Genomic DNA, 229,769 nt, shown 5'->3' with positions numbered 1-229,769 from the left:
TGGACGGCCCCGGTGCGGAGTTGCGGCCGCATCGGGTTCCGGTGGTCCCGGTGGGCCGGGCGCCGTGGCGGACCTCGACCCCCGCCACGCGCCCGCCCGCCGGGCCTCGGCCCCGGCCGTCGATCAGGAACACCGGTTCGTACCCAGGAGGCGATGGAACATGTGGGAGTTCGACGAGGCCGTCGAGGTGCGCTCGGATGTCGAAGGCGGCGTCGAGACCCCGACGCAGTTCCTCTGGCGCGGCCGGCTGTGGCGCGTCTGCTCCGTCCGCGCGCACTGGACCGAGACCGCCGCCTGGTGGGAGCGCGGCGTGATCGGCACCGGCGGCGCGTCCTACGACGACCGTCTGGCCCACTGGTCGCAGTCCTTCCCCAGCCGCGCGGCGGCGTCGGTGCATCCCCGTTCCCGCGCCGATCGCACCGCCGCGCACTCTCCCGGCGGGGGCGCCGCCACCTACGCCCCCGCCGGGATCCTCGACTCCGATCCCCTCGAGCCCGCCGCGGGAATGGCCGGCGGCCCCGCCGCGGTTGGAATTCTCGACGCCGAGTGGGGTCCGCGGCGCGCGGTGTACCGGGTGGAGGCCGGCTGCGGCCGGCACGGCCGCCGTGAGCTGTTCGATCTCGCCCACGACCCCGACTCAGGTCGCTGGCAACTGGAAAGGGTGACCGACCGATGACTGTTTCACCGGTGTCCCCGGTGGCCGCGGGTGCGGCCAGCCGGGAGCTGTCCCGGGCCCGGGCCGCGCTGGCCGAGGCGATCGACACGAGCGACCACCTGATCCGCTACTCGAGTGCCCATATCGCCGCGCTCCGGGTCGCGGCCGCGGTCCTCGCCGTCCGCGCCCGCCCGGTCCGGTCCGGCTCCCGCCGGCGCGTCCAGCGCAACGCCTGGGTCCTGCTGGCCGAGGTCGCCCCCGAGTTCGGCGAGTGGGCCACCTTCTTCGCCGCCGGCGCCGCCCAGCGCGCCGCCGCCGAAGCCGGCCTCGAACGCTCCGTCACCACCCGCGAGGCCGACGACCTGATCCGCGCCGTAGAAACCTTCTACACCCAGGTCGAATCCAGCCTCCGCCTCTCCACCACCCCCACCTTCACCGCCACCACCGACCCAGCCTCCGTCCTCTCCCAACCCTGGATGCAAGCCAGCTGACCCACCCGCCCGAAGCCCCCGGGCGGCCGGGTCGTCCCCTGTCGGGCCCCCTCCGCCGACCCCACCCGGTCACCGGCGCCGCCCCTCGTCCCACCGCCCAGCTGACCACTCCGGCTCACCGCCACCCCCGACCCACCCACCCGAAGGCGCCGGGCGGGTGGGTCGGCTCTTTCCATGGGCGGCTGCCGGCGTGCGTTGAAGGCCGCAGCGGGAGAAACCCTTCGGCGATGAGCGTTTGCGCGAGCCGGCGCGCTTTCCTTGGACAGCGCGAGGGTGGGCGCCAGTTGCGGCGGTGGGTGGCGGGCGGCGGTGGGTGGGCTCTCCGCGGGGGATGGTGCGAGGTGCGGGGTGTGGTCAGGTGTGTTTTGCGGGTTGGGGTGAGGCGGGAAGTAGGGTGTGGCGGGTTGGGGGTTTGGTGGCGTAGGAGGGTTGGCGATGGTGGATCGGCGGCGGCGGGCCGTGCGTACGGCGTTGGTCGGCGAGGCGTTGCGGGTGGCGCTGGCGGCGCGGGGGCGGGTCGATCCGGGGGCGGGGCTGGATATCGTCGATCTGGGTGGTGGGACTGGCGGGTTCGCGGTTCCGCTGGCGGTCGAGGGGCACCGGGTGACGGTGGTGGATCCGAGTCCGGATGCGCTGGCTTCGCTGGAGCGGCGTGCTCGGGACGAGGGGGTGAGTGAGCTCGTCCGGGGTGTGCAGGGTGATGCGGCCGAGTTGCCTGGGCTTGCGGGGGAGTCAAGTGCGGATGCCGTGTTGTGTCACGGTGTGCTCGAGGTCGTCGACGACCCGGTGCAGGCTTTGCAGGCAATGGCCTCGGTGCTGCGTGAGGGCGGGGTGTTGAGCCTGCTGGTTGCCCAGCGCAACGCGGTGGTGCTCGCGCGGGCGCTGGCCGGTCATCTGGCCGAAGCGCGGGTCGCCCTGCAGGATCCGGATGGTCGCTGGGGTGCGAACGACCCGATGCCGCGGCGGTTCGACGAGGCCGGTATCAGCGCGCAGCTGGCGGACACCGGTTTCATGGTGCACGCCGTGCATGGCGTCCGGACGTTCGCCGATCTGGTCCCGTCCGCGTTCGTGGACTCCGAGGCCGGCGCGGCCGAGTCGCTCGCCGAGCTCGAGCGGACGGCGAGTCAGCACCCGGCGTTCCGGGCGCTGGCCACGCAGTTGCACATCCTCGCCACTCGCTGAGCGGTCAGCTTCGGTCGTCGTCGCGGAGTGTGGTTGATCACGTGCGGCTGGTTCCGGGAGCGGTTCCGGGACGAACTGCGCGTGATCGGGGGCTCTCCGCGCGCTCGACACGCCGTGGAGTGGCGGCTTCGCATCGGGTGTGATGAGCGGAGTTGCGGGACCGTGACGCGCGGGACAGGCGGTCAGGGTTTCGTGTGACGCTGGCGCGGCCTAGACTGGAGGCGGCCTATCGAGATCGCGCTCATCATGGAGGGATCGACGGTGCCCCTCTCGGAAGAAGAGCAGCGCCAGTTCGAGCAGCTCGAACGCGCCCTTGCTGCGGAAGACCCGAAGTTCGTCTCCGCCATGCGAGGCACAAACGTGCGCTTGTACTACAAGCGCCGGGCAGTCCTTGCCGGCGTCGGATTCGTACTCGGCATCGTGGTGCTGATGACCGGTGCAATCCTCCCGAACACCATCATCGGAGTCATCGGCTTCGTGATGATGGTCGCCTGTCTGTACATCGCCGCGCTCAGTATGAAGCGGATCAGCAACGCGGGGGACTCCGACGACATCCCGCCGCCTCCGCCGTCATCGAAGCGGCACCGGACCAAACACGACTCGTCCGGCAGCTTCATGGAGCGGATGGAGGACCGCTGGCGCCGCCGGCGCGACGAGGACCTCTGACCGCGAGCCGAGCTCGCCGCAGCACATAGCCGAAGAACACGACGAAGGGTGGGTGCCTGGGCGCCCGCCCTTTCTGTCTGTGGCGCCCGGTTCAGCTGGAGGCGCCTCTGACCGCGAGCTGAGCTCGCCGGAGTAGATCGCTGTCGAACATGACAAAGGGTGGGCGCCTGGGCACCCACCCTTTCTGTCTGTGCCGCGTCGGTTAGCTGGAGGCGTGGCGGCCGCGGCGTAGGAGAGTGGAGCGGAGGCGGGCGAGAAGGAGGTCGAACTCGTCGAGGAGGTCGGAGGCCTCAGTCGTGCCGCGGCTCAGGTACCAGCGCCAGGACGGCGGCAGCAGGCGCGCCCGCCAGCGGCGCCGGTGCGATGCCTGGGCCCACAGCGCCTTCCGGACGGCGTCGGTCTCCGGGCGCAGATCCGTCGTGACGTCCGCGTTGCCGGCGTATCGGATCGCTTCGATCCCACGGGCCAGCCGCAGTGCGGCCGGATGGGTCTCCTCGGGCAGCTTGGTGATCAGCCACTCGCCGGTCTGCCGCGGGGTGGCGACGTCCGACCAATCCAGACCGAGGTCGCGGGAGGTGTCCCGGACCTCGGACCACAGGCCCTCGGCCGCCGTCCGGCCCGGAGCACGGTGGAAGCGCCGGCGGCGCGACAGCGCCCGGAGGATCCAGGGGATCAGCAGGACGAAGACCACCAGCGCGACGATCCCGATGATGCGCCCGCCGCCGTTGGTGAACCAGTTGCCGGTGTCGCCGATCGGGACGCCCTGGTCGCCGGGCAGGTTGCGGTCCGGGTCCGGGCGGTTGAGCTCCGGGTCCTCGGTCTGGCCGGGCGTGGTCGGCGTCGCGGACGGCGTCGTCGACGGGTTGGTCGGGTCGACGACCCCCGGGATCGTGTAGCTCGGCGCGCTGCTCGCGCGGCTGGCCGGCGTCGGCTCGAACGGAACCCAGCCCGCGCCCTCGAAGTACAGCTCCGGCCAGGCGTGCATGTCGTGCATCCGGACGGTGTAGCCGTCCTTACCGGCCTGGCCGGGCAGGAAGCCGATCGCCACCCGGGACGGGATCCCCGACAGCCGCGCCATCAGCGCCATCCCGGTCGCGAACTGCTCGCAGTACCCGGTCCGGTTCTTCAGCAGGAACTCCGACAGCGCCGGCATCCCGCTGCCGCGCTGCCGCTCCAGGCTGTAGGTGAACGTGCCGTTGCTCCGGAAGAACTTCTGGATCGCCGCGGCCGCCGCATACTTGTTGCCCTGGGCATCCTTCGTGACCTGGGCGGTCAGGTCGCGGATCTCCTTGGGGACGTTCGGCACCTTGCTCGTGTACTGGTCCGGGACGCCGGTGTCGATCGCGCCGCGCAGCTGCGCCTCGGTCGGGGCCATCCGGTACCAGGTGACGTCGTACTTCTTGCCGCCGACGACCTGCCCGTTGGAGGACACGACGTCGAGTGAGCCGATGTCGAACCGCCAGTCGCGTTTCAGCGAGATCGACTTGACCGGGTAGGGGACCGGCGCGAAATTCGAGCGCAGGCTGCGGCTGACGTCGATGGTCATCTTCGCCGTGCCGACCTCGCTCAGCGCGCCGTTGAAACCGGGCGGCTGGGTCAGGTCGCCGTCGATCCGGCGGCCCTCCGGCCGCGGCGCGATCCGCCAGGTGTTGCCGTCGAACGCGTCGAGCGTGGTCAGCCGCAGGTTGGTGCCGCCGTTCGGGCCGCCCTTGTAGGTCAGGGCGACGGTGTTGGCGCCTTGTTTGAGGTTCTTACCCATGTCGAGCATCGGGTCGGTCGAGGAGATCGACGCGCCGATGCCGGTCCCGCCACTGCCGCCGCCGGCCAAACCATTGCCGATCACGCTCTCCGGCAAAGTCGGCAGCAGAGCGGGCAGCAGCGCCGCCAGCGCGACCACGGTCAGGCCGATCCGCCGCCCGGCCTGGCCGAGCGCGGACGCCTCGACCGGCTCGGCGGCGTCCAGATGCGAGACGCCGGAGATCCGGCGGCCCCAGCGGCTCAGCCGGCTGCGGCCCTCGGCCGAGAGCAGGACGATGTAGCCCAGCGCCGGCGGGATGAACAGCAGCGCGGGCAGCCCGCCGTGCACGGTCGCGGCCGGCACCGTGTACATGATCAGCAGCAACAGCCCGGCCCACGCCGCCTGCCGGAGCTGGACGGCGATCACATGGATCAGCAGACCGGTCGCCGAGATCACCGTCGTTGCGAACAGGGTCAGATGCGCGTCGGGCGGCAGGGGAGCGCTGTACTGGTTGATCGAGGTCAGCGCGTTCGCCATCTGCGCGTTGAACTCGATCGCCGTCCCGCCCACCGGGAGGATGCCGAACTTCAGCGTCTCCTTCAGGAAGAACAGCGAGAGCAGCTCGACGAGCACGGCCAGCTGGACGATCGGTACGACGAACCGCGGGGCGCGCAGGTTCTGCAGGAGGACGCCGACTCCCGTCATCAGCGCACACAGGAACGCGCTGATGAACAGGAACGGCCCCGAGAACACCGGCGTCAGCACCAGCGACCCGAGCACGGTCGCACCCCAAGCCGCAATGGAAATCCGAGCGTGTCCGGTCATGCGATTCTCCCGCTTCGTAGCCCCAGGCCGGACCAGACTGTCGCCAGCTGGTCTCCACGACGGACGCGGGCGACGCGCCAGCCGTTGCGGCGGAGCTCGTGTTCGGTGGCGTCCGTCGCCGCGGTCAGGCGGGCCGCCTTGTCGGTCGCCTCGGCGCCGACGGCCCAGCTGGCCGCGTCCAGGACGATGGCGACGCCGGTGGCCTGGCTGGTCCGCCAGCGGTTGAGCGCGGTGATGTCGTCGGACCCGCAGGCGCCGACGATCGCGATCACCAGACTCGGCTCCTGCGCGAATCGGTCCACGCTCAGGAGCGGGCCGATCTCGGCGTACTTGTGCTCTTCGACGGTCGCGCACTCGGTGAGCAGCTGCTGCGTGGTCAGCGGCTGATGGACGGCGGCCGCCGAGCGATGGGTGATCGCGGACAGCGTCGTCGGCCCGCCGAGCATCGTGGTCACGTAGCCGCGCCGAATCCGGTCCGCGCCGATCGAGGCGGTCGCGCTGACCGCCCACTCCAGGCTGGACGACGGGCCGTGGCCGTGATGCGAGATCGTCCGCGCGTCCAGGAAGATCGAGCAGCGGCTCTGCCACGGCTGCTCCTCCCGGCGGACCATCAGCTCGCCGCGGCGGGCGGTCGATCGCCAGTGCACCCGGCGCAGGTCGTCGCCGTCGCGGTACTCGCGGACGGTCGCGTCCTCCTCGCCGGCCGCGGCGATCGCTCGCGGCCGGTTCTCACCGGAGCCGGCCCGGTCCGCGCCGAGGCGGATCTCCGGCAGTTTGTGGACGCGCGGGGTGACCAGCAGGTGCTGGCTGCGCGTGAACGTCCGGCTGGTCTCGACCAGCCCGAACGGGTCGGCGACCGTCAGCATCAACGGCCCGACCTGGAACAGCCCCCGGACGTCGGACTTCACCGGGTAGGAGACCGTACGCCGCCAGTTCGGGCTGACCCGGTCGACGACGAACCGGGGCCGGTGCCCGAGGACGTACGGGATCCGGTCTTCGAGGAGTAACAGCCCGGCCGGCATCCGGCCCTGGTTGCTGAGCGCGAGCTCGACCGTCGCCGAGGAGCCGACCGGCACCTGGTTCGGGGTGAGGCTGCGCCGGACCTGCAGCCGCAGCCTGGTCCGGCCGACGACCAGCGCGGCCACGACCGGGAGTGCGACGAGCAGGATGCCGACGCGCAAGAGATCCTTCTGGCCGAGCAGCAGCGCGCACAGCGACGCGGTGATCCCGGCCGCCACGAACGCTCGCCCTCTGGTGGTCAGCCCGCGGAGTGCCTGCCGCATGGGTCAGTCCCGACGTGTGCGCGGCAGCGGCACCGAGGAGACGAGCCCGGCGACGATGTCGGCCGCGCCGCGTCCGCCCAAATGCGCTTCGGCCGCCGGCAGGACGCGGTGCGCGAGCACCGGCACCGCGAGCTCCTGGATGTCGTCCGGCAGGACGAACTCGCGGGAGTCGAGGGCCGCGGCCGCGCGGGCCGCCCGGATCAGGTGCAGGGTCGCGCGCGGGGAGGCCCCGAGCCGCAGCTCCTGTGAGCGCCGGGTCGCGCCGACCAGGCCGACGGCGTACTCCTTCACGGACTCCGAGACATGCACGGACTGGACGGTCTTCACCAGCCGGAGGATCTGCTGGCCGTCGGTGACCGGCTGCAGATTCTGCAGCGGGTCGTCGGCGGCGTGCCCGTCGAGCATCCGCAGCTCGGCGGCCGGCTCGGGGTAGCCCATCGAGACCCGGGCCATGAACCGGTCCCGCTGCGCCTCCGGCAGCGGGTAGGTGCCCTCCATCTCGATCGGGTTCTGCGTCGCGATCACCATGAACGGCGCCTCGAGCAGGTAGGTCGTGGTGTCGACGGTGACCTGCCGCTCCTCCATCGACTCCAGCAGCGCGGCCTGGGTCTTCGGCGAGGCGCGGTTGATCTCGTCGCCGACGACGATGTTCGCGAACACCGCGCCGGGTTTGAACTCGAAGTCGCGGATCTCCTGGTTGAAGACCGAGACGCCGGTGATGTCGGACGGCAGCAGGTCCGGTGTGAACTGGATCCGGCGCACGCTGCAGTCGATCGAGCGCGCGAGCGCCTTGGCCAGCATCGTCTTGCCGACGCCGGGGACGTCCTCGATCAGGAGATGGCCTTCGGCCAGCAGGACGGTGACGGCGACCTCGACCACGTCGGTCTTGCCCTCGATCACCTGCTCGATCGCCCGGCGGACGCGGCCGGCGACTTCGGACAGCTCGTCGAAGTCTCCGCCTGCTGCCAGCGGGCTGGTCGCGGTGGTGCTCACCCTGGGTCCTCCCCAATTGATTGACGGCCGACACATTCTCACCCGGAGTGAGGGTCGGACCTAGAGCAGCGGATGTTTCGTTACCTGGCGTTTCGGTGCCCTTCCAGCGTACGGGCGACCGAAATCCGGATGCGCCGTACGACGACCGAAGTGCCCGTTCGGTTCGCACCTTTCTTCTACCCGTTCCCCCACTTCCCTCCACCACCTCCTCCATTTCGCTCCACCCGGCCCCCGGCGCGGTCGTTTCGCGCTCAGCGACACGCGGGACACGCGGACCCGATTTGCGCTCAAAGGGGAGCATGTGGGGCGGAAGTTGGTTGACGGTGGGGCAAAGTGGAGTAAGGTGGAGCGCAGTGGAACCGAAGTGGTGGAAACAGCTCGCCTGAGACGGAGAGACCGCAACGGGGAGGTGGAGCGTGTTCCTCGGAACTCACTTCCCCAAGCTCGACGACAAAGGACGGCTGTTCCTGCCGGCGAAGTTCCGGGACGAACTGGCCGAAGGCCTGGTGATCACGCGTGGACAGGAGCGGTCGCTGTCCGTGTGGCCCGAGCGCGAGTTCGTGCAACTGACCGAACAGCTGAAACAGGCGCCGATCACCAACAAAGGTGCGCGGGACTACCTGCGGATGTTGTTCGCCGGAGCCTCCAACGAGGTGCCGGACAAGCAGGGCCGGGTCACCATCCCGCCGATGCTGCGCGATTACGCGGGACTGGATCGCGACTGCGTCGTCATCGGGGCGATGAACCGGGTGGAGATCTGGAACACGGAGAACTGGAACAGGTACTCCCAGGAGCAGGAGCAGGCATTCGCCGACCTGTCCGAGGAGGTACTGCCCGGGATCTTCTGATCACAACAGTGAGTCAGCGGCACGCGAGTGCACCGGCCGTCCGGTGAGATCACGGGTCCGACTTCCGACTTCGGGTGTTGACGCCACTTCCCCGGCGCCAAGGCGACGAAGTACTTCCCCGGAAGGCGTACCCGCGATCTGACCGGACGGAGTCGTCTCCGGCCGCGGTCTCACCACAAGCTGGGCGAACACCAGGGACCTGCGGGGGCAGGGTCGCTCCCGCAGCGACGAGAAGGGTCGAGCAATGGATGCGTCGGAGCGGCATGTGCCGGTGATGCTGGAGCGCGTGGTCGCGCTGCTGGCTCCCGCGCTGACCCGCCCCGGCGCTGTTTTCGTGGATGCGACCCTCGGTCTCGGCGGTCACTCGGAGGCGTTCCTGCGCGAGTTCCCCGAGCTGCGGCTGATCGGCCTCGACCGCGACCCGGCCGCGTTGCGGCTCGCGGGTGCGCGGCTGGCGCCGTACACCGACCGGATCTCGCTGGCGCACTCGGTGTACGACGAGCTGCCCCGGGTGCTCGACGAGCTCGGCGTGCCTGCGATCGACGGGATCCTGTTCGACCTCGGGGTGTCCTCGATGCAGCTGGACGAGGCCGAGCGCGGTTTCGCCTACGCGCAGGACGCGCCGCTGGACATGCGGATGGACTCGACCGGCCCGACGACGGCGGCCGACATCGTCAACACGTACAGCGCGGCCGAGCTGGCGCGGGTGCTGTTCCAGTACGGCGAGGAGAAGTTCGCCCGCCGGATCGCGGACCGGATCGTGCGCGAGCGCGAGACCGAGCCGTTCACGAACAGCGCGCGGCTGTCCGAGCTGGTCCGCAACGCGATCCCGCAGGCGGCCCGGCGGACCGGGGGACACCCGGCCAAGCGGACCTTCCAGGCGCTCCGGATCGAGGTGAACGGTGAGCTCGAGGTGCTGCGCCGCGCGCTGCCGGCGGCGCTCGCCGCGCTGGCGCTGCACGGGCGGATCGTCGTGATGAGCTACCAGTCGCTCGAGGACCGGATCACGAAGCAGACGTTCGCCGCCCAGACGAAGTCCGATGTGCCGGACGACCTGCCGGTCGTCCCGGCGGGCCACGAGCCGTACCTGCGCGTGGTCACCCGGGGAGCCGAGCGGCCGACCGAGGAGGAGGTCGCGGAGAACCCGCGGGCGGCCTCTGCTCGCGTGCGGGCGGCCGAACGGATCCGGGAGAAGGGGTTGGTGGCCTGATGAGCACTGTGTTCAGCCCGCAGAAGGCGCGGGTCACACCGGCGGCGCCGGCTCCGAAGCGTGCGGAGCCGCGGCTGCGGGTCGTCTACGGCGCGCCCTTCCGGCCGCCGCGGATGCCGTTCGTCATCTTCGTCGTGTCGCTGCTCGCGGCCGGTCTGATCGGGTTGCTGCTGCTGAACACCGAGCTGCAGCGCGGCACGTTCGGCATCACCAAGCTGAACACCCAGGCGGCGTTGCTGCGCGACCAGCAGGAGGGCCTGGAGAAGCAGGTCCGCGCGCTGGAGTCGCCGCAGCACCTGGCTGACCGGGCGCTGCGGATGGGCATGGTCCCGAACCCGAACCCGGTCTTCCTGCGGCTCGGCGACGGCCAGGTCCTCGGCGTCCCCAAGGAGGCCAAGGCGGGGACCGGCAAGGCGATGTTCGGGCCCGGTACGCCGGACGGCGTCAAACCGCCCGTCAAGCCGCCGGTGAAGCCGCCCGTCAAACCGCCGGCCAGCACGAAGCCGCCGCAGGGCGGGACGCCGGCCACCAACAAACCGGCGACCAACAAACCGGCGACCAACAAGCCGGCCACGAACACCAAGCCACCCGCCAACTCGACCACCGGGGGATGATCGGATGACGGATCGACGGGGAGACGAGCCGCCGCGCAGGCGTGGCGGCGAACCCGGCCGCAACACGCCGCCGCGTTCCGGCTCACCTCGACCGTCGTCCGCTACCGACCGCACCCGAGCCACCCCGCAGCGTCCCGAATCCACCCGCGACCGCCTCCTCCGCCAGGCCCGCGAGGCGCAGGAGGAAGCCCGCCGCTCCGCAGCAGGCGAGCGGCGAGCACGCGGTGCGGACGGCGCCGCGCCGCGGAAGCGGCCCGCCGGGAACGGCGAGGCGGGTGGGCAGCGCCGCCGGCCGGCCGGCGCAGACGCCGGTGCGCCACGGAAGCGGGCGGCGCCGCGCGCCGCGGGTGCTGAGGGACGCCGTACGGGAGAAGGCGCACCTCGCAAGACCGCCGCGAAGAAGGCGGCTGCCAAGAAGACCGCCGCGAAGAAGACTGCTTCGGGGCGTCCGGTCGCCAAGAAGGCTGCTGTCAGGAAGGCGCCGCCGCGGAAGCGGCCGCCGCAGCGGCCGCGGGCGAAGAAGCCGCCGAAGACGCTGAAGCTGGGCCGGTCGACGGTTCGGCTGCGGGTGACGTTCGGCGTGATGGCGTTCGTGCTGTCGCTGTTCGCGGGCCGGCTGGTGCTGTTGCAGGGCGTCGACCCGGACAGCTACGCGCTCGCGGCCAGCAAGGAGAACAACAAGACCTACGTCCTGCACGCCTCCCGCGGCTCGATCACCGATCGCAACGGCGTCGAGTTCTCGGTCACCGAGGACACCGTGGCGATCACCGCCGACCCGAGCCAGACCAAGCCGAACGCGGCGCGGCTGGCCGCGATCCTGGCGCCGAAGCTGACCGGTACGACGTCGGCCAAGCTGATCGCCCAGATGACTGCCAAGGGCCGCTTCGAGCGCCTCGTCCGCTACGTCCCGCCGCAGACCTGGAACGAGATCCAGGCCGAGATCCGGGCCGCGAACAAGGAGATCGGCAAGCAGAACGCCGGCAAGCCCAAGGAGCAGAAGGCGCCGCTGCTGCTCGGCGTCTACACCGAGCCGGACCCGATCCGCAGCCACCCGAACGGCTCGATCGCCGCGACCGTGGTCGGGATCACCGGCGAGGACGGCCGGGGCCAGTCCGGTCTCGAGTACGGCCTGAACGACAAGCTCTCCGGTCAGGACGGCAAGGCGATCTACGAGGTGGACGCCAAGGGCAACAAGATCCCGAACGCGAACCACACCGTCGAGGAGCCGAAGCCGGGGCTCGGCGTCCAGCTGACCCTGGACGCCGACCTGCAGTGGTTCGCCGAGAAGCGGATCGAGGAGGCGGTCAAGAAGTACGGCGCCAGCGGCGGCACGGTGATCGTGTCCGAGGTCAAGTCCAACGAGATCCTCGCGATGGCGAACTACCCGACGTTCGATCCGAACAAGAAGAAGGACATCAAGTCGGGTGACCTGATGAACGCGGCCCTGGAGCGGACGTTCGAGCCGGGCAGCGTGCAGAAGGTCGTCACGATGGCCGCGCTCGCCGACGCCGGCCTGATCGACCTGAACACCAAACTGCGGGTGCCGGGCACGATCGACGTGCAGCGGCGCACGATCAAGGACCACTGGGCGCACGGCGAGATCAACCTGACCATCGCCGGCGTGATCGCGAAGTCCTCGAACGTCGGCACGATCATGGCTGCCCAGCAGATGCGGATCCCGCAGTTCGTGAAGTACCTGCACGACTTCGGGTTCGGCGAGCCGACCGGGCTGAACTTCCCCGGTGAGAGCAAGGGCCTGATGACCGGCGGCGACGAGTGGCCGGAGATCACCCGCTCGAACGTCGCGTTCGGCCAGGGCCTGTCGGTGAACGCCGTCCAGGAGTCGTCCGCGGTGAACGCGGTCGCCAACGGCGGTGTCTACGTACCGCCGAAGCTGGTCCGCAACTACGTCGAGGCCAACGGCACGGTGATCCCGCACGAGACCGCTCCGCCGCGCCGTGTGGTCAGCGAGAAGGCGGCGAAGGAGGTCGCCACCATGATGGAGGCGGTGACCGCCGAGAAGGGCACCGCGCCGCAGGCCGCGATCGACGGCTACCTGGTCGCGGGCAAGACCGGTACGGCCCAGCAGGTCGACCCGAAGACCAAGAAGTACGGCAAGTGGGCGACTTCTTTTGCCGGATTTGCTCCTGCCGACAACCCGCGCTTCGTTGTGTACGTCGTACTGCACGACCCGACAGGTGCTCGGGGTGGCGGCTTCCAAGGAGGACCGGTGTTCCGCGACGTGATGAGCTACGCGCTCCAGAAATATGCTGTCCCACCGACTGGGGCGAAGCAGAACAACGTCCCCATCACCTGGTGACGCAGGGTCAGGTAGGTGTCGCAGGGCCCGGAGCGGTAGCCTCTGGGCCCGTGTCCACCCCTACCGCCGCAGGCGGTGCCGTAGCAGCGATCAGACCCCGGCACGTGGTGCCGGTAGCCCTCTCCGACCTGGCCTTCCTGGTCGGTGCAGCAGCCCCTGAGCGACCCACCGAGGTCACCGGAGTCACGCTGGACTCCCGTTCTGTTCTTCCTGGTGACCTGTACGCCGCTCTGCCCGGCCAGATCACCCACGGCGCGGCGTTCGTCGCCAAAGCGCAGGAGGCCGGCGCAGCCGCCGTCCTGACCGACCCTGCCGGGGCGGAGCGCGCGCGGGCGACCGGTCTGCCGGTTCTGGTGGTCGAGAAGCCGCGTGACGTGCTGGGCGCGGTCGCGTCCCGCGTGTACGGCGATCCGACCACTGAGCTGCGGTTGCTCGGCCTGACCGGTACGAACGGCAAGACGACGACCAGCTTCCTGCTGGACGCCGTGCTGCGCCGGCTCGGCCCGGCCGCGCTGATCGGCACCATCCAGACCCGCGTCGGCGACGAGGTCGTGAAGAGCGTCCGGACCACTCCGGAGGCCACCGACCTGCAGGCGCTGTTCGCCGTGATGCGCGAGCACGACGTCCAGTGGTGCTCGATGGAGGTGTCCAGCCACGCGCTGGCGATGGGCCGGGTCGACGGCGCGCGGTTCGCGGTCGCCGGGTTCCTCAACCTCACCCAGGACCACCTGGACTTCCACAAGACCTTCGAGGAGTACTTCGCCGCCAAGGCGTCGCTCTTCACCCCCGAGCGCTGTGACCTGGCAGTCGTGACCATCGACGACGACTACGGCCGCCGACTGGCCGCCCAGGTCGTCGTACCGCTGGTGACCGTCTCCGTCAGCGGCCCGGCCGACTGGACCGTCGTCAACCGGCACGCATCCGAGCACGGCACCACGGTCCTCGACATCCAGGGCCCCGACGAGACGCTGACCGTGGAGATCGCCCTCCCCGGTGACTTCAACGTCTCCAACGCCCTACTGGCGACTGTGATGCTCCGCCAGGCCGGAGTGCCGGCAGAAGCGATCGCAGCGGGCCTGCGAGACGCCACTGTCCCCGGCCGGATGGAGGCGTTCACCAGGGATGACGGCCTGACGGCGATCGTCGACTACGCGCACACGCCGGATGCGGTCGAGCTGGCGCTCAAGGCAGCCCGGACGGCCACCAAGGGCCGCCTGTTCGCAGTAGTAGGGTGCGGCGGCGACCGCGACCCAGGTAAGCGCCCCGCGATGGGCGCAGCGGCGGCCCGGACGGCGGACGTCGTCATCGTCACCGACGACAACCCCCGCAGCGAGGAGCCGGCGACGATCCGGGCGGCTGCGATCGAGGGCGCCCGGCAAGCGGTACCAGGAGTCGATCTGCACGAGATCGGTGACCGGCGGCAGGCGATCGCCGCGGCGATCGGGCTCGCCGGCCCGGGTGACACCATCGTCGTGCTGGGCAAGGGACATGAGACGGGCCAGGACGTCGGCGGTGTGATCCACCCGTTCGACGACCGGGAGACGGTGCGGGAACTGTTGGAGGCGGAGCGGTGATTCCAGTCAGGTGCGGTGAGATCGCGGAGGCGGTCCACGGCGAGTTGGCCGGGGTGGACCCCGCGGCCGTCGTCGACGGCGCGGTGGTGATCGACTCCCGCGCGGCCGGCCCGGGCGGCCTGTTCGTCGCGCTCCCCGGTGAGCGCGTCGACGGTCACGACTACGTCGGCACGGCGACCGCGGCCGGTGTCACGGTCTCGCTGACGACCCGGCCGATCGACGGTTGCCCCTGCATCGTCGTCGCCGACGCGCAGCGCGCCCTGGGCGACCTGGCCCGGCTCGTCATCAGCAGGCTGCCCGGCCTCACCGTGATCGGGCTGACCGGCTCGTCCGGCAAGACCAGCACGAAAGATCTGATCGCGCAGCTGATCCGCCCGTACGGCGAGACCGTGGCGCCGGAGGGCTCGTTCAACAACGAGCTCGGCCACCCGCTGACCGCGCTGCAGGCGACCGAGTCGACCAAGTTCCTGGTCGCGGAGATGGGCGCCCGGCACGCCGGCGACATCGTCTATCTGTCCGGCATCACACCGCCGCAGGTCGGCCTGGTGCTGAACGTCGGGACGTCGCATATCGGCGAGTTCGGCTCCCAGGACAACATCGCGCAGGCGAAGGGCGAGCTGATCGAGGCCGTGCGTCCCGGCGGCACCGCCGTCCTGAACGCCGACGACCCCCGGGTCGCCGCGATGGCGAGCCGGACCGAGCAGCGCGTGCTGACCTTCGGCGAGGCCGAGGCCGCCGACGTCCGCGCCACCGACCTGACCCTGGACGGCGAGGGCCGCCCGAGCTTCACACTGCGGATCGGCGACTTCGCCGGCGCCGTCCAGCTGAACTACGTCGGCGAGCACTACGTCTCCAACGCCCTCGGCGCGGCCGCCATCGGCTACGCCCTCGGCCTCACCCCGGAGCAGCTCGCGACCGGCCTGACCGCGGCCACGCCGGTCTCGGCCGCCCGGATGGAGGTCGTCGAGCGCGCGGACGGCGTCACGATCATCAACGACGCCTTCAACGCCAACCCGGACTCCACCCGCGCCGCGCTGAAGGCGCTGGTCGCGATCGGCCGCTCCCGCGGCGCGCGGACCTGGGCCGTGCTCGGCGAGATGCTCGAGCTCGGCGAGACCTCGGCCGAGCAGCACGACGGCATCGGCCGCCTGGTCGTCCGGCTGGACGTGAACCGGCTGCTGGTGATCGGCCCGGGCGCCAAACCGATCCACCTCGGCGCGTCGCTGGAGGGCTCCTGGGGTGACGAGTCGGCGTACGTCGACACGATCCCCGAAGGGCTCGAGTTCCTCCGCGGTGAGCTGCGCAAGGGCGACGTCGTCCTGGTCAAGTCCAGCAAGGGCTCGAAACTGCGCAGCCTGGCCGAGGCGCTGATCGAGGAGGTCGCGCAGTGATCTCGATCCTGTTCGCCGGCGCCGTCTCGATGGTGCTGACGCTGATCGGCACCCGCTGGGCGATCGCCGTCCTGGCCCGTCGCGGCTACGGCCAGGAGATCCGCACCGACGGCCCGACCACGCACCACACCAAACGCGGGACGCCGACCATGGGCGGCACCGTGTTCATCGTCGCCACCATCATCGGCTACTTCGCGGCGAAGCTGTTCACGATGACCGAGCCGAGCGCCTCGGCGATCCTGGTGCTGTTCCTGTTCGCGGGGATGGGCGCGGTCGGCTTCCTGGACGACTTCATCAAGATCTTCCGGCAGCGCAGCCTCGGCCTGCGCAGCAAGGCGAAACTGGCCGGGCAGACGCTGGTCGCGGTGATCTTCGCGGTGCTCGCGCTGCAGTTCCCGGACCAGCGCGGCCAGCGGCCGGCATCGCCTTTCATCTCGTTCATCCGCGACATCAGCTGGCTGGAGCTGCTGCCGGTCCTGGTCGTGATCTGGATCCTGCTGCTGATCGCCGGTATGTCGAACGGCGTCAACCTCGCCGACGGCCTGGACGGTCTGGCCACCGGCGCCTCGATGATGGTGTTCGGCGCCTACACGCTGATCTGCATCTGGCAGTTCAACCAGAGCTGCGCCACCACGCCCGAGGCCCGCTGTTACGAAGTCCGCGATCCCCATGACCTGGCGGTGGTCGCCGCCGCGCTGACCGGCGCGCTGTTCGGCTTCCTGTGGTGGAACGCCTCGCCGGCCAAGATCTTCATGGGCGACACCGGTTCGCTGTCGCTGGGCGGCGCGCTGGCCGGCTTCGCCGTGATGACGCGGACCGAGCTGCTCGTGCTGCTGCTCGGCGGCCTGTTCGTCATCATCACCGCGTCGGTCATCCTGCAGGTCGGCTACTTCAAGGTGACGCGCGGTAAACGGCTGTTCCGGATGGCTCCGCTGCATCACCACTTCGAGATGCTCGGCTGGGAGCAGGTCAACGTGGTGATCCGGTTCTGGATCATCCAGGGCCTGTGCGTGGTCACCGGTCTCGGCATCTTCTACGCGGAATGGGTGGCCGGATGAGCCTGACCACACGGACCGGCGACGGCTGGGCGACCACCCGCTTCGTCGTCCTCGGCTTCGGTACGGCGGGCTATGCGTGCGCCGACTCGCTGCTGCAGGCCGGCGCCGAGCACGTCGTCGTCCTGGACGACCGCGACACCGAGGCGCTCCGCGACAAGGCGCAGATCCTCGAGGTGCTCGGCGCGACCATCACGCTCGGCCCGGGCAGCACGGCGGAGCTGCCGGCGGACGTCGACGTCGTCGTGACGTCACCCGGCGTCCCGCCGAGCGCGCCGCTGCTGGCCCAGGCGGCCGCCCGCGACATCCCGATCTGGAGCGAGATCGAGCTGGCCTGGCGGCTGCGCGATCCGGCCAATGCCGCGCCCTGGCTGTGTGTCACCGGCACCAACGGCAAGACGACGACCGTGCAGATGCTGACCGCGATCCTGACCGCGGCCGGGCACCGGGCCGTTGCCGCGGGCAACGTCGGCCTCCCGCTGCTGGAAGCCGTCATGGACCCCGAGCCGTACGACGTGATCGCGGTCGAGCTGTCCAGCTACCAGCTGCACTACACGCACTCGATGTCGGCGTACGCCGCCGCCGTCCTCAACCTCGCGCCGGATCACCTCGACTGGCACGGCTCGATGGACGCCTACGCGGCCGACAAGGGCAAGATCTTCACGAACTGCCAGGTCGCCTGCGTCTACAACGTCGCCGACCAGGTCACCGAACACCTGGTCGAAGAGGCCGACGTGATCGAGGGCTGCCGCGCGATCGGCTTCACGCTGGGGACGCCGGGCCTGTCGATGATCGGCCTGGTCGAGGACCTGATCGTCGACCGCGCGTTCGTCGAGCAGCGCCAGACCTCCGCGCTGGAGCTGGCCAAGCTGGACGACGTCCAGCCGCCGGCCCCGCACAACGTGGCGAACGCGCTGGCCGCGGCCGCGCTGGCCCGGGCGTTCGGCGTCCCGGCGACCGCCGTCCGCGACGGCCTGCAGGGCTTCCGCCCGGACAAGCACCGGATCGCGCACGTCGCCGAGGTTGCCGGGGTCAACTATGTCGACGACTCCAAGGCCACCAACCCGCATGCGGCGCAGGCCTCGCTGCTCGCCTACGAGCACGTCGTCTGGATCGCCGGCGGCCAGGCCAAGGGGGCGACGTTCGACGAGCTGGTGATCGCGGCCAAGGACCGGCTGCGGGCCGTCGTCCTGCTGGGGCAAGATAAGGCCGTCATCGCCGAAGCACTTGAACGACACGCACCGGATGTCCCGAGGATCGTCGTCGAGTCAACGGACACTGGAGCCATGGAGATCGTGGTGGGGGAGTCGGCGAAGGTCGCACAGGTGGGTGACACCGTGCTGCTGGCGCCGGGCTGCGCATCCTGGGACATGTTCGCCAACTACGGAGCCCGTGGGGACGCCTTCGCCGAAGCCGTTCGCGGCCTCCGGGACTGATCCGGGGCTGATCGCATGACGTCGATCGCTGACCCACCGGACGAGCGCGAGACGCGGGCTCCGGAGCGGCCGTGGCTTGCGGCGATCCGCGAGGTGCTGGACCGGCCTCTGACGTCGTACCACATCCTGCTCGGCGCGACCGGCCTGCTGCTGGTGCTCGGGCTGCTGATGGTGCTGTCGGCGTCCAGCGTGCTGTCGCTGCGCGCGAACGGGAACAGCTACACGATCTTCGTCCGCCAGCTGATCTGGGTCGCGGTCGGTCTCCCGATGGCGTACGTCGCCTCCCGGATGACGCCGCGGCACTTCCGGATGCTGGCCTACATCGCGTTGCTCGGCTCGGTCTTCCTGCTGGTGCTGACCTACGTGCCGGGGCTCGGCAAGGGCGTCAAGGGCAACAACAACTGGCTGAACCTGGGCGGCCCGCTGCAGATCCAGCCGAGTGAGTTCGCCAAGCTCGCGCTGGTGATGTGGTGCGCCGATCTGTACGCCCGCAAGCAGAAGCTGCTCACCCAGTGGAAGCACCTGCTGGTGCCGATGATCCCGGTCTGCGGCCTGGTGATCTCGCTGGTGGTCGGCCAGCACGACCTCGGGACGGCGCTCGTCCTGATGGCGATCATGGTCGGGCTGATGTGGGTGGTCGGCGCGCCGGCCCGGCTGTTCGGCGCGACGCTGGTCGCGGTCGGCCTGTTCGCGGCGTACTTCGTCAGCACCGCGCAGCACCGGATGGACCGGCTGCTCAACTTCACCAACCCGATGGCCGACCCGAGCGACGTCGGCTGGCAGGCATACCACTCGTTCTACGCGCTCTCCACCGGCGGCTGGTGGGGCGTCGGGATCGGCAACAGCCGGCAGAAGTGGGGCAACCTGCCCGAGGCGCACACCGACTTCATCTTCTCGGTGATCGGCGAGGAGCTCGGCCTGTTCGGGTCACTCACCGTGCTCGCGCTGTTTCTCACCCTCGCCTACGCCGGGGTCCGGATCGCGACCCGGAACACCGAGCCGTTCGTCCGCTATGCGGCCGCCGGGATCACGGTCTGGATCATGGCCCAGACGCTGGTCAACCTCGGCGCCGTGATCGGATTGCTACCCATCGTGGGTATCCCGCTCCCGCTCTTGTCGTACGGTGGTTCCGCACTACTGCCGACGCTGATCGCGGTCGGCATGCTGCTGTCCTTCGCGAAGGCCGAACCCGGCGCGCAGGCCGCCCTCAAGGAGACGAGACGGCCGCGGTTCGGATGGCTGCCCGCGCGGCGGACGCCGTAACAACTCCATCCCCTGAAGTCCCCCTGAAAATGCGTGCAGGAGCGTTGAAAGCTGTGCCCAGCATCGTCCTGGCCGGCGGCGGAACCGCCGGCCACACCTCACCCCTGATCGCGACCGCCGACGCGCTGCGCCGGATCGATCCGACCATCGAGATCCTCGCGCTCGGCACCGAGCGGGGGATCGAGACCCGGGTCGTGCCCGAGGCCGGCTACCGGCTCGAGCTGATCCCGCCGGTCCCGCTGCCGCGTAAACCGACCCCCGCGCTGCTCGCCGTCCCGGGGAAGATGCTGGCCTCGGTGGCGGCCGCCCGTAAGGCGCTCGACGAGGCCAAGGCCGACGTCCTGGTCGGGTTCGGCGGCTACGTGTCGACCCCGGCGTACGTCGCGGCCTGGCGGCGGAAGACGCCGATCGTGGTGCACGAGGGCAACGCCGTCCCGGGGATCGCGAACAAGTTCGCCGCGAAGTACTGCACCGAGCACGTGATCACCTCGTTCCCGGGCTCCGAGCTGCCGCACGCGCGGTACGTCGGCCTGCCGATCCGCCGGGCGATCTCGACGCTGGACCGGGCCGCCGTGCGCGCCGAGGCGCAGGCCTTCTTCGGCCTCGACCCACAGCTGCCGACGCTGCTCGTGACCGGCGGCTCGCAGGGCGCCCAGCAGCTGAACAACGCCTTCGCCGGCGCCGCGCCCGACCTGCAGGCGGCCGGCATCCAGGTCCTGCACGTGATCGGCCCGAAGAACACCCTCGAGGTCGCCCAGACCGGCCCCGCGCCGTACCGGGTGCTCTCGTACGTCGACCGGATGGATCTCGCGTATGCCGCGGCCGACCTGGTCGTCTGCCGCTCGGGCGCGAACACGGTCACCGAGGTGTCCGGGGTCGGCCTGCCCGCGATCTACGTTCCGTTGCCGCACGGTAACGGTGAGCAGCGGCAGAACGCCAAGCCCGTCGTGGATGCGGGCGGCGGCCTGCTCGTCGACAACGCCGACGTCACGCCGGAGTGGGTGCGGGCGACCGTGCCGCAACTTCTGCACGACTCCGCGCGTCTGACAGCCATGTCCACCGCGGCGACCGGCGTCATCCGCACCGACGCCGACGACCGATTGGCGCAGATCATCCTCGATGTGGTGAGGTCTGCCTCGTGATCGTCACCGCTCCTGACACCCTGCTCCCGGCCGAGAAGCTGGGCAAGGTGCACTTCGTCGGAATCGGCGGCGCCGGGATGTCCGGGATCGCCCGGATCATGGCCTCGCGCGGGATCGAGGTCTCCGGCTCCGACGCCAAGGACGGCAAGGTGCTGGCCGCGCTGCGCGCGCTCGGCGCGACCTGCGCGGTCGGGCACGCCGCGGAGAACGTGGCCGGCGTCGACACGGTCGTGGTCTCGACCGCCATCCGGGAGACCAACCCCGAGGTGGTCGCCGCCCGCGCCGCCGGGATCCCGATCCTGCCGCGGGCCGCCGCGCTCGCCTCCGTGATGGTCGGCCGGCGGACGATCGCCGTCGCCGGCACGCACGGCAAGACGACCACGACGTCGATGCTGACCGTCGCCCTGCAGCACTGCGCGGCCGACCCGTCGTACGCGATCGGCGGCAACCTGAACGAATCGGGCTCGAACGCCCACGACGGCACCGGCGAGCTGTTCGTCGCCGAGGCCGACGAGTCGGACAAGTCGTTCCTGACGTACGCGCCCGAGGTCTCGATCGTCACCTCGGTCGAGCCCGACCACCTGGACAACTACGGCGACGAGGCGACCTACCGGCAGGCGTTCAAGGATTTCTGCGCCCGGGTGCTGCCCGGCGGCTTCATGGTGATCTGCCACGACGACGAGGGCGCCCGGCAGCTCGCGGAGTACGCGCGGGAGCGGGGCGTCGACGTCCGGACGTACGGCGAGTCCGGGGACGCCGACCTGCAGGTCACCGAGCTGGTCGCGGAGGGTGCGACGCAGTCGTTCGTGCCGATCTACCGCGGGCGGAAGCTGCCCGTCGTCCACCTGCAGCAGGCCGGCAAGCACAACGCGCTGAACGCCTCGGCCGCGCTGGCGGTCGGGCTCGGGCTCGGGTTCTCCGCGGCCGACCTGGCCGAGGGGCTCGCGTCCTTCACCGGCACCGGCCGGCGGTTCGAGTTCAAGGGCCAGCAGGACGGCGTCCGCGTCTTCGACTCCTACGCGCACCACCCGACCGAGGTGACCGTCGACCTGAAGGCGGCCCGCCAGGTCGCGGGGGAGGGGCACGTCGTCGTCTGCTTCCAGCCGCACCTGTTCAGCCGGACGCGGATCTTCGCGGCCCAGTTCTCCGAGGCGCTGGCGCTGGCCGACGAGGTCGTCGTGATGGACGTCTTCGCCGCCCGGGAGGATCCGGAGCCCGGCGTCACCGGTGCGCTGCTGGCCAACCACGTGCCGCTGAAGCCGGAGCAGGTCCGCTTCGAGCCGTCGTGGTCCGCGGTCCCGCAGTTGCTCACCGAGCTGGCCCGCCCGGGCGACATCGTGGTCACCATGGGCGCGGGCGACGTCTCGCTGATCGGCCCGGAAGTCGTTGATCTGCTGGCCGAACGGGCGCTGCTCCGCGAGTCTGCGGCAGTCGCTCCCGACCCTGTGCTGAAGTAGTTCCGTGGGGTTCGTCGAGTGAGCCAGAGCGCTGATCTGGCTCGGGCACAACAGCGGTTCGCGCGCCGGCAACGGCTGGTGCGCAGGCACAGCTGGCTGCCGTGGGCGATCGGCGGCGGCGTGCTGCTGCTCGCCGGCGTGGTCGTCTGGCTGTTCTACTTCTCGTCCCTGTTCGCGGTGTCCGGCGTCCGGGTGAGCGGTGCGGACACGGTGCCGGTGGCAACGATCGAGCAGACCGCGGCGGCCCCGACGGGGACGCCGTTGGCCCAGGTCGATCTGAGCGCGATCGCCGGCCGGGTGCGGACCATCCCGGCCGTCGCGGACGCACAGGTGACCCGGGCCTGGCCGAACAAGGTCGTCGTCGTGGTCACCGAGCGGGTGCCGGTGGTGGTCGTCACCGACGGCGCCCGGTACGACCTGGTCGACGCGACCGGGACGTCGTACCGGACGCTCACGGCCCGGCCGACCGGCCTGCCGGAGGCGAAGGTGACCGGCACCCGCCGGGAGCAGACGGTCCGGTCGATCGTCACGGTCTCGGCGGCGTTACCGGACCCCTTGCGGGCCCAGGTGGGATCGATCTCGGCAACGTCGCCGGACTCGATCACGCTGAATCTCGGGTCCGGCGTGAAGGTGGTCTGGGGCAGTTCCGATGACAGCGCGCGCAAGGCCGAGGTACTCAGCGTGCTGATGCGGCGCAAGGCGCAGACGTACGACGTGTCGGCGCCCGATCTCCCTGTCACCAAAGGCGAAAAGCGGTAACAGGTCACATCGGCGCGGCGAGCGGCGAGGCGCGTGGACTTTGGCCGGAAGCGTCCCGTACCGTGCGGCGTAATCTAAAGTTGACATAAGTCTAAGCATTTACTTGAGGTTCAGTCTTTTCGCTGGACAACGGGATAGCAACGAGGCGAGAGGCGCGGACGTGGCGGCACCGCAGAACTACCTGGCACTCATCAAGGTCGTCGGTATCGGCGGAGGCGGCGTGAACGCCGTCAACCGGATGATCGAGCACGGCCTGAAGGGCGTTGAGTTCATCGCCATCAACACCGACGCGCAAGCGCTGTTGATGAGTGACGCGGACGTCAAGCTCGACATCGGCCGGGAGGAGACCCGGGGCCTCGGCGCCGGGGCGAACCCGGCGATCGGGCAGAAGGCCGCGGAGGACCACGCGGAGGAGATCGAGGAGGCGCTCAAGGGCGCCGACATGGTCTTCGTCACCGCGGGTGAGGGCGGCGGCACCGGCACCGGCGGCGCGCCCGTCGTGGCCCGGATCGCCCGCTCGCTCGGCGCGCTGACCATCGGCGTCGTGACCCGGCCGTTCTCCTTCGAGGGCAAGCGCCGCGCCACCCAGGCCGAGGACGGTATCTCGCACCTCCGCGAGGAGGTGGACACGCTGATCGTCATCCCGAACGACCGGCTGCTGACGATCTCCGACCGGGCCGTCTCGGTGCTGGACGCCTTCAAGCAGGCCGACACCGTGCTGCTCCAGGGCGTGTCGGGTATCACCGACCTGATCACCACCCCCGGCCTGATCAACGTCGACTTCGCCGACGTCAAGGCCGTCATGTCGAACGCCGGCTCCGCGCTGATGGGGATCGGCTCGTCGCGCGGTGAGGACCGCGCGGTCGCGGCCGCCGAGGCGGCCATCTCCTCACCGTTGCTGGAGGCAAGTATCGAGGGCGCGCACGGCGTGCTGCTCTCGATCGCGGGCGGCTCCGACCTCGGCCTGTTCGAGATCAACGAGGCGGCCCAGCTGGTCTCGGAGTCCGCGCACACCGATGCCAACATCATCTTCGGCGCGGTCATCGACGACGCGCTCGGCGACGAGGTCCGGGTGACCGTGATCGCGGCCGGGTTCGACGGCGGGATGCCGAAACGCCGCGAGCAGGCGATGAACCAGGCCCGCCCGCAGACCAGCCGTCCGGCGGCCACCCCGGCGCCCGCGCAGGCCGCGCCACCGGCGCCCGCGCCCGCGCCCGCGCAGCCGGCGTACTCGGAGCAGATGTCGGCCGGGAGCACGCCGCCGCCGGCGCAGCAGCCGCCGGTCGCGCAGCCTCCGGCCCAGCAGCCGCCCGCGCCGCAGCCGGCTCCGGCCGCGCAGCCGGCGCCGCAGCCCGCAGCCAACCCGGCGCTGCCGACCGACGACACCGTCCCGGTCCCCACGCAGAACGACGCCCGCCCCGGCCACGGGACGACGACGTCCGCGCGCCCGCAGGCCGGTGACCCGGTCCGCACGGTCCAGCCGAGCCAGCCCGCGCCGCACACCACGGCGACGCCGAGCCAGCCGACGACCGAGCGCTCCTGGCCGACCACCGGCCCGAGCAACTCGCCGTCGACACCCCCGCAGTCCACCCCACCGCGCCCGGCCCGCAAGCCGGACCCGGAAGACGACCTCGACATCCCGGACTTCCTGAAGTAACTGTCACTAGCGCGGGTAGCCTTTGGTCGTGTTCAGCTACGACGAGGTTCACGGTGCTGCCCGCTTCGCCGTCACCGACCGCTTCGGCGGGATCAGCCAACCGCCGTTCGGCGAGCTGAACCTCGGTGGGGCGGGTGAGCTGGGGGAGGACGCCGCGCGGATCGGCGAGAACTTTCGCCGGGTCGGCGCGGCCTTCGGGGTCGAACCGGAGCGGGTGATCCGGGTCAGCCAGGTGCACGGTCGCGACGTCCACGTCGTCCGGCCCGGTGATCCGGTACCGCTCGACCCGGTTCCGCGGGTCGACGCGCTCGTCACGACCCGGACCGACATCGTCCTGTGCGTCCGGGCGGCTGACTGCCTCCCGGTCCTGTTCGTCGACAGCGCGAACGGCATCATCGGCGCGGCGCACTCCGGCCGCCCCGGCATGTACGCCGGTATCGCACCGGCCACCGTCGAGGCGATGCGGTCGCTCGGCGCCGAGCAGATCACCGCTGTGCTCGGTCCGAACGCCTGCGGCCGGTGCTACGAGGTCCCGGCTGAGATGCGGGCCGAGGTGGCCGAGCGGGTGCCCGCGGCGTACTCCGAGACCAGCTGGGGGACTCCGGCGCTGGATGTCGCCGCCGGGGTGAAGGCGCAGCTGACCGAGCTCGGCGTCGAGGTGATCGAGGATGCCCGCGGCTGCACGATGGAAGACCCGGCCCTGTACTCGTACCGGCGTGAGGGCAAGCAGAGCGGCCGGCTGGCCGGTCTGATCAAGCTGGTCGCCGCGTGAACCGTTCGGACGAGCTGGCCGCGAATCTGGGCCAGGCGCGGGAGCGGATCCAGAAGGCCTGTGTGGCGGCCGGAAGAGGCCCGGACGAGGTCACCCTTGTCGCGATCACCAAAACCTTCCCAGTCAGCGACGTACGGGCTCTGGCGGGCCTCGGAGTCGTCGACGTCGGCGAGAACCGCGAGCAGGAGCTCAAGGTCAAGGCGCCGGAGTGCCCCGAGCTCACCTGGCACTTCGTCGGTCAGCTGCAGTCGAACAAGGCGCGGTCCGTCGTCCGGCACGCCTCGGTCGTGCACTCCGTCGACCGGCTGTCACTCGTCGGGGCGCTGTCCAAGGCCGCTGTGGCCGAGCAGAAGACCGTTCGGTGCCTGCTCCAGGTGAGTCTCGCGGCGTACGGCGCGGCCGACGCCGCGACCGGCGCTGATCGTGGTGGCGTCGGGTTGAGCGACGTCCTGGAGCTGGCCGGAGCTGTGGCGGCCGCGGACGGGCTGGAGCTAGGCGGCGTGATGGCCGTCGCGCCGCTCGGATCGGAGCCGGACGAGGCCTTCGCGGGCCTCCGCGAGGTAGCCGATCGGCTACGGTCCGAACATCCGGAGGCCGGCTGGATCTCGGCCGGCATGACCGGGGACCTGGAGGCCGCGATCCGGCACGGGGCGACACACGTTCGGCTCGGGCGCGCATTACTCGGTACGCGTACTCACCTGGGCTAGTGTCGACATCGAGCAGGTTTGCTTCCTGCTCACTAGTTGTCGTCGAACCGGGATCGAGGGGCTGGAGGGCCATGAGCGGCGCACTGCGCAAGATGGGTGTGTACCTCGGCTTGGTCGAGGACGGTGAGCGCTACAACGCGCGGTACGACGACGAGTACGACGACTACGACGAGTACGACGACGAAGCCGTCGACGGGGACTCCCACGAGGCCGAGCCGGCGCCCGCCGGCCGGGAGGGCCGCGACCAGCACCGCGACAGCCGCTCCGATCACCACCAGGGGCAGCACGGGCGCGAGGAGCAGGGCGGCACGGTCAGCAAGTTCCCAGAGCGTCGCGGTGTCGCACCGTCCCCGGAGGTTACCGAGTTGGCCCGCATCACCACCGTGCACCCGCGCAGCTACAACGAGGCGCGCGTGATCGGTGAGCACTTCCGTGACGGCACGCCCGTCATCATGAACCTGACCGAGATGGACCACGCGGACGCCAAGCGGCTGGTCGACTTCGCCGCCGGCCTGATCTTCTGCTGCCGGGGCTCGATCGAGCGGATCACCACCAAGGTGTTCCTGGTCTGCCCGCCCAACGTGACGGTCGCCGCGGAGGAGAAGGAGAAGATCGCCGCGGACGGGTTCTACAACCAGTCCTGACCGGTGACTTCGCCCGTCTTCTACACTCATTGACGACATGGTTGCTCTCACGCTCGTCCTCACAATCGTCAGCTGGGTACTGCTCGCGTTCCTGCTGGTTCTGCTGGCACGCTTCGTACTCGGACTGATCGTCATGTTCGCGCCGCAGTGGCACCCCAAGGGGCCGCTGCTGCTGCTCTTCGAGGCCGTCTACTCGGTCACGGACCCGTGCCTGCGCCCGCTGCGGCGCATCCTGCCCCCGATCGGGGCCGGCGGGATCCGGCTGGACCTGTCCATGCTGATGCTGTTCGTCATCGTCTCCGTGGCGATGTCGATCAACTCGACGATCCTGAATTCGCTGTGATCCGGCGGGTACGGGGGCTTGGATCGGGTAGGTAAGGTCTCGGACAAAATCGAAGTACAGGGATCGTTGTCGCCCGCCCGGATTCCGTCACAACACAACGAAGCGATAACGTGATCTACTGAGTCGCCGAGGTGAAGGCCACGGGGACTCCGCCAAGACACAGACAAACGAGGTGAAAGATGCCGCTGACGCCGGATGACGTCCGCTCGAAGCAGTTCACGCCCGTCCGACTACGGGAGGGCTACGACGTCACAGAGGTCGACTCCTTCCTCGACGAGGTGGAGGCCGAGCTCGAGCGCCTCCTCGCCGAGAACGAGGAGCTGCGGGCCAAGCTCGCCGCTGCTCAGCGCGCGGGCGCCGGTCAGGAGCGGCCGGTCGACCAGACCGCCGCGCTGCCGCCCGTCGTGCAGCAGCCGAAGCCCCCGGTGGTGGTCGAGAAGCCGATCATCGAGGAGAAGCCGCCTGTCGTCGCGCCGGTGGTAGCGGCTGCGGGGGCTGCTGCGGCCGCCGGGACCGTCGGTGACGCGTCCAGCTCCGCGGTGCGGCTGCTGGAGATGGCGACCAAGCACTCCGACGACCTGGTCCAGGAGGCGAAGGACACCGCCGACAAGATCATCGGCGAGGCCCGCGCCAAGGCCGAGCGGCTGGAGAACGAGGCTCGCGGCAAGGCCGACCGGATGACCGGCGAGGCCCGCGCCCGCGCCGAGAAGCTCGACGGCGAGATCGCCGAGCGGCGCGCCCAGATGCTGGGCACGCTGGAGAAGCAGAAGGGTCAGCTCGAGCGCACGATCGACGACCTGCACGCCTACGAGCGCGAGTACCGCAGCCGGTTGAAGACCTACTTCACCGAGCAGCTCAAGGCGCTGGGCAACGGCGACGACACGCTGAGCCCGCGGAACGGCTTCCGTCCGGAGGCCCGCGTCCAGGCGCACGGCGGTCACGGAGTCTGAGTCACTAACGTCTGAACCTGTGAAGGGGCGGTGCTTTCCGGCAGCACCGCCTCTTCGGCGTGTCCGGAAACTTCTGACACACAGTCGTTTGATCGTCACTGGGAGTGCTTCCCCCGCCGGACCAGCGGGGAACACCACCCGTCGTAACACCCTCGGCGCGAGCCCGGTACCCACCGGACCCGCGCCGTACGACGTTCTCAGGCCTTGCTGAGCCAGTAGGTGAGCTGGAGGTCGTCCTCGGCCCCGGTGACGAGCCCGGCCTCGGCCGGCGCGGACAGCGTGAGCTCCACCGCCAGCACCTCCTTGGCCAGGTCGTCGGAGTGCTTGCCGAGCGCATCGGCGAGCTCGGCGTCCGGCGTGGTCAGCCAGACCCGGATGCGGTCGGAGACCTCCAGGCCGGCGGACTTGCGGGCCTCCTGCAGGGTGCGGACGACCTCGCGGGCCAGACCGGCCTGCTTGAGCTCCGGGGTGATCTCGAGGTCGAGGGCCACCGTCTCGCCCTGCTCGTTGACGACCGACCAGCCCTCCCTCGGCCGCTCGGACAGCAGGACGTCGGCCTCGGTCACCTCGACGTCGGCGCCGTCCACGACCACGGTCGCCGTACCGGTCGCCTTCAGGGCAGCGGCCAGGCCGGCGGCGTCCGCGGTCGCGATGGCGGCCGCGACGACCGGGGTCTGCTTGGCGAACCGCTTGCCCAGCTCGCGGAAGTTGCCCTTCGCGGAGTACTCGATCAGATCCGCGCCGGCCGCCGACAGCGGCTCGACGGATCCGACGTTGAGCTCGTCGGCGATCTCCTGCAGCAGCTCCGGTGACAGGTCCGCGATCGCGGCCGAGCCGACCAGCGCGCGCGACAGCGGCTGCCGCGTCCGCACCTTGGCGTCCGCCCGGGCCGACCGGCCCAGCTCGACGACCCGCTTGGCCATCGACACGTGCTGCGCGAGGACGTCGTCGATCAGCGCCGCGTCGTACGTCGGGAAGGTCGCCAGATGCACCGACTCGGGCAGCTCGGGCGTGACCGGGCGGAACACGTCCTGCCAGACCCGCTCGGTGACGAACGGCGTCAGCGGCGCCAGGACGCGCGTCAGCACGTCCAGCGTCTCGTGCAGCGTGGAGAGCGCACCGGCGTCCCCGGCCCAGAACCGCCGCCGCGACCGGCGGACGTACCAGTTCGACAGGGTGTCGACGAAGGAGCTGACCAGCAGCCCCAGCTTCTGGGTGTCGTAGGCGGCGTACGCCTCGTCGGTGTCCCGGACCAGCCGGTGCGTCTCGCTGACGAGCCAGCGGTCCAGCACGGAGCGCTCCGCGACCGGTGGGACGTCGGCGGGCGACCACTCGGCCAGCCGCGCGTACAAGGCGTGGAAGGCGACCGTGTTCCAGTAGGTGAGCAGCACCTTCCGGACGATCTCGTTCAGCACGTTCGGACCGATGCCGCGGGCCTTCCACGGCGAGCCGGAGGCGGCCATGAACCAGCGCACGGCGTCCGCGCTGTGGTCGTCCATCAGCGGGATCGGCTCCAGGATGTTGCCCAGGTGCTTGGACATCTTCCGGCCGTCCTCGGCCATGATGTGCCCGAGGCAGACGACGTTGCGGTACGACGACTCGTCGAAGACCAGCGTGCCGACCGCCATCAGCGTGTAGAACCAGCCGCGGGTCTGGTCGATCGCTTCGGAGATGAAGTCGGCCGGGTAGGCCCGCTCGAACTTCTCCTTCGACCCCTCGGCCCACGGGTAGCCCCACTGCGCGAACGGCATCGAGCCCGAGTCGTACCAGGCGTCGATCACCTCGGCGACCCGGCGCGACTCCTCGCCACAGGTCGGGCAGGCGAACGTGACGTCGTCGACGTACGGCCGGTGCGGGTCGGTGGCGCTCAGGTCGCGCCCGGCCAGCTCGCCCAGCTCGGCCAGCGAGCCGACGCACACCTGGTGGTCGTCGGCGCACCGCCAGATCGGCAGCGGCGTACCCCAGTAGCGCGACCGGGAGACCGCCCAGTCGATGTTGTTGCGCAGCCAGTCGCCGTACCGGCCCCACTTGATCGAGTCGGGGAACCAGTTGGTCTTCTCGTTCTCGCGGAGCAGCGCCTCCTTGACCTGGGTGGTGCGGATGTACCAGGAGGGGAGCGCGTAGTACATGACGGGGGTGTGGCAGCGCCAGCAGTGCGGGTACGGGTGCTCGTACGGGACGTGCTTGAACAGGACGCCGCGGGCGTCCAGATCCTTCACGAGGTCCGCGTCGGCCTTCTTGAAGAACTGGCCGCCGACCAGCGGGATGCCGGCCGTGAACGTGCCGTCGGCCTCGACCGGCTTCACGACCGGCAGGCCGTACGCGCGGCAGACGATCAGGTCGTCGGCGCCGAACGCGGGGGACTGGTGCACCAGACCGGTGCCGTCCTCGGTGGTGACGTACTCGGCCAGGACGACGTAGTGCGCCGGCTCGGGGAACTCGACCAGCTCGAACGGGCGCTGGTAGGTCCAGCGCTCCATGTCGCGGCCGGTGTACCGCTCGGTGACCGTCCAGCCCTCGCCGAGGCGGTCGAGCAGCGGCTCGGCCACGACCAGCGACTCCGAGCCGTCGGTGGCGACGACGTACGGGACGTCGGGGTGCACGGCGACGGCGGTGTTGGAGACGAGCGTCCAGGGCGTCGTCGTCCAGACCAGCAGCGACGCCTTGCCGGCCAGCGGGCCGGAGGTGAGCGGGAAGCGGACGTAGACCGACGGGTCGACGACGGTCTCGTAGCCCTGGGCGAGCTCGTGGTCGGACAGGCCGGTGCCGCAGCGCGGGCAGTACGGCGTGATCCGGTAGTCCTCGACCAGGAGGCCCTTGTCGTGGATCTGCTTGAGCGACCACCAGACGGACTGGACGTATTCGGGGTCCATCGTCTTGTAGGGGTGCTCGAGGTCGACCCAGTAGCCCATCCGGGTGGTCAGCTCGTTGAACGCGTCGACGTTGCGCAGCACCGACTCGCGGCACTTGGCGTTGAACTCGGCGATGCCGTACGCCTCGATGTCGTTCTTGCCGTTGAAGCCGAGTTCCTTCTCGACCGCGACCTCGACCGGCAGGCCGTGGCAGTCCCAGCCGGCCTTGCGCTCGACCGAGAAGCCCTTCATGGTCCGGTACCGCGGGAACACGTCCTTGAAGACGCGGGCCTCGATGTGGTGCGTGCCGGGCATCCCGTTCGCGGTCGGGGGGCCTTCGAAGAATGTCCACGGCGTGCCGCCGGCGGACTGCTCGAGGCTCTTGGCGAACGTGTCGTGCTCGTCCCAGTGGGTGAGCACCTCCCGCTCCATCGCGGGGAAGTCGACCTGGGCCGGGACCTGCCGCCAGCCGGTCTCGGGGTGCTGTGCCGCCATCGTTTCGTTCCTTCGTCGCCAGATACGGGCCCGACGAGGGACGAAATGCCGCGGCCGGATCGGCCGGGCACCGCGCGGTACCACCCTCCTTGGCGACTCCGGGGAGTCACCCACTTCCTTCACGCGCCGCTGCCGGTTCTAATAGGTCGCCACGGACTGTTCTTCCGGCGGCTCCGGGGTGATGGCCCCATCACTGCCTTGCAGGTCGCGGTTGCCAGTGTACGGCGTCGTACCGGGTGATCACGAATCGTTAATGGGGTGCCGATCGGGGGTACAACGGTGAGAATGCTGCGTGATGTTCACGGAAATGTCACCGTCGGTAGCGGCTGAGACGTGGCTGTGACGCGCGGAACATCGAGTGAACTTGAAGAAGCGACTACCGTATGTCCACGGTCCGCGCGTCGGGCTGGTCAGCGTGGGTGAGCTGGCCTACTGTCTTGCGACCAGTCCGACTTCAGTCTCCGACGACGAAGGCAGGGGGTAGCTGAACATGGCTACGGCTCCCAGGAAGACCGCCCCCCAGCGCACGACCGCGGCCAAGAAGAGCGCCTCGGGAACGAACGCGGCCACTCCGGCGAAGAAGACGCCGGCCACCAGGAATTCCGCGGCGAAACAGACCACCGCCGCGGCGAAGAAGGCTCCGGCCAAGACAGCCCCTGCCAAGCAAGCGACGACGAAGAGGGTGGCCATGAAGACGAACGAGAACAGGACTCCGGCGACGGCGCCGGCCAAGTCCCCCGCGCACAAGGCGGAAACCCTCGCGGTGAAGACGGGCGAGACCCCGTGGACGGCGGCCGAGCTCGCCGAGCTCCGGACCGAGCTCGAGGCCGACGTGGTCCACCTGCGGCAGGAGATCAAGGACGCCGAACAGGAGATCGTCGGCCTGCTCCGCGACGGCGGCGACGGCGCCGGTAACGACCAGGCCGACGTCGGCTCCACCACCCTCGAGCGCGACCACGAGATGTCCCTGGCCAACAACGCCCGCGACATGCTCGACCAGATCGAGCGCGCCCTGTCCCGGATCGAGGACGGCACCTACGGCATCTGCGAGTCCTGCGGTAACGCCATCGGCAAGGGTCGGCTCCAAGCCTTCCCCCGTGCGACACTGTGCGTCTCATGCAAAGAACGCGAAGAACGCCGCTGACCGACGACACCCCCGCCCCCACCCCCGAACCGGCCGACCCCCCGTCGGCCGGTTCTCCGTCGTCCCCCAGCACCCCCACCAACCCCGCCCCCAGCACCGCCACACCCGCCCCGGCGACCTCGACCACCGGCAAGCCGGTCGACCCAACCACCGGCGACGCGGCCGGCTCGACGTCCGACGGCGCCTCCCCGGCCACCACCGGCTCCACCCCGGCTGACGGGCCTGCGGCCACTCGTGCTGTTGATGCGGACGAGGCCGGCGCGGCCGGCCCGTCGGGCGACGCCGGCTCGGCGGCCGACGGGGCCTCCCCGGCCGCCGGCGAGCCGGCCACCCCGACCACCGGTGAGTCGGTTGACCCGGCCACCGGCCACGCGGTCGACCCAACCACCGGGGGCGCGGCTTCGGACACCTCCAGCTCTTCGTCGGGCGAGGTCGCCGGAGGCGGCGAGCCCGGGGCGGGTGGCGGGGTGCGGTGGAAGTGGGTGGGGGTTTTCGGGGTGGTGGGGTTGGTGGTGTGGGGGATCGACCAGGTGACGAAGGCGCTGGCGCTGGCGCACCTGACGCCGGGGGAGTCGGTGAACGTGGTGGGCGAGCTGCTGAAGTTCACCCTGATCCGCAACTCGGGCGCCGCGTTCAGCCTGGGCGCCGGGTACACGCCGTACATCAGCGCGGTGCAGATCGCCGTGGCGATCGGGGTCGTGGTGCTGTCCCGCAAGCTCGGGTCGGCGGGCTGGGCGGTCGCGTTCGGCCTGTTGTTCGGCGGCGCGGTCGGCAACATCACCGACCGGATCTTCCGCGAGCCCTCGCCGTTCCACGGGCACGTGATCGACTTCCTGCAGACCCCGAACTGGGCGATCTTCAACGTCGCCGACATCGCGGTCTCCTCGGCCGCGATCCTGCTGGTGATCCAGACCCTGCGCGGTATCCGCCTCGACGGCACCCGGGAGATCCGCAAGTGAGCTCGCGCACCGTGATGGTCCCCGACGGGCTGGCCGGCGAGCGTCTCGACGCCGCCCTGTCCCGCCTGTTCGGCGTCTCCCGCACCAAGGCGGCCGAGCTGATCGAGTCCGGCCTGGTCCAGGTGGACGGCGCGACCGCGGCGAAGTCCGCCCGGGTGGCCGCCGGTGTCCTGCTGGACGTCGAGCTCCCGCCGCCGCCCGCCGAGGTCCAGATCGTCCCCGAGACGGTCGACAACCTGCGCATCGTGCACGACGACGACGAGATCGTCGTGGTCGACAAACCGGTCGGCGTCGCCGCCCACCCGTCCCCGGGCTGGACCGGCCCGACCGTGATCGGCCACCTGGCCGGCGCCGGGTTCAGCATCTCCACCAGCGGCGCCGCCGAGCGCAAGGGCATCGTGCACCGGCTCGACGTCGGCACGTCCGGCCTGATGGTCGTCGCGAAGACGGAGTACGCGTACACCGTCCTCAAGCGCGCCTTCAAGGAGCGCACGGTCAAGAAGATCTACCACGCGCTCGTCCAGGGCCACCCGGACCCGTTCACCGGCACCGTCGACGCCCCGATCGACCGGCACCCGCACCACGACTACAAGTTCGGCGTGATCGCGGGCGGCAAACCCAGCGTCACCCACTACGAGACCCTGGAGGCGTTCCGCTATGCGACCCTCCTGGAGATCACCCTCGAGACCGGCCGCACGCACCAGATCCGCGTCCACATGTCCGCGATCGGCCACCCCTGCTGCGGCGACCTGACCTACGGCGCCGACCCGACCCTCGCCGAGCGCCTCGGCCTGTCCCGCCAGTGGCTGCACGCCATGCGCCTCGGCTTCGACCACCCCGGCACCGGCCAGTACGTCGAGTTCACCTCCGAATACCCCCAGGACCTCGACCAGGCCCTCGACGTCCTCGCCGACGCCCAATGAGAGCCCAATGACAGCCCAGTGAAGCTCTACCTCTCCTCGTTCCGCCTCGGCGACTCCCCGGAGCGCCTGCTCGCCCTCCTCCCACGCCCGGCCCGGGTCGCCGTGGTCTGCAACGCGATGGACTTCGTCACCCCGGCGATCCGCCGCGCGAAGGTCGAGGCCGAGCTGACCGCCCTCGCCTCCCTCGGCCTCCCTGCCGAAGAGCTCGACCTCCGCGACGACGACGCCGCAGCCCGCCTCCCGGCGTACGACGCCCTCTGGGTCCGCGGCGGCAACGTCTTCCACCTCCGCGCCGCCCTCGCCCGCTCCGGCGCGGACGCCGTCCTCCCGGCCCTGATCCGCTCCGAGCAACTCGTCTACGCCGGCTACAGCGCCGGCGCCTGCGTCCTCGCCCCCAGCCTCCACGGCCTCGAACACGTCGACCCCGTCGACGACCCCGAAGCCGTCATCTGGGACGGCCTCGCCCTCCTCGACCACGCGATCGTCCCGCACCTCGATTCCCCCGGCCACCCCGAGACCGACCTCGTCGCCGCCGTCGCGGAAACCTACGCCCGCACCGGCGTCCCGTACCTCGCCCTCCGCGACGGCCAGGCCCTGTTCGTTCACGGCGATCATCGGGAGATCGTGCCCGGATAGCGGGCGGTCGCGAGGCCTCCCGGTGAGCCGATTCAGAACTGTCGGAGGGGTCTGCATAAGCTGTGGCAGTTCCGCTCACACACGCCTCCGGGAGGTCTGCGAAGACATGGCGTCCAGCGACAGTTTCGTGCATCTACACGTGCACACCGAGTACTCCATGCTGGACGGCGCCGCCCGGATCGACGAGTTGTTCAAGACCGCCCAGGAGATGGGCCAGCCGGCGATCGCGACCACCGACCACGGGTTCGTCTTCGGGGCCTACGAGTTCTGGAAGACCGCGAAGAAGTACGACGTCAAGCCGATCATCGGCGTCGAGGCGTACCTGACGCCGCACACGCATCGCACCGAGCGCAAGCGGGTCAAATGGGGTGACGCGAACTCGGGCCGCGACGACGTCTCCGGCTCCGGCGCGTACACCCACATGACGCTGCTCGCGAAGAACACGTCGGGGATGCACAACCTGTTCAAGATGAGCTCGCTGGCCTCCCTCGAGGGCTACTACTTCAAGCCCCGGATGGACCGCGAGCTGCTGAACACCTACGGCCAGGGCCTGATCGCGACCACCGGCTGCCCGTCCGGCGAGGTGCAGACGCGGCTCCGCCTCGGGCAGTACGACGAGGCGATCAAGGCGGCCGCGGAGTTCCGCGACATCTTCGGCAAGGAGAACTTCTACTGCGAGCTGATGGACCACGGCCTCGGCATCGAGCGGAACATCCAGGGCGACCTGCTCCGCCTGGCCAAGGAGCTGGGCCTGCCGCTGGTCGCGACCAACGACCTGCACTACACCAAACCCGAGGACGCGACGTCCCACGCCGCGCTGCTCTGCGTGCAGTCCGGCTCGACGCTGTCCGACCCGAACCGGTTCAAGTTCGACGCGAACGAGTTCTACGTGAAGACCGCGGCCGAGATGCGCGAGGTCTGGAAGGACTTCCCCGAGGCGTGTGACAACACGCTGCTGATCGCCGAGCAGTGCGAGGTCAGCTTCACCGAGGGCGAGGGCCGGTTCATGCCGCGGTTCCCCTGCCCCGAGGGGCACAACGAGGAGTCCTGGTTCGTCGCCGAGGTCGAGACCGGCCTGCACAAGCGCTACCCGGCCGGCGTCCCGGATCACGTCCGCAAACAGGCGGAGTACGAGATCGAGGTCATCACCTCCAAGGGGTACGCCGGGTACTTCCTCGTCGTCGCCGACTTCATCAACTGGGCCAAGGCGCACGGCATCCGGGTCGGCCCGGGCCGTGGCTCCGGCGCCGGCTCGATGTGCGCGTACGCGATGCGGATCACCGACCTGGACCCGCTCCAGCACGGTCTGATCTTCGAGCGCTTCCTGAACCCGGAGCGGATGTCGATGCCCGACTTCGACATCGACTTCGACGACCGCCGCCGCCCCGAGGTGATCCGGTACGTCACCGAGAAGTACGGCGACGACCGGGTCGCGATGATCGTCACCTACGGCACGATCAAGGCCAAGCAGGCCATCAAGGACGCCGGCCGGGTGCTCGACTACCCGTTCGCGATGGGCGACCGGATCACCAAGGCGATGCCGCCGTCGGTGATGGGTAAGGACATCCCGCTGTCCGGGATCTTCGACACCTCGCACAAGCGGTACTCCGAGGCCGGCGAGTTCCGCCAGCTCTACGAGGGCGACCAGGACGTCCGCAAGATCGTCGACACCGCCCGCGGCCTGGAGAACCTGAAACGCCAGTGGGGTGTGCACGCGGCCGGCGTGATCATGTCCAGCGAGCCGCTGATCGACCTGATCCCGATCATGCGCCGCGACCAGGACGGCCAGATCATCACCCAGTTCGACTACCCGAGCTGCGAGACGCTCGGCCTGGTCAAGATGGACTTCCTGGGCCTGCGCAACCTGACGATCATGGACGACGCCGTCAAGAACGTCGAGGCCAGCCGCGGGATCACCCTCGACCTCGACGCGCTCGCCCAGACCCTCGACGACGGCCCGACCTTCGAGCTGCTCGGCCGCGGTGACACCCTCGGCGTCTTCCAGTTCGACGGCGGCCCGATGCGGGCCCTGCTGCGGCTGATGAAACCCGACAACTTCGAGGACATCTCGGCCGTCGGCGCGCTCTACCGCCCCGGCCCGATGGGCGCGAACAGCCACACCAACTACGCCCTGCGGAAGAACAAACAGCAGGAGATCTCCTACCCGCACGACGAGCTCGCCGTCGCGCTGGAGCCGATCCTCGGCATCACCTACGGCCTGATCGTCTATCAGGAGCAGGTGATGGAGATCGCCCAGCGCCTGGCCGGCTACACCCTCGGCAAGGCGGACCTGCTCCGCCGGGCGATGGGTAAGAAGAAACGCGAGGTGCTGGACGCCGAGTACGTCGGCTTCGCGGAGGGGATGAAGTCGAACGGCTTCTCCGAGCAGTCGATCAAGGCGCTCTGGGACGTCCTGCTCCCGTTCTCCGACTACGCGTTCAACAAGGCGCACTCGGCGGCGTACGGGCTGGTCTCGTACTGGACGGCGTACCTCAAGGCGAACTTCCCGGCCGAGTACATGGCTGCCGTTCTGACGTCCGTGAAGGACGACAAGGACAAGATGGCCATCTACCTGAACGAGTGCCGCCGGATGGGCATCAAGGTGCTCCCGCCGGATGTCAACGAGTCCGACTCGAACTTCACCCCGGTCGGCACCGACATCCGCTTCGGCCTGTCCGCGATCCGCAACGTCGGCGTCAACGTGGTGGCCGAGATCGTCGCGGCCCGTGAGGAGAAGGGCCGGTTCACCGATTTCGTCGACTTCATCGACAAGGTCTCGCTGCCGGTCTGCAACAAGCGCGTCATCGAGTCGCTGGCCAAGGCCGGCTCGTTCGACTCGATGAGCCACGCCCGGCGCGCGGTGGTCGCCGTCCACGAGCAGGCCGTCGACGAGGCGATCGACCTCAAACGGAACGAGGCACACGGCCAGTTCGACCTGTTCTCGATGGGCGAGGAGGACGCCGCCGAGGGGGAGGGCAACAGCCGGTTGTCGGTCACCGTCCCCGAGATCGAGGAGTGGGACAAGGCGACCAAACTCGCCCACGAGCGGGACATGCTGGGCCTCTACGTGTCCGACCACCCGCTGTTCGGTGTCGAACACGTGCTGACCAACGGCTCGGATTGCACGATCGGGCAGCTTTTGGCCGACGAGGACCGCCCCGACGGGACGCGGGTGACGATCGGCGGCCTGGTCACCGCCGTCCAGCGCAAGGTGAACAAACGCGGTGACATCTACGCGATCGTCACCATCGAGGACCTCGAAGGTTCGATCGAGGTGATGATGTTCTCCTCGGCGTACCAGCTGCACGCGCACCTGCTCAGCAACGACGCGATCATCTTGATGAAGGGCCGGATCCGCCGCCGCGAGGACCGCGTCGAGCTCTCCGGCGACGAGGTCGTCGTCCCCGATCTCACCGAAGGCCCCAGCGGCCCGGTCGTGATCAGCATGCCGGTCACCCGCTGCACCCCGCCGGTCGTCGACCAGCTCCGCGACATCCTCCAGTCCCACCCCGGCATGACCGAGGTCCAGCTCCGCCTGCAGGCCCGCCAGAAAACCACCGTCATGCGCATCGGCGACCGCTTCCGCGTCACCCCCACCAGCGCCCTGATGGCCGACCTGAAAGCCCTCCTCGGCCCCTCCTGCCTGGCCGGTTGACAGGGATACGGCACACTGTCGTGGTGAGTCAGCAGCAGTCGCCGCAGTCCTGGGGCCAGCCGGGTCCGTATGTCGCTCCGCCGTCGATGAATCCGTTCGGCGCGCCGCCGGAGCCGGAGCCGCAGATGCCCTGGGCGAAGGCGATTCTGGTGACGGTGGTGGTGTTCCTGGTGGCCGGTGTGGTCGGGGGGTGGGCGTGGCAGCAGTTCTCGCCGCTCGCGCAGTACACCGTCGACGAGAACGGCGGCGCCCTGGGGGAGGAGCAAATGACCCGGGTGTTCGGCCCGGACGGCACGTTCACCGCGATCGGGTTCGTGGCGGCGTTCCTGCTCGGCGGCGCGCTGTTCTGGTGGTTGCGCAACTACGGGCCGTGGTCGGTCGCGATCGCCGTCCTCGGGGCCTGTCTGGGGTCGGGCGTCGCGTGGGGTGTCGGCATGCTGCTCGGCCACGACCCGCTGGATGCGCGCCTGAGCGCCGCCAAGCCCGGAGACCTGGTCGCGGCGCCGCTGGAGCTGCACACCTGGACGCCCGCGGTCGCCTGGCTGGTCGGCGCCGCGCTGGCCGCGGCAGTGATCTCCGCCACCACCTGGCGCTCGGAGCCGGTTGCAACCGATCCGAAACCTGTTGCGTCAGAGGGCAACCCCCCGGTGCACTAAGGTGTTCAGGCCGGTGGGTGAGGCCACCGGTCCGTTGAGGGGGAAGTAGAAAAGCATGTCTGATCAGTTCAATCCGCCCGGTCCGCAGTCGCAGGGCCCCGGCGGGCAGCAGTACCCGGGCAACCAGCCCCAGCCGCCGTACCAGGGCCAGCAGCCCGGTCAGCCGCAGTTCCAGGGGCAGCCGCCGTACCAGGGTGAGCAGTCCTTCGAGCAGTTGCAGTTCGGCGCGCAGGGCCAGCAGCCGCCGGCCAAGAAGCCGCGCGGCAAGCTGATCCCGATCATCGCCGCGCTGGCGATGGTGCTCGTCGTCGCCGGTGGCGGCATCTTTGCCTACGGCAAGCTGAACGGCGGCAAGCAGCCGGACGCCGTCCTCCCGGGGACCGCGATCGGCTTCCTGCGCGTCGATCTGAACCCGTCGGCCGGCCAGAAGCTGGCCGCGCTCCGGTTCCTGATGAAGTTCCCGTCGGCCAAGGACAAGCTGAAGCTGACCGGTGAGAAGGACGACCTGCACCAGAAGCTGTTCGAGGCGATCAAGAGCAGCTCCGGCGACGACCTCGCCGAGGTCGACTACGCCAAGGACGTGAAGCCGTGGCTCGGCGACCGGATCGGCGCCGCCGTGCTGCCGACGGCTGACGGCCAGAAGGAGCCGCCGGTCGTCATCGCCGTCCAGGTGAAGGACGAGAAGGCCGCGGCCAAGGGGATGGACAAACTCCTGGCCAAGGAGACCGAGAAGCCCGGGCGCGCGTTCCACGAGGACTACATGATCCTCGCCGACAAGCAGGCCGACGTGGACGCCGCGATCGCGACCGCGAAGACCAACCCGCTGACGAACAACGCCAAGTACACCGACGACCTGAAGAAGCTCGGCGAGCCGGGATTCGCCACGGTCTGGGCCGACGTCAAGGGCCTGTCGGCGCTGGCCGGCGAGTTCGGGCCCGCCAAGGTCGACCCGGTCGGCGAGGGCACCGTCGCGGCCGCGCTCCGCTTCGACGCGCAGTACGTCGAGGTCAAGGGCATCGTGAAGGCCGACCAGGAGGTCGTCGCGAAGTCGGCCGACGCCGGCGAGCTGTTCACCAAGCTGCCTGACACCACGACCGCCGCGATGACGGTCTCCGGTGTCGACACGTCGATCGACACGCTCTGGAAGCAGCTGGAGAAGAGCGGCGAGCTGGGCGAGATGGTCAAGGGCTTCGGTTCGGCCTCCGGCCTGACCCTGCCGGACGACCTGAAGAACCTGCTCGGCAAGAACCTGTCGCTCGTCGTCGACAAGGACGCCTCGGCCGGCCCGAAGTTCGCGGCCCGGCTGGAGACCGACCCGGCCAAGGCCGAGCCGGTGCTGAAGAAGCTCACCACGCTGATGCAGCAGCAGGCTCCGGTCCAGGTCCCGCTGGTGACCGCGAAGGACGGCGACACCCTCGTCGTCTCCACCGACCAGGCCTACGCCGGCCAGGTCCTCCAGGGCGGCAACCTCGGCGCCACCGAGAACTTCAAGGTCGCGCTCCCCGACGTCCAGGGCGCCACCATGCTCGGCTACGTCGACTTCACCGCCGCCGCCGACATCATGGAAGCCCTCGACGAGAAGCCCAACGCCGACGTCCAGGCCCTCCGCTCGGCCGGCATCGTCGCCCGCAACACCGGCAACTTCGAGGGTGACTTCACCCTCCGCGTAGTAGCCAAGTAACACCCCCCCGAAGCTCCGGACGACCCCACGGTCGTCCGGAGCTTTCGTTGTGGTGAGTGGGTTGGTCGATCCACCGCAGCCAGCGCCCACCTACCGCCGCTAGCGGTTCAGGAAGTTCCGGACGGCGGTGGCGCAGTCGTCAGGTGCTTCGCGGTGGATCCAGTGGCCGGAGCCCTCGATGACGACCTGCTCGGTGTCCGGGCGTCGGCGTACCATCTCGGCGGCCAGGTCAGCGCTGAGCAGGAAACTGTTAGTTGCTCGGAGCAACAGCATGGGGCAGCTGACGGCCTCCCAATCGGACCACCACGCCCCCCGGTTGCCCTCCTGGACCAGCATCATCGTGTCCAGGTCGAACAGCAGCTCGCCGTCGACGACGCTTTCGAGGAAGTACTCCGGGGCCGGGGTGGCCGCGAAGAACTCCGCCGCGTTCTCGAACCGCCGGGGCCACCCGCGGACGTCGAGAACCGGCTGCGCGACCGCGGTCTCATCCGTGACGGCGCCGACGTCCTCGACCACAACCGCCCGCACCAGCTCCGGCCGCCGCGCCGCCAACTGGTACGCCGTCACACCACCCAGCGAATGACCGTAGACCACCGCCGGTGCGAGCCCCAGCGCCTCGACGAACCGAGCGGCATCCGCCACGAACTCAGCACGACCGAACCCGCCACGCACCTCCGTGCGACCGTGCCCCCGCAGATCCGGCGCAATCACCCGATACTCCGGCAGCAGCCGCTCCGCCAGCCCGGCGAAGCTCCGGCCACGCCCGAACACCCCATGCAACGCCAGCACAGCCTCACCATCACCGCCGGCGTCCTCGTAGTGAAATCGTCCATCAGGCAGTTCGAGAGTCGGCATCAGATCCTTCCAGCGAAATTCTTCGGCCCCGGATGTCGAAACCACGCGAACAGCTTCTACCTCGGAGATGACAGCAACTTTTTCACCTCCAAGGAGAAACCATGAACCACTTCACGAGCATCCACACCGTCGGCATCCCCGTCGCCGACCAGGACCGAGCGCTCGCCTTCTACACCAACACCCTCGGCCTCACCCTCCTGTCCGACACCCCCCTCCCACAACTCGCCGGCCGCTGGATCGTCCTCACAACTGGGGCCGGGGCGAGTCTCGCCCTGACGCCGGCAGCCGACGGCGAGCCGGTCGGCCGCGACACCGGCGTCCGCCTGGGAACGACGGACGCCGCGGCGGCGCACGCCGCACTCGGCGACGCAGCCGGCGACCTGCTGGCCTGGCCAGGCGTGCCGCCCATGTTCAGCTTCACCGACCCCGACGGAAACACGTTGTACGTCGTCCAGGACTAGTCAGACGAGGACGTTGCCGCCGCCTACGGTGACGATTGAGCCGGTTGCGTAGGTTTGGTTCATCAGGAAGACGTAGGCCTCGGCGATGTCTTCGGGTTCGCCGATGCGGCCGACTGGGAGTGATTCGGCGGTGGCGGTGTAGTCGAAGTCGTCGGGCCAGAGTGGGGTGCGGACGACGCCGGGTTTGACGGCGTTGACCCGGAGCGGGGCGAGCTCGACGGCGAGGGCGCGGACGAGGGCGTCGGTGGCGCCGCAGATGCTGGCGGCGACCGACCAGCCGGCTCCGGGCCGGTCGGCCGCCGTGCCGCTGGTCAGGACGACGGAGCGGCGGATTTTCGGGGTGGCGGCGTGGACCGCGTTGAGGGCGCCGAAATACCGGAGTTCGAAGGCCTGGCGCGCGCGGGCGAGGTCCAGCGAGCGGATCTCGAGCAGGCTGAGCGCCTCGCCGGCGGTGTAGACGAGATGGTCGAACGGGTCCAGGCGGTCGAAGAACGCGCCGACGGCGGCCGGGTCGGTCAGGTCGCAGACGGTCCCGGACGCCGATGCGGGCAGGACGCCGAGCGCCCGGCGCACCGACTCGGGGTTGCTGGAGGCAACGATCACGGTGGCGCCGTGCGCGGTCGCGAGCCGGGCCGTGGCCAGCCCGATCCCCGACGTACCGCCGAGGAGGACGACGCGCTGGTCCTGCAGGGTCATGTCAGTTCGCCTTTCGTGGTGGGGTTTCCCTGCCACGATGCGCCCGCGGACGGCGTCCGGTCCAAGACCTGTCCGGGCGCCTGTCATACCCTGAAGGTATGGACGTCGACCTCCGGAAGCTCCGGTACTTCGTCGCCGTCGCCGAAGAGCTCCACTTCGGGCGCGCCGCCGACCGGCTGCACATCGCGCAGCCGGTGCTGTCCCGGCAGATCCGCGCCCTCGAACACGAGCTCGGCGCGCAGCTCTTCCATCGCACCAAACGCGCCACCGAGCTCACCCCCGCCGGCCGGCAACTCCTGGACGACGCCCGCCCCCTCCTCACCTCGGCCGCCGCTCTGCGCCGCCGCGTCGCTCAAGCGGCCCGCGGCCCCAGAACCTTCACGATCGCCTTCATGCCCGGCATCACCCTGACCGCCGCCGTCCGCGCCTTCGAAACCCTCCACCCCGGCATCGACGTCGAGGTCCTCCGCACCAGCACCGCCGACCAGGTCCAAGTCCTCCACGACGGCCGCGCCGACGTCAGCATCGTCCGTCTCCCGATCGACCAGCGCGCCCTGACCCTCCGCCCCCTCTACGAGGAGCCCCGCCTGGCCATCCTCCCCGCCCACCACCGCCTGGCCGGCAAACCCTCGATCGAGATCAGCGATCTCGCCGAGGAGCACCTACTCCAACACCCCGATCAGGTCCCCGAGTGGCGCGACCTGCCCCGCGAACCCCGCCACCGCCCCATCCCCGCCCTGAACAGCGTCGAGGAGAAACTTGAACACGTAGCCGCCGGCCGCGGCATCTCGATCCTCCCCAGCTCAGTAGCCGCCTTCTACCACCGCCCAGACATCACCGCCGTGCCCCTCACCGACCTACCCCCCAACAAAGTCGCCCTCGCCTGGCTCGCCACCCGCCGCTCCCCCCTCATCCAAACCTTCGTCACCCTCACCAAAAGCCTCACCCCGACCAGCCCACCCGGGACCTGATCAGCCGCCTCGGGTGGGGTCAGTCGGGGGTGGCTAGGGTTTCCAGGACGCCTTGGCCGTATTTGGCCAGTTTGTTTTCGCCGATGCCGTTGATGGCGCCCAGGGCGGTGAGGGTGGTGGGGAGGTCGATGGCTATTTGGCGGAGGGTGGCGTCGTGGAAGATGACGTAGGCGGGGACGCCCTGGTCTTTGGCGGTGGTGGCTCGCCAGGTGCGGAGGCGTTCGAAGACGGGGAGGGATTCGGTGGGGAGGTCGGCGGCGGGGGACTTCTTGCCGGATGAGGAGCGGGATTTGGATTTGGCGCGTTCGGGTTCGCGGCGCATCTGGACGGTGCGGCGGCGGCCGAGGACCTCGGCGCTGTCCTCGGTGAGGACGAGGGTGCCGTAGTCGCCTTCGACGGTCAGGAGGCGCAGCGCCAGTAGCTGGCGGATGACGCCGCGCCACTCGGTGTCCTTGAGTTCGGTGCCGATGCCGAAGACGGTGAGCTCCTGGTGGCGGAACTGCTTGACCTTGTCGGTGTCCTTGCCGAGGAGGATGTCGATCAGCTGGCCGGCGCCGAACTTCTGGTTGCGCTCGTGCTGGAGGCGGTAGACGGTGGAGAGGAGTTTCTGGGCGGCGATGGTGCCGTCCCAGGACTCGGGCGGGGTGAGGCAGGTGTCGCAGTTCTGGCAGGTGTCGCCGTGCTGGCCGAAGTAGGCGAGGAGCTGGGAGCGGCGGCACTCGACGGTTTCGCAGAGGGCGAGCATCGCGTCGAGGTGGGCGCTCAGGCGGCGGCGATGGGCGAGGTCGCCTTCGGAGGTGTCGATCATCTTGCGTTGCTGGACGACGTCCTGCAGGCCGTAGGCGAGCCAGGCGGTCGAGGGAAGGCCGTCACGGCCGGCGCGACCGGTCTCCTGGTAGTAGCCCTCGACGGATTTCGGCAGGTCGAGATGCGCGACGAAGCGGACGTCGGGTTTGTCGATCCCCATGCCGAAGGCGATGGTGGCGACGACGACGAGGCCGTCCTCGCGGAGGAAGCGGGCCTGGTTCTGCGCGCGGACGCGGCTGTCGAGACCCGCGTGGTACGGGACGGCCTCGATACCGTTCTGTGTCAGGAAGGCCGCGGTCTTCTCGACGCTGTTGCGGGACAGGCAGTAGACGATGCCGGCGTCACCCGCATGCTCGGTGCGCAGCAGATCGAGCAGCTGCCGCTGCGGGTTGTCCTTCGGGACGATCCGGTACTGGATGTTCGGCCGGTCGAAGCTGGCGACGAAGTGTTTGGCGCCGGTCAGCTGCAGCCGGTTCGCGATCTCGGCGTGCGTCGCCTCGGTCGCCGTCGCGGTGAGCGCGATCCGCGGTACGTCGGGCCAGCGCTCGTGCAGCTCCGACAGCATCAGGTAGTCGGGGCGGAAGTCGTGGCCCCACTGGGACACGCAGTGCGCCTCGTCGATCGCGAACAGCGCGATCTTGCCCTGGTCGAGCAGCCGCACGGTCGACTCGACGCGCAGCCGCTCCGGCGCCAGGTAGAGCAGATCGAGCTCACCGGCCAGGAACGCCTGCTCCACCTCGCGCCGCTGGTCGAAGTCCTGGGTCGAGTTCAGGAAGCCGGCCCGGACGCCGAGCGCGGTCAGCGCATCGACCTGGTCTTGCATGAGGGCGATCAGCGGTGAGATCACCACGCCCACGCCGGAGCGGACCAGCGACGGGATCTGGTAGCACAGCGACTTGCCGCCGCCGGTCGGCATCAGCACCAGCGCGTCACCGCCGCCGACGACGGTGTCGATGATCTCGGCCTGGTCGCCGCGGAAGGCGTCGTACCCGAAGACCCGGCGGAGCACGTCCAAAGCCTCGGTCGGCAGCGATTCGTCGGACGGGGGCGGCGCAGGCGTTTCGGTCACCCAGCGATTCTAGGCAGCTCCGCGGCGCCGCGTGGGCACGATCGCCGCAGCCTGTGGATTACTCGCCGGCGTACGTCCCGACATCCCACAGATTCCCTTCCGGGTCACGAACCGTGAACCCGCGCGATCCGTAATCGGTGTCCCGCAATCCGCGGACGACGACCGCCCCGGCGCCGATCGCGCGCCCGATCACGGCGTCCGGGTCGGCATGGACCAGGTACACGGCCTGCGTCTGGTCAGCCAGCGCCGAGTACGCATCAGGCGCGGCCTTCGCGTCGACCGAGCCCAGCATCACTCCGCCACCCGCCGGCCACCGCAGCTCTGCATGGGCGATCGAACCCTCGGCTGTGCCCGGGTACGACGCCGCCACCTCGAACCCGAGCCCTTTGGTCAGAAACGTCAGTGCGGCCTGTCCGTCGCGGTACATCAAGGTCGGCCAGACGCCAGTCGCAGTAGTCATACCCCAGACTCTGCAGCCTCCAGGGTGCACCGGTCTTGAACATTTGGGAGCTCTTCGCGCATCCACCGCCGCGGCGTGCATCCGGCGATCGCCTGCCACTCCCGCGTCAGATGCGCCTGATCGGCGTACCCGAATGTCGCAGCCAGCTCAGCCAGCCGTAGCGTCGGCTCCTGCCGCAGCCGCGCAACCGCCTGCTCGAACCGCAGCACTCGCCCAGCCACCTTCGGTGCCAGCCCGTACTCCGCTCCGAACCGCTCAGTCAGATGCCGCCGGCTCCATCCGACCTCAGCAGCCAACTCCTGGACGCCGATCGCCCCGCCTGTCTCGCAAAGCCGCCGCCAGGCCCATCCGACCTCAGCCCGGACGCCGGACGCCGGGGGAGTGGCCCACCGTCGCAGCAACGCCCCCTCCAACAGGTCGAACCGCTCACGCCAGCCAACGACAGACCGCAGCTGCGAGATCAGCTGCGCACCCGACGACCCGAAAATCTCCTCCAGCTCAACCACTCGCCAGGCGAGCTCACCCGGTGGCAGTCCGAACAGCGCCCGCGCAGCCGCCGGAGTCAGCGCCAGCTGCACCCCAGCCCGGCTGGTGGAGCCGCCGACGTGCACCGCCTGCGAATGCAGCCCACTGAGCCCAGCGTCGTAGAAACCGCTGGTCCCATCCGGCCAGGCGATCCCGAGCGGTTCGTCCAGTGTGATCACCAGCGTCAGGTACTGCGACGGCAGCCCGCGATGCAGCTCCGGCGGGGCGCCGTCGTACGCATACCCGCTGATGTCACCGACGTACGGCCGCAGGGCAGGGTGCACCGCGCGCTGAACGTGGGTGAACCCTGCCATAGCCCTCAGGCTAGATCGGACGCCGAACCAGCACCATCCGTCCGAAGTCGGTCTGTGCGACCCGGACCAGCTCGAAACCGACCGCAACCGCCTCCTCGGTCAGCTGCTCTGCAGTGCGCCCGAACGGCACGCCCCAGCCCTGAGCGATCAGCCGGCGCAGCGTGTACGACGGCAGCCCGGCCTCGTCCGGCACCGGCTCCATCTCCTGGATGAACAGAATCCCGCCCGGCTTCAGCGCCTGCAGGATCATCTCCAGCGTCGCCGCCCGCGTCGGCTCCGGGAAGAACGGCTGCGCCCAGAACGCCGACCCGAACACGTCCTTCTCGTCGAAGTCCCGCGCATCCAGCACCCGTACGTCGACCCGGTCGCCAACCCCCAGCGCCGCAATGCGCCGCCGGGTCTCAGCCGCAACGGCCGGGATCAGCTCGATCGCCGTCCCGCGCAGCTCCGGAAACAGCCCAGCCAGCGTCGTCGTCGCACCCGCGACCCCACAGCCGACATCAATGAACCGGTCCCGACGAATCGCCTCACCCAGCTCCGGGATCTGCGGCAGGAACAGCCGGTCGTACAGCGCCGCCGTAACCGGCGTCGCCTTCCCACCGGTCGCCCGCGCGGTGACGAGCGCATCCGCCTCAGTCAGCGGCAGCGGCCCCGAGTCCGTTGCCGCAGTCCGGATCAGCCGGGTCAGAAGCTCGGCCTGGTCCAGTGCGTCATCCAGACCGATGTACGCGTCGTCCGCCGCCAGTGCGGCGAACGAGTCAGTCAGCTGAACGCCAGAGTCGCGCTCCTGCACCACGCCATGCGCTGCGAGCGCACTGACGATGTCACTGACCCGCTGCGCCGGCAGCCCGGAGTACGCCGCCAGTTCGTCGAGCGTGCGCGGTTCGGTCAGGTACGTCGTCCAGCCCTTGTCGCGCAGCGCCGTGACCAGCGACAGGATCTGGGCGCTGTCGACCCAGGCCTTGACCACATCGCGGGCCTGTCCGGCGAGCGCGAAGCGTGCGAGTTGATCGTCTTGGTTGCTCACACAGACAGGATGCGTGAGCAGACCCGAAGTTCGCGGTAGCGGCAGTGACCCGCGTCACGCCGAGATGGCCTCCCCGATCCGGGGGCTGTGGAACAGCCGGAGGTCGTGCACCCGGCCGCCGCGCAGGTGCTGCACCCAGACCACCGTCGGCGGGCAGTGCAGCGGATCCTCGGGCGGGTTGATCAGGTCGATCTCGCTGACCGTCACGTCCTGACTGGCCAGCACATTCGTCAGCCGGCCACGCACGCCGTCGGCGATGTCCTCGTACATGCCCCGCAAGAACGAGCTGACGTCGCCGGAGCCGCCCGACCAGCTGTACCGCGCGTCTGGCGTCCAGAACGCCGTGAGCGTCTCAGCCAGCGTGCCACGCTCAGCGGCGTCCATCGTCTCCGACACCTCACGCCAGCGGACGCCGGTCAGCGCCCCGACGTCGCCGTAACTCGTATCGGCCGTGGCCAGCAGGCTCGCGGACAGCTGACCGCGCGCCTTGGCCAGCCGGCTGCGCACGGTCCCGACCGGGATACCGCACGCGTCCGCGATGTCCTGGTACGCCGTGACGCCACTGAAGTGCCGCAGCATCACCACCAACCGCAGCGGCGCGGACAGCTCCTCCAGCGCCCGCCACACCCACTCCCGGGTGGCATGCCGATCGAGCGCCTGCGCCGGATCCGGCTCGGACGACGGCAGCACAGCGTGCAGCTGCTCGTCGAGGGGGAGCGGCCGCCGGGCGCGAAGTTGCGTCAGGCAAGCATTCCGGACCACCTGCCGCAGCCAGCCGCCGACGGCGCCCGGCTCCCGGACGTCGCCGATCCGGGCCAGCGCGACCGTCATCGCCTCCTGGACGGCGTCGTCGGCGTCCGGCCCCGGGCCGAGCACCGAGATCGCCACCGCTGTCATCCCGGGCCGGTGCCGGGCGAGCAGGCTGCCGAGCGCCCCGATGTCACCGGACTGGGCGGCCCGCACCAGATCGGAGTCCATGCCAGCCACGATAGCCGCCGCCCGGAATCCGTCATCCGGGACCGCCGTTTCGGCATTCGGACGACGAGTGGCACCATGGACGGAGTCGTAGACAGCGAGATTTTGGAGATCGTCGTGCCTGAGCTGAGGTCCCGAACCGTCACCCACGGCCGCAACATGGCGGGCGCCCGCGCCCTCATGATGGCCTCCGGCGTCGACCGCGGGGACTTCGGCAAGCCGATCATCGCGGTCGCCAACAGCTTCACCGAGTTCGTCCCCGGCCACACCCACCTGGCCCCGGTCGGGCGGATCGTGTCCGAGGCGATCCAGGCCGCCGGCGGGATCGCCCGCGAGTTCAACACGATCGCCGTCGACGACGGGATCGCGATGGGCCACGGCGGCATGCTCTACAGCCTGCCCTCGCGGGATCTGATCGCCGACTCGGTCGAGTACATGGTCGAGGCGCATTGCGCGGACGCGCTGATCTGCATCTCGAACTGCGACAAGATCACCCCCGGCATGCTGATGGCCGCGCTCCGGCTGAACATCCCGACCGTGTTCGTCTCCGGCGGCCCGATGGAGGCCGGCCGGGCGACGCTCGTCGACGGCACCGTCCGCAAGCTGGACCTGATCGACGCGATGTCCGAGGCCGTCAACGAGAACGTCTCCGACGAGGACATCCTGCGGATCGAGGAGAACGCCTGCCCGACCTGCGGCTCCTGTTCGGGGATGTTCACCGCCAACTCGATGAACTGCCTGACCGAGGCGATCGGCCTGTCGCTGCCCGGCAACGGCTCGGTGCTGGCCACCCACACCGCGCGCAAGGCCCTCTACGAGAACGCCGGCCGCACGGTCGTCGAGATCACCAAGCGGTACTACGAGACCGACGACGCGACCGTGCTGCCGCGGAACGTCGCCTCCCGGGCCGCGTTCGAGAACGCGATGGCGCTCGACATCGCGATGGGCGGCTCGACGAACACGATCCTGCACCTGCTCGCCGCCGCGCAGGAGGCGCAGGTCGACTTCGATCTGGACGACATCAACGCCGTCTCGCGCCGCGTGCCCTGCTTGGCCAAGGTTGCGCCGAACGTCGCCCCCGGCGGCACGTACTACATGGAGGACGTGCACCGGGCCGGCGGTATCCCGGCCATCCTCGGCGAGCTCTACCGGGCCGGCCTGCTGAACGAAGACATCCACACCGTGCACAGCGCCTCGATCGGCGACTGGCTGAAGACCTGGGACGTGCGCAGCGGCTCGCCGTCCGCCGAGGCCGTCGAGCTGTGGCACGCGGCCCCAGGCTGCAAGCGGTCCGCGACGGCGTTCTCGCAGTCCGAGCGCTGGGACACCCTGGACACCGACGCGGCCGGCGGCTGCATCCGCGACCTCGAGCACGCCTATTCCAAGGACGGCGGCCTGGCCGTCCTGAAGGGCAACCTGGCCGTCGACGGCTGCGTCGTGAAGACGGCCGGCGTCGACGAGTCGATCTGGACGTTCCAGGGTCCCGCGGTGGTCTGCGAATCGCAGGAGGAGGCCGTCGAGAAGATCCTGGCCAAGCAGGTCCAGCCGGGTGACGTCGTGGTGATCCGCTACGAAGGTCCCAAGGGCGGGCCGGGGATGCAGGAGATGCTCTACCCGACGTCGTTCCTGAAGGGCCGCGGCCTGGGCAAGGTCTGCGCGCTCGTCACCGACGGCCGCTTCTCCGGCGGGACGTCGGGGTTGTCGATCGGCCACGCTTCGCCGGAGGCCGCCTCGGGCGGCACGATCGCCCTGGTCCAGGACGGCGACCAGATCCGGATCGACATCCCGAGCCGCGCGATCGAGTTGCTCGTCGACGACGCCGAGCTGGCGGCCCGCCGCGAAGCCCTGGGCGGCGTCTACGCGCCGAAGAGCCGTGAGCGCAAGGTCTCCCAGGCCCTGAAGGCGTACGCCGCGATGGCGACCAGCGCCGACAAGGGCGCCGTCCGAGACATCACGAAACTCGGCTAGATCTCCAGATCGAACGCTAGGTTGATCGCCTCGGCCAGGGCAGGTTCCTGGTCGGGGCGCAGGTAGCCGATCAACCGGCCCAGCTGGGACTTCGGGATCGTCTGGATGTTGTCGCAGGAGATCGCGCTGGGGTGGTCGAGCCCGTTCTGCGGGCCGACCAGCACCTCGGTGGACAGGCCGCGGATCGTGCTGGTGATCGGCGCGACGGTCACGTTGGTCAGCCGCGGCCGGATCAGCTCCCGGGTCAGGACGACGACGGGCCGCGGTTTGTCCAGCAGCGCGACGTGCAGCGGCCGCATCTCAGTCGAGGTCGGTCAGGACGGTGCCGGACGCCGAAGCGGTCAATCCCCCGAATTCAGGATAGTCGCCGTGCTCGGCCAGGATCGCGAGGTCGCGGGCGGCCAGCGCCCGGCGGCGCTCGCGCTCCATCGCCCGGGCGACCACGGACGCCCGGCTGGTGGCCTGATCGGTCGCGACCAGCTCGTCCATGAACTCGACCAGGTCATCGGGCAGCCGCACGGTGATCTGTTTGCTCATACCAAAACCATACCGCTCTGGGATGCACCGCGCCAGGAGTCAGTTGGGCGACATCGTCGACCAGCTCAGGTCGGTGGCCGGGAGCGACGGCAGCGCGGCGATCGCGGAGAGCTCGGTGTCGAGCAGGCCGATCAGCTGGGACAGCCGGGTCGTCGTGTCGGTCGCCTCGAGCAGCTTCTGCCGGTCCGGCGTGAGCAGTGTGGTGGCGGCCGACATCAGGTACGACAGCGTGCTCGGGTCGTCGGGCAGGTCGCCGATGTGCAGGCCGGGCCGGCTGATCGTGGTGACGGCCTCGGCGTACCGGCGGAAGCGCTCGACGGCGATCATCGCCGTGCCGAGCGGGTCGTCGCCCAGCTCCTCGGGCAGCCACTCGACGTCGGCGACCAGGTAGTCGCCGGCGCCGTCCAGCTCGGCGACCTTGAACCGGTGGCTGCCGGTCAGCGTGATCTCGACCGGGCCGTCGTCGTCGGCGTCCAGGGTGATCTCGGAGATCGTGGCCGAGCAGCCGGTGCCGTACAGCGAGCGGAACACCCGCTCGCCCAGCTCGTACCCGTCCCGGACGGCGAGCGCGCCGCAGACCAGCTCGCCGCCGTTCTCGACCAGGTCCCGGATGACGGCGCGGCCCTGCACGTCGGTCACCGGGATCGGAAGCACCAGCCCGGGGAAGATCACCGTTTCGACAGTGAGCAGTGGCAGGCGGGAGTCCATATCAAGGAGCCTAGTGGACAACGCACCTCATCACGCGGCGTGACCGCGCCGTTCCGCCCGCCGGATGGATATGCGGTCGGGGGAGCGGAGCGTGAGCACTAGACTGACCCCATGATTCGCCGCGTCGACCTGCGGGGACGAGTGGCGGCCGGTGAGGTCTTCGACCTCCACGCCGAAGTGAGCGCCCTGGTCCCCCGAGCTGTGTTCGACGTCGAGAAGGCTCTCGACGTCGTCCGACCGATCTGTCTGGACGTCCGTCATCGCGGGCTGGCGGCGATCCGGGAGTACGGCGAGAGGTTCGACCATGTCCGGGTGGACGACGTGCGCGTCCCGGCGGCGGCGCTGAAGACCGCGCTGGAGGAGCTGGACCCGGTGGTCCGGGCCGCGTTCGAGGAGTCGATCCGGCGCGTCCGCGAGGTCAGCGTCGACGAGCTGACGGCAGATATCGAGTCCGAGCCCGCGCCGGGTGGCCGGGTCACGCAGCGGTTCGTCCCGGTCCAGCGCGTCGGGCTGTACGTCCCGGGCGGCCGCGCGCCGCTGGCGTCGTCCGTCGTGATGAACGTCGTCCCGGCGCAGGTGGCCGGCGTGCCGTCGCTGGCCGTTGCGTCGCCGCCGCAGAAGGAGTTCGGCGGTCTGCCGCACCCGACGGTGCTGGCGGTCTGCGAGTTGCTCGGGATCACCGAGGTCTATGCGATGGGCGGCGCTCAGGCGATCGCGGGCTTCGCGTACGGCTTCGACGGTTGCCGCAAGGTCAACCTGATCACGGGCCCCGGCAACATCTATGTCGTTGCCGCGAAGCGCTTTCTGCTCGGCGAGGTCGGCATCGACTCCGAGGCCGGGCCGACCGAGATCGCGATCCTGGCCGATGACAGCGCCGACGCGCGGCATGTCGCGGCCGATCTGATCAGCCAGGCCGAGCACGACCCGATGGCGGCCTCCGTCCTGGTGACGCCGAGCGCGGCGCTGGCCGCGGCCGTCGAGGCCGAGCTGCCCGCGCAGGTCGCCGCGACCAGGCACAGCGAGCGCGTCACCGAGGCGCTCACCGGTCAGCAGTCCGCGATCGTGCTGGTCGACGACCTCGGCCAGGGCACCGCCGTCGTGGACGCGTACGCCGCCGAGCACCTCGAGATCCAGACCGTGGACGCCGAGGAGCGGGCCGGGCAGATCAACAACGCGGGCGCGATCTTCGTCGGCGGCTGGTCCCCGGTCTCGCTGGGCGACTACTGCGCCGGCTCGAACCACGTCCTGCCCACCGCGGGCTGCGCGTGCCACTCGTCCGGCCTGTCCGTGCGCAGCTTCCTGAAGGCCGTGCACGTCGTCAACTACTCCCGCGCCGCCCTCGAAGAGGTCGCCGGGCATGTCGTTGCCCTGGCCAACGCCGAAGACCTGCCCGCCCACGGCGCCGCCGTCTCGATCCGCTTTCCCGGAGCCGGCTGATGGGCCGCTTCGACGGATTGCCGATCCGCGACGAGCTGAAGGCCTTCGAGCCGTACGGCGCGCCGCAGCTCGACGTGCCGGTGCTGCTGAACGTCAACGAGAACCCGTACGCCCCGAGCGAGGAGACGGTCGCCGATATCGCCAACTCGGTGGCGGCCGCGGCCCGCGGGCTGAACCGCTACCCGGATCGCGAGTTCCTCGAGCTGCGCGCCGACCTGGCGGCATACCTCGGCCGGGAGTCCGGCGCGCAGCTGACGGCTGAGCAGATCTGGGCGGCCAACGGCTCCAACGAGGTCATGCTGCATCTGCTGCAGGCCTTCGGCGGCCCGGGCCGCAAGGCGCTCTCGTTCGCCCCGACCTACTCGATGTACCCCGAGTACGCACGCGACACGAACACCGCCTGGGTCACCGGCCGCCGCGCCGAGGATTTCACCCTCGACCAGAGCAAGGCGCTGGCCGCGATCTCCCGGCACCGCCCGTCCGTCGTCCTGCTCGCCTCGCCGAACAACCCGACCGGGACGGCGCTGCCGATCCAGGTCGTCGAGGCGCTGGCGGCCCGGACGGCGGCGATCGGCGCGGTGCTCGTCGTCGACGAGGCGTACGGCGAGTTCCGCCGGGCCGGGACGCCGAGCGCCCTGTCCCTGTTGCCGTCGTACCCGAATCTGGCCGTCGCGCGGACGATGTCGAAGGCGTTCGCGCTGGCCGGCGGCCGCGTCGGATACCTTGCCGCGAGCAACCAATTGGTCGACGCGCTGCGGATCGTCCGGTTGCCGTACCACCTGTCCGCGGTGACGCAGGCGGTCGCGCGGGCCGCGCTCCGGCACTCCGGCGAGCTGCTCAGCCGCGTCGAGCAGCTGCGCACCGAGCGGGACGAGACCGTCACCTGGCTGCGCGGCCTCGGGTTGCGTGCGGTCGACTCCGACGCGAACTTCGTCCTTTTCGGCCTCTTCGCCGATCGGCACGCGGTCTGGCAGGCCCTGCTGGCCGACGGCGTCCTGATCCGCGAGACCGGGCCGGACGGCTGGCTGCGGGTCTCCATCGGCACCGGCGCCGAGATGGCCGCGTTCCGCGCTTCCTTGGAGCGCATCCTCAAGACAGACACGGGAAGGCTGCTATGACGCGCACCGCACGGATCGATCGCGAGACCAGTGAATCGAAGGTTCTGGTCGAGCTGGATGTCGACGGCACCGGCCGCGCCGACATCTCGACCGGGGTCGGCTTCTACGACCACATGCTGAACGCGCTGGCCAAGCACGCGCTGCTCGACCTGACCGTGAACACGGTCGGCGACCTGGAGATCGACGCGCACCACACCGTCGAGGACACCGCGATCGGTATCGGCCAGGCGCTGAAGGAGGCGCTCGGCGACAAGCGCGGTATCCGCCGGTTCGGCGACGCGACCGTCCCGCTGGACGAGGCGCTCGTGCACTGCACGGTCGACCTGTCCGGCCGTCCGTACTGCGTGCACACCGGCGAGCCCGACGGTCAGGTCTACGCGATCATCGGCGGCGACTACGCCGGCTCGCTGACCCAGCACGTCTTCGAGACGCTCGCGTTCAACGCCGCGATCTGCATCCACATCCGGGTGCTGTCCGGCCGCGACCCGCACCACATCGTCGAGGCCCAGTTCAAGGCGTTCGCCCGGGCGCTGCGCGCCGCCGCCGAGCTCGACCCGCGCCAGCCGGGGATCCCGTCCACCAAGGGTGCGCTGTGACCAAGAAGGTCGTCCTGCTCGACTACGGCTCGGGCAACATCCGCTCCGGCGAGCGGGCGCTGCAACGCGTCGGCGCCGACGTCACCGTCACCTCCGACTACGAGACCGCGCTGAACGCCGACGGGCTGCTCGTCCCCGGGGTCGGCGCGTTCGCCGCGTGTATGTCGGGCCTGAAATCCGTCCGTGGCGACATCATCGTCGATCGCCGGCTGACCGGCGCCCGTCCGGTGCTCGGCATCTGCGTCGGGATGCAGATCCTGTTCGCGCGTGGCATCGAGCACGGCGTCGAGACCGACGGTTGCGAGCAATGGCCGGGGACGGTCGAGCGGCTGCAGACCGAGCAGCCCGTCCCGCACATGGGCTGGAACACCATCGACGTCCCCGCGGGCACCAGCCTGTTCGACGGCGTCGAGAAGGAGCGGTTCTACTTCGTCCACTCGTACGGCGTCCGCAGCTGGGAGCTCACCGACACGCGCGAGTCCGTCACGCCGCTGGTGACCTGGACGGAGTACGGCGGCGACCGGTTCGTGGCCGCCGTCGAGAACGGCCCGCTGACCGCGACGCAGTTCCACCCGGAGAAGTCCGGGGACGCCGGCGCCGCCGTCCTGGAGAACTGGGTCCGCTCGCTCTGATACCAGTTGTCTAACTGGTTTAGCACCTGACCGTCGGTCACGGTTCGGGTGACACTGCCGCATTACCTGGGCGCGAGGTCTTCTCAGGTGACCAGGGGTGCTGTCACACTCACTCGCCAAGGTCATGGGAACGTCGGGGATCCGGGAGGCCGGGTGCTGGCTGCGAAGAACCTCGAGGTCGTCTACGACGACGTGATGCTGGTGCTGCGGGGCGTCGGCCTCGAGATCCCGCAAGGGCGGATCGTCGCGCTGCTGGGGGCCAACGGCGCCGGCAAGTCCACCTTGTTACGCGCGCTGTCCGGGTTGCTCGACGTCCACGACGGCGCGGTCCGGCGCGGATCGATCACCCTCGACGGCGAGCCGATCCACACCTACGGCGCCAGCCGGATCGCTGCCCTGGGCATCAAACAGGTCATGGAGGGCCGGCGGATCCTTGCCGACCTGACCGTCGAGGAGAACCTGCGGATCGGCGGGCACGTCAAGCCGCGCTCGATCCGGGCCAACCTCGACCGGACGTACGAGCTGTTCCCGGTGCTGGCCGGACGGCGGCACCGGACGGCCGGCTACCTGTCCGGCGGTGAGCAGCAGATGCTCGCGATCGGCCGGGCCCTGATGTCGGACCCGGCCTACCTCCTGCTCGACGAGCCGAGCCTCGGCCTCGCCCCGCTGATCGTGCAGCAGATCCGGGACGTGATCGTCCGGATCAACGAGCAGGGCACGACCGTGCTGCTGGTCGAGCAGAACGCGGCGATGGCGCTGTCGATCGCCGAACACGGCTACGTGCTGGAGAACGGGACCGTCGTGATGGACAAACCCGCGACCGAGTTGCTCGCGGACGGCGACGTCCGCGAGTTCTACCTGGGCCTCGGGGCCGAGGGCGCGGTGAAGTCGTTCCGCGACGTGAAGCACTACCGGCGCCGGAAGCGGTGGTTGTCATGACGGAGCCGGTGCTCAGCTTCGACGACGTCCGGCTCAGCTTCGCCGGCGTCACGGCGCTCGACGGCGTCAGCTTCACCGTGAACCCGGGGGAGTTGTTCGCGGTGATCGGCCCGAACGGCGCCGGGAAGACCTCGATCTTCAACGTGCTCTCCGGCGTCTACCGGCCGGAGCGCGGCTCGGTCCGCTTCGAGGGGACGGAGCTGATCGGGCGCCGTCCGCACGCGATCGCGCGGCTCGGCATCGGCCGGACCTTCCAGAACATCGAGTTGTTCGCCAACCTCACCGTGCTCGACAACCTGATGCTCGGCCGGCACCACCATCACCCGTACGGCGTGCTCGCGGCCTTCGGCTGGCTCGGCAAGGCGCGGCGCAGCGAGCTGGCCAACCGGCTGGCCGTCGAGGAGATCATCGACTTCCTCGAGCTGGCCCAGTGGCGGCGGTTCCCGGTCGGGCTGCTGCCGTACGGCGTCCAGAAACGCGTCGAGCTCGGCCGGGCGCTGGCCGGGGAGCCGAAACTGCTGCTGCTCGACGAGCCGGTCGCCGGGATGAACCTGGAGGAGACCGAGGACATGGCCCGCTTCGTCCTCGACATCCGCGACGAGCTCGGGCTGCCGATCGTGATGGTCGAGCACGACATGGGCCTGGTGATGGATCTGGCCGACCGGATCATGGTGGTCGACTTCGGCCGCCCGATCCGGACCGGCACTCCGCCGGAGGTGGCTGCCGACCCGGAGGTGATCCGCGCCTATCTCGGCGCCGAGCATCGGGAGGCCGGATGACCGCCACCATCGCGACCCGGGTCCGCGACCGGGCCGCCGCGAGCCCGGAGGTGATCGCCTTACGGGAGAAGGATCTGGGCATCTGGCAACAGGTCAGCTGGGCCGGGTACTGGCGGACCGCCGAGCTGGTCGGTCACGCGCTCCTTGCCCTCGGCATCGAACCCGGCGACCGGGTCGCGGTGCACTCCGACAACCGGCGCGAGTGGCTGTACGCCGACGTCGGCACGGTCGCCGTCGGCGCCGCGACCGTCGGCCTCTACCCGACCAACCCGGTCGCCGAGGTCGCCTACCTGCTCCAGCACTCCGGCGCCCGGGTGCTGATCGCCGAAGACCAGGAACAGGTCGACAAAGCGCTCGCCGCCGGCGACCTGCCCGCCCTCGAACGCATCGTGTACGTCGAACCGCGCGGCATCCGCAACCGGTACGACGACCCGCGGCTCCTCGCCTGGCCCGACTTCCTTGCCCTCGGCAAGGACCACCAGGAACGGCACCCGGACGCCGTCGCCCAGCGGATGGCGCGCTGTCAGCCGAACGACGTGGTCACGCTGATCTATACCTCCGGAACCACCGGACCGCCCAAGGGCGCGATGCTGACCGCGGCGAATGTCGAGTTCGCGATCCAGGAGCTGATCGAGCGCGGCGGGTTCGCGTCGCCGCCGCCGTCCGCGCGCGACAGCGTGTTGTCCTACCTGCCGTTGTGCCACGTCGCCGAGCGGATCTTCAGCACCTGGTTCGGGGCGGGCGCGGGCGTCTGCGTGCACTTCGCCGAGTCGATCGAGACGGTCGCGGGCAATCTGCGCGAGGTGCAGCCGACGATCCTGTTCGGCGTCCCGCGGATCTGGGAGAAGATCGCGGCCGGGGTGCAGATCCGGATCGACTCCGCCGACCCGATCAAGCGCCGGATCGGCGGCTTCTGGCTCCGCCGCGCGGACTGGATCGGCGGAGTCCTCGCGGCGAACGCGGGCCGGCACACGGCGGCGTCCCGAATCGTCTACGGCATCGGCTGGCTGTTCTGCTACCGCGCGCTGCTCGATCGGGTCGGCCTGCGCGAGGTTCGGTACGCCGCGTCCGGCGCGGCCCCGATCGCACCCGAGGTGCTCCGGTTCTTCATGGGGCTCGGCGTCCCGATGCACGAGGTGTACGGGATGACCGAGAACACCGCGGTCGCGACGGCGAACCGGCCCGGCCGGGTCAAGGTCGGGACGGTCGGCGAGGCGCATCCGAGTGTCGAGGTCCGGATCGACGAGCTGACCGGTGAGATCCAGACCCGGCACCTGGGCACCTTCGCGGGCTACTGGCGGGATCCGGCGGCGACCAAGGCGGTGCTCGCTGCTGATGGCTGGCTGCGCACCGGCGACGTGGGGGAGTGGGTCGACGGCACGCACCTGCGGATCACCGATCGGATGAAGGACATCATCATCACCGCGGGCGGGAAGAACATCGCGCCGTCCGAGCTGGAGAACGCGCTGAAGGCGTCGCCGTACATCAAGGAGGCGTTGGTGATCGGCGACCGCCGCCGGTTCCTCGCCGCGCTGATCGGCATCGAGCCGGACACCGTCGGCCACTGGGCGCAGACGCGCCGGCTGTCCTACACGACGTACGCCGACCTGGCCGCGAAACCGGAGGTGGTCGCGCTCGTGCAATCGGTCGTGGACGACGTCAACGTCCGGTTCGCCACCGTCGAACAGGTGCGCTCGTTCCGGCTGCTGCCGAAGCTGCTGGACCACGAGGACGGCGAGCTGACCGCGACCCAGAAGCTGAAACGGTCCGCCGTGCTGAGTTCGTTCGACGGCCTGGTCGAAGCCATGTACGCGAAGGAGTCGCGATGAGTGAGTTCCTCGCGACGATCGTGCGCGGCCTCGGCAGCGGGTCGATCTACGCCCTGCTGGCGCTGGGTTTCGTGATCGTCTACAAGTCGATGCGGGTGATCAGCTTCGCCCAGCCGGCCTTCATGATGGCCGGCAGCCTGCTGGTCGGCTACCTGGTGCTGTCGATGAACTTCTTCCTCGCGGTGCTGCTCGCGCTGCTGCTGACCGCGCTGCTCGGCGCCGGGGTCGAACGGCTGGCGTTGCGGCCGATGATCGGCAAACCGGTCTTCGTGCTCGCGATCGTCACCCTTGGCGTCGACATCGTCATCCGCACGGTGGTGAACTCGTTCATCGGCCTCGACATCCGCCAGATGGGCGACCCCTGGGGCCTCCAGCAGGTCGACGTCCTCGGCGTACAGGTCGACCAGCGCCACCTGGCCACCCTGCTCACCACCCTGATCGTCGTCGCCGCCCTGTTCGCCTTCTACCGCTGGTCCCGCACCGGCCTGGCGATGCGCGCGGCGTCCTCCGACCAAGAGGTAGCCCTGGCCCAAGGCATCTCGGTAGCCCGCGTCTTCTCCCTCTCCTGGGCCCTAGCCGCCGCCCTCGCCGGCCTGGCCGGCGTCTTCCTCGCGACCGGCATCGGCCTCGAACAGAACCTTTGGCTGACCGCCCTCAAAGCCCTGCCCGTCATCATCCTCGGCGGCCTCGACTCCCTCGGCGGCGCCGTCCTCGCCGGCCTCGCCATCGGCGTCGTCGAAGCCGTCGTCGGCAGCTACGGCGCCACCCTGCACCCGATCTTCGGCGGCGACTTCTTCCTCGTCGTCCCCTACCTCCTGATGCTCCTCGTCCTGCTAGTCAGACCCTACGGCCTGTTCGGCACCCGAGAGGTGGAGCGGATATGAGTCGGCCCCTGCTTTACCTGTCGTACCGGCAGGACATGGCGTTGCTGAACACCGGAGCCAAGCGGGGGTGGACGGCGGTGCTGGCGGTTGGTGGGCTGGTGTTGCCGTTTGTGGTGCAGGACGACTTGTTGATCGTGCTGGCTACGGCTTGGGTGGCGGCGATCGGGGCTATTGGGCTGAATATCGTTACTGGGTACGGCGGGCAGGTGTCGCTGGGGCATGCGTTCTTCCTGGCGATCGGGGCCTATACGGCGGCGGCGATCTCGGGGGATCCGGACAGTACGCGGCTGATCGGGTTCGGGATCACGTCGTTGCCGGTGTGGTTGCTGGCGGCCGGGTTGGTGGCGGGGCTGGCCGGGTTGATCGTGGCGCCGTTGGCGGCCCGGTTGCGGGGGTTGTATCTGGCGGTGGTGACGCTGGGGCTGGTGTTCATCGGGGAGCACGTGTTCAAGCACTGGCGGGAGCTGACCGGTGGGGTCGGGGTCGGGCGGCCGGCGGCGGTGCCGGAGTTGTTCGGGGTGCAGTTCGCGGTGGACGGGGCGATGTTCACCAAGGCGCAGAAGCTGTATCTGCTGATGCTCGTGCTGCTGGTGATCTTCGGCGTCCTGGCGCGCAATCTGGTCCGCTCCCGGGTCGGGCGGGCGCTGGCCGCGGTCCGGGACCGGGATCTGGCCGCGGCGGTGATCGGGGTCGACGTGACCCGGTACAAGATGATCGCGTTCGCGGTGTCGTCGTTCTACGCCGGCGTCGCGGGCGCGCTGCTGTACGTGATGATCGGCTTCGTCGAACCCGGGTCGTTCAACCTGGCGATGTCGGTGCAGTACATCGCGATGATCCTGATCGGCGGTGTCGCGACCATCTCGGGCTCGGTCCTCGGCGCCGTGTTCATCACGCTGCTGCCCCGGGTCACCCGGGAGCTGCCGGCGGTCCTGCCGTTCGTCAGCAGCAGCCCGGGCTCGGGCGGTATCACGGTCTTCCAGGTCGAGACGATCCTCTACGGCCTGCTGATCATCGGATTTCTCATCTTCGAACCGCGGGGGCTGTTCGGGATCTGGACCCGGCTCCGCACCTACTGGAAAGCGTGGCCGTTCTCGCACTGAAGGAGCAACGATGGGTATTCGGAGGGGAATCGCCGTCACGCTGGTCGTGGCGCTGGCCGTCCTGACGGGGTGCCGCAACGACGCGCCGCAGACGCAGGAAGGCGCCTCGGGCGTGAAGTTCGACGTCGGCGTCACCAAGGAGCCGTGTCCGGCCGCGGTCGACCAGACCAAGGGCTGTATCTACCTCGGCTCGATCTCGGACCTGACCGAGGGGCCGTTCAAGGCGCTCGGCGTCCCGATCACCGCCAGCCAGAAGGCCTTCTGGCAGCGCGTCAACTCCGCCGGCGGGATCGGCGGCTTCGAGGTCGACGTGACCAAGTTCGTCAAGGACAACAAGTACAACCCGCAGATCCACAACGAGGTGTACGCCGAGATCAAACCCGATGTGCTCGGGCTGACGCAGACCCTCGGCTCACCGACCACCACGGCGATCCTCGGCGACCTCAAGTCCAGCGGCGTGATCGGTGTCCCGGCGTCCTGGACGTCGGCCTGGGCGTTCGAGGACGTGATCCTGGAGTCGGGGACGAACTACTGTTTCGAGTCGATGAACTCGGTCGACTTCGGGGCCGAGACGCTGCAGGCCAAGAGTGTGGCCGCGGTGCACTTCCCGGGTGACTACGGCGACGACGCGGCGGCCGGGACGAAGGTCGCGGCGGCGGCCAACGGGATGACGTTCACCGACATCCCGACCGCGCCCGGTCAGGAGAACCAGGGCGCCGCGATCCAGAAGCTGATCGCGGCCAAACCCGATCTGGTCATCCTCAGCACCGGCCCGACCGAGGCGGCCACGATCGTCGGCGGCGCGGCGCAGAACGGGTTCAAGGGCCAGTTCATCGGTAGCAGCCCGACGTGGAACCCGGCGCTGCTGAAGAGCCCGGCCGCGCCTGCGCTGACCGCGCTCTACCGGCAGTCCGGGCCCTGGGCGCCGTACGGGACCGACACGGCCGGTCACAAGGCGCTGGCCGCCGCGCTCGATCCGGCGACCTTCAAGGCCGCGCCGAACGACGGCTATACCGCGGGCTGGGTCTGGTCGTACCCGTTGAAGGCGGCGCTGCAGAAGGCCGTCGACGCCAAGGACCTGACCAGGGCCGGGCTGCTGGCCGCGGTCAAGTCGCTGGAGACCGTGGACTACGAGGGCATGCTGCCGGCCGCGGCCGGCAGGTTCGGCGGCGAGCCGAACGACCGGGTGTTCCGGCAGAGCCTGATCTCGAAGGTGAACCCGGCGGCCCCGACCGGGGTCGCGGTGGAGAAGGACTTCTTCACCGGGAAGACGGCGTCCGGCTACGAGTTCAGCAAGCCCTGCTACCAGTGATCGGGCCGGGCGGCCCGGCCCAGAACTGAGGTAACCCTTACCCGCAAGGGGTTTGCCGAACGGCACGCCGTCTCTTGCCGTTTGTCAGGTGTTTACCGTACGTTCACTGGCGACCACTGCTTGTCCAGGAGCCAGGAGGGCCGCCCATGTCCGAGTTGTCCAGGCGTCAGTTCGTCGGAACCGCCGCCGCGGCCGGAGTCACGGTCGCGGTGGCCGGTTCGGTCGAGGCGCTCTACACGGCGCAGCCCGCGCTCGGGACGTCCGGGCCGAAGATCGGCTACGGGCCGCTGCTGAAGGACCCGGACGGCATGCTCGACCTGCCGCGCGGCTTCCGGTACGAGATCCTGTCCCGCGAGGGCACGGTCCGCGCCGACGGGCTGAAGACCCCGAGCCGCTTCGACGGGATGGGCGCCTTCCCGGACCGGCACGGCGGCTCCCGGCTGGTCCGCAACCACGAGTGCAGCCCGACCTCGACGATCAAGGTGGTCGCGCCGCCCGAGCGCACCTACGACCCCGGCGCGGCCGGCGGCACCAGCACCCTGGTCGTGGACCGGCAGCTGAACTCGACCAAGGAGTACGTCAGCCTCGGCGGGACGGCGATCAACTGCTCCGGCGGCATCACCCCGTGGCGCACCTGGCTGACCTGTGAGGAGACCGAGCTCAAGGCCGGCGAGAGCGGCTACACCAAGGACCACGGCTTCATCTTCGAGGTCGACCCGTACGACGACCGCCGCAACCGCAACCCCTTCGCGCTGAAGGAGATGGGCCGGTTCCAGCACGAGGCCGTCGCGATCGACCCGGCGACCGGCATCGTCTACGAGACCGAGGACGCGTTCGTCGCGCCGCTCGGCGGTTTCTACCGCTTCCTGCCGAACCGGCCGCGCGGCGGCTGGGGCTCGCTGCGCGCGGGCGGCGTCCTGGAGGCCATGTACATCCCCGGCCTGCCCGACCTGTCCGTCGTCCAGGAGGCCGGCACGGTCTTCCGCGGCGTCAAATGGCTCAAGGTGCCGGACCCGCTGGCCAGGACCGAGTCGGTCCGCTCGCAGGACTACGGCAAGCAGATCACCGGCGGCTACAAACTCGAGGGCTGCTGGTGGGGCACCCGGGACCGCTGCGTGTACTTCGTCTCGTCGTTCGCGACCGTCGAGCTCGGGTCGAAGGTGGCGCACAACGGCCAGGTCTGGCGCTACGACCCGCGCAAGCACACGCTGCGTCTCGAGGTGATCTTCAAGCGCCACGAGCCGGGCACCGAGCCCGAGTACGACTCCCCGGACAACATCACCATGTCGCCGTACGGCGGGCTGATGATGTGCGAGGACGGTCTCGGCGAGCAGCACATCCTCGGCACCACCGAGGACGGCGAGGTCTTCAAGTTCGCCAAGAACACCGTGAACATCGGCACCCCCGAGGAGCCGGAGTACGGCGAGCTGACCGGCGTCGGCTTCTCCGCCGACGGCCGGACGATGTTCTTCAACGTCTACAACCCCGGCATCACCTACGCGATCACCGGGCCTTGGCGGCGTAGGCGCTAGTCGACCGGGCTCACGTACACCCACGCGCCGTTCTCGCGGGTGAAGTAGCTGTTCTCGTACTGCGCGCCGGCCTGGTGGTCGGCACGGAACTCGACGGTCCCCTCGCTGTGGAAGGGGCTCCCGTCGGACGTGCCGAGGATCGTCAGGCCGGTCCAGTGCCGGTCCGGGACCAGTTGCAGCCCGAGCGGCCGGGTCGAGGAGTGCCACGTCCGCAGCAGGTAGGCGGTGTCACCGACGACGAAAGCGGCGTACCGCGAGCGCATCAGCTGCTCCGCGGTCGCGGCAGCGTCCTGCCCGGCGTGGAAGCGGCCGCAGCAGCCGGCGTACGTCGCCGGGAGGCCGCACGGGCAGGGTTCGGACGTCGGGGCCATCCGTGCATCTTCGCATTCGAGCCACGGCCGGACGGTGGTGGGCCGCCCGGCCGTGCGCCGTCACGGCGTCTCGATCACGATCTCGGCCTCCATCTCCAGCACCCGCTGGTAGTCCACGTCCAGCGTCTGCGGGTCGCTGTGGATCAGGATCACCCAGGCCAGGCAGGTGAACAGATCGACGGTCGCGGGGACGACGGCGTCCTCCTCGTGCAGGACCTTCCACCAGTGGAAGGACTTCAGGTCCTCGATCCCGTCGAACACCTCGCGGTTGCGGAAGTAGCCCTCCTGCGGCGCGATGATGAAGATGCCGCGCAGGTGCTGGACCAGGTCGAACCCGTCCCGCACCTCGCCGCGGACGCGATGCGCGACCGTCCGCTTGATGTGGTTGTCGCCGGTGGCCAGCTCGCTGACCATCTGGTGCCCGCCGCCGGCCGGGCGGGCCGCGACCTCGATCAGCCGCGGGCCGTCGGCCGTCATCATCACCTCGGCGTGCCCGCAGCCGATCCGGATGCCGACCGCGTCCAGCACCTGCTGGGTGTACGGCCACAGCGCCTGGACCTCGGGGTCGTCCTCGGCCAGGAAGTCGATCCGGCGGTAGATGCCGATCTTGTCGCCGCGGCCGACCTTCGTGTAGCGGCAGACGTCCACCAGCGAGTGTTTGCCGTCCACGCTGTAGGTGTCGACCAGGTACTCCGTCCCTTCGGCGTACTCCTGGATCAGGACGGCGTCGTTGGTCAGGCCCATCTTGTTCGTCCGCCCGAGCACCCGGCCGAACCGCTCCCGCCAGTCGCCGCCTTCGAAGACGACGTACACCTCGTCGCCGGCGGCGCTCTTCGGCGGCTTGATCACCAGCCGCTTGCCGAGCAGGTCGTTGGCGCGCAGCCACTCCTCGGCCTCGGCCTCGTCGGCGGTCAGCACCTGCCGCAGCCGCGGGACGCCGGCCGCGGTCAGCGCCTCGGCCATCTCCCACTTGTCGCGCCGCGACGACGCCAGCTCGGGCACGTTCCCCGTCCCCGGCAGCAGGATCTCGATCAGCTGGTCGCACAGCTCGACGCCGCTCTCGGCGCCCGGGACGAGGAACTCCGGCTCGTACTGCCGCAGCTCGTCGGCCAGCGCCTGCACGTCACCGGTGAAGTAGTGCACGTGGTCGGAGTCCTCCGGATGCCAGCTGCCGGTGAACGCCGGCGGCGGCTCCGTCCCGCTCAGGACCGCGACCGGGATCCGGCCCGCGGCCCGGAACGCGGCCGGGTACTCCTGCCCGGTCGACAACGGGTCGACGACGATCGCGTACTCAGGCATGTTGTCCGCCTTCCAGGACGGGGGTGGTCTCGTCGATCGGCTCCGGGGCCGGCGCCATTCCGAAGTACGCGAGCACCAGGCCGACGGCGCCCAGGACGCCGCACCACAGCCAGACCTGGGTGCCGACGCTGTTCCAGACCCAGACGCCGAGGAACGGGCCGAGCGCCGAGCCGAGGCCGAACATCGCGTGCGCGCTGCCGACGTACCGGCCGAGCAGCGGCTTCCGCGCGGCCATGCCCGGATAGGCGAACATGGTCGGCCCGGCGATGATCTCGGCCAGCGTCCACAGCAGCGTGCCGATCACGAAGATCGCCAGGCCGCCCGGCAGCGCGTAGAACGCGAGGCCGCCGCCGAGCAGGACGAAACCGGTCATCGCGATCGTCCGGGCCGCCTTGTGCTGGACGTACTTGGTGACGAGCAGCTCGCAGGTGATCACGATGAAGCCGTTCAGCGCCACCATCGCGCTGTACCACCAGGTCGAGAAGCCGTCGGCGTTCATATGCAGCGGCAGTACGGCCAGGTACTGCATGTAGATCGCCGCGTTGAGGAACATGCAGATCAGGAACAGCACGTACTTGTGATCGCGCAGCACGGCCAGGTAGCTGCCCTTGGGCTCCGCTGCTACCTCCTCGGCCGAGGTCTCCGCCGCGGCGGGCTTCTCCCGCTTCGGCAGCGCGACGATCGCGACCGCGGCGTACGCGAGCGCCGCGGCCGCCTCGCCGATGAACAGCAGGTTCCAGGAGACCGCGACCAGCGCGGCGCCGATCAGCGGGGCGGCCGTCGTCCCGAGGTTCATCGCCAGCCGGTAGACGGCGAAGATCATCACCTGGCGGTTCTTCGGAGTCAGCTCGGTCAGCAGAGCTGCCGAAGCCGGCCGGTAGAACTGCCCGACCGCGCCGGCCAGGGCGACGACGACCACGATCGCGGCATAGCTCGGCACGTAGGCGATCGCCAGCACGAACCCGGCCATGCCGAACATGCTGATCATCACGGCGGCCCGCGGACCGACCCGGTCCGACAGCGAGCCGCCGATGATCAGGCCGATCACCGAGCCGGCGCCGTAGACGCCGAGCGCGGTGCCGGCCTGGACCGGTGTGAAACCCTTCGAGGTGGTCAGGAACAGCACCAGGAAGACCTGCAGGAACCAGCCGAGTTTGTTCACGAAGACGCCGACCAGCAGCGCCTTCACCGGTGTCGGAGCCTCCCGGATGGTCCGCCAGATGCCGGTGCTCTCGTCGATCTCGGTCATGCGGACGGCTCCTTCGGGTGCCCGCTCCAGCGCAGGGACTGCTCGGCCGCGTCCAGCCCGGCGCGGCACTCGGCCAGCGATCCGGAGACCGTGGTCGCGTAGGCGATCCGGCCCCACAGCGTGCCGTCCGGCGGGGGACTGGTCGTCTGACCGGGCTCCATCAGCACGACGAGCTGGTCGATCGACTCGGGCAGTCCCTCCCGATCGAAGTCGACGGAGTCGAGCACGGTGTCGTTCTCGTCGACGTAGAAGAACCGGACGCCGCCGACCAGGGTGCGATCGGGGGTGACATCGGGCTGCCGGCCGACCGCGACGGCGGCCGCGGCCAGGCCGGGGTCGGCGCCGGTCGCCTTCAGACCGAGGTAGGGGATCAGGTCGCCGCCGATCCGGGCGTTGATCTCGATCACCTTCGGGCCGTCGGCCGTCATCATGATCTCGGTGTGCGTGACGCCGTCGGTGAACGCGATCGCCTTGTGCGCGTCGACGAGCACCTGCAGCAGCTGCTCGTCGGCCAGCAGCGGGTCGGCCGCGTCCACGAAGTGGCCGATCTCCTCGGCGTACGGCGGGTAGCCGAGCTCCTTGCGGGCCAGGCAGAACGGCGCCACCTGACCGTGGAAGACGGCGGCGTCGATGCTGATCTCGTAGCCGTCCGCGAACTCCTCGACGAGCACCTTGACGTCGTAGTGCGGCGCCTCGGGCACGGTCGTGTCGTGCGCGAACTCCCAGTTCGCCTTCAGCTCGGCCGCGTCGTTCACCTTGACCACGCCGAGGCTGGCGGCCAGCGCCCGCGGCTTCAGGATGATCGGGTAGCCGAGCTTGTCGGCTGTCGCCAGCGCCTCGTCGACCGTGTCGACCAGGACCGACACCGGCTGCGGGACGCCGTGCTCGGCGAGCGCCGTCCGGGTCAGGTGTTTGTCACGGCACCGGTTGATCATCGCGACGTCGCCGCCCGGCAGGCCGAGCGCCTCGGCCACATGAGCCGTCTGCAGGATGCGCGCCTCGTCCCAGCACAGGACGCCGTCGATCGCGTCCCGGTCGTTCAGCGTGCGGGCCGCGGCGACCAGGGCCTCGGCGTCCAGCGTGGACTCCAGCACGGTCCAGCCGTCCAGGTACTCCTGCTCCCAGGTCGGCTCGGAGTGCAGGAACATGTGCAGCCGGTACTCCGGCGCGATCGACCGCAGGATGTACTCGCGGAACAGCCGCATGCCGGTGGCAACGACCAGTAGGTGGGGTTTGTCGGACATCTCACACTTCCCTGACTGGACTGGGGATCTGACGGATCCGGCTGACGCCGCGACTGCCGTCGGCGCGCCGGAAGTGGTCGGTGACCAGGATGTTGCCCTGGGCATCGAACTCGGGGATGCTGTGACAGGCGCCGCTGATCAGCTCGCCGGTCTCGGTGAGCAGGCAGTACGACGCGTCGAAGCTGCCGTCGGCGCGCAACCGGCCGACCAGCCGGCCGCTCCGCAGCGTGCCGCCGGCGTAGAACTCGGCCCAGATCACGTCGTCGTCGCGGTGGTACTGCCCGTACGGCGCGCCGGCGGCCGGGTCGTCGACCTCGAGCTGGAACCAGACCCCGTCGACATCCGGGACGACGGGTTCCGGCGCGGTCGCGCTCACCAGCGCACCGCGCAGACGTCGTCCGCGATCGGGTAGATCTCCCGCTCGAACATCGAGTTCAGCACGATCGCGGCCCGGACCGGCAGCTGGGTGAGGCCGGCGTTGGTCAGGCCGTGGCTGTAGCGGCTGGCGTTGAACGTGTAGATCTTGTGGCCGTTCATACCCTTCCAGCGCACGGAGTAGTCCGGCTCGACGAGCAGGTCGCCGTCGTCGTCGACCTCGACCCGCTCGCGCAGGTCGTCGTCGAACGGCGCCGCCACGTGCTCGCGACCGGCCGCGACGACCAGCTGCCGGACGACGTGCTCCTCGGGCAGCGTGCTCGTCGAGCAGCACAGCCGGATGTTGCCGTCGGGCAGCAGGTCCGAGGTCTGGACGTCGCGCCCCGGCAGCAGCGTGACCGGGAACTGGCCCAGCGACAGGAAGCCGTCGTAGTTGGCCTGGTAGAGCGCCCGCAGACCACCCGGGGTGATCGCGTCGCCGCTGTAGCGGGAGTCGTCGATCATCTGCCGGCGCTTGCCGCGGTTCAGGCCCTGCAGGTACTGGATGTGCGACGGCCGGTAGAGCTCGTTGGCCATCGGCGAGTCGTCGATACTGCGGAACCACTGGTTCCGGCCCAGCCAGCGGACGTCGGTGAACCCGGAGCCGAGCAGTCGCAGCACCGACTCCAGTCCGGTCTGGCCGCCGCCGATCACCGCGGTCGGCGCCGTCCGGTCCAGCGCGGCCAGCCGCTGCCCGAGGTCGTCGGCGATGAAGGCCCGCTCGGCCGGCAGGCCGCCCAGGTACGCCGGACGCACGGCCCGGGTGCCGACACCGAGAACGAGGTGCTCGGACACGGCCGCCGGGACGCCGTCCACGGTGATCTGGAAACCCTCGTCGGTGAGGGAGATCGCGTCCACCTGGGCGCCGAAGTTGACCACGCCGAGGCGCTCGGTGGCCCAGGTGAGGTAGCGCTCGTACTCGATCCGGGGCAGCGAGTCGAACTGGGAGTTGATCAGCGCGTAGAGCCGGCCCGACGTGACCAGGTAGTTCAGGAACGTCAGCTCGTGGCGGGGATCCACCAGCGAGACCAGGTCCTTCATCCAGCCGGTCTGCATCCGCACCCCGGGGTAGAGCAGCGGGGTGTGCCAGCCGGTGCCCGGCCGGGAGTCGAACAGGGCCAGCCGCTCGCTGGTGACGTTCTTGTAGAGCGCCGCCAGGGAGAGGTTGGAGGGACCGGCCCCGATACCGATGGTGTGGTAGCGGGAGACGGGCTGGGTGTCTGCTCGCCGGATGCCTGGTTCGGTGATCGTCATGCGCTTGTTCTCCGTCCGCGAAGTGGAGGTGCTTGTCCCGCCCGCGGCGAGCAGTTCGCTCGCAGCGGCCCGGCTGGCGGCCAGCGCGGTTTTCACGCTGCCGCCGGACCCGCCGGTAAAGGTGTAGAGCCGATGCGTCCCACCGGGAACCGGCCACAAGGTCAGTACTGGTGGATCGGCGTAGCAGTCGGCGGTGCTGACCAGGTGGTCAGGCGTCGACAGCTTCAGTTGCGGCAGCCGCCGTCCGGCGATCCGGACGGCCTGTTCGGCCAGATCCGGGACCGGGGCGCTGCTGCCGGGTGGAACCGACCAGCGTTGGGTGTCGACCCCGAGGAGCAGGCGGCCGTCGGCGGTCGGCCGTCCGTACAGGTCGCTGGTCTCGTCGACGAACATGGTCGGCAGTTGGCCGTCCACCCGGTACACCGCGATCTGGACCGCCTTGGTACGGGTGTTCACGCCGAAGTTGTTCTCCGTCAGGAAGCCGGGGGTCCAGGACCCCGCGGCGACCACGACGGCGTCGTACCGTTCGGTCCGGTCCGGCAGCCGGCAGGAGACCGTGCCGTCGGCTTCGGTGAGCAGCCGCAGCACCGGGCCGGTGAGCACCCGGGTGGTCCGGCCGAATGCGAGCCGCCGGACGACGCTCGTCCGCAGCCGGTCCGGGTTGATGAAGCCGGCCCGCCGCTCCAGGACGCCGACCGTGCCCGCGGGCAGGTCGTGCCAGCCGCGCCGGTGCAACTCCCTGCTGTCGACCAGGGTGGCCGACCCGGGCAGTGCGTCCTCGACCTCGGCGACTGCCGACTCGATGCCGTCGTACGCCGGGAGCAGGTACGTGCAGCCGGTCTCGGTGTACACCGCCTGGTTGTGCAGTGTGCCGAGCAGCTCACTCAGGCTCTCGATCGCCAGCCGGCGCTGCAGCGGATGCGTCTCGAACCCCCGGACGCCGCCGCCCGAGGATGCGGTCGCATCCGCGCCGGGCGGGCCAGTGATCAGGTCGACAGTGGCTCGGTCGCCAAGCCGCCAGGCCAGCAAGGCCCCGGCGATCCCCGCGCCGACCACGCAGATCCGCATCATTCCTGCCCGGTCAGCGCGCTGCGAAGCGAGCCGGTGTCGGCGCCGGCGTCCAGCAGGGCGAGTAGGCAGCGCGCGGCCAGCGGCGGGTCGAAACCGCTCGGCCGCAGGGCCGCCTCACCCCGGGCCAGCTCGCTCGCGGCCAGGGCCGGATCGAGCGGCTCGGAGGCCGGCCGGACACCCGCGAGGGCCGCCTCGGCACGGGTCGCGAAAGCCGCGAAGTGATCCATCGTGAAATCACTCGGGTAGCGGTCCGGGCGGTCCCAGGCCAGTGCCAAACGAACGATTGATGGATCCTGTTCGCGCAGTAATTCGGCGGCCGCGATTCCGTGTTTCCGGCTGGTCGAGAATTTCGCCCCGTCGAATGTGTAGAACTCGTTCACGACCAGCCCGGAAAGCGGCGACCGCGGCAGCCCGGCGGCTGCCCAGACGGCCGGCCAGTAGGCGGCGTACACGAACGCGTTGTCCAGGCCCAGGAAGTGCCACAGGTGGTCTACCCGGCCGAGCGCGCGCAGGTAGCCGTCCAGGTCCGCGGCGCCGGGGTCGACCGCGCGGGCGATGCTGTAGAAGTCGGTCAGGGCGACCTCGGTGTAGGCGCCGACGCGCAGTCCGGCCAGCGGCCCGTCGCACTCGATACCCCAGTTGGTCGGGATGGCGAGCGGGATCTCGGGCAGCCCAGCGCGCGCCGCGCGAACGAGCATGGCCCGGACGTCGGGCGGCAGTTCGGCGCGGAGCCAAAGATCGACGAGCATCTCGCGGTGGTCCTCCAGCCGGAGCACCGGAACCGTTGCCTGGAAGGGTTTCGGCTCGCCGCCGCACCGGCCGCAGACCGGGTCGATCATGGTCGCGAGCTGCGTGAACGACCCGCAGACCTCGCAGGCGCCGCCGGCCGCGGGCTGCTCGCACCCGGCGCAGCGCCCGGTCAGGTAGGACTCGTGCAGGGTCCGCTCGCAGTCGGCGCACGCGTGCAGGGTCACCTCGCGCAGCGGCGTCGCGCCGGATTCGACCAAGTGGGTCAGCAGTTGCCGGACGGCCGGCGCGTGCCCGGCCGTCAGCGGGTTCGAGAAACGGTCGTAGCCGATACGGGCCCGGGCGTAGGTGTCCAGGATGTCGTCGCGGAAGTCCGCGACCATCGCGTGCGGATCCAGGCCCTCGCGCTCGGCCCTGGTCAGCACGTAGTTCTGGTGCACGTCCAGGCCGCTCGTCACCAGCACGCGCTCGCCGCGGGCGCGGGCGGCGCGGGCCGCGATGTCCGCGGCCAGGTAGGGGCCGGACAGGTGACCGACGTGCAGCGGGCCGTTGACGGTCGGCTGCGGGAACGTGAAGACGCTGAGCGGCTCAGCCATCGGCCGGCATCCAGTACGCGCTGAAGACCGTCAGCTCGGTCGACTCCGACCGGTTCTGGACGACGTGCGCCTCGGTGCTGGACAGCAGGAACGCGTTGCCCTGCTGGACTTCGTACTCCACGCCGCCGGTCAGCACGTGCGCCGTGCCGGCGACGACGAGCGACAGCTCGAGCTCGGGATGCTGGTCGAGCGGGCTCTCCGAGCCGGGTGGAACGGAGTACCACATGGCCTGGAACGGCAGGTCGCCGTCCACGCCGTACTGCTCCCAGCGGACCACTCGCAGGTCTTTGACGAACGAGTCCTCACCGGTGCGCAGGTCGAATGTACGCATGCTTCGCCACCCTCCGGGGTCACGCCGGGCGTGACCGAAGAAGTTTGAGATCAGAGCGGAACGAACGCACGGAACAAGGCGCACACAGGCGCCGAAACGAGCCGGATCGGCTCGATGCGAGTACGCGGCCCGCGCCACCAACGCGGGCGTCGTGAAACTCGGTGACCCCCCAGTCTCCGTGGCCGAAAATATAGGTGAATGCGGAGCGGCGAGTAAAGGGGAATGCGTCAGTAATTTCCGGCCCGGGCATAACCCGACGGGAAATTCTTCGTTAGTGCCGGTATTTGCGCGCGGACCGTGTCCACGCGGTCACGGTCAGGCGTCGCCGGGCAGGGCCACGGGCGCGCCGCCCCAGCTGAGCTGCGCCGTCGCGGTGGCCAGCAGCTGCTCGATGGCGAGCTTGCGGACGGCGGGCTGCTCGGCCGCCTCGACCAGGTCGCCGTACACCCCGGCCAGCCGGCGCTCGATCAGCAGCACGAGCTGGCCCGCGCTCGCGCCGTTCGTCACCGGCTGCGGCAGGTCGTACGCCGGCTCCGCGGCGACCGGCGTCTCGTCGGCCGCCGCGATCAGCGCGCTGAGCTGGTCGCGGTTGTCGCGGTGCCGGTCGAACGTGTCGGTCGCGGCGCGGAACTTCGCGCCGTTCAGCTTGCCGCCGGCGACGCCGACGCCGTACAGGGCCGCGTGCTCACCGGCCAGGGCGGCCTGCAGTGCCTCGAGCTCGGTCATGACGACACCTTCTTGGCCGGGACGAGGCTGAGCGCGAGCTGGAGTTCGGACGCCGCGAGCATCGCGAGCGTCCGGGCAGTGGAGCCGGAGGCTTTGGCCGCGGCGACCGCATGCGCCTCCGAGGCGGCGCGCTCGGCCACGGAGAGCGCGGACAGGGCGGCCGTAGAGGTCGACGGAACGGCCTTCGGGGCAACCTTGGCGGTCGTCACGCCGGCGGTCTCGGTCAGCTTGGCCAGGTGCGCCGCGTGGTACTTCGCGCCGGCCGCCAGCTTGGGCTTCAGCGCCGGGTACTTCGTGCCGGTCGACGCGTACTGGTTGACGAGGTTGTTGACCACGGTCGCGGCGGTGCTGAGCGCGGCCACGACGGCCGGATCGACGGTCGGGGTGTCCTGGCCGCCCGGGTCGTTCTTCGACCCCGGATCGACGGCCCCCGGCGTACCGGAACCGGGCTGGTCGTCCTTGCAGGAGGTCAGCAGCAGCGCGCCCGAGACCAGGGCTGTGGACTGCAGTGCGACGCGGCGTGACAGCCGGAGGGGTTCGTTCGGCACGCCGGAACCCTACCCGGTGACAGGTCTGGGACGAGGCGGTGACATGAACACCCTCGCCGGGCGGATAAGGTGGGCTACTGCCCTCGGCTGGACCGCCGAGTGGAACGGGCGCACAACTGCAGAGAGGCAGGTCTACCTGTGAGCCGAAGGACTGACCACACGGACACCTCGAGCCTCGAGAACTTCCTGCGGCCGATCGTCAGCCAGTTCGGCTGCGATCTGGAGGCCGCCGACATCGCCCCGGCCGGGAAGCGCCGGCTGCTGCGGGTGCTGGTCGACCGCGACGGCGGGATCAGCCTCGACGACGTCGCCGAGGTGACGCGCGCGATCTCCAAGGCGCTCGACGCCGACGACATCATGGGCGGGGGCGCCTACACGCTGGAGGTCTCCAGCCCCGGCGTCGACCGGCCCCTCACGCTGCCGCGGCACTGGCGGCGCAACATCAGCCGTCTGGTCGCGGTCAACCTGACCAACGGCAAGAAGGTCACGGGCCGGATCAAGACCGCCTCCGAGGAGGCGGCCGAGCTGGAGGTCGACGGCAAACTCCAGCCGGTGGCGTACGCCGACGTGGACAAGGCCAAGGTCCAGATCGAGTTCAACCGGGTTGCCGGCAACGACGACGAAGAAACACCTGCCGACGGCACGGTGGAGGAGAACTGACATGGACATCGACATGGCCGTCCTGCGGTCACTCGAACGGGAGAAGGACATCTCCCTCGACGTGGTCGTCGACGCGATCGAGGCCGCGCTGCTGGTGGCCTACCACCGCACCGAGGGCGCGCAGCAGCACGCCCGCGCCGAGCTGGACCGCAAGACCGGGCACGTGACGGTCTTCGCCCGCGAGTTCGACGCCGACGGCACGCTGGCCCGCGAGTACGACGACACCCCGCACGACTTCGGCCGGATCGCGGCGACCACCGCCAAGCAGATCATCCTGCAGCGGCTGCGCGACGCCGAGGACGAGGTCCGGTACGGCGAGTTCTCCGGTAAGGAGGGCGACATCGTCTCCGGCGTCGTCCAGCAGGGCCGCGACCCGCGCTCGGTGATGGTCGACCTGGGCAAGATCGAGGCCGTGCTGCCCGCGCCGGAGCAGGTGCCGGGGGAGAAGTACGACCACGGCTCGCGGCTGCGGGTCTACGTGGTCGGCGTCCGCAAGGGGTTCAAGGGCCCGCAGATCACGGTCAGCCGGACGCACCCGAACCTGGTGAAGAAGCTGTTCGCGCTGGAGGTCCCGGAGATCGCCGACGGCACCGTCGAGATCACGGCGATCGCCCGCGAGGCCGGGCACCGGACGAAGATCGCCGTCCGGACCCTGAATCCGTCGGTGAACGGCAAGGGCGCGTGTATCGGGCCGATGGGGCAGCGGGTGCGCAACATCATGCACGAGCTGCACGGCGAGAAGATCGACATCATCGACCACAGCGACGACCCGGCGACCTTCGTCGGGAATGCGTTGTCCCCGGCGCAGGTTACGTCTGTCGAGGTCGTCGACGCGGCCGCTCGCGCCGCGCGGGTCGTCGTACCGGACTACCAGCTGTCGCTGGCCATCGGTAAAGAGGGTCAGAACGCCCGGCTTGCGGCGCGGCTCACAGGCTGGCGGATCGACATCCGGCCGGATACCGATGTGACTGGTGAGGACAAGAAGGTAGACTGATGTCTCGGTCGGTCGACTGAGCCGCATCCACACCCTGAGGAAGAAGTGACAGACGCGCGTCCTGGCAAGATTCGGGAGCGTACCTGTATCGGGTGCCGGAAGCGGTGCAGCCCGGCTGACCTGCTGCGGATGACGGTGTCCGGAGGGCTTGTCCTCCCGGATCCCGAGCATCGGGCTCCCGGTCGCGGAGCGCACCTGCACCCCACGACCGAGTGCTTCGAGCTCGCCGTCCGGCGTAAGGCGTTCCCGCGGGCCTTCAGGGCCCAGGGGCCGCTGGAGACGACCGGGCTGCGCGAGTACGTCGCACAGCGTGATAATCAAGATGTACGCACGGCCTGACCGGGCCGTGTGACCGACATGAAGGCGGGTCATCGACTCATGACCACTCGATGAGTGTCTACCGATGAGTGCAATGCGATGAGCACGTACGTCAACTAACGGTCCGCGCCCAGGCTCGGACCAGAGGGAGAGTAGTGGCAAAGGTCCGGGTCTACGAGCTCGCGAAAGAGCTCGGAGTTACCAGCAAGGTCGTTCTGACCAGGCTGAACGACATGGGTGAGTTCGTCCGATCGGCATCCTCGACCATCGAGGCGCCCGTCGTACGGCGGTTGGCGGAGGAGTTCGAGAAGAACCCGCCGAAGAAGCGCGCGGCCAAGAAGGCCGCCGCCAGCACGTCCGCCGCTCCGCAGGCGACCGCTCCGGTCACGCCTGTCGAGGCGGCGCCGAAGCCGGCTCCGGCCGCGCCGAAGGCCCCCGCGGCCCCGGCCGCCGAGGCGCCGGTCACCGAAGCGGCCGCGGCTGCTCCGGCGGCGAAGACCGAGACCGCTCCGGCGGCCCCGGCCGAGGCCGCGCCGGTCAAGTCCGTCCCCACTCCGGGGAACAAGCCGGGTCCGCGCCCGGGTCCGAAGCCTGGCCCGCGCCAGGAGACCCCGGCCGCTCCGGCTGCCGCGGCTCCGGTCGAGGCCGCGCCGGTCGAGTCCGCTCCGGCTCCGGCCGCCGAGTCCGCTGCGACCGGTGCGCCGACGCAGTCCCCGGCGACTCCGGCGTTCGAGGCTCCGGCCGCGTCCGCTGCTCCGGCAGCACCGGCTCCGGGCCGCACGCCGGCTCCGGGCCGGCCGACTCCGGGTCCGGCGCAGCGTCCGGACAACCGTCCGGACACCCGCTCGGGTGGTCAGGGCGGCAACGCTCCGCGTCCGGGTGGCGCCCCGCGCCCCGGTGGCGCGCCGCGTCCGGGTGGTCAGGGCAACGCTCCCCGTCCGGGTGCTCCGCGTCCGGGTGGTCAGGGCGGCGCTCCGCGTCCGGGTGCACCCCGTCCGGGGAACAACCCCTTCAGCTCGACCCAGGGCATGCAGCGCGGTGGCGCCCGTCCGGGTCCGGGTGGTCAGGGTGGCGGCCAGGGCGGTCCGAGCCCGGCCGGTATGGCTCCGCGTCCCCCGGCGGCCCGCGACGGCGGTAACCGCGGCGGCGGCACCGACCGTCCGCGTCAGGGCGGCGTACCGGGCGCACCGCGCCCGAACCCGGCGATGATGCCGAAGTCCTCGGCGGGCACCTTCACCGGTCGCCCGTCCGGTCCTGGCGGCGGCGGTGGCGCGGGTGGCCGCGGCCGTCCCGGCGGCGGCCCCGGTGGTCCGGGCGCCGGTCCGCGCGGTGGCGGCGGTGGCGGCGGCGGTTTCCGTCCCGGCGGTGGTGGCCCGAGCGGTCCCCCCGGTGGTGGCGGCGGTCGTCCGGGTCCGGGTAACCGCGGCCGTGGCGGAACGCAGGGCGCCTTCGGGCGTCCGGGCGGTCCGGCTCGCCGTGGGCGCAAGTCCAAGCGCGCCAAGCGCCAGGAATTCGACAACATGCAGGCTCCGGCCGTCGGCGGCGTCCGCGTTCGCCACGGTGACGGCGAGGTCGTCAAGCTCGCCCGCGGCGCCTCGCTGACGGACTTCGCCGAGAAGGTCGGCGTCGACCCGGCATCGCTCGTGCAGGTGCTGTTCCACCTGGGCGAGATGGTGACCGCGACGCAGTCGGTCAACGAGGAGACCCTGCAGCTGCTGGGCACCGAGCTGAACTACGACGTTCAGATCGTCTCCCCGGAGGACGAGGACCGCGAGCTGCTGCAGTCGTTCGACATCGACTTCGGCTCCGACGAGGGCGGCGAGGCCGAGCTGGTCAAGCGGCCGCCGGTCGTGACCGTCATGGGTCACGTCGACCACGGTAAGACCAAGCTGCTGGACGCCGTCCGTTCGGCGAACGTGGTCGCCAAGGAGGCCGGTGGCATCACGCAGCACATCGGCGCCTACCAGGTGACCACGACGGTGGACGGCGAAGAGCGCGCGATCACCTTCGTCGACACCCCGGGTCACGAGGCGTTCACCGCCATGCGTGCCCGTGGCGCCCAGGCCACCGACATCGTCATCCTGGTGGTCGCGGCCGACGACGGCGTGATGCCGCAGACGATCGAGGCGCTGAACCACGCCCGCGCGGCCGGGGTTCCGATCGTGGTCGCGGTGAACAAGATCGACGTCCCGAGCGCGGACCCGGCCAAGGTGCGCGGTCAGCTGACCGAGTACGGCCTGGTTCCCGAGGAGTACGGCGGCGACACCATGTTCGTCGACGTCTCGGCGAAGTCCCGGATCAACATCGACGGCCTGCTCGAGGGCGTCGTGCTGACCGCGGACGCCGCACTCGACCTGCGGGCCAACCCGAACATGCCGGCCCAGGGCATCGCGATCGAGGCCAACCTCGACAAGGGCCGTGGTCCGGTGGCGACCGTGCTGGTCCAGCGCGGCACGCTGCGGGTCGGCGACTCGATGGTCGCGGGTCCCGCGTACGGCCGGGTCCGGGCGATGCTCGACGAGCACGGCGACCCGGTCGAAGAGGCCACGCCGTCGCGGCCGGTCCTGGTCCTCGGTCTGACCGCGGTCCCGGGCGCCGGTGACAAGTTCCTGGTGGTGGACGACGACCGGATGGCCCGGCAGATCGCGGAGAAGCGCGAAGCCCGGGCCCGGGCGGCCGCGAACGCCAAGCGTCGCGCGCGCCGGACCCTCGAGGACTTCATGGCCTCGATGGAGAAGGGCGAGACGCAGGAGCTGCTGCTGATCCTGAAGGGCGACGTGTCCGGTTCGGTCGAGGCGCTGGAAGACGCGCTGGTCCGGATCGAGATCGACGACGAGGTCAACCTCCGGGTCATCGACCGCGGCGTCGGCGCGATCAACGAGAACGATGTCAACCTGGCCATGGCCTCGAACGCCGTCATCATCGGCTTCAACGTCCGGCCGGCGGGTAAGGCCGGTGACGTCGCCGAGCGCGAGGGCGTCGACATCCGGTACTACTCGGTCATCTACTCCGCGATCGACGACATCGAGGCGGCCCTCAAGGGCATGCTGAAGCCGATCTACGAGGAGGCCGTCCTCGGCCAGGCGGAGATCCGCGAGATCTTCCGCTCCTCGAAGGTCGGAAACATCGCCGGTTGCTGGGTGACCAGCGGGCTGATCCGCCGCAACGCCAAGATGCGGTTGATCCGGGACGGCGCGGTGATCGTCGACAACGGCGAGCTGTCGTCGCTGAAGAGGTTCAAGGACGACGCGTCCGAGGTCCGCGAGGGCTTCGAGTGCGGTCTGACCGTCAACAACTTCAACGACATCAAGATCGGCGACATCATCGAGTCGTTCGAGCTGCGCGAGAAGCCGCGCAGCTGACAGCACCAGGTAACGTCCGGAGAGGCAGTGGTCTCTCCGGACGTTACGCATGAATGAGGGAGTGAGCCCTGATGGGTGAAGCAAGGGCCAAGCAGCTGGCCGACCGGATCCAGGTGCTCGTCGCCGAGTTGCTCGAGCGGCGCGTCAAGGACCCGCGGCTCGGTTTCGTCACCGTGACCGACGCGCGGCTGACCGGCGACCTGCGCGAGGCCAGCGTTTTCTACACCGTGTACGGCGACGAGCAGGCGCGGGCCTCCACGGCCGCGGCGCTGGAGTCGGCCCGCGGCCTGATCCGCAGCGAGGTCGGCAAGGCGCTCGGCCTGCGGCACGCGCCGAGTGTCGCGTTCTTCCTGGACGCCGTCCCGGAGAACGCGGGCCAGATCGAGGAGCTGCTCGCGAAGGCCCGCGAGGCCGACGCCGAGGTGGCCAAGGCCGCCGCGGGCGCCAAGCCGGCCGGTGACGCCGACCCGTACAAGCACAAGGACGACGAGGACGCCGAAGACTAGTGGTCGCCTTCACGCCGTCCTCGGACGGCATCGTCATCGTGGACAAACCGGCCGGGATGACATCGCACACGGTGGTCGCCCGGGTCCGGCGGCTGGCGGGTACCCGCAAGGTGGGGCACGCCGGCACGCTGGACCCGATGGCGACCGGCGTCCTGGTCGCCGGGCTGAACCGCGCGACCCGGCTGCTCGGCCACCTCCAGCTGGCCGACAAGTCGTACGACGCGACGATCCGGCTCGGCGCGACCACCAGCACCGACGACGCCGAGGGCGAGGTCGTGTCGACCGCGCCCGTCGACGGTGTGACCGACGCGGCGATCGCGGCCGGGGTGACGCCGTACCGGGGTGAGATCTCGCAGGTGCCGTCGGCGGTGTCGGCGATCAAGGTCGACGGCAAGCGCGCCTACGAGCGCGTCCGCGCTGGGGAGGAGGTCGTGCTCAAGTCCCGCACGGTCACGGTGTCGCGCTACGACGTCCTCGATATCCGCCGTGGCGACGGCTGGATCGACGTCGACGTCTCGGTGGACTGCTCCAGCGGCACGTACATTCGCGCGCTCGCTCGCGATCTGGGCGCCGACCTCGGCGTCGGCGGCCATCTGACCGCGCTACGGCGGACGCGCGTCGGCACCTTCGACCTGAGCGTCGCGCACTCACTCGACGCGCTCGCCGAGGAGTTCACCTGGCTCCCGATCGCGGATGTTGCCGCCGGCACCTTCCCGCGGTACGACGCGGACGCCGAACAGGCAGCCGCGATCCGCACCGGTCGACCGCTGCCCGGCTTGAAGCTGTCTGCCGGCCAGACCGCGATGTTCGACCCGACCGGGATCTTCCTCGCCCTCTACGAGCCGCACGGCCCGCTCGCCAAGCCGACGGCCGTTTTCGTCAGCTGAGCCGATCGGCGCGGCTGAGCAGGTACTGCTGTTCGACCTCGTTCGCGGTGAGGGCGGCGGCCTCGCGGTAGTGGGCTGCTGCTTTGCCGGTTTCGCCGGTCTGCTCGAGAAGGTGGGCCCGGACGGCGCGTTCGCGCTGCCGGGTGAGCGGGTCGTCGGACAGGTCGAGCTCGTCCAGTAAAGCGAGACCGCGCGTGGGTCCGTAGGCACGGGCTACCGCGACCACGCGGCTGAGGCGGACCGGGGCAGTTGGCGTGCAGCGTTCGAGCCAGAGGTAGAGCATCGCGATCTGCGGCCAGTCGGTGTCGCCCGGGGCGGCGTGGGTGGCGGCGATGGCTGCCTGGAGTTGGTACTCGCCGGGTTCGGCCTGGTTCCAGACGCCGTCGAGTAAGGCGGTGCCTTCGCGGATGAGGTCGGCGTCCCAGTGCGCGCGGTCCTGGTCTTCGAGGGGGACGAGCTCACCGGCCGGGCCGGTGCGTGCAGTCCGGCGGGACTCGGTGAGGAGCATCAGGGCCAGCAGACCGACGGCTTCCGGATCCGGGAGGGTCGCGACCAGGAGGCGGGTGAGGCGGATGGCTTCGCGGGTGAGGTCGACGCGGGTGAGGCTGTCGCCGGCGGTGGCGGTGTAGCCCTCGTTGAAGATCAGGTAGAGGACGCGCATCACCGCAGCCACCCGTTCGGCGCGGTCGTCGTCGGTCGGTGCCGTGAAGCGGGCGCCGGCTTTGGCGAGTTGCTGTTTGGCGCGGCTGATCCGGGTGCCCATGGTGTTCTCGGTGGCGCCGTACGCGTGGGCGATCTCGGTTGTGGTGAGGCCGCCGACCGCGCGCAAGGTGAGCGCCACCTGGCTGGTCGCGGGGAGCGCGGGGTGGCAGCAAAGCAGCAACAGCGTGAGGCTGTCGTCGGTTGCGGACGGCGGGGCCGCCGACCCGCGGTGCACGGGTTCGGCCAGCTCGGCCTCCTGCTCGCGCCGCCGCCGGGCCTGGTCGGAGCGGAGCAGATCGACCATCCGCCGGTAGCCGATCCGGATCAGCCAGCTGCGCGGGTTCTCCGGGACGCCGTCCGCCCACGCCCGGCTGGCCGCCAGCAGCGCCTCCTGGACGGCGTCCTCGGCGATGTCGAACCGGCCGAACCGGCGGACCAGCGCGCCGAGCACCTGCGGCGCTTCGGCGCGCAGCAGGTGCTCGAGGTCGGCGGTGCTGTTCACGCGCCGAAGTCGTCGCCCATGATCGGCCGGATCTCGATCGGCTCACCGAGCACCTCGACGATCCGGCCGGCGATCTCGATCGCCCGCTCGTGGCTGGCGACGTCGATCACCGCGAAACTCGCCAGCACCTCCTTGAGCTCCGCGAACGGCCCGTCGGTGGCGACCACGCCGTCCGTGGCCTTGCGTATCGTCGTGCTGACCACCGGGTGGCCGAGCCCTTCGCTGGTCACGAACTCGCCGGATGCGCTCAGCTCCTGCTCGTAGCGCTGGTAGAACGCGAACGCGGCCAGAGCCTCCTCGGACGGTGTCTCCGCGGTAGCGGCGTCCCATGCGGTGGCTGGGGTGTAGCTGAGCAACAGGTACTTCACGATGCCCTCCTCTGCGTGCTGGCACGGTAACCGACCAGGGCGACCACAGACGTCCAGGTGAAGCCGACAAGCCCGCAAAACGCGATCTGGAGGCTCATGTGCTCGGGTGACATCGGTGCGAGCAGTACGACGGCCGCCAGTCCGCTGAGCACGGCTGGGACGACGCGGCGGCGGCGTACGGATCGGACGACGAGAACGATCGCGGCGACGGCCAGTGCGGTGAAGCCGGTCGCGGCGGCGATGCCGTGCGCGACGCTGTGCCACGACGGGTCGGTGGCCGGGCCGTCCGGCGTACCGGTCGGGAAGCCGTGTTCGGCGTCCATGGTGAAGATGCCGGACGCGATCAGGCCGATGCCGAAGATCGCGACCAGGATCGGCAGTGCGCGACGTCCGATACCGTCGGCGAAGGCGGTGCGCAGTCCGGTCGCCATGGTCAGGACGCCGAGTCCGGCGGCGACGAAGGTGCTGATCTGGATCCAGCCCTGTGGACCGGTCGCGAGCTGGCTGATCGGGTGCCGGGTGAGGTCGAAGCCGTCCCGGGTGAGCATCTGCAGGCCGGCCGAGGCGAAGAAGACCGGCCCGGCGAGCACCCCGGCGAGCAGCCGGTGCGCGGGGACGGTGGCCGGGGGAGCGGTGGCGGTGAGTGTGGTCATGACAACCTCCTGGGTCGTTGGTTGCCGTCACCTCGTCGCCGGTCCCGGGATCTCGACGATCCTGTGAGGTGATCCAGATCACATCTCACGGCTGTCGAGAGGGCGCGGTGCGCTCCGAGGTAGCGGCAACTTCAACCGAGGAGACGAGATGACCGAGAACGTTCAGCCGGGTAGCGACCTGCAGGCCCTGGATCGCCTGGTCGGCACCTGGACCTTGAGTGGCGGGGTCGAGGGCACCGTCCGGTACGAGTGGATGCCGGGCCGGTTCTTCCTGCTGCAGCACGTCGAGCTGCGCCAGTACGGGCAGGAGATCAAGGGCTTCGAGGTGATCGGCAACCTGCGCCCGTTCGGCGAGCCGGCCACGGCCGAGGTGTGGTCGCGGTTCTACGACTCGACCGGCAACACCCTCGACTACGTCTACGAGCCGGACGGCGACACGCTCACGATCTGGGGCGGCGCCAAGGGCAGCCCGGCGTACTTCCGCGGCACTTTCAGCGACGGCGGCGACACCCTGGCCGGCGACTGGGTCTACCCGGGCGGTGGCGGCTACAGCTCCGTCTCGAAGCGCAGCTGACGGACGCTCCCGGCCGTGCCGTCGATACTGACGCGACTCCCGTCCCGGAGTGTTCCGAGCACTCCTGGTACGCCGAGCACGGCCGGGATCCGCCGTTCCCGGGCCACGATCGCCGCATGGGACAACCGCCCGCCGGTCTCGGTGACGATGCCGGCGATCACCCCGAACAGCGGTGTCCAGGACGGATCCGTGAACCGGCACACCAGGATGTCTCCGGGCCGCACCCGCCCGAACTCATCAGCCCCTCGAACCACCCGCGCCGGTCCGGTCGCCGTCCCGGCGCTCCCGCCGGTGCCCTCCAGTGGCGCCGTCACCGGCCGCGCCTGCAACAACCACAACCCACCCTGGGCGAACGCGAACTCGATGTCCTGCGGCCCGCCCAGCAGCTTCTCGACGGCAATCCCAATGCGCTGGAGCTCGCGGAGTTGCTCGTCGCTCAAGCAGGAGCCTCGTCGTTCGATGCTGTCGTCGGTCAGCGTGAAGGCGTCGGGATTGACGAGACCTCCGACCACGGCGTCGCCCAGCCCCCAGAATGCCTCGACCTCGGTGACCGGCCCGGTGAACATCACCCCGGAGACATCCGCATCGACCTGCTGCTGCACGATCACGGCCATCTCGGCCGGTGCAGCACCGCGATAGGCCACCGCCCGCTGCGACGAGAGCGAGGCTCGTACGTCGGCAACCCGATCCGGAATATCGTCATGGGAGACGTTGAGGAAGGTTTCGTACTGACCGGCCGCCGAGGCCTGGACGCCGTCCTCGGTGGACGCCGACGAGCGCACGGCGTACAACCCCGCCGGCACTCTCTCGACCGGCGCGCCGGGCAGGACGACCCGACCGGGCGGCACCGGGAAGCCCGCGCGGAGCAGCCGGCCGAGGGTCGCGGCCTTCGGGCCCGCAGCGGCCCCGGCGTCCTGGAGAGGGATCACGCCCGCGACTCCTTCAACATTTTGTTGACAACGTTTCGTTGATGATCCACTGTTCGGGCATGGAGCGCAACGACCACGCACAGGCGCAGCGCGAGGCGGACGCCCGCCATCGGCTGCTCGACCGCGGCGCGGACCAGCTGGAGCGGCGTCCGTGGCAACCCGCGCCGATCCCGCCGTCCGCGGTGGACCTCATCCAGTTCTTCCTGCACTCGGACGGCGACCGGGATGCCGCCCTTGCGGCGCTCCAACTGCTCCCAGCGGCGCGCGCCGAGGTCGACCAGCTGGAGACCGGCCTGCTGTTCGCCGCTCGCGGCCTCGGGCTCACCTGGGCCGAGATGGCCCGCGCTCTCGGCCTCAACTCGCCACAAGCCTGCCAACAGCGCCTCGATCGTCTTGCGGCCAGGCAGTCATGAGCCTCCTGGTTCTGCATGCAGTCCGGCTGCTCGGCTTCGCCGACAACGCAGCCGTCGCAGCGCGGTTCGACCTCGACCCAGCGATGGCAGGGGAGTTGCTGCTCGACTTCCAGGCCTATGGCTGGGTCAGCTGGAGTGAGTTCGCCGGTCTGGGTGGCTGGTCGCTCACTGAGGCTGGGCGGGCCGAGAACGAGCGACTGCTGGCTGCTGAGCGGTCTCCGGTGGTCGAGTCGGTCTACGACGACTTCCTGCCACTCAACGGCCGGCTGCAGGCCGCCTGTACCAACTGGCAGCTCCGGCCGACGACCGCGGACGCACTGGCCGCCAACGACCACACCGATGCGGTCTGGGATGAGCAGGTGCTGGGAGAGCTTGCAGCGATCGCTCAACAGCTGACTCCGCTGGTCGCCCGGCTCACAGCAGTCCTGCCGCGCTTCCAGGGCTACGACACCCGCTTCCAGCACGCATTGGCACAGCAGTGGGTCGACGGCACGTCGGTGGACTCCTGCCATCGAGTCTGGTTTGAACTGCACGAGGACCTGATCGCCACCCTCGGTGTGCGTCGCTAGCTACCCTGGAGACGTGCGCTCCCGTCCGACTCTGCAGTGGGCTCCCGGCCCCGACGTACTGGCCTTGGAGCCTGCGGCCACGGAGATCGGTCCGCTGGCTGAGGTGGTCGCGGCTGGGGGAGTCGTTGTACTCAGCGGCGCGGGCATCTCCACCGAGTCCGGCATCCCCGACTACCGCGGTGAGACCGGCAGCCTGCGCACCCACACTCCGATGACGTACGGCGACTTCGTCGCGAGCGAAGCCGGTCGACAGCGGTACTGGGCGCGCAGCCACCTCGGCTGGCGCACGATCGCCCGCGCGCATCCCAACGACGGCCACCGGGCAGTCGCGGCACTCCAAGCCCGTGGCTACCTGACCGGCGTCATCACCCAGAACGTCGACGGCCTGCACACGGCCGCCGGGTCGCGGGATGTGATCGAGCTGCACGGCAACCTCGACCGCGTCATCTGTCTGGACTGCGGTACGACGTCCGCTCGTGAAGCCCTCGACATCCGGCTCCGGGCCGCCAACGAGCACTTCGAGGCCGAGGCGACCCGGATCAACCCGGACGGCGATGTCGACCTGCCCGAGGACGTCGTCCGCGAGTTCACCGTCGTTCCGTGCACGGTCTGCGGCGGCGTGCTCAAACCGGATGTGGTGTTCTTCGGCGAGAACGTGCCCAAACCGCGCGTGGAGCGCTGTTACCGGCTGATCGACGCGGCGGACGCCGTACTGGTCCTCGGCTCGTCCCTGACCGTGATGTCCGGCTTCCGCTTCGTGCGGCACGCGGCCAAGGCCGGTACGCCGGTTCTGATCGTCAACCAGGGCATCACCCGCGGCGACCCGTACGCGCGGCAGCGGATCAACCTGCCGCTCGGCCAGGCGCTCAGCGAGCTGAGCACGACACTGCCGTGACAAACGACCGGGCCGGGCCACGGATGAGGTGGCCCGGCCCGGCGCCGGCGTACGGATTGGAAAGGGTCAGCGTTGCGCGCTGGTCCGTACGCGGTCATTGGCGGCCTTGACGGCCGGTGAGGTGGCAGCCGACCTGGTCAGCTCGCGGCCCTTGGCCGCCCAGGCGGCCTGCTCGGTCGCGGAGACCGTGGCGGGCTTGCCGGTCAGCTTCTTGACGGTCAGCGACGCGACGCCGGCCTGACCCTCGTAGCGCGGGTGGTAGTTGGCGGCGCGGAGCAGGTTGAGGTCCTTGCCCTGGATCCAGGCCTGGCCGTCCGGCGCGCAGGCGTCGTGCCCGGTCGAGGGCCCGAAGGTGTCGACGTATGTCGCCCCGGTGGCAGCGGCGGCGTTCGCGACGGCGGCGTTCAGCGCCTGCTCGATCGCGTACAGGTAGCCGTAGTCGCCGTCGGCGAACGGCAGGATGTCCGGGCAGGTGCCGTGCTCGGGCGCGATCTTCGGGTAGCCGACGAGCACGATCGTGGCCTTCGGCGACCGCTGTTTGATGCCCTGGACAACAGTCGTGATCCGGGTCTGCGTCTGGGCGATCTTGGCCTTCAGCGTGTCCACGCCGTCGACCGTGAAGTGCGCCCGGCAAGGCGCGCCGGCCGGGTCGGAGGCGCGCAGCTCGGGGCATTTGTCGATCACGGCGCCGAACACGCCGAAGTCGTTGCCGCCGATCCCGAGGGTGACCAGATCCGTCCGCGGGGTCAGCGCGTCGAACTGTGGCCGCGCCGTGCCGAGGATCGTGCTCTGCGGGTTCAGCATGTTCGTGGTGTCGGCGCCGCCGCAGCTGACGTCGGTGAACCGGTGCACGCCGAACGCGGCGGCGACCAGCTTGGGGTAGTTGCTGAACGATCGGGCGCACCCGAGCGACAGCAGATCCGGGATCGGGACGAACGGCGCCGAGGTGTAGGAGTCACCGAGCGCGACGTACTCGCGGAATCGGTGCTGTCCCGCCTGCGCCGGAGCCGTCGCCGCGACGGTCAGCGCCGTCGTCATCAGCAACCCGGTGACCGTGGCGATCGCACGGTGGAACTTCACTTGGCCTCCCCAAGGCTCGGTAGCGGGCCCACCCTAAGTTGAGTCATCACCCGATTACAAGGGGTGACGGTGGACCTGCTGCGAAGAACCGGGACCTGACCCTGACCGGGGCGGTGGGGTGGGGACGGTGACTACATGGAATCCTGCTCTTATGCGTGTCTGGCACGGTTTGGACGAGGTGGGTGCGGAATTCGGCCCGTCGGTCGTCACCATCGGCAACTTCGACGGGGTGCATCGGGGTCACCAGGAGGTGCTCGCGCACGCCAAGGCGCGGGCCGCCGAGCTGGGCGGGCTGCCGGTGGTCGCGCTCACCTTCGACCCGCACCCGATGCGGGTGCTGCGGCCCGATCACGCGCCGCTGATGCTCAGTGAGCCCGGCCGGCGCGCGGAGCTGCTCGGCCGGCACGGCGCGGACGCCGTCCTGATCCTCCCGTTCGACAAGGACGTCGCGGCCTGGTCGCCGGAGGAGTTCATCGAGCGCGTCCTGGTCGGCACGCTGCACGCCAAGGCGATCGTCGTCGGGGAGAACTTCCGCTTCGGCCACCGGGCCGCGGGTCACGTCGACACGCTGGTCGCGGCGGGCGCGACGCACGGGTTCCAGGTCGAAGGGCTGAGCCTGGCCGGCGACGCCCAGCCGTGGTCGTCGACGTACGTGCGCCGGCAGTTGGCCGAGGGCAACGTGGAGGCTGCGGCCGGGGCGCTCGGGCGGCCGCTGCGGGTCACCGGCGTGGTCGTCGAAGGCGACAAGCGCGGCCGTGAGCTGGGTTACCCGACCGCGAACATCCCCGCCGATCCGGCTGCCGCCGTCCCGCAGGACGGGGTGTACGCCGGGTGGCTGACCGTGCTCACCCCGGCCGCGGGCGGCCCGGCGTACGGCGAGTCGATGCCGGCCGCGATCAGCGTCGGCAGCAACCCGACGTTCGACGGCGTGGACCGGCGGGTGGAGTCGTACGTGCTGGACCGCGACGACCTGGAGCTCTACGGCGCGCGGATCGCGATCGACTTCGTGGCCCGGCTGCGCGGGACGCAGATCCGCTTCGAGACCATCGACGACCTGCTGGTCCAGATGAAGGCCGATGTCGACCAGGCGCGCCGGACCCTTACCGAGAATTAGGGTGCCGCGTCCACGGACTGATACCCTGGGCGCTGCCGTCTGAACGGCCGCGGAACGAGAGTGCTCGGGTGACGAAGCCCCGGTGCGCCGCGCAACGGAAATCGAGAGGAACTTCTGTGTCAGCTGTTGATGCTGCAACGAAGAAGAAGATCATGGGCGAGTACGCCCTGACCGAGGGCGACACGGGCTCTCCCGAGGTCCAGGTCGCGCTGCTCACGCACCGCATTTCGCACCTGACGGAGCACCTGAAGGAGCACAAGCACGACCACCACAGCCGTCGTGGCCTGCTGCTGCTCGTCGGTCAGCGCCGCCGGCTGCTGAACTACCTGGCGAAGAAGGACATCAACCGCTACCGGTCCCTGATCGAGCGGCTCGGCCTTCGCCGATGACGTCGTGAGGAGCGGCCCCCGAGTCCGGGTGGCCGCTCCTCGCGTATCCACGCCCGCTAGCGTGGATCACAACTGAATACATGTAAGACGTACGAGGCGACGCGATGCGCGTGGCGGGAGGACGACCGGTCCTCGGTAGTGGCTTTCGGGTACAGGTAGCGCCGTACCCGCGGGCCTCGATCGAAGACCGGCACCCCGGAGCTCGCGCCTCGCAGTCGTCAACACTGTGAGAGAGGGGTATCCCGTGTCGGGATCCACCAACGCGCCGATGGACGGCGCACAATTCGCTGAGGCCGTCATCGACAACGGCAGCTTCGGCACCCGCACCATCCGCTTCGAGACGGGCCGCCTGGCCCAGCAGGCCGCCGGCTCGGCCGCCGCCTACCTCGACGGCGACACCATGGTGCTCTCGGCCACCACGGCCTCCAAGAAGCCCAAGGACCAGTTCGACTTCTTCCCGCTGACGGTCGACGTCGAGGAGCGGATGTACGCCGCTGGGCGGATCCCCGGCTCGTTCTTCCGCCGCGAGGGCCGGCCCTCCGAAGAGGCCATCCTGACCTGCCGGCTGATCGACCGCCCGCTGCGGCCGTCGTTCGTCTCCGGCCTGCGCAACGAGATCCAGGTCGTCATCACCGTCCTGGCCCTGAACCCGGACAAGCTCTACGACGTGCTCGCGATCAACGCGGCGTCGATGTCCACCCAGATCGCCGGGCTGCCGTTCTCCGGCCCGATCGGCGCCACCCGGGTGGCCCTGATCGGCAACCAGTGGGTCGCGTTCCCGACCCACACCGAGCTCGAGGACGCCGTCTTCGACATGGTCGTGGCCGGCCGCGTCACCGACGCCGGCGACGTCGCGATCATGATGGTCGAGGCGGAGTCCACGCCGGGCACCTTCGAGGCCGTTGCCGCCGGCAAGCAGGCGCCGACCGAGGAGGTCGTCGCCGAGGGCCTGGAGGCCGCCAAGGGCTTCATCAAGACCCTGGTCGACGCGCAGTCCGAGCTGGCCGCCAAGGCGTCCAAGCCGACCGGCGAGTTCCCCGTCTTCCCGGACTACGCCGACGACGCGTTCGCCGCCGTCGAGGCCGCCGCCACCGACGAGTTGTCGCAGGCGCTGACCATCGCCGGCAAGCACGAGCGCGAGGACGCCACCGACGCCGTCAAGGCCGCCGTGGTCGACAAGCTCGCCGCCGACTTCGAGGGTCGCGAGAAGGAGCTGTCCGCAGCCTTCCGCTCGCTGACCAAGAAGCTCGTCCGGCAGCGCGTGCTGAAGGACAAGGTCCGCATCGACGGCCGCGGGCTGGCCGACATCCGGCCGCTGAAGGCGCAGATCGGCATCCTGCCGCGCGTCCACGGCTCGGCGCTGTTCGAGCGCGGCGAGACCCAGATCATGGGTGTCACCACGCTGAACATGCTCCGGATGGAGCAGCAGCTCGACACGCTCTCCCCGGAGACGCGGAAGCGCTACATGCACAACTACAACTTCCCGCCGTACTCGACCGGTGAGACCGGCCGGGTCGGTTCGCCGAAGCGCCGCGAGATCGGTCACGGCGCGCTGGCCGAGCGGGCCCTGGTGCCGGTGCTGCCGTCGCGGGAGGACTTCCCGTACGCGCTGCGTCAGGTCTCCGAGGCGCTCGGCTCGAACGGCTCGACGTCGATGGGCTCGGTCTGCGCCTCGACGCTGTCGCTGCTGAACGCCGGTGTGCCGCTGAAGGCCCCGGTCGCCGGTATCGCCATGGGCCTGATCTCCGGTGAGGTCGACGGCAAGACCGAGTACGTCGCGCTGACCGACATCCTCGGCGCCGAGGACGCCTTCGGCGACATGGACTTCAAGGTCGCCGGCACCAAGGACTTCGTCACGGCTCTCCAGCTGGACACGAAGCTCGACGGCATCCCGGCCAGCGTGCTCGCGGGTGCGCTGACCCAGGCCAAGGACGCCCGCCTGACGATCCTGGACGTGATGGCCAAGGCCATCGACGCGCCGGGTGAGATGAGCGAGTTCGCGCCGCGGGTCATCTCGGTGAAGGTCCCGGTCGACAAGATCGGCGAGGTCATCGGCCCGAAGGGCAAGATGATCAACCAGATCACCGAGGACACCGGCGCCGACATCTCCATCGAGGACGACGGCACCGTCTACATCGGCGCGACCGACGGCCCCTCGGCCGAGGCCGCCCGGGCCGCGATCAACGCGATCGCGAACCCGACCATGCCGGAGAAGGGCGAGCGCTACCTGGGCACGGTCGTGAAGACGACCAACTTCGGCGCGTTCATCAGCCTGCTCCCCGGTAAGGACGGCCTGCTGCACATCAGCAAGCTGCGGGGCCTGGCCGGTGGCAAGCGCGTCGAGGCCGTCGAGGACGTCCTCTCGGTCGGCCAGAAGCTGCAGGTCGAGATCGCCGAGATCGACGACCGCGGCAAGCTCTCGCTGATCCCGGTGGTCGAGGGTGAGGACGAGAAGAAGTCCGACGAGAAGGTGGCTGACTCCGCCGAGTGAGCAGAGCCGTCACCAGCACGCTGCTGAGCCCGGAGGCGGGCGGTCCGGTCAAACGGACCGTCCTGCCCTCCGGGCTTCGTGTGCTGTCCCAGTCCGTACCGGGTTTCCGCTCGGTCACCTTCGGCGTGTGGGTCGGCGTCGGCTCCCGCGACGAGCCGGCCCAGCTGGCCGGCGCGACGCATTTCCTCGAACACCTGCTGTTCAAGGGCACCGAGCGCCGCGACGCGCTCGAGATCTCGGCCGCGATCGACGCGGTCGGCGGTGAGATGAACGCGTTCACCGGTAAGGAGTACACCTGCTACTACTCGCGGGTGCTCGACTCCGACCTGCCGCTGGCCGTTGACGTCATCTGCGACATGATCACCTCGGCCACGCTGACCGCGGCCGACGTCGAGAGTGAGCGCGACGTCATCGACGAAGAGATCGCGATGCACGCCGACGAGACGTCGGACCACATCCACGACCTGTTCGCCGAGCAGGTCTGGGGCGCGTCCCCCCTCGGCCGCTCGATCACCGGCACGCCGGAGTCGGTCGCGGCCCTGACCCGGCAGCAGGTCGCCGGCTGGTACCGGCGCCGCTACAAACCGGCCAACATCGTCGTCTCGGTCGCCGGGAACGTCGACCACGCCGACGTCGTCCGCCTGGTCCGCAAGGCCTTCGAGCGGCACTGGGTCACTGCGGACGCCGAGCCCGCGCCGATCCGGCGTCCGTCGAGCCGCCGGGTCCCGACGTACGGCGGCGTTCGCGTGCACCACCGCGACGTCGAGCAGGCGCATCTGGTGCTCGGGATGCCGGGCCTGGTCCGCAACGACCCGCGCCGGTACGCGGCCGGCGTCCTGCACGGCATCGTCGGCGGCGGCATGTCGTCGCGCCTGTTCCAGGAGGTCCGCGAGAAGCGCGGCCTGGCCTATTCGGTCTTCAGCTTCGGCTCGGCGTACACCGACTCCGGGATGGTCGGCGTCTACGCCGGCTGCCTGCCCAAGAAGGCCCCCGAGGTGCTGGACGTCGTCCGTCGCGAGCTCGAGTCGATCGCCGCCGGCAGCATCACGCCGGACGAGCTCCTGCGCGGTAAAGGGCAGATGCGCGGCTCGGTCGTGATGGGCCTGGAGGACACGGGCGCCAAGATGACCCGGATCGCCAAGGCCGAGCTCGTCTACGGCGAGCTGCCCACGGTCGACGAGATTCTCGGCCACATCGACGCCGTCACCCTCGACGACGTCACCGCCCTCGCCGCCCACCTGTACGCGGGCGACCCGGCCCTGACCGTGATGGGCCCGTTCGCCGAGGACACCACCGCCTTCACGTTGTAGTCTCACCCGCAACGTCACACGTGATCTGCCTCTGGATCGCTCGCTGAACGCGATCACACGCACTTGACGGCCGACGGATCACCGCGCTGAACCCTCAGCGCGGCTCCGGCCTGTCTGCATACCAGAGGATTCCCATGGTTCTTCGTGACGCGATGCGTACTGCGTCCAACGCTCTGACCGATGCTGTCCGCGTCTCACCGGGCTGGCTCGTCCTGTGCTGCCTACTCGTGCTCGTGCAGTCCGTGCTGCCCGGCGCTCAGGTGCTGCTGATCAGCCAACTGGTCGACGGGCTTGCGGGCGGTGGGCGTCCCTGGGGAGCGCTGGTCGTGCTGACGGTCGTCGTCGGGTTGATGTACCCGCTCGGCCAAGTAGCGCTGGCGGCCGGGCAGCGGCTGACGTTGTGGCTGAAGCTGCACTACCGGGTCGAGTTGGCGGACGCCGCCGCGCGGTTGAGCCCGAGCCGCCTGGCCGACCCGGCGGTGGTGACCGACCTGGAGGCGAGCCAGGCGGCGACCGAGCCGCTCGGCCAGCTGGCATCGCGGCCGGTGCAGGTGCTGGGGGCGGCGGTGACGTCGGCGGGGTTGTGTACGGCGATCTGGTCGATCAATCCGTTGTCGGGCGCACTGGTCCTGGCGGCGCTGGTACCGACCGTTTTTGCGTTCAGCCTGATCTCGCGGATGGAGTCGGCCGGATGGCCCAAGGTCGCCGAGCAGGACCGGCGCGCGGCGTACGCGACCGAGCAGCTGATCCGGCAACGCTCGGGGACGGAGCTCGCGGTACTCGGCTCCGGCGCGAAGGTCGCGGCGCTGGCCGCTCGGCATCGGACTGCGGCGACGGTCGTTCTGGACGGGATGATCGCGGTGGCGATGTGGTGGGAGCTGGCGGCTGCGGTCGCGACCGCGCTGCTGTTCGGCGGCGCCCTGGCCGCGCTGGTCCTCGGCGGCGCGAGCGGGGGAGCGGCCGCCGCGGCGGTGGCGGGCACGATCTCCGGGCTGAACGCGATCCGCTTGTGTGGCTACGCCTTCGGCTCGATCGTCACCGCCACGCCCCAGGCGCGGATCTACCGGCGTTTCGTCGCGAGCGTCCCACCGGCCGCGCCGCAGACCGTCGTACCGGTCGTCGAATCCGTTGCCCTGGACAACGTCACGTACCGGTACCCCGGGGCCGACCGGCCGGCGTTCTCGAACGTCTCGCTCAGCGCGCGGCGCGGCGAGCTGGTCGCGCTGGTCGGCGTGAACGGCGCCGGGAAGACGACGGCGGTCAATCTGCTGGTCGGCGGCCTGACGCCATGCGCGGGCCGGATCCTGATCGACGGCCGGGATGCGGCCGACCTGACCGAGCCCGAGCGGCTCGGACACTTCGGCCTACTGGTCCAGGAGTTCGGCCGCTTCGAGTTCACCCTGCGCGACGCAGTCGCCTTGGGTATGCCCGGCGACGTACCGGACGACGTCATCCGGACGGCGCTGGCCGCCGCCCACTACGACCGCCTGAGCCCGGACACCCAGCTGGGCCAGCAGTGGGGCGGCATCGGGATCTCCGGTGGCCAATGGCAGCGGGTGGCTCTGGCCAGGATCCACCTGCGCAACGCGGGGATCTGGATCCTCGACGAACCCACCTCCGCGATCGACGCCGAAGCCGAACGCGACATCTTCGCCGGACTGCAGCGCACCAAGCAGCACCGCATCACCCTCGTCGTCTCGCATCGTGCCTCGACCCTCGTCGAGATGGACCGCATCTACGTCCTCGACGAGGGTCGCGTCGTCCAGCACGGGACCTATCAGCAGCTGATCGCGGATCCGGCGGGTCGGTTCGCTCGGCTGTGCGCCGCTCAGGAGGGCTGACACTGCGCGTTTGTGCGCAGGAATGGACAGGATGCTGGTAAAGGGTTGACATCTGATGACTTGGCGGTTCGGGTGGACAGAAATGCGGAAGTAAGGGCTGCCTCAGGAGAGTCATCTGAGGTCTTGGCGAGGTAACGCCTGCGTTACGCGAGGCCGATTTGAGGCTGACAACGTTGACATGCGCAGTTTCGACCAGCAAACATGGCGCTTGATCCGCCTGCCGAACGGCGCTTTGCCGAGGAAGTTGGTCCGACCGTGCGACGTCTGACTGGGGTTGTGGGGGTGGCGCTCGGGCTCAGCCTGGTGCTGGCCTCCTGTGGGGACGGTAAGTCGAGTGGGAGCGGCTCCGGCGACGGCGCCCGGTCCACGGTGATCGCGATCGCAGCGGAGCCGCTGGAGTACATCAACCCGCTGAACGAGAACGGCAGCCCGGGGATCCAGGTCGCGATGGCGATGTTCGCGCCGCTGGTGACCACGGACCCGAACACCGGCAAGCTGCTGAACGTGATGGCGGATTCCGTCACCCCGGACAAGAACAGCCAGACCTGGACGATCAAGCTGAAGCCGGGGAACACCTTCCAGAACGGCCAGCCGCTGACCGCGAAGGACTACGTGGACAGCTGGAACCTGACCGCGCAGGGCTCGACCGCGTGGAAGAACAACGGCTTCTTCTCGAAGATCGAGGGGTACGACGCGCTCAACCCGGAGACCCCGGACGGCGCCACCCCGAAGCCGACCGCGGTCAAGGCGCTGTCCGGCCTGAAGCAGGTCGACGACCTGACGTTCACGGTCAAGCTCAAGGTCCCGTTCTCGCAGTTCGGCCTCACCCTGCAGTACTTCGGGCTGGCGCCGCTGCCCGAGGAGGTCCGCAAGGACCCGGACGCCTACAAGCGCAAGCCGATCGGCAACGGCCCGTACAAGCTGGCCGCCGACTGGAACGCCGGTGACGACATCAAGCTGGCGAAGTGGGACGGCTACAAGCAGACCGCCCCGGACGCCGACGCCATCACCTTCCGCTTCATCCCGAACGCGGACACGGCGTACAACGAGTTCCAGGCCGGCACCGTCGACTTCGTCGGCGTCCCGTCGACCAAGATCAAGAGCTTCAAGGACGACGCCCCGGACCAGTGGGTGACCAGCGTCAGCTCGGGCGCCAACTACCTGACGCTGCCCGCATGGGACGAGCGCTTCAAGAACCCCAAGCTGCGGCACGCGTTCTCGATGGCCATCGACCGCAAGGCGTACGCCGACCTGGTCGGCCTCGCCGAGCCGGCCAAGGCCCTGGTCGCGCCGGACATGGTCGGCTACCGCGCCGACGCCTGCAAGTACTGCGACTTCGACGCGGCGAAGGCCAAGCAGCTGCTGGCCGAGGCCGGCGGGTTCAGCGGCCCGGTCAACATCAACTACAGCACCACCAGCGCGACCGGCCAGATCTTCGCCGAGGCGCTCGGCAACATGATCCGGCAGAACCTCGGCCTCGAGGTCAAGTACACCGGTAAGCAGGGCTCGGAGATCACCGAGCTGGCCGACACCCGCAAACTCGACGGCCTGCGGTTCAGCGGCTGGGGGCACGACTACCCCTCGATCGAGGACTACCTGACCCCGATGTTCAAGTCGACCGGTGACGCCAACTTCTCCGGTTACAGCAACCCGAAGCTGGACCAGGTGCTGGCCCAGGGCGACGCCCAGCCGGACCCGGACGCCGCGATCAAGCTCTACCAGCAGGCCGAGGACATCGCCCTCGAGGACATGCCGCTGATCCCGCTGATCACCAAGTCCGACGCGTTCCTGCACTCGGCCAAGATCGAGCCGCGGGTCTCCAAGTACGTCGGCGTCTCGGCACTCTGGGCGACGTTCAAGTAGATGATCCGTTTCGTCCTGCGCCGCCTGCTCGCGGCGATTCCGATCGGCGTGATCGTCACGCTGGGGGTCTTCGCGCTCGTCTTCGCGATGCCCGGGGACCCCCTGCGCGAGCTGGCCGGCGACAAACCGATCCCGGCCGCGGTGCTGGCCGCCAAACGCGCCCAGTTCCACCTGGACGAGCCGTTCCTGGTCCAGTACCTGCTGAGTATGAAGGACATCCTGACCGGCAACTTCGGGACGACGTTCGCCGGCGCCGACATCGCCGATCAGCTCCGGCTGCGGATCCCGGTGACGCTCAAGCTGACGCTGCTGGCGAACGCCGTCCAGTGGACGCTCGGCCTGATCTTCGGTATCTACGCCGGGTTCAAGCGCAACGGCCTGATCGACCGGTCGCTGCTGCTGGTCACCCTGGTGCTGCTGGCGGTGCCGGGGCTGGTCGCGTACTTCGCGGCCCAGTTCGTGTTCGGCGTACAGCTCAAGTGGTTCCCGGTCTCCGGCGTGCTGGAGGGGTTCCCGAACTCGTACCTGCTGCCCGCGCTGGTGATCGGCGTCCTCGGCTTCGCGGGCCTGGCCCGGCTGATGCGGACGTCGATCGTCGAGACCGTGAACGCGGATTTCGTGAAGACCGCGCGGGCCAAGGGCCTGGGCGAGCAGCGGGTGCTGTGGCGGCACATCCTGCCGAACGCGCTGCTGCCGGTGGTCACGTTCATCGGGCTCGATCTGGCCGGCATGTTCGGCGGCGCGATCATCACCGAGTCGATCTTCAACCTGCCGGGGCTCGGGCAGTTCATGTTCCAGGCGATCAAGCTGAAGGAGGGCGGGGTCGTGGTGCTGCTGTCCACGCTGGCGTTCCTGTCGTTCATCGTGATCAACCTGCTGGTCGATCTCCTCTACGGGATCCTGGACCCGAGGGTGCGCCATGTCTGACGTCCAAGCGGTGGTGAGCGCCGAGGCGCAGGAACTCGGCGACGGCCGCACGCTGTCGAACCGCGAACTGCTGCGGGCCCTGCTCCGCAAACCGCAGTTCGTGCTCTGCAGCCTGTTGCTGCTGGTCTTCTTCGCGATGGCCGCGGTGCCGAAGGTCTTCACCTCGGCCGACCCGCGGTTCTGCGAGCTGAGCAAGAGCCGGCACAGCCGCGAGCCCGGCCATCCCTTCGGTTTCGACATCCAGGGCTGCGACTACTTCGCCAACGTCGTGTACGGCGCGCGCCCGTCCGTCCTGGTCAGCATCTGCGCCAGTTTCGGCGTTTTCATCCTGGCCGGCACGTTCGGCCTGCTGGCCGGTTACTTCCCGGGGTTCGTCGACGCGCTGATCAGCCGGACGGCGGACGTCCTGTTCGCCGTCCCCGGCCTGGTCGTGCTGATCGTCATCCTCAACTCGGTGCCGAACCGCAGCATCTGGATCATCGTCGGCGTCATCCTGCTGATCGGCTGGCCGGGCGGGATGCGGCTGATGCGCTCCACGGTGTTCTCGGTCCGCAACCGCGAGTACGTGCTGGCGGCGCGCTCGATCGGCGTCCCGCCATTGCGCATCCTGCGCAAACACGTCTTCCCGAACGCGATGGCCCCACTGCTCGCCATGACCACCCTCGGCATCGGCGGCATGGTCGGCCTCGAAGCCGCCCTCACCTTCCTCGGCGTCGGCCTCCAGCCGCCGTCCATCTCCTGGGGCTCCCAGTTCGGCGTCGCCGCCTCCTACCGCGACACCCCGCACCTGTTCCTCTGGCCCGCCCTCTTCATCTCCACCATGACCATCTCGTTCATGATCATCGGCGACTCCATCCGGGACGCCCTCGACCCGAAGTTGCTGCGATGACTACTGGCGAAGTGTTGCTGAAGGTGGAGAACCTGTCGGTCGAGTTCGATACGCCGCGGGGTGCGGTGCGGGCGGTCGACGGGGTGTCGTGGCAGGTGCGGGCGGGGGAGACGCTGGCGATCCTGGGGGAGTCGGGGTCGGGCAAGAGCGTGTCGACGCAGGCGCTGACCGGGATCCTGGAGATGCCGCCGGGGCGGATCGTGTCCGGGACGGCGGAGTACCGCGGGGCCGATCTGATCGCGATGACGACCAAGGAGCGGCGGCGGATCGTCGGGGACCGGATCACGATGGTCTTCCAGGACTCGCTGTCGGCGCTGAATCCGGTGCAGTCGGTCGGGACGCAGATCGCCGAGTGCTACCGGGTGCATCGCGGGATGTCGAAGCGGGACGCGCTGAAGCGGGCCGCCGAGATGCTCGACCAGGTCCGGATCCCGGCCGCGGCGAAGCGGGCGCGGGACTACCCGCACGAGTTCTCCGGCGGGATGCGGCAGCGGGTGATGCTCGCGATGGCGCTCGCGCTCGATCCGGACGTGCTGATCGCGGACGAGCCGACGACGGCGCTCGACGTCACCGTACAGGCGCAGATCCTGGAGCTGATCGCCGAGCTGCAGGCCGAGCGGGACATGGGCGTCGTGCTGATCACGCACGACCTGGGCGTGGTCTCGGACGTCGCCGACAACGTCGTGGTGATGTACGCCGGGCATGTGGTCGAGCGGGCCTCGACCGCGGCCGCACTGGACCGTCCGGTGCACCCCTACACCGAGGGGCTGCTCGGATCGATGCCGTCGGCCGACCTGAAAGGCCAGGAGCTGCCGACGATTCCGGGGACGCCGCCGTCGCTGCGGGCGATTCCGTCCGGCTGCGCGTTCCGGCCGCGTTGCCCGATCGCGATCGGCGACTGCGCGCACGACGTACCGCCGTTGCTGACCGTCGCCCCCGGCCGGGACGCCGCGTGCATCCGGCGGACGACGCTGCTCGAGAGGGAGGCCGGCTGATGGCGGACGAGTTGCTGGTGGCAACGGATCTGGTGAAGCACTACGACATCAGCCCGACGCTGAACCTGGGGTCGAAGGTCTTGGTCCGCGCGGTCGACGGCGTCGATCTGACGCTGCGCAAGGGTGAGTCGCTGGGGATCGTCGGCGAATCGGGCTGCGGCAAGTCGACGCTCGTCCGGTTGCTCGCGGCGCTGGAGAAGCCGACGTCCGGCGCGATCCGGTACGACGGCGTCGACGTCAGCAAGCTCCGGGGCCGTGAGCTGCGGCGGTGGCGGCGGAACGTCCAGGTCGTCTTCCAGGACCCGTACTCCAGTCTGAACCCGCGGATGCGCGTCGGTGAGATCGTTGCCGAGCCGCTCGAAGTCCACCCGGATGTGTCGAAGGGGATGGACATCCGCAAGCGCGTCCGCGAGCTGCTGGAGCTGGTCGGACTGCGGGCCGAGGACGAGACGAAGTTCCCGCATCAGTTCTCCGGTGGTCAGCGGCAGCGCATCGGCATTGCGCGCGCGATCGCGCTGAACCCCGACGTCCTGCTCTGCGACGAGCCCGTGTCGGCGCTCGACTTGTCGGTGCAGGCGCAGGTGGTCAACCTGCTGATGCGGCTGCAGCGTGAGCTCGGTCTGAGCATCATCTTCGTCGCCCACGACCTGTCCGTCGTCCGGCACGTTTCCGACCGGGTAGCCGTCATGTACCTCGGTCGGGTTGCTGAGCTCGGCCAGCACCAACAGGTGTACGACGCACCCGGCCACCCGTACACACAGGCGCTCCTGTCCGCAGAACCCGGTCTGGCGCGTCAGGGCCGTAAGCGGATCGTTCTGGCCGGTGACCCGCCCTCACCGGTCTCTCCGCCGGCCGGCTGTCGTTTCCACACCCGCTGTCTTCGTGCCGAGTCTCGTTGCAGTACTGAGGAACCGCAGCTGCGGGAGATCCCGTCCGGTCAGGCAGTGGCTTGCCATTTCGCTGAGGATGCCCAGGCGGCGTACGGCGTTGAGACTCTGGTCTGAGATCCTGTTGCCCTCGACCACTTGGTGAAAGGGTGCGGATGATCAAGGTCGGTGTGCTGGGGGCCAGTGGCAAGATGGGCGCTCAGACGTGCCTCGCGGTGCAGGATGCGGCGGACTGCGAGCTGGTCGCGCAGCTGGGCCGGGGCGACGACCTGGCCGAGCTGACCAAGGCCGGAGCTCAGGTGGCGGTCGACCTGACCCGCCCCGAGGCCGTGATGACCAACCTGCAGTGGTGCATCGAGAATGGCATCCACGCCGTCGTCGGGACCACTGGATGGGATGAGGAGCGGCTGGCGACGTTGCGGTCCTGGCTGGACGCCGCGCCGGGCGTCGGCGTCCTGATCGCCCCGAACTTCTCCATCGGCGCGATGCTGATGATGCAGTTCGCCGCGAAGGCGGCCCGGTTCTACGAGTCCGTGGAGATCATCGAGCTGCACCATCCGGACAAGGTGGACGCTCCGTCGGGTACGGCACGACGGACGGCCGAGCTGGTCGCGGCAGCGCGCCAGGAGGCCGGCAGCGTGCCGATTCCGGACTCCACCACCGACGAGCTGGATGGCGCCCGCGGTGCGCAGATCGAAGGCATCCGGGTGCACGGCGTCCGGCTGCGTGGTCTGATCGCGCACCAGGAGGTGTTGTTCGGCAACGAGGGCGAGATGCTGACCATCCGGCACGACTCGATGTCGCGGGTGTCGTTCATGGCCGGGGTGCTGCTCGGCGTCCGGCGGATCGTCGACACGCCCGGGCTGACGGTCGGGCTCGAGCACTTCATGGACCTGTCCTAAATGACGGCCAAGCGGGCGGCCGTCGTACTGGCGGTGGTCTTCGTCGCGTACGCCGGTCTGCTCGGGTGGCGTGGGGTGTTGCTGATCGGGACCGGTGATCCGGTGGCGGTCGGCCTCGGCGTCGCCGTACTGGTCCTTCCGCTACTCGGTGTGTACTTGGTGTGGCGTGAGCTGCGGTTCGGGACTCAGACAGAGGCGCTGGCGCGAGAGCTGGAGGCTGCGGGCGGCCTGCCGGTGGACGACCTGCCCCGGCGTCCGTCGGGCCGGATCGAGCGGGACGCCGCGGATGCCGCGTTCGAGCGGTATCGGGCCGAGGCGGAGGCCGCTCCCGAGGACTGGCGGGTGTGGTTCCGGCTGTCCACGGCGTACGACGCGGCGGGTGACCGCAAGCGCGCGCGGGCTACGATGCGGCGCGCGATCAGTCAGTACGACGCTGCGAATTCGCTGTGAGTTGGCTGGGAACGCACCGCGACAACTGACAACGCGGTGCGGATCGGGATATTTTCTTCAGACGCCCGTGGCAACCGCCACGTGCGAGGCCGGAAACTGGGTGGAGCCGTCCTGTGTCGTCCGACGGATCTCGCCGCGGTTCGGACGATGTGCAGGGAGCGGGCTTCGGTGGCCTGTTGCGCCGGCACCGGCGAGAAGCCGGGTTGTCGCAAGAGGGCTTGGCCGAGCTGGCTGGCTTGAGTGTCGACGCGATCGCGGCGTTGGAGAGAGGTCGTCGTCGTGCGCCGAGAGCGCACACGTTGCGACTCCTCGCGGACGCCCTGCGTCTGAACAGCGCTGAGCGCACCCAGCTCACCACCTCCGCCCGCAAGGACACTGACTCGCCGCAGCCGGTGCTGCGGCGGCCCCCCGCCGCGCCGAACGAGCTGATCGGCCGCACCACTGAGCTGACGGCGACTCGTCGGCTGCTGGGTCAGCGCATCACTCGTTTGCTGACCTTGACCGGCCCCGGCGGGGTCGGAAAGACCAGACTGACGATGGCGCTGGCGACTGAGCTGGCCAGCGACTACCCGGACGGCGTCGCCTGGGTGCCGCTGGACTCGCTGACGGACGCCGCAGCGGTCGCTCCGGAGGTCGCAGCGTCGATCGGGCTCGCCGACTCGGGCCGCCTGATCGAGGAGATCGCGGAGCAGATCGGCCAGCGTTCCATGCTGCTCGTCTTCGACAACTGCTCCCATGTGGTCGCCGCGGTCGGCCAGGTCTGTGCTGCGCTTCTGGAGGCCTGTCCGAATCTGGCCATCCTGGCCAGCAGCCGTGAGCTGCTGCGGGTCGCCGGCGAGAGCGTGTACGTCGTCCCGTCGCTGGTCCTACCGCCCGATGAGGACCAGGCGGAGACATCTGCCGCCGTCCGGCTGTTCGTCGAACGCGCCACCGCGCGCGGCTACGACCCGACTGGTCAGCTCGAGCAGGTCACCCGCGTGGTCCGGCGGCTGGAGGGGATGCCGCTCGCGATCGAGCTTGCCGCCGCCCGGACGAACGTGATGACGATCGAGGAGCTGGCCGGTGAGCTGGAGACGTCGTTCGGCATCCTGGCCGGCGGCTCGCGGACGGCGTCCCCACGCCAGCAGTCGATGCACGGCGCGATCGAGTGGAGCCATGACCTGCTTACGGCCGCGGAGCGGGACGTGTTCGCGCAGCTGTCGGTCTTCGTCGGCGGCTGGTCGCTGAACGCTGCTGCGACGGTGATGTCCGGTCAGACCGCGCCTGGGCCCGCAGAGCGTGCCGACGCACTCGACCTGACCGGCCGGCTGGCCGACAAGTCGCTGATCCGCGTCACCCGGCACCGCGGCGTCGCGCGCTACTACATGCTGGCCGTGATCCGGGAGTACGCCGCCGACCGGCTGGTCGCCAATGGCAGCGCGGACGAGGCTTCCCGTCGGCATGCGGACTTCTACGTCGCGCTGGCCGAGCAGGCCGAGCGCGAGCTGCGCGGCGCCAATCAGGAGGAGTGGCTGGACCGGCTCCAAGGCGAGCTCGACAACCTGCGGGCCGCGATGGCCTGGGCGTTGCAGACCCGCTCGGTCAGCGCGGCGCTGCGGCTGTCGGGTGCGCTCTGGCTGTTCTGCTACCTCCGTGGGCACTACGCCGAGGGCGGCCAGTGGCTGGAGCGGGCGCTGGCGCTGGCCGACGCGGAGTCCGTCGCTGACGCAGCGGCGTCCGCCAAGGCCAACCTCGGTGCGGGCATGCTGGCGTTTCTGCAGTGCGAGTACGACGTTGCGACGACCCGGCTGGAGACTGCACGGGCGCAGTACGAGGAGCTTGGGGACGTCGCTGGACGGGCGCTGGTCATGCAACGGCTCGGGGGAGTGGCGCGCGAGCGCGGCGACTACCGAGCGGCCGAAGACCTGCACTGTATGAGTTACGACCTCTACGAGAGTCTTGGCGACCAGAACGGCATGTCGTGGGCGCACAACCACCTGGGCTTCGTAGCCTGGCTGCGCGGTGACCTGGACATCGCTGCGCGCCGGTGCGGCCGGGCGCGGGACAGTTTCCGGCGCCTGGGTGACGGCGAAGGGCTGGCCTGGTCGTTGATCAGTCTGGGTGCGATCGCGCAGTACCGGGGTGAGCTGGTCGAGGCGGAGGGGCTGCTGCAGGAGAGCCTGGCTCTGTCGCAGCGGCTCGGCTACCGCGAGGGCGTGGCCTGGTCGCTGAACCAGCTCGGCATCGTCGAGCGTCGGCGCGGTCTGACCGAGCGTGCGGTGCACCTGCTCGACGAGAGCCTCGCAGAGCATCGTGACCTCGGTGACCGCTGGCGGTCGGCCAGTGTGCTGGAAGAGCTGGCCGCAGTGGCGCAGCAGCGCGGCCGCAGTGAGTACGCGGCGTTTCTGCTCGGTGCCGCGGACGGCGTCCGCGAGGTGATCCAGGCGCCGGTTCCCGAGGTCGAGAAGCGCGACTACCAGGGGACGCGCAGCGCGATCGAGGAGTCGCTGGACAGACGCGTCTTCCGGACGGCGTGGTCGGCCGGGCGCTCCGCGCCGCTGGCCGCGGTCGCTGACGGTTACCCGCCGCAGAACAACGCCCCGGATCCGGACCGGTCCCGCTACCTGTAGGAACGGCCCCGGCGATCAGCAGTCCACCAGAGCTGCTGATCGGCGGGAGACGTGCCTCGCGGAGCACCACGACCTGGGGGATCGAAGGTGCCCCGCGAGGGATCTGGGGAGCGCGTGCCCTACGTGACCCGACCGGCTGCGCCTCTGTCTGACCCCCCAGGCAGTCCCCCCACCTTGCAGCCGGCCGAAGCCACGTTCGGCGGTGGGAACCGTCGTCGAGCCCTCCCAGTCGACGGCAGGTTCCCCCGCGCTGACACCAAGGTTCCCGAAGTCACGCTGCGTCGCACAGGGACGGAACCCTGACATCGCCCTGACAAATATGTCCTGACAACGAAGGCATCAACGGAATTTCGCCGACCGTGATCGGGACCTGTCCGTGCGTATAACGAAACCGGCCCGTGGAATACCCCGACGGAATGCGTTCAAACGTTTGGTCGCTGCCGATTCGTGATGAATTCAGTGCAGATAACCGGAAATGGCCGCGGAGAATCCCTGGATCCGGCGCAGCGGCGACCGATCCCGCAGCGCGGCCGCCGCGGCGCCGTCGTCCGCGCCGGGCACGTCCGGGACCGGATTCGGGGCCGGGATGCCCTCGCCGCGGCAGCTGACATCCTGGCCCGGCGCACGGCCGGTGGTCAGGAACGCCTCGACGATGCGGTCGGCGCAGCGGTTCACGCCGCCGTACACGCCGTGATCGCCCTCGCCGGTCACTGTCAGCAGCCGGGAGCCGGCGTACCGCTGGTGGGCGGCGGTGGCGAGCGAGTAGCTGGTGGCGGGGTCGTGGGCGCTCTGGACCATCAAGGTGGTGGGCAGGCCGTGGCCGGTGGGCTGCGGCAGGTTCAGCCGCGGGCGGTCCCAGTAGAAGCACGGGTTCTCGTTCACGGTCCAGCCGATCAGCGGGTTCCGCGGCCCGAGCCGGCCGGCCAGCTGGTCGGCGTGCTCCTGACCCTGCGGCCAGGCGGTGTCGTTACAGGTGATCGCGGTGAAGGTCGCGTCCTCGTAGTCGTCGCCGAACGGCGCCAGACCGACGGGCGTGCGGTGGGCGCGCCGGACGAGTTCGCGCTGCCGGGCCGGGGAGAGTGCGTCGATCTTGTGTTGCGCGGCCCGCGGGCCGCCCTTTGTCTGCGCTGCCGAAAGGTCCCGGAGAAATGCCAGGTCGAGGGCCAGCGAGTAGAAGTCCAGTTTTGTATACATATCCGCGGCGACCATCTGGTCGAGCGTGTTCTGGTCATAGGTGATGCGGATGGCGCCGTCCATGAATTCCTCGGTGACCGGCTGCTTCTTGAGTGCGGCCCGTAACCGTTCGTAGCCGCGGACGACGAGTCGCGGCGAGGTGCCCAGGTGCAGCCGGTCGTCGTACTTGGCCGCCCAGGTCGCGAAGTCCGTGCGGAAGCGCCGCTCGAACGCAGCCGGCTGAGCGGCGAAGCTGGTCAGCCAGGGGCTGGTGAAATCGGTGTTCGAGTCCAGCACGAACCGGCCGACGTGCTGCGGGAAGTAGGCCTGGTAGTACGCGCCCGTCCAGGTGCCGGCCGAGTAGCCGAGGAAGTCGATCGTGTTGAAGCCGAGCAGCTGCCGGATCAGGTCCATGTCCTGCACGGTCTGCGCAGTGGTGATGTAGGGCAGCAGGCCGCGGGACTGGCGGTCGCAGTACGCCTGGTGCAGACCGGAGGCTGCGGCGATCAGGTCGAGGTTCCACGGGTCACGGTCCCGGGCGTCCATCGTGTAGCCCGGTGCGCCCTGACAGGTGATGTTGGTGCTCTCGCCGGTGCCGCGTGGGTCGAAACCGACTGTGAGGTGGTTCTTGGCCAGTGCGGCCTGGCCGGCCAGGTACGGCGCCATACCGAGCCCGGCGCCACCTGGGCCGCCGGGGTTGCCGAACACGACCCGGCTCGGCTTGCCGTGCTTGGGTGCGACTTTGCTGACCGCGATCTGGATGTCATGCCCGGACGACTGGTGAGCCCAGTCCCGCGGCACGGTGATCTTCGTGCAGAACGTCCGCAGCTCCTCGTCGCCGCACTGCCGCCAGCTGAGCCGCTGATCCAGGTACTTGTTCGCGACCGGCCGTGCCTTGTCGACGATCACCTCCGGCTCCATCGAGGCGGTCGCTCCCGATCCGGGGACAACCAGGACGGCGGTGGCGGAGAGCCCCAGGCCGATGGCCAGGGAGACGAGCTTCATACAGACTCCAACGGCAATGCGTGATCGGACCGTCGCAATCTGTCATGTCAGCTGCACGTCGTCGAGTACCGCCCCCGGCCCGGCGCGAATCAGCTGTCCGTTGTGGGCGGCAGGAAGTACGCCAGCATCCGCACTCGCCGCGCATCCTCGGTCGGCCCAGTCCGTTGCAGATAAGGCATCAGCAGCGTCTCCAGGTCCTCCTGCACCTTGCGCAGCTCAGCCGCGGTCAGCCACATACCTGCGTTGAACAGACCTGCTGAACGCGCCCAGTCCACGTCCAGTGCCGGTTCGGTGTCCTCGACCCACTCTCGCGGCACATGCTCGTAGCTGAGCAGCATTGCGCTGCTCAGCGCCCGCGCTGCCTCCTGTACGTCGACGGGTCCGTCCTCGGGGATCTCGAAGAACAGGCCGCGTCCACAGGCCTCCCAGCCGTCGTCGATCGCGCGGACCAAGCCCACTGCGGCCAGCTCGCCGAGATGCTCGGCCGCCTCGTCCGTGCTGACGTCCACCGCGCTGCCGAGCTCGTCCGTCGTCGCTGCACCTTGGCGAGTCAGCTGATCCATCAGAGCCAGTCGCACCGGCTGGGCCAAGGCGCGCATCGCTGCGGCCTCGGTCAGCACCATGTCGCCCACCTCGTTAACCCGCACTTCAGTCATGCGGGTCAGCGTGCCACCTATTCGGTGGCGTCGGCAGGGTCGGTGTGCAGCCGGATCTGCTTGATGCGCACGGAGCCGTCGCCGTAGAGGTCGAGCTCGCGGTGCGCGGTGTCGGGCGCCCAGCCGGCTTCGGTGTAGAAGGCGCGAGTGGTGTCATCGGTGGCGTTGACCCAGACGGTGACGCGCTTGAAGCCGTCGGCGCGGACTGTGTCGACCACGGCGTTCAGCAGCCGGGAGCCGTGGCCGGCGCGGGTCGCGTCGGGCTGTACGGCGAGTTCCGCGATCAGAGCGTCGTGCTGCGGGTCGGCGTCCGGGTCGTCCGACGGGGTGATCGCGGCGAAGCCGACGAGGGTGCGGCCGGCGAGCGCGACCATCACCCGGTTGCGGGCCTCGCCCGGAGCGATCAGGGCGGCCCGCCACTGGGCCGCGAACTGGGCGGGGTTGAGGTCGGCCAGCACCTCGACCGGCAGCAGCCCGGCGTACGACGCCCGCCACGCTGCGACCTGGACCTCGCCGATCGCGTTCGCTTCGGCGGGTAGCGCGAGCCGCACGCTCGTCTCGGCCACCGGGCTCTCCCCGGACAGCTCGGTCAGATTCGCGGGCTCGGGCACGCCGAAGTCACTCATGAGGTCATCCTCCCAAGGCAGTGTCGCCGGCCGGACACCAGGTCCGGCCGGCGACTTGTCCGGTCAGTAGACGAGCTTGCGCAGTAGCGTCTCGGCCGGGCCGCGGTAGGCGCGCCGGCTCATCGCGTACGCGCCGGCGACCGAGAGCAGCCAGACTGCGACGGCGCAGCCGAGTGCGACGTACGCCGTACTTCCAGCGCGGTGGCCGAGGTCGAGAGTGAAGGGCGCCAGCAGGACCATCCAGGAGACCGACTGGAACAGGTAGCCGGACATCGACCGCTGGCCGAGTGCGGAGATGGCCCGGACGGGCAGGGTGCGGGTGGTGATCCGGGCGACGAGCAGTCCGAACAGAGCGACGTACCCGGGGCCGCCGAACATGCCGCTCACGTGAGAGAGCGTGCTGAGGGCGTCGATCGCCGGCTGGTCGACGTGCAGCCAGCCGGCGCCGACCAGGGCCAGCGGCAGACCACCCAGGGCGGTGAGGCTCATGCTGACGGCGGCGACGCGGGTGAGCAGCGTGCGGTGTGCTGCCGGGTTCTCCAGGATCTGGCGGCGGGCGGCCCAGATGCCCAGCCAGACGACCATAACGAAGCCGATCACGCTAGCGGTGTGCAGCGGGTACTCCTGCAGCCGTTCGACGATGCTCGCGCCGTACGACGCCGCGGCCAGCGACGGGTTGGGATCATTGGTCAGCGACTGAACCTGTTCAGAGCTGTTCAGTACGGCGAGTGCGCCGCGGACCGCGCAGTACAGCACGTACGCGATCTCGAAGGCCCAGATCCCGATCACGATCCGGTGGAACTTGTCGCCGCGATTGAGGAGCAGCAGCGTGCAGATGACGCCGACGATCCCGTAGGCGCCGAGGAAGTCGCCGAAGTACAGCAGTGCCGCGTGCGCGAGACCGAAGGCGATCAGCCAGCCGTTGCGTTTCAGCAGAATCCGCCGGATGCCGCCCGGCGTCGCGCCGGACGAGCGTTGCCGCCGGGCCAGCTGGACGAGGCCGTAGCCGAACATCACCGCGAACACCGGGTAGGCGCGGGCGTCGACGAAGGTGAGTTTCAGCAGGTTCAGCACCCGCTCGAGACCGTGCGGCGCCGTCTCGACGCCGGGCTGACCGGCGAACGCGAAGTTGGCGCTGTTGGCGAGGGCGATCAGCAGCAGCATCGCCCCGCGGATCAGGTCGGGGGCGAGGGCGCGTTCCGTACCGGTGACCGGGCCGCGGTGGCCGGCGGCCGGGAGGCTCTGTGTGCTCACGGGGATCCGTCCTTAAAACTATGTAGCCCTTGAACTGTTATCTGGATCCTCCCGCGCCGCGCCCCGGCGTCCCAGCGCGCTGGGTCCCCTTCCCGGGGTGGGGTCAGCACCACCCTTGTGACACTTGTCGTCGATCTGGAGAAAAAGTGTCACAACTGGGCTATGCTGACGCGTATGGACAGCTTTCAGGCGACCATCGACGCCGACGGCCGGATCGAGCCGCGGGACGCGATGCCGGAGGGGTACCGCAAGACCCTGATCCGGCAGATCGCGCAGCACGCGCACTCGGAGATCATCGGCATGCAGCCGGAGGGCAACTGGATCAGCCGGGCGCCGTCGCTGCGCCGCAAGGCGATCCTGATGGCCAAGGTTCAGGACGAGGCCGGCCACGGCCTCTACCTGTACGCCGCCGCCGAGACGCTCGGCGTCGACCGGGCCGAGCTGCTCGACCTCCTGCACGCCGGCCGCCAGAAGTACTCCAGCATCTTCAACTACCCGACGCTGACCTGGGCCGATATCGGCGCGATCGGCTGGCTGGTCGACGGCGCCGCGATCGTGAACCAGGTGCCGCTGTGCCGCTGCTCCTACGGGCCGTATGCGCGCGCCATGGTCCGGGTCTGCAAGGAGGAGTCGTTCCATCAGCGGCAGGGCTTCGAGATCCTGCACACGCTGTGCAACGGCACCCCCGGCCAGAAGGCCATGGCGCAGGACGCGCTGGACCGCTGGTGGTGGCCGTCGCTGATGATGTTCGGCCCGCCGGACGCGGCTTCCACGCACTCCGAGCAGTCGATGGCCTGGGGGATCAAACGGCACAGCAACGACGAGCTGCGGCAGCGCTTCGTCGACATGACCGTTCCGCAGGCCGACATCCTCGGTCTGCGCGTCCCGGACGACGGTCTGGTTTACGACGACGCCACGGGGCACTACACCTTCACGGAGCCGGACTACGCCGAGCTGTACGAGGTGGTGAAGGGCAACGGGCCCTGCAACGAGAAGCGGCTCGCGCATCGGGTGAAGGCGCACGAGGACGGCGCCTGGGTCCGTGAGGCCGCGGCGGCGTACGCAGCGAAGCGTCAGGAGGCTGTGGCATGAGCATCGAGCCGCTGTGGGAGGTGTTCGTGCGGTCGCGGCGTGGGCTGTCGCACACACATGTCGGGTCGCTGCACGCGCCCGATGCGACGATGGCGCTGCGGAACGCGCGTGACGTCTACACGCGTCGCCAGGAGGGTGTGTCGATCTGGGTGGTGCGGGCGACCGACATCACCGCCTCGAGCCCGGACGAGAAGGACGAGTTCTTCGACCCGGCCGGTGACAAGGTCTACCGGCACCCGACGTTCTACGAGGTCCCGGAAGGCGTCGAGCACCTGTGAGCGACCTCTTCGACTACACCGTCCGGCTGGGCGACGACGCGCTGATCGCGGCGCAGCGCACGGCCGAGTGGATCGCGGCCGCGCCGCAGCTCGAGGAAGACGTTGCCCTCGGCAACATCGGGCTCGATCAGCTCGGCCAGGCCCGCTCGCTGCTGCAGTACGCCGGCTCCCTGGACGGCCGCACCGAGGACGACCTGGCCTACTTCCGCGAGGAGCGCGAGTTCCGCAACCTCCAGCTCTGCGAGCTGCCGAACGGCGACTTCGCGCACGCCATGGCGCGGCTGCTCTACTTCGCGACCTACCAGCACCTCCTGTACGAAGAGCTGCGGACGTGCGCCGACGAAACCCTGGCCGGGGTCGCGGGTAAGGCTGTCAAAGAGGTGGCCTACCACGTCGACCACGCGACCCAATGGGTGCTGCGGCTGGGTGACGGGACGGAAGAGAGCCACCGCCGGATGCAGGCCGCGCTGGAGGCGCTCTGGCCGTACACCGGCGAGATGTTCGAGTCGGATGAGCTGATCGGTCGCCTGGCGGTCGCTGTCGACCCGGCGCCCCTGCGCGCCGAGTGGGAGCGCCGTGTGCTCGCAGTGATCGACGAGTCGACATGCAGCCGGCCGGAGGCGTCGTACCAGCACACCGGCGGTCGTAGCGGTCGGCACACCGAGCACCTCGGCTATCTGCTCGCTGAGCTGCAGCATGTGGCGCGTTCGCACCCGGGTGCGACATGGTGACCGACGAGGCGATCTTCGACGCCGTCGGTGAGGTCGCAGACCCCGAGGTGCCGGTGCTGACGATTGCTGACCTCGGCGTACTGCGTGGCGTCCGGCACGAAGGCGATGAGGTCGTCGTGACGATCACACCGACGTACTCCGGCTGCCCAGCGATGGACCTCATCCGGCACGAGGTCGAGCTGACCCTGAACCACCTGGGCGTCGACGGCCGCGTTGAGACCGTGCTGTCACCGGCCTGGACGACGGACTGGATGAGTGCGGCCGGAAAGTCGAAGCTGACCGAGTACGGCATCGCGCCGCCGACCGGAACGCGTGCTGTCGGCGGTCCGGTCATGCTGTCGCTGACGATCCGCTGCCCGCTGTGCGGGTCGCCGGACACCAGCGAGCTCAGCCGGTTCGGGTCCACGTCCTGTAAGTCGCTCTGGCGCTGCAACAGCTGCCGCGAGCCCTTCGACCATTTCAAGGCGATCTGATGACTACTGTGGCGCCGCGACGGCGGGCGACGTTCCATGCGCTGAAGGTGGCGGCGATCGAGCCGATCACCGACGACTCGGTGGCGATCACGTTCGCCGTCCCGCCGGAGCTGGCGGGGGAGTACGAGTTCACCGCCGGCCAGCACCTGACGGTTCGGCGTACCGGTGAGGACGTCCGGCGCAGCTACTCGATCTGCTCACCAGCTGGCTCGGGTGTGCTGCGGATCGGTGTGAAGCGCATCCCCGGCGGCACCTTCTCGGCGTACGCCGCCCACGAGCTCCAGGTGGGTGATGAGCTGGAGGTGATGACGCCACTCGGCCGATTCGGTACGACGCTCGACCCGGCCAACGCCAAGCACTACGCGTTCGTGGCCGCGGGCAGCGGCATCACACCGGTGCTGTCACTGGTGTCGACGATACTGTCTGTCGAACCGTCCAGCCGGGTCACGCTGCTCTACGGCAACCGCACTGCGGGCTCGGTCATGTTCGCGGACGAGCTGGCCGACCTGAAGGACCGGTACGCCGAGCGGCTGCACCTGGTGCATGTGTTGTCGCGGGAGTCCACCGAGGTGGAGCTGTTCAGCGGCCGGATCGATGCGGACCGGCTGAAGCGGATGTTCGTCACGATCCTGCCGATCGCAGGCGTCGACGAGTGGTTCCTCTGTGGCCCGTACGCGATGGTCGTCGGCGCCCAAGACCTGCTGCTCGCCGAAGGCGTCGCCCGCGAGCATGTCCACGCCGAGCTCTTCCATGTCGGCGACGAAGCCCCCAAGCCCGCCGCCGAGGACACCGCCGCCGACGCGGACGCAGCCCAAGTCACCGTCATCCTCGACGGCCGCCGCTCCACCTTCGCGCTCGGCGCCAACAGCAAGCCCGTCCTCGACGCCACCCTCGCCGTCCGCTCCGACGCCCCCTTCGCCTGTAAAGGCGGCGTCTGCGGCACCTGCCGGGCCAAGGTCCTCGACGGCTCCGTCCGCATGGACACCAACTGGGCGCTCGAACCCGGCGAGATCCGCGCCGGCTACGTCCTCACCTGCCAGTCCCACCCCACCACCCCCACCGTCACCCTCGACTTCGACGCCTGAGTCCGGTATTTCGCTGGCGTGCACCTGCGGGCTGATCAAGGATGTGCGGTATGCAGATGACATTGACGCGGGAAGCGGCCGAGGTCGACCAGGCGGCGCGGATCTGGGCGGAAACGACGGCCGCCCGGGACGGCGAAGCCACCGTGCCGAGCCTCGATCTGGCCCGCCCGGTGATCCAGTCGGTCCTCGACGCTTCGCCACAGTCGTTCCTGCTCATGGCCCACTTGCCGGAAACGCCCGACGCGGTGGGCTTCGCCGCGGTGGAGCCGGTTGAGGCGGCAGAGGCGGAGCTGCGGTATCTCGGCGTCCGCCCGTCCGCGTGGGGTTCCGGTGTGGCGCGATCGCTGCTCACCGACCTGCCGACGCGGGCGAGCGAGCTCGGGTTCAAGAGGCTGCGGTTGAGCGTCTACGTCGACAACGTGCGCGCGGTTGAGCTCTACCAGCGGCTGGCGTGGGTCGCCGACGGCGCAGCGGTGCCGCACCCGCGCAATGGCCGCCTCGAACAGCGGTACGTCCTCAGCGTCGGCTGAAGCCCGGCCCCTCCACCTGAAGAGGCCGGGCTGCTTGCTGGGCCGGTCAGTCGGTGCCGGCCTCCATGGCGGCCCGGTCCAGGAGGATGTCCTCCTCGGAGGCTTCGCCGCGGGAGGCGATCGCTTCGGCGCCACCGGTCGGCAGCTCGCCGATCAGCTGGGTGGAGGCGGACAGGGCCTGGTTCTCGAGGCCGAACATGCCCAGACCGGCGTACTGCTCCAGCTTGGCGCGGGAGTCGGCGATGTCGAGGTTCCGCATCGTCAGCTGGCCGATCCGGTCGACCGGGCCGAAGGCGGAGTCCTCGATGCGCTCCATCGAGAGCTTGTCCGGGTGGTAGCTCAGCGTGGGGCCGGTGGTGTCGAGGATCGAGTAGTCCTCACCGCGCCGCAGCCGCAGCGTCACCTCACCGGTGACCGCCGTGCCGACCCACCGCTGCAGGGACTCCCGCAGCATCAGCGACTGCGGGTCGAGCCAGCGGCCCTCGTACATCAGCCGGCCGAGCTTGCGGCCCTCGTTGTGGTAGCTGGCCAGCGTGTCCTCGTTGTGGATCGCGTTCACCAGCCGCTCGTACGCCGCGTGCAGCAGCGCCATGCCGGGGGCCTCGTAGATCCCGCGGGACTTGGCCTCGATGATCCGGTTCTCGATCTGGTCCGACATCCCGAGCCCGTGCCGGCCGCCGATCGCGTTCGCCTCCAGGACCAGGTCGACCGCCGTCCCGAACTCCTTGCCGTTGATCGTCACCGGCCGGCCCTGGACGAAGCCGATCGTGACGTCCTCGGTGGCGATCTCGACACTCGGGTCCCAGTGCGCGACGCCCATGATCGGGTCGACGATCTCGACGCCCTGGTCGAGGTGCTCGAGCGTCTTCGCCTCGTGGGTCGCGCCCCAGATGTTCGAGTCGGTCGAGTACGCCTTCTCGACGCTGTCGCGGTAGGGGAGGTCGTGGGCGGCCAGCCACTCCGACATCTCCTTGCGCCCGCCGAGCTCGTGCACGAACTGCGCGTCCAGCCACGGCTTGTAGATCCGCAGCTGCGGGTTCGCCAGCAGGCCGTACCGGTAGAACCGCTCGATGTCGTTGCCCTTGAACGTCGACCCGTCGCCCCAGATCTGGACGTCGTCGTCGAGCATCGCCCGGACCAGCATCGTCCCGGTCACCGCGCGCCCGATCGGCGTCGTGTTGAAGTACGTCCGCCCACCCGACCGGATGTGGAACGCCCCGCACGCCAGCGCCGCCAGCCCCTCCTCGACCATCGCCGCCCGGCAGTCCACCAACCGGCTCAGCTCGGCCCCGTACGCCGTCGCCCGCCCCGGCACCGAAGCGATATCAGGCTCGTCAGGCTGCCCCAGATCAGCGGTGTAAGTACAAGGCACCGCCCCCTTGTCCCGCATCCACGCAACCGCGACCGACGTGTCGAGCCCCCCCGAAAAGGCAATCCCGACCCGCTCACCAACTGGCAATGACGTAAGCACCTTGGACACAGGAAAAGTATGCATCCCCCTGAATGATTATGCAAGCCGCCCCCCCCCGAACCCGCCCGCGATGCGGAGCGAGCCCCCCGGCCATCGGCGGGCCTCCGATCGCTCCGCCGGGCGAAGCGAGGCTGTTTTGCCTGGGGTGGGCAGGGGCGAGGTGTTGTTGGTGGGGTTAGTGGGGTTGGAGTGAGAGAATGGGCGTCTGCTGGGAGGGGAGTGAGGCGCATGATGGGGCGGTCGCATGCCTTGTCGGGGTGGGTTGCCGGGTTGGCGGTGGCTCCTTTGGTGGGATTGACGTCGGTGGCGGAGGTGGTGCCGTTCGCGGCGGCGACGGCGGGGTATGCGCTGGTGCCGGATCTGGATCACCCGGGCGCGAGCGCGTCCCGGTTCCTCGGGCCGCTGACCGGGCTGATCTCGGCCGTCGTCCGGCGGTTCTCGGGGGCGCTCTACAGCCTGACGAAAGGCCCGCGCGACGAAGACGGCACCGGCCGGCACCGGCACGCGAGCCACACGCTCGTGGCGGCGATCGGCCTCGGCTTCCTCGCGGCCAGCCTCGGCGACCGCGGTAAATGGGCCGTGCTTGCCGTCGCACTGGCCGGTCTCCTGCTCGCCGTACACGTGCTCGGCGACTGGCTCCTGGCCGCCGTCGTCGGAGCCGGCGCCTGGACGGTCTTCGGCGCCGCACTACCCGGTACGACGGCCGCGGACGCGCTCCAGGCCGGCCTGAGTGGCATCGGCGGCTGGATCGGCGTAGCGGTCGGCCTCGGCATGTTCACGCACTGCCTGGGCGACAGCCTGACCCGCTCCGGCTGCCCGTGGCTCTGGCCACTCCCGATCCGCGGCGAGACCTGGTACGAGCTGCGCCTCCCGAAGCTGCTCCGCTTCCGCACCGGCGGCTGGGTCGAGCGCCTCCTGATCGCCCCGGCCCTGCTCGCGGCCGGCGTACTACTCCTTCCCGGCGTCTACCCGTTCATCATCTCTACGATCAGTGACGGAGAAACTACTCAAAGTGTGCACAGAATTTTTTCCGGACTTTTTTCGTGGAACGTGTAACGACTCCTGGGCCCGGCCCGATAGGACGAGTGAGCCTGATGGCTGCCCGGACCCCCGAGCGGACAGCCATCAGGCCTACTCATTTCTTCGAGGCAGTGGAGCGGTAATCTGAGCCCCATGTCCTCGCCTCTTCCTTTCGGCCGTCTGACCACGGCCATGGTCACCCCCTTCCGCCCCGACGGCGCGCTCGATCTCGCCGCCGCGCAGAAGGTGGCCGCCCACCTCGTCGACGGCGGGAACGACGCCCTGATCCTGAACGGGACGACGGGCGAGGCCCCGACCACCTCCGACCAGGAGAAGACCGACGTCATCCGGGCGGTCCGCGAGGCCGTCGGCGATCGCGCCAAGCTGGTCGCCGGCGTCGGCACCAACGACACCGCCCACACGATCGAGCTCGCCCGGCAGGCCGAGGCCGCCGGCGCCGACGGGCTGCTGGTCGTCACGCCGTACTACAACAAGCCCCCGCAGGAGGGCCTGCGCGCGCACTTCACGCAGGTCGCCGACGCGACCGGCCTGCCGAACCTGCTCTACGACATCCCCGGCCGGGCCGGCGTCGAGATCAGGTCCGAGACGCTGATCGCGCTCGCCGAGCACCCGCGGATCGTCGCGGTCAAGGACGCCAAGGGCGACCTGGCCGCGACCACCAAGGTGCTCGCCAACACCGATCTGTTCTACTACTGCGGTGCCGACGAGCTGAACCTCGCCTCCCTGGCGATCGGCGCGGTCGGTATCGCGAGTGTCGTGGCCCATGTCGCGAGCCCGCAGTACCGGCAGCTGATCGACGCCGCCGTGGCCGGCGACCTCGCGACCGCACAAGAGATTGATCGACGGCTGGTGCCCGCCGTCGAAGCGATTATGACCATTACCCAGGGCGCCATCATGGTGAAGGCCGCGCTGCAGCTGGCCGGCGTCCTCGACCACGCGACCCTGCGGTCGCCGCTGGTCGGGGCGACGCCCGCGCAGGTGGACCGACTCACCACCGACCTGAAACAGGCAGGACTGATTGCATGAGTCATCCCCATCCGCATCTCGACGCGCCCGGACCGCTGGCCCCGGGCGCGCTGCGGGTCATCCCGCTCGGCGGCCTCGGTGAAGTAGGCCGGAACATGACCGTGTTCGAGTACGACGGCAAACTGCTGATCGTCGACTGCGGCGTGCTCTTCCCCGACGAGAACCAGCCCGGCGTGGATCTGATCCTCCCGGACTTCCAGCCGATCCGGGACCGGCTGGACGACGTCGTCGCCGTCGTGCTGACCCACGGCCACGAGGACCACATCGGCGGGTTGCCCTACCTGCTGCGTGAGCGGGGCGACATCCCGGTGATCGGGTCGCAGCTCACGCTCGCGCTGCTCGAGGGCAAGCTGAAGGAGCACCGGCACCGCAACGTGCCGCAGCAGACCGTGGTCGAGGGCGAGAAGCTCCAGGTCGGCCCGTTCGTCTGCGAGTTCGTCGCCGTCAACCACTCCATCCCGGACGCGCTCGCCGTGGCGATCCGGACGCCGGCCGGCCTGGTCCTGCACACCGGCGACTTCAAGATGGACCAGCTCCCGCTGGACGGCCGGATCACCGACCTGAACGCGTTCGCGCGGCTCGGCGAGGAGGGCGTCGACCTGTTCTGCGTCGACTCCACGAACTCCGAGGTCCCCGGTTTCACCACCCACGAGCGCGATATCGCCCCGGTGCTGGACGGCGTCTTCACCAAGGCGAAGAACCAGCGCATCATCGTGGCCTGTTTCGCCTCGCACGTGCACCGTGTGCAGCAGGTGATGGACGCCGCGGTCAAGCACCGCCGCAAGGTCGCGTACGTCGGCCGGTCGATGGTCCGCAACATGGCCGTCGCCCGCGACCTGGGCTTCCTGAACGTGCCCGGCGACACGCTGATCGACATGCGCGAGCTGGAGAACTACCCGCCGGAGCAGGTCGTGCTGGTCTCGACCGGTTCCCAGGGCGAGCCGATGTCGGCGCTGTCCCGGATCGCGGCCAACGACCACCACGTCGTCCAGATCCAGCCGGGGGACACCGTCGTCCTGGCCTCGTCGCTGATCCCGGGCAACGAGAACTCGGTCTACCGGGTGATCAACGGCCTCACGCGGCACGGCGCGAACGTCATCCACAAGGGCAACGCCCTGGTGCACGTCTCCGGGCATGCGAGCGCCGGCGAGCTGCTGTACTGCTACAACATCGTCAAACCGCGCAACGTGATGCCCGTGCACGGCGAGATCCGGCACCTGCACGCGAACGCCGAGCTGGCGATCCAGACCGGCGTCCCGCGCGAGAACGTGGTCGTCGTCGAGGACGGCGTCGTGGTCGACCTGATCGAGAAGAAGGCCGTCGTGGCCGGCAAGGTCGACTGCGGGTACGTCTTCGTGGACGGCTCGACGGTCGGCGACATCACCGAGACCTCGCTGAAGGATCGCCGGATTCTCGGCGACGAGGGTTTCATTTCGGTCATCGCTGTGATGGACTCCGTCACCGGCAAGCTGACGGCCGGTCCGGAGATCCAGGCTCGCGGGTTCGCCGAGGACGACACTGTCTTCGACACCCTGAAGCCGAAGATCGAGGCGGAGATCGAGAAGGCGATCGGCGGCGGCGTGGACGACATGTACCAGCTGCAGCAGGTGATCCGCCGGGTGGTCGGCAAGTGGGTCAGCGACACCCACCGCCGCCGCCCGATGATCATCCCGGTCGTCGTGGAGAGCTAGCGCCTCGTGCGCCCCGTAGCTTGACGCTAACGTTGCCCAGGCACGCACCTCGCGCCACTTGGCCAGCGCCCACGATGCTCCGCATCGAGGCCACTGACCAAGCACCGCGATGCACGCACCTGACCACCGTTATCGTTCAACCTACGGGGCGCAAGAGGCGCTGAGACAAAGGGGAGTGGGCCGGCGATGAGCATCAACGGTGTGAACGGCACGGGCCAGCGCCGGCCCACGATGAAGGAGGTCGCGGCCCGGGCCGGGGTCGCGCTGAAGACGGTCTCCCGGGTCGTCAACGAGGAGCCGAACGTCAGCCCCGAGCTGACCGCGAAGGTCCAGGCCGCGATCAAGGAGCTGAACTACACGCCGAACGAGTCGGCCCGGATGCTGCGCCGCGGCCGGACCGGCACGATCGCCGTCGTCATCCGCGATATCGGCGACCCGTTCTTCGCCTCGCTCGGCCGCGCGGTCGAGCTGTGGGCGCGCTCGTCGGGCTCGGTCGTGATGATCGGCCTCACCGACGAGGACCCGGACCGCGAGCGCGACGTCTGTCTGGAGTTCGTGGCCCGGCGTCCGGACGCGCTGATCATGGCGCCGATCGGCGAGACCCAGGAGTACCTGGCCCCGCATGTGGACGCCGGGATGGCGGTCGTCACGATCGACCGGCCGGCGCACGGGATCGAGGCGGACGCCGTGCTCGCCGACAACGCCGGCGGGATCGACCAGGCCATCGACCACCTGGTCCGCCAGGGGCACCGCCGGATCGCCTACCTCGGCGACGACGAGCGGATCTTCACCGCCCGCGAGCGGGTCGTCGCCTACCGGGCCGCGATGGCCCGGCACCGCATCGACGTCGACGAGGACCTGGTGCACCTGTCCGAGCCGACGACCGAGGGGATCGGCATCACGCTGTCCGCCGTCCTCGATCGCCCCGAGCCCGCGACCGCGCTGCTCTCGGCGAACAACATGACCACCGCCGAGGTGCTGCGCGGGATGGCCGGGCGGCGCGACCAGGTCGCCCTGGTCTCCTTCGACGATCTCGCCCTCGGCGACCTGCTCAGCCCGGGCCTGACCGCCGTCGCGCAGTCGGCCGATGTGATGGCCCGGACGGCGATTCAGCTGATGACCGAGCGGCTGCCCGAGCCGCACCGGCCCGGGCGCACCGTCCGCGTGCCGGTGAAGCTCACGATCCGCGGATCAGGCGAAATCCCGCCCAGCTGAGCCGGCCCGCAGCTGCGCGGCGAGCGGGCAGTCGAACGGGTCGCGGGCCTGGATGCCGACGTTGTTCAGGTAGTTGATGACGACCTTGTACGACTCGACGATCCCGACCTCGGTGTACTTCACGCCGTGCAGCTCGCAGTACTCGTGGACGATCGGCTGCACCTTGCGCAGCGTCGGTCGCGGCATGCTCGGGAACAGGTGGTGCTCGATCTGGTAGTTCAGCCCGCCCATCGCGAAATCGGTCAGCACGCCGCCGCGAACGTTCCGCGACATCAGCACCTGGCGACGCAGGAAATCGATCTTCATCCCCTTCGGCACCAGCGGCATTCCCTTGTGGTTCGGGGCGAACGCGGCACCCAGACAGAACCCGAAGACCGCTAGTTGGACGCCGAGGAACGCAGTGGCCTTGCCGACCGGCATCAGCAGGTACAGCGCACTCACATACGCCACCAGCCGCGTAACGACCACACTGAGCTCGACACGACTCGCACCGCGCTGGCATAGCTGCCGCAGGCTCGATGCGTGCAGCGCAAGCCCTTCCAGTGTCAGCAGCGGAAAGAACAACCACCCTTGCCGTGCAGCGATCCACTGCCCGACCGGCCCTCTCAGGGCAACCGCCTCTGGTGTGAACGCGATCGACTTCAGCTGGACGTCGGGGTCCTTGTCCACCTGGTTCGGTGCGGCGTGGTGACGCGAGTGTTTGTTTCGCCACCACGTCACACTCATTCCGGCCACGCCGCCGGCCAGGATCCGCGCAGTCAGGTCGTTCCGCGCAGCCGACTCGAAGATCTGCCGATGCGCGCTGTCATGACTCAGAAACGCCACCTGGACGAGCACGAGCCCCAGCAGCGCCGCCAACACCAGCTGCCACCAGGAGTCACCCAGCACGACGACGCCCGTACCGACACCAACCAGCGCTACGGCCACCAGACTCATCCGCACGTAGTAGTACCCCTGTCGCCTACGCAGCAGGCCCAGCTCTCGCACTGTGCGCAACAGATCGGTGTAGAGGCTCACGTACTGCTCCTGAGTGCTCACGCGGCCAGCATCGACCGACGGCATGAACGCCGTCGCACCGTGGCGCAAACCGGACGCAGCCGGTGACCGTCCACCCAGGTGCGCCATTCTGACTCCGTGAATCGCGCTGCGCTGGAACAACTCCGCTCCGAGGGCGACGGCTGGGATTGTCTCGGCAGCTTCACCGACCGCGGCATGCACAAGCTCCTCACCCACCTCGGCTGCGAGACACCACCTGACACCGACTGGTCGGAACGGGTTGCCGCAGCCGCAGACGCCGGCCGCACCCGGCTCAAGTCGTACTTGGACGCAGACGACCCAGAAGTTCGCGCCACCGTCACCCAGGTACTTGAGTGGTGCTGGGACGACGCCGTGGCCGGACTTGCGCTGCTGCGGCGGTTGCTGACGGGGGAGTCCAATCAGGTGGTGCGAGTTGGCGCTTTCCTGGCCGTTGCTCGCCTGGCGAGTTCGCTTCCCATCGGACATCAGCTCAGGGCGGAGACCGATGCCTGGCTGACAGCAGTAGCTACCTCCGGCCCGCTGTTGGACCGGTTCGCGGCGGGGCTCGGCGTCCTGTTGTACAGCGGGCGAACGCTCTCTGCGGCAGCGGTCGATTCGATGGCCGTCGCGCTGCCGGTCGCCTACCAGCCGTACTTCGACCTCACGGCCGAGCTCCCGCAGCAGATCGTCGACGAGTGCCTCAGCGATCAGCCCGCCTCCCGGCTGCGCTTCCAGCTCGGCCTGGCCGCGAACACCTGGCGCCCGCCGACGTTCCTGGAGACAGCTGGTCTGGTGGCGCGGACGTCGATCGAGCACGGGCTGGACGCCGCTCAGATCGAACAGCTCATGGCAGCGATCGCCAGCGCGATCGTGGACCCACACGCCGACGCTGACACCAGGCTGCGCGCGGTACGTGCCCTCGGGGCGTTTCCGCTGGGCTCCGTTCGTCCGGTAGCAGACCAGGTCGCAACTGCCGTTACCGCCGCCGACCGGCCGCTGCGCGAGGCCGCCATGACCGCCCTGGCCCGCACGGGCGACGTCCGAGCGCTACCTGCGTTGCTGGACGTCATCCGCGCCGGCAGCCGGACCGAGGGCTCGGGATTCGACCACACCGCCATCGGCGCGATGCGCCCGCACGCGGCTGCGATCCTGCCGGACGTCGTCCGACGCTTCGCCGCCGTCCAACCGGTACAGGTCACCCGATACGACGACGGCTCGTACTCGACGCGAGGCGGGCTGGACGGTCTGGATTGGCTGCTGCTCGACGGCCTGGCGCTCTGGCGTGGCGCGGCGGCGTCCGTCGTACCCCAGTTGCAACGGCTGTTGGCGATGTACGAGGCGTACGACGGGCCACGTGACCACTGGCAGACCCGGAGCACGACGCTGCTTCGGAGCGCTCTCGTCGCAATCGAGGAAAGGGGTCATCGGTAGTTCACTCGCGGGCCATGCGAGCGGATCACGCTTGTCAGCATGAACTTGAGTCGCCGCCAACTCTTGGCCGCATCCTCAGTCGCCGGCGTTGCCCTGGCTCTGCCAGAAGCCGCGACTGCATCCGTCGTCCGCCGGGACCGGCCCGCACTGCCGTCCGGGATCATGTCGGGTGACGTCACTGCCAACTCCGCGGTCGTCTGGTCCCGCACCGACCGCAAAGCGCGGCTGGTCGTCGACCTGACCAGCCACGGCCGTTTCGACCGGGCGATCCGTCTGCGTGGTCCGGTCACCGGTCCGGACGCCGACTACACCGCACAGCTGCCGCTGAAGGGCCTGCGGCCGGGGCAGCGCTACGACTACCGCATCGCCTTCGAAGACGCGTACGGACGCCGGGGTGAGTCTCAGGCCGGCTCCTTCGTCACACCGGGCCGCAACCGGGGAGTGTCGTTCGTCTGGACCGGCGACACCGCTGGTCAGGGCTACGGCATCAACCCGGACTTCGGCGGCATGATCGCCTACAAGGCCATGCACCGGACCCGTCCGGACTTCTTCCTGCACTCCGGTGACAACATCTACGCGGACGGGCCGATCGCGGCCGAGGTCAAGATCCCGGACGGGACGGTCTGGAAGAACGTCGTCACCGAAGAGGTCGCCAAGGTGGCCGAGACGCTCGCGGAGTACCGCGGCCGCTACAAGTACAACCTGCTCGACCAGAACGTCCGCGACCTGTACGCCGACGTCCCGGTCATCAGCCAGTGGGACGACCACGAGACGGTCAACAACTGGTACCCCGGCGAGATCCTCGAGGACTCCCGCTACACCGAGCGCCGTGTCGACGTCCTGGCGGCACGGGCCCGGAAGGCGTTCCTGGAGTACCTGCCGATGGCCCACACGGCCGGCCGGAACCGCATCTACCGCAAGGTGAGCTACGGCCCGCTGCTCGACGTCTTCTGCCTCGACATGCGCACCTACCGCGACACCAACCCGGCACCGGGCGCCACCGGGCCGGTCGCCATCCTGGGCGCCGAGCAGGCGCAGTGGCTGGTCCGCGAGGTGGCCTCCTCCAAGGCGACCTGGAAGGTCATCGCCAGCGACATGCCGCTCGGAGTCCTCGTTCCGGACGGACCGCTGATCGAGGCCGTCGCCAACGGCGTCGCCGGCGCACCCGGCGGCCGCGAGCACGAGATCGCCTGGGTGCTGAGCCAGTTCAAGAAGCGCAAGGTCCGCAACGCGGTCTGGCTGACCGCCGACGTCCACTACTGCGCCGCCCACCACTACGACCCGTCCCGCGCGGCCTTCACCGACTTCGACCCGTTCTGGGAGATCGTCGCCGGCCCGGTCAACGCCGGCACCTTCGGCCCGAACGCGCTCGACCCGACCTTCGGGCCGAAGGTCGAGTTCGTCAAGGCCGCCGACTTCCCGAACCAGCCGCCCAGCGGCGGCAACCAGTTCTTCGGCCACGTCGCTATCGACCCCCGCACCGGCGTCTTCACCGCCTCCCTCCGCGACCTCTACGGCAAAGTCCTCTGGACCAAGGACCTCAACCCCGCCCGGCACTAATGGGCAGTCGTACCCACCTGCCTCCGGCGCCTGTGCGGGATGCCGCCCACCGGGGGCGGTGGGTACGACGTGTCAACGGCCGAAGAAGTCGAGTGCGTGCTCGGCCACCGCGCCGGGCTGCGCATCGACCAGGAAGTGTCCAGCCCCCTCGACCTCGCGAATATCGAGCCTGCTGCCGTGGAACGAGTCCATCCGGACGACGGCGTCCTGCGCGCCGAGCAGGACCCGCGTCGGCGTGGTCAGCTCCTGGTCGCGGTAGTGGCCGGTCAGGAACCTCATCCCCTCCGGCTGGATGAAGCGCCGGTACAGCGCTGACCCTGCCGCGGCGCGCTGCCGGTCGCGGAACTGGGTCGCGAACACCGCCCGGGCGTCGTCCGGCATGCCGTGTGCCCGCAGCATGACGTCGGGCAGCCCGGTCCGGTGCAGAGCCCACGGCCCCAGGCCGGGCCAGGGGAGGATCATGTTGAACCAGCCGTGCCGCAGCATCCGTCCGAACATCCGGCCCGCCGGTCTGGCGTCCGGCGGCGGAATCGACAGCACGAGATGGTCGCGGATTCGCTGCGGCTCCTGCAGACACAGCAAGAAGCCGACGATCCCGGACCAGTCATGCGTCAGCAGATGCACCCGATCCAGCTCCAGCGCATCCAGCAGCCCGGTGAGGTCACCGAGCAGCGTCTCACGGTCGTACCCGGTCGCCGGCGCGTCGGTCTGCCCGGCGCCGCGCAGATCGGGACAGATCACCCGGTAGTGCCGGGCGAGCGCCGGAATGACATCGCGCCACTCCCACCAGTGCTGCGGAAACCCGTGCAGCATCACCACGGCTTCGCCGCTGCCGGCCTCGGCGACGTGCATCCGAAGTCCCGGCAGGTCGACGAAGCGGTGCGTCACCCCCTGCAGTTCCATTCATCGACGGTACTACGAACATAGTACGGCGTCTACTATGTTTATAGTGACCGGGTGGAATCACCGCGTACCCGCGCTCTCCAGGCCGCTGTCGACCTTCTGGGCACCGAAGGGCTGCGAGCGCTCACGCACGCCCGGGTCGACGACCGGGCCGGTTTGCCGAAGGGCTCGACGTCCAACTACTTCCGCACCCGGGCCGCGCTGCTGACCGGCGTGAGCGACTGGCTCGCGGAGGCGGATCAGCAAGCGGTCGGTCCGGCCTTCCAGCCGGCGACGGCTGCTGAGTTCGTGGATGCGATGTGCTGGCTGTTCGACCTCATCACCAGAGTCAACCGCGTGCAGACGACCGCGCGGTTGGTGTTGTTCCTGGAAGGCAGTCACGACGCTGAACTCCGGAAGTCGTTGTCGCGTGGCCGTGCGGCTCTGGAGGCCGGTGCGACCGAGGCCCTGGCCGGGATGGGCGCCCCGGACCCTGTTGTGGCGGCTCGCACGGTCGCTGCGATGGCCGAGGGGCTGATCCTGCATCGGATCGCTCGGCACGACGAGGTGGATCCACGTCCCTTGTTCGAGCTAATTGCGCGCGCAGTGCTGCCTCCTGCGAGTTAGGTTTGGCGTCATGACCTCTCCGGAAAGCCGCCGTGACGATGTGGTCGAGACACTGCACGGCCACGAGATCGCAGACCCGTACCGCTGGCTGGAAGACCCTGACGCCCCGGACACCCAGGACTGGGTGCAGCGGCAGAACGAGTACACCGAGGCCGAGCTGGCCGGCTATCCGGAGCGGGAGTGGTTCCAGACCACGATGTCGGCCATCCTGGCCCGCCCGCGCGCCGGAGTCCCGGCCAAGAAGAGCGGCTGGTACTTCGTCGGCCGCAACGACGGCACCCAGGCGCAGGACGTCGTCTACGTCGCGGAGTCCCTGGAGGAGTTGCTGGACGGCGGCCGGGTGCTCATCGACCCCAACCAGCTGTCCGATGATGGCTCCGACTCACTCGGCTCGTTCACTGTCAGCCCTGACGGCAAGTACTTCGCCTACGGCATCAACGAGAGCGGTAGTGACTGGACGTCGTTCCGGCTGCTCGACATCGCCACTGGCGAGCCAGTGGACGACGTGGTCACGGAGGCCAAGTTCAGCGAGGCCACCTGGCTTCCGGACAGCTCGGCGTTCCTGTACCTGCACTACCCGGCCAACCAGCGCAACGAGGGCACCGAGACCGAGAGCCTGAGCAGCGGGTACCTGATGCTGCACCGGGTCGGGACGCCGCAGCTGGAAGACGAGCTCATCCTCGGCTTCCCCGAGCACGACCAGTACTTCATCACCCCCGAGATCTCGAACGACGACCGCTACCTGATCGTCCACATCACCGAAGGCACCGACCCGGCCACTCGGGTCTGGGTCTACCCGCTCAGCTCGGACGGGCTCGGTGAGCCGATCAAGGTCGTGGACGAGTTCGCCGACGAGATCTGGTTCGTCCGGATGGCCGGTGACCAGCTGGTTCTGCAGACCGATCGTGATGCGCCACGGGGCCGCGTCGTCCGGTCCGGCTTCGACGGCGTCTTCACCGACCTCATCCCGGAGGGGGAGTCGACACTGCAGGCTGTCCGCCCAACGGCGTCCGGTCTGGTCACTCTGACGCTGGTCGATGCCGCACCGGTTGTCACGCTCTACTCGCTCGACGGCTCCGGTGCGACCCCTGTCAACGTGGCGGGCGGCGCTGTGGTCGGTCTGACCAGCAGCACGAAGAACGACGAGCTTTTCGTCGGGCTGTCCACGACAACCGACCCCACGCTGTCGTACGTCGTCTCTGCGGCGACTGGCGACGTCCGGGCGTTGCCCGAGTTGGTGCGTGGCTCCGGCGGTTTCACCTCGCCAGAGATCACTGTGACTCGGCAGATCGCACCGGGCCGCGACGTCCCGTTCTTCTTGATCACTCGCTCCGACCTGGACTTCTCCACCCCGCGCCCGACCCTCATGTGGGGGTACGGCGGGTTCCGCATACCGGTCCATGCGGACTACCGGCCGGGCTGGCCGGCGTGGCTGGCCGCCGGGGGAGTGCTCGTCATCACCAACCTGCGGGGCGGCGGCGAGTACGGCAGTGACTGGCACGACGCAGGGCGGCTCAAGAACAAGCAGAACGTGTTCGACGACTTCATCGCGGTCGCTGAACACCTGCGGGACACCGGTGTGACCACTCCGGCGCAGCTGGCCGTGCACGGCCGTAGCAACGGCGGTCTGCTCGTCGGCGCCGTGATGACCCAGCGGCCGGAGCTGTTCGCGGTCGCGCTGCCGGGCGTCGGCGTACTGGACATGCTGCGGTTCCACAAGTTCACCGTGGGTGCGGCGTGGGTGTCTGACTACGGCTCACCGGAGGACCCGGAGCAGTTCCACGACCTGCTGGCGTACTCGCCGTTGCATCGCGTGCAGGACGGAACGGCGTACCCAGCCACTCTGGTCGTCACCGGCGATCACGACGACCGCGTGGTGCCGTTGCACAGTCACAAGTTCATCGCCGCGGTGCAGCATGCCCAGTCCGCTGCCGCGCCTGTCTTGACCCGCGTCGAGGTCAACACCGGCCACGGCTTCGGTAAGCCGGCCGCGAAGATCGCGTCGGAGTGGGCGGACCTACTGGCGTTCGCTGCTCACCATGTAGGGCTCCAACCTCCTGAGCAGTAGGAGGGCGGCTTCACCAGATGCGGGGCGCGTGGAGGTCGCGAGGGTCTTCGATCGGCTGACAGCCGTGGTCGGTGTCCTCGTACTCCGCGCGCAACCCGTTGGCGGCCAGTGTGCGGACGGCGTTCACCAGGCGGTCCACGTGCTCACGCGTCGTCCCCAGGCCGAGGCTGGCGCGGACTGCGGTGCCGTGCTCCGGCGCCTCCGCGAGGAGGTGGCCGACCAGCGGATGCGCGCAGAACTTGCCGTCCCGGACGCCGATGCCGTACTCCGCGCTCAGCGCGGCGGACACCAGCGTCGAGCTCAGCCCGTCCAGCGTGAAGCAGACGGTGCCGACCCGGTCGGCCTCGGCGCCGAAGATCGAGTACGTCGTCACACCGGCGATCTGCGCCAGCCCAGTGCGGAGCCGGGCGAGCAGGCTGCGCTCGTGCTGCTCGATGGCCTCCCGGTGCCGGCTGATCGTGGCGCACGCCGAAGCGAGCGCGATGGCGCCGATGACGTTGGGGGAGCCGCCCTCATGCCGGGCCGGGCCGTTCGCCCAGACGACGCCGTCACCGCTGACCGAGGTGGTCGCGCCGCCGCCGTACAGGTACGGGTCGGCGGCGTTGAGCCAGTCGGCGCGGCCGATCAGGGCTCCGGCGCCGTAGGGCGCGTAGAGCTTGTGGCCGGACAAGGCGACCCAGTCGACGTCCAGCGCGGCGATGTCGACCGGCCGGTGCGGCGCGAGCTGCGCGGCATCCAGACAGATGCGCGCGCCGTGCGCCTTGGCGACCGCGGCCAGCTCGGCGATGGGGAAGATCTCGCCAGTCACGTTGGAAGCGCCGGTGACGACCAGCAGCCGCGGACCCTCCGGAGCTGCGCGCAGCGCGTCAGCGACCGCCGTCACAGCTTCGGCGGCGGAGGCAGGGGCGGGCAGCCGCACGGTGCGCTCCTCCGCCCACGGCAGCAGCGCAGCGTGGTGCTCGGACTCGAACACGACCACGGTCGCGTCGGCCGGGACGGCGTGCGCCAGCAGGTTCAGCGCGTCGGTGGTCTGCCGGGTGAAGATCACCTGGTCGTCCGCACGGGCGCCGACGAAGCTGTGCACCTCGGCGCGCGCCCGCTCATACCACTGGGTGGTGATGCGGGAGGCATAGCCGTTGCCGCGGTGCACCGACGCGTACGACGGCAGGGCTGCCTCGACGCTGGCTCGCACCGACTCCAGACACGGTGCGCTGGCGCCGTGGTCGAAGTTCGCGTAGTCCGTGACGCGACCGTCGGCCAGCGGGACCAGCAGGGCCGAGCCGACGGTGGCGGGGATGGTGCCGGTGACGAGCCGGGTGACCGTCGGGCGAGCGCTCGTCGCGGCGGCCGGCTCGAGGATGGAGAGGATCGACATGGCTTCGCTCCCGGGAAGTCCGCACTTGCCGAACGGGGTATCCGCACGGCCTGGTCTTCACCCGGGGCACCCCACCGCGGAGGAGGGTTGCCGGTCAGCGAGCCGGGGCTTGACGCTGACACTCATGACCTGCCGAGAACGGTAACGAACCGGCCACGGGGATGCCAACCCCAATCTCGCCCAGTGAGATGTACGATTACATCGTGAGACGAAGCGAGGAAACATGACCTGGAAAGCCCCGGATGTCGCGCGCCCGGGCGGCTCGCTGACCGCGCCGGAACGCGAGCTGCTGCAAGGCTACCTGTCCTTCTACCGTGCGACGCTGCTGGTCAAGTGCGCCGGTCTGACGGCCGAGCAGCTCGCCGCCCGCCCATCGCCGCCGTCCAACCTGTCGCTGCTCGGCCTGATCCGGCATCTCACCAAGGTCGAGCGGATCTGGTTCCGGATCCACTTCGCCCCCGGCGATCCCGCCGAGCCGCTGTTCGCGCCCGAGCTCGGCAAGGATGCGGACTTCGAGCTGATCGACCCGGCTGACGCACAGGCGGCGTACGAGGGGCTGATCGCCGAGTGGCGGCTGTCCGACGAGGCGGCGGCCGGGCGGTCGCTCGACGAGCGATTCGCGTTCGGCGGGACGGAGTCGACGCTGCGGATGATCTACATCCATCTGATCGGGGAGTATGCGCGGCACTGCGGACATGCCGACCTGGTCCGCGAGCAACTGGACGGCAGCACTGGCGCCTGACAGATCAAGCAGTTCGCTCGATCTGGTAACAAGCCTTCCGATGGACCGGTTGCTGTGGTCAACTCGCGGCATGTTGCGTCCGGCCGCCCTCGTCACGCTCGTGCTCGCGGTGTGCGCCGCGTTGCTCGCGGCGCCCGCGAGTGCGGCGTACGGCGTCCGGATCGAGGTGCTCTCGTCGCCGCGCGCGGAGCTGGTCAGCGACGGCGACGTGCTGATCGGCATCACCGGTCAGAACCTGGCCAACCTCGAGGTCCGGCTGAACGATCGCGACGTCTCCGACGCCTTCAGCGGGACGGGGGAGCGGCTGGTCGGGTTCGTCAGCGGCCTGCGGATCGGCCGCAACCTACTGGCCGCAGCCGAGGCCCGGCTCGCGGTCACCAACTATCCGCGGTCCGGCCCGATGCTGTCCGGGAAGCATGAGATGCCGTTCATCTGCGGGACGGCGGCGTTCCGCACGCTGGCCAAGGTGCAGCTCGGGCCGCCGACCGGGAACAACTGCTCGGTGCGGACGCGGATCGACTATCTGTACCGCTCCAAGAAGGACCGGTCGCTGAAGGTGCTGCCCGCCAACCGGCCCGCGGACCTGGCGAGTACGACGACGTCCGACGGGCGGCGCGTGCCGTACATCGTCCGGGTCGAGACCGGTGTGATCAACCGGTCCGTCTACGAGTTCGCCGTCCTGCACGACCCGGAGGCCGGCGCGCCGACGCCGGAGCGGGCGCCGAGCGGGTGGAACGGCCGCCTGATCTACACCTTCGGCGGCGGCTGCCCCGGTGGCTGGTACCAGCAGGGCAGCAAGACCGGCGGCGTCGGCGACGACATCATGCTCGGCCGCGGGTACGCCGTCGCCTCGTCGAGCCTGAACGTGTTCGGGACGAACTGCAACGGCGTCCTGGCCGCGGAGACGATGGCGATGACGCGCGAGCACATCGTCGAGACGATCGGCGTCCCGCGGCAGACCATCGGCTGGGGGTGCTCCGGCGGGTCGTACCAGGTCTTCCAGATCGCCGAGAACTACCCGGGCCTGCTGGACGGCGTGATCGCTGCCTGCGTGTTCCCCGAGGTCGGCTTCGCGACACTGCACACGATCACCGACGCGCTGCTGCTCGATCACTACTTCAAGTCCGCCACCGGCTGGACGGATGCCGCGATCCGCGCCGCCACCGGGTTCGGCCGGGTGCAGACGATCGCGAACCTGGCCGGCGCCGGCCGGCGCATCGACCCGCGAGTTTATTGCCCTGAGCAACTTCCGGTTGCGCAGCGCTACGACCCGGTGCGGAACCCGCGCGGTGCGCGCTGCGACGTCTACTCGCACCAGGTGAACATCTGGGGTCCGCACGCCGGCGCTACCCGGCGTCCGCTGGACAACGTCGGCGTCCAGTACGGCTTGGCCGCGCTGAACGCCGGCAAGATCACCGCCGCGCAGTTCGTCGAGCTGAACCGCAAGATCGGCGGCTTCGGCAAGGACGCCGGCTTCGTACCGGGCCGGACGGTCGCCGATCCGTCGGCCATCGACACGGCGTACCGGACCGGCCAGCTGGTCAGCGGTAGCGGAGGGCTGAGCGGTACGCCGATCGTCGACTACCGCCAGTACACCGATGAGCTGCCGAACGGCGACATCCACCTCGCCTTCCACTCGTTCTCGCTGCGGGAGCGGCTGCGGCGAGCGAACGGTGACTCCAGCAACCATGTGATGCTCGTACAGTCCGGAAACGCGACCGGTGGTTTCAGTACCGGGAACCCGGTGCTGAAGTCCGCGTTGAGCGCGCTGGACAAGTGGATGGACGACGTCGACGCCGACGGCGGACAGGGCTCGCTGCACGACCGCGTGGTCCGGAATCGGCCGGCGTCCCTCACCGATGCCTGTTGGAGCCCGCAAGGCGAGAAGTTCGTCGAGCGGCAGGTCAACGGAATCGGTACGACTCGCTGCAACTCGCTCTACCCCGTCTGGCCGTCGCCACGGCAGGTGGCGGGTGCATCCGTTGCCAACGACATCATCAAGTGCACGCTGCGGCCGCTGTCGCCGGCGGCGTACGACGTCCGCTTTACTCCCGCGCAGTGGGCTGCGTTGCGGCAGACCTTCCCGAGCGGCGTCTGTGACTGGCAGGTGCCCGGCGTCGGTCAGCAGGGTCCGGGCGACCCTTGGCCGACCTTCTGACCGTCTAGCCTGCTCGGCGTGCCGTTTCCGCTCGCACATGCCGCAGCAGTACTACCGCTGATGCGCCGTCCGTTCGTGCCGTCGGCTCTCGTCGCTGGAGCGGTGGCTCCGGATGCCGTCTACCTGCTGCCCAACGATGCGCTCGCGCCGGACCACACCCATGAGTTCCTTTCGGTGCTCTGGCTCGATCCGTTGCTCGCGTTGGTGCTGCTGGCGGGTTTCACCTTGGTGGTCAAGCGGCCACTGCTCGCACTCGCGCCCGCGTCGCTCGCTGCTCGGTTGCCTTCACCAACCGAACCCTTCCGGTTGCCCACCCTGCCGGTGCTCGGCTGGAGTGTCGTATCGGCGGTCATCGGCGCGTTCACCCACGTGCTGTGGGACTCCTTCACGCACTACAAGGGGTATTTCGTCCGCCACAACTGGTCCTTCTTCACTGCGAACGTGACGGCAGACTGGGACGTCAATCGCGTCCTGCAGTACGTCAGCACGGTCGGTGGCTGCCTCGTCCTGACGGTCTGGCTCTACCGCTGGTTCCGGCGGACGCCGCCGCGCGTCGTGGTCTCGGCCGACCATGTGCGGCCCTGGGTGACGTACGCCGTCCTGGCCGCTTTTCTGCTGGTCGGGACGGTTACGGCGGTGGCTCGCGTGTGGCGTGCGCAGGGCGAGCTCGTGGGGGAGGCCGCGGCGCGGCTGGTGCTGACCGGCGCCGCCTCGGGCTGCGCAGCCGTCCTCGGCTCGTACGTCGTCCTCTGGCACGCGGTGCGGATGCGGCGAATCCGGAGTGGAGGGGCTCAGGTGCCGTGACGCTACGGAAGGGGCAGCGTGATCGGCGTGTGACACGTGGGACTTGAGTGGTGTTGGAGGTAGCCTGTTGGATATGGCGACCCGCACGTCTTCCCCGGCGCGGGCGCAGAAGTCGGCAGCCAAACGGCCGAGTACGGCTCGTTCGGCTGCTGGTGGACGCTCCCGTCCGTCAGCCGCGCAGAAGCGTGGGCAGAGCGCGAAACGCGGTGGCTCGACCGCCGCGCGGACCAGCACGCCCCGGAACAGCGGTCCAGGGCCCTTCGCGGCCGCCATGCTCGCGATCGGCCGGGGCATCGTCAAGCTCTGGATCGGGATCGCGCATCTGCTCGGAAAACTGGTCCGCGGGATCGGCAACGGCGCCCGCGACCTCGAGCCCGAGCACCGCCGCGACGGCGCCGGCCTGTTCCTGATCGGGCTGGCGATCGTGGTCGCCGCGTCGATCTGGTGGCAGCTGCCCAGCGCGGTCGGCAACGGCGTCCGCACTGTGATCGGCGAGAGCGTCGGCATGATCGGCTGGGCCGTCCCGGTCCTGCTGCTGATGATGGCGATCCGCACGCTCCGCCACCCCGACCACAACGGCCCGGCCGGGCGGCAGGCGATCGGCTGGACGCTGCTGGGCTTCGGCGTCCTCGGCCTGGTGCACATCGCCAACGGCCTGCCCCGCCCCAGCAACCCGGCCGACGCGCCGCTGAGCGACGCCGGCGGCGCAATCGGGTACGTCGTCTCTGCGGTCCTGTCCGACCTGCTGACGCAGTACGTCGCGGCGCCGCTGCTCGTGCTGATGGGTATCTTCGGCCTGCTGATCATCACCGGGACGGCGATCTACGCGATCCCGCTCCGGGTGCGCGCGGCGTTCGACGTCCTGATGGGCCGTACCGAGCTGCCGGCGGACGCGCCGTCCGTGGTCGCTGAGCCGACCGACGACACCGTCCGCCTGACCCGCAAGGAGCGGCGCGCGAAGGCCGCCCTCGAAGAGGACGGCGAGCCGACCGACAAGCCGTACGACTCGCCGGTGCTCGAAGGCCGCGAGATCTCCAAACGCGGCCGCAAGGCCAAGGCGGCCCCGCCCGAGGAGGACGCGTACGACATCGACGCGGACGTCGCGGCGGCCGGCGCTCCCGTTCCGGCCGAGCCCAAGCCCGCCTTCAAGGTGGCCGAGCCGCCGCCGGAGCCCCCGCAGCACACGCCGCTGCCGCAGCGCGTCGAGCAGCTGAGCCTCTCCGGCGACATCACCTACACGCTGCCCGACGGGCAGATCCTGAAGCCCGGCTCGGTGCACAAGGCCCGCACGAAGGCGTCCGACCAGGTCGTCGACCGGCTCACCGAGGTCTTCGACCAGTTCGGCATCGACGCGCAGGTCACCGGCTACACCCGCGGCCCGACAGTGACTCGCTACGAGGTCGAGCTCGGCTCGGCGGTCAAGGTCGAGAAGGTCACCGCGCTGTCGAAGAACATCGCGTACGCCGTCGCGTCGGCCGACGTCCGGATCCTGTCCCCGATCCCGGGCAAGTCCGCGATCGGGATCGAGATCCCGAACACCGACAAGGAGATCGTCAGCCTCGGCGACGTGATCCGCTCGGCCACCGCGCGCAACGACCACCACCCGATGGTGGCCGGGCTCGGCAAGGACGTCGAGGGCGGTTTCGTGGTCGCGAACATGGCCAAGATGCCGCACCTGCTGGTCGCCGGCGCGACCGGCTCCGGTAAGTCCTCGTTCGTGAACTCGCTGATCACCTCGGTCCTGATGCGGGCCACGCCGGACGAGGTCCGGATGATCCTCGTCGACCCCAAGCGGGTCGAGCTGAACAACTACGAGGGCATCCCGCACCTGATCACCCCGATCATCACCAACGCCAAGAAGGCCGCCGAGGCCCTGCAATGGGTCGTCCGCGAGATGGACATGCGGTACGACGACCTCGCGGCGTTCGGCTTCCGCCACGTGGACGACTTCAACAAGGCGGTCCGCGGCGGCAAGGTGAAGCCGCCGCCGGGCTCCGAGCGCGTCCTGACGCCGTACCCGTATCTGCTGGTGATCGTCGACGAGCTGGCCGACCTGATGATGGTCGCCCCGCGCGACGTCGAGGACTCGATCGTCCGGATCACCCAGCTCGCCCGGGCCGCCGGTATCCACCTGGTGCTGGCCACTCAGCGCCCGTCGGTGGACGTCGTCACCGGTCTGATCAAGGCCAACGTGCCGTCCCGGCTCGCGTTCGCGACCTCGTCGCTGGCCGACAGCCGCGTCATCCTGGACCAGCCCGGCGCGGAGAAGCTGGTCGGCCAGGGCGACGGTCTGTTCCTGCCGATGGGCGCGAGCAAACCGATGCGCATCCAGGGCTCCTGGGTCACGGAGTCCGAGATCCGCGCGGTCGTCGAGCACACCAAGGCGCAGCTGGAGCCGACGTACCGCGAGGACGTCACCGCGGTCGCCGGCCCGAGCAAGGAGCTGGACGACGAGATCGGCGACGACATGGACCTCGTGGTCCAGGCGGCCGAGCTGATCGTCTCCACCCAGTTCGGCTCGACGTCGATGCTGCAACGCAAACTCCGGGTCGGCTTCGCCAAGGCCGGCCGGTTGATGGACATCCTCGAGAGCCGGGGCGTCGTCGGCCCCAGCGAGGGGTCCAAGGCCCGTGACGTCCTGGTCAAACCGGACGACCTGGAAGACTTCATCACCACCCTCCGAGGAGAGTGATCGTGACCGAAGCGAGCGCCCTGCCCCGCGAACACCATCTCGACCTCGACGACGGACCGGTGCCGTTCACGGTCCGCGCGTCCCAGAAGGTGCACGGCGGCCTCGCCTTCGGCGCCGGTCTGGTCGCCGTCGGGTTCGCCGCGTCGGGCTCCGGCAGCCCGACCGGCATCCTGCGCTGGTTCGTCGCGGCGGCGTTCGCCGTCCTCGCGATCGTCTGCGCCCGCGCGCTGACGGTCGGCGACATGCTGGTCGCCGACGACGTCGGCATCCGGTTGCGGATCGGCAACGAATGGATCGGCACCCGCTGGCACGACATCGAGGAGGTGACGGTGCTGAAGCGCCGTCACCCGCTCGACGACGGGCGGATCGCCGTCCATCTGCTGGACCCTGGGCCCACGCTCGGCGCGATGCCGGCCTCGACACGCAAGACCACAGATGCCAACCGGCGGCTGACCGGCTCCTCGCTCGCGATACCGTTCGGGTTGACGGCACGGCCGTCGAACGGGGAAGTGGTACAGGCATTGCACATGCTCGCGGACGCCAGATGTCCGGTGCGCGAGCAACTCTGACTTGTCCGTGACCCCATCGGACCACGACCGTTGACTTGATGTCGGCGGTCCGGCTGCCGGCAGCTTCCCTGATGACGATGCCGACAGCCCACCAGATCGGGCGATGGAGAGGACGGTGACCACGTGAGCATCGGTAGCGAGCTCACGGCGGCCCGCGAACGGGCCGACATGACGATCGAGCAGCTGAGTGCCGCGACCCGGATCAGGTCCGGGCTGCTCCTCGCCATGGAGGCCGACGATTTCTCCCGCTGCGGCGGGAACTTCTACGCCCGTGGACACATCCGCTCGATCGCCCGCGTGGTCAAGGCCGACCCCGCGCCGCTGCTGGCCGCCTTCGACGCCGAGCACGCGGCCGAGGAGTCGCGCCGCGAGGAGCGCGCGGCCGTCAAGGGCCCGACGCTGCACCCGGCCCGCCCGCGCTGGGCCGTCGTCCTCGGCGCGATCCTGGTCGGCCTGATGGGCTGGGGCATGGTCCGCCTCTTCACGCTCCCCAGCGACGTCGAGGCCAGCGCCGCCAAGACCACGGCCACCGCGACGGTGACCACGCAGCCCCCGAAGACCACCCCCAAGCCCAAACCCAGCAAACCCGCCGCGAAGGTCACCACACCCCCCGCGGTCCCCACCCAGACCAAACTCACCCTCACCGCGAAGAACGACGGCTCCTACGTCACCCTCCGCGACAAGAAGGGCAAACGCCTCTTCCAGGGCCTCCTGGGCCCCGGCTCCACCCAAACCGTCACCGCCGTGGGCGACATCCGCATCTCCGCCGGTATCCCCGCCAACCTGACCCTCACCATCAACGGCAAACCCGTCATCACCAAGCTCTACAAATCCGTGGCCCACCCCAACGGCACCCTCACCAAGAAGTAGTTCTTCCTTTCCGGTCAGGCGGCGGGGCGTTCGTACCCGACGGATTTGATGCGGTCGACGAGTGGTGCGAGGTCGGCGGCCAGCTGTTCCAGCTCATGCTGGCTGAGAGCCGCGTACGCCGGGGCAGCCAGCGCATCCGTGATCTCCTCGACCCGCTCCTTGGTCTCGCGCCCGGCGGCTGTCAGCCACCCATCCGCACCGACGAGCCCGCGACCTCGCATCCCCTCCACCACAGCGGCCAACTCGTCATCGCTCAACGGGTACAACCGGCCGTACTCCCGCGCAGGCATCCCCAGCCACAGCGCCTCCAGCACGTGACACTCCTGCCCACCGACCCCCGCCGTCACGAGCGCCGCGTAGTGCCCGTCCCCGCGATGCTCACGAAGCAGCGTCGAGGCGTGCCACAACCGCGCCAACGGCTCCTCCGGAACCGGAAGCGTCCGAAGCGCCGCGTACAAGATGCGCCGCTCCGACGGCGCGGCAAACGCAGCCCGCGTCGCGAGCTCAGCCGCCCGCTCCACGGCCGGGCTGTCCGCCAACTTGCCCAAAATCCGCCGCAGCGCCCGCACACTCCCAGCCTCCCGCGCAGCCAGCGCCTGCTCAGGAGTCGCAATCTCCCACACGCCCGGGATGTACGCCGCCACCTCACCAGGCGCGAAGTTGTAAAACAACGCGTCCACAACGGCCGCCGGCACCTTCCCGAGGGGCGCCGACCGAGAGGCAAAGTACCCAGGCCAATGCCCAGCCCACCCCAACTTCTCGAACTCCTCCACCGGCTCCTCAGACATATAAGTGACAAGGTGAACCGCCTCGAGCATCGCGCACAGCTCGCGCCCCACGACCGCCAGCCTCCGACCAGACATCCCGACCTCCGATTGCAACCCGGCCCAGCGCCGGTCTCACCCCAACTACGACCCACCCCACCCACCTTCGACACCCACCCCAAACTCACGAAGATTCCCCCACCCCCACCCCCCCGCCCACCAACCGCCCGCCCCCGCCCACCAGCGGCTCGCCAACCGCCCGACCCCCCGCCCACTGGCCGCCCGAGCACCGCCCACCGGTTGACCGAACGGGCCCGGTCGGTTGCGTGGGGCGTCACCGGCAGTTAGGTGTGGGGGAGGACCGCGAGTCATACTCGTGGTGATGACTACGCCACCCACCACCGTCGCCCTGGTCACGCTGGGCTGTGCCCGCAACGATGTCGACTCCGAGGAGCTTGCCGGCCGCCTCGAAGCCGGCGGCTTCCGCCTCGTCGAGGACGCCGCCGACGCGGACACCGTGGTGGTGAACACCTGCGGTTTCGTCGAGGCCGCGAAGAAGGACTCCGTCGACACCCTGCTCGCCGCCTCCGACTACAAGGAGTCCGGCCGCACGCAGGCCGTCGTCGCCGTCGGCTGCCTGGCCGAGCGCTACGGCGACCAGCTCGCCGAGGCCCTGCCCGAGACCGACGCCGTCCTCAGCTTCGACGACTACGCGGACATCTCCGATCGCCTCCGTTCCATCCTCTCGGGCACCAAACACCAGCCGCACGTCCCCCGGGACCGCCGCAAACTCCTCCCACTCTCCCCGTCGGCCCGCCAGTCCGCCCCCACCGAGGTAGCCATCCCCGGCCACGGCGACCACATCCCCGCCGCCCTGAAACCTGTGGGAGACGCGGGCAGTTCGGCAGCAGCCGGAGCCGGCCCGTCGGTAGAAGGCGGTTCGCTGGAGTCGGCGGGCCAGCTGTTCAAGGGGCGGATGGTTTCGGCGTCGGGCGCGCGCGAGGAGCTGACGATCGACGCTCCGGACCTCGCCGCCGCGCCCGCCAGCGGGCCCCGGGTGGTCCGCCGCCGGCTCGACGGCGGCCCGATGGCGCCGCTGAAGCTGGCGTCCGGCTGCGACCGGCGCTGCGCCTTCTGCGCGATCCCGATGTTCCGCGGCGCGTTCATCTCCCGCCGCCCCACCGAGGTCCTGGGTGAGGCCCACTGGCTCGCCGAGAACGGCGTCCGCGAACTGTTCCTGGTCTCCGAGAACTCCACCTCCTACGGTAAGGACCTCGGCGACCTCCGCCTGCTCGAGACCCTGGTCGGCGAGATCGCGGCCGTCCCCGGGATCACCCGGGTCCGCGTCTCGTACCTGCAGCCCGCCGAGATGCGCCCGTCGCTGATCACCGCGATGACCTCGACCCCCGGCGTCGTCCCGTACTTCGATCTGTCCTTCCAGCACGCCTCCGGCCCGCTCCTGCGCCGGATGCGCCGCTTCGGCGACGCCGAGCGCTTCCTCGAGCTGATCGCCCAGGTCCGCGCGTCCGCGCCCACGGCCGGTATCCGCAGCAACGTGATCGTCGGCTTCCCCGGTGAGACCGAGGAGGACGTCGACATCCTCTGCGACTTCCTCTCCCGCGCCGGCCTGGACGCCATCGGCGTCTTCGGCTACTCCGACGAGGACGGCACCGAGGCCGAGACGTACGACGGCAAACTCGACGAGGACACCATCGCAGCCCGCCTCGACCGCGTCACCCGCCTCGCCGAAGACCTCACCTCGGCCCGCGCCGAGGCCCGCATCGGCGACCTCGTCGAGGTCCTGGTCGAATCCCTCACCCCAGCAGCCCACGACGACACCGAGGCAAGTGAGGCCGGAGAGCGTGCCGTGGGCGGCGAGGCCGAGCAGAGCGCCGAGGGTGGAAAGGACGCCGAGGCGGGGGCGTACGCCGGGCGTGGTGTGGATGCTGCGGGCGGTGACCTGGCGGTCGGGGACGCGGGGCTGAGTGGTGAGGGACGGGCTGCGCACCAGGGGCCTGAGGTGGACGGATCGACGACGCTGATCGGGCTGCCCGCGGGGGTTCGGGTGGGCGATCTGGTGTCCGCGAAGGTGGTCGGGAGCGACGGCGTCGACCTGATTGCGGAGTTCGCCACGGTGGTGACCCCCCAGGGCGACCGTCCGGCCGCTAACCTGACCGCGTGACCAACCCGCCGACGAACCCGGTTCCGAGCGCCGCCGGGCGCATCCACGCGCCGAGCGCGTGGAACGTGCCCAACGCGCTGACGGTACTGCGGCTCGTGCTGGTCCCGTTGTTCGTGTGGCTCCTCGTGCGCCACGGAGGCCAGGACGACGGCACCCGCTTGCTCGCCACCGCCGCCTTCCTGGTGGCGATCGTGACCGACCGCTTCGACGGCGACCTCGCCCGCCGATGGAACCTGGTCACGAACTTCGGCAAGATCGCCGACCCGATCGCCGACAAGGCGCTCACCGGCGCCGCGTTCATCGGGCTGTCGTACCTCGGCGAGCTGCCGTGGTGGGTGACGGTGGTCGTCCTGGTCCGCGAGTGGGGCGTCACGCTGCTGCGCTTCTGGGTGATTCGCCACGGCGTCATGCCCGCGAGCCACGGCGGCAAACTCAAGACCGTCCTCCAGGCGATCGCCCTGAGCCTCTACCTGCTGCCCTGGCAGGACGTCGCGATCCTGCACTGGACCGCAGTCGCCATCATGGCGGCCGCTGTCGCTGTCACCGTGATCACCGGCCTCGACTACGTCGGCCGGGCCCTGCGCCTCCGCGCCGCGGCCAAACACCCCCGCAAGTAGCTCTCGGCGGACCGGCCGACACTCCGGCGCACCTGACCCGCTCAGCCCGCCGAAACCGGTGGAATGGGGGCATGGCGAGTGCTGGTGAGGATGCAGGGCAGACGGCCGTAGAGCGCCTCGTTGAACTGCTGAAAACTCGAGGCGAGACCTTGGCGACTGCTGAGTCGTTGACAGGTGGGATGGTCGGCGCGGCGCTGACCGACGTACCGGGGGTGTCAGCGGTGTACCGGGGTGGAGTGGTCGTCTACGCGACGGACCTGAAGGCCAAGCTTGCGGGCGTGCCCGCGGGCCTTCTGGACGCCGTGGGGCCCGTTCACCCCGACACAGCCGCAGCCCTGGCCACCGGCGTCCGAGAGCGTCTGGAAGCCACCTACGGCCTCGCCACGACGGGTGTGGCCGGCCCGGACCCGCAGGCCGGTGTCGAAGCGGGCACGGTGTACGTCGCAGCGGCCGGACCAGCCACCGTGCAGGTGCGAAAGCTGCAGTTGAGCGGTGACCGCAGGGCGATCCGGGAGAGCAGCGTGCAGGCCGCAGTGGAGCTCGCAGCGGCACTTGTAGCGGAAGAAGTGGAGTGAGTGGGGTGTTGAGACCACCATGGGGACAGGTAGGGCAGACTGGCACGGCGCACCGAAGGTGGACATTGCGAGGAGTAGTGACCCGGCAACAGGTACCGTTGGTTCCTACGGTCGAGCTACCGTGCGTGTAGAGACGACCGGACAGGCGGAAGGGAGAAACCTCATGGTGCTGGTTCGTGGCCTGCTGGGCGACGTCCTGCGGCGTAAGCGGCTGCGTCAGGGCCGCACCCTCCGCGAGGTGTCCGCTGATGCTCGGGTGAGTCTCGGCTACCTCTCCGAGGTGGAGCGCGGTCAGAAGGAAGCCTCCAGCGAGCTGCTCGCCGCCATCTGTATGGCGCTCGAGGTGCCGCTGTCGACGGTTTTCGCCGAGGTGAGTGAGGATCTGGCCCGCGAAGAGGCGCTGGTCCTGGCACATCCGGCCACGATCGAGCCAGAGGTCGTCGCCTCCGCGGCTTGACCTGTCCACGGCTTACCGCCCGGCCAACGGGTGGAGGAGCTGCAGCTGCAATCTGGCCGGCCGCAGCAATTGAAGCGCGGGCAGGGGTGGGCGCCCTGGCGCCCGGAACAGCGCGTTCGCGGCGTGCAGATGAGTCGCCGAGTCGGGAAACGTGAGCAGCTCGGCGTTGTCCGGCGGCGGGAAGAACGCCGCCAGATCATCGCCCTCCTCGAAGGTCGCGCCCTCGAGCACGGCCCAGGCGAGCGGTTTGAGGCTGAGGTACGCCGTGGCCGGGTCGGGATCGAACACGATCAGCTCCGGATGCCCGTAACAGCTCAGCCCGACGGTGAACGCGTACGCCGGAGCGCGGTGACCGGCGCCGTCGACGTACTGGATCGCCCAGCCGTACGTCCGCAGGTTGTCCTCGAGCGATCGCGAGGCCCGGCGCGGGGTCGCGCACACGTCACACATCAGCTTCTCCTCTCGGTCGAACAAATGTTCGATACGTCAGAGAAGATATCCGTCTTCCGCCGGGTGACCGGGGTTGTCCACAGCTCAGTTGCCGGGCGGATCGGCGGCCGGCTGACAGGCCGGGCACCAGTAGCTGACCCGGTCCCGCGGCGGGTCGCCGATCATCGCCGTCCGGATCGTGGTGCGGCACCGGCGGCAGGGTTTGCCGGGCCGTTCGAAGACCCAGGAGCGCTGCCCCGGCCGATCGACGCCGGTGCTGACCTGGGCGGCGTTGCGCACGTTGGCCTTCATCAGCTTGCGGCTCAGCTCGACGGCAGCCGGGATGTCGACCGCCGCGACCGGTAGCCACGGATGCAGGCCGAGCAGGAAGCACACCTCGTTGCGGTAGAAGTTGCCGATCCCGGCAAGGTTGCGCTGGTCGAGCAGCGCCTCGCTGATCGTGCGGCCCGGATCGGACCGCAGATTCGCGACGGCGGTCTCCTGGTCGAACGCCGGTGACAGCAGATCAGGACCGAGATGCCCGACCACGCTGTCCTCCGCGTCGGTCGCGACCAGCTCGAGCACCGGTAACCGATAGCCCACCGCCACCCACTGGGCGGTCTCGAGAACGGCGCGGATCTGATGCTCGGCGCCACCCCGCCACCGCTCGCCCGGCCGGTACAGATGCCAGCTCCCATCCATCCGGTAATGGCTGTGCACCGTCACCCCACCGGAGACCCGCATCAGCAAGTGTTTGCCGCGGGCAACCACTTCGACCAGGCTCCGGCCGCTCAGATCGGTCGTGGCCAGACTCGGCACCCGGAAGTCCGTCCGGATCAGCTCCTGCCCGGCAAGCGCCTGATTCAGCCGCTTGCAGGCCCGCCAGACAGTGTCTCCCTCCGGCATCTCAGGCCCGCAATCGGAGCCCACGCGGCGTCGCGTGGAACCCGGCCTTCGCCAGCGCGTCGCCGAACGCCGTGTGCCGGACCTGCTCGCCATCGGCCGTCTCGACACTCAGCTTCCCGAGCTGACCGTCCCGGATCGACAGCGCGAGCGCATCGACCGCGGGCTGCAGCAGCTCGGCCTCCTCGGTGAAGCTCAGCACCGTCCGGCCGCCGCGTTCGACGTAGACGATCAGGCGGCCGTCCACCATGACGATCAGCGCGCCCGCCTTGCGGCCGGGCCGATGCCCGGTCGCGCCGTCGCGCTCGGGCCAGGGCAGCGCGGCGCCGTACGGATTGGCCGGATCCGAAGCGGCCAGGACGACGGCGCGTGTGGCCGGCTCCTCCTCGCGCCGCCCCCGCGATCCGCCCGCTGCCGCAGGAGCGCCGAATGACGGCAACTCTGCCAGCGCGCGCAGCCTGTCGACGGCGCCCGGCAGCGCGAACTGCGCGGCCCCCAGCCCGGCGACGAAGTACCCGCGCCTGCACCGCCCGGACTCCTCGAATGCGCTCAACACCTTGTAGACGGCCGCGAACCCGCCCGGCGTCCGCTCGGTGATCACCGAACCACGCGTGACGATGCCATAGCGATCGAGCAGGGTCTCAGCGGCCGCATGCGCCCTGCGCGTCGCATCCTCGTTGCGGGCCGGGAGCAACGACCATCGGCCACCTGTCGTCGGTGGCCCGCTGCGGGCCGGCATCGCCGGGCGACCTGGCCGCGCCGGACGCCCGGGCCGCGCACGGGGCGTCGCACGCCGAGCGCGATGACTGCCGCGACCGCCGCCGACCAGCGCGCGAACCGGAGTCAGCGTGTCGTTGGTCAGCTGCCCCGCCCAGACCAGGTCCCACAAGACCGTCACCATGGTCTCGTCGTCCACGACGCCGACCGCCGCGCCCACCGCATCACTGAGCTGCCGGAAGAAGAACGCTCCACCGCCCGCCAGCGCGTCGAGCACGGCCTGATGCGTGTCGCTGAGCTCGAACGCCGGATCCGGATCGGGAAGCGTGAGATCGCAGTTGTCCGCCAGATGCAACGACACCCAGCCGTCCGTGCCGGGGAGCGAACCCGAACCCGCCCACACGACCTCACCGGTCGCGGTCAGCTCGTCGAGCATCGACGGCTGATAGCCCGGAACCCGCGCCGGCAGCACGATCGACTCCAGCGCGGACGCCGGTACGGCGCACCCGGCCAGCTGCTCGACCGCGCCGAGCAGGACGTCGTACCCACGCCCGCGGCTGCTGGTGATCCCTTGCCAGGCAGGCAGGAACCGGGCCAGCGCCGTCGGCTCGACCGGCTCTACCTCCTTGCGCAGGGCGGCCAGCGAGCGCCGCCGCAGCAGCCGCAGCACCTCGCTGTCGCACCACTCCATCGCGATCCCACCGGGCAGGAACTCACCCTCGATGACCCGCCCCGCAGTGCCCAGCCGCCGCAGCGCATCGCTGACGACGGCGACCCCGATCCCCAGGTTGGTCGCCAGATCGATCGCCCGGAACGGGCCGTGCGTCCGCGCGTAACGCGACACCAGATCGCCCAGCGGATCGGCGACCGGCTCCGCATGCGCTTCGGCGACACCAGGCGGCAGCGGTACGCCGAGCGCATCGCGCAGCCGCGCCACATCCTCGACGACGGCCCAGCGGTGCTCCCCGGCGATCCGCACCCGGACGACGCGCCGCGCGGCGGCCAGCTCCGTCAGCCAGGACTCGGCATCCGAGCCGTCGACACAGCGCTGCGACGCCTCCGACACGGACAGCGGGCCGATGAGGCGCAGTACGTCGAACAAACCTTCGGCATCGCGGGCGCGACGATCCTCCGCCAGGCGTTGCAGCTCGGCCTCGGTGCGCAACACGACCTCGGCATCCAGCAGCTCGCGCAGTTCCGTACGCCCGAGCAGCTCGGAGAGCAGACTCTGATCGAGCGCCAGCGCGGCCGCGCGTTTCTCGGCCAGAGGAGTGTCGCCCTCGTACATGAAAGCGCCCACATAGCCGAACAGCAGGGACTTCGCGAACGGCGACGCCTCCGCGGTCTCGACCTCGACCACAGAGATCCGGCGCTCACCGATCCCGGTCAGCAGATCTTTCAGCGCCGGCAGGTCGTATACGTCCTGAAGGACCTCGCGCAGGGTCTCCAGCACGATCGGGAACGAGCCGTACTTGCTCGCGACGCTGAGCAACTGGGCCGATCGCTGCCGCTGCTGCCACAGCGGCGACCGCCGGCCCGGATTCCGCCGCGGGAGGAGCAGGGCCCGCGCCGCGCACTCGCGGAACCGCGCGGCGAACAACGCCGACCCGCCGACCTCGGCGGTGACCACATCCTCGATCTCGGCCGGATCGAACAGCACCAGCTCGGCACCCGGCGGCGCCTCATCGGTCTCGGGCAGCCGCAGCACGATCCCGTCGTCCCCCGAGACCGATTGCGCATCCATCCCGTAGCGCTCGCGCAGCCGGGCAGCGATCGCCAGGGCCCACGGGCCGTGCACCTGGCCGCCGTACGGAGAATGGATACAGACCCGCCAGTCGCCGAGCTCGTCGCGGAAGCGCTCGACCACGACGGTCACGTCGTCCGGCACGCGGCTGGTCGCCTCGCGCTGCTCGGCGAGGTAGGCGACGAGATTGTTCGCGGCGTACTCGTCGAGACCGGCGGCGCGCGCCCGCTCGACCGCCTTGGCCGCGGGCAGCGCAGCCATCTTCCGCACGAAGGCGCCCGTCGCCGCGCCCAGCTCGGCCGGGCGGCCGACGGCGTCGCCCTTCCAGAACGGCAGCCGCCCCGGCTGGCCGGGAGCGGGGGAGACCAGCACGCGATCGTGGGTGATGTCCTCGATCCGCCAGCTGGACGCGCCGAGCGTGAACACATCGCCGACCCGCGATTCGTAGACCATCTCCTCGTCGAGCTCGCCGACCCGGTGATTGGTCGACTCGCCGACCAGGAAGACGCCGAACAGCCCGCGATCCGGAATCGTCCCGCCGCTGGTCACGGCCAGCCGCTGCGCGCCCGGCCGCCCGGTGATCTCGCCACTCACCCGGTCGAACACGATCCGCGGCCGCAGCTCGGCGAACTCGTCGGACGGGTAGCGGCCGGACAGCATGTCGAGAACGCCGTCGTACGCCGAGCGCGGCAGCGTCGCGAACGGAGCACAGCGGCGGACCAGCGCGAACAGCTCGTCGACGTCGATCGCATCCAGCGCGACGATCGAGACGATCTGCTGCGCCAGCACATCGAGCGGGTTGGCCGGGATGCGCAGGCTCTCGATCAGCCCGTCGCGCATCCGCTGGACGACGACCGCCGTGTCGACCAGATCGCCGCGGAACTTCGGGAACAGGACGCCGCGTGACACCGCACCGACCTGGTGACCGGCGCGCCCGACCCGCTGCAGGCCACTCGCGACCGACGGCGGCGCTTCGACCTGGACGACCAGATCGACCGCGCCCATGTCGATACCGAGCTCGAGGCTGCTCGTCGCCACCACACAAGGGATGCGGCCCGACTTCAGATCCGACTCGATCAGCGCGCGCTGCTCCTTGCTGACCGAGCCGTGGTGCGAACGCGCGATCACCGGCGGCGCCGCGAGCGACGCGCCGGACTGGGCCATCACCTGGGCCGGCGACCCCGCCTCCGGCAGCGCGAGCTCGGCTCGCTCGGCGGCGATCTCGTTCAGCCGGGCGGTCAGCCGCTCGGCGAGGCGGCGCGAGTTCGCGAAGACGATGGTCGAGCGGTGCTGCTCGATCAGGTCGAAGACCTGCTCTTCGACATGCGGCCAGATCGACGCGTGCTGCGGCGGGCCGGCCGCCGAACCCGACGTCTCGATCTCGGTGTTCGCGAGCTCGGCCATGTCCTCGACCGGGACGACGACGCTCAGATCCCACTGCTTGGTGAACTTCGGCTGCACCACCGTGACCGGCCGCTCGCCGCCCAGAAACCGCGCGACCTCCTCGACCGGGCGGACCGTCGCCGACAGGCCGATCCGCTGCGCCGGCTTCGGCAGCAGCGTGTCGAGCCGCTCCAGCGTGAGCGCCAGATGCGCGCCGCGTTTCGTCCCCGCGACGGCATGCACCTCGTCGACGATGACCGTCTCCACGCCGCGCAGCGACTCGCGCCCTTGCGAGGTGAGCAGCAGGAACAACGACTCCGGCGTCGTGATCAGCACGTCGGACGGCCGCGTCGCGAATCGCCGCCGCTCCGCCGCCGGGGTGTCGCCGGAGCGCACCGCGACCTCGACGTCGATCGGCGCCTCGCCCAGCCGCCGCGCGGTCTCGCGGATGCCGATCAGGGGCGCGCGCAGGTTGCGCTCGACGTCGACCGCGAGCGCCTTCAGCGGCGACACGTAGAGCACCCGGCAGCGCAGTTTCGGATCCTCCGGCGGCGGCGTCGTGGCCAGGCGATCGAGCGCCCAGAGGAAAGCCGCCAGCGTCTTCCCCGAGCCGGTCGGGGCGACCACCAGCGCATCCCGGCCCGCGGTGATCGCGTCCCACGCCTCGAGCTGGGCCGGGGTGGCCGCATCGAAGACGTCGCCGAACCACGCCCGGGTCGCGGGCGAGAACCGGCTCAACGCGCTGGACTTCTGCACGCCGACCATCTTGCCGTGCCGCTCCGACAGTTTTCGAACGGCCGATCCGGCGGCCGGTCGCGGGCGGTGCCCGGACGCCTCCGGTGCGCGAGTTGTCGGCGGGGTCTGGAATGATCGTCACATGATGAACCGGGTCCGTGCCGCGACCGTCGTCGTGGCCTGTCTGATCGCCCTCACCGGGTGCGCGAAGTTCGAGACCGACCTCAAGGTCGGGGCGGACGAGACCGTTTCGGGCACGATGGAGCTCGGGATCGACAAGCAGCTGCTGGAGTCCAGCGGCCAGTCGGTGGAGTCCGTCCGGCAGCGGATCGAGACGAGTATCAAACAGCTCACGGCCGACGGCGTGAGCTGCTCGGCCTTCGACGACGACCGCTACGTCGGCCAGAAGTGCACGCTGGAGAGCGTGCCGTTCGACAAGATGAGCAGCTCGAGCGGCGAGGGCATCAGCTTCCGCAAGGCCGACGGCAAGGTCAGCGTCTCGTTCAAGGCGCCGAATCTCGGCGCGGCGGTCACCGGCGGCCAGCAGCCGCAGGTGAATTTCAAGATCACCATGCCGGGCAAGATCATCGAGCACGACTCCGGCGCCCAGGTGAAGGGCCGGACGGCGACGTACGACAGCCTGGACAAGCTGGGCAACGTGTCGCTGACCTCCTCGGCCGGCGGCGGCTTCCCGGCGTGGGCGATCATCCTGATCGTGGTGCTGCTGTTGCTGGGTGGCGGTGCGGCCGCCTTCTTCGTCCTCCGCAGCCGGAAGGCGAAGGCGCAGCAGGGCTACGGCCAGTACCCGGGGCAGTATCCGGGCCAGCCGCAGCCGGGGCAGTGGGGGCCGCAGTACGGCGGTCAGCCGGGTCAGCCCGGTCAGTACGGCGCTCCTGGTCAGCAGGGCGCTCCTGGTCAGTACGGCGCTCCTGGTCCGCAGCAGCCGGGGTATCCGCAGCAGGGGCAGCCGGGTCAGTACGGCGGCCAGCCGGGTCAGCCGCAGTACCCGGGCCAGCCGCAGCCAGGTCAGCCGCAGCCAGGTCAGCCGCAGTACCCAGGTCAGCCGCAGCCGGGGCAGTGGGGTCCGCCGCCGCAGCAGGGTGGGCCGTACGGGCAGCAGCCGCCGCAGCAGGGCGGTTGGGGTCCGCAGCAGGGTCAGCAGCCCCCGCAAGGGCAGCCCGGTCCTGGGCCGCAGCAGGGTCAGCCGGGCCCGCAGCAGGGCGGCTGGGCGCAACCCCCGCGGGACAACGACGGGCAGGCATGAGACTGACGGAGTTCTGGGACCGGATGGATCGCCATCTCGGTCCCGCCTACGCACGGACCTGGGCCGAGACCCAGGTCGTCGAGCAGCTCGAAGGCCGGACGGTCATCGAGGCCCTCGCCGATGGTGAGGCCGCGAAGACCGTCTGGCGGGCGGTGTGGGCGCATCTGCAGCTGCCCCCGGCCGACCGCTGAGCCAGGCTGTCAGATCGTCCAGTTCGTCCGCGCGGCCCATTCCTCGGCCGGTAGGTAGATGAGGTCGCAGACCGGATCCTTCAGGTCGGCGTAGTCGCCGACCGAGTCGAACGGCAGCATCGCCGCCCGTCGTTTGAACTCGCCGTATGCCTGCGCAGTGTCCGGGTGGCTGCGCAGGTAGTCGCGGAAGAGCAGCGCATAACGCTGGTTGGCCCGGCCGGCGACGCGGATATGCAGATTGACCCGTCGGCGGTACATGGGCTCGACGACGAGCCGCTTCACCCATTCGCGCTCGTCCGCGGGCAGACCCGGCACCGGGTGGTCGCGTTGCGCCGCCGTCCGGAAGTCCCAGTCGATGGCGGTCATCCGCTCGACGGCGACGTCCAGGTCCGGCTCGGAGGCGACGGTCACCTGCAGGTCGAGGATGTCCTTGGCCGCCAGACCGGGCACCGACGTCGAGCCGATGTGATCGACCCGTTGCGCGACGTCGCCGAGTGCGCCCCGGACCACGCGCGCGGTCTTGTCGAACTGCGCGGGCCAGGTCTCGTCCGGCCGCACGATGGCGATCGCGTTCATCCGCCGATCATGTCAGCCCGCCTGCCCGCGGCCCAGGTGGAACTCAGACCGGTTTGACCCGGAACGCGCTCGTCGTGAGCAGGTCGGCCGCCTCGTACGCCGCCTTCCGGATGCCCTTGCGTTCGTCGAAGAACCCGCCGACGACGCCGACGCCGGGGAACTTGCCGATGAACCGGGCGCCCAGACTGCCGCGTGGCCGGTCCTCGAACACCTCGCCGAGCCCGCCGAGCAGCTTGCTGATCCGCCAGACCAGCTTGACCGCTTTCCGCAGCCCCGCGTCCCCGGACTCGTCGCCGAACCCGAGCTGCTTGGCGACCTCCTGGCCGGCCGCGGTCGGGTCGTCGTACTCGAGGACGTCGTCCGGCGTGATCGGCCGGTCGGTGAGCACCCGGGCGATGATCGCCGTCCGGTCGGCGTGCGCGTCGACGCCGTACTCGCGGCAGACCGCGCCGATCACCATCGCCTGGACCGCCGCGCCGAGGGTGTCCTTGATCGGCAGCCGGTCGGCGGCGGCGCCGCTGATCCTGGGCAGGCCGGCGACGACGGCCGCGAAGCCGCCGATCCGCTCGACCCACCAGTCGCAGCGCTCGGCCAGCGGGAGCGTTGGCCACTCGGCGTGCCCGGGGACCTTCATCTTCAGCAGCCGGTCGATGGCCAGGATCAGGCCCTTCTCGGCCAGATTGGGCTGCTCCTGCGCGGAGTAGCCGGTGAGCGTGCTGCGGATGCCGAACGGGTCCTGCGTCCGCAGGGCGTCCAGCACGGAGTCGATGCCGAACTCGACCCGGCTGAGCGCGAGGACGACGGCGGAATCGGGGACGTCGGGACGGTCTGTCACGCCCGCAAGAGTAAGGAGCCGGTGGTCCAGGCAGGTTGCCCGGGCGAGCTTCGGCGTGTCAGTTTGTGATTCGAACACGTGTTCGGGATAGTTTGTGCACCCGGGAAGGGCGGCGGGCAGCCAGGTTGTCCACAGATTCTCAGTGGCGGCGAAAACTGTCCGTGGCGCCGAATATCTTCTCTGGCGACACGGAAATCCTCCGGGCGGCCGGCTGGTCAGCCCCGATAACGAGATGGGTCAGGTGGCAGTCTGATGGCTGGTGCAACAGCGAGCGCGGAGCGCAAGGAAGCGGATCGCGAGAAGGCGCTCGCGACCGCGCTGACGCAGATCGAGCGCGCGTGCGGCAAGGGCTCGGTGATGCGTCTGGGTGAGCAGAACCGGCCGCCGATCGAGGTCATCCCGACCGGTTCGATCGCGCTCGACATCGCGCTCGGGATCGGCGGTCTCCCGCGCGGTCGCGTCGTGGAGATCTACGGCCCGGAGTCCTCCGGTAAGACGACGGTCGCCCTGCACGCGGTGGCCAACGCCCAGCGCGCCGGCGGGATCGCGGCCTTCATCGACGCCGAGCACGCCCTCGACCCCGAGTACGCGCGCAAACTGGGCGTCGACACCGACGCCCTGCTGGTCTCCCAGCCGGACTCCGGTGAGCAGGCGCTCGAGATCGCCGACATGCTGGTCCGCTCCGGCGCGATCGACATCGTCGTCATCGACTCGGTGGCCGCGCTGGTGCCGCGCGCCGAGATCGAGGGCGAGATGGGTGACAGCCACGTCGGTCTGCAGGCCCGGCTGATGAGCCAGGCGCTGCGCAAGATGACCGGTGCGGTCAGCGGGACGAACACGACCGCGATCTTCATCAACCAGCTGCGCGAGAAGATCGGCGTCATGTTCGGCTCCCCGGAGACGACGACCGGTGGTAAGGCGCTGAAGTTCTACGCGTCGGTCCGGCTCGACGTCCGCCGGATCGAGTCGCTGAAGGACGGTTCCGACGTCGTCGGTAACCGGACCCGCGTCAAGGTCGTGAAGAACAAGGTGGCCCCGCCGTTCAAGCAGGCCGAGTTCGACATCATCTACGGCCAGGGCATCAGCCGCGAGGGCAGCCTGCTCGACCTCGGCGTCGACCAGGGCTTCGTCCGCAAAGCCGGCGCCTGGTTCACCTACGAGAGCGACCAGCTCGGCCAGGGCCGGGAGAACGCGCGGAACTTCCTCCGCGACAACCCCGATCTGGCCAACGAGCTGGAGAAGAAGATCAAGGAGAAGATGGGCATCGGCCCGACCCTCGACGCCCCGGCCGACCCCAAGGCCACGGCCGAGGTCGATGTCGACTTCTGATCAGCGACCACCCGCGGGTGGCAGCGTTCCCCGGCCCACCGGGGAACCTGCCCCCGCGGCGCTGTCTCTGCCCCACGACGAGCGCCTCGCCTACGCCCGCCGCCTCCTGGCCCAGGGCCCCACCCCAGCTCCCGGTGCTCCCCGGAACGCACCTCCTCCGAGCCGCCCCACCAACTCCGCGGAGTCACCCGGAGACCCCCAGCCAGAGGCTGACAACGGCCGCTCCGGCAAACGCCGTCGTACCGCGCGCCCGCGTCCGAACCCACCCGCCGACTCAGAGCCAAGCGCGACCACCTCGCGCCACTCACACGCACCGGAGCCAAGCGCGACAGCCTCTCGCCGCCCGCCTGAACCGGAGCCAAGCGCGCCCGGCTCAAGCCGTTCGTCTGCGCCGGAGCCGGGCACGACTGCCTCGCGCCGTTCGTCTCCAGCGGAGCCACCTGAACAGACCGGGGCGGCGTCTGCAGGCGACCGGCCCAGCGGGCGTCGGCGTACGGCGGACGTGTGGTCGGATGGGCCGTCCGGGCAGGAGTCGAGAGCGACTGCTTTGGGTCGGCCTGTGCCGATGGAGTCGGCTGAAGAGGCCGAGGGAACGTCTGCAGGTGATCGGCCCACGGGGCGTCGGCGTACGGCGGACGTGTGGTCGGGTGCGCCTGTGTCGCCGGAGTCGTCTGAGCAGGAGTCGACGGCAACCGGTTTGCGTCGGTCTGTCGTGTCGGCGGGGTCGGCTGAGGAGGCTGGGGCGGCGTCCGTGGGTGATCGGGCTGGCGGGGGTCGGCGTGCGACAGACGTGTGGGCGGAGGAGCCTTCTCATCCTGAGGCATCCGTGCGGGGGCGGAGCTCTGGCCGAGCTGGTGAGAGCACCAGGTCGACGCGTCCGTCGAGACGTCGTGGAGCCCCGGCCCCGGCTGATCCTTGGGGGGAGTTGGACGACGGCTTCGCTGCGGATGATCCGGAGAACGGGCGGCGCCGGAGCTCGGGGATCCGGCGGAGCGTGGCGGCCGACTACTGGGCCGAGGCAAAAGCCTTTGCGGACACCGAGCAGACTGCTGGTGAGTCGACAGAGGTCGCAGCCAGGTCGAGGCCGTTCGACCCCTGGGGTGACGCTGAAGCTGAGACCTCACCGGGCCTCAAGCCCGACACGAGCCCCGCGTCCACTCGCTCCAGTCCGCCTGCGGAATCACGCACTCCGACACCCTCGCCCACAACACCAACCAGACCGTCGAAATCGCGGACCCTCCCACCGGCCGGTGCCACTTCGCCTTCGGATGCGCCCACGTCGGTCCGTCCGCCCACATCCGCGCCGCCGCTTGCGCCTGGAAGTGCAGCGAAGGTGCGGCTTCCCGAGCCCGCGCGGGCAGCTACACCTACGTCCGAGACCGGCTCCGAGCCTAGGCAAGAGGTCGAGCCCGAGTCGGCCGCTCCGGCGTCGCCGTCGACGGTTGCCGACCTGACTTCGGGAACTGGACGTACGGCGGGCGCGCTTCCTGAGCCCATTCGTTCAGCACCCCCTGTCGCCGAGCCCGAAGCCAGGTACGAGTCTGCGTCTTCGCATGCTGGAGAGGCGTCGTCCGCGCCTGCTGCGGGTGCGGCTGGACGGCGGCGGCGGGCGGCGGCGCCGCGGCGGGGGATTGGGAAGCGGCGGCGGGAGGGGGAGGAGCTGCCGGCGGAGGTGGTGGGGGATCCGGCGTCGGTGGCTCGGACGATCTTGCTGGACAAGCTGTCGGGGCAGCCGCGGACTCGGGCGGAGCTGGCGGATGTGCTGGCGGAGCGGGAGATTCCGGACGAGATTGCGGACGAGGTGCTGGATCGGTTCACCGAGGTCGGGCTGATCAACGATGCGGCGTTCGCGACGGCGTGGGTGGAGTCGCGTCATCGCGGGCGTGGGTTGGGGAAGCGGGCGCTGGCGCAGGAGTTGCGGCGGCGCGGAGTTGACGACGAGCTGACTCGGGACGCGTTGGAGGAGCTGGAACCGGAGCAGGAGGAGGAGACCGCGCGGCTGCTGGTGCGGAAGAAGCTGCGGTCGATGCGCTCGCTGGAGCGTGAGGTCGCGATGCGCCGCCTGCTGGGAATGCTTGCCCGCAAGGGATATCCGGGCGGGATGGCGATGAGCATCGTGAAACAGGAGCTCGACGCCTCCCACGAAGAGCTACCACTCCTGGACCCCTCAGGCCTCGAACCCGACTACTGACCTCCCGGCTGTCCTCCGGTAGCTGACCCTGAGCGTCAACCCAGCCGTCGGTGCAGCCCCGAGCTGATGACTGGCTCCGCGCCTGAGCCGGGTGCCATGCGGCGTGCTGGGGGTGGTGACTGCTTCCCGGGGTGGAGGCGGGTGGGGGGTTCTGCGTTGAGGGTGACGAGCTGGCTGCGCGGTAGCGGATCTGGAGTGGTTGGTGGGTGTGGGGTGGCTGCTGGGATGGGGGTGGGCCGTCGCCGGTGGTGGAGGTTGGGGGCGGGGCGGCGCCGAGTGGGGCTGGTTGGGCGGTCGCAGGGTGTGGGTGGTGGCGGTTGACGGGTGGGGGGTGTGGGGGGAGCGTGAGGGGATGGTGACGGTGGAGGATGTGGCGCGGTTGGTGGGGGAGTTGCCGGGGACGGGGGAGATCAGGCGGCATGGGCATCGGACTTGGACGGTGCGGGACAAGGCGTATGCGTGGGAACGGCCGTTCAGTAAGGCAGATTTGAAGCGGTTCGGGAGTGAGGTGCCGCCGGCGGGGGCGATTCTGGCGGTGAAGGTGGAGGATCTGGGGGAGAAGGAGGCCGTGCTGGCGGCGCGGGCGGACGACGGGTTCTTCACGATCTCGCATTTCGACGGGTATGCCGCGGTGCTGATCGAGTTGGAGCGGGTGTCCGAGGAGGTGTTGCGGGAGGCGCTGCTTGATGGGTGGTTGGTGTTCGCGCCGGAGGCGGTTGCTCAGGAGGTGATTGCGGCCCGGAAGCGGTCGCCGAAGGTTCGGTAGGCGGCGAGGAATTCGGGTGGGGCCTGGGTGAGATGGAAGTCGGCTTCCAGGGAGGCGAGTGGCAGGAGCAGCCAGTGCCAGCTGTCGAGGGCGAGAGTCAGCTCGGTGTGCTGCGGGTCCAGGGGCCGGATGTCGGCGTCCTGGTATTTGAAGGCATCGATGACGGTCTCGGCGGGCGCATCGATGGTCACGCGGACGGTGTGCTTCGCTTTCTGAAGGCCTTGGCGGAGATAGGCCGTTGCTGATTCGGCCGGCAGTGGCCGAGCGGTGAAGCGCGTCGTACTGCGGCGCAGGTCGCGCAGCCGATCGACGCGAAACACTCGCCAGTCGGCACGGTCGAGATCCCACGCCAACAGGTACCACCGCAGCAGATGGTGGATCTGCCGGTGCGGCTCGACACGACGGATCGCTTGCTCACCTCGCGCATTGAGGTAGTCGAACGAGATCGTCTGCTGCTTCCCGATCGCGTCGGCGAGCTCGCCCAGCTGCTCGGCCGGGACGCTGGGAGCCGCCTGATGGCTGGTCTCGACACTGGCCCGGACTGACACCGCCCGCTCGCGCAGCCGCAGCGGCAGGAACTGGTCGACCTTCCCGTACGCGCGGGTTGCCGCAGCGTCGAGACCGCCTTCGGACGCCGAACCGACCGAGCCGAGCGAAGCCAGCGCCAGCAGGGTCGCGACCGCTTCGTCGTCGTCCAGCACGAGTGGGGGCATCGTGCGGCCGGCTGCGAGCCGGTAGTAGCCGCCGGGGCCGGGCTGGGTCTGGACCGGGTAGCCGTAGCTGCGCAGCCGGTCGACGTCGCGGCGCAGCGTTCGCGGGCTGACGCCGAGCCGCTGCACGAGCTCGTCACCGCTGAACTCGCGCCCGGTCTGCAGTGTCGACAGCAGCGCCAGCATCCGCGCGGTCACATCGGCCATGAGCCCATGATCGCGCAGATTGCGGTCAGAATCCGGCCACATCTCACCGTAGCGTCGCCAGTATGAGCGATCGAGTCATCACCTTGCGCCAGGCCCGGACGAACAACCTTGCCGCGATCGACCTCGACGTACCGCGCAATCAGCTGGTGGTCTTCGTCGGGCGATCGGGGTCGGGGAAGTCGTCGCTGGTCTTCGACACGATCGCGGCCGAGGCCGGGTATCAGCTGAACGAGACCTACCCGCCGTTCGCGCGGAACCGGTTGCCGAAGTGGAAACGTCCGGAGGTCGAGCACATCGACGGGCTGACGCCGGTGATCGTCGTCGACCAGCGGCGGATCGGCGGCAACGCACGGTCGACGGTCGGCACGACCACCGACAGCTGGACCTACCTGCGGCTGCTGTTCTCGCGGCTCAGCGAGCCGTATGTCGGGGAGTCGAACCGCTTCTCGTTCAACGATCCGAGTGGGATGTGCCCGGTGTGTTCGGGGCTCGGCGAGGTCGTCGTGAGCGCCGTCGAGCGATTCCTGGACCTCGACAAGTCGTTGGCGGACGGGGCGATCCGGCTGCCTGGGTTCGGCCCGGGCAAGTACTGGCATGCGCAGTACGCCGACATCGGCTCGTTCGATGCGGACACGCCGCTGCGCGACTGGACGCCGGGCGAACGGGAGGCGCTGTTGTACGGCGGCCACGCGGCGGCGAGGCTCGGCCGGAAGCTGCCGAAGGACTACGAGGGCGTGGTCGAGCGATTCGAGCGGGTGTACCTGCACACCGCGGACAACCTGTCGGAGCGCAAGCAGGAGACGATTCGGAGGTTCACCCGGTCGGCCGTGTGCGCGGAGTGCGCCGGAGAGCGGCTGGCTGCGGATGCGCGGACCGCGACGGTGCGCGGGCGGACGATCGGTGCGCTGGCGCAGCTGGAGATCACCGAGCTGCTCGAATACGTGCGGGCGATCGACGAGCCGGCTGTCGCGCCGGTGGTGTCGGCGCTGGTCGGGCGGCTGGAGGCGATGGTGACGATCGGGCTCGGCTATCTGGCGCTCGCGCGGGCGACTACGACGTTGTCGGGTGGGGAGTCGCAGCGGATCAAGACGGTCAAGCATCTCGGCTCGAGTCTGACCGAGCTGACGTACGTCGTCGACGAGCCGACCGTCGGGCTGCATCCGACCGACGTCGATTCGATGATCGCGCTGCTCGAGCAGTTGCGCGACAGCGGGAACAGCGTGCTGGTCGTCGAACACGATCCGGCGGTGATGCGGCGCGCCGACCAGATCGTCGAGGTCGGGCCGGGAGCTGGCGACGGCGGCGGGCGGGTCGTGTTCCAGGGCACGTACGACGAACTGCTGCAGGCGGACACGCCCACAGGCCGCGCACTCCGGCGGGAGGTGGCTGGAGAACCACAGAACGGCAAGCGGGGCACGAAACCGCTCGAGGCTGGTGGGGATGAGACGGCTGGCTCGGAGAGGGCGGCGGGGGAGCGGCTGGGGCGTGCGGCGCGCGGGGTGGTGGTGGCCGGCGCGGAGTTGGGCGGGCGGGGAGGTGGGGAGTTGGTGGTTCGGGGGGCATCGAGGAACAACTTGCGCGGGGTGACGGTGGGGGTGCCTTCGTCCGGGATGACGGTGTTGACGGGGGTGGCCGGGTCGGGGAAGTCGAGTTTGGCGGCGGAGTTCGTGGCGCAGCATGGCGCGGTGGTGGTGGATCAGGCGGGTGTCGGGGGTGGGCGGCGGTCGACGCCGGTGACGTATACGGGGATTGCAGCGGCGATTCGCAAACTGTTTGCCCAGCGCAACAATGTTTCGCCGGCGTTGTTCAGTGCGAATTCCGCGGGCGCGTGTCCGGAGTGCCGTGGGCTGGGTGTGGTGTATACGGATCTGGCGTTCCTGGAAGGGCAGGAGGTGGTTTGCCCGGAGTGCGCCGGGCGGCGGTTCACGAGTGCCGTGCTCGAGTACACCGTCGGTGGGTATTCGATCGCGGATGTCGACCGGTTGACGATCGAGCAGGCCATCGCGGAGTTACCGGACGCGGCGATCGCGCGCGGTTTACAGCAGTTGGCGGCGGTCGGGCTCGGGTATTTGCGGCTCGGGCAGTCGCTGAACACGTTGTCGGGTGGTGAGTGCCAGCGGGTGAAGATCGCGAAAGAGCTGCGGGTCGCCGAGCCGGGGACGGCGTACGTGCTGGACGAGCCGACGACGGGGCTGCACCTGGACGACATCGCGACGCTGCTCGGCGTCCTGGATCGGCTGGTCGAGCGCGGGCACGCGGTGCTCGTGGTCGAGCACAACCTGGAGGTGATCCGGCGGGCCGACTGGCTGATCGACCTCGGGCCGGGGCCCGGGCGGCACGGCGGGACGGTGCTCTACGAGGGCCGGCCGGAGGCGTATCGCGGCTGGGGGACGCCGACCAGCCGGGCGCTCGATGGGGTGCGCGATCACGCCCGGTGACGGGGTGTCGCGGAATCCGTGGCGGTGTCGGCGGCGAGTGGCGTTGACGGGTGCGGGACGACGGTGTGTTATCCGAAGTGGGACCGGTGTTTGGCCGGACTCGTAGGCTGTGATTTTCCGTCGATCCGCCCCTGACACCGCGGAGGGTGCAATGAACGATTTCCAGGAACAGGCGAAGAACTGGCTCCGGAACGTCGTCAAGCAGAACCCGGACAAGATCAAGGCCGGCGTGCAGAAAGCCGGCGATCTGATCGATCAGCAGACCGGCGGGAAGTACGCGGAGAAAGTCGACTCGGTGCAGGAAAAGGTCGGCAAATACGTCGACTCCCAGTCCGGTGGCGCGCCCGCGGATGTGCCGGAGGGCCCGGGGAACCGTTCCGAGGATGTCCCGGAGGGGCCGGGTAATCGCTCCCACGACGACGGCGCCACCACCGTCGGCGGTGAGGTCCCCGAGCCGTCCCCCGACAGCTCCGCCGGTTCCGACGCGGCCGGCGCCGAGACCGGAAGCACGGTGTCCGGCACCGACGACACCGCTGTGGACGACGCCGGCCAGACCGCGGGCGCGGACGACGCGGGCGCGGAGGAGAGCGCAGGGGCGGACGACACGGCGGGCGCAGGCGAGAGCACAGGCGCCGGCAGCCTGGACGAGAGCCTCGCGCCGGAGACGGATGCTCCGACCGGCGACGGCGCCACCCAGAGCACCGGCGGCCTCCCAGGCCCCCGCGAGTAGCAGCGGGACCCGCCGCCAGCAGTAGCGGAGAGTAGTCGGCCATATCTACCATGTCATCCTCGGGAGGATGCCATGGGGAGAACGAGACGGCGGTCGGCGCGGTTTCGTTCCTGGGGCTGGGTTCTGGTGGGGTGCGCCGCGGTTGCGGCGTACACCCACAACTGGCGCACCGTGCTGGTGCTGTGTGGCCTCTGGCTGGTCTACATCCTCTTCTTCTGCCGGGTGCGATGCCGGGTCGAGACGGCCAAACACCAGCCCTGCGGGTGGATCGTGCGGGGTTTCGTCGGCACCTGCCTCTATCACGACGGCTTGAAGCACGGCGTCCCCCGGTTCGTGCGCGGGCGCGGGTTCGTGGGCCTTCCCGACCTGATGTGGCCGCGGGAGGATTTCGCCGGGCCGGCCATGGCGCGCGTGGAGCCGCCGCCGAAGGTCACCGCGGATCAGCGGACGGCCGCCGCCGAGTCGAAGTACGAGCGATGGGGTGTTCTGATCGCTGTGAGTGCGCTCGTGGTGACGATTGTCGGGGTGGTTCGGGACTTCGTCGCCGGGTGAGAAACGGGGGACCAGTACGGGTGCTGGTTCGTTGGTGCGACGGGGTCGCGGATGTGGTCAGGGCGTGCGTGAGTGTCCGTCTTGACCGGGTGGTGGGGCGCGCCTAGCGTGGGGAATACGAAGGGATTACTCCACCTGACGGTGGCGGTTATAGCAAGCTGAAAGACTGCGACGGCGAGTTGCGACGCTGTCGGTTCGACGGCGCTCCGGCGGCCCCAACGGTTCCGGATGATGTGGCCGCACTGCGGCAGGCCAGTTGGCGGCGACGCCCCCGATGCCGGGCTGCCGATTTCGCCGTACCCGGTGATTCCCTTCGACCGACTGCCACAGTTCCGCCCGGTGCGGGACTCGACGAGGGGAGAGGCCGATGCCACTCGCGGCTCTGCCGACGGCGGTCTCCGCCGGGCTGACCCTGATCGGACTGCTGATCGCGGCGCTCCTGGCCTGGATCGGTTTCACCCTCTCCCGCCGCAAGGCCGCCGACAACACGGCCGCCGCGGCGAACGCGCGGCTCGAAGCCGCGACGATCACCTCCGGGGCGAAGTCGCAGGCCGAGCTGATCAAACGGCAGGCCGAGGAGGAGGCCGCCGTCCTGCGGGTGCGGGCCGAGACGTCGGAGCAGCGGGCCGAAGAGATCCGGCGCGCCGCCGAGGACCGTGCGTCCGAGGTCCGGCGGGACGCCGAGCAGCGCGCGTCCGACCTCCGGCGCGAGGCCGAGGCGGAGACGCAGTCGATTCGCGACGACCTGCGCGAGCAGCGGCTGGAGATGGAGCGCCGCGACCACCGGCTGACCGAGCGCGAGGAGCGGCTCGACGAGCAGCACCGGGTGCTGGAGGAGCGGCAGACCGAGCTGACCGCGCAGCTGGCCGAGCTGGACCAGCGCAAGGCCGAGATCAAGGATCTCGAGGAGGAGCGCCGGCGCATCCTCGAAGGCGTCGCGAATCTGACCGCCGAGCAGGCCAAGGCCGAGGTGGTCGCCGCGATCGAGACCGAGGCGAAGCGGCACGCGCATTCGATCGTCCGCGAGATCGAGCGGCAGGCGCACGACGAGGGCGAGACGAAGGCGCGCAAGATCATCACCGGCGCGGTCCAGCGGCTCGCGTCCGAGCAGACGAGCGAGTCCGTCGTCTCGGTGGTGCATCTGCCCAGCGACGACATGAAGGGCCGGATCATCGGCCGCGAGGGCCGCAACATCCGGTCCTTCGAGCAGACCACCGGCGTGAACCTGATCATCGACGACACCCCCGAGGCCGTGCTGCTGTCCTGTTTCGACCCGGTCCGCCGGGAGACCGCGCGGCTCACGCTCGACTCGCTGGTGCTGGACGGGCGGATCCACCCGAGCCGGATCGAGGAGATCTACGAGCGCAGCAAGGGCGAGGTCGCCGAGCTCTGCGAGCGCGCCGCCGAGGACGCGATGGCCGAGGTCGGCATCACCGACCTGCACCCGGAGCTGATCCGCACGATGGGTCTGCTGCGCTATCGGACGTCGTACGGGCAGAACGTGCTGAAGCACCTGATCGAGTCCGCGCACATCGCCGGGATGATGGCCGCCGAGCTGGGGCTGGATCCGAAGCTCTGCAAGCGTGGCGCCTTCCTGCACGACGTCGGCAAGGCGCTCACGCACGAGTCCGAGGGCAGCCATGCGATCGTCGGCGCCGAGCTGGCCCGCAAGTGGGGTGAGAGCGACGACGTCGTGCACTGTATCGAGGCGCACCACAACGAGGTCGAGGTGCGCACGGTCGAGGCCGTGCTGACCCAGGCCGCGGACGCCGTCAGCGGCGGTCGCCCCGGCGCGCGCCGCGAGTCCCTGGAGGCCTACGTCCAGCGGCTCGAGCGGCTGGAGGAGATCGCGATGCACCACGACGGCGTCGAGAAGGTGTTCGCGATGCAGGCCGGGCGGGAGATCCGCGTGATGGTCCTGCCGGACGCCGTCGACGACATCGCCGCCCAGGTGATGGCGCGCGACATCGCCAAACAGGTCGAGGAGGAGCTCACTTACCCGGGCCAGATCCGGGTCACCGTCGTCCGCGAGTCCCGGGCCACCGAGGTCGCCAAGTAGGCAGGATCAGACGTCTTCGCGCAGATGCGTCGGCGTGACGTCGATCGGCTTCTCGGCCACCTTCTCGTGCGGCGCCACGCTGTACTGCCGCTCGACCTCGGGTTTCAGCACGGTCGTCTCCTCCCGCCGCCGCGGATTGGCCAGCCGGTACGACAGCCAGATCCCCGCCGCCCCGGCGAGCATGATGATGATCCCCAGCGCCGGCAGGTTCAGCCGCTCCGAGGTGTCCCGTACGGCGAACGCGATGATGGCGCCCGCCGTCATCAGCGCGATCCCAGCTCCGATCCGCATCGCCAGCTCCTTCCGAACGCCCCGGCCCCGTGACGTGGAGTAGTGGATTTCACTCCCAGTACCCAACCCGCCACACCGGTATGCGATCAGCGGAAGGCGTTCTGGCCGGTCAGCGCCTGGCCGATCACGAGCTGGTGGATCTCGGAGGTGCCTTCGTAGGTGAGGACGGATTCGAGGTTGTTGGCGTGCCGCATGATCGGGTACTCGCCACTGATGCCGTTGGCGGCCAGGATCGTCCGGCACTCCCGGGCGATCGCGATCGCCTCGCGGGTGTTGTTCAGCTTCCCGACGCTGACCTGCTCGGGCCGCAGGGCGCCCTTCTCCTTGAGCCGGCCGAGGTGGACGGCGAGCAGGATGCCCTTGTTCAGCTCGACGGCCATGTCGGCGATCTTGCCCTGGGTGAGCTGGTAGCCCGACAGCGGCTTGTCGAAGACCGTCCGCTCACCGGCGTACGCGATGGCGGTTTCGAGGCAGTCGCGGGCCGCGCCCATCGCGCCGAAGACGATGCCGAAGCGGGCCTCGTTCAGACACCCCAGCGGCCCCGAAAGCCCCTGCGCCTCGGGTAGTACGGCGGACGCCGGCAGCCGTACGTCGTCCAGCACAAGCTCCGACGTGACGGAGGCGCGCAGCGACATCTTCTGCTTGATCTCCGGCGCCGAGAAGCCAGGCGTCCCAGCCGGTACGACGAAGCCGCGGACGCCTTCGTCGGTGCGCGCCCAAACCACGGCGACGTCGGCCACCGAGCCGTTGGTGATCCACATCTTCGAGCCGTTCAGAACCCAGTCGTCGCCGTCGCGGCGTGCGTTGGTCCGCATACCGCCGGGGTTGGAGCCGAAGTCGGGCTCGGTCAGCCCGAAGCAGCCGATGGCCTCGCCGGCCGACATCCGCGGCAGCCACTCCTCCTTCTGGGCGGCACTGCCGTACTTCCAGATCGCGTACATCGCCAGCGACCCCTGCACCGACACGAGCGACCGCATCCCGGAGTCGGCCGCTTCGATCTCCAGACAGGCCAGCCCGTACGCCACTGGGCCGAGCCCGGCGCAGCCGTAGCCGGTCAGGTGCATGCCGAGGAAGCCCAGCGAGCCCAGCTCCTTGGCCAGCTCACGCGCCGGGATACTGCCGCTCTCGAACCACTCCGGCAGTGCGGGCCGCAGCCGCTCGTCCGCGAACCGCCGTGCGGCCGCCCGGACGTCGACCTCCTCCGCGGTGAGCAGCGAATCGACGTCGACGAGGTCCAGGGAAGCGGTCATGGCCACACGCTAACGGTTACCAGACCAGTGCGAACGAGGTTTTCGTCACTTCCGGTAGAACGGCCACCACCAGTGCCGCTTCCGCGGGTGCCGCACGGTCACGGAGCTGTACTTCGCCGTCCCCTGAACAATGAGGTGGACGCCGTTCGTCGTGGCGCCGACGGTCCGGTTGTTGGCCGACCCGCCGTGCAGCTCGACCTCGTCCAGTGACACCGACCAGCCGACCGGAACGATCATGGTGATCGAGCTGTGCGTCAGAGCCGCGCTCACCGTCACCTCTGGTGAGTGGACGACGGCGTCGGTGAAGTCGAGCCGGGCCGAGGAGTGCGTCAGCTCGGCCGACACCCGCTCGGGCACCTGCCACGCGCCCTCACGTTTCTGCGAGCTGTGCGTCGCCCGGATCGACACCTCCGCTGGCGCCGTCCGGCTGCGGACCGGTACGAGATCGGCTGTCGCGGTCCGCAGCTCCAGCTGGGTTTTCGCCGCGTAGACCTGGGTGAGCCGCTCGTCCAGCTCCTGGAAGTCGAGTCGCCCGTCGGTGTGCGCCTCTTGCAGCAGCGTGGCTGCCTGCTCACGGTCCTTGTCCGAGGCCCGTTGGCCGGGCGGCGGCTGCTCCAGACTCATGAGCCAACGGTACGCCGGGCGCGTGTCGCCAACGCAATACACCGGGGTCGTCACCATCGGTCGCGACCTGGGACAATGACCGACGTGAATCCGCGTACCGTCGTCATCCTCGGCTCGACCGGCTCGATCGGCACCCAGGCCCTCGAGCTGATCGGCCGCAATCGGGAGCGGTTCCGGGTGCTGGCGCTGTCGGCCGGCGGCGACAACGTCGGGTTGCTGGCGCAGCAGGCGCTGGAGTTCGGCGTCGAGGTGGTCGGGGTGGCGAAAGCCACCGTCGCGCAGGATCTGCAGCTGGCCTTCTACGCCGAGGCGCAGAAACAGGGCTACGCGCAGGGCGACTTCCGGATCCCCAAGATCGTCACCGGTCCGGATGCGTCCAGCGAGCTCGCCGCGCTGCCGTGCGACGTCGTACTGAACGGCATCACCGGTTCCGTCGGCCTGCACCCGACGCTGGCCGCGCTGGACGCCGGGAACACGCTTGCCCTCGCCAACAAAGAGTCGCTGGTCATCGGCGGCCCGGTGGTGACACGGCGCGTGAAGCCCGGTCAGATCGTTCCGGTCGACTCCGAGCACAGTGCGATCGCGCAGTGCCTGCGGGGCGGCTCGCCGGACGAGGTGCGCCGGCTGCTGCTGACGGCGAGCGGTGGGCCGTTCCTGGGCCGCAAGCGCAGTGAGCTGGCCGACGTCACGGTCGAGCAGGCGCTCGCGCATCCGAACTTCGCGATGGGCCCGGTCGTCACGATCAACTCGGCCACGCTGGTCAACAAGGGGCTGGAGCTGATCGAGGCGCATCTGCTGTTCGGCGTCCCGATGGACCGCGTGGACGTCGTCGTCCACCCGCAGCAGGCCGTGCACTCGATGGTCGAGTTCCACGACGGTTCGACGATCGCGCAGGTCTCGCCGCCGACGATGACACTCCCGATCGCGCTCGGCCTCGGCTGGCCCGACCGGATACCGGACGCGTCCCCGCCGTGGGACTGGGCCGCCGCGAGCAGCTGGCAGTTCCTGCCGCTCGACGACGAGGCCTTCCCCGCGGTCGGCCTGGCCCGCGAGGCGGGGAACCGGGGCGGAACGGCGCCTGCTGTGTTCAACGCGGCCAACGAGGTCTGCGTGCAGGCTTTCCGGGACGGCCGGCTGCCCTTCCTGGCGATCGTCGACACAGTGGCCCGGGTGCTGACCGATCACGACGTACCCTCGTACGAGGAGCTGTCCGTGACCGACGTCCTGGCCGCGGACGCCTGGGCCCGGGAGCGGGCCCGCGAGATCACCGGAGTACAGGAGACCACGAACGCATGACCGCATTGCTCACCTTCATCGGCATCGTGCTGTTCGTGATCGGCATCCTGGTCTCGGTCGGGTTGCATGAGGTCGGCCACATGGTGCCCGCGAAGGCCTTCGGGATGAAGGTCACCCAGTTCTTCGTCGGCTTCGGGCGGACGCTCTGGTCGGTCAAGCGTGGCGAGACCGAGTACGGCATCAAGGCGATCCCGGCCGGTGGGTTCGTCCGGATCATCGGGATGCTGCCGCCCGCCAAGGGCCAGGACCCGAACAAGGTCCGCAAGGCGAACACCGGCCCGATCCAGTCGATGGTGGAGAACGCCCGCTCCGCGGAGTACGAGACGATCGACCCGGCCGACAACGGCCGGCTGTTCTACCAGAAGCCCTGGTGGCAGAAGCTCATCGTGATGGCCTCCGGCCCGCTGGTGAACGTCGTCATCGCGTTCGTCCTGTTCGGCGGCCTGTTCATGCTGTACGGCGCGAGCGTCGCGCAGACCACGGTGTCCACCGTCACCGACTGCGTGATCCCCGCCTCCCAGGCGACGGCGGACCGGAAGTGCACCGATGCCGACAAGGTCTCCCCGGCCAAGACCGCCGGGTTCCAGGTCGGCGACAAGATCCTGTCCTTCAACGGCACGGCGATCTCCAGCTGGGACGACCTGACCCCGCTGATCCGCGCCAACACCGACCAGGCCGCGACGATCGTCGTCGAGCGCAACGGTCAGCAGCAGACGCTGCGGACGAACACCATCCTGAACCAGGTCCGCGAGAAGGCGGGCTCGGACAAGGTCGTCTCGGTCGGCTTCCTCGGGGTCTCCCCGGAGATGAAGGTCGAGCGGCAGGGCCCGGGGTTCGTGGTCGACAAGATGGGTGAGCTGACCGTCGCCACCGTGCAGGCGATCGGCAACTTCCCGGAGAAGCTGGTCGGCGTCGCGAAATCCATCGTCGGCGGCGAGCGCGACGAGAACGGCCCGATGAGCGTCGTCGGCGCCAGCCGGGTGGCCGGCGAGATCGCCGCCAACCAGTCGCTGACCGGCGGCGAGCGGATCGCGTTCCTGGTCTCGCTGCTCGCCTCGCTGAACCTGTTCCTGGCCCTGTTCAACTTCATCCCGCTGCTGCCGCTGGACGGCGGCCACATGGTCGGCGCGATCTGGGAGGGGATCCGGCGCGGTGTCGCGAAGCTGTTCGGCCGGCCCGACCCCGGGTACGTCGACGTCGCCAAGCTGCTGCCGATCGCGTACGTGATGGCCAGCGTCATCGTGGTGATGGGCGTGCTGCTCGTCATCGCCGACATCGTGAACCCGATCCGGCTCTTCAACGGCTGATCACCCACCACCTCAGTGAGTAAGGAATCATGAGCATCAACCTGGGCATGCCCGCGCTGCCGCCTCCCGTTCTGGCCCCGCGCCGTAAGACCCGCCAGATCAAGGTGGGCAAGGTGCTGGTCGGCGGCGACGCGCCGGTCTCGGTGCAGTCGATGACGACCACGCTGACCTCGGACGTGAACACCACGCTGCAGCAGATCGCGGAGCTGACTGCGGCCGGCTGCGACATCGTCCGGGTCGCCTGCCCGTCCCAGGACGACGCCGACGCGCTGCCGGAGATCGCGCAGCACTCGCAGATCCCGGTGATCGCGGATATCCACTTCCAGCCCAAGTACGTGTTCGCGGCGATCGAGGCCGGGTGCGCGGCGGTCCGGGTGAACCCGGGCAACATCCGCAAGTTCGACGACCAGGTCAAGGAGATCGCGGCCGCCGCCAAGGACCACGGCACCTCGATCCGGATCGGCGTCAACGCCGGCTCGCTGGACCCGCGGCTGCTGAAGAAGTACGGCAAGGCCACCCCCGAGGCGCTCGTCGAGTCGGCCGTCTGGGAGGCGTCGCTGTTCGAGGAGCACGGTTTCCACGACTTCAAGATCTCGGTCAAGCACAACGACCCGGTCGTCATGGTCCGCGCCTACGAGCTGCTCGCCGAGCGCGGCGACTGGCCGCTGCACCTGGGCGTCACCGAGGCCGGCCCCGCCTTCCAGGGCACGATCAAGTCGGCCACGGCCTTCGGCGCCCTGCTGTCCAAGGGCATCGGCGACACCATCCGCGTCTCGCTGTCCGCCCCGCCGGTCGAGGAGGTCAAGGTCGGCCTGCAGATCCTGCAGTCGCTGAACCTGCGTGAGCGCAAACTCGAGATCGTCTCCTGCCCCTCCTGCGGCCGCGCCCAGGTCGACGTCTACACCCTCGCCGAACAGGTCACCGCCGGCCTCGAAGGGATGGAGGTCCCCCTCCGCGTCGCCGTCATGGGCTGCGTCGTCAACGGCCCCGGCGAAGCCCGCGAAGCCGACCTCGGCGTCGCCTCCGGCAACGGCAAAGGCCAGATCTTCGTCAAGGGCGAAGTCATCAAAACCGTCCCCGAGTCCCAAATCGTCGAAACCCTCATCGAAGAAGCCCTGCGCATCGCCGAAGAAATGGGCGAAACCACCGCCACCGGCGAACCCACGGTCACCGTCGGATGACGCAGTACGTCGTCGTCAGCGCCGTCCGCGGTGAGGCGCGGTATGTGCCGGAGGGTTTGCCGGTGGTGATTACCGGCGTGGGGAAGACGGCTGCGGCGGTGGCGGTGGCGCGGCTGTTGGGGGAGCGGGATACGTCGGATCTGGTGGTGCTGAACGTTGGTACGACGGGGGCGCTGCGGGACGGGGTGTCGGGGTTGTACCTGCCCAGCACGGTCATCAACCACGATGTGAACGCGGAGGCGATCCGTGGCATCGGGCTGGATCCGCAGGAGGAGCTGGCGGTCGAGGGTGGTGACGGCAGTGTGCTCGCGTCCGGCGATGTGTTCGTCACCGATCCCGTCGTCCGGGCTCGGCTGGCGGAGCGGGCGCAGCTGGTCGACATGGAGGCGTACGGCGTGGTGTACGCGTGCCGCGAGTTCGGCGTACCGGTCCGGGTCGTGAAGCACGTTTCGGACGACGCCGACGACAGCGCCCGCGACTGGCCGGCCCTGGTCGACCGCAGCGCCAAGATCCTGGGCGAGTGGGTCACCGAGTTCGTCGCCTCGTCAGGTGGATGACCAACCGTTGTTGTGCCGACTCGGCTTCCATCGGAAGGAGGCTGAGTGGACTCCTGATGAGGGCTGCCGGGAGGTTCGGCGGTGCCGGGGCTGCGGGGACATCCCCTGGCAGGGCTGGAGCCATGAGTACGACGAGCGCAACCGGTGTGTGCGGTGTGGGCTGCCCGCGCATCTCGATCCCGGGTACGAAGCTTGACCTTGACCCTGGGGGGAGGGTTTAGCGTCGGGGAGAGGAGGCGGGATGCGGATCGGGATCTGGCGGCGGCGGCCGGGGTGACGGTGAAGGCGGTTCGGTACTACGAGGGCCAGGGGCTGCTGAAGCCGCGGCGGGCGGCCAACGGGTATCGGGTGTACGACGCCGAGGATGTGGTGATCGTGCGCGAGGTGAAGGCGCTGTTGAGCCTTGGGCTGACCGCGGAGCAGACGTATCCGTTCATCGAGTGCCTGCGGGCCGGCAACGATCGGGCTGATGTGTGCCCGGCGTCGCTGACGGCGTACCGGATCCGGATCGCGGAGGTGGAGCAGCGGATCGACGAGCTGACCGCGCTACGCGAGCGGCTGACCGGCCTCCTGACCGATGCCGAGAGCTGGAGGACGAATGAGTGAGCTGCAGGTTGTCGACGAGACGACGTTCGACGAGCTGGTACTGCGGGCCGGAAAGCCCGTCCTGGTCGACTTCTGGGCTCAGTGGTGCCCGCCCTGCCATCAGATCGTCCCGATCCTCGAGCAGATCAATGCCGAACGCAACGACCGCCTGACCGTCCTCAAACTCAACGCCGACGAGAACCCCGCGATCACCGCGGCCTACCGCGTCCAGGCAATGCCCACGCTGATGCTCTTCCAGCACGGCCGCCCGATCTGGGCCGTCGTCGGCGCCAGGCCCAAGGCCAAGCTCCTGAAGGAGCTGGACGACGCGCTACTCGCCGCCGTCTAGCCGCGCAACCACCGCCGTCATCACGGCCGCCCAGTGTGCACGCTGGCGTTCGCGCTCCGCCGCGTCCGCCAGCCGCTCCTGGTGAAACCGCAACACGGCCTTCGAACCGGAGCCCGTCACCGTCACCTGCACGGTCGTCTCGTGCGACCAGTCCGCCGGCTGCCAGGTCAACCGCACTCGCCCGTGCGCATGCAGACTGCGCACCTCGCCGACAGTGCCGTCGACGGTCTCGTACGTCGCGCCGTCCGTCAGCTCAGCCCCTTCGCCGAGCCAGACCGCCACCCCGGCCGGGCTCATCACGAACGCCCACACCTCATCGGCCGTGTACGGCACGGTCTTCGAGACGCCGATGTTCCACCCGACGTCCTTCGTCAGCCCGGTCGGCATCAGAGCGCCGACTGCTGGTGGAAGACGACGCGCCACTCACCGGAGCTGTCGTTCCACACCGTGCTCGCGTACGACGGCAGCTGCCGCTCCGACCCGTCCACCAGCGCCACCACGTCGACCCGGTACGTGACGACGGCGGTGTGCTCGTCGACGACGATCACCTGCTCGCCGCTGCGATCGGTGGTCAGATACGGGTTCTGGTTCGCCTGGATCCCCGGGACGGCGGCCGCTTTGTCGATGATGCCCCACTTGCTGACCGCGAGCGCGTCGTCCCGCAGCCACTGCGCGTAGAACGCGCCGTCCCCCTCCCGGTTCGCCTTCCAGAGCTGGTCCTCGAGCTCGAGCAGCGTCTCCGCGACCGACATGCCGATCCCTCCTGTAACTGGTTATACCGGTGTGACACCGAATATAGTGGTTACATGAAGCCAGGAGCAAGACGTCTGACCGGAACCGACGGCGTCTCCCACACCTTCGATCCCGGCAGCTTCGCCCTCGAGCTGATCCTCAGCGGCGGCCCTCCGCCCTGGGATCGCTACGAAACCCTGCGTACCACCACGGACGCCGCCGCCTGGCTCGCCGACTCGTATCTGGCCGCCGACTTCCCGCTGACCCCCGCCGACGTCCGCCTCACCGAAGCCGAGCTGGAGCGCCTCAAGGAGTTCCGCTCCATCCTCTGGCGGGTGGTCCCACCGCTGACCGGCGGTGAGGTGCCCGGCGTCACCCCGGGCCCGCTCACCGCCGCCGACCGCGCGCTCATCAACAGCGCCGTCGCCGCCACCCCCGCACCCGAGCTCGACGACCACGGCGTCCTCCGCCGCCGGACGCCGATCACCGGCGACCAGGTCCTCGGCGCCGCCGCCCGCGACCTGATCGCCATCATCGGCACCGACCAGGTCAGCCGCCTGCGCATGTGCGAAGGCGGCAACTGCGCCCTGATGTTCTACGACACCTCGCGCCCCGGTAATCGCCGCTGGTGCTCGATGCAGCGGTGCGGTAATCGCCACAAGGTCGGCAACTATCGCACCCGCCACACCACCTAGCGTTTCCGGAAGAACCACCGCTGGCAGGGGCCGCCGTGGTAGAACCACGTGATGACCTCGGCCTGGGGTGTTCGTTTGCAGTCGGCAACATCCATCGACAACCCGGTGGCCGCCTGGATGATGCTGTAGCTGCCCTCCGGGCTGGGCTCGATCCGCCACAGCTGGCACTCGGTGTCGTTGCTCGTCCACAGCGTGATAGATGCCGCGGGCAACTTCGAGCAGCCCTCGACGTCGATCACCTTCGAAGTCTTCCCGTCGACGATCCGGTACAGGTCGTCGCCGAGACTCTGCAGCTTCCACTGCTGGCACTGGCTGTCCGGGAAGTCGTCCCACATGCGGACGTTCGCGCCGTCCTGGGTCTGGCAGTCCTCGACGTCGAGGGCCCCGGTCGCACTCGTCGCTGCCCACGTCCGGTACCGGGCCGTCAGGTTCTCGCCGAGCTGCGTCGCGTTGTACGCCGGCCGCAGGATCCACTGCTGGTTCGCGGCCTGACCACAGGTCTCCTGCTTGACCTGCTCACCGTCGTTCGGCGATCCGCCGATGATCGACAGACACTTCGAGCTGTGCGCGACCTTCAGCTGGACGACGGTGTCGTAACTGGAGCCGTCGACGTACGTCAGCGTCACCTGCTGGTTGGCGGTCGGCTCGCCGTTCCCGTTACCGCACGACCACTGGATCAGTTCACCGCCGTCCTCCATGCTCCAGCCGCCGATGTCGGCGCAGCGCAGCGCGTTCTCGCCGGTCGCGGTGTGGACGGCCTTGATCGCGTACTGCTCCGTCCCGCCGACCTGGTCGATGTGGAAACGGGCGTTCAGCGCCTGTGTCTCGCACTTGTACTGCACGTACTTGGCGAGGTTGTTCGGATCGGCGTTCCACACGTTCAGGCACTTCCCGCTGTTACGGTTGACCAGCTCGTACTCCCGGTGCTCGATGTCGAACTTCGGCCCGGTCACCGCCCCGGTCTCGCCCTCCCAGCCCTTCACCCGGTCCGCGAACGCCGTGCCGCTCGACCGGAAGCTGAACACCTGCCGATCGACCGGAGCCGTGCCCCCGGCGTACAGGATCGCGACGTCGTCCCGCTTGTCCTGGTCGTAGTCGCCGGTGGTCAGCGTCGCCTTCGACAGGTCGAGGTCGACGGTCTTGCGCCACCAAGAGCTCTGCGTCAGCGCCGTCCCGTTCGACTGCAGCACGGTCAGCCCGGCATCGGTCTGACCGGCCGTGACGCCGTACTCGTACAACGCGACGATGTCGTCCTTCCCGTCCCCGTTCACATCCGCGACCGCGGGCCGCGCCTTCTCCCAGCACAAGCCGCCGGCGCCGGAATCGAAGATCGTCCGGGCCGCGGCGAACGAGCTACCCGTCGAGCGGTACAGGTCGACCGTCGTCCGGCAGCCGTTCAGGTTCCGGACGCTGACCAGGTCGAGCTTGTTGTCGCCGTCGATGTCGGCGAGCAACGGCGCGCTGGCCGACCAGGGGTTGCCGGCGGCCGACGTCACCCAAGTCGTCGGGGTGGCGAAGTTGTTCGCGGCGCGGTAGACGAGCGAGCTCCAGCTGTCGGTTCCGGCGTTCTGGACGACGATGTCGTCCTTGCCGTCACCGTCGACGTCGCCGCCGATCATCCGCGCGGTGCTCAGCGGCCAGCCGTTCGGCCCACTGGTCCACAGCGCCGGCGGCGCGTCGTACCGGTTGCCGTCCGACTTCAGCTTGTAGAGCCAGATCTGCCGGCCGGCGCCCTCGCGGAACAGCGCCAGATCGGTCTTGCCGTCGCCGTCCAGATCACCTTGGACCGGCCGGGTGCGGTAGAGGTTGAAGCCGCCGCCCTCCCGGCTGTCCCAGCCGATGTACCCGGGGAAGAAGGTGCTGTTACCGGCCGAGCCGAAGTTCCACACCGCGGTGCGGCCGTAGCCGTGGTCGACGACCGACGTCACGTCCGCGCGGCCGTCACCGTTCACGTCGTTGCGGACGTGGGTCCGGGCCGGCGCCTCCTCCTCGAGCGCCTGCAGACTCCACTGGCGGAACTTGTCGCTGAGGTTCCCCGCGCGGTCCACGGCCTTCACGAACAACATCGCGGACGGCGGACTCTGCGACCCCTCGGGGATGTCGATCGTGACCGGGATGGTCGCGGTACCGCTCGCGTCCCGCTTGACCCGCATCGTCATCTTGTCCTGCTGGTATCCGAACAGGAACTCGGTCACGTCGGTGTCGGCCGCCGCGCCGATCTTGAACGTGACCTTGCCCGCCGTCCGGAGCTTCGTCACCGGCTCGCCGTTGGGGAAGTCGGTCGACTGGACGATCGGCATCGCCGGCTTGATCTTGTCCACGACGAACCAGCACTCCGGCGTCGGCGGGCCGCTCGCATGCGCGTCGCGCGTCGTGGCCTTGTACCGGTACGGCGTGTTGGCGATCAGCTTGTCGACCGGGACCTCGGGCCAGGAGAACGCCGCGCCGCTGACCGTCGGGCCGACGTCGGAGGCGTACACCTCGGTGCCCGCGGCGTCCAGGATCTGCAGCTTGGTCGTCACGTTGTCGCCGGCGTCGGGGTCGTTCGCGATCGCCCCGAACTGCGGCTGCAGGGTCGCGATCGCCGTCGGCGACTGCGCCGTGCCACAGGGCCGCGGCCGGGTGAAGTTGAGGTTCTTCGGCATCCGCGGCGGCGTGTTGTAGTCGATCGAGATGACCGCGGTGTTCGGGTGGAACTTCTTCCACTGCCAGCCGTCGGACTCGTTCTCCGCCCGCAGCCCGAAGGCGACCTGCGGCTCGCGCCGGTCGGCGATGCCCTGGACGATGGTGCGCAGCGTGTCGTTGCCGAACTCGATCGGGTTGTCCTCGTGCCACGGATAGGCCTCACCGGTCGAGGTGGCGACGTGCTGGCGCCAGTACCCCTCCTGGTTGCCCCAGTTGACGACGTCCGTGGTCTTCAGCTGGTTCAGCCACCACAGCTGGACCGGGCGCGCGACGCCGTCCGGCGACTTGTTGATCGTGATCCGGAAGGTGGCCTTGATGATCTGGCTGCCCGCGATCGTCTGCGCGCCGTTCGTGGTGTTCAGCAGGAACATCGAGCGGTACCGGTGGTTGGTCTCGCCGTAGATCGCGCCCATCTTGGCGCCCTCGTCGTTACGGTCGTACGCCCAGCCGTGGTCGCTGCCGGACATCTTCGTGCTGACGTGCAGCCAGTTGACCAGCCCGCCGCTGAGCGACGGGTCGATCAGCACCGGGTACTTCGTTGCCGGATCGGCGAGCAGCCCGCGATCCGGCGTCAGGTCCATCGTCGTCCCAGCCAGCTTGATCCCGATCCGCGCCGTCTTCCGCGCGGCGTCCCACATCGTCGGCGGGGGAGCGGTGAACACCGTCTCACCCTTCTTGCCCTGGGCAACGGTCGTCCCGTCCTTGCGCACCGAAAGCTTGAGGCTGTCGCTGCTGATCGGGTACCGCAGCGTCCGCAACGCCGGATTCCCCGCCGCCGCCCGGTTCTTCACCACCAGCAGATGCTGGAAGTCCGTGATCCCCACCACGATCCGCAGATCGACCCCCGGCAACACCTCCGGATAAGTCGCCGTGTCCCCACTCAACCGCGGCGCCGGCAACCGCCCCGGCCATCCCATCGCAACCTGCTGCCCCCGCCTCCCGATCGTCAGCAAATGCCCCGACCCACCCCCCGACAACACAACCGGCGTCACCGCCGCCCGCGGCCGAATACTCCCGTCAGCCCCCTTCACCAACGTCGCATCCGGCTTCACCCACCCCTTCCCCCGCCGAACCCGCACCGGCACCGCATGCTGCTCCAGCGTCTTCGTCCCATCCGGATTCGCAAACACCGACCCCGTCTCCGACCGCAACCCCTCGACCTCAACCCGCTTTCCGGTCTCCCGGGCCCGCGTCGTCGCCGTCCCCATCGGTGAGAGATCTCCGGCCGCCGTGTCGAGTGCGGCCGGCGCCTCGGGTCCGGCTCCGGCTCCGACGGCAGATACCGTTGCCATCGGCCACAACAATCCGGCAGCGGCGACCCCCGCTGTCAAAGCTCCCCATCGCATCTGCGATCACCTCACTGTGAAGACCCCACGGAAACAGGCCGGCCGGGGCACGGCGGCGCCCAGCTCGATGTCCTACGTTCGCAACCGGCGCCGGGCATCGTCTCGAGTTGACCCGAACGATGCCCGGCGCGGTGTATGGCGACGGTCCTAGTCGATCCCGGCGCCGCCGACGACCTGTGCGGTCCGCAGGTCGACCGCGAAGTCGCGCGGTTCGTCGTCCTCGGGATCCGCCACCCCACGGAGCAGACCGTCGCCGATCTCGTCCACCCGGAGCCCGTCGAAGGCGATCCGCGGTGATGTCCAGACGATGCCGTCCGGGCCGACCGCCGTGATCGTCCAGCGACCGATCAGCAACAGCAGGCGTTCGCTGACGGCCGGCCGGACATCCATCACCGGATCATCGATCTCGAGCTGCTCGGAACGAGCCGGCGCCAGTACGTCGGCGAGGAACGCCGTCCCGCGGTCGACGACGCACAGCCGGACCGGGCTCGGCGTCGGGTACAGGCCGGTCGCCGCGGTCCGTACCAGCGCCTCGCCGCCGAACTCGCCGGTCCACGCCGGGCCGCTGCTGGGCTCGATCGTCACGAAGATGCTGCCGCGACTCCCGGCGACGAGCTCGACGTCGGCGCCGCCGGCCGCTGGGAGATCGGTGAGCTGCGCCTCGTACTCCGCCGGGAAGACCCGGCCGGGGCCGATCACTTGCCTCGCCTCGTCGGGTTGAAGAAGCGGTGCATGATGAGCTCGGAACGCCCGCTGGCGGTCGGCCGGGTGGCGATCTCGAAGTTCCCGCTCCGTCCGTTGATGTTGCCGGGCAGCTTGTACATGATCGAGTCGTTGCTCATCCCGGGTTTCGGTTTGTTGAAGAAGTTCTGCGTCACCGTGCGGGTGCCCTTCGAGAATATGACATCGTCGAACGACTCCGGGAAGTTGTGGAACGGCCCGGGCTCGTCACTGGCCCGCTTCAGGACCCGGGACGAGTTGAACTTGTTCGTCGCCCGCTCGATACCCCGGGCGGCGGTCTGGATCCGCTTGGTGCTGGCGGCGAGCCGGATCGCGGTCATCGCCCCGCGCACCGCCAGCGCCCCGACGCCGCCGGTGATCGCGCCGATGGCGATCGTGAGAGCGACTTCGGCGACGACCTGCAGGATCATCGCGCGGTTCTCGTAGACCCATTTGGCTGCCTTGACCGCGACGGCCTTGGCCGCGTGGGCTACTGCTTTGGCCGTCTTGACCGCGGCGGCGGCCGCCTTCTTGATCGAGCCGACGGGATCCTTGCGGATCTCGTTGACCTTCTTGGCGACCTTGACCGCGACTTTGACGGTCTCCTTGACGACGGTCTTGATCGTCTTCTCGACCTGTTTGATGACCTCGACCGGGTGGGTGACGACGTACTTGACCGCCTCGAGGGTTTCGGTGGCCCGGTCGCGGACCCAGGTGACGACGGTCGAGGCGACCTGGATGGTCTCCTTGTACTGCTCGACGACGCGCTGGGTGACGGTCTTGGAGACGGTCTTGATGCTCTCGACGATGCTGCTGAACCAGGACATTCCGTCCGGGTCGCTGAATGTGATCGGGTTGTTGTTGCTGTAGGTATAGGCGTTCAGCGTCTGCGGATCGGCGATCGTCACCTTCGGATCGACCGAGATGAACTTGCCGATCGTCGGGTCGTACTCGCGGGCTCCGAGATGGACGAGTCCGGTGGACGGATCGTTGGTACCGCCGACGAAGCCGCGCTGCCCCGGCCAGTCGGCCGGCGCCGTCCCGCGGCTGTTGCCGTACGGGTCTTCGCGCCGCCGCTGCACCGTTTGCGTCGCGTTGTCGGCCACGGCGGTGTTCGAGGTGCCGTGGTGGTCGGCGCCGAGCCAGCTGACCTTGTCCTGCTGCCGGACGGCGACGGTCTTGCCGCCGAGCTGGTAGTAGCGGGTGCCTTCGGCAACCGTTGCGTTCGGCTTCAGCAGCAGTTCGGTGTTGCCCAGGTAGAGCGTCGTACCGGTGTTGTCCCGCCGGATCAGCCGCTCGCCGTTGGCGTCGTACAGGTACGACGTCTCCTGGCCGCCGACCTTCTTGACGGACTCCAGATCACCCTCGTCGTTCCAGTTGTAGTCCTCGGCAGCGCCGCCGCCGATCGTCCGCTGGGTCCGGTCGCCGCTGGCGTTGTAGGTGTAGGTGTCGGTCCGGCCGCCGGCCGGCATGCCGGTACCGGTGGTGATGACCTTCTGTACCGCGTGCGGCTGAGCCTGCCCAGCTGCCGGGTACTTGTAGGTCGCCGTGGTCGAGCCGCCGGCCCAGGTCTTGGTCTCGCTCTCCCGGTTGCCGACCTTGTCGAACGTCCACTTGTGCCAGTACGGCGCCGGGCCGCCCAGGCTCGCCGCGGTCGGAGCGGCGGCGCAGTCACCCGGAGTGTTGTCCTCGCCGGCCTTCGGCGTCCAGGCTCCGGTCATCCGGCGCAGGTAGTCGTAGCTGAAGCACTGCGTGTCGGTCTGCTCGCCGCTGGCGCTCGACGGGGTGTCGTTGAGCTGCTTGATGTTGCCGGAGTCGTCGTACAGGTACTCGACCTCGGAGACCCGCCGCGGCAGCGTCTCCTTCTCGGTGGTCACCTTCGAGAGCCGGCGGGTGCCGTCCTCGTAGCTGTAGCCGATCGAGAGCCACTTGCCGTTCGCCGAGCCCATGGTGATCTTCTCGGCCTCACCGAACGAGGTGTACGTCGTCCCGCGGACGTACGTCGACAGACCCGAGGCCAGCGTGGTCGGCTGGTCCTGCGCGTTGTAGCCGTAGGTCAGCGTCTCGGCCGGCAGGGTACCGGCCTGCGGCAGCGTCTCGGTCGCGAGCTGGCCGTCGTCCTTGTAGGTGCTCGCGAACTTGTACGTGCCCTTCAGCGCGCCCTCGTTGGCCGGGATCTCGTACTCGCTGCCGGTGGCCCGGCCGCGGTCGTCGTAGCCGGTCACGCGGCTGACGTACCTGTTGCCGTTCTTGTCGATCCGGGTCGACGAGGTCGGCATGCCCGGGAGCAGGGTGTCGTAGACCCACTCCGCGACGGTCCGGCCGGTCGGCCCGCCGTCACGTTTCGCGGTCGTCCGGCCGAGGACGTCGTACTCGAAGGCCGTGATCTTGCCGCGGCCGTCCTTCGTGGTGATCAGCCGGTCGAGCTCGTCGTAGGTGTTGGTCGTGATGCCCTTGTCCGGGTCGGTCTCCTCGATCTTCCGGCCGAAGATGTCGTACTTGTAGCTCCACTTGTTACCGGCCGGGTCCGTGACGGACGCCAGCTGGCCCTTCGCGTCGTACGCGTACTTCGTCGAGTCGTACGCGCCGGTCGCACTGTCGCCGGTGTACTGGCGCAGCTCGAGCAGCCGGCCCTGGACGTCGGTCACCCGGGTCACCGGGGTCTCGCCGGTCGGCGGGTCGATCGTCTCGCTGTCACCGCTGTAGGTGTGCTTGGTCTCCCACAGCACGTTGTTGAAGGACTTCACCTGCTCGACGGTCGGGCGGCCGGCCAGGTCGTACTGGGTGACCTTCTGGGTCGGCAGCTCCTCCTCGACCGGGATCAGCAGCTGCTCGGTGACCGGGGTGTCCGAATAGAACGGCCCGTCCTCCTTCACTTCCAGCCCGCGGCTGTCGTACTGGAGGTTGTTGACGATCGAGCCGCCGGTCCGGCCCGTCTCCTTGGACTGCCGGGGCCGCATCAGGCCGTCGAACAGCTGGATCGAGTCCTCGACGCTGTTGTCGCTCTGCAAGGTGCGCGTGGTGACGGACGACGGCGAGTTGGCGAAGATGCCGTAGGTGTACTCGACGTCGGCCGTGGCCGCGTTGTCGGCCGCGGCCGCCAGACCGGCCACGTTCGCGCCGGCCTTGGCGGAGAAGTTGGCCGCACCGGTGCGGCCCGGGTACCAGACCTTCGTCGTCCGGCCGAGGGCGTCGTACGTCACCTCGGTGCGCTTACCGGCCTCGTCGACCGTGGCGACCTGCTGACCCCAGGCCGGCTCGAGCTCGATACTCGTCTTGTGCCCGTTCGGCTTGGTCGACTCGACCTTGGTCACCGGGCCGGGGCCGGCCGGGGTGTAGACGACCGAGCTGCTCTGGTTCTTGGGGTTGGTCATCTTGATCGCGCGGCCGAGCGCGTCGTACTCCGTCGTCCCGGTGACCTGGTAGTCCGGCAGCCCGTTGGCCTTGAACCCGGACAGCCGCTCGGTCTTGGTGACGTTCCCACGCTCCGGCGCCGCGTTGATGTCGGTGGCGCCGTCGTAGTAGGTGCGGTTGTCGGAGATCACCTGGTCCTGCGTGTACGGCTTGCCGCAGGCGACGCCGACGGTGAGCTCACGTTTCGGGATCTCGCTGATCCCGGCGGCCGCGTTGGCCGTGTACTCGTAGGTGGTGCAGGTGTCGTCGGAGTCGGTGCCCAGGTCCTTGAGGTCACTGCGGCTGAGCAGAACGCCGTTGTCGTCGTACTTGTTGGCGGCCTGGCTCTTCCGCTGACCGCCGCCGGTGAGCGTCTCGAACTGGCGGTTACCGCTCTGCTGGACTTGGAAGGCGCTGACGGTCGCCCACGGGCGGACCCGGGTCGAGGTCGCCTTGGAGACCCACTGCTCGTTGACCGTCCGCTGGACCACTTCGGCGCCGTTGAAGGTCCGGGTCTCCAGCGGCTGCCCGGTCAGCGGCGCCAGGTCGTCCACCTTCACGCCGGTGGAGTCGACGACGTAAACGTCCTTGAACTTGTCCTTCTCCTTCAGCCGGTCGCCGTCCATCCCGCGGAAGTAGCGGTTCTCGGTGACGATCTGCGGCCCGCCGACGTTGCCCTTGCGGACGATCGTGCGGTCGTAGCCGCGCCACTGCGACCAGGTCTTCTGGCCGATCTCGACCAGGCCGTCCTCGTCGTCGTGCCGCCAGGCCGGGGCGTCCGGGTACTCGACGGTGGTCACCATCGGCTGGGTGCCGGTGACCCGGTCGGTCTCGGTGACGGTCTTGACGACGTACTTGTGGAACCAGTCCTCACGCTCGGTGGAGCCGGGCGGCGTCCACTTCATCGGGTGACAGCGACGCCCGTTGGTGTCGGCGGAGGCCGGTTTGTCGTTGGGTGCGCAGTCCGTGCCGTCGTACTTGACCGCGAGCTCGCCGCCGGTGCCGTAGGAGACGCGGTTGACGCGCCACCACTTCATCTCGGGCAGGTTGTCGCCGGCGGCGTCGACCCGGTTGGCGAGCTGCTCGCCGTCCAGGTTCACCTCGGGGATCGGTACGCCGCCGGCGCTGCCGACGTGACCGGCGTACGTGATCGCCTCGAGCCACAGGCCGGGCTTGGTGCCGTCGCCGTTGTCGGGGAAGGTGTGCCGCAGGTTCCAGGTGCTGACCAGGTCGAAGGTCGTGCCGCGGTTGACGTAGGTGCTGACTTTGGTGAGCTTCTTCGTGGTGAAGAACGCCGGGTTGAACTTGTTGTCGCAGTTGGCCGGCTGCGTGCCGCCGGCGCCGATACAGCGCTGGTCGAGCGGCGTGTCCGGGTAGTCCTCGGGCTTTGCGCAGCCGCTGTTGTCGAGGCACCGCTCGGCGGTGCCGAACTCGACCTTGCCGACGGCCTTGGTGCTGAAGACGGCGCCGTCGCGCTGGCCGTACTCGATGGTGCGGACGTTGCCGCCGCGCACGTACGGCGTCACCGCGGTCGCGGTGGAGTTGCGGCCGTAGTAGTTGGTCTCCTTGTCGTAGAACAGGCTCATCGTGTTGCCGTGCCGGTCCACGACGTAGTCCAGGTTCCACTTGTAGATCTGCTGGCACCACGAGCCGGCGAAGTTGCCGGTGGCGAAGCACTGCTCACCGGAGTGGTTGCCGAAGACCGGGACCGTCCAGCCCGAGTTGGTGCGCTGGTCGGTGGCGCCGGGCAGCTTGTTCAGGCCGAAGTAGTACTTCGTGCCGTCCTTGGTGGTGAGCCGCCAGTACTCGCCCTTCTCGGCCGCGAGCCGGCCGTCGTCGCCGTTGTCGGCGCCGGAGAGCTTCTCGATCACCGAGCCGTCGTCCGCGCGCGGGCGCCAGGCCCCGGTCGTGTCGTCGCGGACCAGCTCGCCGCCCCTGCCGTTCAGCGTGAAGGTCGCGTTCTCACCGGCCCAGCACAGGTCGCCGGTCGCCTTGGTGCCGTTGTTGCCGGACTGCTCGTTCTTCGACGCACACGAGGCGAACCGCTGCTCGATCGAGCCGCCGGGCTGCAGTTCGAAGCCCTGGCCGCCCCACGAGGGCTGGTTGTTGGTGGCGGCGGTCCGGCCGTCGACGCCACCGGAGGTGTAGTCGAGGCTCAGCTTGGGGGTGGGACCGCCGTTGCTCGGCGGGACGTTCATCGGGTACTGCCAGGCGAAGTCGCCCGACGAGCCGCCGACCTGCCAGGTCGCGGTCGGCGCGAGCTGGGAGGCGCCGAAGTTGCCGGTACCGCCGGACGGGCCGGCCTGGACGGCGAACGTCGAGGCCTGCGCACCGACCGGGACCTCCGCGGTCAGGGTGCCGGAGCCGTTGTTCTGCACGGCGAGCGGCTTGCCGGTCGACCGGTCGACCACGCGCAGGCGCTGGGCCCAGTCGCCGCCGAAGGCGTCGCGGAAGTCTTCGTAGCGGAGTTGGAGGGAGACCTTGCCGCTCTTGGCGACGCCGTCCGTGCGGTTGAGCTTCAGTTGCAGGCCGTCGGCGCCGAGGCGGGCCAGATCGACCTTCACCTTGGTCGGGGTGGCATCGGCGGTTGCGGCCGCGGCGGTGGTCGCGGCGGCCGAACCGATCCAGACGGGCAGGGCGCCGGCCTGGGTCTTCTTCCCGGCCGGGCGGCCGCCGGCCAGCGTCGCGCTCCAGTTCGAGGAGACTGCCGGGACGGCGACCTCGGCGGCGCCGGCCTTCGGCCAGGTCACCTTGTTCGGCGCCGGTTTCGCGGCGGCGGCTTCGGCCGGGTCAGCGGCCTTGGGGATCGCTTTGAAGGGCTTGGTGGGGACCGGTTTTTCCTTCTTGGCCTTCCAGGCGGGGTCGTCCTTGAGGGGGGCCGCGTTGGCGGCCGGGCCCCAGAGGGTGGCTATCAGCGCAGAGGCGACCACGGTGGTGATCGCGACGCGGCCGGCCCGGCGCCGGGCGGCAGGGGCATTGGGCATGGGCATGCTCTCTTCTCGGGAGGGCAGGGAACAAGGACATTCCAACGATTGACATCAGCTGCCGACAACCCGTTCGAGCGTGCTCGAAGACGGCTCACGCTGCGCGACGCCTTTCGAGCACGCTCGAATCCAGAAACCGAAATCCCTGTCAGGACAAGGGAATTAGTTGCTCTTGGCAAAGAGGTTCAGGGGCGGGCCTGGAGTTCCGACAGGCCGGCGTTGAGGGCGGTGCCGGTGCTTTCGAAGAGGATCGAATGGGTGGTGCGGGGTGGGAAGGTGATGAGCTTGCCGGTGCCTTCGTTGGGCATGCCGGTGACGGTGACCTTGCTGCCGTCGCTGAAGGTCAGGGTGCCGCCGCGGGTGTGGTCCTCGAGGTTGTTGCGGTCGTAGAGGACTACCTGGCTGACGCGTTGGGGGGTGGGCCAGGTGAGGGTGAGCTTGGGGTTCGGTTCGCGGTCGGAGGCCCATTCGCCGGCGAACCATTGGTTGACGACGCCGTCGGTTGCGGCCGGGGCGGCGTAGACGGGGTCGTTCTGGTAGGTGGAGGAGGCGGTGACGGTTGCGGTGGAGGCGAGGTTCGGGGTGGCGAGGGTGCGGAACTGGGTGAGACTGGCGCCGGTGCCGGTTGCGGTGAACTTGACCCAGGTGACGTTCTTCGGGGGGAAGGTGAGTTGCCGGGTTGGGGTGAGGTCGTCGACGGCGAGGGCGGTGCCGTCGCTGAAGGTGAGGGTGCCGGCTCCGGTGCCGGTCAGGGCGATGCGGTCGAGCTGGTGGTCGTTGACCCAGTCGATCCGGATCCACGGGTTGGGGTCGGTCGGGGTCCAGGCCGATCCGGGGCGGCTGTCGATGGCGGCGTACGCCGGCCCGGTGCTCGCCGTGATGGTGCCCGCGCGGGCGACGTCGGCGCCGTCGTACACCTGGATCTCGGCGAGGCCGACGTTCGAGCCGGCGCCGTCGGCGATCTCGAGCCGGACGGACGTCGTACTGCGGGGTGCGAAGGTGAGGTCCTTGGCCAGGCCGCTGTTCGGCAGCTCGGGGACGGGGACGCGGCTGCCGTCGCTGAAGACGAGGGTGCCGGAGCGGATCCGGTCGACGGGGTTGGCGCGGTCGAAGAGGACGACGCGGCCGACGGTCTGCGGGGACGGCCAGGTCAGGGTGAGGCTGGGTTTCAGCTCCTGATTGGAGGCCCATTCGCCGGTGGCGTGGACGCCGACGATGCCGTCGGCAACGTTCGCCGCGGCGAGCATCGGGTGCTCCTGGCTGACCGAGGATCCGGATGCCGTCGCGAGCGGCGCGAGGTTGTTGCCAAGGGCAACGCCGCCGAGCCGGATGCCGCTGACAGAGTACGGCGGCACGCTGAGATGCACGGTCGCTGCGCCGTTCGTCACTTGCAATGGGAGCGACGACTTCGGCGTCACCGGGTTCTGGTTCGGGCTCGCCTCGAAGAGGTTCGCGACGGTGTTGCCGCCGAGGCCCTTCAGTTGGACGTCGACCTCCAGCGGCTGAGCGGCGTCGTTGACCACCCAGGCGACGTTGTCGCCGCCGGCGGTGGTGACGGCGCCGAAGCCGGTGAAAAGGTTCGGGGGAGTGGAGGTCCGGCGGATGGTGCTGACGCCGTCGCCCAGGCCGAGGTCGCGCGACAGCAGTTGGTAGGCGCGGGCTCGCGGTGGGAGCAGGCCGTTGCGGTGCACGCCGTAGAAACTCGGGACGATCGACTCGTCGTTGTCGGCGAAAACGTTGGCGCCGTTCGCGTGCTGGTTGTAGAGGTTCGTCAGCCGGAGCGCCGAGTAGCTGAGGTTGCGGGCGTCGCTCGCGTTCATCGGCACTTCGGTGTAGGCGGCGGAGTAGTTCCACTCGGTCACGTACACCGGCATGTTCGGGTAGCCGAGCGCGGCGGCGCGCTGCCGGAAGCGGTCGACGCTCTCGGTGCGGCCCTCCTGGTACAGGGCGTACTCGTGGTAGCTCAGGAAGTCGAACTTGCCCTGGAGTTCCGGCCGCGGCAGCAGCCGGTCGACCCAGCTCAGGCCGGGCCCGGAGCCCGACGAGACCGGCCCGCCGATCGGGATGTCCGGGTCGACGCTGCGGATCGCCTTGTGGGCGTGGGCGTAGATCTTCGCGTACGCCTCGAGCCGGCCGGCGTCGGTGAGCGGCCAGGGGGAGTTGGTGACGTTGAGGAACCCGTGCAGGTCCGGCTCGTTCCAGATCTCGATCAGGTCGACCTTGCCGCGGAAGCGCTGGTAGATCTTGGCGATGACGTCCTCGTACACGCGGAAGCCGTCCGCGCCGCGCGGCGGGCTGTAATCGTTCCCGTCGCCGGGGGTGTAGCCGAGCCAGTCGATCGAGTAGCTCATGATCAGGACGGTCTTGGTGCCGCGTTTGTGGTGCTCGTCGACCCAGGCGTAGTTGTCCCAGTTCCAGGTGGTCGGGTCGGCGACGCTGCCGGCCTTGCCGATCCCGGCCAGGTAGCCGGCGATCGTGGTGTCCGGAAGGATGTGCTGCAGGTAGGCGTCACCGCGGATGAAGCGGGTGCCGGCCTGGTGCAGGGTGTCGATCTTGGCGGTGTCGGTCAGCGCGGGCACGTTGATCCCGGAGCCGAACACTTCGGCGTACCCGGGTCCGTCGGCGACCGAGAAATCGGCGGTCAAGGTGGTCGCGGCCGTGGTCGTGACCGGCTCGGCCGCGGCCGGGGCCTGGAGTGCGGCGGCGGTGAGGAGCGTGCTGAGAGCGGTTGCGAGCAGGCGGATCATGGCGAAACTCCTTCGGACGGGCGGCTCGACAGCACCGTAGGATTTAATGCATTAATACGGCAATCGATTCGAGGGTGGTGCAATGCCTGGGCTGCCGAGGTACGAACAGGTCAAGCGTGAGTTGCTGGCGCTGATCGCCCGGGGCGGCCACGCGCCAGACCGGCCGTTCATCACGCAACGGGAGGTCTGCGAGCGGTACGGCGTCAGTACGACGACTGCGATCCGGGCGCTCAACGATCTGGTCGCCGACGGAGTGCTGACGCGGCACCAGGGGCGGGGGACGTTCGTCGCCGACCAGACGCCGCCGTCGGTCGAACGCCGTGCGGTGGCGTTGGTGATTCACGGTCAGGGGCCGGTGAAGGAGGGGGTGATCGCCGGCGTCGAGTCGCGGTGCGCGGAGCTGGGGCTCGATTTGCTGCTGTATGACAGCAAGGGGTCGCTGGAGCTGCAGGAGCGCGCGCTGATGCGAGCTGTGTCGAGCGAGGTGGCAGGGATTGCGCTGTATCCGGTCGAGGGCGCCTCGGCGGTACTGCGCGGTCTTACGACTCCCGTCGTCCTGATCGATCGCTATCAGCCCGACTTCCCGACGGACTCGGTGGTGGCTGATCAGTTCGCGGTCGGGTACGAGCTGACGTCGTACCTGATCGGGCTCGGCCATGAGCGGATGGCGACGCTCTGGGGTGAGGTGGACTGTACGAGCGTCCGCGACCGTCTCAGTGGTCATTTGCAGGCGCTACGGGCGCACGGCCTGCCCAGTCGCCCAGATCTAACAGTTCTCAGCACACACCAGTTTCTGGCCCCTGAAGCCCGCCGTGCCCGGTTGTCGGCTCTTCTTTCGCACCCGGAGCCGCCGACCGTTCTCCTCTGCTCCGACGGCTTCATCGTCACCACGGCCGCCCGCGAGCTCGCCGACCTCGGCTTCGAAGTCCCCGGCGACGTCGAGCTGGCCGGTATGGACGACGCCGGCCCGGCCAGCATCCTCCCGCTCACCGTCGCCGCCGCCTCCCTTCCCGTCCATGAGCTGGGCCGTCAGGCCGTCGAGCTCCTCACCACCCCCGCCTCCGCTCCGCGCAACCTCACCCTCCCGATCACCCTCCAGACCCGCCCGGCCGCCCATCTCCGTGTCGTGACCCGTTGATCTCGGGCTAGCTAGATTGCTAGCATCCTAGACATGGACGACAAGAAGGTGCAGTTCAACGTGTACCTGCCGCCGGGGCTGGTGCGGCGGGTGAAACACAGGGCGATCGACGAGGGCGCGAGTCTGTCGGCGCTGGTCGAACAGGCCCTGACGGAGTACCTGGACGAGCACGGGGAGGCGCGAGGATGAACGACGTGGTGATTCGGCCGCTGCGGTTCACGGACGACGTGGCCGGCATGCGGGCATTTCTGGAGATGCTAGGGCTGCGAGCGCGGATCGAGTCCGAGCGGGGCGGCTGGGTGGACATGCGGGCCGGTCGCGGGATGGTCGCGCTGCACAGCGCGGCCGACAGCTCTACCGGTGGGCAGCCTGGTCAGACGAGTCTTTCGTTCGAGGCGGCCGACATCGATCTGCTGAAGGAGCGCTTCGAGCAGGCCGGGTACGTCGACATCGCGGTCTGGGACGAGGCGTACGGGCGGGTGCTCAAGGTGACCGGCCCAGGCGGTGCGCACATCTACATCGACGAGCGCAGTGACGACCTCTACGGCTACAAGCTGAACGAGTCCGAGCCCGACGACCGGTGGCTGGTGACGCCGCAGTTGGACGCCGGGGAAGAGGCGGCCTGGCGGGGCTTCCTGGCTGTTGTCGGGTTGGACGCGCTGGCTCGTTTCGGCAGTGGGGTGCGGCTGGAGCTGACCACCAGCGAGGAGCTCACCGCCGTCCGCGAGCGACTGTCGGGCTACCGGACCGCGCTGAGTGGCGACACGCTCGAGATCACCGACCCCGACGGGCAGCTGGTTGTGGTGCACGGATGACGGACGTCCGGTTGCGGGATGACCCGGACTTTCGGCGGTACTGGGCGGCTCGGGTGTTTTCGCTGACTGGGTCGATGGTGACGGCGATCGTGTTGCCGGTGCTGGTGTATCGGCTCAGCGGGTCGACCGTGTTGACGGCGGCGGTTACTGCGTTGGAGGCGGCGCCGTACTTGTTGACGGGGCTGTTCGCGGGGGCGCTGGCTGACCGGTGGGACCGGCGGCGGGTGATGGTGACGGCTGATCTGGTGAACGCCGTGCTGATCGGGTCGGTGCCGTTGGCGCACCTGCTGGGAGTGCTGAGCGTCGTACAGGTGCTGGTGATCGCGTTCGTCGTCCAGGCGGTCTATACGTTTTTCGACGGGGCCAACTTCGGTGCGCTGCCGGTGCTGGTCGGGCGGGCTCGGGTTGCGCAGGCGAACTCGGCTGTGTGGTCGGCGTCCAGTCTGATCGAGCTGTTCGTGCCGCCGGTTGCTGGTCTGTCGCTGGCGATTCTGAATCCGGCCGAGCTGTTGGTGCTGGATGCGCTGAGCTTTGTCGCGTCGGCTCTGGCGGTGCGGGGGATCGTCCGGGCGATGTCCGAGCGTCGTGACGGGCAGCCGCCGCTACGGCCGCGCGTCGTGCTGGCCGACATCGCGGAGGGCATCCGCTACCTGGTTCGGCACCCCGGGGTGCGCACGATGACGATCGTCGGCAGCTTGCAGTCGTTCGCTGGTGGCGGGTTCATGGCGTTGATGGTCGTCTGGTGCGACCGGGTGCTCGACGTCGGTACGTCGGGTCTGCGCTTCGGTCTGGTCTGGGGGACGTGGGGGATCGGCGGTCTGATCGCAGCACTCGCGCTGCCGCGGCTGTTGAAGCGGTGGCCGCCTGCAGCGATCACTCTGTACGCACTACCGCTGTCTGCGCTGATCGGCGTACTGGCGCCGCTGTCGCCAGACTGGGTGGTCGCGGCGATCGCCTTGCTTTGCTGGGGGTCGGCGTACGTGTTGGTGATCGTGAACGCCGTTTCGTACCGCCAACAGGTCACACCGGAGCAGTTGCTCGGTCGAGTCAACACCGCGGGACGCATGCTGTCGTGGGCGGTTGGCTGGACGCTGGGGTCAATGGTCGCCGGTCTGCTCGGCAATCAGCTCGGCATTCGCGCGGCGATGGTTCTGGTCGGGACTGCGAGCTTTGTCGGGGTCGCAGTGGCCTGGACGTCGCCGTTACGGCGAATCGCCGCCACACCCGACCCGGCGGCGACCTGACCCGTTGCGTGCTGCGAAGCGGTTCATCCGCTAGGTTCTGCGCGTGGGCGTACGGGTTCTCGGTCCTCGTGACCTCGCTGCGGCGCGCGCGGTGATCGCCCGGGACCCGGTCGTCAACGTGTTCGTCGACAGTCTTGTGCAGGCATCCGGTCTGGACCCGCGCCGTGGCGCGGAGGTCTGGGGCTACGTCGACAAAGGCGTCCTGGAGGCGCTCTGCCACGCCGGCGGCAACATGGTCCCCGTCGGCGCGGACGACGCCGCACTGCGCGCGTTCGCGGCGTACGCGCTGCGCCGGGGCCGCAACTGCTTCCAGATCCTCGGGCCGGCCCGAGCGGTCGACCAGCTGTGGACTGCGCTCGAACCGCACTGGGGCCCGGCTCGCGAGGAGCGCGGCGACCAGCCGTTCATGGTCATCGACGGTCCGCCGGTGATCGAGCCCGACCCGCTGGTTCGCGCGGTCGAGCCGGTCGAGCTGCCGATCCTGTACCCGGCGTGCGTCGCGATGTACACCGAGGAGGTCGGCGTCCCGCCGCAGACCGGGCCGGACGGGACGTTCTACCGATCCCGGGTGGCCGAGCTGATCCGGGCCGGCCGGGCGTTCGCGCGGATCGAGGACGGCCGGGTCGTGTTCAAGGCCGAGGTCGGCTCGGTGGGCAGCGGGGTCTGCCAGATCCAGGGTGTGTGGGTGGATCCGGAGTACCGCGGGCGGGGTGTCGCGGCGCCGGGGATGGCGGCCGTGGTCGAGCTGGCGCGGCAGATCGCGCCGGTGGTGACGCTGTACGTCAACGCGTTCAACACCCCCGCGCGGCGCGCGTACGAGCGGGTCGGTTTCCGGACCGTCGAGACTTTCGCCACCATCCTTTTCTGAGGCCTGTCCGGAGAGTTACTTCGGAGTAAGGTGGCGCCCATGGCGACCCGCAGCAAGACCACGACCGGGCTTTCGGTGCTGTTCGGCGTCCTCGGCGTTCTGCATTTCGTGAAACCGGAGCCGTTCGAGAAGATCGTGCCGAAGGTGCTGCCGCGGAAGAAAGAGCTGGTTTACGCGTCCGGGGTCGCGGAGCTGGCCTGCGCGGCCGGGTTGCTGCATCCGCGGACGCGGCGGGTGGCCGGGCTGGCGAGCGCGGGGCTGCTGGTGGCGGTGTTCCCGGCGAACGTGCAGATGGCGGCGGACCTGCAGCGCAAGGGATCGCCGCGGGCGAAGGCGATCGCCTGGGCGCGGTTGCCGTTCCAGCTGCCGCTGATCAAATGGGCGCTGAAAGCCGCGCGCGAGACCTCGCCGTAATGGCCTGGGGATAACTGGTCGGAGCACCTCCGGGAGGCGGATATCCTCTATGGCGTCCGTTTTGTTCCATCTCCAGGGAGTCTGCCGTGATTCTGCGTATGTCGTCGCTGTTCCTTCGCACCCTTCGCGAGGACCCGGCGGACGCGGAGGTCCCGAGCCACAAGTTGCTCGTCCGCGCCGGGTACATCCGCCGGACGGCGCCGGGGGTCTACACCTGGCTGCCGCTCGGGCTGCGCGTGCTGCGCAAGGTCGAGCAGATCGTCCGCGAGGAGATGGACGCGATCGGCGCGCAGGAGCTGGTCTTCCCGGCGCTGCTGCCGCGGGAGCCCTACGAGGCGACCGGCCGCTGGACGGAGTACGGCCCGAACCTGTTCCGCCTGAAGGACCGTAAGGGCGCGGACATGCTGCTCGGCCCGACACACGAGGAGATGTTCACCCTGGTGGTGAAGGACCTCTACTCGTCGTACAAGGATCTCCCGCTGTCGATCTACCAGATCCAGAACAAGTACCGCGACGAGGCGCGGCCGCGGGCCGGCGTGCTGCGCGGGCGCGAGTTCGTCATGAAGGACTCCTACTCCTTCGACGTCGACGACGAGGGCCTGGCCGCGTCGTACGAGGCGCACCGCGGGGCGTACATCAAGATCTTCGACCGGCTCGGGTTCGACTACGTGATCGTGCAGGCGATGTCCGGCGCGATGGGCGGCTCCCGGTCGGAGGAGTTCCTCGCGATCGCGGCGAACGGCGAGGACACCTTCGTCCGCTCGGCCGGCGGGTACGCGGCGAACGTCGAGGCCGTCGTGGTCGCCCCGGCGGCCCCGGTCGACGCGTCCGGCGTCCCGGCGTCCGAGGTCGTCGACACCCCGGACACCCCGACCATCGAGACCCTGGTCGACGCGCTGAACGCCAAGCACCCGCGCGCCGACGGCCGCGAGTGGACGGCGGCGGACACCCTGAAGAACGTGCTCGTCGTGCTCGTCCACCCCGACGGCACTCGCGAGCCGCTGGCGATCGGCGTCCCGGGGGACCGGGCGATCGACGAGAAGCGGCTCGGCGCGCAGGTCGAGCCGGCCGAGGTGGTCGCGTTCGAGGAGGCCGACTTCGCCAAGCACCCGGCGCTGGCCAAGGGCTACATCGGCCCGGGTGTGCTCGGGGCCGAGAACACGTCGAAGATCCGCTACCTGCTCGACCCGCGGGTCGCCGAGGGCTCGGCCTGGGTGACGGGTGCGGACAAGGCCGGCTACCACGTGATCAACCTGGTGCACGGCCGCGACTTCACCGCCGACGGCACGATCCAGGCCGCCGAGGTGCGCGACGGCGACGCGGCGCCCGACGGCTCCGGCCCGCTGGAGTCCGCGCGCGGGATCGAGATGGGCCACATCTTCCAGCTCGGCCGTAAGTACGCCGACGCCCTCGACCTCAAGGTGCTCGACCAGAACGGCAAACTCGTCACGGTCACCATGGGCTCCTACGGCGTCGGCGTCACCCGCGCCGTGGCCGCCATCGCCGAGGGCAACCACGACGAGCTCGGCCTCGTCTGGCCGCGCGAGATCGCCCCCGCCGACGTCCACCTCGTTGCCACCGGCAAGGATGCCGAGGTCTTCGCCAAGGCCGCCGAGCTCGCCGCCGAACTCGAGTCCCGCGGCCTCACCGTCCTCTACGACGACCGCGAGAAGGTCAGCCCCGGCGTCAAGTTCAAGGACGCCGAACTGATCGGCGTCCCCACCATCGCCGTCGTCGGCAAAGGCCTCGCCGAAGGCACCATCGAAGTCAAAGACCGCCGCACCGGCGACCGCACCGACGTCCCCGTAGCCGACGTCGTCAACCACTTGGTCACCACCATCACCCCCTGACCCAAGCCCCACCCGCCCCCGAGCCCCACCCGGCCCGGGGGCGGTCGCTTTCCCCCGACATCGAGTGAACGAGCCGCCCGCCGCACGCCGTCGAGCAGCCGCTCGCCAGGCCCTGGCGGCTCCACCTGAGCCCCACCAGCCCGAGCACCCACCTGCCCGAGCGTCACCCGCTCCAGAGCTCCGCACCCCCGGGCGACCGCTTCCCCCGGCACCGGGTGGACGGGCCGCCCGCTGCATGCCGTTAAGCAGCCGCTCGCCAAGCCTTGGCATCGGCCCCACCCAGCCGAGCACTCACCTGTCCGAGCCTCACCCGTTCCCGGGCTCCGTACGCGCCCGAGCATCCGTCCGTCCGAGCCTCACCCGGTCCCGAGCTCCGTACACGGCCCGAGGGTGGTCGCTCTCCGACGCCGAGCGGACGGGGCCGGGGTTCATCGGGCGGCCGCTGGCGGGTGCACGCTGCCCGGTGCCTGTTCCACCTGGGGTTCGGGGCTGAGGCGAGAGTTGCCTGCAATGGATCTTGTACAAGAGGTCTTGAGTAATTGCCGAGGCGCGCGGGGGTTGGGAGGGAAGGCGGGGGCGGCGGTCAGGGGCGGACCCAGACGGTCCAGCGTTGGAGGCGGTGGTAGTTGAGGCGTTGGTAGACGGGTTGGCCGGCGTCGGAGGCGATGAGGGCGGCTGGGTGGGTGGGGTGGTGGGTGGTGGCGGCCCAGGTGAGGGCGGCGCCGGCGCCGCGGCCGCGGGCGGCGGGGAGGACGGCGACGCTTTCGACGACGGTGAGGCCGGCGGCGTGGTGGGCGGTGGCGGTGGCGAGGGGGATGTTGCCGTCGTAGCCGACCCAGACGTCGGAGCCGTCGAGGAACGAGGGGGAGTACATCGCGCCCGGCCGGAAGGGCTGGAGTTCGGGGATCGGGTAGCCCTCGACCAGGACGCGTTCGGCGTCGGCGAGCCCGGCCGCATCGGTGACTTGGCGGATGTCGAGATCCGTCGTCGGCGGCACGGTCGCGGTGCCGGGGAAGCGGACCATCAGCGGCGGGTGTCCGGCGAGCTCCAGGCCGCAGTCGCGCAGATCGCCGGTCGGCCACGCGCTGACGAACAAGTACGGGAACGAGCCCGGCAGCTCACGCGCGATGTCGGCGACCACCGCCACCGGGTCGACCGGCTGTTTGAGCACGATCCAGTTCGTCAGCGTCCCCGCCTCGCCGAGGACGCCGCCGGCCCACGCGGCCCCGTCGTACCAGGGCTTCCCGGCGCGCCGCGCGCCGTCCGCGGCCCAGGATGCGTGGGCCAACACAGCCTGACGGACGACGGAATCGGCCGGATCGAGCTCCGGCTCCCACCCGTTCGTCAGCTCCTCGCCCGCGGGCGGCAGAATCGACGACCCCATCCCCAGACTGTCGCACCGCCGCTCCGGTTTGTCTGCGGTTCAGCTGATCCGGTAAAGGTTGTTCGGTACAACGGCCTTACGAAATGATGTTTGTATGCGCAAACCTGTGGGGCCGCTCGGTGCCTGATGTCTCGCTCTGGACACTCGTTCTGCTCGTGATCGTCGCCTTCGCGGCCGGCTGGATCGATGCCGTGGTCGGCGGTGGCGGGCTCCTCCAGCTCCCCGCGATGCTGCTCGCCCTCCCCGGTGCGAGCCCCGCGCAGATCCTGTCCACCAACAAGATCTCCTCCCTGTTCGGTACGACGACCAGCGCGGTCACCTTCGGCGTGAAGGTGCGCCCCGACAAACGCACCGTGATCCCGCTCGCGATCCTGGCCGGCCTCGGCTCCGCGGCCGGCGCGCTGGTCGCCACGAAGATCCCGATGACCTGGTTCAAGCCGATCGTCCTCGTCCTGCTGATCGGCGTCGCCATCTACACCGCGCTGAAACCGTCCCTCGGCGCTCGCACCGCGCTCCGCTTCGACGGCCGCGAGCACTACCTGGCCGCCTGCGGCGTCGGCGTCGTGATCGGCTTCTACGACGGCGCCGTCGGCCCCGGCACCGGATCCTTCCTGATCTTCGCCCTGGTCGGCCTGCTCGGCTACAACTTCCTCCAGGCCAGCGCCAAGGCCAAGATCGCCAACGTCGCCACCAACCTCGGCGCGATCATCATCTTCGCCGCCCACGGCGCCCCGCTCTGGCGCCTTGGCCTGATCATGGGCGCCGCCAACATGCTCGGTGGCCTCCTCGGCGCCCGCACCGCCGTGGCCCGCGGCAGCAAGTTCGTCCGGGTCGTCTTCCTCGTCGTCGTCTCCGCGCTCATCCTCCGCCTCGGCTACGACGTCTTCTTCGGCTGACCGTAAAACCCCAGACCAGCGGGCCGACTGGTATTGCTGAGACAGATTGAATGGCAGTGATTCAGGAGGGTCCTCGGTGCGGAATCCGGCACCCACGCCCTCTAGGGTGTGGGCCATGTCTGGGAAACTGGTGCTGCTGCCTGCCGTGGATGTGGCGGACGGGCAGGCGGTTCGGTTGGTGCAGGGTGCGGCTGGGAGCGAGACGTCGTACGGCGATCCGCTGGCGGCGGCGATGGCGTGGCAGGAGGCCGGGGCGGAGTGGATCCACCTGGTCGACCTGGATGCGGCGTTCGGGCGCGGGAGCAACCGCGAGCTGCTGGCCGAGGTGACGGGGAAGCTGGACGTGCAGGTCGAGTTGTCGGGCGGGATCCGCGACGACGACTCCCTGACGGCGGCGCTGGCGACCGGCGCGCGGCGGGTGAACATCGGGACGGCCGCGCTCGAGGACCCGGAGTGGTGCGACCGGATCATCCAGCAGTACGGCGACCGGATCGCGATCGGGCTCGACGTCCGGGGCCGGACGCTGGCCGCCCGCGGCTGGACGAAGGAAGGCGGTGACCTGTACGAGGTGCTCGACCGGCTGGAAGCCGCCGGCTGCGAGCGCTACGTGGTCACCGACGTGACGAAGGACGGCATGCTGCAGGGGCCCAACCTGGAGCTGTACCGCGATCTGTGCGCGCGCACCGACAAGCCGATCATCGCCTCCGGCGGCGTCTCCAGCCTCGACGACCTGACGGCGCTGCAGACGCTGGTCGCCGACGGCGTCGAGGGCGTCATCGTCGGCAAGGCGCTGTACGCCGGCGCGTTCACCCTGACCGAGGCACTCGAGCTCACGCGTGGAGGCGACAAGTGAGTCTGGCCGACAAGCTCAAGGACAAGAAGGTCCTTGTCACCGGCGTCACCGGCTTCGTGGGGGAGGCGCTGCTGCACCGGATGATCGGCGACCTGCCGGGCACCACGGTGGTGGCGATCATCCGCCCGAAGGGCTCGCTGACCGGCACCGCCCGGATGGCGCAGCTGCTGAAGAAGGACATCTTCAAGCCGTTCTACGGCGAGGGCACCCCGTACGCCGACGCCGAGGCGCTCACCGCGGACCGGATCCAGGTCGTCGAGGGCGACCTGTCCGACGTCCCGGCGCTGCCGAACGATCTCGACATCGTCGTGCACTGCGCGGGTGACGTCAGCTTCGACCCGCCGATCCACGAGGCGTTCACGACCAACGTGCTCGGGACCAAGAGCCTGCTGGAGCGGATCGACGAGAGCCGCCAGGGCACCGGCCGCACGATCCACTACGTGCACATCTCGACCGCCTACACCGCCGGCCGCCGCCGTGGCGCGATCCCGGAGGCGCCGGTCGACCACTTCGTCGACTGGCGCACCGAGGCCGAGGCCGGGATGGCGATGAAGGCCCGGATCGAGGAGCAGTCGCGGTCCGCGGTGATGCTGACCAAGTTCCGCAAGGACGCCGAGAAGCTGCACCGCCGGGCCGGGCACCTGACCGCCGCGGCCGACACCGAGCGGCGCCGGATCGAGTGGGTCGCCAAGAAACTCGTCGAGACCGGTACCGAGCGCGCCCGCAGCCTCGGCTGGACCGACTGCTACACGTTCACCAAGGCGCTCGGCGAGCGCGTGGTGGAGGAGTTCGCGGGGATCTTCCCGACCTCGATCGTCCGGCCGGCGATCATCGAGTCCGCGGTCGAGAGCCCGCACCCGGGCTGGATCGAGGGCTTCAAGATGGCCGAGCCGCTGATCCTGGCCTACGGCCGCGGCGAGCTGCCGGAGTTCCCGGCCAGCCCCGACTCGGTGATCGAGATCGTCGCGGTCGACCATGTGGTCGGCGCGATCTGCGCGGTGATGGCCCGCGAGCCCGAGCTGAACAAGCCGGAGTACTACCACATCGGCTCCGGCGCCCGGAACCCGTTGACGTTCGAGCAGCTGTACGCCGGGATCCGCGAGTACTTCTCCAAGCACCCGTTCGACCTCGGGGAGCGGGGCGCGGTCCGGCTGCCGGTCTGGAAGTTCCCCGGCGGCGACTCGGTCGAGGCGATGCTGCGGTACGGCGAACGCGCGCACAAGATCGCCGACGCGGTGATCACCCGCGTCCCGCGCGGCGAACGGACCCGCAAGTACGCCCGCGAGCTGGACGTGCAGAAGCGCCGGATCGACTTCCTGCGCCGGTACATGGACCTGTACTCCGAGTATGCGCAGGCCGAGATGAACTTCGTCGACGACAACGTGCTCGCGCTGCACAACGCGCTCGAGGGCGACGACCGGACGAAGTTCGCCTGCGACACCGCGGTGGTCGACTGGCCGCACTACATCCAGGAAGTGCACTGCCCGAGCGTCACCGAGTCGATGCGCCGCCTCGACGTCGTCCGCAAGAAGCGGAACAAGGGTCTCGCGGAGGCGGCCGGCGTCCTGAAGAAGGTCGCGCCGGAGGAGAACACCGAGGTCATCGCCGCCTTCGACATGGACGGCACGCTGCTGTCGTCGAACGTGATCGAGACCTACCTGTGGATGCGGCTGCCCGAGCTGGACGGCCCGCAGCGGATCGGTGAGTTCGGCCAGATCCTGCGCCGGCTGCCGAAGCTGATCGCGGCCGAGCGCAAGGACCGCGGCGCGTTCCTGCGCACGATCTACCGCCGGTACGCCGGGGCGGAGCTCGCGGAGCTCAACCACATCGTCGACGAGATCCTCGCCGAGCACGTGCTGGAGCGGCTGAGCGGCGCCGCCGTCCGCCGGATCCGGGAGCACCGGGCGGCGGGGCACAAGACGATCCTGATCACCGGCGCCGTCCGGCCGCTGACCCGGCCGCTGGAGCCGCTGTTCGACGAGATCGTCGCCGCCGAGCTCGCGGTCGACGACCGCGGCCGCTGCACGGGTTACCTGTCCGGACCGCCGCTGGTCGGCGAGTCACGGGCAGCGTGGATCAAGCACCACGCCCGGGTACGCAATATCGACCTGTCGAAGTCGTTCGCCTACGCCGACAGTCACTCGGACCTGCCGATGCTGACCACTGTCGGCAATCCGGTCGCGGTCTCACCGGATGTTCCGCTGTTCCGGGCGGCCCGCGCCGCACGCTGGCAGATCGTCGACTGGAAGACCCCGTCCACTTCCTCCCGTCTGGAGCTGCCCGGGGTGAACGCCCGATGATGCTCGCCCTCGAGATGTACCGGTCGCCCGCGAAGTACCTGGCGGCCAAGGCCGTCGGCGGCCGGATGCCCGCCATCCTGACCGGCCCGGCCGCGCCGCTGCGCCTCGTCACGATCAACGAGCCGAAGGCCGAGCGGGACGGCTGGGCGCGGATCCGGCCGATCCTGTCCGGGATCTGCGGCTCGGATCTCGGCATGGTCACCGGCTCGACCAAGATGTACTTCTCCGCGGTCGTGTCGCTGCCGTTCGTCCCCGGTCACGAGATCGTCGGCGAGCTGCTGGACGACTGCGAGGACCTGCCCAAGGGCACCCGCGTGGTGATGGACAGCGTGCTGACCTGCGCCACCCGCGGCGTCGAGCCCTGCGCGGGCTGCGCCTCCGGTCACACCAACCGGTGCGACCGGATCACGGTCGGCCACCTCAAGCCCGGTCTGCAGACCGGCTTCTGCCAGGACACCGGCGGTGGCTGGGGCAATGTGATGGTCGCCCACCGCAGCCAGCTGTATGCCGTACCGGACGGCCTGACCGACGAGCGCGCCGTACTCGTGGAGCCGTTGTCGGGCGCCGTCCACACCGCGCTGCGGGCGCAGGTGCAGCCGGGGCAGTCGGTGCTGATCAGCGGGGCGGGCGCGGTCGGGCTGTTCGCGACGCTCGCGATCCGCGAGCTGACGCAGGCCGGCCGGATCACCGTCGTCGCCAAGCACGCCAAGCAGCGCGAGCTGGCCAAGGCGTTCGGCGCGAGTGACGTCGTCGCCCCGGACGAGGTGTTCCGCGGCGTCCGCCGGTCGACCGGCGCGTTCCGGCTGAAGCCGGAGCTGGGCGCGAAGGAGTTCCTGCTCGGCGGTGTCGACGTCGCCGTCGACGCGGTCGGCAGCAAGGACTCGATCGACACCGTGCTCCGGGTGACCAAGGCCGGGGGCCGCGTCGTCCTGTCCGGGATGCCGTCGACCGGCGTCGACCTGTCGCCGGTCTGGTTCCGGGAGCTGGAGCTGGCCGGGACGTACGCGTCCGCGCGGCAGGAGCCGAACGGGCGCCCGGCGTTCGAGACGGCGCTGGAGCTGGCCGGTCGCGCCCCGCTGGACGGGATCGTCGGCGCCAAGTACCCGTTGTACCGCTGGCGCGAGGCTTTGGACCACGCGCAGTCGGCCGGCCGCCTCGGCACGGTCAAGGTTGCTTTCGATGTGAGGGCCTCATGAGGGCACAAGGAGAGGGTTTCTGACATGTCTCGGCCAGGTTTTGTGCTTGAGGTGGACGACCGCACGCCGCCGCTGATCGTGCACAACGGTGAGGGCTTCAAACTCGAGCGGTTCCCGCTCGGCACCCGGGTGGTGTACCCGCCGGAGGCGCTGCCGCCGGTGCGCGACGTGGAGGAGGCGATCCAGAACGCGCTGCTGAACCCGATCGACTCCGAGCCGCTGCCGGAGCTGCTGACCGCGGGGATGCGGCTGACGATCGCGTTCGACGACATCTCGCTGCCGCTGCCCCCGATGAAGAAGCCGGACATCCGGCAGCGCGTCATCGAGGCCGTGCTGGAGCTGGCCGCGCAGGCCGGCGTCGACGACGTCGAGATCATCTCGGCGAACGCGCTGCACCGCCGGCTGACGCCGAACGAGCTGCGCGACATCGTCGGCGAGCGGGTGTTCCGCTCGTTCTTCCCCGAGGGCAAGCTCTACAACTTCGACGCCGAGGACCGCGACAACCTCAGCCACCTGGGCCAGACCCGGCACGGCGAGGACGTCGAAATCTCCAAGCGGGCCGCGGAGTCCGACCTGCTGGTCTACGTGAACGTGAACCTGGTGGCGATGGACGGCGGCCACAAGTCGACGTCGATCGGGCTGGCGTCGTACAAGTCGCTGAAGCACCACCACAACAGCCAGACGATGATCCACTCGCGGTCGTTCATGGACCACAAGGCCTCCAAGATGCACCACTCGGCCTGGCGGATGGGCGAGGTGCTGACCCAGCACGTCAAGGTCTTCCAGATCGAGACGACGCTGACCAACAACATCTTCGGCGGGCCGATCGAGTTCCTGCAGAAGCGCGAGTGGGAGTGGTCGCTGAAGGACCAGGCCTCGATGCTGGCCACCAAGCGCACGCTGGACAGCGCGCCGGCCAAGCTGCGGCACAAGATCTTCAGCAACGTCCGGGCGAACTACGAGCTGTCCGGGATCAACGCGGGCGCGATCGAGCCGGTGCACGAGAAGACCCTCGAGATGGTGCACCGCCAGCACCTGGTCGAGGTGCAGGGCCAGGCCGACGTCGGCGTCATCGGCGTCCCGTACCTCGGCCCGTACAACGTGAACTCGGTGATGAACCCGATCCTCGCCGCCTGTATGGGGATGGGCTACCACTTCAACTCCTACCGGGGGAACCCGATCGTCCGTAAGGACGGCGCGCTGATCCTCTACCACCCGGTGCCGTACGAGTTCAGCCAGCTGCACCACCCGTCGTACGTCGACTTCTTCGAAGAGGTGTTGTCGGAGTCGACCGACCCGGCCACGATCGAGGCGAAGTTCGAGAAGCAGTACGCCGAGGACCCGTGGTACATCCACCTGTACCGGACGTCGTACGCGTACCACGGCGTGCACCCGTTCTACATGTGGTACTGGATCAGCCACTGCCTGGACCACTGCGGTGACGTGGTCTGGGTCGGCGGCAACCGCAAGACCGTGGAGCGCATGGGCTTTCGGTCCGCGTCGACGCTGCAGGACGCGCTGGAGATGGTGAGTCACTCGGTCGGCCGGTCGCCGTCCATCACCTACCTGCACAACCCGCCGCACCTGATCGCGGACGTGCGCTGATGGGGACCAGTCTGGTGAAGTTCGGCCGGGACACCGTGCGCGACGTGAAGGTCGTCGCGCGCGGCTGGCGCTGGGGCCGCCGGGCGCAGGTGCCGCGCTCGGCCGAGCCGTACGTCGTCCCGAAGGAGAAGGCGGTCTTCCCGACCAAGTGGGCCCGGACGCCGGCGGCGATGGCCGTCCGCGACGTCCTCCAGAAGGGCCCGCTGAACGCGGTGCTCAACTTCGAGATCAACCCGGTCGTCAGCGGGCTGGACTCGTTGCGCAAGCTGGACGGCCCGGCGCTGATCGTGGCCAACCACAGCTCGCACCTGGACACCCCGCTGCTGCTGCTCTCGCTGCCGGACGCGATGCGCCGCAAGACCGCGATGGCCGCCGCGGCGGACTACTTCTTCGACACCTGGTGGCGGGCCGCCGGCTCGGCGATCGTGTTCAACACGTTCCCGATCGAGCGCCGCGGCGGCAAGCTCAGCGCGACCCCCGGCGACCTGCTCAAGGACGGCTGGAACGTGGTCGTCTTCCCCGAGGGCACCCGCTCCCCGGACGGCTGGGTCCAGCGGTTCCGGATGGGCGCGGCCTACCTCGCGGTCGAGCACGACGTCCCGGTCATCCCGGTCGGCATCAAGGGCTCCTTCGCCGCGATGCCCCGCGGCCGCGGCTGGCCCGTCCCCGGCCGCCCGACCGTCGCCGTCCGCTACGGCGACCCCCTGCGCCCCGCCGAAGGTGAAAGCGCCCGCGACTTCGCCCCCCGCATCGCAGCCGCCGTCACCGCCCTCCTCGACGAGGAGTCCACCACCTGGTACGAGGCCCGTCGCCGCGCCGCCACCGGCGCCTCCCCCTCCCAATCCGGCCCCACCGAAGCCGCCCGCTGGCGCCGCGTCTGGGAGTCCACCCGCCCCGTCCAAGCCGCCAACACCCGCCGCAAAGCCTGGAAGTAATACCCGGCTGAACAGGGCCCCTGGAGAATCCCGATCCCAGGGGCCCTTGCCTACAAGGCGGACTGATCGCGACCTTGACCAGCGTCTTGCTGCCGAAATCTCCCTCGGCCGGCGCGCACCGAACTGCAGCCGTCGGTCGAGATCGAGGGCCGGGAGGTGAGTGCGGCGTGCCCCTGACAATGATCTTGGGATGCAGCTTGATGCAACGGCCGACCTGACGGTTACGGGGTGACACGGGTTGACTGCCTCGCGAGGGGCGGCCGAGAAGGTCAGGAAGCAGACCCCGGTCATCTGCCGGTTGTATCCGGGCAAGGAGAAGGGGCTGACGGTTGCCGTCAGCCCCTTTTGTGTGGGTGGGGCTAGTCGGCGCGGCGGTCGGACCGGAGGTCGACCGTGCTGAGGGTTTTGGCGGTGGGGGCGATGACGGTCCAGTCGGGGTGGTTGGGCATGGGCGGGGTCTTGGTGCCGTAGAGCCAGTCTTCGAGGAACGGGCGGACGGTGGCGTCGCCGGAGACGTTCGCGGCGAGGGTGATGAACTGGTCGGTGGAGATGGTGCTGTTGCGGTGCGCGGTGGTGACGGCCTGCTCGATCGCGGCGAACTTCTCCTGGCCGACCTTCTCGGCGAGGGCGTAGAGGACGAGGACGCCGCCGGTGTAGCGCTGGTTGTCGAAGAGGTTCTGGGCGTTCGGCTTGGCCACCGGGCCGGAGGACTTCCGCCACAGGTCGCCCTGGCTGTAGGTGTACTTCATCCGGTCGACCATGTTCGTGTAGCCGCGGCTGTCCGGCCAGCCGCGCTCGTAGCGGTAGAGGAGGCCGTAGTAGTCGGCGTGGCCCTCGTTGAACCAGAGGTCGCTCCAGGAGGCCGGGGTGACGCTGTTGCCGAACCAGCTGTGCACGAGCTCGTGCATCATGTGCGAGCCGATCTTGTCCTCGGTCTGCTCGAGGTACTTCGGCTTGTAGATGGTCAGGGTCTGGGTCTCCAGGCCGGTGAAGTCGAACGCGTCCGCGGCCTCGTTGTTGGCCGGCAGGATGCCGTACGCCTCCAGCGGGAACTTGCCGAGGCGCTGCTCGACCCAGTCGAGCTGGCCCTTGGTCAGCTTGAGCGCGGCGTCCACCTTCGGCTGCCGGGCCGGGCTGACGACGTCGCGCAGCACCGGGTCGGTCGCCGGGGCGCCCGGGTTGCGGTGGACGATCGTGTAGTCGCCGACGCTGGCCTGGACGAGCTCGGTCGCCATCGGGTTCACGGTCTCGTAGGTGTACGTCGTACTGCCGTCCGCGTTCGCCGACTCGCCGACGTACTTGCCGCTGGCAACACCGACCGTCCCGGCCGGTGCGGTGATCCGGAGCCGGTACTGCGCCTTGTCGGACGGGTGGTCGTTCCCCGGGAAGACCGTGTGCGCGCCGGCCGGCTGCGGCGCGGTCGCGAACCCGTCGTCGGTCGCGACCCAGCCGCCGGCCGGCGGCTTGATCTTGCGCGGGTCGGCCGTGTAGCTGACGTCGACGACGAACTTCGCGCCGCTGCGGATCTTCCACTCCGGCGTGATCACCAGCTCCTCGCCCTCCTGGGCGTACTGCTCGGTGCTGCCGTCGACGCGCAGCTCGGTGATGCCGAGCCCGAACGAGTCGAGGTTGAACCGGGACAGGTTCTGGGTCGCGACGGCGAAGATCTTCACGTGGCCGGCGACCAGCTTGGTCGCGGCGTCGTACTTGAGGTCCAGTTCGTACCGCTCGACCTGGTAGCCGCCGTTACCGAGGTTCGGGTAGACGGCGTCGCCGACGCCGGGGGCGCCCGGGGTGGCGGGGAAGCCGCCGTCCGCGGCGCGCGCGGCGCCGATCGCCGGGCCGAGGATCAGAGCGGAGGACAGCACAGCGGCGGCAGCGAGCCGCCGGTGACGTCGGGTCGTCAAGTGGAGCTCCTCGAGACAGAGGGATGGGGGTCTGGACCACATCCTCTCCCGCGCCGGGGTCGGCGTCCGGCCATTGCGCGGGTCTCGAATGGTCTACCGGATATTCTTTCCGCGTGACTCTTGCCGTACGCGTGATCCCCTGTCTGGACGTCGATGCCGGCCGGGTGGTCAAGGGCGTCAACTTCACCGATCTGCGCGACGCCGGCGACCCGGTCGAGATGGCCCAGGTGTACGACGCGGAGGGCGCCGACGAGCTCACCTTCCTCGACATCACCGCGTCCTCGGGCTCGCGGGAGACGACGTACGACGTGGTCGGGCGGACGGCCGAGCAGGTGTTCATCCCGCTGACCGTCGGCGGCGGCGTCCGCGAGGCCGCCGATGTCGACCGGCTGCTCCGCGCCGGCGCGGACAAGGTCGGTATCAACACCGGCGCGATCGCCCGGCCCGAGGTGATCCGCGAGATCGCGCACCGCTTCGGCAACCAGGTGCTCGTGCTGTCGCTCGACGTCCGCCGCTCCGAGACGCAGCCGAGCGGGTTCGAGGTGACGACCCACGGCGGACGCCGATCCGCCGGGCTGGATGCGATCGACTGGGCGCGCCGCGGGTGCGAGCTGGGCGCGGGCGAGATCCTGCTGAACTCGATGGACGCCGACGGCACCCGCAAGGGGTTCGACCTGGAGCTGATCCAGGCGGTCCGCGCGGTCGTCGACGTCCCGCTGATCGCCAGCGGGGGAGCGGGGCACCCCGATCACTTCCCGCCCGCGGTGCAGGCCGGGGCGGACGCCGTCCTGGCCGCGAGCGTGTTCCACTTCGGCGACTTCCGGATCGCCGACGTCAAGAAGGCGCTGCGCGACGCCGGGATCGTGGTCCGATGACCGGGACCACGCCGGAGCAGGCGACCGAGCCGCTGGTCGCGGAGATCGAGCAGCAGCTGTCGGCGCTGTTCCGCCGCGCCCGCTCCGCGTCGATGATGATGGCGCGCCGCGTGCACCCCGAGATGGACTCGGCCGGCTACGCCCTGATCTCGCAGATCGAGTTCGCCGGCGGTGCCGGGGCCGGCGTCCGGGCGTCCGACGTCGCCCAGGCCCTCGGCCTCGACAAGTCGACCGTCAGCCGCGGGATCACCCAGCTCGAGACGCTCGGCCTGATCGAGCGCGTCGGGGACCCGGACGACGGCCGCGCCCGGCTGCTCAAACTCACCGCGATCGGCGCCGAGCGGTTCGCCGCCCTGCGCGCCCAGCGCCAGCTCGAGTTCCGCGCGATCTTCGACCGCTGGGAAGCCGCCGACCTGGCCGACCTGGGCCGCCTCCTCGGCCACCTCAACAGCGACCTCAGCTGACCCCCCAAATGGTTGTGGAAACCAACTATTTGTGTATATAGTTGGGTTATGCAACTAGCTGAGCGGGATGGAACGGCTCAGGAGCTGCTCGAAGGGGTCAGTTCGCTCATTCGCGCCGTGCGCTGTATCGAGCACAAGCACCTGATGCCGGGGAACAACAGCCTGCGCCGCTCCGACGCGAGCGTGCTGAAGGTGCTGATGAAGGACGGCGAGCAGCGCGGCGGCGAGATCGCCGCGAAACTCGGCGTCGACGCGTCCGTGGTGAGCCGGCAGCTGACGGCGCTGGAGGCGGACGGCCTGGTGAGCCGCCGGCCCGATCCGGCCGACGCGCGGGTCGGCCTGGTGCGGGTCTCCGACGACGGCCGGGCCCGCCTGGAGGCCATGTACGCCGCGTACACCAAACAACTTCGCGCCGCCCTGGCGGACTTCGACGACGATGCGCTCGGCGAGGCGGCCGGCGTCCTGCAGCGGCTGGCCCGCGCCGTCACCGAGGCCGCCGACTCCGTGCGACGCGCGAACCCAACGGGAGATCGATGACTGTCACCGAGACGCGGCGCTCGCTGCCCAGCGCGCCGGAACTCACCCACCGCGAGATCCTCGAGATCCTGATCGGGCTGCTCGCCGCGCTGTTCACGGCAATGCTCAGCTCGACGATCGTCAGCAATGCGCTGCCGACGATCATCGCAGATCTGCAGGGCTCCCAGACGCAGTACACCTGGGTGCTGACCGCGAGCCTGCTGGCCACCACGGTGTCCACGCCGATCTGGGGCAAACTCGCCGACCTGATGAGCAAGAAGCTGCTGGTGCAGCTGGCGATCTCGCTGTTCGTCGTCGGCTCCGCGCTGGCCGGGACGGCGCACAACGTGCCGTTCCTGATCGGCGCGCGCGTCCTGCAGGGGCTCGCGATGGGCGGCCTGATGGCGCTGGCCCAGGCGATCATCGGCGCGGCGATCCCGCCCCGCAACCGCGGCCGGTACTCCGGCTACATGGGCGCCGTGATGGCGGTCGCGACCGTGTCCGGCCCGCTGATCGGCGGCGTCATCGTCGACACCTCGTGGCTCGGCTGGCGCTGGTGCTTCTACGTCTGCGTGCCGCTGGCCGTGGTCAGCCTGGTGATCCTGCAGAAGTATCTGCACCTGCCGCTGATCAAGCGCAAGGTCCAGGTCGACTACCTCGGCGCGATCCTGATCAGCATCGCGGCCGGCCTGCCGCTGTTGTGGGTCACCTTCGCCGGTCACGACTTCGCCTGGATGTCCTGGCAGTCCGCGCTGTTCGTCGGCGGCACGATCGTCTTCGGCCTCCTCGCCGTCCTGGTCGAGAGCCGGGTCGCGGAGCCGCTGGTCCCGCTGAAGGTCGTCCGCGAGCGGACCACTGCGCTGGCGATCGTGGCCAGCCTCGCGGTCGGCGTCGCGATGTTCGGCAGCGCGCTCTTCCTCGGCCAGTACTTCCAGATCGCCCGCGGCTACAGCCCGACCGAGGCCGGCCTGCTGACCATCCCGATGATGCTCGGCTCGTTCCTCGGCTCGGTCGGATCCGGTCAGCTGATCACCCGGTTCGGCAAGTGGAAGCGGTACTTGGTTGCCGGTGGCATCTTGCTGGTGATCGGCCTGGTGCTGCTCGGCACGATCGACCACACCACGCCGTACTGGTACGTCGGTCTCGGCATGCTCGCGATGGGCATCGGGATGGGCATGATGATGCAGAACCTGGTGCTCGCCGTCCAGAACACCGTCGACGTCTCCCAGATCGGCGCATCCAGCGCGACCGTCTCGTTCTTCCGCAGCCTCGGCGGCGCGGTCGGCGTCGCGGCCCTGGGTGCGGTGCTCGCGGCCCGGGTGAAGGATCTGATCCTGGCCGGTCTGCCGGCCGGCGCCGCGGCCGGCTCGGGCGGGCAGAGCCTGCTCGACGTCAACCACCTGCCGCCGGCTTTGGCCGAGCTGGTCCGGCACGCGTACGGCGATGCGACCGGCCGGATCTTCCTGATCGCGGCCGCCTGCGCCGCCGTCAGCCTGATCGCGGTCCTGTTCATCAAGGAGGTCCCGCTCCGGACGACGGTCGCCAGGACCGAGGAGCTCGTCGAGCTCGACTGATCAACGATCCTGCACGGCAGGTGTCGCAGTCCCGGGCACCTGCCGCAGGCCGTCCAGGTTGCGCGTCCGCAGGATGGGGGAGCGGATCAGCCAGAGCACCGCGAAGATCCCGCCCGTTGCCGAGAGCAACAACGTCTCCCGGACGCCGATCCACTCGCCGAGTTTGCCGCCGACGACCGCGCCGAGTGGGCGAATGCCGTAGTTGATACTGCTGAACGCGCCGTAGACCCGGCTACGCATCTGCTCATCGGTGACCGCGGCCTCGATCGAGTTCAGCGGGACGTCGAAGCACATCACCGCGAACGACGCGACGAACTCGGCCACGGCCAGCCCGGTGGCCCGCAGCCACAGCGGCCCGCCGGACAGCGCGGCGATCGCCATCGCCCCGGGGAAGAGCACCGCGCCGGCGGCGATCAACCGGCCGGCGCCGATGATCCGGGTGAGCGGCGCGGCCGCGATCGCGCCGAGCACGCCACCGGCCGAGCCGATCCCGAACGCCAAGCCGATCACGCCGGCGGGCAGACCGAGCTCGCGATAGGCGAACAGGACGAGCAGCGCGGTCGCCATCAGGTTGAAGAAGTTCACCGTCGTCGCACAGCCGAGCGCGCTGCGCAGGTACGGATGCTTGAGCACGTACCGCATGCCGGAGCGGACTCGCGTCCAGAACGGCTCCGGCGCGTCTTCGGGCGGGCCGGGCTCGGTCTTCACCCGCATCAGCTGCAGTGCGGAGAACAAGAACGACGCTGCGTCGACGATCATGGTGATCGGCGCGGTCAGCCACTGCACGAGCCCGCCGCCGACCGCCGGCCCGGCCATGAACGACAGCGAGCGCGTCGTCGACAGCTTGCTGTTCGCCTCCAGGAACTGCTCGCGGCTGACCAGCCGGACGAAGAACGACGCGTACGCCGCGCTGAACACGACGTCCGCCGTACCGGCCAGGATCGCGAGCGCGTAGAGCTGCCCGAGGGTGAGGACGTCCAGCCAGAAGGCCACCGGCAGGCTGAGCAGCAGGACCGTGCGCGCCAGATCGGCGGCGATCATCAGCGGGCGTTTGTCGCGGCGCTGATCGACCCAGGAGCCGATGAACAGGCTGAACAGATTCGGCAGCCAGACCGCTGCGGTGAGCATGCCGACCTGGCTGGGCGTGGCGTCCAGCATCGTGACCGCGATCAGCGGCAGGGCGATCTCGGTGACCCGGTCACCGAACTCGGAGACCGCTTGCGCGGACCAGAAACGACGGAAGCGGCGGTCCTTCCACAGGCTCATTCCATGGCCTCCGCCAATGAGATGCGCAGGTAGCGGACCGGGCGGGCGCCGTCGGGGGTCTCGCCCTCGTCGCGACGGCGGACGTACGGCGCGAGGATCTGCTCGACCGCCGCGGCCAGCTCCTCGGTGAGCTGCTCGGCCTCGGCGAGCGTGATCAGCACCTGAGTGTTCGAGACCCCTGGGATCCGCGCCCACTCCGGTTCGAGTGTCGGTTCGGTCTCGGCCTGCCAGCGCACGGCCGTGTCGAGGGCCTGGGTGAGCATCTGGCCGCCGAGCAAGCGCATCGCCTCGGCGCCCTCCGGGGTGTCCGGCATCTCCACCCGAAAACCGCGCGCCGCGGCGCGCCACCAGCGCTGCCGCCGGTCGGTGCCCTCCGGCGGCGGACCGTCGACGACCAGGCCGAAGTTCGCCAGGTGGCGCAGATGCCAGCTCGTCACCGACGGCGAGGCCCCGACGTGCTCGGACAGCTGCGTCGCCGTCGCGGACCCGTGCCGCTGCAGCCAGCTGAGCGCGGCCAGTCGCACTGGGTGCGCGAGCGCCCGCATCGCCTGCGGGTCGGTGAGCTCGAAATCGCCGTACGGATTTCTGAGAGACATGTTTCGAGAGTAATCTCTCAGATCTGTTTCGGGCAACTGTGGAACCTGATGGGGTGGTGGCGCGTGTTAGCTCTGTGGAACGGGATCAGGATGTCGCGGTGCTCTACCGGCGGAGCTGGCCGCGGCTGATCGGCGTCCTGGTGTCCATCGGCGGCTCCCGGCCGGATGCGGAGGAGGTTGCGCAAGATGCGTTCGTGAAGCTGCTGGGACGCTGGGAGCAGATCAGCAAGTACGAGGACCCGGAGGCCTGGGTGCGCTCGGTCGCCGTCCGGACACTGATCAGCAGGCTCCGGCGGCAGCAGGTCGCGGCCAGGGCGCTGGCGAAGCTGACCGGCCGCCGCCCTGAGGTGGTCGCTCCACCGGACGGCGCCGCGCTCGACGTCGCATCCGCGCTGGCGGTGATCCCGCCCGCGCAGCGAGCGGTCGTCGTCCTGCATCACGTGATGGACCTGCCGCTCGATCAGATCGCCGAGGAGCTGCAGGTGCCGGTGGGAACGGTCAAATCCCGGCTGAACCGCGCTCGGCAAGCACTGCAACCCTTGCTGGAGGTGCCGGAGAATGCGTGAGCAGCTGACGGAGTACGTCGACGAGCAGACACCGGCCGAAGCGCCGCCGTTCGAGTACGTCGAACGCGCAGCACGCGGACGCCGGACGCGGAACCGCCTCACGGCCGCTGTGGTGGCAGCGGTCGTGATGGCCGCGGTTGCGACGTTCGCTGTCGTGGACCGGCCCCGGGCTGATCAGCAGCCGGTCGCACCGCCGACCGAGCAGGTCAAGCAGGACTTCTCCGACGGGCCGCCGCCAGAGAACTTTCGGTACAACAGCACGCTGATGGTGCTGCTGGGCGAAGTGCGGATCACCTCGATCACCGCACTGCCGGACCAGCCGATGTCGCTCCAAGTGACCGTTCCGCCGGGTAAATCCAGGTGTGTGCCGGACACGGTCGTTCAGATCCTGCACGAGGACGCCAAGTCGGTCCGGATCGCGGCCTACCGGTACCAGCTCGCGCCCGACCAGGTAGAGGATGTGAAGTGCGACCTGCTCGCAGCCCCGCGACCGGTCCAGCTGGAGCTGCAGCGCCCGCTGACCAACCGCACGGTGTACGCCGGTGCGGCCGGCTCGCGCGCCCTGCCCTACTAGACCTCGACCGTACGTCGCATCGCGTCGATGACCATGGACTCCGTCATGCCGACGGACAGGTAAAGCCCCAAGGCCGGAGTGGGGTTGTTGGTGTCGACGTGCAGCAGGGTGCCGGTGCGCCCGGCGGCCGCGTCGAGAGCGAACTGGTCGCGCAGCAGGAACTTGGCCAGGCCGAGGCCGCGCGCCTCCTCCAGGACGGCGAGGCGGGCGATGTACCCGCAATTCTCGTCCTCGACGAAGGCCTCGGTGTACTCGCGCATCGCGACCGCTTTGCCGTCCAGCTCCAGCACTGTCATGCCGGACCAGTCGAAGGTGGACTGCGCGTCGTGGGCGGCCTGCCACTGGTCGAAGAGCAGTTCGGTGAAGCCGAACTGCCCGATGAAGGCCGTGTTCAGCACCTCGTTGGCCGTCCGCTGGCTCTGCTCGTCGGGAGTCCCGCGGCGGATCGTGACACGCGGCGGGAGCTCCGGCTCCGGCACTGGTCCGTTGTGGTCGATGCGCATCCGGTGGAACGTCGTACCGACCTCGTAGCCGGCCGCGCTCAGCCGTGCGTGGCGGCCGGTGTCGGCCCGGTAGACGCCGGTGTCGAGTTTCACTGCCTGCTGCCCGTACGCCGCGCCGATCTCACGGGCCCGTCGGGTGATCTGCTCGAGCAGATACGCCTCCACCACCGGGTCGGGAGTCACGGCGTCCATGTCGATGACATGGCGGTCGCCGGTGCCGAACACCGAGCCGTAGCCGACCAGTCGGTCGCCATCGAAGACCAGCCAGCCGTCTGTCTCCGGTTCGAAGCCGGGCTCGGTCAGCTCGTCCACAGCGTCGTCGAGCGTGTAGTCGGCGAACCCCACGACAGAGGTGTTGTACTCGGCAACCAGAGCGAAGACAGCGTCCGCGTCGTCCTTGGCCGGCGGGCGAACGGAGTAGGTGTCAGGCAGTGCGGCAGTCATGCCCACATGGTGAACACAGACCGCCGCACTGTCGACAGATTTACGTCAGCAGGCCTTGACCCACTCGATCTCGGTCGCACAGGTCGACTCGGCGCCGCTGCGCTTGCTGCTCGGCGCGACAGCCGCCGGCGGGGCCTTCTCGCTCCAGGAGGCGAGCAGGACGCCGACCGCGTCCTCGACCGACCGCGGGGAGATCATGTAGTTGTTGCTCATCATCGAGAAGACCAGCTTGCGGCCGTCCTTGTCGGTGACGAACCCGCCCAGCGCGGTCGCGCCGGTCAGGGAGCCGGTCTTGGCGCGCAGGTTGTTCGCGGCCGGCGTGTTGGCCATCCGGGTGGCCAGGGTGCCGCCGACGAACCGCTCCGCGTTCCCAGCGACCGGCAGCGCGTTGTACCAGGTCTGGAACCACGGCTCCTGCTGGATGCTCAGCAGCAGGTTGGTGATCGCGTCACCGGTCACGTTGACCTTGCGGGACAGTCCGGAGCCGTCGGACAGCCGGATCGTCGCGGTGTCGACGCCCTTGGTCTTGACGTACTCGTTGACGACGCCCAGGCCGGCCGCCCAGGTCGGCTGCGACTTCTTGACCGCGCCCATGGTTTTCACCAGGTGCTCGGCGTGCATGTTGTTCGACAGCTTCATGAACGGCGTCAGGATCTGGCTGAGCGGCATCGACTCGTCGGTGGCCAGCACCCGGGCGCTCGCCAGCGGCGTCGTGGCGTCCTTGATCTTGCCGGTGACCTTGATGCCTTCGGCCGCGAGGGCCCGGCGGAACACGTCGGCGGCGTACAACTGCGGCTCCCAGACGGTCACCCACTGGGTTTTCTTGATCCCGCCGAGCGGGTAGGTGCCGCTGATCCGGATGATGTTCTTACCGTGCTCACGTTCCGCGACCAGAGCGTTGGTGGGGGAGCCGGCCGCGCTGGTGGTGGCGGTGTTGATCACCTGCAGGACGCCGTTACCCGGTACCAGCGTCGACTTGACCGCGTCGCCGACCGCCGCGCCCGGCAGCGTCTCGACGATCACCGTGCCGGTGTCGTACTCCTTGTTCGGTGCGAGGGTCAGCGCGGAGATCTGCGCCGAGTAGTACGACGACTCGTCGTCGCCCGACCAGCCGTCGCCGAGGCGGTTGCGGTCGAAGTAGCTGTCGTCGGCGACCAGGTTGCCGTCGACGCGGGTGACGCCGGCGGTCTTCAGCTTCTTGGCCAGGCCGACGTAGTCCTCTTCGAGGGTGGTCGGGTCGCCGTAGCCCTTCAGATAGAGGTCGCCGCGCAGCTTGCCGTTGCGCACCGGAGCGGTCGCCAGGACATCGGTGTGGAACTTGAAGTCCGGCCCGAGCACGCCCATGGCCGCCGCCGAGGTGAAGAGTTTGGTGTTCGAGGCCGGCATCAGCCGCGAGCCGCCGTTGCGGTTGTAGAGCACCTCACCGGTACCGGCGTCGCGGACGACGAGCTCGACCTGGGAGCCGACGTACCGGGTGTCGTTCAGCAGCTTGTTCAGTTCGGTCTGCAGCGCGGTTTCGTCGGCCTGCGCCGAGGATCCGGTCGACTGGACGACCAACCCTCCGGCGACCGCGGCGAGCACGACGCCCGCAGCGATCAGCTTGCGCCTTGAAACCCACGATGAATGTCTCACGCAAAACTCCTCAACCAGGCAGAATCCGACGACCGGCAGTCTTCCATCTACAGGGGGCTCGCCTGGCAGGTGAATCGATGGAAAACTGCAGGTACCGCCCATCTGAGGAGTGCCCCCATGCTTCGACGATTACTGACCGCCACGATCGCAGCGGCCGGCCTGGCCGCTGTACTGACCGCTCCGACGCAGCCGAGCGCCGCGGCTGCCGAACCGACTGCCGCCGGCGCAGTGTTCCCCACGACCGCGGTCGGTGAGGATTTCCCCGACCCGGACGTGTTCGAGAAGAACGGCACTTGGTACGCCTACTCGACCAACAACGGCCGCGGCCACGTCCCGGTCGCGACGGCGTCCAGCCCGACCGGCCCGTGGCAGATCCGCGGTGACGCGATGCCGGCCGGCCCTGCGCCCGGCTGGGCCAGGTCCGGTCGCACCTGGGCGCCGGACGTGCACCCGAACGACGATGGCACCTACACGCTCACCTACACCGCCTGGCATCGGGCGTCCGACAAGCAGTGCATTGGCGTCGCCACGGCGACATCGCCGCTCGGACCGTTCACTCCGGTCGGCACGACGCCGCTGATCTGCCCGCTCGACCTGGGTGGCGCGATCGACGCCAACACCTTCGTCGCGAACAACGGCGACCGCTACCTGGTCTGGAAGAACGATGGCAACGCGATTCAGCAGCCCTCGACGCTCTGGCTGACGAAGACGGCCGACAACGGCAAGACGCTGGCCGGCGGCAACTCCGCGCTGCTCACCTCGGAGGGCATCTCCGAGGCGCCGGACATCGTGCAGCGCAACGGACGTTACCTGCTGTTCTTCTCGACCAACGGCTACAGCGACTGCAACTACGAGACGACGTACGCGACGGCCTCCAGCTTGACTGGGCCGTGGACGATCGCACAACGGCCGCTGATGACGACCAAGAGCTTCGACGCGCACGTCTGCGGGCCGGGTGGAGCGGACTTCGTCGGCGACAAGGTCTTCCTGCACGGCTGGGTGAACGGCTCCCGGCACATGTATGTCGCCGACGTCGGCTGGCCGAACGACTTGCCGGTCGTCCGCGGTAGCCGCGTCCGTACCGAAGCCGAGAGCGGTCAGCTGAACCGCGCCGTGATTCGGGAGAATTCCGCGGGCGCCTCTGGTGGCCGAGCGGTCGGCTACATCGACTTCGCCGACTCCTGGGTGGAGAACCGCGTGTACGCCCCGGTCGCCGGTGGTTACACCGTCACCGTCAGGTACGCGAACGGCTCACAGGGCAACGCGAGCCACGGTCTGGTCGTCAATGGCACCAGCCAGGGCTCAGTCAGCTACCCCTGGACCGGCTGGAACCAGTGGACCGACGCCAAGGCCGCCCTGACCCTGCGGGCCGGCTGGAACACCATTCGGCTCACCAAGGGCGCCATGTACGCCGAGGTCGACTACCTAGAACTGCAGTAGCCAGCGGTTGCCGGGTCAGGGACCTACCGGGACAGACCCCGGCCCTGACCCGGGAACCACCCGTCCGCCGCGTGGCGCGACGCCGTCGGGGTGCACCATGCCTCGTAGGCTCGGTACCGACAGCGGAACGGACGGGGAGCACGACCAAGAATGGCGAAACCACCGGAACAGGTGTCCGGCGACCGGCGGCAGCGCGGTCCCGGCAAGCCGGTCTGGCTGGACCTGCGGCGCACCGGCCGCGGCCTGCAGGCCATGTTGTACGGCGGCATGGCCTCCCTGATCTCACTGGTCATCACGTTCTGGACGCTGCCGCAGATCAGCAGTGACGGCCGCCTGCCGATCCTGCGGCTCGTCGTGCTGCTGGCCGTCTTCAGCGTGATCATGCGCTGGGTGCTGGCTGGTGTGGCGATTCTGATCGGTTCGGTCGGCGTTCTGGTCGGCGGGCTGCTGTCCCAGTTCGGAGTGGTCTACCTGGGCATCACCGTCGACCCGGGCGTGAACCTGCACGGCGTCGAGGCGCCGCTGCTGGTGGCGATCGTGATGTCCTCGGTCAGCGCCTTCGTCGGCTGGTTCTTCTACGCCGGCAGCGACGACGCGTACGTCGCCGAGGTGATGCGCGTCGTGCACCGCCGGGCCCGCAAGCTCAAGGCCACGCCGAAGACAGGGATGCTGATCATCCAGATCGACGGCCTGTCCGCTCCGCTGCTGAACTGGATGGTCATGTCCGGCAACCTGCCGCACCTGGGCGGCTGGATCCGGGACGGCCGGCACTCGATGGTCGAGTGGCACACCGGCGTACCGGCGACCACGCCGGCCAGCCAGGCCGGCATTCTGCACGGCGGCTCCGGCCAGATCCCGGCGTTCCGGTGGTACGAGAAGGAAACCGGCCGGATCATGGTCACGAACCGCAGCCGGGACGCCGCCGAGATCGAGGCCCGGATGTCGACCGGCCGGGGCCTGCTCGCGGACGGCGGCGTCAGCATCAGCAACAACTGGTCGGGCGACGCAGAGCACTGTGAGCTGGTGTTCAGCCGCGCTGCGCTGCCGAACAGTCGCAGTCGCGGGTACGTCCGATTCTTCTCCAGCCCGCAGGGCGCTGCGCGCGGTCTGGTGCTCTGTGTGGCCGAGATGGTCAAGGAGCTGTTCCAGGCCCGCAGGCAGCGCCGCCGCAACCTAGTACCGCGGGTGAAGCGCGGTGGCGCGTACATCTTCCTGCGGGCAATCACCAACGTGTTGCTGCGCGATCTGAACGTCTCTCTGATCACCGACGAGCTCGTCAAGGGCACTCCGGTCATCTACTGCGATTTCGTCGACTACGACGAGGTGGCGCACCACGCCGGTCCGACGCGGCCGGAGTCCCTGCAGACGCTGGAGGGGTTGGACCGGGTGCTCGGTGCGCTGCAGCGGATCATCGACATCCTTCCCCACTCGTACGAGATCGTGATCGTCTCCGACCACGGCCAGAGCCAGGGGTCGACGTTCCTGCAGCGCTACGGCCGGACGTTGACCGAGGTGGTCGACGAGCTGGTCGACACCACCAAGGAGCCGGTCGCCGCGGTCGGGAAGTCCGAGGGCTGGGGCCCGGTGAATGCGTTCCTGACCGAGCTGTCGATGCGGCGCAGCGTGGCCGGCTCGGTGACTCGGAAGGCGCTGCACGGCAAGGCGACCGAGGGCGGCGTCGAGCTCGGCCCGAAGGACTGCGAGCCGCCTGCGAGCGCCGACGAGCAGATGGTCGTCACGGCGTCCGGCAACCTGGCGCTGATCTACCTGGCGACGACTCCGGGCCGGGTCCCGCTCGAAGAGGTCGAGCTGCTGCATCCGAAGCTGATCCCCGGTCTGGCGACTCACCCTGGTGTCGGGTTCGTCGTGGTGGACTCGCTGGCCGAGGGGCCGGTCGCGATCGGCCGCGCCGGCGTGCACGTCCTGAAGACCGGCCGGGTCGAGGGCGAGGACCCACTGGAGCGCTATGGAAGCTTTGCCCCGACGTCGATGCTCCGGCAGGCGGAGATGCCGCACAACGGCGACATCGTGGTGGTGAGCCGCGTCGACGACTACACCCAAGAGGTGGCCGCGTTCGAGGAGCTGGTCGGCTGCCACGGCGGCATCGGCGGCTGGCAGACGCAGGCCGTTCTGGTGCACCCGTCCCGCTGGGAGCTGAAGGATGCTCCCGTAGGCTCCGACGCGGTGCACGCACTGCTGATCGGCTGGCTCGAGCAGCTGGGGCAGCGCAAGGACACCGAGCAGCCGGTCGAGACGAAAGTAGAGGCCTGAGCGGTGCGAATCACCTGGTGGGGGCACGCCACCACCACCATCGAGGCGGACGGGACGCGGCTGCTGACCGACCCCGTGCTGACCTCGCGGCTCGCACATCTCCGCCGCCGCCGCGGCCCGGCTCCGACTGCCGAGGCCGGTCAGTGCCACGCCGTACTGGTCTCTCACATGCACTCCGACCATCTGCACCTACCGTCGCTGTCGATGGTCTCCCCGGAGGCTGCGCTGGTCGTTCCGCGCGGTGCGGCCAAGCTGATCCACCACGACTTCGGCGCGGGGTACTCCGACCGCTGTATCGAGGTTGCCCCCGGCAACCAGGTCCGAATCGGGACTCTCGACATCACCGTCGTCACCGCGCACCACGACGGCCGGCGGCTGCCGTGGTCGTCGTACGCCGGGCCGGCCGTCGGCTACCGCGTCGACAGCTCGCCCAGTGTCTGGTTCGCCGGTGACACCGACCTCTACGACAGCCTGGCCGCGGAGGCCGGTCCGGTCGACCTTGCGCTGGTTCCGGTCGGCGGCTGGGGGCCATCGCTCGGGCCTGGCCATCTGAACCCGGTGCGGGCCGCAGAGGCCGTGCAGCGGGTCAGCGCCCGTACTGCGGTCCCGATTCACTTCGGGACGTTCTGGCCGATCGGCTGTGACTGGATGAAGCCGGAGCTGTTCCTGCCGCCGGGGGAGCAGTTCAAGACCGCAATGAACGAGCTGGACCCGACTGTGGCCGTCGCACTGCTGGCACCGGGGGAATCGACCGAGGTGACCACATGACTGGCGACGCGCATTTCGACCTCTGGTACCTGTTCGCACTGGCCGGTGCGGTGCTGATCGGCGCCGTCCTGCCAGTACTGCCGACCGGTGCGGCTGTCTCGGCCGGCGCAGTGCTCGCCTCCCACAGCAATCCGATCGGCCTGGTCGGTGTGCTGATTGCCGGTGCCGCAGGTGCGTACGTCGGCGATCTGATCGTGTACGCCGGTTGTCGCTTCGGCGGGGAGAAGCTGGCCAAGCGGGTCGGGTGGCTGCGCGACAACGCCAAGCTGGACGCCTTGCGCGAGCGGCTGGCCGAGCACGAGATCGGGGTGCTGCTGACGTCGCGGCTGATCCCCGGTGGGCGGGTGCCGGTTCTGCTGGCCGCGGGACTGGCCGGCTACCGCTGGGAGCGGTTCGCGCTGGTCGACCTGACCGCCTCGTCGTTGTGGGCTGCTGTCTACATGGCGATTGGTCTGCTCGGCTACGCGCTGTTCGACAAGCCGTGGCAGGGCATCGTGGCCGCGATCGTGCTCGTGGTGCTGGTGAGCGTAGTCAGCAGCCTGGTGCAAAAGGCTCGCCACAAGCGGGCCGCCGCCGTGTCAGAAGCCGAATGAGGCGTTCTTGAGCCGCTCGACGGAGTCACCGTCACCCTGTAGCTGAACGTCGGCCACCGACTGCCGTCCGAAGAAGAACAGCACCAGCTCGGCCGGCTCACCGACCACCGTGACCGAGCGGCCGTCGACCGGGCTCTTCGCGGTCGCCGTCGTACCGTCCGGCAACTGCAGGACCAGACCGGTCGGCGACTTACGGGTCATCGTCTTGGCCGCGACCCGGATCTGCTTCCACAGCCCGGCCTGCTGGTCGGCAGGCAGCGCGCGCACCGTGTACGCCGGCTGCGCGCGCCGGACGTCCTCGTGGTGGACGAAGTACTCGGTCGTGTTCAGCTGGTGGCCGATCAGCGGCAGCCCGTAGATCGAGGCCCGCGGCGGGCCGCTGCGGACCTTGTCGACCACGCCCGCGAAGCCGTAGCGCTCCTTGGCCTGGGCCATCCGCTTCTCGGTGGTGTTGGCCAGCGCGCTGATCATGATGCCCGGCCCGGCCATCGGGTCCGACTCGCGCACGTACAGGTGCACGGCGAGGTCGAACGTGTCCCACCCGTCGCACAGCGTCGGCTGGTCAGGGCCGAGCTCGTCGAAGAGGTCACACAGTGCAAGTCGCTCTACCCGGCTGTAGTCGGTCACAAAGCCGATCGTAGTTGTCGGTTGGTGGTGGCATGATGTCAATCGTTGTCATGTCTGTGGCAGCAGTTGGCACCTGACTGACCTGGAGCGTGTCTTGCCCGTCCCGAAAGTCCCTGACAAAGGGAGCGTGACCCGGCGCGGGTTCGCGGTCCTGCGGGTCGCCGTCTGGGAGGAGCCGTGGGTGTTCGCGCTCTCGGTGGCCGCCAGCATGCTGTACGGCGCGATGACGGTCGCGGACGGCTGGGCGCTCGGCTGGGCCACCGATCACGTCATCCGCCCGGCGCTGGAGCGCGGTGACACCACCTTCGGCGCGATCGCGGCGCTGGTGTCGCTGTTCCTCGGCATCGCGATCCTGCGCGCCATCGGCGTCATCGGCCGCCGGATCGGCGCCGGCGTCATGCAGTTCCGCCTACAGGCGACGTACCGGCGGCGCGTCACCCGGCAGTACCAGAAGCTCCCGCTGGAGTGGCACCACCAGCATCCGACCGGTCAGCTGCTTTCCAACGCGAACGCCGACGTCGAGTCGATCTGGTTCGTGATCGCGCCGCTCCCGATGGCCATCGGCGTTCTGGCCATGCTGGCGTTCGCGACGGTCGCGATGTTCATGGCCGATGTCTGGCTCGCGCTGGTCGGCTGTCTGGTCTTTCCGCTCGTCTTCGTCGCCAATGTGATCTTCCAGCGCATCCTGCAGCCGCTGGCCACCCGCGCGCAGCAGCTCCGTGCAGATGTCTCCGAGGTCGCGCACGAGTCGTTCGACGGCGCGCTGGTCGTGAAGACTCTCGGCCGCGAGGCTGCCGAGACGGAGCGCTTCCGGGCGCCGACGTACGCGCTGCGAGATGCGAACATCGCCGTGAACAAGGCGCGCGGCATGTTCGACCCGGTGATCGATGCGTTGCCGCGGGTCGGTGTGCTGATCGTTCTGCTCGTCGGTGTCGGCCGAGTGCGGTCCGGCGCTGCCGATGCCGGTGATGTCGTCCAGGTGGCGTTCCTGTTCACTCTGATCGGCTTCCCGATCCGGGCGCTCGGCTGGGTGCTTGGTGAGCTGCCGCGCTCGGTCGTCGGCTGGGACCGGGTGCAGCGCGTGCTGACGGCCGACGGCGGGATGGAGTACGGCGAGCAGCGGCTCACCACGACCGCTGCGGCCCGGCTGGATGTTTCCGGCCTCCGCTTCGGGTACCTGCCCGGTCGCGACGTGCTGAACGGCATGGACTTCGCTGTCGAACCAGGCCGGACGGTGGCAGTCGTCGGCCCGACCGGCGCGGGGAAGTCGACGATGACCACGCTGCTGACCCGGCTGGTCGACCCGGAGGAGGGCTCGGTCCAGATCGACGGAACCGACCTCCGCGAGCTGGCGCGAGGTGAGCTGGCCGGTTCGGTCGCGCTGGTCGCGCAGACGGCGTTCCTGTTCGACGACAGCATTCGCGGCAACATCACGCTGGGCGGCGACTACACCGACGACGACATCTGGGAGGCGCTGCGGATCGCGCAGGGCGACGGTTTCGTCAAGGCGCTGCCGGAGGGGCTCGACACCAAGGTCGGCGAGCGCGGCACGACCCTCTCCGGTGGGCAGCGGCAGCGGATCGCGCTGGCCCGCGCACTGGTACGCCGGCCGCGGCTGCTGATCCTGGACGACGCCACCAGCGCGGTCGACCCACAAGTCGAGGCCCGCATCCTGGCCGGGCTGCGCGCCGTCGTCCACGAGGACGCCGGGGCCGCGACGACCGTGCTGGTGATCGCCTACCGCAAAGCGACCATCTCACTCGCTGACGAGGTGCTGTTCCTCGACGAGGGCCGCATCACCGCACAGGGCACCCACACCGAGCTGCAGGAGACGTCGGCCGCGTACCGCGATCTGGTCGACGCCTACGAGAAGGACGCCGAGCGGCGTCAGGAAGAGGATCTGGACGAGGTGAGCGCATGAGTGCCGGTGAGGCGACGCGGCTCGACCACGGCGACGACGCCGGTGGGCTGGCGACGCTGCGGCAAGGGCTGCGCATCTCGCCCGAGCTGGCGCAGGGCTGGTTGGTTACTGCGCTGCTAGCGCTGACCATGACCGGCGGGCGGATCGTCATCCCGATCGCTGTCCAGCAGACGATCGACAAGGGCCTGTCCGGGCCAGGCGGGCCGGACATGTCGTTCGTCGCCTGGATGTGCGCGGTCTGTGCCGCCGGCATCCTGGTGACGGCCGGAGCGTCATACCTGACCACAGTGCGGCTGGCGGTCAACTCCGAGCGCGGTCTGGCGACCATGCGGCTGAAGGCGTTCCGGCATGTGCACGACCTGCCAGTGCTGACGCAGAGCACCGAGCGGCGTGGCGCACTGGTCAGCCGGGTGACCTCCGACGTCGATACGGTTTCGCAGTTCCTGCAGTTCGGTGGGTTCATCTTCCTGGTCAGCATCGGGCAGATGCTGCTGGCGACCGTGGTCATGTTCGTCTACTCGTGGCAGCTCGCGCTGGTCGTGCTGATCTGCTTCCTGCCGCTGTTCGCCAGCCTGCGGGCGCTACAGCGCCGGATGTCCGACGCGTACGGCGTCGTGCGGTCGAAGGTCGGCGAGATGCTGTCCGCGATCGCGGAGCCCGTCGTCGGTGCCCAGGTCGTCCGCGCCTACTCGATCGAGGGGCGTACCCAGGCCCGCATCGACGGCTCGGTCGACGACTACCGGCGGACGGCGACCAGCGCGCAGACGCTGACCGGTATCACGTTCTCGATCGGCGGTCTGGCGGCCGGTCTGGCCAACGCGGGCGTGCTGACGGCCGGCGTCCTGCTCGGCGTGGACGGGCAGGCGACGCTCGGTGAGATCCTCGCCTTCATGTTCCTGGTCGCCCTGTTCTCGGATCCGGTGCAGATCGCGACGCAGGTGCTCACCGACGCGCAGAGCGCCTTCGCCGGCTGGCGGCGGGTGCTCGGCGTGATCGCGACCCCGGCCGACGTCGTCGACCCAGGCGAGTCCGGTGTCACCCAGGCGCGCGGGCCGATCACGGTCGAGTTCGCGGACGTCGACTTTGCCTATCCGGACGGCGATCTGGTGTTGCGGGACGTCGACGTCCAGCTGCAGCCGCATCGGCGGGTGGCCGTCGTGGGGGAGACAGGCTCGGGGAAGACGACGTTCGCGAAGCTGCTGACCCGGCTGATGGATCCGACGTCCGGTGCGGTGCTGCTGGACGGCGTAGACGCGCGGGAGATCTCCTTCGCGTCGCTGCGCGAGCGAGTGGTGATGGTCCCGCAGGACGGCTACCTGTTCGACGCCTCCCTCGCGGAGAACGTCCGGTTCGGCCGGCCGGAGGTGACGGACGCCGAGCTGCTGGCAGCCTTCGAGTCGCTGGGGCTGACGGACTGGCTGGAGTCCTTGCCCGACGGGCTGAACTCGCCAGTCGGGCAGCGTGGTGAGTCCCTGTCGGCGGGCGAGCGTCAGCTGGTCGCGCTGGCGCGTGCCAACATCGCCGACCCCGATCTGCTCGTTCTGGACGAAGCGACCTCGGCTGTCGATCCTGGCACCGAAGTACGCGTCAATGCGGCGCTGGAGCGGCTGATGACCGGCCGGACGTCGGTCACCATCGCGCACCGGCTCTCCACCGCCGAAGCGGCCGACGAGGTGCTGGTCTTCGACAACGGCGAGATCGTCGAGCGCGGGCCGCACGCCGAGCTGGTCGCCGCCGGCGGTGTGTACTCGCGGCTGCACCAGAGCTGGATCGCCCAGCGCAGCGCCCTCTGATCAATAGCGGCCCCGTAGACGTACCGGGGCGCGGCCGGTCCCTGGGAGGGTCGAACCGGCCGCGCCCGGATCAGGTACGCGCGACACCGCAGTCAGGTCGGTGCCGAGGTACCCGGCTCAGGGTGTCGGGACAGTGCCGTTGGCTCCCGGCTGCGGGACCAGCAGGAACTCCACACCGCCCTTGTCGTCCACCGCGGCGTCCAGAATCTTGTCGTCCAGCGCGTTCGCCGCGTTCTGCTCGAGGAAGACGCGCGCACCGGCCTCCTCCACCACCTGGTCGCCCGGACGCGGCGCCTCGGTGGTGGTGACCGCCAATGCCGGATCCGCCGGGTTCTCCTGCGAGATCCGCACCCCGGCCCCCTCCGGCGCGCCTTCGACCCCCGTGATGCTCTTGATCACCAGAGTCGCGTTCTCAGTCAGGGTAAGCACAACCGCTCCAACCTCTCGACAACAATGTTGTCTCCGCCCCGTGCCCGATGATCCGCAGGCCAAACACCCGCACCGGAAAGTCGTGTGCATCCGACCGCCGCCATGGTGTGGGATTGGGGAATGGCACTCGAGTTGGCGACACCCACGGTCGACGGGCTGAGCAGCGCGATCGACGCGCTGCGCGACTGGCAGACCGACGGCAGCCCGCACCAGCTGCACCCCGGCGACCTGGGCTGGTTCTGGCGCTTCGGCGCCGAGAAGACCGCAGCCTCGACGCGGGTCTGGAGCCGCGACGGCGTAGTCCTGGCAGTCGGCCTGCTGGATGAGGTGGACATGCTGCGCGTCGCCCTGGCGCCGGATGCGCTACGCGACGAGGAGCTGACCCAGCAGCTCGTCACAGACCTCACCCAGCCGGAGCGTGGCTTGCTGCCGGCCGGCAAGGTCTACCTGGAGTCTCCGAACGGCTCACTGCTCAAAGAGCGGCTCGCCGCCGAAGGCTGGCAGCTCGACGCGCCTTGGGTGCCGGTGCGCCGTGATCTGACCGATCCGGTCGAGGACCCGGGCCTGCGGGTCGACCTGGTCGGTACCGAGGAGGCCCACGAGCGGGCGCTCGTCCAGCGCGAGTCGTTCGCCGGCTCGACCTTCACCGACGACCGCTGGTTCACCATGGCCGATGGCCCGTTGTACGCCGATGCCCGCTGCCTGCTCGGCCGCAACGAGCTCGGTGAGTCGGTCGCGGCCGTCACCGTCTGGTTCGCCGGCGCCGGCAAGCCGGGCTACCTGGAGCCGATGGGCGTGCACCGGATCCACCGCGGCCGGGGCTACGGCCGGGCGATCACGCTCGCCGCCGCGCGCACCCTGCGCGAGCTCGGCGCGTCGACCGCCTTCACCTACACCCCGGCGTCCAACGTCGGCGCGGTCGCCACGTACGAGTCCGCCGGTTTCGTCCGGCAGCCCGAGACCCGCGACCTGGTCCGCGAAGCCTAGACCGCGGCCGCCACGTCGTCGGCGGCCCGGAGCACCCGGAGAATGTTGCCGTTAGCAAGCTTCGCGAGGTCCTGGCCGCTCCAGCCGCGCCCGGCCAGGGCCTCGAACAGCACCGGGTACGACGACACGTCGGGCAGCTCCGCGGGCAGCGCGGGGACGCCGTCGTAGTCGCCGCCGATCCCGATGTGGTCGATCCCGGCCACCTCGCGGACATGCTCGACGTGCGCGACCACATCGGCCAGCGAGGCGACCGGCTCGGGCGTGCCGTAGAGCTCGGCGACCTTGGCCTGGTCGGCGGGCGAATGCGGGTCGAGGCCGTTGGCCTTCGCGACTTCGAGCGCTCCCGCGGCCCAGTCGGCGCACGCCTGGGAAACGAAGTACGGAACGAAGGTGACCATGCAGACGCCGTCGTTGGCGGCCAGCGTGGTGAGGACGTCGTCCGGGACGTTGCGCGGGACGTCGCAGACGGCGCGGGCCGACGAGTGGCTGAAGATCACCGGCGACGTGCTGACCCGCAGCGCGTGCCGCATCGTGTCGGCCGAGACATGTGACAGGTCGACGAGCATTCCGATCCGGTTCATTTCCCGGACGACCGCTTCGCCGAAGTCGTTCAGCCCGCCCAGCACCGGCTCGTCGGTCGCCGAGTCCGCCCAGGAGACGTTGTTGTTGTGCGTCAGCGTCATATAGCGGACGCCGAGCGCCCGCATCACCCGCAGTACGCCGAGGGACTCGCCGATCGAGTGGCCGCCCTCCATGCCCATCAGCGAAGCGACCCGGCCGGCCTTCATCGCGGCTTCCACCTCGTCCGCGGTCGTGGCGAGCTGCAGCGCGTCCGGGAAGCGTTCTACGAACCGCCGGACGAAATCGAGCTGTTCGAAGGTACGGCGGACGGCATGCTCGTCCTGCGGCACCCACAGCGACCAGAACTGCGCACCGACGTTCCCCTGCCGTAGCCGGGGCAGATCCGTGTGCAGTTGCGGCACCGAGCCGCTCAGGTCGTACGCGTCCAGGTCGTACTCGCACAGCTCGTAGAACGCGATGGGCAGGTCGTTGTGTCCGTCGATCACCGGGTGCATCCGTCCATCCTGTCAGGGGGTGGTCAAGACTGTCCGGGGGATCGGTGACAATAGGTGAGTGAGTATCGACGAGCTGACCTTCGACGCGGCCGGGCTGATCCCGGCGGTGGTGCAGCAGTACGACACGCGCGAGGTGCTGATGGTGGGCTGGATGAACGCCGAGGCGGTCCGCCGGACGGCGGAGACCGGCCGGAGCACGTTCTGGTCGCGCAGCCGCCAGGAGTACTGGGTCAAGGGCGAGACCAGCGGTCACCGCCAGCACGTGAAGGACATCCTCGTCGACTGTGACGCCGACACCCTGCTCGTCCTCGTCGACCAGGAGGGGCCGGCCTGTCACACCGGCACCCGCAGCTGCTTCGAGCACGGAACGATCGAGGTGAAGGCGTGAACACCCCCGACCTGGAGACCTTCCGCGACTACGCGAAGGACCGCCGCGTCATCCCCGTCACCCGGCGGCTGCTGGCCGACGCCGAGACGCCGATCGGCGTCTACGGCAAGCTGGCCGCCGAGCGCGAGGGCACGTTCCTGCTCGAGTCCGCGGAGAACGGCGGCGTCTGGTCGCGGTACTCGTTCATCGGCGTCCGCTCGGCCGCGACACTGACCGAGCGCGACGGCCAGGCCGTCTGGACGGGTAACCCGCCGGTCGGCCTGCCGGCTGCCGGCGACCCGCTGACCGCGCTGCGCGAGACGCTCGAGATCCTGCACACGCCGCGGCTGCCGGGGCTCCCGCCGCTGACCGGCGGCATGGTCGGCTTCCTCGGGTACGACGCCGTCCGCCGGCTGGAGCGGTTGCCGGACACAACGACCGACGACCTCGGCCTGCCCGAGCTGACGTTCCTGTTCGCCACCGACTTGGCTGCCCTCGACCACGAGACCGGTGAGATCTGGCTGATCGCGAACGCGATCAACTGGGACGACACCGACGAGCGCGTCGACGACGCGTACGCCGACGCCGTCCGCCGGCTCGACGCGATGGAGGCCGATCTCGCGCGTCCGACGCCGTCGTATGTCGTCCGCGCGGATCGCGACGCCCAGCCCGACCCGCACCGGCAGCGCTCCAGCGCGGAGTACCGCACCGCGGTGGAGACCGCCAAGGAGGAGATCCGGGCCGGCGAGGCGTTCCAGATCGTCGTCTCACAGCGGTTCGAGCTGCAGACCACGGCGTCCGCGCTCGACATCTACCGGGTGCTCCGCCGGTCCAACCCGAGCCCGTACATGTACCTGGTCCGGCTCGACGGGTTCGACATCGTCGGTTCCAGCCCGGAGGCGCTGGTCAAGGTCACCGACAACAAGGTGATCCTGCACCCGATCGCCGGCACCCGCCGCCGCGGCGCCACCCCCGAGGAGGACCACGCCCTGGAGGAGGAGTTGCGCGCCGACGCCAAGGAGCGCGCCGAGCATCTGATGCTCGTCGACCTCGGCCGCAACGACGTCGGCAAGGTCTGCGCCCCGGGCACGGTCGAGGTGATCGACTTCATGAGCGTGCGGCGCTACAGCCACGTCATGCACCTGGAGTCGACCGTCACCGGCCGGCTGGCCGCCGGCAAGACCGCCTTCGACGCGCTGACCGCGGCCTTCCCGGCCGGCACGCTGTCGGGCGCCCCGAAGCCGCGCGCGATGGAGATCATCGACAAACTCGAGGTGACGCGGCGCGGTGTGTACGGCGGCGTCGTCGGCTATCTCGACTTCGCCGGGGACGCCGACACCGCGATCGCGATCCGCACCGCGGTGCTGCGCGGCGCCACGGCGTACGTCCAGGCCGGCGCCGGCATCGTCGCCGACTCCGATCCGGCCGCCGAGGACGCCGAGTGCCGTACGAAGGCCGCCGCCGTCCTCAACGCGATCGCCGTCGCCGGAACGTTCAGCGAGGTCTGATGCGCCCACAACGACTCGTCGACCTGCTCGCCCTGGCGGCGTTGGTGCTGCTGGGCCTTTCGGCGTATCTGACGTGGGCGACAGCTGACCCTGGTGGTGGCCGGGCAGTGGTGGAGTTCAACGGCCACAGCATGACCAGAGCGCCGGTGACGCTCGCGTTGGCCGCGGTGGTCGCAGTGATTGTCACCAAGCTGGCCGGTACGGCGCTGCGGCGCGTGATCGGCGGTCTGGTCGCGCTGCTCGGCGCGGCGGCGATCGGCGTCGCGCTGCAGGTCCGCCCGAGTGTGGAGGAGCTGAGCCGGCTCCGGCCGGAGCTGAGCCAGGCGGTGACGGATCGGGTCGTGCTGGGCGTGGGCCCGGCGCCCTGGTTCGCGCTGGCCGGGGGAGTGGCGCTGCTCGCAGCCGGTGCGCTCACGGCGCTCACCGCACACCGCTGGCAACGCGCTACCGCTCGGTACGAGCGTGAAACGACCGTGAGCACAGCTGATCGTGAGGCCGATCAGTGGAAGGCGATCGACGCGGGACAGGACCCGACTCTCTGATCGCGGCGGGCAACCGCCACAATAGGACAGGACGACGACGAGGAGTGGCGGCAACCATGAACAATACGACGGCTGAGCAAACCGGCGCGCACGTGAGCGAGGAGGCTCACGACTCGCACGGCAACAGCGTCGCGGCGTGGACCGCGGTGGCGATCATCCTGGTCGGCTTCACCGTCGGCGCCATCGCGATGGTGCTCGGGCCGCTGTGGTGGCTGTTCTGGGTCTCGGTCGGGATCGTCGTGGTCGGCACGCTGGCCGGCAAGGTGCTGCAGTTGCTGGGCTTCGGCGTCCCCGCCGACGGCGATCACTGAGGAGCGGACAGAACATGACAGTGCTTGACGACATTCTCGCCGGGGTTCGCGAGGACCTCGCGGAGCGCCAGGCCCTCGTCAGCCTGGACGACCTGAAACTCGAGGCGCAGCGCAAACCCGACGCCAAGGACCCGATGCCGGTCTTCCGCGGCGACGGGATCGCGATCATCGCCGAGGTGAAGCGGTCCAGCCCCTCCAAGGGCGAGCTGGCCGAGATCACCGACCCGGCCGCGCTGGCCGGGGAGTACGAGGGCGGCGGCGCCGCGGCGATCTCGGTGCTCACCGAGCAGCGCCGGTTCAACGGCAGCCTGGACGACCTGCGCGCCGTCCGCGGCCGCGTCGACGTGCCGGTCCTGCGCAAGGACTTCGTCGTCTCGTCGTACCAGCTGTGGGAGGCCCGCGCGGCCGGCGCCGACATGGTGCTGCTGATCGTGGCCGCGCTGGAGCAGGAGGCCCTGGTCTCGCTGATCGAGCGCGCGCACTCGATCGGCCTGTGCCCGCTGGTCGAGGTCCACGACGAGGAGGAGACCCGGCGTGCGGTGGACGCCGGCGCTCAGCTGATCGGCGTGAACAACCGCAACCTGAAGACCCTCGAGGTCGACCGGGACACGTTCGCGCGGGTCGCGCCGACGATCCCGACCGAGCTCGTCCGGGTGGCGGAGTCCGGCGTCCGGGGCCCGCATGATGTAATCGAGTTCGCGCGCGCCGGGGCCGATGTCGTCCTCGTCGGAGAAACCCTGGTGACCGGCCGCGATCCGCGCGCCTCGGTCGCCGATCTCGTCGCCGCCGGATCGCACCCCGCCATCCAGCAGCGGCACTGACCTCCCCGACCGGTCCAAACGGCCAGGGGCAGAATCTCTCCCTGGCCGTGGGCCAGGTCTGGAAGGTTTAGTCGGATGAGTACTGTGCTGCCCGACCAGCTCGGGCATTTCGGCCGTTTCGGCGGCAGGTTCATGCCGGAGGCGCTGATCGCGCCCCTCGACGAGCTCACCCAGGCGTGGCAGAGCGCGATGGCCGATCCCGGGTTCACCGGTGAGTTCGACCGGATGCTGCGGGAGTGGGCCGGCGTCCCGAGCCTGCTGTACGACGCGACCCGGCTGTCCGAGGTGGCCGGGGCCCGCATCCTGCTCAAACGCGAGGATCTCAACCACACCGGCGCGCACAAGGTCCGCAACGCGCTCGGCCAGGCGCTGCTGACCAAGCGGATGGGCAAGCCGCGGGTGATCGCCGAGACCGGCGCCGGCCAGCACGGCGTCGCGACGGCGACGGCCTGCGCCTACCTGGACCTCGAATGCGTGGTCTACATGGGTGAGGTCGACACCCAGCGCCAGGCGCTGAACGTGGCCCGGATGAAGCTGCTCGGCGCCGAGGTCGTCCCGGTGACCAGCGGCAGCCGGACGCTGAAGGACGCGATCAACGAGGCGCTCCGGGACTGGGTCGCCAGCGTCGACAAGACCCACTACCTGCTCGGGACGGCGGCCGGCGCGCACCCGTTCCCGGCGATGGTCCGCGACTTCGTCCGCGGGATCGGCGACGAGGCCCGCGCCCAGTCGCTGGAGCTGCTCGGCAAACTGCCGGACGCCGCGGTCGCGGCCGTCGGCGGCGGGTCGAACGCGATCGGCCTGTTCGCGGCCTTCGTCCCCGACGAGGAGGTCAAGCTCTACGGCATCGAGCCGGGCGGCGACGGTTTCGAGACCGGCCGGCACGCGGCCACCATCAGCGCCGGCCAGATCGGCGTTCTGCACGGCGCCCGGTCCTACCTGCTGCAGGACGAGGACGGCCAGACCATCGAGTCGCACTCGATCTCCGCCGGGCTGGACTACCCGGGCGTCGGCCCCGAGCACTCCTGGCTGGCCGAGACCAAGCGGGCGGCGTACCGGCCGGTGTCGGACGCCGACGCGATGGAGGCCTTCAAGCTGCTCTCGCGCACCGAGGGCATCATCCCGGCGATCGAGTCGGCGCACGCGGTGGCGGGCGCGCTGGAGATCGCCAAGGAGCTGGGCCCGGACGCCACCATCCTGGTGAACCTGTCCGGTCGCGGTGACAAGGACATGGACACCGCGAGCACGTGGTTCCACCTGATCGACGCCCCGGAGGCCGGTCGTGAGTGAAGTGGTTGCCCTGGGCAAGGCCGGGGCCGCGATCCGGAAGGCGAACGCGGCGGGGCGGGCCGGGCTGGTCGGCTACCTGCCGGCCGGGTACCCGTCCTACGAGGGCGGGATCGACGCGATCAAGGCGCTCGTCGACGGCGGCTGCGACGTCCTCGAGATCGGCCTGCCGTACAGCGATCCGGTGATGGACGGCCCGGCGATCCAGCGGGCCGCCGAGGCCGCGCTGGCCGGCGGTTTCCGGGTCAGGGACGTGCTGCGCACGGTCGAGGCGATCACGGCGTACGCCGACGTCCCGGTGCTCGTGATGACGTACTGGAACCCGATCGAGCGCTACGGCGTGGACCGGTGGGCCGCCGATTTCGCCGGCGCCGGGGGAGCGGGGCTGATCACCCCCGACCTGATCCCGGACGAGGGCGCCGAGTGGGCCGCCGCCGCGGACAAGAACGAGCTGGACAAGGTCTTCCTGGTCTCGCCGTCGTCCACCGACGAGCGGATCCGGATGACGACGGCCGCCTGCCGCGGCTTCGTCTACGCGACCGCCGTGATGGGCGTCACCGGCGTCCGGGAGGCCGCCTCGGATCTGGCCGCGCCGCTGGTCGCGCGGACGAAGGCCACCACCGGGCTGCCGGTCGGGGTCGGGATCGGCGTCTCGAACGCCGATCAGGCGGCGGCGCTGGCGACCTTCACCGACGCGGTGATCGTCGGGTCGGCGCTGGTGAAGCAGTTGCTCGACGGCAACGGTCCGGCCGGTGTGCGCTCGCTCACGGAAAGCCTGGCCGAGGGCGTCCGGCGGGAACCCTCAGCGGCCGCGGGGCGTTGAGTCTGCTGTGAGCCGAACCAGAAACGCGGCGCTGCTGTTCGCCGCGGTGGCTCTGCTGGCGGTTGCGGGCTGCAGTGGCAAGCAGGAGAACCCCGACAACCCCGGCGGAGCGATCATCCGCACCAGCCAGGATCCGAACGGGATGCGCGGCGCGTCGCTCGACCGCCCGTACTCGTTGCCCCAGGCGACGCTGACCGATACCGACGGGAACCCGTTCAACCTGGTCACGTCGACCAAGAAGCCGGTGACGCTGATCTTCTTCGGCTACACCAACTGTCCCGACGTGTGCCCGACGGTGCTGGCCGATGTCGCCTCCGCGCTGACCAAGCTGGACGACTCGCAGCGCAAGCAGGTGCAGTTGCTGTTCATCACCACCGATCCGGCCCGCGACACCGGGCAGGTGATCCGTAAGTACCTGGATCGCTACGACCCGTCGTTCGTCGGGCTGACCGGCAAGCTGGACTCGATCAAGAGCATCGGCCAGACGATCGGCGTACCGGTCGAGGGGATGAAGAAGCTGCCGTCCGGCGGGTACGAGGTCGGCCACGGCGCGCAGGTGCTCGGTTTCGGCAAGAACGACAAGGCGAACGTGTTGTGGATGGCCAACGCCGCGATCGGCGACATGGCCCACGACTTCGGGAAGCTGGTCGAGGCGAACCAGTGAACCGGCGTCCTTGGTTCGCCTGGGTGTCCCTGGGCGCGCGGCTGATTCTGGGCGGGGTGCTGCTGGTCGCCGGGGTGCTGAAGGTGAGTGACCCGGAGACCGCTGCGCAGGCGGTCCGCGCGTACGAGCTCCTGCCGCCGGTGCTGGCCGATCCGGTCGGCTGGGGGCTGCCGTTCCTGGAGATCGCGGTCGGGTTGCTGTTGATCCTCGGTTTCGGCGTCCGCGTGACGGCGGCCTCGGCGGCGGCGTTGATGGTGGTGTTCCTGATCGGCGTCGCCTCGGCGTGGGCCCGCGGGCTGGCCATCGACTGCGGCTGCTTCGGCGGCGGGGGGAAGGTCGATCCGGGGCAGACGCAGTACCTGCAGGAGATCGTCCGCGACGTCGGCCTGCTCGCCCTGGCGGTCTGGCTGTGCTTCAACCCGGCCAGCAAGTTCGCCCTCGAATCGGATCCGCACGCAATGTCAGGAGAGACCGCGTCGTGAGCAAGTCCAAGACCCCCGTGAACCCGCTGACCAGCTCGACCAAGCGGCGGGTCTCGCCGGGGCTCATCGTGGTCGTCGTGCTGGTGCTGGCCCTGCTCGGCGGCGTCGGCGTCCAGTACTGGCGCGCGAACTCGAAGGTCGAGGTCAGCGCCAACGGGCGCCCCGAGCCGGCCGTCATCACCGGGCCGGGCGAGGCGGGTAAGGGCGTCACGGTCGGCAAGGCCGGCGCCAAGGCGCAGCTCGAGATCTACCTGGACTTCCGCTGCCCGCACTGCGCCGAGTTCGAGGAGTCGACCGGCGGCGTCGTCGACAAGCTCGTCCAGGACGGGACGGCGACGCTCACGTACTGGCCGCTGGCGTTCGTGAACCCGGATGCCTCGCCGCGGCTGGCGAACGCGTTCGCCGCGGCCGCCGCGAACGGCAAGGCGCTCAGCTACGCCGACGAGATGTACAACGACTTCAGCAAGTCCTGGACGACCGACCAGCTGCTCGAGCTCGGCAAGCAGCTCGGCGTCGGCGACGCGAAGTTCCAGGAGGCCGTCCGGCAGAACACCTACGGCGGCTGGGTCGAGTCGATCGGCAAGGCCGCGGACGCGCGCGGCGTGACCGGGACGCCGGCGGTCTTCGTCAACGGCAAGAAGCTCGAGGACGACGCGCTGACCGCCGCGGGGCTGCAGGCGGCTGTGGACGCCGCGGTGGCGGCGGCCAACTGACCGTGCGTACGCACCGAGTCCCCATCGTGACCCTGGGTTCCTGGCCGGTGCCCGGGGCGGTCGAGTAGCGTTCCGGATGCCATGTCTAGTCTGATCACCGCCGTGATGGTGCCGGCGTTCATCCCCAGCCCGAGCCAGGGTGTCTGGCACGTCCTCGGCCTGCCGATCCGCGCGTACGCGCTGTGCATCCTGGCCGGAATCTTCGCCGGATACTGGCTGACCCGGAAACGCTGGGTCGCCCGCGGCGGCTCCGCGGT

The 229,769-nt window shown here is 69.7% G+C and carries 205 protein-coding genes, 1 pseudogene and 1 riboswitch (1 of these 207 only partly in view); of the genes and pseudogenes, 143 read left to right on the top strand and 63 right to left on the bottom strand.

Annotation, left to right across the window (positions count from 1 at the left end; all coding sequences use genetic code 11):
* The first annotated feature begins 160 nt into the window (after positions 1-160).
* The 4 genes from HPO96_RS01215 to HPO96_RS01200 all read left to right on the top strand — a co-directional run bounded on the left by HPO96_RS01215 (position 161) and on the right by HPO96_RS01200 (position 2,994).
* Positions 161-676 carry a DUF6504 family protein gene (locus tag HPO96_RS01215; RefSeq protein WP_171669877.1) on the top strand — a complete coding sequence of 172 codons (516 nt, stop codon included), beginning with the start codon at positions 161-163 and terminating at the stop codon, positions 674-676.
* Positions 673-1,146, top strand: a complete 474-nt coding sequence (locus tag HPO96_RS01210) for an SAV_6107 family HEPN domain-containing protein (protein WP_171670249.1) — start codon at positions 673-675, stop codon at positions 1,144-1,146. The genes HPO96_RS01215 and HPO96_RS01210 overlap by 4 nt, the downstream gene beginning before the upstream one ends.
* Positions 1,147-1,581: 435 nt before the next feature.
* Entirely contained in the window at positions 1,582-2,328 is a 747-nt protein-coding gene (locus tag HPO96_RS01205; RefSeq protein ID WP_171670247.1) for a methyltransferase domain-containing protein, read from the top strand.
* 261 nt (positions 2,329-2,589) lie between these two features.
* Positions 2,590-2,994 carry a DUF3040 domain-containing protein gene (locus HPO96_RS01200; protein WP_337796458.1) on the top strand — a complete coding sequence of 135 codons (405 nt, stop codon included), beginning with the start codon at positions 2,590-2,592 and terminating at the stop codon, positions 2,992-2,994.
* Positions 2,995-3,196: 202 nt separating this feature from the next.
* On the opposite strand, the gene HPO96_RS01195 is transcribed toward HPO96_RS01200, so the two are convergent.
* The 3 genes from HPO96_RS01195 to HPO96_RS01185 are packed head-to-tail and all read right to left on the bottom strand — an operon-like array spanning position 3,197 to position 7,782.
* The gene (locus HPO96_RS01195) at positions 3,197-5,557 is read right to left on the bottom strand and encodes a transglutaminase TgpA family protein (RefSeq protein WP_171670245.1); all 2,361 of its coding nucleotides are present in this window, start codon (positions 5,555-5,557) and stop codon (positions 3,197-3,199) included.
* On the bottom strand, positions 5,554-6,840 hold the full coding sequence (locus HPO96_RS01190; RefSeq protein WP_171670244.1) for a DUF58 domain-containing protein: 1,287 nt from the start codon (positions 6,838-6,840) through the stop codon (positions 5,554-5,556). The genes HPO96_RS01195 and HPO96_RS01190 overlap by 4 nt, the downstream gene beginning before the upstream one ends.
* A 3-nt stretch (positions 6,841-6,843) precedes the next feature.
* Complete coding sequence (locus HPO96_RS01185) at positions 6,844-7,782, bottom strand: AAA family ATPase (RefSeq protein ID WP_420371456.1); 939 nt, start codon at positions 7,780-7,782, stop codon at positions 6,844-6,846.
* 467 nt (positions 7,783-8,249) lie between these two features.
* Between HPO96_RS01185 and mraZ the strand changes: the two genes are divergently transcribed.
* The 18 genes and pseudogenes from mraZ (at position 8,250) to HPO96_RS01095 (ending at position 27,975) form a co-directional block, all read left to right on the top strand.
* Complete coding sequence (gene mraZ / locus HPO96_RS01180) at positions 8,250-8,681, top strand: division/cell wall cluster transcriptional repressor MraZ (protein ID WP_132410748.1); 432 nt, start codon at positions 8,250-8,252, stop codon at positions 8,679-8,681.
* A gap of 244 nt (positions 8,682-8,925) precedes the next feature.
* Positions 8,926-9,891 (top strand): 16S rRNA (cytosine(1402)-N(4))-methyltransferase RsmH, encoded by a 966-nt coding sequence (gene rsmH, locus HPO96_RS01175; protein WP_171670240.1) that lies wholly within the window; start codon positions 8,926-8,928, stop codon positions 9,889-9,891.
* Entirely contained in the window at positions 9,891-10,505 is a 615-nt protein-coding gene (ftsL, locus tag HPO96_RS01170) for a cell division protein FtsL (RefSeq protein ID WP_171670239.1), read from the top strand. The genes rsmH and ftsL overlap by 1 nt, the downstream gene beginning before the upstream one ends.
* A 4-nt stretch (positions 10,506-10,509) precedes the next feature.
* Entirely contained in the window at positions 10,510-12,825 is a 2,316-nt protein-coding gene (locus HPO96_RS01165) for a peptidoglycan D,D-transpeptidase FtsI family protein (protein ID WP_171670237.1), read from the top strand.
* Between the two features lie 50 nt (positions 12,826-12,875).
* Positions 12,876-14,399: a UDP-N-acetylmuramoyl-L-alanyl-D-glutamate--2,6-diaminopimelate ligase gene (locus HPO96_RS01160; RefSeq protein ID WP_171670235.1), complete on the top strand. Its 1,524-nt coding sequence runs from the start codon at positions 12,876-12,878 to the stop codon at positions 14,397-14,399.
* Positions 14,396-15,790: a UDP-N-acetylmuramoyl-tripeptide--D-alanyl-D-alanine ligase gene (locus tag HPO96_RS01155; RefSeq protein ID WP_171670233.1), complete on the top strand. Its 1,395-nt coding sequence runs from the start codon at positions 14,396-14,398 to the stop codon at positions 15,788-15,790. Before HPO96_RS01160 ends, HPO96_RS01155 begins: the two co-directional genes overlap by 4 nt.
* Complete coding sequence (gene mraY / locus HPO96_RS01150; protein ID WP_171670232.1) at positions 15,787-16,848, top strand: phospho-N-acetylmuramoyl-pentapeptide-transferase; 1,062 nt, start codon at positions 15,787-15,789, stop codon at positions 16,846-16,848. The genes HPO96_RS01155 and mraY overlap by 4 nt, the downstream gene beginning before the upstream one ends.
* The gene (gene murD, locus HPO96_RS01145; RefSeq protein WP_171670230.1) at positions 16,845-18,281 is read left to right on the top strand and encodes a UDP-N-acetylmuramoyl-L-alanine--D-glutamate ligase; all 1,437 of its coding nucleotides are present in this window, start codon (positions 16,845-16,847) and stop codon (positions 18,279-18,281) included. Before mraY ends, murD begins: the two co-directional genes overlap by 4 nt.
* Before the next feature lie 15 nt (positions 18,282-18,296).
* A complete protein-coding gene (gene ftsW, locus HPO96_RS01140; RefSeq protein WP_171670229.1) occupies positions 18,297-19,544 on the top strand; it encodes a putative lipid II flippase FtsW in 1,248 nt (415 codons plus the stop codon).
* Between the two features lie 53 nt (positions 19,545-19,597).
* Positions 19,598-20,686 carry an undecaprenyldiphospho-muramoylpentapeptide beta-N-acetylglucosaminyltransferase gene (murG, locus tag HPO96_RS01135; RefSeq protein ID WP_425551756.1) on the top strand — a complete coding sequence of 363 codons (1,089 nt, stop codon included), beginning with the start codon at positions 19,598-19,600 and terminating at the stop codon, positions 20,684-20,686.
* Positions 20,683-22,143 carry a UDP-N-acetylmuramate--L-alanine ligase gene (gene murC / locus HPO96_RS01130; RefSeq protein ID WP_171670225.1) on the top strand — a complete coding sequence of 487 codons (1,461 nt, stop codon included), beginning with the start codon at positions 20,683-20,685 and terminating at the stop codon, positions 22,141-22,143. The genes murG and murC overlap by 4 nt, the downstream gene beginning before the upstream one ends.
* An 18-nt stretch (positions 22,144-22,161) precedes the next feature.
* Positions 22,162-22,902, top strand: coding sequence for a cell division protein FtsQ/DivIB (locus tag HPO96_RS01125; RefSeq protein WP_171670223.1), 741 nt, complete (start codon positions 22,162-22,164; stop codon positions 22,900-22,902).
* Between the two features lie 160 nt (positions 22,903-23,062).
* A pseudogene (gene ftsZ / locus HPO96_RS39845) lies at positions 23,063-24,071 on the top strand (cell division protein FtsZ); the annotation flags it as partial.
* A 516-nt stretch (positions 24,072-24,587) separates the two neighbouring features.
* Positions 24,588-25,331: a peptidoglycan editing factor PgeF gene (pgeF, locus tag HPO96_RS01115; protein WP_171670220.1), complete on the top strand. Its 744-nt coding sequence runs from the start codon at positions 24,588-24,590 to the stop codon at positions 25,329-25,331.
* On the top strand, positions 25,328-26,038 hold the full coding sequence (locus tag HPO96_RS01110) for a YggS family pyridoxal phosphate-dependent enzyme (protein WP_337796457.1): 711 nt from the start codon (positions 25,328-25,330) through the stop codon (positions 26,036-26,038). The genes pgeF and HPO96_RS01110 overlap by 4 nt, the downstream gene beginning before the upstream one ends.
* Before the next feature lie 71 nt (positions 26,039-26,109).
* The gene (locus tag HPO96_RS01105; RefSeq protein ID WP_171670218.1) at positions 26,110-26,682 is read left to right on the top strand and encodes a cell division protein SepF; all 573 of its coding nucleotides are present in this window, start codon (positions 26,110-26,112) and stop codon (positions 26,680-26,682) included.
* A gap of 37 nt (positions 26,683-26,719) precedes the next feature.
* Complete coding sequence (locus HPO96_RS01100; protein ID WP_171670217.1) at positions 26,720-27,025, top strand: YggT family protein; 306 nt, start codon at positions 26,720-26,722, stop codon at positions 27,023-27,025.
* Between the two features lie 179 nt (positions 27,026-27,204).
* Positions 27,205-27,975 (top strand): DivIVA domain-containing protein, encoded by a 771-nt coding sequence (locus HPO96_RS01095; RefSeq protein WP_171670215.1) that lies wholly within the window; start codon positions 27,205-27,207, stop codon positions 27,973-27,975.
* Between the two features lie 197 nt (positions 27,976-28,172).
* On the opposite strand, the gene ileS is transcribed toward HPO96_RS01095, so the two are convergent.
* Entirely contained in the window at positions 28,173-31,322 is a 3,150-nt protein-coding gene (gene ileS / locus HPO96_RS01090; protein ID WP_171670214.1) for an isoleucine--tRNA ligase, read from the bottom strand.
* Positions 31,323-31,751: 429 nt separating this feature from the next.
* Positions 31,752-32,012: a hypothetical protein gene (locus HPO96_RS37505; protein WP_202885450.1), complete on the bottom strand. Its 261-nt coding sequence runs from the start codon at positions 32,010-32,012 to the stop codon at positions 31,752-31,754.
* On the opposite strand from HPO96_RS37505, the gene HPO96_RS01085 reads away from it, so the two are divergent.
* From HPO96_RS01085 to HPO96_RS01055, 7 genes are all read left to right on the top strand, one after another.
* The gene (locus HPO96_RS01085; RefSeq protein ID WP_202885449.1) at positions 32,011-32,466 is read left to right on the top strand and encodes a TraR/DksA family transcriptional regulator; all 456 of its coding nucleotides are present in this window, start codon (positions 32,011-32,013) and stop codon (positions 32,464-32,466) included. The genes HPO96_RS37505 and HPO96_RS01085 overlap by 2 nt on opposite strands.
* Complete coding sequence (gene lspA / locus HPO96_RS38875; protein ID WP_171670211.1) at positions 32,439-33,425, top strand: signal peptidase II; 987 nt, start codon at positions 32,439-32,441, stop codon at positions 33,423-33,425. The genes HPO96_RS01085 and lspA overlap by 28 nt, the downstream gene beginning before the upstream one ends.
* A 14-nt stretch (positions 33,426-33,439) precedes the next feature.
* The gene (locus HPO96_RS01075; RefSeq protein WP_171672264.1) at positions 33,440-34,348 is read left to right on the top strand and encodes an RluA family pseudouridine synthase; all 909 of its coding nucleotides are present in this window, start codon (positions 33,440-33,442) and stop codon (positions 34,346-34,348) included.
* A gap of 18 nt (positions 34,349-34,366) precedes the next feature.
* Positions 34,367-34,984: a Type 1 glutamine amidotransferase-like domain-containing protein gene (locus HPO96_RS01070; RefSeq protein ID WP_171670209.1), complete on the top strand. Its 618-nt coding sequence runs from the start codon at positions 34,367-34,369 to the stop codon at positions 34,982-34,984.
* A gap of 106 nt (positions 34,985-35,090) precedes the next feature.
* Positions 35,091-38,639, top strand: a complete 3,549-nt coding sequence (gene dnaE / locus HPO96_RS01065) for a DNA polymerase III subunit alpha (RefSeq protein WP_171670208.1) — start codon at positions 35,091-35,093, stop codon at positions 38,637-38,639.
* Positions 38,640-38,662: 23 nt separating this feature from the next.
* Positions 38,663-39,295: a hypothetical protein gene (locus HPO96_RS01060; protein WP_238354663.1), complete on the top strand. Its 633-nt coding sequence runs from the start codon at positions 38,663-38,665 to the stop codon at positions 39,293-39,295.
* A gap of 55 nt (positions 39,296-39,350) precedes the next feature.
* Positions 39,351-40,976 (top strand): DUF3352 domain-containing protein, encoded by a 1,626-nt coding sequence (locus HPO96_RS01055; RefSeq protein ID WP_171670206.1) that lies wholly within the window; start codon positions 39,351-39,353, stop codon positions 40,974-40,976.
* A gap of 99 nt (positions 40,977-41,075) precedes the next feature.
* On the opposite strand, the gene HPO96_RS01050 is transcribed toward HPO96_RS01055, so the two are convergent.
* On the bottom strand, positions 41,076-41,831 hold the full coding sequence (locus HPO96_RS01050) for an alpha/beta fold hydrolase (RefSeq protein ID WP_171670205.1): 756 nt from the start codon (positions 41,829-41,831) through the stop codon (positions 41,076-41,078).
* A gap of 101 nt (positions 41,832-41,932) precedes the next feature.
* Between HPO96_RS01050 and HPO96_RS01045 the strand changes: the two genes are divergently transcribed.
* A complete protein-coding gene (locus HPO96_RS01045; RefSeq protein WP_171670203.1) occupies positions 41,933-42,292 on the top strand; it encodes a VOC family protein in 360 nt (119 codons plus the stop codon).
* On the opposite strand, the gene HPO96_RS01040 is transcribed toward HPO96_RS01045, so the two are convergent.
* Positions 42,293-42,988 (bottom strand): SDR family oxidoreductase, encoded by a 696-nt coding sequence (locus HPO96_RS01040; protein WP_171670201.1) that lies wholly within the window; start codon positions 42,986-42,988, stop codon positions 42,293-42,295.
* A 98-nt stretch (positions 42,989-43,086) separates the two neighbouring features.
* Here HPO96_RS01040 and HPO96_RS01035 point away from each other — a divergent pair, with 98 nt between their 5' ends.
* Entirely contained in the window at positions 43,087-43,959 is an 873-nt protein-coding gene (locus tag HPO96_RS01035; protein ID WP_171670200.1) for a LysR family transcriptional regulator, read from the top strand.
* A gap of 19 nt (positions 43,960-43,978) precedes the next feature.
* Here the strand turns inward: HPO96_RS01035 and recQ are convergent, their stop codons facing one another.
* Genes recQ through HPO96_RS01010 form a run of 5 tightly spaced genes read right to left on the bottom strand, consistent with a single transcriptional unit; the run spans position 43,979 to position 49,139 of the window.
* Positions 43,979-45,835: a DNA helicase RecQ gene (gene recQ / locus HPO96_RS01030; RefSeq protein WP_171670198.1), complete on the bottom strand. Its 1,857-nt coding sequence runs from the start codon at positions 45,833-45,835 to the stop codon at positions 43,979-43,981.
* 58 nt (positions 45,836-45,893) lie between these two features.
* Entirely contained in the window at positions 45,894-46,295 is a 402-nt protein-coding gene (locus tag HPO96_RS01025; RefSeq protein WP_171670196.1) for a VOC family protein, read from the bottom strand.
* A complete protein-coding gene (locus HPO96_RS01020; protein WP_171670195.1) occupies positions 46,292-47,134 on the bottom strand; it encodes an AraC family transcriptional regulator in 843 nt (280 codons plus the stop codon). Before HPO96_RS01020 ends, HPO96_RS01025 begins: the two co-directional genes overlap by 4 nt.
* A 10-nt stretch (positions 47,135-47,144) precedes the next feature.
* Positions 47,145-48,161: a methyltransferase domain-containing protein gene (locus HPO96_RS39470; protein WP_171670193.1), complete on the bottom strand. Its 1,017-nt coding sequence runs from the start codon at positions 48,159-48,161 to the stop codon at positions 47,145-47,147.
* 54 nt (positions 48,162-48,215) lie between these two features.
* Positions 48,216-49,139 carry an RNA polymerase sigma factor gene (locus tag HPO96_RS01010; protein ID WP_171670191.1) on the bottom strand — a complete coding sequence of 308 codons (924 nt, stop codon included), beginning with the start codon at positions 49,137-49,139 and terminating at the stop codon, positions 48,216-48,218.
* A gap of 114 nt (positions 49,140-49,253) precedes the next feature.
* Between HPO96_RS01010 and ilvD the strand changes: the two genes are divergently transcribed.
* On the top strand, positions 49,254-51,104 hold the full coding sequence (gene ilvD / locus HPO96_RS01005; protein WP_171672263.1) for a dihydroxy-acid dehydratase: 1,851 nt from the start codon (positions 49,254-49,256) through the stop codon (positions 51,102-51,104).
* Here the strand turns inward: ilvD and HPO96_RS01000 are convergent.
* The 3 genes from HPO96_RS01000 to HPO96_RS00990 are packed head-to-tail and all read right to left on the bottom strand — an operon-like array spanning position 51,101 to position 52,349.
* Positions 51,101-51,403, bottom strand: a complete 303-nt coding sequence (locus HPO96_RS01000; RefSeq protein ID WP_171670189.1) for a type II toxin-antitoxin system PemK/MazF family toxin — start codon at positions 51,401-51,403, stop codon at positions 51,101-51,103. The genes ilvD and HPO96_RS01000 overlap by 4 nt on opposite strands.
* A 1-nt stretch (position 51,404) precedes the next feature.
* Positions 51,405-51,641, bottom strand: coding sequence for a ribbon-helix-helix domain-containing protein (locus HPO96_RS00995; RefSeq protein WP_171670188.1), 237 nt, complete (start codon positions 51,639-51,641; stop codon positions 51,405-51,407).
* A 39-nt stretch (positions 51,642-51,680) separates the two neighbouring features.
* Entirely contained in the window at positions 51,681-52,349 is a 669-nt protein-coding gene (locus HPO96_RS00990) for an LON peptidase substrate-binding domain-containing protein (protein WP_171670186.1), read from the bottom strand.
* Between the two features lie 111 nt (positions 52,350-52,460).
* Here HPO96_RS00990 and hisD point away from each other — a divergent pair, with 111 nt between their 5' ends.
* The 11 genes from hisD to HPO96_RS00935 all read left to right on the top strand — a co-directional run bounded on the left by hisD (position 52,461) and on the right by HPO96_RS00935 (position 64,507).
* Complete coding sequence (hisD, locus tag HPO96_RS00985; protein WP_171670184.1) at positions 52,461-53,786, top strand: histidinol dehydrogenase; 1,326 nt, start codon at positions 52,461-52,463, stop codon at positions 53,784-53,786.
* Positions 53,786-54,904 carry a histidinol-phosphate transaminase gene (locus tag HPO96_RS00980; protein WP_171670183.1) on the top strand — a complete coding sequence of 373 codons (1,119 nt, stop codon included), beginning with the start codon at positions 53,786-53,788 and terminating at the stop codon, positions 54,902-54,904. The genes hisD and HPO96_RS00980 overlap by 1 nt, the downstream gene beginning before the upstream one ends.
* Complete coding sequence (gene hisB, locus HPO96_RS00975) at positions 54,901-55,500, top strand: imidazoleglycerol-phosphate dehydratase HisB (RefSeq protein WP_171670181.1); 600 nt, start codon at positions 54,901-54,903, stop codon at positions 55,498-55,500. The genes HPO96_RS00980 and hisB overlap by 4 nt, the downstream gene beginning before the upstream one ends.
* On the top strand, positions 55,497-56,132 hold the full coding sequence (hisH, locus tag HPO96_RS00970; RefSeq protein ID WP_171670180.1) for an imidazole glycerol phosphate synthase subunit HisH: 636 nt from the start codon (positions 55,497-55,499) through the stop codon (positions 56,130-56,132). Before hisB ends, hisH begins: the two co-directional genes overlap by 4 nt.
* Positions 56,133-56,285: 153 nt before the next feature.
* Positions 56,286-57,071, top strand: a complete 786-nt coding sequence (locus HPO96_RS00965) for an ATP-binding cassette domain-containing protein (RefSeq protein WP_171670178.1) — start codon at positions 56,286-56,288, stop codon at positions 57,069-57,071.
* Positions 57,068-57,850 (top strand): ABC transporter ATP-binding protein, encoded by a 783-nt coding sequence (locus HPO96_RS00960; protein ID WP_171670176.1) that lies wholly within the window; start codon positions 57,068-57,070, stop codon positions 57,848-57,850. Before HPO96_RS00965 ends, HPO96_RS00960 begins: the two co-directional genes overlap by 4 nt.
* Entirely contained in the window at positions 57,847-59,679 is a 1,833-nt protein-coding gene (locus HPO96_RS00955; protein WP_171670175.1) for an AMP-dependent synthetase/ligase, read from the top strand. Before HPO96_RS00960 ends, HPO96_RS00955 begins: the two co-directional genes overlap by 4 nt.
* Entirely contained in the window at positions 59,676-60,563 is an 888-nt protein-coding gene (locus HPO96_RS00950) for a branched-chain amino acid ABC transporter permease (protein ID WP_171670173.1), read from the top strand. Before HPO96_RS00955 ends, HPO96_RS00950 begins: the two co-directional genes overlap by 4 nt.
* The gene (locus HPO96_RS00945) at positions 60,560-61,663 is read left to right on the top strand and encodes a branched-chain amino acid ABC transporter permease (protein WP_171670171.1); all 1,104 of its coding nucleotides are present in this window, start codon (positions 60,560-60,562) and stop codon (positions 61,661-61,663) included. Before HPO96_RS00950 ends, HPO96_RS00945 begins: the two co-directional genes overlap by 4 nt.
* Before the next feature lie 10 nt (positions 61,664-61,673).
* Entirely contained in the window at positions 61,674-62,975 is a 1,302-nt protein-coding gene (locus HPO96_RS00940) for an ABC transporter substrate-binding protein (protein WP_171670169.1), read from the top strand.
* Between the two features lie 146 nt (positions 62,976-63,121).
* Complete coding sequence (locus HPO96_RS00935) at positions 63,122-64,507, top strand: alkaline phosphatase PhoX (RefSeq protein WP_171670167.1); 1,386 nt, start codon at positions 63,122-63,124, stop codon at positions 64,505-64,507.
* Here the strand turns inward: HPO96_RS00935 and HPO96_RS00930 are convergent.
* From HPO96_RS00930 to HPO96_RS00880, 10 genes are all read right to left on the bottom strand, one after another.
* Complete coding sequence (locus tag HPO96_RS00930) at positions 64,504-64,878, bottom strand: YchJ family protein (protein ID WP_171670166.1); 375 nt, start codon at positions 64,876-64,878, stop codon at positions 64,504-64,506. The two genes, HPO96_RS00935 and HPO96_RS00930, sit on opposite strands and share 4 nt — an antisense overlap.
* 60 nt (positions 64,879-64,938) lie before the next feature.
* Positions 64,939-66,177: an ATP-grasp domain-containing protein gene (locus HPO96_RS00925; RefSeq protein ID WP_171670164.1), complete on the bottom strand. Its 1,239-nt coding sequence runs from the start codon at positions 66,175-66,177 to the stop codon at positions 64,939-64,941.
* Positions 66,170-67,426: an MFS transporter gene (locus tag HPO96_RS00920; protein WP_171670163.1), complete on the bottom strand. Its 1,257-nt coding sequence runs from the start codon at positions 67,424-67,426 to the stop codon at positions 66,170-66,172. The genes HPO96_RS00925 and HPO96_RS00920 overlap by 8 nt, the downstream gene beginning before the upstream one ends.
* Complete coding sequence (locus tag HPO96_RS00915) at positions 67,423-68,670, bottom strand: ATP-grasp domain-containing protein (protein WP_171670161.1); 1,248 nt, start codon at positions 68,668-68,670, stop codon at positions 67,423-67,425. Before HPO96_RS00915 ends, HPO96_RS00920 begins: the two co-directional genes overlap by 4 nt.
* A gap of 1 nt (position 68,671) precedes the next feature.
* Positions 68,672-69,046, bottom strand: a complete 375-nt coding sequence (locus HPO96_RS00910; RefSeq protein WP_171670159.1) for an avidin-fold protein — start codon at positions 69,044-69,046, stop codon at positions 68,672-68,674.
* On the bottom strand, positions 69,043-71,406 hold the full coding sequence (locus HPO96_RS37495; RefSeq protein ID WP_202885447.1) for an FAD-dependent oxidoreductase: 2,364 nt from the start codon (positions 71,404-71,406) through the stop codon (positions 69,043-69,045). Before HPO96_RS37495 ends, HPO96_RS00910 begins: the two co-directional genes overlap by 4 nt.
* Positions 71,406-72,752 carry a class I tRNA ligase family protein gene (locus HPO96_RS00895; protein ID WP_171670158.1) on the bottom strand — a complete coding sequence of 449 codons (1,347 nt, stop codon included), beginning with the start codon at positions 72,750-72,752 and terminating at the stop codon, positions 71,406-71,408. The genes HPO96_RS37495 and HPO96_RS00895 overlap by 1 nt, the downstream gene beginning before the upstream one ends.
* Entirely contained in the window at positions 72,745-73,083 is a 339-nt protein-coding gene (locus tag HPO96_RS00890) for a cupin domain-containing protein (protein ID WP_171670156.1), read from the bottom strand. Before HPO96_RS00890 ends, HPO96_RS00895 begins: the two co-directional genes overlap by 8 nt.
* Before the next feature lie 315 nt (positions 73,084-73,398).
* Positions 73,399-73,809: a ferritin-like domain-containing protein gene (locus HPO96_RS00885; RefSeq protein ID WP_171670155.1), complete on the bottom strand. Its 411-nt coding sequence runs from the start codon at positions 73,807-73,809 to the stop codon at positions 73,399-73,401.
* Positions 73,806-74,357, bottom strand: a complete 552-nt coding sequence (locus HPO96_RS00880) for a cell division protein FtsK (RefSeq protein WP_171670153.1) — start codon at positions 74,355-74,357, stop codon at positions 73,806-73,808. Before HPO96_RS00880 ends, HPO96_RS00885 begins: the two co-directional genes overlap by 4 nt.
* 138 nt (positions 74,358-74,495) lie before the next feature.
* Here HPO96_RS00880 and rimP point away from each other — a divergent pair, with 138 nt between their 5' ends.
* The 6 genes from rimP (at position 74,496) to truB (ending at position 81,084) form a co-directional block, all read left to right on the top strand.
* Positions 74,496-75,017: a ribosome maturation factor RimP gene (rimP, locus tag HPO96_RS00875; protein ID WP_171670152.1), complete on the top strand. Its 522-nt coding sequence runs from the start codon at positions 74,496-74,498 to the stop codon at positions 75,015-75,017.
* A 1-nt stretch (position 75,018) separates the two neighbouring features.
* Entirely contained in the window at positions 75,019-76,011 is a 993-nt protein-coding gene (gene nusA / locus HPO96_RS00870; RefSeq protein ID WP_171670150.1) for a transcription termination factor NusA, read from the top strand.
* A 45-nt stretch (positions 76,012-76,056) separates the two neighbouring features.
* Complete coding sequence (locus HPO96_RS00865; protein ID WP_171670148.1) at positions 76,057-76,350, top strand: DUF448 domain-containing protein; 294 nt, start codon at positions 76,057-76,059, stop codon at positions 76,348-76,350.
* A 134-nt stretch (positions 76,351-76,484) separates the two neighbouring features.
* The gene (infB, locus tag HPO96_RS00860; RefSeq protein ID WP_171670147.1) at positions 76,485-79,691 is read left to right on the top strand and encodes a translation initiation factor IF-2; all 3,207 of its coding nucleotides are present in this window, start codon (positions 76,485-76,487) and stop codon (positions 79,689-79,691) included.
* 71 nt (positions 79,692-79,762) lie between these two features.
* On the top strand, positions 79,763-80,197 hold the full coding sequence (gene rbfA, locus HPO96_RS00855; protein WP_202885446.1) for a 30S ribosome-binding factor RbfA: 435 nt from the start codon (positions 79,763-79,765) through the stop codon (positions 80,195-80,197).
* Entirely contained in the window at positions 80,197-81,084 is an 888-nt protein-coding gene (truB, locus tag HPO96_RS00850; RefSeq protein WP_337796456.1) for a tRNA pseudouridine(55) synthase TruB, read from the top strand. The genes rbfA and truB overlap by 1 nt, the downstream gene beginning before the upstream one ends.
* Here truB and HPO96_RS00845 read toward each other — a convergent pair.
* Genes HPO96_RS00845 through HPO96_RS00835 form a run of 3 tightly spaced genes read right to left on the bottom strand, consistent with a single transcriptional unit; the run spans position 81,077 to position 83,309 of the window.
* Positions 81,077-82,288 (bottom strand): sigma-70 family RNA polymerase sigma factor, encoded by a 1,212-nt coding sequence (locus tag HPO96_RS00845; protein WP_171670145.1) that lies wholly within the window; start codon positions 82,286-82,288, stop codon positions 81,077-81,079. The two genes, truB and HPO96_RS00845, sit on opposite strands and share 8 nt — an antisense overlap.
* Positions 82,285-82,656 (bottom strand): YciI family protein, encoded by a 372-nt coding sequence (locus HPO96_RS00840; RefSeq protein ID WP_171670144.1) that lies wholly within the window; start codon positions 82,654-82,656, stop codon positions 82,285-82,287. Before HPO96_RS00840 ends, HPO96_RS00845 begins: the two co-directional genes overlap by 4 nt.
* Entirely contained in the window at positions 82,653-83,309 is a 657-nt protein-coding gene (locus HPO96_RS00835; RefSeq protein ID WP_171670142.1) for a DUF998 domain-containing protein, read from the bottom strand. The genes HPO96_RS00840 and HPO96_RS00835 overlap by 4 nt, the downstream gene beginning before the upstream one ends.
* 148 nt (positions 83,310-83,457) lie before the next feature.
* On the opposite strand from HPO96_RS00835, the gene HPO96_RS00830 reads away from it, so the two are divergent.
* Complete coding sequence (locus HPO96_RS00830; RefSeq protein ID WP_171670141.1) at positions 83,458-83,883, top strand: hypothetical protein; 426 nt, start codon at positions 83,458-83,460, stop codon at positions 83,881-83,883.
* Here the strand turns inward: HPO96_RS00830 and HPO96_RS00825 are convergent.
* Positions 83,856-84,812, bottom strand: a complete 957-nt coding sequence (locus HPO96_RS00825) for a PEP/pyruvate-binding domain-containing protein (protein ID WP_337796455.1) — start codon at positions 84,810-84,812, stop codon at positions 83,856-83,858. The genes HPO96_RS00830 and HPO96_RS00825 overlap by 28 nt on opposite strands.
* A 59-nt stretch (positions 84,813-84,871) precedes the next feature.
* Between HPO96_RS00825 and HPO96_RS00820 the strand changes: the two genes are divergently transcribed.
* The 3 genes from HPO96_RS00820 to HPO96_RS00810 are packed head-to-tail and all read left to right on the top strand — an operon-like array spanning position 84,872 to position 86,689.
* Positions 84,872-85,225, top strand: coding sequence for a hypothetical protein (locus tag HPO96_RS00820; RefSeq protein ID WP_238354661.1), 354 nt, complete (start codon positions 84,872-84,874; stop codon positions 85,223-85,225).
* The gene (locus tag HPO96_RS00815; protein ID WP_171670137.1) at positions 85,222-85,794 is read left to right on the top strand and encodes a transcriptional regulator; all 573 of its coding nucleotides are present in this window, start codon (positions 85,222-85,224) and stop codon (positions 85,792-85,794) included. Before HPO96_RS00820 ends, HPO96_RS00815 begins: the two co-directional genes overlap by 4 nt.
* Positions 85,795-85,807: 13 nt before the next feature.
* On the top strand, positions 85,808-86,689 hold the full coding sequence (locus HPO96_RS00810) for an NAD-dependent protein deacetylase (protein ID WP_171670136.1): 882 nt from the start codon (positions 85,808-85,810) through the stop codon (positions 86,687-86,689).
* A 66-nt stretch (positions 86,690-86,755) separates the two neighbouring features.
* Here HPO96_RS00810 and HPO96_RS00805 read toward each other — a convergent pair whose 3' ends face one another.
* Entirely contained in the window at positions 86,756-87,769 is a 1,014-nt protein-coding gene (locus tag HPO96_RS00805) for an SGNH/GDSL hydrolase family protein (RefSeq protein ID WP_337796454.1), read from the bottom strand.
* Between the two features lie 151 nt (positions 87,770-87,920).
* Here HPO96_RS00805 and HPO96_RS00800 point away from each other — a divergent pair, with 151 nt between their 5' ends.
* From HPO96_RS00800 to HPO96_RS00740, 13 genes are all read left to right on the top strand, one after another.
* The gene (locus tag HPO96_RS00800; protein WP_171670134.1) at positions 87,921-88,883 is read left to right on the top strand and encodes a bifunctional riboflavin kinase/FAD synthetase; all 963 of its coding nucleotides are present in this window, start codon (positions 87,921-87,923) and stop codon (positions 88,881-88,883) included.
* 116 nt (positions 88,884-88,999) lie between these two features.
* A complete protein-coding gene (gene rpsO, locus HPO96_RS00795) occupies positions 89,000-89,272 on the top strand; it encodes a 30S ribosomal protein S15 (protein ID WP_171670133.1) in 273 nt (90 codons plus the stop codon).
* Between the two features lie 268 nt (positions 89,273-89,540).
* Positions 89,541-91,763, top strand: coding sequence for a polyribonucleotide nucleotidyltransferase (locus tag HPO96_RS00790; protein WP_171672253.1), 2,223 nt, complete (start codon positions 89,541-89,543; stop codon positions 91,761-91,763).
* Positions 91,760-93,073, top strand: a complete 1,314-nt coding sequence (locus tag HPO96_RS00785) for an insulinase family protein (RefSeq protein WP_171670131.1) — start codon at positions 91,760-91,762, stop codon at positions 93,071-93,073. Before HPO96_RS00790 ends, HPO96_RS00785 begins: the two co-directional genes overlap by 4 nt.
* A 134-nt stretch (positions 93,074-93,207) precedes the next feature.
* Positions 93,208-94,914, top strand: a complete 1,707-nt coding sequence (locus tag HPO96_RS00780) for an ATP-binding cassette domain-containing protein (RefSeq protein WP_171670129.1) — start codon at positions 93,208-93,210, stop codon at positions 94,912-94,914.
* 255 nt (positions 94,915-95,169) lie between these two features.
* Positions 95,170-96,777: an ABC transporter substrate-binding protein gene (locus tag HPO96_RS00775; protein ID WP_171670127.1), complete on the top strand. Its 1,608-nt coding sequence runs from the start codon at positions 95,170-95,172 to the stop codon at positions 96,775-96,777.
* Positions 96,778-97,704: an ABC transporter permease gene (locus HPO96_RS00770; protein WP_171670126.1), complete on the top strand. Its 927-nt coding sequence runs from the start codon at positions 96,778-96,780 to the stop codon at positions 97,702-97,704. It abuts the gene before it with no gap.
* Positions 97,697-98,593: an ABC transporter permease gene (locus tag HPO96_RS00765; protein WP_171670124.1), complete on the top strand. Its 897-nt coding sequence runs from the start codon at positions 97,697-97,699 to the stop codon at positions 98,591-98,593. The genes HPO96_RS00770 and HPO96_RS00765 overlap by 8 nt, the downstream gene beginning before the upstream one ends.
* On the top strand, positions 98,590-99,588 hold the full coding sequence (locus HPO96_RS00760; RefSeq protein ID WP_171670122.1) for an ABC transporter ATP-binding protein: 999 nt from the start codon (positions 98,590-98,592) through the stop codon (positions 99,586-99,588). The genes HPO96_RS00765 and HPO96_RS00760 overlap by 4 nt, the downstream gene beginning before the upstream one ends.
* Entirely contained in the window at positions 99,588-100,592 is a 1,005-nt protein-coding gene (locus tag HPO96_RS00755; protein ID WP_171670121.1) for an ABC transporter ATP-binding protein, read from the top strand. Before HPO96_RS00760 ends, HPO96_RS00755 begins: the two co-directional genes overlap by 1 nt.
* 38 nt (positions 100,593-100,630) lie before the next feature.
* A complete protein-coding gene (dapB, locus tag HPO96_RS00750) occupies positions 100,631-101,377 on the top strand; it encodes a 4-hydroxy-tetrahydrodipicolinate reductase (RefSeq protein WP_202885444.1) in 747 nt (248 codons plus the stop codon).
* Positions 101,378-101,827: a hypothetical protein gene (locus HPO96_RS00745; RefSeq protein ID WP_171670117.1), complete on the top strand. Its 450-nt coding sequence runs from the start codon at positions 101,378-101,380 to the stop codon at positions 101,825-101,827.
* Positions 101,828-101,940: 113 nt separating this feature from the next.
* Positions 101,941-104,436 carry a tetratricopeptide repeat protein gene (locus HPO96_RS00740; RefSeq protein ID WP_171670116.1) on the top strand — a complete coding sequence of 832 codons (2,496 nt, stop codon included), beginning with the start codon at positions 101,941-101,943 and terminating at the stop codon, positions 104,434-104,436.
* 456 nt (positions 104,437-104,892) lie between these two features.
* On the opposite strand, the gene HPO96_RS00735 is transcribed toward HPO96_RS00740, so the two are convergent.
* From HPO96_RS00735 to HPO96_RS00720, 4 genes are all read right to left on the bottom strand, one after another.
* Complete coding sequence (locus tag HPO96_RS00735; RefSeq protein ID WP_171670114.1) at positions 104,893-106,614, bottom strand: alpha/beta hydrolase; 1,722 nt, start codon at positions 106,612-106,614, stop codon at positions 104,893-104,895.
* Positions 106,615-106,703: 89 nt separating this feature from the next.
* Positions 106,704-107,270 carry a winged helix-turn-helix domain-containing protein gene (locus tag HPO96_RS00730; protein WP_171670113.1) on the bottom strand — a complete coding sequence of 189 codons (567 nt, stop codon included), beginning with the start codon at positions 107,268-107,270 and terminating at the stop codon, positions 106,704-106,706.
* Between the two features lie 17 nt (positions 107,271-107,287).
* A complete protein-coding gene (locus tag HPO96_RS00725; RefSeq protein WP_171670111.1) occupies positions 107,288-107,896 on the bottom strand; it encodes a GNAT family N-acetyltransferase in 609 nt (202 codons plus the stop codon).
* 63 nt (positions 107,897-107,959) lie between these two features.
* Positions 107,960-109,150 (bottom strand): DUF418 domain-containing protein, encoded by a 1,191-nt coding sequence (locus tag HPO96_RS00720; RefSeq protein WP_337796453.1) that lies wholly within the window; start codon positions 109,148-109,150, stop codon positions 107,960-107,962.
* Between the two features lie 174 nt (positions 109,151-109,324).
* Here HPO96_RS00720 and paaA point away from each other — a divergent pair, with 174 nt between their 5' ends.
* The 6 genes from paaA to HPO96_RS00690 are packed head-to-tail and all read left to right on the top strand — an operon-like array spanning position 109,325 to position 113,339.
* Complete coding sequence (paaA, locus tag HPO96_RS00715) at positions 109,325-110,242, top strand: 1,2-phenylacetyl-CoA epoxidase subunit PaaA (RefSeq protein WP_238354660.1); 918 nt, start codon at positions 109,325-109,327, stop codon at positions 110,240-110,242.
* The gene (paaB, locus tag HPO96_RS00710; protein WP_171670107.1) at positions 110,239-110,520 is read left to right on the top strand and encodes a 1,2-phenylacetyl-CoA epoxidase subunit PaaB; all 282 of its coding nucleotides are present in this window, start codon (positions 110,239-110,241) and stop codon (positions 110,518-110,520) included. The genes paaA and paaB overlap by 4 nt, the downstream gene beginning before the upstream one ends.
* Positions 110,517-111,251: a 1,2-phenylacetyl-CoA epoxidase subunit PaaC gene (gene paaC / locus HPO96_RS00705; protein WP_171670106.1), complete on the top strand. Its 735-nt coding sequence runs from the start codon at positions 110,517-110,519 to the stop codon at positions 111,249-111,251. Before paaB ends, paaC begins: the two co-directional genes overlap by 4 nt.
* Positions 111,245-111,724, top strand: coding sequence for a 1,2-phenylacetyl-CoA epoxidase subunit PaaD (paaD, locus tag HPO96_RS00700; RefSeq protein WP_171670104.1), 480 nt, complete (start codon positions 111,245-111,247; stop codon positions 111,722-111,724). The genes paaC and paaD overlap by 7 nt, the downstream gene beginning before the upstream one ends.
* Entirely contained in the window at positions 111,724-112,809 is a 1,086-nt protein-coding gene (gene paaE, locus HPO96_RS00695; RefSeq protein ID WP_171670102.1) for a 1,2-phenylacetyl-CoA epoxidase subunit PaaE, read from the top strand. The genes paaD and paaE overlap by 1 nt, the downstream gene beginning before the upstream one ends.
* A gap of 50 nt (positions 112,810-112,859) precedes the next feature.
* Positions 112,860-113,339, top strand: coding sequence for a GNAT family N-acetyltransferase (locus tag HPO96_RS00690; protein WP_171670100.1), 480 nt, complete (start codon positions 112,860-112,862; stop codon positions 113,337-113,339).
* Between the two features lie 46 nt (positions 113,340-113,385).
* Here HPO96_RS00690 and argG read toward each other — a convergent pair whose 3' ends face one another.
* A complete protein-coding gene (gene argG / locus HPO96_RS00685) occupies positions 113,386-114,819 on the bottom strand; it encodes an argininosuccinate synthase (RefSeq protein ID WP_171670099.1) in 1,434 nt (477 codons plus the stop codon).
* A gap of 219 nt (positions 114,820-115,038) precedes the next feature.
* On the opposite strand from argG, the gene HPO96_RS00680 reads away from it, so the two are divergent.
* From HPO96_RS00680 to HPO96_RS00665, 4 genes are all read left to right on the top strand, one after another.
* Entirely contained in the window at positions 115,039-115,866 is an 828-nt protein-coding gene (locus HPO96_RS00680) for a metal-dependent hydrolase (protein ID WP_337796452.1), read from the top strand.
* 117 nt (positions 115,867-115,983) lie between these two features.
* Complete coding sequence (gene dapA / locus HPO96_RS00675; protein ID WP_171670097.1) at positions 115,984-116,877, top strand: 4-hydroxy-tetrahydrodipicolinate synthase; 894 nt, start codon at positions 115,984-115,986, stop codon at positions 116,875-116,877.
* Positions 116,874-118,568, top strand: a complete 1,695-nt coding sequence (locus tag HPO96_RS00670; RefSeq protein WP_171670083.1) for a ribonuclease J — start codon at positions 116,874-116,876, stop codon at positions 118,566-118,568. The genes dapA and HPO96_RS00670 overlap by 4 nt, the downstream gene beginning before the upstream one ends.
* 186 nt (positions 118,569-118,754) lie before the next feature.
* Positions 118,755-119,783, top strand: a complete 1,029-nt coding sequence (locus HPO96_RS00665; protein WP_202885442.1) for a LacI family DNA-binding transcriptional regulator — start codon at positions 118,755-118,757, stop codon at positions 119,781-119,783.
* Here the strand turns inward: HPO96_RS00665 and HPO96_RS00660 are convergent.
* Positions 119,760-120,821, bottom strand: a complete 1,062-nt coding sequence (locus tag HPO96_RS00660) for an acyl-CoA desaturase (protein WP_337796451.1) — start codon at positions 120,819-120,821, stop codon at positions 119,760-119,762. The two genes, HPO96_RS00665 and HPO96_RS00660, sit on opposite strands and share 24 nt — an antisense overlap.
* A 96-nt stretch (positions 120,822-120,917) precedes the next feature.
* Here HPO96_RS00660 and HPO96_RS00655 point away from each other — a divergent pair, with 96 nt between their 5' ends.
* Entirely contained in the window at positions 120,918-122,231 is a 1,314-nt protein-coding gene (locus tag HPO96_RS00655; protein ID WP_171670080.1) for a HEAT repeat domain-containing protein, read from the top strand.
* Between the two features lie 39 nt (positions 122,232-122,270).
* Positions 122,271-123,791, top strand: a complete 1,521-nt coding sequence (locus tag HPO96_RS00650) for an alkaline phosphatase D family protein (RefSeq protein WP_171670078.1) — start codon at positions 122,271-122,273, stop codon at positions 123,789-123,791.
* A 72-nt stretch (positions 123,792-123,863) separates the two neighbouring features.
* On the opposite strand, the gene HPO96_RS00645 is transcribed toward HPO96_RS00650, so the two are convergent.
* Complete coding sequence (locus HPO96_RS00645; RefSeq protein WP_202885441.1) at positions 123,864-124,694, bottom strand: alpha/beta fold hydrolase; 831 nt, start codon at positions 124,692-124,694, stop codon at positions 123,864-123,866.
* Between the two features lie 54 nt (positions 124,695-124,748).
* On the opposite strand from HPO96_RS00645, the gene HPO96_RS00640 reads away from it, so the two are divergent.
* Positions 124,749-125,300 (top strand): TetR family transcriptional regulator, encoded by a 552-nt coding sequence (locus HPO96_RS00640; protein WP_171670076.1) that lies wholly within the window; start codon positions 124,749-124,751, stop codon positions 125,298-125,300.
* 10 nt (positions 125,301-125,310) lie between these two features.
* The gene (locus tag HPO96_RS00635; RefSeq protein ID WP_171670075.1) at positions 125,311-127,368 is read left to right on the top strand and encodes a prolyl oligopeptidase family serine peptidase; all 2,058 of its coding nucleotides are present in this window, start codon (positions 125,311-125,313) and stop codon (positions 127,366-127,368) included.
* A 10-nt stretch (positions 127,369-127,378) separates the two neighbouring features.
* Here the strand turns inward: HPO96_RS00635 and HPO96_RS00630 are convergent, their stop codons facing one another.
* Positions 127,379-128,743, bottom strand: coding sequence for an aminotransferase class V-fold PLP-dependent enzyme (locus tag HPO96_RS00630; protein ID WP_171670073.1), 1,365 nt, complete (start codon positions 128,741-128,743; stop codon positions 127,379-127,381).
* Between the two features lie 16 nt (positions 128,744-128,759).
* A riboswitch (SAM riboswitch) is annotated at positions 128,760-128,873 on the bottom strand.
* A 93-nt stretch (positions 128,874-128,966) separates the two neighbouring features.
* Here HPO96_RS00630 and HPO96_RS00625 point away from each other — a divergent pair.
* The 6 genes from HPO96_RS00625 (at position 128,967) to HPO96_RS39465 (ending at position 136,578) form a co-directional block, all read left to right on the top strand.
* Positions 128,967-129,485 (top strand): DinB family protein, encoded by a 519-nt coding sequence (locus HPO96_RS00625; protein ID WP_171670072.1) that lies wholly within the window; start codon positions 128,967-128,969, stop codon positions 129,483-129,485.
* 70 nt (positions 129,486-129,555) lie between these two features.
* Entirely contained in the window at positions 129,556-131,643 is a 2,088-nt protein-coding gene (locus HPO96_RS00620; protein WP_202885440.1) for a DUF6351 family protein, read from the top strand.
* An 18-nt stretch (positions 131,644-131,661) separates the two neighbouring features.
* On the top strand, positions 131,662-132,447 hold the full coding sequence (locus HPO96_RS00615; RefSeq protein WP_171670069.1) for a DUF4184 family protein: 786 nt from the start codon (positions 131,662-131,664) through the stop codon (positions 132,445-132,447).
* Between the two features lie 73 nt (positions 132,448-132,520).
* Positions 132,521-135,139, top strand: coding sequence for an FtsK/SpoIIIE family DNA translocase (locus HPO96_RS00610; protein ID WP_171670067.1), 2,619 nt, complete (start codon positions 132,521-132,523; stop codon positions 135,137-135,139).
* A gap of 2 nt (positions 135,140-135,141) precedes the next feature.
* Positions 135,142-135,708: a hypothetical protein gene (locus HPO96_RS00605; RefSeq protein ID WP_171670066.1), complete on the top strand. Its 567-nt coding sequence runs from the start codon at positions 135,142-135,144 to the stop codon at positions 135,706-135,708.
* 123 nt (positions 135,709-135,831) lie between these two features.
* Positions 135,832-136,578, top strand: coding sequence for a RodZ domain-containing protein (locus tag HPO96_RS39465; RefSeq protein WP_171670064.1), 747 nt, complete (start codon positions 135,832-135,834; stop codon positions 136,576-136,578).
* 14 nt (positions 136,579-136,592) lie between these two features.
* Here the strand turns inward: HPO96_RS39465 and HPO96_RS00595 are convergent, their stop codons facing one another.
* A complete protein-coding gene (locus HPO96_RS00595) occupies positions 136,593-137,441 on the bottom strand; it encodes an SCO6745 family protein (RefSeq protein ID WP_171670062.1) in 849 nt (282 codons plus the stop codon).
* A 283-nt stretch (positions 137,442-137,724) separates the two neighbouring features.
* On the opposite strand from HPO96_RS00595, the gene HPO96_RS00590 reads away from it, so the two are divergent.
* The 4 genes from HPO96_RS00590 (at position 137,725) to HPO96_RS00575 (ending at position 141,173) form a co-directional block, all read left to right on the top strand.
* The gene (locus HPO96_RS00590; protein WP_171670060.1) at positions 137,725-139,524 is read left to right on the top strand and encodes a MiaB/RimO family radical SAM methylthiotransferase; all 1,800 of its coding nucleotides are present in this window, start codon (positions 137,725-137,727) and stop codon (positions 139,522-139,524) included.
* Positions 139,521-140,141 (top strand): CDP-diacylglycerol--glycerol-3-phosphate 3-phosphatidyltransferase, encoded by a 621-nt coding sequence (gene pgsA, locus HPO96_RS00585; protein WP_171670059.1) that lies wholly within the window; start codon positions 139,521-139,523, stop codon positions 140,139-140,141. The genes HPO96_RS00590 and pgsA overlap by 4 nt, the downstream gene beginning before the upstream one ends.
* Before the next feature lie 71 nt (positions 140,142-140,212).
* Complete coding sequence (locus HPO96_RS00580) at positions 140,213-140,716, top strand: CinA family protein (RefSeq protein ID WP_171670057.1); 504 nt, start codon at positions 140,213-140,215, stop codon at positions 140,714-140,716.
* A 163-nt stretch (positions 140,717-140,879) separates the two neighbouring features.
* Positions 140,880-141,173 (top strand): helix-turn-helix domain-containing protein, encoded by a 294-nt coding sequence (locus tag HPO96_RS00575; RefSeq protein ID WP_171670055.1) that lies wholly within the window; start codon positions 140,880-140,882, stop codon positions 141,171-141,173.
* Positions 141,174-141,185: 12 nt separating this feature from the next.
* On the opposite strand, the gene HPO96_RS00570 is transcribed toward HPO96_RS00575, so the two are convergent.
* From HPO96_RS00570 to HPO96_RS00560, 3 genes are all read right to left on the bottom strand, one after another.
* Positions 141,186-141,623, bottom strand: a complete 438-nt coding sequence (locus HPO96_RS00570; protein WP_171670054.1) for a DUF4262 domain-containing protein — start codon at positions 141,621-141,623, stop codon at positions 141,186-141,188.
* A gap of 84 nt (positions 141,624-141,707) precedes the next feature.
* Positions 141,708-142,508, bottom strand: coding sequence for an Fpg/Nei family DNA glycosylase (locus HPO96_RS00565; RefSeq protein WP_171670052.1), 801 nt, complete (start codon positions 142,506-142,508; stop codon positions 141,708-141,710).
* Position 142,509: 1 nt separating this feature from the next.
* Entirely contained in the window at positions 142,510-147,114 is a 4,605-nt protein-coding gene (locus HPO96_RS00560; RefSeq protein ID WP_171670051.1) for an ATP-dependent helicase, read from the bottom strand.
* A gap of 115 nt (positions 147,115-147,229) precedes the next feature.
* Here HPO96_RS00560 and HPO96_RS00555 point away from each other — a divergent pair, with 115 nt between their 5' ends.
* Both HPO96_RS00555 and HPO96_RS00550 read left to right on the top strand, forming a co-directional pair.
* On the top strand, positions 147,230-148,348 hold the full coding sequence (locus HPO96_RS00555) for an LppM family (lipo)protein (protein ID WP_238354658.1): 1,119 nt from the start codon (positions 147,230-147,232) through the stop codon (positions 148,346-148,348).
* Entirely contained in the window at positions 148,345-148,539 is a 195-nt protein-coding gene (locus HPO96_RS00550) for a DUF3046 domain-containing protein (protein ID WP_171670048.1), read from the top strand. The genes HPO96_RS00555 and HPO96_RS00550 overlap by 4 nt, the downstream gene beginning before the upstream one ends.
* Before the next feature lie 9 nt (positions 148,540-148,548).
* Here HPO96_RS00550 and HPO96_RS00545 read toward each other — a convergent pair whose 3' ends face one another.
* Entirely contained in the window at positions 148,549-149,115 is a 567-nt protein-coding gene (locus tag HPO96_RS00545; RefSeq protein ID WP_171670046.1) for a GrpB family protein, read from the bottom strand.
* 43 nt (positions 149,116-149,158) lie between these two features.
* Positions 149,159-149,950, bottom strand: a complete 792-nt coding sequence (locus HPO96_RS00540; RefSeq protein ID WP_171670044.1) for a hypothetical protein — start codon at positions 149,948-149,950, stop codon at positions 149,159-149,161.
* Positions 149,951-150,202: 252 nt separating this feature from the next.
* On the opposite strand from HPO96_RS00540, the gene recA reads away from it, so the two are divergent.
* From recA to HPO96_RS00525, 3 genes are all read left to right on the top strand, one after another.
* Positions 150,203-151,279, top strand: a complete 1,077-nt coding sequence (gene recA / locus HPO96_RS00535) for a recombinase RecA (protein ID WP_171670043.1) — start codon at positions 150,203-150,205, stop codon at positions 151,277-151,279.
* A 1,693-nt stretch (positions 151,280-152,972) separates the two neighbouring features.
* Positions 152,973-153,470, top strand: a complete 498-nt coding sequence (locus HPO96_RS00530; RefSeq protein WP_337796450.1) for a regulatory protein RecX — start codon at positions 152,973-152,975, stop codon at positions 153,468-153,470.
* 352 nt (positions 153,471-153,822) lie between these two features.
* A complete protein-coding gene (locus HPO96_RS00525) occupies positions 153,823-154,236 on the top strand; it encodes a hypothetical protein (protein WP_171670041.1) in 414 nt (137 codons plus the stop codon).
* Here HPO96_RS00525 and HPO96_RS00520 read toward each other — a convergent pair.
* On the bottom strand, positions 154,191-155,153 hold the full coding sequence (locus tag HPO96_RS00520; protein ID WP_171670040.1) for a helix-turn-helix transcriptional regulator: 963 nt from the start codon (positions 155,151-155,153) through the stop codon (positions 154,191-154,193). The genes HPO96_RS00525 and HPO96_RS00520 overlap by 46 nt on opposite strands.
* Positions 155,154-155,215: 62 nt before the next feature.
* Here HPO96_RS00520 and HPO96_RS37785 point away from each other — a divergent pair, with 62 nt between their 5' ends.
* The 4 genes from HPO96_RS37785 to rny all read left to right on the top strand — a co-directional run bounded on the left by HPO96_RS37785 (position 155,216) and on the right by rny (position 160,932).
* A complete protein-coding gene (locus HPO96_RS37785; protein ID WP_171670038.1) occupies positions 155,216-157,591 on the top strand; it encodes an ATP-binding cassette domain-containing protein in 2,376 nt (791 codons plus the stop codon).
* Positions 157,592-157,742: 151 nt separating this feature from the next.
* Positions 157,743-158,321, top strand: coding sequence for an antitoxin (locus HPO96_RS37485; RefSeq protein ID WP_202885439.1), 579 nt, complete (start codon positions 157,743-157,745; stop codon positions 158,319-158,321).
* Between the two features lie 72 nt (positions 158,322-158,393).
* On the top strand, positions 158,394-158,873 hold the full coding sequence (locus HPO96_RS00505; protein WP_171670036.1) for a hypothetical protein: 480 nt from the start codon (positions 158,394-158,396) through the stop codon (positions 158,871-158,873).
* Between the two features lie 367 nt (positions 158,874-159,240).
* Complete coding sequence (gene rny / locus HPO96_RS00500) at positions 159,241-160,932, top strand: ribonuclease Y (protein ID WP_171670035.1); 1,692 nt, start codon at positions 159,241-159,243, stop codon at positions 160,930-160,932.
* A gap of 6 nt (positions 160,933-160,938) precedes the next feature.
* Here the strand turns inward: rny and HPO96_RS00495 are convergent, their stop codons facing one another.
* From HPO96_RS00495 to HPO96_RS00485, 3 genes are all read right to left on the bottom strand, one after another.
* The gene (locus HPO96_RS00495) at positions 160,939-161,223 is read right to left on the bottom strand and encodes a DUF6458 family protein (protein WP_184999623.1); all 285 of its coding nucleotides are present in this window, start codon (positions 161,221-161,223) and stop codon (positions 160,939-160,941) included.
* An 86-nt stretch (positions 161,224-161,309) separates the two neighbouring features.
* Positions 161,310-162,473, bottom strand: coding sequence for an acyl-CoA dehydrogenase family protein (locus tag HPO96_RS00490; protein WP_171670033.1), 1,164 nt, complete (start codon positions 162,471-162,473; stop codon positions 161,310-161,312).
* Positions 162,474-162,518: 45 nt separating this feature from the next.
* The gene (locus HPO96_RS00485) at positions 162,519-163,097 is read right to left on the bottom strand and encodes a DUF1707 SHOCT-like domain-containing protein (protein ID WP_171670031.1); all 579 of its coding nucleotides are present in this window, start codon (positions 163,095-163,097) and stop codon (positions 162,519-162,521) included.
* Between the two features lie 84 nt (positions 163,098-163,181).
* On the opposite strand from HPO96_RS00485, the gene dxr reads away from it, so the two are divergent.
* The 6 genes from dxr to trxA all read left to right on the top strand — a co-directional run bounded on the left by dxr (position 163,182) and on the right by trxA (position 168,372).
* The gene (dxr, locus tag HPO96_RS00480; RefSeq protein WP_420371452.1) at positions 163,182-164,393 is read left to right on the top strand and encodes a 1-deoxy-D-xylulose-5-phosphate reductoisomerase; all 1,212 of its coding nucleotides are present in this window, start codon (positions 163,182-163,184) and stop codon (positions 164,391-164,393) included.
* A complete protein-coding gene (locus HPO96_RS00475; RefSeq protein WP_171670028.1) occupies positions 164,390-165,700 on the top strand; it encodes a M50 family metallopeptidase in 1,311 nt (436 codons plus the stop codon). Before dxr ends, HPO96_RS00475 begins: the two co-directional genes overlap by 4 nt.
* Before the next feature lie 29 nt (positions 165,701-165,729).
* The gene (gene ispG, locus HPO96_RS00470; RefSeq protein WP_202885438.1) at positions 165,730-166,881 is read left to right on the top strand and encodes a flavodoxin-dependent (E)-4-hydroxy-3-methylbut-2-enyl-diphosphate synthase; all 1,152 of its coding nucleotides are present in this window, start codon (positions 165,730-165,732) and stop codon (positions 166,879-166,881) included.
* Entirely contained in the window at positions 166,878-167,438 is a 561-nt protein-coding gene (locus HPO96_RS00465; RefSeq protein WP_171670027.1) for a nucleosidase, read from the top strand. The genes ispG and HPO96_RS00465 overlap by 4 nt, the downstream gene beginning before the upstream one ends.
* A 192-nt stretch (positions 167,439-167,630) precedes the next feature.
* Complete coding sequence (locus tag HPO96_RS00460; RefSeq protein WP_337796449.1) at positions 167,631-168,044, top strand: MerR family transcriptional regulator; 414 nt, start codon at positions 167,631-167,633, stop codon at positions 168,042-168,044.
* Positions 168,037-168,372, top strand: a complete 336-nt coding sequence (gene trxA / locus HPO96_RS00455; protein WP_171670025.1) for a thioredoxin — start codon at positions 168,037-168,039, stop codon at positions 168,370-168,372. Before HPO96_RS00460 ends, trxA begins: the two co-directional genes overlap by 8 nt.
* On the opposite strand, the gene HPO96_RS00450 is transcribed toward trxA, so the two are convergent.
* Positions 168,355-168,759: an SRPBCC domain-containing protein gene (locus HPO96_RS00450; RefSeq protein ID WP_171670023.1), complete on the bottom strand. Its 405-nt coding sequence runs from the start codon at positions 168,757-168,759 to the stop codon at positions 168,355-168,357. The two genes, trxA and HPO96_RS00450, sit on opposite strands and share 18 nt — an antisense overlap.
* Complete coding sequence (locus tag HPO96_RS00445) at positions 168,759-169,124, bottom strand: nuclear transport factor 2 family protein (RefSeq protein ID WP_171670022.1); 366 nt, start codon at positions 169,122-169,124, stop codon at positions 168,759-168,761. Before HPO96_RS00445 ends, HPO96_RS00450 begins: the two co-directional genes overlap by 1 nt.
* Positions 169,125-169,178: 54 nt before the next feature.
* Here HPO96_RS00445 and HPO96_RS00440 point away from each other — a divergent pair, with 54 nt between their 5' ends.
* Complete coding sequence (locus tag HPO96_RS00440) at positions 169,179-169,799, top strand: CGNR zinc finger domain-containing protein (protein WP_171670020.1); 621 nt, start codon at positions 169,179-169,181, stop codon at positions 169,797-169,799.
* Here the strand turns inward: HPO96_RS00440 and HPO96_RS00435 are convergent.
* From HPO96_RS00435 to HPO96_RS38855, 4 genes are all read right to left on the bottom strand, one after another.
* Positions 169,796-173,776, bottom strand: coding sequence for an RICIN domain-containing protein (locus tag HPO96_RS00435; protein ID WP_171670018.1), 3,981 nt, complete (start codon positions 173,774-173,776; stop codon positions 169,796-169,798). The two genes, HPO96_RS00440 and HPO96_RS00435, sit on opposite strands and share 4 nt — an antisense overlap.
* A 201-nt stretch (positions 173,777-173,977) precedes the next feature.
* Positions 173,978-174,529 (bottom strand): hypothetical protein, encoded by a 552-nt coding sequence (locus HPO96_RS00430; protein WP_171670017.1) that lies wholly within the window; start codon positions 174,527-174,529, stop codon positions 173,978-173,980.
* Complete coding sequence (locus tag HPO96_RS00425) at positions 174,526-180,927, bottom strand: RHS repeat domain-containing protein (protein WP_171670015.1); 6,402 nt, start codon at positions 180,925-180,927, stop codon at positions 174,526-174,528. The genes HPO96_RS00430 and HPO96_RS00425 overlap by 4 nt, the downstream gene beginning before the upstream one ends.
* 185 nt (positions 180,928-181,112) lie before the next feature.
* A complete protein-coding gene (locus HPO96_RS38855) occupies positions 181,113-183,674 on the bottom strand; it encodes a DUF7402 domain-containing protein (RefSeq protein ID WP_171670013.1) in 2,562 nt (853 codons plus the stop codon).
* A gap of 82 nt (positions 183,675-183,756) precedes the next feature.
* Here HPO96_RS38855 and HPO96_RS00415 point away from each other — a divergent pair, with 82 nt between their 5' ends.
* The 7 genes from HPO96_RS00415 (at position 183,757) to HPO96_RS00385 (ending at position 190,003) form a co-directional block, all read left to right on the top strand.
* Positions 183,757-184,812, top strand: coding sequence for a GntR family transcriptional regulator (locus HPO96_RS00415; RefSeq protein WP_171670012.1), 1,056 nt, complete (start codon positions 183,757-183,759; stop codon positions 184,810-184,812).
* A gap of 33 nt (positions 184,813-184,845) precedes the next feature.
* Entirely contained in the window at positions 184,846-185,001 is a 156-nt protein-coding gene (locus HPO96_RS00410; RefSeq protein ID WP_171670010.1) for a ribbon-helix-helix domain-containing protein, read from the top strand.
* Positions 184,998-185,627 (top strand): VOC family protein, encoded by a 630-nt coding sequence (locus HPO96_RS00405; RefSeq protein WP_171670008.1) that lies wholly within the window; start codon positions 184,998-185,000, stop codon positions 185,625-185,627. The genes HPO96_RS00410 and HPO96_RS00405 overlap by 4 nt, the downstream gene beginning before the upstream one ends.
* A complete protein-coding gene (locus HPO96_RS00400; RefSeq protein WP_171670007.1) occupies positions 185,624-186,871 on the top strand; it encodes an MFS transporter in 1,248 nt (415 codons plus the stop codon). The genes HPO96_RS00405 and HPO96_RS00400 overlap by 4 nt, the downstream gene beginning before the upstream one ends.
* Before the next feature lie 43 nt (positions 186,872-186,914).
* On the top strand, positions 186,915-187,739 hold the full coding sequence (locus HPO96_RS00395) for a GNAT family N-acetyltransferase (protein ID WP_171670005.1): 825 nt from the start codon (positions 186,915-186,917) through the stop codon (positions 187,737-187,739).
* A gap of 39 nt (positions 187,740-187,778) precedes the next feature.
* Positions 187,779-188,153, top strand: a complete 375-nt coding sequence (locus HPO96_RS00390) for a DoxX family protein (protein WP_171670003.1) — start codon at positions 187,779-187,781, stop codon at positions 188,151-188,153.
* An 86-nt stretch (positions 188,154-188,239) separates the two neighbouring features.
* On the top strand, positions 188,240-190,003 hold the full coding sequence (locus HPO96_RS00385) for a proline--tRNA ligase (protein WP_171670001.1): 1,764 nt from the start codon (positions 188,240-188,242) through the stop codon (positions 190,001-190,003).
* A 583-nt stretch (positions 190,004-190,586) separates the two neighbouring features.
* On the opposite strand, the gene HPO96_RS00380 is transcribed toward HPO96_RS00385, so the two are convergent.
* Positions 190,587-191,387 (bottom strand): GNAT family N-acetyltransferase, encoded by an 801-nt coding sequence (locus HPO96_RS00380; RefSeq protein ID WP_171670000.1) that lies wholly within the window; start codon positions 191,385-191,387, stop codon positions 190,587-190,589.
* Between the two features lie 119 nt (positions 191,388-191,506).
* On the opposite strand from HPO96_RS00380, the gene HPO96_RS00375 reads away from it, so the two are divergent.
* From HPO96_RS00375 to HPO96_RS38850, 6 genes are all read left to right on the top strand, one after another.
* Entirely contained in the window at positions 191,507-192,283 is a 777-nt protein-coding gene (locus tag HPO96_RS00375; protein ID WP_337796448.1) for a TSUP family transporter, read from the top strand.
* Between the two features lie 115 nt (positions 192,284-192,398).
* Positions 192,399-193,136, top strand: a complete 738-nt coding sequence (priA, locus tag HPO96_RS00370; protein WP_171669998.1) for a bifunctional 1-(5-phosphoribosyl)-5-((5-phosphoribosylamino)methylideneamino)imidazole-4-carboxamide isomerase/phosphoribosylanthranilate isomerase PriA — start codon at positions 192,399-192,401, stop codon at positions 193,134-193,136.
* Positions 193,133-195,436, top strand: coding sequence for an HAD-IB family hydrolase (locus HPO96_RS00365; RefSeq protein WP_171669997.1), 2,304 nt, complete (start codon positions 193,133-193,135; stop codon positions 195,434-195,436). The genes priA and HPO96_RS00365 overlap by 4 nt, the downstream gene beginning before the upstream one ends.
* Positions 195,433-196,632, top strand: a complete 1,200-nt coding sequence (locus HPO96_RS00360) for a zinc-dependent alcohol dehydrogenase (protein ID WP_171669995.1) — start codon at positions 195,433-195,435, stop codon at positions 196,630-196,632. The genes HPO96_RS00365 and HPO96_RS00360 overlap by 4 nt, the downstream gene beginning before the upstream one ends.
* Positions 196,633-196,656: 24 nt before the next feature.
* The gene (gene larAH, locus HPO96_RS00355; RefSeq protein WP_171669993.1) at positions 196,657-198,237 is read left to right on the top strand and encodes an NPN-dependent hydroxyacid isomerase, LarAH14/15/16 family; all 1,581 of its coding nucleotides are present in this window, start codon (positions 196,657-196,659) and stop codon (positions 198,235-198,237) included.
* Positions 198,237-199,172 (top strand): lysophospholipid acyltransferase family protein, encoded by a 936-nt coding sequence (locus tag HPO96_RS38850; RefSeq protein WP_171669992.1) that lies wholly within the window; start codon positions 198,237-198,239, stop codon positions 199,170-199,172. The genes larAH and HPO96_RS38850 overlap by 1 nt, the downstream gene beginning before the upstream one ends.
* Positions 199,173-199,531: 359 nt before the next feature.
* Here HPO96_RS38850 and HPO96_RS00345 read toward each other — a convergent pair whose 3' ends face one another.
* Positions 199,532-201,079: a M1 family metallopeptidase gene (locus tag HPO96_RS00345; RefSeq protein WP_171669990.1), complete on the bottom strand. Its 1,548-nt coding sequence runs from the start codon at positions 201,077-201,079 to the stop codon at positions 199,532-199,534.
* Positions 201,080-201,192: 113 nt separating this feature from the next.
* Here HPO96_RS00345 and hisF point away from each other — a divergent pair, with 113 nt between their 5' ends.
* Genes hisF through HPO96_RS00325 form a run of 4 tightly spaced genes read left to right on the top strand, consistent with a single transcriptional unit; the run spans position 201,193 to position 204,508 of the window.
* Positions 201,193-201,954, top strand: coding sequence for an imidazole glycerol phosphate synthase subunit HisF (hisF, locus tag HPO96_RS00340; protein ID WP_171669988.1), 762 nt, complete (start codon positions 201,193-201,195; stop codon positions 201,952-201,954).
* On the top strand, positions 201,951-202,418 hold the full coding sequence (locus tag HPO96_RS00335; RefSeq protein ID WP_171669987.1) for a MarR family winged helix-turn-helix transcriptional regulator: 468 nt from the start codon (positions 201,951-201,953) through the stop codon (positions 202,416-202,418). Before hisF ends, HPO96_RS00335 begins: the two co-directional genes overlap by 4 nt.
* A 48-nt stretch (positions 202,419-202,466) precedes the next feature.
* Positions 202,467-202,955 (top strand): MarR family winged helix-turn-helix transcriptional regulator, encoded by a 489-nt coding sequence (locus tag HPO96_RS00330; RefSeq protein WP_171669985.1) that lies wholly within the window; start codon positions 202,467-202,469, stop codon positions 202,953-202,955.
* Positions 202,952-204,508, top strand: coding sequence for an MFS transporter (locus tag HPO96_RS00325; RefSeq protein ID WP_171669983.1), 1,557 nt, complete (start codon positions 202,952-202,954; stop codon positions 204,506-204,508). The genes HPO96_RS00330 and HPO96_RS00325 overlap by 4 nt, the downstream gene beginning before the upstream one ends.
* Here the strand turns inward: HPO96_RS00325 and HPO96_RS00320 are convergent, their stop codons facing one another.
* Both HPO96_RS00320 and HPO96_RS00315 read right to left on the bottom strand, forming a co-directional pair.
* A complete protein-coding gene (locus HPO96_RS00320; RefSeq protein ID WP_171669982.1) occupies positions 204,509-205,774 on the bottom strand; it encodes an MFS transporter in 1,266 nt (421 codons plus the stop codon).
* Positions 205,771-206,370 (bottom strand): ArsR/SmtB family transcription factor, encoded by a 600-nt coding sequence (locus HPO96_RS00315; protein WP_171669980.1) that lies wholly within the window; start codon positions 206,368-206,370, stop codon positions 205,771-205,773. The genes HPO96_RS00320 and HPO96_RS00315 overlap by 4 nt, the downstream gene beginning before the upstream one ends.
* Before the next feature lie 98 nt (positions 206,371-206,468).
* On the opposite strand from HPO96_RS00315, the gene HPO96_RS00310 reads away from it, so the two are divergent.
* Both HPO96_RS00310 and HPO96_RS00305 read left to right on the top strand, forming a co-directional pair.
* Positions 206,469-206,936, top strand: coding sequence for a sigma-70 family RNA polymerase sigma factor (locus HPO96_RS00310; protein WP_171669979.1), 468 nt, complete (start codon positions 206,469-206,471; stop codon positions 206,934-206,936).
* Complete coding sequence (locus tag HPO96_RS00305; protein ID WP_171669977.1) at positions 206,929-207,510, top strand: hypothetical protein; 582 nt, start codon at positions 206,929-206,931, stop codon at positions 207,508-207,510. The genes HPO96_RS00310 and HPO96_RS00305 overlap by 8 nt, the downstream gene beginning before the upstream one ends.
* Here the strand turns inward: HPO96_RS00305 and HPO96_RS00300 are convergent.
* Together HPO96_RS00300 and dacB are read right to left on the bottom strand one after the other, a co-directional pair.
* The gene (locus HPO96_RS00300; RefSeq protein ID WP_171669976.1) at positions 207,507-208,457 is read right to left on the bottom strand and encodes a GNAT family N-acetyltransferase; all 951 of its coding nucleotides are present in this window, start codon (positions 208,455-208,457) and stop codon (positions 207,507-207,509) included. The two genes, HPO96_RS00305 and HPO96_RS00300, sit on opposite strands and share 4 nt — an antisense overlap.
* A gap of 45 nt (positions 208,458-208,502) precedes the next feature.
* On the bottom strand, positions 208,503-210,089 hold the full coding sequence (gene dacB, locus HPO96_RS00295) for a D-alanyl-D-alanine carboxypeptidase/D-alanyl-D-alanine endopeptidase (protein WP_337796447.1): 1,587 nt from the start codon (positions 210,087-210,089) through the stop codon (positions 208,503-208,505).
* 117 nt (positions 210,090-210,206) lie between these two features.
* On the opposite strand from dacB, the gene HPO96_RS00290 reads away from it, so the two are divergent.
* The 4 genes from HPO96_RS00290 to HPO96_RS00275 all read left to right on the top strand — a co-directional run bounded on the left by HPO96_RS00290 (position 210,207) and on the right by HPO96_RS00275 (position 215,161).
* Entirely contained in the window at positions 210,207-211,529 is a 1,323-nt protein-coding gene (locus HPO96_RS00290; RefSeq protein ID WP_171669972.1) for a family 43 glycosylhydrolase, read from the top strand.
* A gap of 150 nt (positions 211,530-211,679) precedes the next feature.
* Positions 211,680-213,800, top strand: coding sequence for an alkaline phosphatase family protein (locus tag HPO96_RS00285; protein WP_171669971.1), 2,121 nt, complete (start codon positions 211,680-211,682; stop codon positions 213,798-213,800).
* Positions 213,801-213,803: 3 nt separating this feature from the next.
* Positions 213,804-214,568, top strand: coding sequence for an MBL fold metallo-hydrolase (locus HPO96_RS00280; protein WP_171669969.1), 765 nt, complete (start codon positions 213,804-213,806; stop codon positions 214,566-214,568).
* Positions 214,565-215,161, top strand: a complete 597-nt coding sequence (locus HPO96_RS00275) for a DedA family protein (protein ID WP_171669968.1) — start codon at positions 214,565-214,567, stop codon at positions 215,159-215,161. The genes HPO96_RS00280 and HPO96_RS00275 overlap by 4 nt, the downstream gene beginning before the upstream one ends.
* Here HPO96_RS00275 and HPO96_RS00270 read toward each other — a convergent pair.
* Positions 215,147-215,788, bottom strand: a complete 642-nt coding sequence (locus HPO96_RS00270) for a TIGR03085 family metal-binding protein (RefSeq protein ID WP_171669966.1) — start codon at positions 215,786-215,788, stop codon at positions 215,147-215,149. The two genes, HPO96_RS00275 and HPO96_RS00270, sit on opposite strands and share 15 nt — an antisense overlap.
* A 127-nt stretch (positions 215,789-215,915) precedes the next feature.
* Between HPO96_RS00270 and HPO96_RS00265 the strand changes: the two genes are divergently transcribed.
* Complete coding sequence (locus HPO96_RS00265) at positions 215,916-217,709, top strand: ABC transporter ATP-binding protein (protein WP_337796446.1); 1,794 nt, start codon at positions 215,916-215,918, stop codon at positions 217,707-217,709.
* A complete protein-coding gene (locus tag HPO96_RS00260) occupies positions 217,706-219,502 on the top strand; it encodes an ABC transporter ATP-binding protein (protein WP_171669962.1) in 1,797 nt (598 codons plus the stop codon). The genes HPO96_RS00265 and HPO96_RS00260 overlap by 4 nt, the downstream gene beginning before the upstream one ends.
* Before the next feature lie 117 nt (positions 219,503-219,619).
* On the opposite strand, the gene HPO96_RS00255 is transcribed toward HPO96_RS00260, so the two are convergent.
* A complete protein-coding gene (locus HPO96_RS00255) occupies positions 219,620-219,931 on the bottom strand; it encodes a Fe-S cluster assembly protein HesB (protein WP_171669961.1) in 312 nt (103 codons plus the stop codon).
* 120 nt (positions 219,932-220,051) lie between these two features.
* On the opposite strand from HPO96_RS00255, the gene HPO96_RS00250 reads away from it, so the two are divergent.
* Complete coding sequence (locus HPO96_RS00250; protein WP_171669959.1) at positions 220,052-220,918, top strand: GNAT family N-acetyltransferase; 867 nt, start codon at positions 220,052-220,054, stop codon at positions 220,916-220,918.
* On the opposite strand, the gene HPO96_RS00245 is transcribed toward HPO96_RS00250, so the two are convergent.
* A complete protein-coding gene (locus tag HPO96_RS00245) occupies positions 220,915-221,994 on the bottom strand; it encodes a dipeptidase (protein WP_171669957.1) in 1,080 nt (359 codons plus the stop codon). The two genes, HPO96_RS00250 and HPO96_RS00245, sit on opposite strands and share 4 nt — an antisense overlap.
* A 58-nt stretch (positions 221,995-222,052) precedes the next feature.
* Here HPO96_RS00245 and hisI point away from each other — a divergent pair, with 58 nt between their 5' ends.
* From hisI to lgt, 11 genes are all read left to right on the top strand, one after another.
* Entirely contained in the window at positions 222,053-222,382 is a 330-nt protein-coding gene (hisI, locus tag HPO96_RS00240) for a phosphoribosyl-AMP cyclohydrolase (protein WP_171669955.1), read from the top strand.
* Entirely contained in the window at positions 222,379-223,869 is a 1,491-nt protein-coding gene (locus tag HPO96_RS00235) for an anthranilate synthase component I (RefSeq protein WP_171669953.1), read from the top strand. Before hisI ends, HPO96_RS00235 begins: the two co-directional genes overlap by 4 nt.
* On the top strand, positions 223,869-224,411 hold the full coding sequence (locus tag HPO96_RS00230) for a Trp biosynthesis-associated membrane protein (RefSeq protein WP_171669952.1): 543 nt from the start codon (positions 223,869-223,871) through the stop codon (positions 224,409-224,411). The genes HPO96_RS00235 and HPO96_RS00230 overlap by 1 nt, the downstream gene beginning before the upstream one ends.
* 56 nt (positions 224,412-224,467) lie before the next feature.
* Entirely contained in the window at positions 224,468-224,722 is a 255-nt protein-coding gene (locus tag HPO96_RS00225) for an HGxxPAAW family protein (protein ID WP_171669950.1), read from the top strand.
* Between the two features lie 14 nt (positions 224,723-224,736).
* Positions 224,737-225,543 carry an indole-3-glycerol phosphate synthase TrpC gene (gene trpC / locus HPO96_RS00220; RefSeq protein ID WP_171669948.1) on the top strand — a complete coding sequence of 269 codons (807 nt, stop codon included), beginning with the start codon at positions 224,737-224,739 and terminating at the stop codon, positions 225,541-225,543.
* Between the two features lie 75 nt (positions 225,544-225,618).
* Positions 225,619-226,833 carry a tryptophan synthase subunit beta gene (trpB, locus tag HPO96_RS00215; RefSeq protein WP_171669943.1) on the top strand — a complete coding sequence of 405 codons (1,215 nt, stop codon included), beginning with the start codon at positions 225,619-225,621 and terminating at the stop codon, positions 226,831-226,833.
* Positions 226,826-227,653, top strand: coding sequence for a tryptophan synthase subunit alpha (gene trpA / locus HPO96_RS00210; protein WP_171669942.1), 828 nt, complete (start codon positions 226,826-226,828; stop codon positions 227,651-227,653). Before trpB ends, trpA begins: the two co-directional genes overlap by 8 nt.
* Positions 227,654-227,660: 7 nt before the next feature.
* Positions 227,661-228,317 carry an SCO family protein gene (locus tag HPO96_RS00205; protein ID WP_171669940.1) on the top strand — a complete coding sequence of 219 codons (657 nt, stop codon included), beginning with the start codon at positions 227,661-227,663 and terminating at the stop codon, positions 228,315-228,317.
* Positions 228,314-228,799 (top strand): MauE/DoxX family redox-associated membrane protein, encoded by a 486-nt coding sequence (locus HPO96_RS00200; RefSeq protein WP_171669938.1) that lies wholly within the window; start codon positions 228,314-228,316, stop codon positions 228,797-228,799. Before HPO96_RS00205 ends, HPO96_RS00200 begins: the two co-directional genes overlap by 4 nt.
* Positions 228,796-229,512, top strand: a complete 717-nt coding sequence (locus HPO96_RS00195; RefSeq protein ID WP_171669937.1) for a thioredoxin domain-containing protein — start codon at positions 228,796-228,798, stop codon at positions 229,510-229,512. Before HPO96_RS00200 ends, HPO96_RS00195 begins: the two co-directional genes overlap by 4 nt.
* 81 nt (positions 229,513-229,593) lie before the next feature.
* On the top strand, positions 229,594-229,769 hold the 5' end (the start) of the coding sequence (lgt, locus tag HPO96_RS00190; RefSeq protein ID WP_202885436.1) for a prolipoprotein diacylglyceryl transferase. Its footprint extends 922 nt past the window's final position; 176 of the gene's 1,098 nt are visible here — the first part of the coding sequence; it begins with the start codon at positions 229,594-229,596; its stop codon lies beyond the right edge, outside the window.

This window comes from Kribbella sandramycini (assembly GCF_013131805.1).
In the GTDB taxonomy this organism is placed as follows: domain Bacteria; phylum Actinomycetota; class Actinomycetes; order Propionibacteriales; family Kribbellaceae; genus Kribbella; species Kribbella sandramycini.
Note: the sequence above shows the minus strand (reverse complement) of the source record. Positions and strands in the feature narration are given on the sequence as shown.

Excerpts from the sequence above, each read along its gene's own strand:
- HPO96_RS00950 (WP_171670173.1), top strand. The coding sequence starts at position 59,676 with ATGAGTGAGTTCCTCGCGACGATCGTGCGCGGCCTCGGCAGCGGGTCG.
- HPO96_RS00765 (WP_171670124.1), top strand. The coding sequence starts at position 97,697 with ATGTCTGACGTCCAAGCGGTGGTGAGCGCCGAGGCGCAGGAACTCGGC.
- HPO96_RS00435 (WP_171670018.1), bottom strand. The coding sequence starts at position 173,776 with ATGGCAACGGTATCTGCCGTCGGAGCCGGAGCCGGACCCGAGGCGCCG.
- paaE (WP_171670102.1), top strand. The coding sequence starts at position 111,724 with ATGACTACTGTGGCGCCGCGACGGCGGGCGACGTTCCATGCGCTGAAG.
- dnaE (WP_171670208.1), top strand. The coding sequence starts at position 35,091 with ATGGCGTCCAGCGACAGTTTCGTGCATCTACACGTGCACACCGAGTAC.
- HPO96_RS00890 (WP_171670156.1), bottom strand. The coding sequence starts at position 73,083 with ATGCGTACATTCGACCTGCGCACCGGTGAGGACTCGTTCGTCAAAGAC.
- HPO96_RS00580 (WP_171670057.1), top strand. The coding sequence starts at position 140,213 with ATGGCGAGTGCTGGTGAGGATGCAGGGCAGACGGCCGTAGAGCGCCTC.
- priA (WP_171669998.1), top strand. The coding sequence starts at position 192,399 with ATGTCTGGGAAACTGGTGCTGCTGCCTGCCGTGGATGTGGCGGACGGG.
- HPO96_RS37485 (WP_202885439.1), top strand. The coding sequence starts at position 157,743 with ATGAACGATTTCCAGGAACAGGCGAAGAACTGGCTCCGGAACGTCGTC.
- HPO96_RS00730 (WP_171670113.1), bottom strand. The coding sequence starts at position 107,270 with ATGACTGAAGTGCGGGTTAACGAGGTGGGCGACATGGTGCTGACCGAG.
- lspA (WP_171670211.1), top strand. The coding sequence starts at position 32,439 with ATGCAAAGAACGCGAAGAACGCCGCTGACCGACGACACCCCCGCCCCC.
- HPO96_RS00315 (WP_171669980.1), bottom strand. The coding sequence starts at position 206,370 with ATGTCTCTCAGAAATCCGTACGGCGATTTCGAGCTCACCGACCCGCAG.
- HPO96_RS00360 (WP_171669995.1), top strand. The coding sequence starts at position 195,433 with ATGATGCTCGCCCTCGAGATGTACCGGTCGCCCGCGAAGTACCTGGCG.
- HPO96_RS00380 (WP_171670000.1), bottom strand. The coding sequence starts at position 191,387 with ATGGGGTCGTCGATTCTGCCGCCCGCGGGCGAGGAGCTGACGAACGGG.
- HPO96_RS00915 (WP_171670161.1), bottom strand. The coding sequence starts at position 68,670 with ATGTCCGACAAACCCCACCTACTGGTCGTTGCCACCGGCATGCGGCTG.
- HPO96_RS00990 (WP_171670186.1), bottom strand. The coding sequence starts at position 52,349 with ATGGACTCCCGCCTGCCACTGCTCACTGTCGAAACGGTGATCTTCCCC.
- HPO96_RS00760 (WP_171670122.1), top strand. The coding sequence starts at position 98,590 with ATGACTACTGGCGAAGTGTTGCTGAAGGTGGAGAACCTGTCGGTCGAG.
- HPO96_RS01035 (WP_171670200.1), top strand. The coding sequence starts at position 43,087 with ATGGACGTCGACCTCCGGAAGCTCCGGTACTTCGTCGCCGTCGCCGAA.
- HPO96_RS00390 (WP_171670003.1), top strand. The coding sequence starts at position 187,779 with ATGGCGACCCGCAGCAAGACCACGACCGGGCTTTCGGTGCTGTTCGGC.
- HPO96_RS01025 (WP_171670196.1), bottom strand. The coding sequence starts at position 46,295 with ATGACTACTGCGACTGGCGTCTGGCCGACCTTGATGTACCGCGACGGA.
- HPO96_RS00465 (WP_171670027.1), top strand. The coding sequence starts at position 166,878 with ATGACGCAGTACGTCGTCGTCAGCGCCGTCCGCGGTGAGGCGCGGTAT.
- rny (WP_171670035.1), top strand. The coding sequence starts at position 159,241 with ATGCCACTCGCGGCTCTGCCGACGGCGGTCTCCGCCGGGCTGACCCTG.
- HPO96_RS00565 (WP_171670052.1), bottom strand. The coding sequence starts at position 142,508 with ATGCCGGAGGGAGACACTGTCTGGCGGGCCTGCAAGCGGCTGAATCAG.
- paaA (WP_238354660.1), top strand. The coding sequence starts at position 109,325 with ATGGACAGCTTTCAGGCGACCATCGACGCCGACGGCCGGATCGAGCCG.
- dapB (WP_202885444.1), top strand. The coding sequence starts at position 100,631 with ATGATCAAGGTCGGTGTGCTGGGGGCCAGTGGCAAGATGGGCGCTCAG.
- HPO96_RS00520 (WP_171670040.1), bottom strand. The coding sequence starts at position 155,153 with ATGGCCGATGTGACCGCGCGGATGCTGGCGCTGCTGTCGACACTGCAG.
- HPO96_RS00725 (WP_171670111.1), bottom strand. The coding sequence starts at position 107,896 with ATGAGTGACTTCGGCGTGCCCGAGCCCGCGAATCTGACCGAGCTGTCC.
- HPO96_RS00275 (WP_171669968.1), top strand. The coding sequence starts at position 214,565 with ATGACTGGCGACGCGCATTTCGACCTCTGGTACCTGTTCGCACTGGCC.
- HPO96_RS00820 (WP_238354661.1), top strand. The coding sequence starts at position 84,872 with ATGGAGCGCAACGACCACGCACAGGCGCAGCGCGAGGCGGACGCCCGC.
- HPO96_RS00450 (WP_171670023.1), bottom strand. The coding sequence starts at position 168,759 with ATGCCGACCGGGCTGACGAAGGACGTCGGGTGGAACATCGGCGTCTCG.
- HPO96_RS00650 (WP_171670078.1), top strand. The coding sequence starts at position 122,271 with ATGAACTTGAGTCGCCGCCAACTCTTGGCCGCATCCTCAGTCGCCGGC.
- HPO96_RS01075 (WP_171672264.1), top strand. The coding sequence starts at position 33,440 with ATGGTCCCCGACGGGCTGGCCGGCGAGCGTCTCGACGCCGCCCTGTCC.
- HPO96_RS00770 (WP_171670126.1), top strand. The coding sequence starts at position 96,778 with ATGATCCGTTTCGTCCTGCGCCGCCTGCTCGCGGCGATTCCGATCGGC.
- HPO96_RS00550 (WP_171670048.1), top strand. The coding sequence starts at position 148,345 with ATGAGACTGACGGAGTTCTGGGACCGGATGGATCGCCATCTCGGTCCC.
- HPO96_RS00320 (WP_171669982.1), bottom strand. The coding sequence starts at position 205,774 with ATGAGCCTGTGGAAGGACCGCCGCTTCCGTCGTTTCTGGTCCGCGCAA.
- HPO96_RS37785 (WP_171670038.1), top strand. The coding sequence starts at position 155,216 with ATGAGCGATCGAGTCATCACCTTGCGCCAGGCCCGGACGAACAACCTT.
- HPO96_RS01040 (WP_171670201.1), bottom strand. The coding sequence starts at position 42,988 with ATGACCCTGCAGGACCAGCGCGTCGTCCTCCTCGGCGGTACGTCGGGG.
- HPO96_RS00895 (WP_171670158.1), bottom strand. The coding sequence starts at position 72,752 with ATGGCTGAGCCGCTCAGCGTCTTCACGTTCCCGCAGCCGACCGTCAAC.
- nusA (WP_171670150.1), top strand. The coding sequence starts at position 75,019 with ATGGACATCGACATGGCCGTCCTGCGGTCACTCGAACGGGAGAAGGAC.
- HPO96_RS00835 (WP_171670142.1), bottom strand. The coding sequence starts at position 83,309 with ATGACCACACTCACCGCCACCGCTCCCCCGGCCACCGTCCCCGCGCAC.
- HPO96_RS00490 (WP_171670033.1), bottom strand. The coding sequence starts at position 162,473 with ATGACCGCTTCCCTGGACCTCGTCGACGTCGATTCGCTGCTCACCGCG.
- HPO96_RS00330 (WP_171669985.1), top strand. The coding sequence starts at position 202,467 with ATGCAACTAGCTGAGCGGGATGGAACGGCTCAGGAGCTGCTCGAAGGG.
- trxA (WP_171670025.1), top strand. The coding sequence starts at position 168,037 with ATGAGTGAGCTGCAGGTTGTCGACGAGACGACGTTCGACGAGCTGGTA.
- HPO96_RS00545 (WP_171670046.1), bottom strand. The coding sequence starts at position 149,115 with ATGAACGCGATCGCCATCGTGCGGCCGGACGAGACCTGGCCCGCGCAG.
- hisD (WP_171670184.1), top strand. The coding sequence starts at position 52,461 with ATGATTCGCCGCGTCGACCTGCGGGGACGAGTGGCGGCCGGTGAGGTC.
- HPO96_RS01210 (WP_171670249.1), top strand. The coding sequence starts at position 673 with ATGACTGTTTCACCGGTGTCCCCGGTGGCCGCGGGTGCGGCCAGCCGG.
- HPO96_RS00885 (WP_171670155.1), bottom strand. The coding sequence starts at position 73,809 with ATGACCGAGCTCGAGGCACTGCAGGCCGCCCTGGCCGGTGAGCACGCG.
- HPO96_RS01010 (WP_171670191.1), bottom strand. The coding sequence starts at position 49,139 with ATGGACTCCGATCTGGTGCGGGCCGCCCAGTCCGGTGACATCGGGGCG.
- HPO96_RS01205 (WP_171670247.1), top strand. The coding sequence starts at position 1,582 with ATGGTGGATCGGCGGCGGCGGGCCGTGCGTACGGCGTTGGTCGGCGAG.
- trpB (WP_171669943.1), top strand. The coding sequence starts at position 225,619 with ATGAGTACTGTGCTGCCCGACCAGCTCGGGCATTTCGGCCGTTTCGGC.
- rbfA (WP_202885446.1), top strand. The coding sequence starts at position 79,763 with ATGGGTGAAGCAAGGGCCAAGCAGCTGGCCGACCGGATCCAGGTGCTC.
- HPO96_RS00625 (WP_171670072.1), top strand. The coding sequence starts at position 128,967 with ATGACCTGGAAAGCCCCGGATGTCGCGCGCCCGGGCGGCTCGCTGACC.
- HPO96_RS00485 (WP_171670031.1), bottom strand. The coding sequence starts at position 163,097 with ATGAGTCTGGAGCAGCCGCCGCCCGGCCAACGGGCCTCGGACAAGGAC.
- trpC (WP_171669948.1), top strand. The coding sequence starts at position 224,737 with ATGACAGTGCTTGACGACATTCTCGCCGGGGTTCGCGAGGACCTCGCG.
- paaB (WP_171670107.1), top strand. The coding sequence starts at position 110,239 with ATGAGCATCGAGCCGCTGTGGGAGGTGTTCGTGCGGTCGCGGCGTGGG.
- HPO96_RS01085 (WP_202885449.1), top strand. The coding sequence starts at position 32,011 with ATGAAGACGAACGAGAACAGGACTCCGGCGACGGCGCCGGCCAAGTCC.
- HPO96_RS38855 (WP_171670013.1), bottom strand. The coding sequence starts at position 183,674 with ATGATCCGCCTGCTCGCAACCGCTCTCAGCACGCTCCTCACCGCCGCC.
- HPO96_RS00980 (WP_171670183.1), top strand. The coding sequence starts at position 53,786 with ATGGGCCGCTTCGACGGATTGCCGATCCGCGACGAGCTGAAGGCCTTC.
- HPO96_RS00505 (WP_171670036.1), top strand. The coding sequence starts at position 158,394 with ATGGGGAGAACGAGACGGCGGTCGGCGCGGTTTCGTTCCTGGGGCTGG.
- HPO96_RS00920 (WP_171670163.1), bottom strand. The coding sequence starts at position 67,426 with ATGACCGAGATCGACGAGAGCACCGGCATCTGGCGGACCATCCGGGAG.
- HPO96_RS00755 (WP_171670121.1), top strand. The coding sequence starts at position 99,588 with ATGGCGGACGAGTTGCTGGTGGCAACGGATCTGGTGAAGCACTACGAC.
- ftsW (WP_171670229.1), top strand. The coding sequence starts at position 18,297 with ATGACGTCGATCGCTGACCCACCGGACGAGCGCGAGACGCGGGCTCCG.
- HPO96_RS01055 (WP_171670206.1), top strand. The coding sequence starts at position 39,351 with ATGTCTGATCAGTTCAATCCGCCCGGTCCGCAGTCGCAGGGCCCCGGC.
- HPO96_RS00300 (WP_171669976.1), bottom strand. The coding sequence starts at position 208,457 with ATGACTGCCGCACTGCCTGACACCTACTCCGTTCGCCCGCCGGCCAAG.
- HPO96_RS00645 (WP_202885441.1), bottom strand. The coding sequence starts at position 124,694 with ATGGAACTGCAGGGGGTGACGCACCGCTTCGTCGACCTGCCGGGACTT.
- HPO96_RS00995 (WP_171670188.1), bottom strand. The coding sequence starts at position 51,641 with ATGAGCAAACAGATCACCGTGCGGCTGCCCGATGACCTGGTCGAGTTC.
- HPO96_RS00440 (WP_171670020.1), top strand. The coding sequence starts at position 169,179 with ATGAAGCCAGGAGCAAGACGTCTGACCGGAACCGACGGCGTCTCCCAC.
- HPO96_RS00445 (WP_171670022.1), bottom strand. The coding sequence starts at position 169,124 with ATGTCGGTCGCGGAGACGCTGCTCGAGCTCGAGGACCAGCTCTGGAAG.
- HPO96_RS38850 (WP_171669992.1), top strand. The coding sequence starts at position 198,237 with ATGGGGACCAGTCTGGTGAAGTTCGGCCGGGACACCGTGCGCGACGTG.
- ftsL (WP_171670239.1), top strand. The coding sequence starts at position 9,891 with ATGAGCACTGTGTTCAGCCCGCAGAAGGCGCGGGTCACACCGGCGGCG.
- HPO96_RS01105 (WP_171670218.1), top strand. The coding sequence starts at position 26,110 with ATGAGCGGCGCACTGCGCAAGATGGGTGTGTACCTCGGCTTGGTCGAG.
- HPO96_RS00815 (WP_171670137.1), top strand. The coding sequence starts at position 85,222 with ATGAGCCTCCTGGTTCTGCATGCAGTCCGGCTGCTCGGCTTCGCCGAC.
- HPO96_RS01050 (WP_171670205.1), bottom strand. The coding sequence starts at position 41,831 with ATGCCGACTCTCGAACTGCCTGATGGACGATTTCACTACGAGGACGCC.
- HPO96_RS00525 (WP_171670041.1), top strand. The coding sequence starts at position 153,823 with ATGGTGACGGTGGAGGATGTGGCGCGGTTGGTGGGGGAGTTGCCGGGG.
- HPO96_RS01215 (WP_171669877.1), top strand. The coding sequence starts at position 161 with ATGTGGGAGTTCGACGAGGCCGTCGAGGTGCGCTCGGATGTCGAAGGC.
- rsmH (WP_171670240.1), top strand. The coding sequence starts at position 8,926 with ATGGATGCGTCGGAGCGGCATGTGCCGGTGATGCTGGAGCGCGTGGTC.
- HPO96_RS01100 (WP_171670217.1), top strand. The coding sequence starts at position 26,720 with ATGGTTGCTCTCACGCTCGTCCTCACAATCGTCAGCTGGGTACTGCTC.
- HPO96_RS00405 (WP_171670008.1), top strand. The coding sequence starts at position 184,998 with ATGAACGACGTGGTGATTCGGCCGCTGCGGTTCACGGACGACGTGGCC.
- HPO96_RS00635 (WP_171670075.1), top strand. The coding sequence starts at position 125,311 with ATGACCTCTCCGGAAAGCCGCCGTGACGATGTGGTCGAGACACTGCAC.
- HPO96_RS01095 (WP_171670215.1), top strand. The coding sequence starts at position 27,205 with ATGCCGCTGACGCCGGATGACGTCCGCTCGAAGCAGTTCACGCCCGTC.
- HPO96_RS00790 (WP_171672253.1), top strand. The coding sequence starts at position 89,541 with ATGGACGGCGCACAATTCGCTGAGGCCGTCATCGACAACGGCAGCTTC.
- HPO96_RS00665 (WP_202885442.1), top strand. The coding sequence starts at position 118,755 with ATGAGCATCAACGGTGTGAACGGCACGGGCCAGCGCCGGCCCACGATG.
- HPO96_RS00955 (WP_171670175.1), top strand. The coding sequence starts at position 57,847 with ATGACCGCCACCATCGCGACCCGGGTCCGCGACCGGGCCGCCGCGAGC.
- HPO96_RS00930 (WP_171670166.1), bottom strand. The coding sequence starts at position 64,878 with ATGGCCCCGACGTCCGAACCCTGCCCGTGCGGCCTCCCGGCGACGTAC.
- HPO96_RS37505 (WP_202885450.1), bottom strand. The coding sequence starts at position 32,012 with ATGGCCACCCTCTTCGTCGTCGCTTGCTTGGCAGGGGCTGTCTTGGCC.
- HPO96_RS01000 (WP_171670189.1), bottom strand. The coding sequence starts at position 51,403 with ATGCGGCCGCTGCACGTCGCGCTGCTGGACAAACCGCGGCCCGTCGTC.
- HPO96_RS00335 (WP_171669987.1), top strand. The coding sequence starts at position 201,951 with ATGACCGGGACCACGCCGGAGCAGGCGACCGAGCCGCTGGTCGCGGAG.
- HPO96_RS01165 (WP_171670237.1), top strand. The coding sequence starts at position 10,510 with ATGACGGATCGACGGGGAGACGAGCCGCCGCGCAGGCGTGGCGGCGAA.
- HPO96_RS00260 (WP_171669962.1), top strand. The coding sequence starts at position 217,706 with ATGAGTGCCGGTGAGGCGACGCGGCTCGACCACGGCGACGACGCCGGT.
- HPO96_RS00620 (WP_202885440.1), top strand. The coding sequence starts at position 129,556 with ATGTTGCGTCCGGCCGCCCTCGTCACGCTCGTGCTCGCGGTGTGCGCC.
- HPO96_RS00745 (WP_171670117.1), top strand. The coding sequence starts at position 101,378 with ATGACGGCCAAGCGGGCGGCCGTCGTACTGGCGGTGGTCTTCGTCGCG.
- recA (WP_171670043.1), top strand. The coding sequence starts at position 150,203 with ATGGCTGGTGCAACAGCGAGCGCGGAGCGCAAGGAAGCGGATCGCGAG.
- HPO96_RS00590 (WP_171670060.1), top strand. The coding sequence starts at position 137,725 with ATGACTACGCCACCCACCACCGTCGCCCTGGTCACGCTGGGCTGTGCC.
- HPO96_RS00245 (WP_171669957.1), bottom strand. The coding sequence starts at position 221,994 with ATGCACCCGGTGATCGACGGACACAACGACCTGCCCATCGCGTTCTAC.
- HPO96_RS00400 (WP_171670007.1), top strand. The coding sequence starts at position 185,624 with ATGACGGACGTCCGGTTGCGGGATGACCCGGACTTTCGGCGGTACTGG.
- HPO96_RS00830 (WP_171670141.1), top strand. The coding sequence starts at position 83,458 with ATGACCGAGAACGTTCAGCCGGGTAGCGACCTGCAGGCCCTGGATCGC.
- HPO96_RS00475 (WP_171670028.1), top strand. The coding sequence starts at position 164,390 with ATGACCGCATTGCTCACCTTCATCGGCATCGTGCTGTTCGTGATCGGC.
- HPO96_RS00495 (WP_184999623.1), bottom strand. The coding sequence starts at position 161,223 with ATGCGGATCGGAGCTGGGATCGCGCTGATGACGGCGGGCGCCATCATC.
- hisB (WP_171670181.1), top strand. The coding sequence starts at position 54,901 with ATGACGCGCACCGCACGGATCGATCGCGAGACCAGTGAATCGAAGGTT.
- HPO96_RS00575 (WP_171670055.1), top strand. The coding sequence starts at position 140,880 with ATGGTGCTGGTTCGTGGCCTGCTGGGCGACGTCCTGCGGCGTAAGCGG.
- HPO96_RS00325 (WP_171669983.1), top strand. The coding sequence starts at position 202,952 with ATGACTGTCACCGAGACGCGGCGCTCGCTGCCCAGCGCGCCGGAACTC.
- HPO96_RS01045 (WP_171670203.1), top strand. The coding sequence starts at position 41,933 with ATGAACCACTTCACGAGCATCCACACCGTCGGCATCCCCGTCGCCGAC.
- HPO96_RS00230 (WP_171669952.1), top strand. The coding sequence starts at position 223,869 with ATGCGCCCACAACGACTCGTCGACCTGCTCGCCCTGGCGGCGTTGGTG.
- HPO96_RS01190 (WP_171670244.1), bottom strand. The coding sequence starts at position 6,840 with ATGCGGCAGGCACTCCGCGGGCTGACCACCAGAGGGCGAGCGTTCGTG.
- HPO96_RS00680 (WP_337796452.1), top strand. The coding sequence starts at position 115,039 with ATGATGGGGCGGTCGCATGCCTTGTCGGGGTGGGTTGCCGGGTTGGCG.
- HPO96_RS00630 (WP_171670073.1), bottom strand. The coding sequence starts at position 128,743 with ATGTCGATCCTCTCCATCCTCGAGCCGGCCGCCGCGACGAGCGCTCGC.
- HPO96_RS00410 (WP_171670010.1), top strand. The coding sequence starts at position 184,846 with ATGGACGACAAGAAGGTGCAGTTCAACGTGTACCTGCCGCCGGGGCTG.
- HPO96_RS00285 (WP_171669971.1), top strand. The coding sequence starts at position 211,680 with ATGGCGAAACCACCGGAACAGGTGTCCGGCGACCGGCGGCAGCGCGGT.
- HPO96_RS00670 (WP_171670083.1), top strand. The coding sequence starts at position 116,874 with ATGAGTCATCCCCATCCGCATCTCGACGCGCCCGGACCGCTGGCCCCG.
- HPO96_RS00595 (WP_171670062.1), bottom strand. The coding sequence starts at position 137,441 with ATGTCTGGTCGGAGGCTGGCGGTCGTGGGGCGCGAGCTGTGCGCGATG.
- HPO96_RS00925 (WP_171670164.1), bottom strand. The coding sequence starts at position 66,177 with ATGCCTGAGTACGCGATCGTCGTCGACCCGTTGTCGACCGGGCAGGAG.
- HPO96_RS37495 (WP_202885447.1), bottom strand. The coding sequence starts at position 71,406 with ATGCGGATCTGCGTGGTCGGCGCGGGGATCGCCGGGGCCTTGCTGGCC.
- HPO96_RS00555 (WP_238354658.1), top strand. The coding sequence starts at position 147,230 with ATGAACCGGGTCCGTGCCGCGACCGTCGTCGTGGCCTGTCTGATCGCC.
- ileS (WP_171670214.1), bottom strand. The coding sequence starts at position 31,322 with ATGGCGGCACAGCACCCCGAGACCGGCTGGCGGCAGGTCCCGGCCCAG.
- HPO96_RS00570 (WP_171670054.1), bottom strand. The coding sequence starts at position 141,623 with ATGTGTGACGTGTGCGCGACCCCGCGCCGGGCCTCGCGATCGCTCGAG.
- dapA (WP_171670097.1), top strand. The coding sequence starts at position 115,984 with ATGTCCTCGCCTCTTCCTTTCGGCCGTCTGACCACGGCCATGGTCACC.
- HPO96_RS00935 (WP_171670167.1), top strand. The coding sequence starts at position 63,122 with ATGTCCGAGTTGTCCAGGCGTCAGTTCGTCGGAACCGCCGCCGCGGCC.
- HPO96_RS00940 (WP_171670169.1), top strand. The coding sequence starts at position 61,674 with ATGGGTATTCGGAGGGGAATCGCCGTCACGCTGGTCGTGGCGCTGGCC.
- HPO96_RS01020 (WP_171670195.1), bottom strand. The coding sequence starts at position 47,134 with ATGGCAGGGTTCACCCACGTTCAGCGCGCGGTGCACCCTGCCCTGCGG.
- ispG (WP_202885438.1), top strand. The coding sequence starts at position 165,730 with ATGAGCATCAACCTGGGCATGCCCGCGCTGCCGCCTCCCGTTCTGGCC.
- HPO96_RS00290 (WP_171669972.1), top strand. The coding sequence starts at position 210,207 with ATGCTTCGACGATTACTGACCGCCACGATCGCAGCGGCCGGCCTGGCC.
- HPO96_RS00250 (WP_171669959.1), top strand. The coding sequence starts at position 220,052 with ATGGCACTCGAGTTGGCGACACCCACGGTCGACGGGCTGAGCAGCGCG.
- larAH (WP_171669993.1), top strand. The coding sequence starts at position 196,657 with ATGTCTCGGCCAGGTTTTGTGCTTGAGGTGGACGACCGCACGCCGCCG.
- HPO96_RS00225 (WP_171669950.1), top strand. The coding sequence starts at position 224,468 with ATGAACAATACGACGGCTGAGCAAACCGGCGCGCACGTGAGCGAGGAG.
- HPO96_RS00610 (WP_171670067.1), top strand. The coding sequence starts at position 132,521 with ATGGCGACCCGCACGTCTTCCCCGGCGCGGGCGCAGAAGTCGGCAGCC.
- HPO96_RS00800 (WP_171670134.1), top strand. The coding sequence starts at position 87,921 with ATGCGTGTCTGGCACGGTTTGGACGAGGTGGGTGCGGAATTCGGCCCG.
- HPO96_RS00945 (WP_171670171.1), top strand. The coding sequence starts at position 60,560 with ATGAGTCGGCCCCTGCTTTACCTGTCGTACCGGCAGGACATGGCGTTG.
- HPO96_RS00305 (WP_171669977.1), top strand. The coding sequence starts at position 206,929 with ATGCGTGAGCAGCTGACGGAGTACGTCGACGAGCAGACACCGGCCGAA.
- HPO96_RS00960 (WP_171670176.1), top strand. The coding sequence starts at position 57,068 with ATGACGGAGCCGGTGCTCAGCTTCGACGACGTCCGGCTCAGCTTCGCC.
- HPO96_RS00560 (WP_171670051.1), bottom strand. The coding sequence starts at position 147,114 with ATGGTCGGCGTGCAGAAGTCCAGCGCGTTGAGCCGGTTCTCGCCCGCG.
- HPO96_RS00425 (WP_171670015.1), bottom strand. The coding sequence starts at position 180,927 with ATGCCCAATGCCCCTGCCGCCCGGCGCCGGGCCGGCCGCGTCGCGATC.
- HPO96_RS00735 (WP_171670114.1), bottom strand. The coding sequence starts at position 106,614 with ATGAAGCTCGTCTCCCTGGCCATCGGCCTGGGGCTCTCCGCCACCGCC.
- paaD (WP_171670104.1), top strand. The coding sequence starts at position 111,245 with ATGGTGACCGACGAGGCGATCTTCGACGCCGTCGGTGAGGTCGCAGAC.
- HPO96_RS00780 (WP_171670129.1), top strand. The coding sequence starts at position 93,208 with ATGGTTCTTCGTGACGCGATGCGTACTGCGTCCAACGCTCTGACCGAT.
- HPO96_RS00415 (WP_171670012.1), top strand. The coding sequence starts at position 183,757 with ATGCCTGGGCTGCCGAGGTACGAACAGGTCAAGCGTGAGTTGCTGGCG.
- HPO96_RS01195 (WP_171670245.1), bottom strand. The coding sequence starts at position 5,557 with ATGACCGGACACGCTCGGATTTCCATTGCGGCTTGGGGTGCGACCGTG.
- murD (WP_171670230.1), top strand. The coding sequence starts at position 16,845 with ATGAGCCTGACCACACGGACCGGCGACGGCTGGGCGACCACCCGCTTC.
- HPO96_RS00690 (WP_171670100.1), top strand. The coding sequence starts at position 112,860 with ATGCAGATGACATTGACGCGGGAAGCGGCCGAGGTCGACCAGGCGGCG.